The following is a 230,686-nucleotide window of genomic DNA, read 5'->3' on the forward strand; positions in this document are numbered from 1 at the left end:
CAAGTATTGCCCCTAACGGCTGGGCGAGTGTGCTGACAGCTGTTGCGACATCAGGGATTGTGTTTGCCTTCAATGGCTTCCAAAGCCCGATTAATATGGCAGGTGAAGCGAAAAATCCAGGCCGATCGATTCCGATCGCCATTGTTGGATCCATTTTGATTGCGACTTTAATTTATGTGCTTTTACAAATCGCCTTTATCGGTGCTGTCAATCCGTCCATGATTGTGAATGGATGGGGCCATTTGAATTTTAACTCGCCATTTGCTGACCTTGCCATTGCGCTTGGGATTAACTGGCTGGTTCTGATTTTATATGCAGATGCTTTTGTATCACCTTCTGGTACAGGGATTACGTATACGGCGACGACGTCCCGTATGATTTATGGAATGGAAAAAAACAAATACATGCCAAGCGTGCTTGGCCGTCTGCACCCTATTTACGGTGTGCCTCGTCCAGCGATGTTTTTTAACTTAGCCGTATCGTTTATCTTTCTGTTTTTATTTAGAGGCTGGGGTGTACTTGCAGAAATCATTTCAGTTGCGACGCTCATTTCTTATTTGACAGGTCCAGTGACCGTTATGACACTGAGAAAGACAGGGACAGATTTATATCGTCCGCTTCGAATAAAAGGACTCAGCATCATTGCTCCTCTCGGCTTTGTCTTTGCCTCATTAACGCTGTATTGGGCGAGGTGGCCGTTAACAGGTCAGGTGCTGTTCATTATCCTCATCGGTCTTCCGATCTATTTTTACTATCAAGCAAAAGCGAAGTGGAAAGGCTTCGGCCGCAACTTTAAGGCGGGTGCTTGGATGGTCGTGTACTTGCTTGTGATGATGACGATTTCCTGCCTTGGCAGTGACAAATTCGGCGGCTATAACGTCATTCATTATGGCTGGGACATGGCACTTATTACAGTGGTTGCCTTGCTATTTTATATGTGGGCACTCAAAAGTGGATTTGAAACAGAATTTCTAAAGGATGCGAAAAAAATTAATGATGAGCTGCGTACTTCTCAGCAAGAAGCCGCATCATCCAAAGAATAAAGGAACGGCTGCCTGAATATCGCGGGCAGCCGTTTTATTTTGATAAATGATGCATCACGTGCTGCCTTAGCCAAGTGGTGACACCGCGCAAAACGGCTGCTGTGACAAATGAGATGAGCACATACTTCCAAAGCTGATCCATGCCTTGTCCACTAAGCCAAAACACGATTCCTAGAAAAACGAGTGTGAATAGAAGCATGAATAAAAATGATGCAGACCAGAAAAAAGCCTTCACTGAAGGTCACCTCCTCGGAGTATTGTATGCAGGCAATTGAAGGATCAGACCAGCTATGACGGGGGAGAATTATGGTGAAATCTATTGCAAAAGTCAGATAAAAACACCAAGTGATTTGACAGTTATGTTAAGATGAGAGCATATTTTGAGAGAAGATTGTGGTTCATAGACGGAGGTGTTTGGGGTTGCAGATACAAAAAGTTCTAAACAATAATGTCATTAGTGTGATAGATGAACAAGGGAAAGAAATCGTCGTCATGGGGAGAGGTATCGCGTTCAAGCGGCGACCTGGGGACCCGGTAGACGAGTCGTTAATCGATAAAGTCTTTCGACTAGAGGATCATTCCGTTCATGAGCGGATGAAAATGCTGCTTCTGGAGGTTCCGTATGATGTGGTCAAGGTAACCGAAGAAATGATTCAATATGCACATACAAAGCTGAACCGAAGATTAAACGAAAGTCTGCATGTATCACTCGCAGACCATATTCATTACGCCATCGAACGATTGAAGAAAAATCACCTCATTGAGAATTCGCTCATTTGGGAAATTAAACGCTTATACAAAGATGAATTTCTTGTGGCAAAGGACTGCCTTGAGATGATTGAAGAGCGTCTACATATTGAATTGCCTGAGGATGAAGCAGGCTTTATTGCTATGCATATCATTAATGCAGAGCTCAATGAGGACATGAATACAACGGTCAATATCACAAAAGAAGTAAACGCCATTCTCACCATTGTGAAATATCATCTCAATATGGAATTTGATGAAGATTCGCTCAACTTTTATCGTTTTCTCACGCATTTACGCTTTTTCGTCCAGCGTCTGATGAACGAAACAATGCTTGTCAGCGAAGATCATGACTTGTATCAGCTAATCAAGGTAAAATATCCGAAGGCATACGAATGTGCAAAGAAAATCGCAGAATATGTCTATCAAACCTATCACCGAGATCTCACATCAGAGGAGATGCTGTATCTATCTATTCATTTGAATCGATTGATCAAACGAGAAAAATAAAGGTAGTTTTAAAAGAAAGCGTTGACATGAGAAAAGCTGAGTGGTACTATTTGCTCATAAACATAAAAGAATACGGTTTCACAATGATCGTCTTAGAGGATTGTGACTGTTCGGCAGGCAAAACCTAAACGTTCACTGAAAAAGCGCAATGGCAAGTTGCGACTATTTTTGGTGCCCGTTTAGGTTTTTATTTTGCCCAAAAACGTATTTTTTTGAAAAAAAGGGGGTTTTTGTATGAGTTATCGTCAATTAGCAGAAGACATTATCAAACACATTGGCACAGAGAAAAACGTTCATTCACTGGTCCATTGCGCTACAAGACTTCGCTTCACATTACATGACCGATCAAAAGCAGACAAAGCAGCCATTGAAAAATTAAATGGTGTTGTAACCGTCATGGAAAGCGGCGGCCAATTTCAAGTAGTCATTGGCAATACAGTACCAGAGGTTTATCGAGAAATTGGGGAGTTTACGAATCTATTAGAGGATTCCACTTCTTCATCTGCAAAATCAGGTGGAGAGAGTACAAGCCTTTTCGGAAAATTCGTCGACATTGTCTCTGGTATTTTCACACCACTTCTCGGTGTCATGGCGGGTGCTGGTATTTTAAAAGGTCTATTAGGTATCTGTATCAATGCGAAATGGTTATCACCTGAAGATACGTCGTACCAAATTTTATTTGCTGCGTCTGACAGCTTGTTCTACTTCCTGCCATTACTGCTCGCATTCACTTCGGCGAGGAAGTTTAGAGCGAATCCATTTGTCGCTGTGACGATTGCTGGTGCACTCATTTACCCAACCATTCAAGAGTTGTCAAAAGGCGGCGGAGATGTGACTTTCTTCGGTATTCCGGTCGTCTTAATGTCTTATACATCGACGGTTATTCCAATCATTTTGGCAGTGTTTGTCATGGGGTATATCGAACGTTTCTTTAATAAAGTCATTCATGAAAGTGTCAAAAACTTTATTACACCACTGATTTTACTTGTCACGGTTGTTCCGCTGACACTCATTGTATTCGGCCCATTTGGTGTGTATGCAGGGAACGGCATTGCAGCTGTCTTGCTGAAAATATTCTCCTTTAGTCCTACACTTGCAGGTGCTTTAATTGCGATGGCATGGCAGGTTCTCGTGATCTTCGGTATCCACTGGGGTCTAGTGCCAGTGATTTTAAATAATATCGCCGTCCATGGAAAAGATCATATCAAGCCGGCTACTGCGCCAGCTGTATTCTCACAAGCCGGTGCCTCAATCGGTGTTATGCTGAAAACAAAGAATAAAAAACTGAAATCATTGGCTGGATCGACAGCGGTTTCTGCCGTGTTTGGGATTACAGAGCCAGCTGTATACGGGGTCACGCTTCGTTTGAAAAAACCATTTATTGCAGCCGTTCTCTCTGCCGGTGTCGGCGGTGCGATCATCGGTTATTCACAAAGTATTGCGATTGCGTCAGGGCTTCCAAGTTTACTGACACTTCCGATTTTCTACGGACAAGGCTTTACAGGGTTCATCATCGGAATCTCGGTCTCGTTTGTTCTATCCATCGTCTTGACTTATTTGATTGGATTTAAGGATCCAGTAGATGAAGATGACACGCCAGCACCGATTTCCGCACCAACAATGGAAAACGAACATGGGGTCAAAGCAGCTCATGTGAAGAGTCCTTTAAAAGGCGAGGTGATCAAGCTGGAGGAAGTGCAGGATAAGGCATTCTCATCTGGTGCACTAGGAAAGGGTGCAGCCATCATTCCATCAGAAGGCAAGCTGTTTGCACCAGTATCAGGAGTCGTGACAACGGTGTTCCCAACAGGCCATGCGTACGGCCTTACCTCTGAAAGCGGAGCAGAAGTGCTCATTCACATTGGACTGGATACCGTCCAATTAGGCGGTCAGCATTTTGCCCCGAAGGTCGTACAGGGGCAAATCATCACAGAAGGTGAACTGCTTGCAGAATTTGATATTGAAGCCATCCAAGCTTCCGGCCTTTCCGTCACAACACCAGTGATTATTACCAATTCCGGTGAGTTTAGCGATATCATAGAAACAGAAGTAAAACAAATCACACCAGGACAATCATTTTTACATCTCGTTTAATCAAGAGGAGGAAGAAATTATGAGATATTCAACACTAGCACCATTTCCAAAGGACTTTTTCTGGGGCGGATCTACTTCCGCCTATCAAGTAGAAGGTGCGTGGAACGAGGATGGCAAGGGGCCTTCTGTCATTGATATGAGAGCAAGTTACCCTGAAGGGACAACGGATTTTAAAGTCGCAAGCGATCACTATCACCGCTATAAAGAGGATGTGAAGATGTTTGCAGAAATGGGTTTAAAGGCTTATCGCTTCTCTATTGCATGGACACGGATCATTCCAGATGGAGATGGGGAGATCAATCAAAAGGGGATTGAATTCTATCATTCTCTCATCGATGAATTGCGCCGCTATGACATTGAACCAATCGTGACAATGTATCATTTTGATCTGCCTCATGCGCTTCAAGTAAAAGGCGGTTGGTCAAATCGTGCGACAGTAGATGCGTTTGAACGTTATGCAGAGGTTCTCTTTAAGGAATATGGCCAGAAGGTAAACTATTGGCTGACCATTAATGAACAAAACATGATGATCTTACATGGATCGGCGCTCGGTACACTTGATCCAAATTTAGAAAATCCAAAAAAAGAACTGTATCAGCAGAACCACCATATGCTCGTAGCTCAGGCGAAAACCATGACGCTTTGTCATCGTTTGCTGCCTGAAGCGAAAATTGGACCAGCACCAAATATTGCGCTCATTTATCCGGCATCTCCAAAGCCTGAGGATGTGCTTGCTGCGGCGAATTACAATGCGATCCGCAACTGGCTGTATCTTGATATGGCAGTCTTCGGCCGTTATAACAACCTTGCTTGGGCATACATGAAAGAAAAAGACATTCTTCCTGTTATTGAAGAGGGAGATATGGATATTTTGAAAAGTGCGAAGCCAGACTTCATTGCCTTTAACTACTACACATCTCAAACGGTTGAAGCGAGTAAAGGAGATGGCAACGATGAATTTGCACGCGGCGGAGATCAGCATTTAAAATCTGGTGAAGATGGCGTATACAAAGGCGGCAACAACCCGTTCTTAAGTAAAAATGCGTTTGGCTGGGAGATTGACCCTGTCGGCTTCCGTTCAACGATGCGCGAGATTTATGACCGCTATCAGCTGCCGCTTATTATTACAGAAAACGGATTGGGTGCTTTCGACAAGTTAGAAGAAGATGGTTCGATTCAGGATGATTATCGAATTGACTATTTAGAAAAGCATATCGAACAAATCAAATGGGCGATCACAGACGGAGTCGATGTCTTCGGATACTGCCCGTGGTCTGCAATCGATCTAATCAGCACACACCAAGGATGCTCCAAGCGCTACGGATTCATCTACGTCAACCGCGACGAATTTGACCTAAAAGACCTCAAACGAATTCGTAAAAAGAGCTCTTATTGGTACGAAACCTTGATTCAGCAAAATGGAGAGAACATCGGGGAGTAACAGATAAAAAAGCCAATCACCTTATGCGGGTGGCTGGCTTTTTTTCTTCATTCACTCTATTAGCAAAATCATATTGTTCGAGTTGTTCTAAAATGATAGTCTAATTATATATTGTAAAATTTGGTTTAATATCCATTATAAGAGAGGGTCTGTTTATATGATGACGATTCTTTTTCTGTTTTTCTTATTGTTTTTCATTGTTTATGCTTTGAATTATATAGGTCAGAAATTAATTGCAAAGGAATACCCAATGAACCATGGTGTGATTGTGACTCTATCAGCTGTGGAAGGTATTCTTGTTTTTGTACTTGTTGGTGTTAATGAGAAGTTTCCATTTTTTTAGATCCAAACACATCTTGCTCTCTACTATTATTATACCGCGAATACAATCTCATTTACAGACTGTTTTCCGCCCAGATCAGGCCGTATACTGTTATACGCAAGTCAAAAACGATAAGGGGTGCGGCTGTATGAATGACAATGAGCAGGTTTTAGATCCTGGCCCATTTTTTCATGGGACGAAAGCAGAATTGAAGATTGGAGATCTGCTTGAACCGCTGTATTTATCCAATTTTCAGGATAAAAAATCAAACCATATCTATTTCACTGGAACATTAAATGCGGCCAAATGGGGTGCTGAGTTAGCAAGGTCAGATGCGAAAGAGAGAATATATCTTGTAGAACCGTTAGGCGAGTTTGAAAATGATCCGAATTTGACTGACAAAAAATTTCCCGGCAATCCAACACGTTCTTATCGATCGAAGTCCCCTTTGAAAATAGTCGCAGAATTAGGTTCATGGGAAAGACATTCTGATGAAGAAATTGAACATATGCTGAGCTCTTTGAAGAAATTAAGTGAAGAAGGAAAAAATGTCATATACGATTGATGATCCATATTCTAAATAACACGAAGGCCGCCTCATTAACTGGGCGGCCTTTGTTCTATCTTATTGAAACAACGCATCCATCAACTCAACAAATGTGTTTGCTTGCTTCAAGGAGTGAATGCGGTTTGGATTGTCCAGTAAATCGACGGCTTGTTCAAAGAATTGATTCATGCAGGCTGCGTCATCCTTATGAATGGCTAATAAAAAGACAAGTGATACTTCATCTCCCTGCCAGTCAATTGGCTGTTTTAAGTGTGCGATGGCTACGCAGGAGGTGCCTTCATTTGTGATGAGCGGGTGCGGCATAGCCATTCCTCTGCCAAGATAGGTAGACGACATTTGCTCCCGCTCAAGCACCGAGGACCGAAAAGAAGGCGATACTAGCTGATGCTTCTCTAAACGGCTGCATAGTGTGTCTAATACCTCGTCCTTGCTGGATAGGTCAGCATTCATTAAGGTCAATCGTTCTTGAAAAAATGCCATCAGCTCTTTAGAGGGAGTCCCATGTCCATTTAATAAATGAATGACCTCATTTACCCGCTGTACATCATGATGTTCAAAAAAAGCGCTGACCTGAATCACGGGTTTTCCCTTTGATGCGAGTGGGACGGTTGTAATGATGACATCACAGGGCAGGGTGGTGCTCATGAGATAATCCTGATAGGAATACAGCTCGACGATTTCCAGTTCGTGCTGAAAGGCTGCCTTCAATTTAATTTCAAGCAGTCTTGCCGTCCCTAGTCCAGACCCGCACACGATAATGGCTTTCTTTTTTTGCGAGGTATCGAGCTGACTTCTTTCAAATGAAGCAGCGATATGCAGGGCAACATATGCCGCCTCGTCTTCATTTGGCGTCCGTACCAGCTGTAAGGCATTCAGTCCGCTGACAGCCAAATCAAACGGGTAAGGATAGGACGCTTTGATCTCATGCAAAAGCGGATTTTGTAAGGATACGCCATATTGGATTCGATTTAATAATGGCTTCATATGAAGCATCAAGTCTTGCTGCAGGATGTTGTCATCTGCAAAGCGGTGGCCGCTTGTTTTCTCAATGTGCTGTAGAAAGACCGCAACCGCCTGCTGAACTTCCACTGTCGTCTGATGCTGGGCGGCTTCTTTCCACGTTTGATTCGCCAAAAGATGCATCACTAAGTAATCTGTTTCATCCTCTGATAAGATGACGTGAAAGGTGTCACTTACCTGCTGTATGATCTTTTGGGCAATTCTCATTAAGACTTGCGATCTTTGTGTACGAGTGGTGCTGGCGGATATCCGCTGGTTTTTTCGTGTCTGCTGAATCGCAATCGCTAAGTGAATGACTAAGTTTTTTAAGGCAATGTCTTTAATGAGCAATGACTCTTGATGCAGGTTCGTCAAGACAATAGATCGAATGGTTTCAAGAGAAATATCAGGAAAATGGAGCTGCTCCCGCTCGGTGATATGAGAAAGTGCAGGCTCTTCCTCAAGGAGTAAGTCTGCATAGCATGTTCTTTTTTGCAGCTCGTCTCCCTCAATCTTTAAGCCAAAACCAGGCTTTGACACAAGGGTCATGCCGTAACGGGCTAACAGCTCTCGTCCTTTTTTTAAATCACTGCTGACCGTCATGCGGCTGATAAACAGTTCTTCAGCCAGCTGGTCAATTTTTAAGTAATCCGGTTGAAGCAATAGCTTTCTCATCATAAATCGTACACGCTCTTCTGGCATGACGGGGACGAGAGAGCGGGCAGGAAGCTTCTGTTGATGAAGCCAAAGCAGGAAGGCGTCTTGGTCACTTGTTAATAGGGTGTATCCCTTTCCGCGGATCGTTTTAATCTTGGCTCCAGCTTCCTTTAGTTGTTCATTTGCTTCTTTGATTAAATTGCGGATGGAGCGGTCAGATAAGCGAAAAGAGGCAGTGAGCTCCTCCAGCTTCACGAACCCCTTCGTTTCAAATAGCCGTTGAATCAGCTGATAGGTTCGAGGATCTGCCGTCATCATCATTGCGCGGCTCCTTGCGCCTGTAAGGCATCAGTACCAAGAGCGATTGCGCCCATTAAACCAGATAATCCATCAAAGGATGGCTTGGTGATAATTTCATTTAAAGGCTTTGGCAGTTTCAAATAGCCGCCAAGCCGCTTTTCTGTTTCATCAAGAATGAGCGGCAGCATAGCGGGCTGTTTCATCACACCTCCGCCGAGAATGATGCGTTCAGGTGAAAGAGTGAGTAATAAATTGGCGGTCATCTGCCCGAGATAGTAGGCATGAAGTGACCAGGCAGGATGCTCCTCTGGCAGCATTTGCGCCAGTGTATGATAGCGTCCTTCTATGGCAGGTCCAGATGCCAGTCCCTCTAAACAGTCGTGATGTATTGGGCAGCAGCCTCCGTAGGAATCATAAGGATGCCGCTGAACGGTGATATGACCCATTTCTGGATGCAACAATCCGTGAATGAGGCGGTGTTCAATATAGGCACCGCCGCCTATTCCTGTTCCAACTGTGATGTAAACCAAAGAAGCAGGCTTTTGTGCTTCGACCGAAAAGCGGGCTTCTCCGAGTGCTGCACAGTTCACATCGGTATCAAGCTTCATCGGGAGCCCAAGGGCTTGTTTTAAGGTTGAGAGGAAAGGGAATTGGCGCCAGGCTGTTTTTGGTGTATCTAAAATCGTCCCATAGCTTGGGCTTTGTTCTTTTACATCGACAGGCCCGAATGCCCCAATGCCAATGGCATCGACAGGATGCTTTGTAAAGTAATCGATCACTTGCCGGCATGTTTCAATTGGGTTTCCTGTTGCAAAGGAAGTCATGTGTTCAATCGTTCCGTCTGTTGTTCCGTAGCCGCAGACAAATTTTGTTCCGCCTGCTTCAATGCCTCCAATTCGCATGATCAATGCCCTCCATTAAAGAGGGGCGGAATCCAAATGGACCCCGCCCCTACATGTTCATTTTTTCTTTACAATGTAGGTTTGTACCTGACAAGGTGTGAGCGGTTCAATGTGTAATGATCCATGTTGTGCTTTGAGTATATGTCCTTCAGGTGTTTCGCCTAAATTCGCTGTTTCTCCGTGTTGTAGAGATGAACTATTGATTGAAGCGGCTGTTTGACGCGTTAAATATGGATTGAAGAGACGGATGACAATGCCTGTTCCATGCTCTTCTTTTTTTAGAGCGCTTAGAATGGCTCCGTCTGTCTCAATGTCAAGCAGGCTATAAGTAGATTGTAAGTCTTCTTTTTCATCTCGGAAAGAGAAAATTAAACGACCGTTTAAAAAGTCTGCCCGTTCGTAGCATTGAACTGGGGTGGTATACCGCTTAGCAAGCTGCGCTAAGTGCCCCTCGCTGACAGCGTCCTTGCTATAGTGCATGCCAAATGAGAACGACAGTGCACCTTGCAGCTGAGCGTCAGGTGTCTCAACAATTTTTTCCCCAGATGCGCGGCCTGGACGGTAAAGAAGATTTTCTTTCCCCATTTTTCCGAAACAGCGGAAGAGCGTATACGCAATCGTTGTGTAGCCTTCTCCTGTGATCTGGTATTCTCTCACACAGTCGGTCAATAGAGCGACACCATATGCTTCATCACGAAGTGCAGTAAAGGATTGCATCGGTTCAATGGTGATCGGTTTTTCTTCCCAATGCTCATTGCTCCACCATTCAAGCTCTTGCGTGAGCTCTGTTGGGCGTTCGATGGTTCCAAACTGCTGATCGCTCAGTGATACCTTTGATGCGATGCCTGTATCAAAGAGGACACGCAGACGATGGTCTAACGCATGATTGTCGACATCGACATGAAAACGGATGACAGGCTCATCTTTGTTTAATGCCACCTTCGCTGTGATCGGGAGTGAAGTCGTGACCGATTGCTGAGAGCGCTCTTCTAAGTCATATGGGACAGTGAGAGTAAGCTGGATGGTGAGCTCTTCCTGCAGTCCGCTTTTAGACACTGTGAGGTCTGCTGAAGAAAGATCCTTGGATGACACATACAGATCTTCGCGCGGCGGGGAATAGTTGTATGAATCTCCATCGTCTCCATTGTCTTCAAAGGTCATTTGCTCAGAGAATGTCCGGCCTGTTTGTTTATCTGTGATATCCAGCGATCCGTTGTCATTTGCCGCTATGCGGTAATACGTATTTTCAATCGCGCGTCCTTCTGTTTGTTCCCATGCAGATTCGCTTGATTCATCGAAAACCATGCTGACTTGTGTATAACCAACGGACGGTAAGCTGGCGGCTTCAATCAGCAGAATGGCTTTCCATACTTGTTTTGGCATGTACACATCTTTACTTGGGTTAAGAGAAATTTGCTGTGCCAGCACATAATCTGTGACATCGGTTTTGCTTTTCACTGTGTAGTGAAGCGTTCTTCCGTTTGCATCCTTTAGTGTAAATGGACGTTCCGTGATAAAGGTTTCGACCTCAATGACTTCAGAACGCTTTGAAGGCAGTGTATTAAATAACGTGAATGTGATTTCTTGCTCAGTTTGCAGTCGAATAGCAATGAGACGCATGTGTAAGTCCACAAGATTCTCGGCGATTTCCTTTGCCTGCTTGTAGCGGAAGAAGACATCTTGATTCGTCGTGTCGCTATTGCAGCCGCCAATGCTGTCATGCGCTGCATTTTCAAACATGAGGTACCAAATATCACGAACCGTATCATGCGGATAGTCGTGTCCGAGTGAATAGCTGATCGTTAGGATAGGCTCCATCACATTGACGAGATAGTTTTCAATTTGATTGTTTAAGATTTTTAAATCAGCTCGTGTTGAAAAAATAGATTTGTGAATCCGCATATGCTTCGCATGAATGAGCTCTCCTTCTAATGTTTCAAAAGACGTCCGCTCTTTTTTCACTGCTGCAATGTAATCTTCTAAACTGCTGATTTGATAGTGGTGCTCGTCAAGTTCATTGGCTTTTTCCAATAAGTCAGGCAGGTTTTTGCGGATCGGTGCCTGGTCAAAGCCATTTGGGAAATAGACATTCTTTGTGGTTGCCTTTGCTTGCAGCGCACCAATTTTTTCAGATAAAAAGGCTTGTAAGTCCTCATCCTTTTCAGGAATATTTCCACCGTAGTAGTAGCCAAATGGCAGGTTCACAGCAAAGACTTCACTGCCGTCATCACCTTGCCAATTGAATTCAGTGTGATTCGTCATATGGTCTGAAACACCGCGCCAAAAAGCTGTATCCACAATGCCGAATCCACGGTAAATTTGAGGCATTTGCGCGGATTGACCGAAGGAATCAGGGACATAGCCGACTTTCATCACATGACCGAACTGCTGACAGCGTTCGATCCCATATTGCAGGTTCCGTACAATCGATTCACCTGAAATGACGAGCTGGTCGGTTTGGGTATACCATGGGCCGATGATGAGACGTTTGGCTGTGACGAGCTTTTTGATTCTATTCTCATCCTCAGGGCGCCATTTCAAGTAATCATCCAATAAGGATGCCTGTGCATCGAGCATGAAGTAATGGAACCTTTCATCTGTTTCAAGGGTGTCTAAAATGTCCATTACGCTTTTCATTAAGTAGATACGGGATCGGGAGGTGGTGAAATACCATTCCCGGTCCCAGTGAGTATGTGGAATCACATGTACATTGACAGTCATTGATCAACGACACCTTTCTATGTTCAAATTATCCTTCTAGCACAAGGTCAAAATCGTCTTCTTCTTTCTGCTTCTGGTCATGTTCTGGCGTTTTTGGCTCTTTTTTCTCAGAGAAATTCACAAGCAGGTTGGCGCCAATACCGATGACGAGTGCGCCAGTGAGGGCTCCGATTAAATAAGCCCACCAGTTTCCGACTGAGAAGAAGCCGTATAGCCCGCCAATTGGCGGCATGATGTCATGAACACCTAATAATGCAGCGACCCCGCTTCCAGCAGCACACGCGACAACATTGAGCGGAATCAATTTCAAAGGATTGACAAGGGTAAAAGGAATCGCCCCTTCCGTAATACCGATAATGCCCATCACAAGCCCGCCTCGTCCGGCTTCTCTAAAGGTTGGAGAGAAGTTGCGTTTTCGAATCAATGTCGCAAGCCCGTATCCAAGCGGCGGAATGACAATCGCAATATTGACGAGGATGGCAGGGAGGTAGACGCCTGACAGGAAGAGTGCGTTACCAGCCATCCAAGCAGATTTATTCACTGGTCCGCCAAGGTCGAAGCCAATCATCGCACCTAGAATCAGAGCGAGTGCAAGTGTGCTTGTGCCGTCAGCGACCATACCTTTGATCCATTCAATTAATGCCGTGTTCAAAGCGCCTAATGGTCCGCCCAGCAGAACAGACATGAGAAGCCCGGTTAAGCCAACGGTTATAAGCGGTAAGATGAGCAGAGGAACGAGTCCGGCTGCGGAGCCTTGAATTTGAATTTTTCGTTTCACAAAGAGAGCAACATATCCTGCGAAGAAGCCTGCAATGACGGCACCGATAAATCCAGCATTCGTTGAGCTGGCAAGGGCACCACCGATGAAGCCGGCCGCAAGACCTGATTTATCCGCAATCGAATAGGCGATAAATCCAGCGAGCAGGACGTTCATTAAGCCAATGCCTGTCCAGCCAACCTGCTCCATTAAATAGGCGCCGTGTAAAATGCCGCCAGCATCCTTATAGGTGTTTAAATCTGAAACACCAAATCCTAATCCGACTAGTTTTGCTAAACCAACGATAAGTGAGGCGCCGATGATCACAGGAAGAATATAAGAAATACCGGTCATGAGATGGCCTTCAATGACTTTTAATTTTGCTTTCATTTTGCTTTGCTCCTTTCTATATGGCATTGCTCACGTTTATTAAGATTCTGATTTTTTCTTTTCAACAAGTGATACAGCTTTTGTGATGATTTGCTCGGCATTTTTTAAGGCGCGTCCAATCTCGACACGTACTGTGGGAATGCCTGAGAAACGTTCCGCATCGTTGATATGCTGATTTGATGCAATGATACAGAGGTCTGCCTGCTTTGCTTCCTCTGCTGTAATGCCATTTACCTGTCCCATAATCCCTTGCTGCTCGATTTTGATCTCGTGACCGAGCTGTTTACCCGCATTCTCTAATGCCTTTGCTGCCATTGGTGTATGAGCTAACCCTGCTGGACATGAAGTGACACCGACAATTTTCATTGTGTAATCCCCTCTTTCAATTGTTGTTCAATGACTTCGTAATAATAGTCAGCGGTTTGACCTGGTTGTATCTTTTCGATGAAAGCCGGTTCCATGAGGCTTGTCGCAATCCCTGACAGTAATTTCAAGTGTGTGACATTTGCTTCTTCTAATGGAACGAGCAGTGTAAATAAATAGCTTGTGGGCAAATCGTCGAAGCTTCCCCATTCAATAGGTTGTTCTAACTCTAAAAATAGAAGTGAAGCCGTTTGTACAGCGGAGCTTTTTGTATGAGGAATGGCGAAGCCTTGCTGAAGTCCTGTTGAGACTTCGTCTTCGCGTGTCAACAAATCGGATAATAACCCCGCCTGATCGTTTGTAATCTGAAGGTCTTCAGCTTTCTCGGCAATGTATTGTAAAATCTCATTCTTTGATCGTCCGTTTACTTGTGTGAAAACATGATCTTTTTGGAACAAGCTGATCCCTTCTCTCTGGTTTGTTAAGCGCTTACAAGTTGATTGTAATGTACTTTTCGGCATGGTTAAATAGCATCATTTTCCGTTTGAAATGGCAAAAAGTTTATGAAGCTATTCGTTTTGCTGTCTGTATATCTCAAATCCTAGCTTAAAACGAGTTTAATTATGTAAAAAACAGATTCTACTAAATACATTTCTGTGATATTCTTCCAAGGTATTACAAAAGATAAGGGGGTCTTTTCATGTTCAAAAAGCAGGTCAAATCCTGTGTGATCGTACTCATGGCCATCATTCTCTGTATGGCGGCATTACCTGGATACGAGGCAGCAGCTGCCAGTAAAGGAACAACTGTCAATGAAGCCATTGGGTTAAAAAATGGTGAAGTGATTTCAGGTACATTACAGAATGAAAAAGAAGAGTCATGGTACCAAATCACGCCATCTGCACAAGAGGTGGCAAAACATACGCATATGAAAATTTCTGTAAAAAGTAAACAGGTGTTGTCCGTATCGGTCTATCCAAGCAAGGACAGAGCGATGAAGGATGACACTTATTCCAGATATCGTGTGGACACTGCAAGTGGAGAGACAGAGATCGACTTCCCGCATGCATGGTCAGGTCCTTATTTTGTCAAAGTGCTCTATTTAGGGTCGGAGGAAGACAGACGTGATGAGGAAGAGGATGCGGCCTATACAATTGGGTATAAAGGAGCTAACCTTCCGCCTTCCGAACCCGTTTTCCCTGAAGACGATGAGCCTGACATCATTATTATTGAGAAAAAGTACGGGCGCGAAATTCTCCAATCGATGCGTACAATTGAAGATAAACGTTTTAATGAAACACCAAATGGTCAGAAGCTGAGTCGCCTGCTCCAAAAGACAAAGCCATTTCTCAAATCGAAGCTCATCAAACAAAAAAATGAGCAGCAAAAGGTATACAATCATCTGCTTACATTAAAGACACTGCTAAATGACGTAGAGAAAAATGGTGCATTTAGCGGTCATATCGTGACAGAGAAAGAACAACAGGCGATCCGTTCTCTTTTTGATATGCTCAAAGGAGCAAGTCCTGCCTATTTAAAAAAGGAATTAGAAGTAGTGAGTCAACAGATTGGAATCGAACAGCTTGAAGGAAAATCGATCGGTTATGTATTAGAAAAGCAAAAGCTTGTAAAAGAAGAGAAAGTGAAGACGAATAAGATCATTTTTAAATTAAAGGATGGCCAAACGCTTCAATCTGCGAAAAAGAAGATGAAAAGCTATGGAATCCAAGAAAACCGCGTGACATCGCAGTCAGTAAGTCCTTTGTTTAAAGGAATGTATGTCTATGATGTGCCAGCAGGGCAAGAATCAGCTGGAAAGACTTTAAAAGCAGGCAAAGCTGTGATCAAAAGCACTGCGAGAAAGCTGTCCAGCATGCCGAATGTTGAATTTGCAGAGCCTGTTCAAACGTATCGTGCACTGAGCAATGATGTGCAGTATGGATACCAGTGGCCACTGAAAAACAGTGCGCAAAACAGCGGGAAAAAAGGCGCTGATGTGAAGTTTGAACAAATGAACACACTGATTGGCACAAGCAAGATGAAGCAAACATTGATTGCAGTTGTGGATACAGGTGTAGACAGTCGTTTGACTGATCTAAGCGGGACTGTTCGTACGGACTTAGGTGCGAATCTCATTGGACGAAACAAAGATGCGATTGATGACAATGGACACGGTACGCATGTGGCCGGCATCATTGCCGCAAAAGCCGATAATCATTACTCGATGGCAGGTCTCAACCAACATACGGGCATCATTCCAGTGAAGGTGCTGGATGCCTATGGTTTTGGAGATACAGAGCATATTGCACTTGGAATCAAGCATGCAGTGGATAAAGGCGCAAAGGTCATCAATATGAGTCTTGGCGGCTACTACAGCCGGGTGATTGAATATGCAATGAACTACGCGGCTCAAAGAAATGTACTAGTGGTCGTCGCGAGTGGAAATGATGGCATTCCAGAAATGGGCTATCCTGCGACATCAAAGTACGCAATGGCCATTGGTGCAAGCAACCGTATGGATATTGCCGCTGAATTCTCAAGCTATGGTAAAGGACTGAGCATGTCTGCACCAGGATCTGATATTCCAAGCTTAATGCCAGATGGGAATGTCTCATATCTGAGCGGGACATCAATGGCGACACCATATGTGGCAGCAGCAGCAGGATTACTGCTTTCTAAAAATCCATCCTTGAAGCCAAATCAAGTAAGGAATATCTTGCAAAGCACAGCAGATAAGATCTCCTTTACATCTGTTGATGGAAAAGATGACGTTTTCTATGATGAAAACGATGAGCCAATTGTCGATCCGAAAATTCCAGGTATTGATTGGATGACAGGTCATGGCAGACTGAATGCATTTGCTGCTTTAAGTGCTGTCGAACTGAATGCATCTGTGAGCAAAGTGGAGGATCAACATCAAAAGGTGACAGGTAAAGCAAAGGCAGGCGCTGCTATTTCTGTGTATAGAGGCAAAACCCTGCTTGGAAAAGGCACAGCAGGCAAAAATGGAACTTTTAGTGTGAAGATCAAGCATCAGAACAAAAACAAAGTCCTTCACATTAAGATTTCAAAAGGAAAGGCCGCTACAACGCTCAAAACAGTCGTCAAAAAAGGCAAAGCACCAGCTAAGCCGAAAGTGGGCAAAGTAACGGTCAAAAGTAAAACGGTCAAAGGTACTGCGGGTGCAGGATTGACCATTAAAGTGAAAAACAAATCAAAGAAAGTCATCAAAACGGTGAAAACGAATAACAAGGGCGCATTTACTGCCCAAATAAAACCGCAAAAAGCCAAAACAGTCTTGTATGTGACCGCTTCTGATGTGAGAAAAAGAGAAAGCAAAGCGGTGAAGGTTGTTGTTGTGAAAAAGTAAGAGAAGAACTTCCCTTTCTAAAAAAGGGAAGTTTCAACGTGTAGACAAACCCTCGCATTCGTTGTCAGGGCTGTGCTCCGGTGCTCACGAATGTCAAATTCGCTCCGCTCCGGTGCTCGCCCTTCCTAGACTGCAAAGGTTTTCTATCACGCTGAAAAGAAGACAAAGGGCTAAAATAAAGATCATTTTAGCCCTTTGTCAACAATCTGGAACTTCCCTTTCTAAAAAAGGGAAGTTCTTTTGTTTGTTACTGGAAAAATACCAATTAATGTCGAAAGTAATATAGTAGGAAAAAAAGGAGGATTTATCGATGAAAAAAATGATGTTTGCTTTCTTTCTATCATTGCTTCTCGTATTCCCAACCTTTGCACATGCAGAGGAAACAGGAGCAGTACCAGCATCTGTACAAGTAACTAGTGTCACAGCAGCAGATAGTGGAATGGTGAATTACGGCTCTGGCAGTAAATATCGAGTGGGCTCTTATTATCCAGCTACGTTTAAAGGAACACTAAAAGATGCAAGCGGAAACCTGATGGCTAATCAGCCAATCCAGCTTTATTTTGAAGCAGCGATCAAATCATTGGCTCAAACAGCGACAGGCACAACAGACGAGAATGGACAATTTTCACTAACGATTCAAGTTCCTTCAGGTGCAGGCTACCGTACATACAATAATGCAGGCTGGTCGACACATTACTACGATATTGTTCCGGTGACGTTCACTTCAAACGACATCAAGCTATCTTCAAATGTCACAAGTGTCTACCATTTGGCATATACATTACGTAACTAATTTGCTGAGGGAGACGACTTGGCTGGAGCTTGTCGTTTTTTCATAGAAAAAAGGATGTCTCATTTGACATCCTTTTCTTTTTGTTAGCAAACCTGCTGGGCGGCAACCGAAAGAGTCGATAAACAAACACTCATCAGCCGTTACTCCCAGATTCGATCGAGCTTTTAACTTTTAATCCTGAGCTTTGATGGATAAGAACTTTCACACTTGAACGTTGATCCTTGAACATTCAGCTTTGAGCTTTTATCAAGGATCATCCAGAGATGATCAGATGAGGAGGGAATGACCTTTCCCTCGGAGGTGTTTAGTTCTATCGATTTTCGGCTCACTAACAAAATCAATTAATCGATCTGTATTTTCGTCAGTGTATTGCTTTCAGACAAGGAAAAATCAACTTCCATTTGAAAATCCTCAATTTCGTTCGAAAGCTTTTCAATCTTCACTCGAAGACGAAGCGGATCGATGATCGTTGCCTCATTTTCAGCTAGGAACGACTTGACGATCTCTTGGTTGGCAGCCGCTTGTGTTTTTCCGTCTTTTCCAAACAAGGTTTCTAAATGCTGGTCGAGTCTCTTTTTCACATCTTCATTGGTTTGTTCTGCTTTGTCTACTAGTTCTGTGTACACCTTTTTTAATTTCCGTAAATAACGAATATCGTATTCAATGGACGTCTTCCGTTCAATCGCTTCTGCCACCGTCATGCTGACACCCGCTACATCAATTGTTGTGGTCGCATTCGACACAACAATGGCTGATTTGATGGCATTCCGGCGTTTGATTAATGCTTGAATCGATTGGTCATCAGCCTTCGCCTTTTTTTCGATTTCTTCTTGATTTTGAAACCCGTGCTGTATATGTTTCCCGATCATCAATCCACCAAGTACGGCTTCATCAACGGTTCGGTTGATTCTCTTATCTAACATTTTCAGTTCACTTAATGCTCTTGTAATGGTCATTTCCATATTAGTGACAACTCCCTTGGTTCATCCTGAAAATCATAGATTCCTATCATATACCAAAGTGTGCTTCATTTTCTAGCGATATCCTTTTTTGTCAGACTGTTTTTATAGGAAAAAACCTGGCGTTATACACCAGGTTCTTCTCGTTTTTTCTGAATCCAAGCTGTCACATAATAGGCAGCATAGCAGAGCGCGATGAAAGGAATGCCGCAGATGAGGGCAATCCGCTGATTTGGATCAAAGGCAATACCGATGACAGATGCAAAACACAGGAGGAAGGCAGCAATTGGAACCACTGGATAGAGCGGGGTTCGAAAGGAAAGATCATGGAGCTGTCCGCCTTCCTGTAAAAAACTTTTCCGAAACATCAACTGTGAGGCAGCAATCCCCATCCACACGATTACAACGGCCAGTCCAGAGATCGAAACAAGGACAAGGTATACCGTTTCGGGTGCGATGACACTTGATAACAAAGAAAGAATACCGCCGATCATACTTAAAATCAGTGCATTCAAAGGAATTCCTTTTGATGTCAGCTTCGCTAGTTTCTTAGGCAGTGTCCGTTCCTCAGAAAGAGACCAGAGCATACGGGATGACGCGTATAGTCCAGAGTTTGCAGCAGATAAGATCGCTGTCAAAATGACAAAATTCATGAAATCTGCGGCATACGGAATCCCGATTCGATCAAACACCACAACAAATGGACTTTTGATCACCCCGGCTTCTTCCACTGGGATCAAGCCGGCTAAGACCACGATCGTTCCAACGAAAAACAGGACAAGACGCAGTACGGTTGTGCGAATCGCTCTTGGAATGGTCTCGTCAGGATTGACGCTTTCACCCGCAGCAATTCCAATTAACTCCGTACCTGAAAAAGCGAAATTGACGGCTAGCATCGTCATTAAAATTGGTAAAAAGCCGTTTGGGAAAAGTCCGCCTTCTCCAGTGAAGTTAGAAAAGAACGGAGCGGCCTCACCGCCCTTTAATGGAATCAAGCCAAACATCGCAGCTCCGCCAAGGATAATAAAGAGAATAATAGCCATTACTTTAATGCTGGAAAACCAAAATTCCGATTCTGCAAAGAACTTAACTGTAAAAGCATTGAGTAAAAAGATGAGAAGAGCAAAAACGCCGCTCCACATCCAAACCGATGTGTCTGGGAACCAGCGCTGCATTAAAAGGCCTGCCGCTGTAAATTCCGAACCGAGTGCCACTGTCCATGTCAGCCAGTAGAGCCAAGCGACTGTATAGCCTGTGCCGGGTCCAATGTATTTTGTTGCATACGTATGAAAGGCCCCTGTAACCGGCATTGCGACAGATAGCTCGCCTAAACAGAGCATCACGAGGTACACAATTAATGCCCCGACAAGATAGGCAAGAATCGTTCCTGCGGGTCCTGCCTGATTGATGGTATACCCAGAGCTTAAAAAGAGCCCTGTTCCAATAACGCCGCCTAGAGAAAGCATGAACAGGTGGCGGCTCGTCATTTTTCGTTGATATTGTTGTGACTGATCTTTTGCTTGTTCCATGTCTTCCCGCCCTTTTGCTTAGAAGTATGTGTGATGATTCGTGGTGCTATGATGTGGTTTGTTTTAAGATGTCCGTGATATCTTCTGGGGTCGTCCGGCAGCAGCCGCCGATGATATGCGCGCCGTCTTTGTACCATTGATGCGCACATTCACCAAATGTATGCTGAGATGTATCCCCGCTCCATACCTTTTCTTCAGGATCATATAATTCTCCTGAGTTTGGATACACGACAATCGGCTTGCTCGTCCCCTTTTTCATCTCTTGAATGAGAGAAGAGATAAATTGCGGCGGCGTACAGTTTACACCAACAGCAGCGATCTGTTCATAAGGTTCCAATGCTTGTACACATTCTCTGAGCAAATCACCTTCACTAATATGAAGGTCATCCTTCGCGCTGAAAGTAATCCAAGCACATACACCACTGAATTCATCTTGCAGCAGCTTTGCGATAGCCGTTGCTTCAATCAGACAAGGGATCGTTTCACATGCAAGAATGTCTGCACCAGCTTCTACTAATGCCTGAATTCTTGGTCTGTGAAAATCAATAAGTGCCTGCTCCGTGAGTCCGTAATTTCCCTTATATTCTGAACCATCAGACAAATAAGCGCCGAATGGCCCCACAGATCCTGCGACAAATGGTTTTGTCCGCCCTTTACGACGCGCTTCATCCTGCCAAAAAAGATCGCGTGCCTCTTTTGCTAAAGTGACAGATCGTTTCATTAGTTCAATGGCTTCTTCTTTTGTATAGCCTTTTTCAGCGAAGCCATCAATCGTTGTTTGGTAGCTCGCTGTTGTGGCACAGTCAGCTCCGGCTTGGAAGTAATCCAAGTGTACTTGCTGAATCAATTCTGGCTGTTCAATGAGTATTTTGGCTGACCATAAACGATCGTTTAAATCGCAGCCCTTTCGTTCAAGCTCCGTTGCAAGTGCACCGTCTAAAACCAAAGGTGCGTGAGGCTGTAAACGGCTTTGAATAGGATTCATCGGAATCGAACACCCTCCTTTTTAGTTGGAAATGATGGATATGATATGAGGCAGTAGTTTAAATGACTAAAGTGTTTTTGTCAAGGAGAGGAAAAAGCATGATATCGCGGAAAAACCTTGAAAACATGCGGGTTTCGGTGCATAAACATGCAGTCAAAATAATAGAAAACCAAGTCATTGACAGCTTCTAAAAAGAGATATATATTATGGAAAGGTTCATTTCAGAAAGCTTCATCAAAAGGCGCTGTCTTTTGATTTTTATTTTGTCCAACGACTGTCTTCTTTCGTGCAGAAAGAGGGTTTTTTATATGCTTAGAAAAGGAGGAAAGAAGAAATTGAAAAAATGTGTAAAAGATTTGGCTATGATTCTGATTGGTTCTTTTTTATTTGCTGCAGCAGTGAACATGTTTGTCATTCCACTTGAATTTGGTGAAGGCGGTGTAACGGGGCTGTCCATCATTTTCTATTATTTGTTTGAAATTGCACCATGGCTGACGAACCTGGTGTTTAATGCCATCCTGCTGCTTGTGGGGTATAAATATTTGGACAAGAAGACGACGATTTATACTGTGGTTGCCGTCGCAAGTAACTCCCTATTTTTACACCTGACCACAACATGGGTCGTGAATGTACATGAATTGATCATTGGAGCGATTTTCGCAGGAATTATCATCGGTATTGGAATTGGTCTTGTGCTAAGAGCAGGCGGTACAACGGCGGGTTCTGCCATACTCGGAAGAATTGCCAACAAGTATTTAGACTGGAACGTGAGCTATGCCATCTTGTTCTTTGATCTGATCGTCGTATTTGCTTCCTACTTTATTATTGGTGCGGAAAAATTAATGTTCACCATTGTGATGCTGTACGTGGCAACAAAGGTGATGGACTTTGTGATAGAAGGGCTTAACACGAAAAAGGCAGTAACGATTATTTCTTCATGCAAAGATGATATTGCTGAAGAAATCAATCACACTTTGGATCGAGGCGTGACGATTTTAAACGGACGCGGTCATTATTCAAAGGAATCGAAGGAGATTCTCTACGCAGTCATTCAAAAGCAAGAGCTCATGCGCCTAAAGAAAATCATCAAGAAAATTGATCGAGACGCATTCGTTGTTGTCCATGACGTGCGTGATGTGTTCGGAGAAGGATTTGTGAATATATAAACCTGAAAAGACCTTAACCGGGTCTTTTTTTATGCTCTATACCTCTTGTCACATTATACTATGTATTGTATAGTATAAATGGTTAGGAGTTGTAATCATGAATGCACAATTAAAAAAAGGTTTGCTGGAATTCTGTGTACTGGCGGTATTAAAGAAAGGCGATTCCTATGGTTATCAAATTATTAAAGATATGTCCCATTGTATTGAGATTTCAGAATCGACATTATATCCGATATTAAAGCGGTTAGAGCAAAACAACTATGTGGAGACCTATTCCCAGGAACATAACAGTCGATTAAGAAAGTACTACCGAATGACAAATAGCGGCCGTGAGCATATGGCGCAGTTTTTAGCGGAATGGGATCAAGTGATGGCGATTTACGACTTTATTTCTGGAGGACAGGGCAATGAATAAAAAAGAATTTTTAGCCAGCTTAGAGAAGCACCTGCATCGTCTAGGCGAAAAAGAAAGTGATCGGTTCATCGAATATTACGATGAAATGATCGAGGATTATCAGGAAGATGGCTACAGCGAACAGGAAGCTGTTCATCAAGTGGGTCAGCCTTCAATCATCGCTGAGGGGATTATGAAGGAACAAGGAATCAAAACTGCTCAGGTGCCGACGTTCGGAGAAAAAGCTACAAGGCTTTCCATTCTCATTTTGGGCTTTCCGTTATGGGGAAGTATTTTAGCAACGGTCATTCTGCTGATTCTTTCTGTCTATATGGTGGTTTGGTGCGTTCCGCTCGTCACAGGTGCATTGACGCTCACTGGTCTGCTCGGAGGTTTTTGGAGCATCATTGGTTCTCCATTTATTTTTCAGGACGGTTTGCATGTGGTGGTGACGCAGGTTGGAGTGGGTATTCTTCTATTAGGTGTCGGATTATTATGCGGAATTGCCACGGTGTATTTGACAAAGTTATTTGTGCAAATGACTGTTCAAACCACTAAGGCATTCATGGGAATGTTTAGAAAGAAGGTCGTGAGAATATGAACGTGAATGAATTCAAAAAGCAATGCTTTAAATGGGGCATGATCTTCACAGTTGTAGGAGGCATTGTAACGGCGATTGGGTTTGGGCTATCAGGTTTTGATCCAGACGCATATCACACAAAAAACGAGAACAACGTGTTCCGCACCATCAATTGGTAGCAACGCGCTATAATGAACTAAAAAAACCCGCTTATGCGGGTCTTTTTGTTGCTCGGGCCACAAAGAAGAAATAACAGCAAAGTGCACCTAGGTCACAAAGCATAATGATCAGGCCCATTGGAAAGGCTGTTTGGCTTCCCGCTAGTCCGACAAGAGGTGTCATGCATGCGCCTAGCAGCATTTGTGCCACCCCGATGAGGGCAGCTGCACTTCCTGCATGCGCTCCGTGATGCTGCATCGCAAGAGACGGCGCGGACGTACCGACAATTCCGACGCTTGAGACAACAAAAAACAATGGAATGAGAATGCCATACAACCCTGCATCAATGGAGATCATCAAAAATAAGGAGACGCCGCCTAAGGCAGCTGTCAGCAATCCAATGCGAAGAACTTTCTCTTCGCCGATTTTTACAGCGACACGGGCAAATACTTGTCCAGCCGTGATGATGCCAAGACTATTCACCGCAAAGGCAGCACTAAATCCTTGTGGAGAAAGGTGGAAAAGATCCTGGAGCACAAACGGTGAGCCAGAAATATAGGCAAACATCGCTGCGAATACAAGACCCTGCGAGAGGGCATACCCAACAAAGAGACGATCACTCGCTAAAATTTTCATGGCACCAACAATCTGTTGAAAGCCCCCAGTCTGTCTGCGCTCCACAGGTAAACTTTCTTGTAGTGAAAAAATGGATCTCAGCAGCATCAAGGCCCCGAGAATTCCTAGTAGAACAAATACACTCTGCCATGTTGTAAAGCGTAAAATCTGTCCGCCCACAATAGGTGCCGCTGCCGGAGCAACCCCGTTGACCAACATCAGCAGTGCAAAGAATTTCGTCATTTCTGATCCTTCATAATGATCTCGCACAATGGCTCGTGCAATGACAATGCCAGCTGAACCAGCGAGCCCTTGAATCAATCTTAAGAGGATGAACATCCAAATCGATGTGACTACCGTACATAAAAGTGATGAGGCTATAAAAATGATTAAGCCGATCATCAGCGGTTTTCTTCTGCCGATCGTATCACTAATAGGACCTGCAATCAGCTGTCCAAGCGCCAGTCCAATAAGACAAGCCATAAGACTTAATTGGGACAAAGCCGTGCTTGCTTCAAAATCACGCGCAATATTAGGCAAAGCAGGTAAATACATATCCATTGCAAGCGGTGCAAGGGCTGTTAAAGACCCAAGCAATGCAGCAAGGAGAAATCGATTTTTTTTCGATTCTTGGGGATAAGATAAAGAACTCATATGATCACTACACTCCTCGTATACTTCCTCAAAACAGCATAATGAATCAAGCGTTCCTTTTCAATAGAAATTTTCAAAGATGGATTCCGTGCAAAATGATTGATCTTTCGAATGAGACTCTTTACATTGAATGAGTAGAGAAAAGAACAAGGTCATCGACATGCAGTATTTGCATGATACGTATATCTAGCAATAAACAACAGGAGGTGCTGACATGAAGCAGCAAGAGCTGATCATTCGTCAAGCAGTCAAAGAAGATCATGAAGCGGTCAGGCATGTACTAATCAAATCCTATTCACAGTATGAGCCTCAATTTACAGAGGAAGGCTGGCAAAATTATTCTGCTGCGCTTGCAGCAGCTGTAGATAATCCGAACATGGAGCTGATGCTTGTGGCGGAGCTTGAAGGCAAGGTCGTGGGGACGCTTCAAATGTTCCGGTCATCAGAGCAAGCGTATGACAAACCCGAAATGGGCATTACATCAGCCATCGTCCGGTTTTTAGGAGTAGATCCCGATGTTAGGGGAAAAGGAATTGCAGAGTCATTGTTACGTAAAAGTATTGAACTTACGCAATCATGGGGCGAAAATGTCCTGTATCTTCATACATCTGATAAAATGCAGGCTGCCATTCGTCTATATGAAAGAATGGGCTTTGAGCGTGCACTAGATAAAGAATTTGTGAATCAAAATGGGACGCATGTCAAGAGCTATCAATATGTCATCCAGAAAGAACAGCCGGCAGGTTCATCACATCACTCGTAATAAAAGGAAGAGCAAGTCCTTCAGGGACAGCTCTTCCTTTTTTCAATTTACGCCCACAGTACAAGCGCCCAATATGATACCCCCCCCACGAAATTAAACCGAACATGACTTTTAACACGCGTTTGTAAAGGGACAGCTTTCGTTCTCTCTTCGTTTTCACCAGCCGCCAATAAAAGGCATAGCTGCATAAAAAGAGGATGATTTGTCCAAGCTCTGTAAGGTTTTCAAAAATCGTGATTCCGTTCATTTATTTCACTTCATCATAGGTCTTCCATAAGTAAATGCAGCAACCCTTTATTTCTTCAAAAAAAATCGGTGTATACTGGAAAGAGAGAAACTAGATGCAGAGGGAGTTGTGACATGTTGTTTTCGCTACATGCGGATCGTTGGGATGAAGTAATCGAGAGGAAAATCAAATACGATCAGAAGGTCGTGGAATATACTTGTCAGCTGTTAGACGCACAGGAGCAGCAGGCTGTGCTGTTTCACAAGATCGAAGACACGTTTACGATGAGGGCAGGTGATGGTGCTCTGACCATTCCAAAAGGGAGCTATACGACCGCTTATTATTGGAAGGATCGACCTTACAATATTTACTTCTGGAGGGATGATCAAGGGAAGGAACTTGGGTCTTATTTTAATATTGTGGGGAATACATGGTTCAACGGCCAGCTGGTCATATTTGAAGACCTCATTATTGATCTTCTCGTTCTGCCGAATGGTCATTTCTTTGTGTTGGATGAAGATGAATTGCCGGAGAGTTTAGCGGCTTTTGAACAAGGTTCAGTGCGCCGGGCATTAGAGGGTGTGATGGCTTCGTTAGAAAGCATACTTGATCAAGTGAGGGCAGATGCCGAAGGAAAATATCATCACAGCTTGTTTGAGCCGATGTTGAAATAGAAAAAACGATTCCTTTCAGGCGAGGAATCGTTTTTTTCTGTCAAACCTTGATACGGTTTAATCGTTTCTGTAAGTTGGTTTTCGTTTTGGAAGCTTTTAGCTGTTTGACAGCGGTTTGAGCCGCTGCTTTTGTTTTCTTTGTTCGTTTGGCTTCCGCTTTTTTGACCTTTTGTTTGGCGTCTGTCACTTTCTTTTGATAGGCGACCTGTTTTTTGACTTTGTCGAGCCGGTTTTGCAGACTTGTTTTTTCTTTGCCTTTGTTTAGCTTTTTGATAGCCGTTTGGGCGCTTTTAATGGCCCCTTGTGTTTTGCTTTTTTCGGCTGTTTGAACCTTTGCACGTGCGGAACGGATATCAATGGTTCCTTGTACCTTTTTCACCCGTTCGGTGAGTGCTGTTTTTTGTTTACTTGCAGTGAGTCTGCCAATTCTCGTTTTGGCTTGATTGACATCTGCCTGCTTTTTAGATGTTTCGGCTGTTTTGACAGCGCTGGTCGCAGCCTTCAAAAAGCTTGATTGTGGTATATATTGCATGCGGCCATAGCCGAATTGTGGATCCCTTCCTTTTGCGCCAAGATCCACTGTATAGCTGCGCAATAAGGTGCGAAGCTGTACATTTGTTTTCTTCGGATGAAGCTGTTTCAACAGTGCCAGCATGCCTGTGACATGCGGTGCAGCTTGTGATGTACCTGTTGCATACCAATATTCATTCTTTAAATAAGTGCTAATGACGTTCTGGCCAGGGGCAGAAAATTCAATGCCTTTCCCTGTATTTGAGAGAGACGCGAGTTTGTCTTTGTCCGTCGTTGCAGAAACGGCAATGACGCTATTGTAAGCGGCAGGGTAGCTAATATAATTCTTCTTCCCATCATTCCCGCTTGCAGCGACCACAAGCAGTCCTTTTTTGTATGCCGCATCCACTGCTGAATGCAAGATGGGGATATTGTCTTCAAAACTTAGGCTTAAATTCATAATATCCATCTTGTTGTTAATGGCCCAATCGATTCCTCGAAGCAGGCTGTACAAGTCGCCTTCTCCCTTTTTATCTAACACTTTTACAGCATACAGCTTCGCACCAGAAGCGACGCCGACTGTGCCATAATCGTTATTGAGCGCACCAATCGTGCCTGCGACATGTGTGCCATGCCCTTGATCATCTTTATAGGAAGTTGTGTACTTCACAAATGATTTCCCGCCGGATATCTTTAAATCCTCATGTGGAGAAATACCAGTATCTAAAACAGCTACCTTCACATTTTTCCCCGTGACGCCTTCTTTTATCGCTTGCTTTACATTCAGCTTTTGCAAGTTGTAAGATTGTTGAACCAAAAAATTCTGACCCGTAGCGGCAGCGGTTTTTTTCATAGTAGAAGAAGCGAGTTTAACCTTTATGTTTTTTGAGACATAAGCGATGTTTGGATCTTTTTTGAGTGAGGTGACCGCTTGTTCATCTGCTGTCACAGCGACAACGGGAAGATGTATGTACTGAGCGTTCACTTTTTCACTTTCTTCAATAGCCGTTTGCTTTCCTTTTTGGTTTTTATAGACGATGATGATATCTGTTTCTTTTGGCGGTGCAGCTGCCTGCGAATGGTAAGGCAAGGCAGTTGTCAACGCAAGAAGAAACGCGATGACTACGACGATTTTCTTTTTCAAGGCGATAGCCCCTTGCATACGATGACCTCCGTCTTTTTTTCTCTATTATATCGGAGAAATGAGAAGGATGGTTAGAAGAATCATATTGTTTGTCAGAAAGTTTTTTTACAAGTAACCTGAAATTGAAATTCATACAAATCTAGTAGACAATAGAGAGATCATAATAAGAGAAAGTAGGATATGCTGATGAACGTAAAAGAGTATATGACGTATGATGCGACTGGCTTGGCAGCACTTGTACGGAAGAAGCAGGTAACGCCAGACGAGCTTGTACAGGCTGCATTTGCTAGATTGAATGAGGTCAATCCTGAACTAAATGCGGTGATTCAGACAAGGCAAGATCAAGTATTAAAAGAAATCAAGACATTACATACGAATCAGCCGTTTGCGGGCGTTCCATTTGTACTGAAAAATATATCGCAAGGGATGGAAAATGAACCGCTGACAGCAGGTGCTGCATTGTTAAAGGATGTAAAGGCAAAAACGGATTCCCACTTTGTCCATCGATTGAAGCAGGCTGGATTTCTCATGATGGGGCATACAAACACACCAGAATTCGGTTTAAGGAATGTAACAGAACCTTCTTTACATGGTCCAACGAGGAACCCTTGGCATCCTGACTATTCCCCTGGCGGTTCAAGCGGCGGGACGGCAGCAGCTGTTGCAAGCGGCATCGTACCGGCTGGTGGAGCAAGTGATGGCGGTGGGTCCATTCGGATTCCAGCATCCTTTACAGGTTTGTTCGGTCTCAAACCAACGAGAGGAAGAACGCCGGTAGGACCAGGCGCAGGAAGGCAGTGGCAAGGGGCTTCCATTGATTTTACACTCACAAAAACAGTGCGGGACAGTGCAGCCCTTCTTGATCTGCTTCAAGTCATTCAGCCTGAAGCGGCTTTCCAAACGCCGTTATACGACGGCAGCTATCAAGAAGATCTAGTGAAATGTACATCTTCTATGCGAATTGCTTACAGTATAGAATCTCCAGTAGGTACGAAGGTTAGTGAGGAAGCGAAGCAGGCGGTTCAGCAAACAGTGAAATGGCTGAGTGACCAAGGGCACCAAGTAGAAGAAGCGAAGCCGGCAATTGACGGGATCCATCTGATGCAGCAATACTACGTCATGAACAGCGGAGAAATGTCTGCATTATTCACGTCCTTGGCTCGTTCATTAGGACGTCCAGTCAATCCGGAGGAAACGGACATCGTCGCATGGGTGCTGGCGGAGGCTGGCAAGAATGTGACCGCTGCTGCTTATACAGAAAGTCTTGATGCGTGGGATATGGCGGCTGCACAAATGGCATCATTTCATCAAACGTACGATCTTTTTGTGACACCAGCTACTGCCTATTCAGCTCCAAAGATTGGTGAGCTGATGCATTCGAAAGAGGAAACCACGGAACTTTTACGTGTGTCATCCCTCTCAATGCAAGCGCAGCAGGATCTTATTTATGACATGTTCTTAAAGAGTCTGACCTACACACCATTTACACAGCTTGCCAACTTAACGGGTCAGCCTTCTATGAGTGTTCCTGTTCATCTCACTGAAGCGGGCATGCCTTTAGGGGTACAGGTGACAGCACCAAAGGGAAAAGAGGACTGGCTGCTTCGGCTTGCAGCAGAAATGGAGACATCCTCGATTTGGAAAGGAACAAATCAAATCATACGTTGAAACGACATTTGTCTATGGAGGGAAAGGAGTGTCACACGTGAGTACGAAGGACAGAATCATTCAAACGGCTGCACTTCTTTTACGAAAACAGGGGTATCATGCGACAGGATTGAATCAAATTATTAGAGAGAGCGGCACGCCTAAAGGATCTCTTTATTATTACTTTCCAAACGGAAAAGAAGAGCTAGCCATAGCAGCCGTTGAATATATTAGTCAAAAGGTCATCGATCGAATTGAAGAAAGTTTTGCCTATTCGGATGACCCTTATATCGCCATCGACCGTTTTATGACAAACATCATTCGGGGATTTATGGAGCAAGAAAGTGAAAGAGGGATTCCGATTGTCTTGCTGGCGGCAGAATCCAAGCCAGAACATAAGCAGCTTCATGCTGCATGCAAACAAGAAATGATCCGCTGGCAAGAGCTTGTGAAAGAAAAGCTAATGAACAGCGGATATGAAGAAAACAAAGCGGATGAGCTGGCTTCTCTCCTTCATTCAATGGTGATTGGGGGTCTATCGATGACCACAGCACTCAAACAAACGACCCCGTTAGAACACGTAAAGTGTTACCTTAGACACTTATTTATGCGAGAAGAGTAAAATCTCTCGCATATTGTCTATCTATTATATCAATTGGTCTATATAATAAAGATAGTCAATTAGTCATGAGGAGTGATGGGATGTCGGAGCAACCGCAATCAATCAAGCAATCCGAAGATACCTATTTTTATACCGTGTCTGGTTCAGGGAAGCTGTATGGGCTTGAAAATCAGCTTGTTCATGTGCTGGCAGAAGCAAATCAAACGAATCAGCTGTTTGAGCTTGTCTTAATCACAGGTGGGAAAGGGGCTTATTTTCCACTTCATTGTCATGAGCACTTATTTGAAACCATTTTCGTGCTGGAAGGAAAGCTTGAAGTGATACTGGACGGTAAAAAATATATGGTCACAGCCTTCGATTATATTCATATCCCGCCTAAAACGATTCATGGCTACAGAATGCATAGTCACAAAACAAGGTTTATTTCATATACGTTGGGCGGACAAATGACAGATGTCTATCAGCAAATTGGGAAGAGGCTTCAGCAGAACGAATGGCTGATGACTGATCATGCTTTCGATGCAGCCAGCTTTGAACAAGCTGAAAAAGAAAGCGATCTCATATTGATGCATGGTATCCGGCAGCTGTCAAATACAACCAAGCCCTCCGTTTTATTTCATAGTCAGCTCCCTCAGGCGGTGCAGCCCTATGTATTAGAGGCTGGTGAAGGGAAGCAATATATCGTGGATGGTCAGCTTCATGAGCTGATCGCAACAACAGAAACAACTGGAGGCGGGTTCAGCCATTTTGTGATTGAAGGCGCGAAGGGAAAGTATTTTCCTCCGCATTATCATCAAGTACATACAGAAGCACTCTATTGCGTTGAAGGAAAAATGAACCTTCAATTGAACGGAGAGGATATTTGCCTGATGCCGGGTGATTTTGCCTATATACCGCCGGATACGATTCATTCTTATGAATTCGTTTCCCATTCTAATAAATTTTTGCTTTTACTGCTCCCTGGAAAGATTGAGCAGTTGTATGAGCAGTTTGAAGAATCACAAAGCCCGAGTATATGTCCTTATTTTATTCAAGAAGGGAACTTGATGATCGATCGAGAGACTTCCTCTCAATATGATTTGGTTTTTGTCGAAAAAGGATAAATATGTAACGCGTTACACATGATTGAATAAGCACCTGTCGAACCCATCGACGGGCTTTTTTGTTTTTCAAATATTCCTGATCTGATGCATGAACCATCCATTCCAGGTGAAGCTATGTACAGATGATTTTCGCTAAAGGAGGAAATGCATGTGAGAGCTGTTACTTACCAAGGGAAAAATAGAATTGCAGTGAAGAAAGTAGATGCGCCATCTATTCAAGATCGGGAAGATGTGATCATACGAATTACATCAACAGCAATTTGTGGATCTGATTTACATTTGTATCAGGGGAACTTCCCGCTTCCAATCGGCTATGTGATTGGGCATGAGCCAATGGGGATTGTGGAGGAAGTTGGACCGGATGTCACGGCAGTAAAAAAGGGAGATCGTGTCGTTATTCCATTTACCGTTGCATGTGGTCAATGCCAATATTGTCATCATCACTTAGAAAGCCAATGCGACAACTCAAACCCGCACTACGATTCGGGTGGACTTTTTGGATATAGTGAGAAATATGGGAACTATCCTGGAGGACAGGCAGAGTATTTACGCGTGCCTTTTGGAAATTACACCCCGTTTAAGATCCCAGATGATTGTGAGCTGGAGGATGAACAATTGCTGTTCTTATCGGATGTTCTTCCAACTGCGTATTGGAGCGTGGAGCACGCAGGTGTGAAAAAAGGTGATACGGTCATTGTGTTAGGCTGTGGACCTGTTGGGTTAATGGCGCAGCAATTTGCATGGCAAAAAGGGGCAGAACGTGTGATTGCGGTCGATTACATTGATTACCGTCTGCGACATGCAAAACGGATGAGCGGCGTAGAAGTATTTGATTTTACAGAAGATCCCGACATGGGAGAAACGTTAAAGGAGCTCACCAAGGGTGGAGCCGATGTTGTGATCGATTGTGTGGGAATGGACGGGAAGAAATCACCGCTTGAAAAAATTGAGCAGAAACTCAAGCTGCAAGGCGGAACGATTGGACCCATTCAAATTGCCACAAAAGCCGTCCGCAAATGTGGGACAGTGCAGATGACTGGTGTGTACGGCGGCCTATACAATATGTTCCCATTAGGTGCCTTTTTCGCAAGAAACGTCACCCTGAAAATGGGACAGGCTCCGGCGAGAGGCTACATGTCAAAGCTCTATCAAAAAGTGACAACTGGTGAAATTGATCCTAGAGCGATCATCACACATCAATTGCCATTAGATGATGCCGCTCATGCGTATCACATATTTAATGAAAAGAAGGATGATTGTATAAAGGTCATCTTAAAGCCATAAAAAGAAGGCTTAGGAATATTCCTAAGCCTCAGCAAGTAGACAAACCCTCGCATTCGGTGTCAGGTCTGCGTTCCGGTGCTTACGAATGTAAATTCGCTCCGCTCCGGTACTCGTCCTTCCTAGACTGCAAAGGTTTTCTATCACGCTGAAAAGAAGACAAAGGCTTAGGAGGTTTCCTAAGCCTTTAATGTGTGCTCGTCCATCATTTTTTCGATTAATTCAAAAAATGTTTTTTTATCTTCTTCTGAAAGATGGTTGAACAGCTGATTGACAAGCAGCTGGCGGTTGTCGATCATTTGTTTTGCGATTTGTTCACCTGATTCAGAGAGTGTAATCCATACAGTACGGCGGTCATTATTATTTCGAGAGCGGATAATCAGCCCTTCATCTTCTAAGTGATTGAGAGCGGTTGTTGTTGCAGAGGGAGATAATGAAACTTCCTGCAGAATATTTTTCACAGTACATGTTTGATGGCGATAAATGATGCGTAAAATAAACCCTTTCACATTCGTGACGTTTTTCGGGATGTTCTCTTCATCTATTTGCTTCGTCGCCTTTAAATACTTTGTCAGCGCATGGTCTAATAAACTTGCCTCTAGCTCGAAATGTTGCATTCTCCATACCTCTTTTCCTATTGCGTTCGCATTTTCCGATCAATTACTAGGTCTATCTTATCATAATAGTTATCATCATTTAAACCAAAATGGAAGACGGCTATAAAATTACCTATATTATCAATTAATATAAAGAACAATTCCAAAATGAAATGGTTTTACTTTCAGCTGGTTTTATTTTAGAATGTGAATGAGATAAAATCTGCCAACCCCATTCACTGGAAATTGGCTATTGTAAATCAAACGTTTGGAGATGAAGATATTGAATACTTTACAGGCATTACTTAACGACAGAATGGAACGCTCTTCACAAATTGAAGCGGTAACTGGCGGGGGTGTGTCTTATACATTTGAAGAATATGCAAAACGCATTGACCAGCTCGCTCATTACTTATATCAAAAGGGGATTCGAAAAGGAGACCGCGTTTGCTTTATTTGTCAAAACCATCATCACTTTTCAACGATTATGCTGGCAGCCATCAAAGCAGGTGCAGTCGCAGTTCCGCTTAGCTGGCAGCTTACTTCTTTTGAGCTGGAAGGTATTTTGAAAAAAGCAGAGCCAAAGGCTTTATTTTTTGACCGTGAATTCCGTGACATCATTGCGGCAGTGAATGTGTCTTTAGAAGATTGTCTGATGGTGGAATCCGGTGCCAATGCGAAAACAACCCAGCTGTTTGAAGACATTTTGGCTTCAAATGATGGAAGTCATCTTGCTGATGAGGTATCAGAAGAGGATTTAGCGATGATTTTATTCACTTCTGGAACAACGGGCAATCCAAAGGGCTGTATGGTCGGGCATGGACGAATTTATCAATTTTTAACAAGACATGGGAATCGAGGATTTGATCTGAAAGGAAAACGGTACTTGGCGAGTCATCCGCTGTATCATATGAGTTCAATTAATCATCTGATCGCAGCTGCGATTGAAGGGTATACGCTTGTCTTCTTACATGATGCAACACCGAAACGCATTTTAGAAACGATTGAGAAAGAAAGAATTACGTTCATGATGGCTTTCCCATCAGCTTACACGTACATGCTAGAAGAAATGAAACGCGGTTCGTACGATCTCTCATCTTTTGAAATTGCGATTTCTGGCGGTACGAAGGTGCCGGTACGCTTAATTAAAGATTACAAAGAAGCAGGCATTCAGATGATGCATGGCTATGGAAGTACGGAAGCATGGGTTGTGAGTGCGTGGCATCCAGCGATGGGCGAGGATAAAATGGGCTCTGCAGGTAAAGTGGATCCGGATGTAGAAGTGAAAATCGTGCACCCTGAGACAGAGGAGACATTGCCAGCTGGAGAAATTGGCGAAGTCGTTATGAGAAGTCCATTTTATTTCCTAGGCTACTATCATCAGCCTGACGCTACAGAGAAAGTGCTGAAAGATGGCTGGTTCCATATGGGGGATGCAGGCTATCTAGATAAAGACGGTTTTCTTTTCATCACAGGCAGATACAAAGATGTGATTCTGTACGGCGGGGATAATATCTATCCTGACCAAGTAGAAGAGATTATTGAACAAATTCCAGGTGTGATTGAGTCAGCTGTCATCGGGGTACCGGACGAATTATATGGGGAAGTGCCAAGTGCGTATATCGTAAAAGACGAATCCTTCGATTTCTGCGAAGAAGATGTGGTGAACTATTGCCAGGAACGTTTGGCAGATTACAAAGTGCCCTCCATTCATTTCACACAGGAGCTGCCAAAAAACAAGCTTGGTAAAATCATGAAGAAAGATTTACGTGAATTGGTTGTGAATGCGTAGTACCTATTCTGCTATAATGAAATTTGAATGATTTTTTGTTTTTCTAACGTTTTGGAGGGAAAGGGTTTGCGACATATTCTTCGTAAGAAACACATTCACGATTTGTTAGAACAGAGCAGGCAGCAAAAGGTAAAGAGAACGCTGGGCGGGCTCGATCTCACGCTCCTGGGTATAGGGGCAGTGATCGGCACGGGGGTCATGGTGTTAACCGGAATTACAGCGGCTAAGGATGCAGGACCGGCTGTCATTTTCTCCTTTGCCATTGCAGCGATTGTGTGCAGTTTGGCAGCACTTTGCTATGCAGAAATGGCTTCAGCGCTGCCTGTATTCGGCAGTGCGTACATTTATTCATATACAACGATGGGTGAGCTTGTCGGGCATCTGATGGGATGGACTTTATTGTCCGTTTATATGCTGACTGCTTCAGCTGTCGCCAGTGGCTGGTCGAGTTATTTCAACAGCTTGCTTGAGGGGTTTGGCATTTCGATTCCCCATCAATTTTTAGCGGGGCCAGAACAAGGCGGATACATGAATCTGCCAGCCATTATCATTGCCTTACTGATTGCGTGGATCTTATCTAGAGGAACGAAGGAAAGTAAAAAATTCAATAATATCATGGTGTTTGTGAAACTCGGTATTATTGTTCTTTTCATTGTAGTGGGCGGGTTTTATGTACAGCCATCCAATTGGCAGCCGTTTATGCCATTTGGTGCAGAAGGCGTCATTGCCGGTGCTGCTGCTGTGTTTTTTGCCTTTTTAGGATTTGATGCGATTTCTGCTTCTGCGGAAGAGGTAAAAAATCCGCAGCGGAATCTGCCGATTGGTATTATCGGCTCATTACTCATTTGCACGATCATTTACATTGTCGTTTGTTTGATCATGACAGGTATGGTGCACTATACAAAACTGAATGTCACAGAGGCTATGTCCTATGTGCTGCAAAGTGTACATCAAAATAGCGTAGCCGGTATTATTTCTGTCGGTGCGGTCATTGGATTGATGGCTGTGATTTTCGCCAATAATTATGCAGCAACTCGAATTGCCTATGCGATGGGCCGAGACGGTCTTTTGCCTAAAGTGTTTTCGAAAACAAACAAAAGCGATACGCCTGTTGCAAGCATATGGATGATTGGCGGCATGACAGCTGTTATTTCAGGGTTTATTGATTTAAAGGACTTGTCGAATTTAGCGAATATCGGTGCTTTATTGACGTTTGCAATGGTGAGTTTATCTGTGCTCATTTTGAGAAAGACACATCAGCAGCTTGAGAGGGGATTCCGGGTTCCATTTGTGCCGGTCTTGCCGATTATTTCAATGGGCTGCTGCTTGTTCCTTATGCTCAACTTACCAGGCCGGACGTGGCTTTACTTTGGAGTTTGGCTGTTAATCGGTGTCGTCATGTACGCAGCGTATTCAAACAAACATAGTGAATTAGCGAAATCTTCATGAGAAAAAGGTGCAAATCCGTTGACGATTTGTGCCTTTTTTCATACGATTTGGGATAAGCTATAAAAGAGAAGATGGACGGAAACAAGAGGAGGATGAAGGGTATGATTAGCGTTAGTCCTTATATTGTGGTAGACGATGTGAAGGAATCTCTTCAATATTATCAAGGAATTTTTGGCGGAGATATTCATATTTTAAATGAACATCAAGACCGTGTGCTGCATGCGGAACTTCACCTTGGAGAATCATTGCTTCACTTTTCAGATACGTTTGGCCGCACACCAAAGCCCGAACATCTCAGATTGATTATGCAGTTTGACAATGAAGAAGAACTAAAGGCTGTATATGAAGCGCTAGAAGCTGATGGAGATGTACTGGTCGAATTACAGGATACGTTCTTTGGCGCACTTCACGGACAAGTACAGGACCGCAAAAATGGGTTGATCTGGGTGCTGAATTATATGAAATAGATGAAGACAAAGAGCTAAATAAAGATCATGCAATGATATAAAAATAAAAAATGATTGTGGACACAGCAACCTCAAAAAACAATTCCCTTATATTTACCTTAAAATCTATTGAATATCCAATTAATGTAATATAATATATAATTTGTTATTCAATTGAATTTCTAATAAACTATAAGGAGTATTGGACTTGATCAAAAAAATAATACCCACACTACTAGCACTATCTGTATTTACTTTTGTTTTACAAGCACCAGCAAAGGCAACAGAAAACGAAAATATTATGATTAACCCAAATGATTTAGTATCCTCTGAAAATAATTAAAAGGTGATAAATCTATGTATGATCTCTTTTCAGCAAAATTATTGTTTGAATCCATACCGTCTCCCAAAGTTAGACCTGATAAGATATTTGAAGAAAGAATCGTATTAATTAAAGCAAAAGATCAAGATGAAGTTAAAAAAATTATAGAAAAAAGTTTTCCAGAAGAAACATTTGGAAATGGGGATTACGGACAAACAACAAAAAAATTAGTAGCAATCCTAGATATATTTGAACTTGTAGACAATTTAGAAGAAGAACCACTTCACTTAAGTGAAGTGTATTGTCGTTATCTTTCATTTGATGAAGAAATATCTCCAAAAGAAGCAATAGAAAAATATTCTCTAGATAAATAAAAATCGTAAAAAAAGCAGACTGATTAGAGTCTGCTTTTTTAGTTATTTAGTCATTTAGCACAAATACATATCTTCTCTGTTTCTTTCGCAATAAGGCACCAATTCGCTGTTCAAGGATCCTTGGTCAAAATTCTAAGACCTTCACTATTGTGAAGGTTTTTTTGGGAGTGTTTTTATTTTCTGAAAAATGGAAAATATGCTATGTTGGAAGAATAAAAGAACAAGGAGAAGGGTGGCAAAGGGATGGAGCAAATTGAATTTCAATCGATCCAAACAAATGGTGTAACACTTCACACAGCAATGGCTGGACCTGAGGATGGCCCGCTGCTTGTACTGCTGCACGGGTTTCCTGAGTTCTGGTACGGCTGGAAGAACCAAATCATGCCCCTCGCTGAGGCAGGCTATCGTGTCGTCGTTCCTGATCAAAGGGGCTACCATCTAAGTGATAAGCCAGAAGGAATCGAATCCTACGTATTAGATCAACTGAGAGATGATATCGTAGGGCTGATTAAGACGCTTAGTCCGAATCAAAAGGCGATTGTGGGTGGTCATGATTGGGGCGGAGCAGTTGCTTGGCATTTGGCATCCACACGTTCTCAATATGTAGAGAAATTAATCATTGTCAACATGCCGCATCCGCGGGTCATGATGAAGGTTCTTCCGTTTTATCCCCCGCAGTGGAAGAAAAGCTCCTATATCGCTTTCTTTCAGCTTCCGAATGTGCCAGAGGTAGCACTTCAAGAAAATCACTACCAACGGCTGGATGAAGCCATTGGGCTGTCTGCACGACCACACCTATTTACAAAAGAAGATGTATCAAGATATAAGCTGGCTTGGACGCAGCCGGGTGCCATGACCTCAATGCTGAATTGGTATCGTGCCATCAAAAAAGGCGGCTTTGAAAAGCCGATATCTAAACGCATTTTAGTACCTGTTCGCATGATCTGGGGGATGGAGGACAAGTTTTTAAGCAGAAAGCTGGCGAAGGAATCGATGAAGATTTGCCCAAATGGTCAGCTGATTTTTGTCGATGATGCATCTCATTGGATCAATCATGAAAAGCCAGAAGTGGTGAACAAACTCATACTCGAATTTTTGAACTAAAGAAAAAAGCTCTGGTCAGACGACCAGAGCTTTTGTGATTTATCCGATATGATTCTTTTTCAACGAAGCAGGTTCGTCGTCCCAGCATTCAATGTTCTCATTGTTTGGAACGGCATTTTTATAAAAGACTGGATCTTTCCCCTCTTTTTTCTGCCGTGAATAATCCTTTAATGCTGCAAAGGCGACTTTAGACAGCATGGTAATGGCAATGAGGTTGACGATGACCATTAACCCCATAAACAGGTCGGCAAGATTCCAAACAAAAGGAACACTTGCTACAGCACCGAATAAAACCATGACAATTACCGCAATACGGTATCCAATCAACCATGCTTTGCTTGATTTAAGGAACTCAATGTTCGTTTCACCATAGTAATAATTCCCGATCAGCGTACTAAACGCAAATAAGAAAACCATAATGGCAAGAACACCAGAAGCCCAAGGACCGATGTGTTCACTCAAAGATGCTTGAGTGAGCTCAATACCTGTTAATTTTGTCGTTTTATATGCACTTGAGAAAAGGACGATAAAGGCAGTACTTGTACAAATAATCAGGGTATCAATTAAGACACCAAATGCTTGAATCAGTCCTTGCTTTACAGGGTGGCTCGTCACGGCAGCTGCAGCAGCGTTTGGTGCGCTACCCATCCCAGCTTCGTTTGAGAATAGACCCCGTTTGATTCCTTCCATAATGACGGCACCCATCGTACCACCTGCAAACTGCTCAATACCGAATGCATGTGAAATAATAGTATGGACAACACCAGGCAGTTCAGTAATGTTTGTAATCATGACAAAAAGAGCAATACCAATATAAGCGACAGCTAAGAAGACCACAATGTATTCTGCCATCTTGGCAATCGTTTTGACCCCGCCGAAAATGATGATACTAAATCCAATAGCCATAATGACGCCTACGACCAAACGATTTGTGCCAAATGAATTTTCAAAAGCAATGGTAATGGTGTTCGACTGTACAGCATTAAAGACAATACCGAAAGAAATGGTGATTAATACAGCAAACAAAATCCCCATCCAGCGTTTCTTTAAGCCTCTTTCAATATAGTAAGCGGGACCACCGCGAAAGCCTGATGCATCTTTTACTTTATACACTTGGGCAAGCGTACTTTCAACAAAGCTTGACGCGGAACCGATAATGGCTAGGATCCACATCCAAAAAATAGCGCCAGGACCACCCATGGCAATTGCGATCGCAATCCCAGTAATGTTCCCAGTTCCAACCCGAGCCGCCATACTAATAGCAAAGGCTTGGAATGGTGATACGCCAGATTTTTGTTTATTTGTTCCTTCTTTCAGAACGATCACCATTTCCTTAAGCATACGCACTTGAAGGAAACGAGACCTGAATGTGAAATAAAGGCCGACAAGAATTAATAGTGCAACAATAATATATGACCATAGAAAACCATTTGTTGTTGTTAATAAACCATTCATAACATCACCTCTTCTAATTCATCCTATTTCTTTAAAAAATACTGAGATCCCACTCTTTGGCGAGCTTTTTCAGCATCATGACACCGGTAATACTATTTCCACAATCGTCAATGGCGGGACCATAAATACCGATTCCACAGCCTGTCTGAAACGGGAATTCTCTTCTTGCGCTTGGCGGAACGCAAGCCATAATTCCTCCAGACACACCACTTTTGGCTGGTACGCCTACGAAAGCAGCAAAATTACCTGATGCATTATACATGCCGCATGTCAGCATCAATGCCTTTGTTAGTCTTGCGATATCTTTTGGGATGACTTGGACTTGTTTAAAGGGATGGTAGCCATCACTTGAAATAATTAGTCCAATCAAGGCGATGTCCTCAGTTGTGACCTCGATGGAACATTGCTTTAAATACACTTCTAATGTGTCCTCGACATCTGATTCTAAGTAATTGGTTTCTTTTAAGTAATAAGCAAGAGCACGGTTGCGGTGCGCAGTTGCCCATTCTGATTGATAAACCTCTTCATTAACAGATGGACGCTTTCCTATTAAGTTTTCGATTAAACCGAAAATATATGCTAGCTTTTCTGTAGAAGTCTTTCCGGGAAGGATGGAGGATACGGTAATAGCTCCAGCATTAATCATTGGATTAAAGGGCTTCCCTGGTTTATGCATCTCAAGACGGTAGATGGAATTAAATGCATCACCAGTTGGCTCTACATCTACCCGATCCAAGACGTAAGGAACGCCTCTTCCTAAACAGGCAGCTATAAAGCTGATGACTTTTGAGATACTTTGCAGGGTAAAGGGAACGTCCCAATCACCATATCGTACAGATGATCCATCTGGGCCTATCACGCTGATACCAAGTTGAGAGGAATTCACTTTTCCGAGTGCTGGAATGTAGCCAGCATTCTGTCCATTTTTGTAATACGGACGTATTTCTTCTGCCCATTGATCAACAGAAGACTGGCATGCGTGTTGTGTATTATTAGAAATTGCTGTTTTCATACGATTCCTCCAATCAAAAATCAAAAAGTACCCTATTGAATTGGCGGATGACAAAAAATGCGATCAACTAGGCACGAAAACATGTTACACATCTTCAAAGAACTTGTCATGCGCTGCTTGTACCACTCCTTTACACCTAAATATATGTTCAATTGAAGGCTTTGGCGGCGAAAAAACAAAAAGGGTTTTTAGTGAAAACTCAGAAAACGCTTACATATAGTTTCACTAAAATTGTTCATTCAATTTATCTTGGAAACTACACAATCTGACGAAAATCTACAGAAAAACTTACAAATAAAAATCGGTTTGTCGATGATTGTCTAAACAATTCCCATTATTGTAGACAATCACCAAAACGCTGAATAGCTGAAAGGTCACCATGCCGTCTCGGAGAATAGTCATAAAAAAGGATTTTGGGGAAAGAAGGAGCCGTGAAAATTATTTTTTTGCACATTGTGAAGAAAAGAGTCTCCTTGTATACTGTGGCTATGCAAAAAGGGGAAGGGATGTCAGTCATTTGAGTTTAAACCAGCTTGTCAAAAAAGACGCATTCATTTTAATTTTTATGGTGGTTATTGTGCCGCTTGCAGGAGAACTGAAGTTTTATCCTGTGAATGAGATGTTCCGGATCAGCTTTGGCGCACCTGCGTTTTTCTTTTGTTTATTACTCTTAAGGAAATCTAGACCGTTTTTGCCTGGGTTTTTAACAGGCGCAGCCATTGTGCTTTTTCGAGTAGGCTTAGATCTGATTCAGCATAATGCTGGACTGGCTGCATCATTTTATCAGCAATTCCCAAGTTTCTTCTTCTATTTTACATATGCTTTCCTGTTTTTTGCCGTCCGTACGGGACGTTTTAAACAGCGCTCTATTTTTATTGGGATCATTGGTCTCATGATCGAATTAGTAGCTGATTTTGTTGAGCTGTTTGTACAATTTTTAGTGTTTGATACGACGATGACATTATCAAAGCTGAGTGATATGTTTCTCATTGCGTTTGCTCACAGCTTTGTGGTGATCAGCTTTTTTAATATGATGAAGCTGTATGAGGCACAATCAAGAGAGAAGCAGATCATGAAACAAAATGAGCATATGATGATGGTCATTTCAAATTTATATGAAGAAACGGTTCATTTAAAGAAAACGTTAAAACATACAGAGCATATTACGCAAGAATCATACAGACTTTATCGTCTGCTGCATGAACACGAAGCAGGCAAGAAAGTGAGTCAGGAGCTGTTGAAGCTCGCAGGAGAAATCCATGAAGTGAAAAAGGACAATCAGCGTATTTATGCTGGTCTTTCGAAGCTAATTTCTAAGGAAAATATGCAAGACTATATGAAGGCTGAAGAGCTAGTTCAGATTGTCATCCGCATTCAAGAGAAATATGCGTTATCTCTAGGAAAAAACATCTCTTTTACATCTGATATAAGGGGCATTCATTTGCATGATTACCATGTGTTCATTTTCTTATCGCTGATTAATAATTTAATGGCAAATGCGGTTGAAGCCATAAAGGATACTGGAATGATCTCACTCGTATTAAAAGGAAGTCATGATAAAATAGAGATTCGGATTGAAGATGATGGCCCGGGGATTCCTGAAAAAATGAGAGAAATTGTATTTGATCCAGGCTATACTTCTAAATTTGATGCATATGGAACACCATCAACTGGGATTGGATTATCCTATGTGAAAGAGCTGGTTAAAGAGCTTGGCGGTCAAATTAAAATCGAACAAAGAGAAACAAAGGGAACAGCTTTTCAGCTAATCCTTCCTATACAAAATTTAATACAGAGAGGGTGAGTGTATGCGGTTTTTCATTGCAGATGATGATCGTGCAATACGCTCGATTTTAGGACAAATCATTGAGGATGAAGATTTGGGAGAGGTCGTGGATGAAGCCGATGACGGAGTTGGATTAGAAGCACATTCATTGAACCTAAAAAAAATAGACATCCTTCTGATTGACCTTTTAATGCCTGCTAGAGATGGCATTCAAACCATACGTCATATTCACCCTGAATTCAAAGGTAAAATCATGATGATTTCCCAAGTAGAGGCGAAAGAGATGATGGCAGAAGCCTATGAATTAGGGATCGAGTATTATATTCATAAACCTGTCAATCGAATTGAGATTGTCAGTGTGATTCGAAAAGTCATGGAGCGGATCAAGCTTGAGAAATCGATTTACGATATTCAAGCTTCCCTTCGCCATGTGCTGCCGTTAGAGCCTGTGATTTCTCATGATACAACGGGTACTGGATTGAAGAAAAGGACGATGAAAGAGGCGGGGGAATTCCTCTTATCCGAACTGGGAATTGTTGGAGAGAGCGGATCTAAGGATTTACTAGAGATCCTGATCTACTTACATGAAACACAGTCAGCCAATTCTCATGAGGTCAATTTCCCGCCGCTAAAGCAACTCTTTATCAAAACAGCGGAGAGGAAGCTGGATGATGGGGCAACCGATGTCGAAGTGATGAGAGAAGTGAAAGCGGCAGAGCAGCGGATTAGACGCGCTATTCATCATTCCTTGAATCATTTTGCTTCACTAGGATTAACAGATTTTTCGAATCCTAAATTTGAGCACTATGCGTCGAAGTTTTTTGACTTTACCGATGTCAGCCAAAGAATGAAAGAGATGCAGAAGACCTCTTCATCCGCAGGATCGACGGGCAGAGTCAATACGAAGAAGTTTGTTCAAATCTTTTATTTTGAAGCAAAGCAGTTATTTGAGGGAATGAGCTGAAGAAAATCTGTTGGAATGATTGGAGAAAATAAACAGAAAAAGACCGCTATTCCTATGATCTGTCGTGATCTTTATGTATCTTTGTTATTTAACTGATCATTCTGATTTTTCTTTTTTCTTGAAAATAAAACTCTCCTGTGCAATCGTTTGTTAAAATAGTGAGGTTAGACTAGAATGTCGGAGGTTTTATTTTGGGAAAAATTAAACGAAATGCGCTCTGCCCATGCGGAAGCGGAAAAAAATATAAACATTGCTGTGGTCAAAAGTCAGGCGGAGAACAAACGTCTGAGCTTGTGTTTAAGGAAGCTGTACAAGTTCAAAAGGATTTAATGAATTATGCTTTCTCTAAGCATCAGAGAGCCATCAATCAATTCATTAATGAGTTTTCTTTCCTTGCAGATATGGATAAAGAAACGCAACAAATTTCAGTTTTCCATTTGAGTGTATGGGGCATTTTCTTCCGTCCATTAACGGATCAGAAAGAAACCATCTTCCAAGAATTTCTGACAAAGAAAGCAGAGGATATTACCCGTCCGAAAACAAAACAAGTGGTTCAATCATGGACAAACATGGAACCATCTTTGCTTTTATTAAATGAAAAAACGGACGAGTCTCTTTACTTTGAGAATATGGTGACAGCTGAGAAGGTTGAAGTAGATGTAAAACCGGATCAAACAGTCTTGCCTGAAAAAGGAAGTCTCGTGCTTGGATTCCCTGTTCAATTTGAAGAAAAAGCAGAGTTTTTCATTCAATATACGATGTTTGCAAAAGAGTTTACAGATACGCTTCTTCTTCAGGTTCGTCAGCTTGTTGAAGCATATGAGGCAAATGGAGGAACGCGCAGCACATTTATGAGAGAATCATTCCCTGACGTGCTGAAGTGCATGTTTGCGAAGCAAGAAGTAGAAGAATCAGAAACATCTGCTCAAACAGAAGGCGATACTGGTCTATCAGCAGATCGTATGGACTGGGCAAGTGACGTTCAGCTGGAAACAGCTAAGCTGATTGAAGACGGAATGAAGGAACACGGTGATCAAAGCCTGACAGATGGCGCTTTAACTGTGTGGAAAGCCTATTGTGATCAGAAATCACCTGTGATCCGTAAAGCAGCATCATTTGCTGCGGGAATCGAATATTACATTCATTCACTTGCAAGCGATGCCCCGCTTTCTCAATCGCAAATAGCGAAAAAGTATGGCATTAGTGCGTCTACAGTATCGAGCCGTTTTAAAGATATTGAAAAAGCGGTGAAAGAAGAGCAAGAGGCGACTGTATAGCATAATAGAAAAGACGCGGCACCTTCATGGGCCAGCGTCTTTTTTGTTGATGCTTATCTTGTTTTAATAAACCCGCTCATGTACTGCGATGTATTATAATCGTTGAGGTCAATTTTCCACTGACCATCCCCATTACGTTTCATTTTCACTTCGTATTCAGCTGGGCTGGAGACTGGGGGAAGCTTCTCGAATTCAGACGCGTACATGTCTAAGCTTTTCTTGTACAATTCTTCTTTAGAGCGGATCTTGCCGTTGTAAAACTCGTCTCTTTGCTTGTCTAGCTTGTCTTTTAAGTTAGAAGCATCAATGCCTGTTACTTGAGCGACAACCTTCGCCTCGTCATCAGAGATGGTTTTCACACTTGTTTCTACTTTGGCTTTATCCTTCATGGTGTTTTGAATGCGTTTATACATAGACAGAATATCACGGTCACTTACTTCATTTCCGTACATGCCGGCACTTCTTTTGAAGTCTTTGACAAACATTTCGTGGTATTTATTGACGACATCCGATTGGTTGTCACCTGTTAAATTGGCAAATTGATCGTTCTTTTTGTCAAAGACAATCATATCGGTATAAGCGGATAGCGCCTTTGCAGGGTTATCCAGCTTTTTCGCTGTATCCAGTATTTTGTTTCCATCTAGGTTGATTTCGATCGAATCACTGTTTTTCTTGATGCTGTCTTGGTACACGAACTGATATTTTTTCCCTTTATCTACTAGGAAATAAAGAGCACCTGATTGTGATTTGCCTTTGTTCAATGAACCGAGGTCAAGGCGGTCTTTACTGCCGTAAAATTTTAAATCAGATACTTTGGCATCGTCCTGATAAAGGGAGAAGTCAGAGCTATATAATGAAAGAGCTTTGTCACCTTTGTTTGTAATCGTCAGGTTGACTTTTAGCACTAATTCATTGTCTCTTAGCGTAGTTGTTGAGTCTTCTGGTAACGTATATTCGTAGCTATTGACTTTTACCTCTGCTGTTTTTGTTGATTTTTGATCAGCGTTGCTTGATTTGGCTGAGCTCTGGCAGGCTGCAGAGATGATCATCACGAATGAAATCATGAGGAGTGCACTTATTTTTTTTAGATTCACAGTTGATGCTCCTTTGCTTTTCTTTCGTCATTTCATTCCCGCTATCTGACTATGAAAAAAGAAACAGATAGAATGGTATATTCGGGTGTTAAAGGGGAAAATCTCCTTATGACGATTTGCACTATTCATTCTATCGAAATTCAATCATGATGAGGAATAGGTTTCAATCCCTATCTTTGAAAGAAATTTACACAATAATCTTTAATAAAAGGAATTTTGTAAGTCTAATATACTAGTTAATAAGAATTAATTTATAGATTTATCATGGGTTTTAAATGTTTTTTAGGTAAAAATCTTGAAGTGAAGGTGTTAATGCTTTCAGAGAGATGACTATACGTCCCTTCATTTTTTCAGCATCTACCTGCTATGTTAATTTTCAGAGAGCAGGATACTTGAATGTTGAAAAGGATTCATGGGAAAATAAGGATGATTAAGCAGATAAGGGAGATGAGCTTTTGAAAAAGGTAACGCTTGGACGAACTGATTTACAGGTGAATCCGATAGGGCTTGGTACGAATGCGGTAGGTGGACATAATTTGTTCCCGAACCTGAGTGAAGATGCCGGACGAGAGCTTGTGGAGACGGCTCTTGATCAAGGTGTCAATTTCTTAGATTCTGCTTTTATTTATGGGCTGGGCCGTTCAGAGGAATTGATCGGTGAGATCATTGCCAAAAGAGGCGGCAGAGAAAACCTTGTCCTTGCGACAAAGGGGGCTCATAAAGAAGTAAACGGACAAATTGAACTGGATAACAGCCGGGACTTTTTAAGAGAGCAGGTCGAAAATAGCCTGAAACGACTGCAAACAGATTATATTGATTTATACTATATGCATTTCCCGGACGGCCGGACGCCGCTGGAAGAAGTAGCAGGCACATTAAAGGAATTGAAGGATGAAGGAAAAATCAGGGCAATTGGTGCATCAAACCTTGATTTTGAACAGCTTCAAGCCTTTAATCGAGATGGCTACTTAGACGTGCTTCAGTCGGAGTATTCTCTGCTGAAACGTGAGGCAGAGCAGGATCTTCTCCCATACTGTGTCGAGCATCGTATTTCCTTTATTCCTTATTTCCCGTTGGCGTCAGGCCTGTTGACTGGGAAATTTACGAAGGATGCGACATTTGATGATATTCGAGCAAAAGACCCGCTTTTCCAAGGCGAGGCGTTCCTTCAAAACCTCGAAAAAGTAGACAAGCTGAAGGCAATTGCACAATCAAAGAACGCCGAAACGGCACACGTCGCACTGGCTTGGCTTTTAGCGCAGGACGGCATTGACGCCATTATTCCAGGTGCAAAACGAGCTGAGCAAGTTCTGCAAAACTTAAAAACAAACGATGTTCAATTAACAAAAGAGGAAATCAATCAAATTGATCACATTTTCTCTTAACATAAAAAAGGTGCCTAGCTGCACCTTTTTTTTATGACATCGTGAGGGGGATTTTGATGACGAGCCGCAAATTTGGAGAACGGTAAGTGAAATCAAGTTTACCGTCTGCCTTTTCAACAAGCTGATGAATGATATACGTCCCCATTCCTTGATGATCGCCGCCTTTTGTCGAGCGCCCATAGGTTTTGAACAAATGATCTAACACGTGTTTTTCCATTCCTTTTGTGCTGTTCTCACAATGGATTAAAAAGAGTCCGCTCCGAATAGAGGTCGTGATTGAGATGCTTCCCTCGTTCCCGGCTTGCTTCGCTTCAATCGCCGCATCTAGGGCATTATCAAGCAGGTTGCCAGTAAAACTAACCTGATCCGCCTTAGAAAACGGAAGCGATGAAAAAGGTGCTTGAAGGTCTAGTGAAAGGGCAATGTCCTCTTTTTCAGCCCGCTCAAAAAAGGGGTGCAGGGTTGAGGCCAAATAAGCATTTTCTCCTTTAATCCATGGGAAATGTTTCACGTATTGCTGAATCAAATCCTTGATCTCATGTTCGTCGTTCGACGCGGAAAAGGCATTTAAATGTCTAGCTGTTTCATGATGTTTACTGCGCAGCTCAAGCAGTAATTCATTGGTTCTTGATTCTGCGTTGATCAGCTCTTGAAGCCGTCCATTTAACCGTCTCTCCGTCTGCATCATCTTCAATGAAAGGATATCTGCTGTCATGATGATCATAAAAGCCAAAAGAGAGCTCAGCCCATTTCCTTGCGTCAGAAAAAGGGAAAGACCTGCACAGGTGAAGAGCACAAAAGCGCCCAGCATCACATAATCACTCACATGAGGCAAAAACCTTTTGTATATGAAGAATGTATAAAGACAAATCACACAAAAGGTGAGGAGCCACAGCACTCCTGATGATAGCGGCAGAAAAGCTTCAACAGCTGCATGAAATGCAAGACCTAGCCATATGAGAGCATACATGCGGAATCCAAGATAGAAAGCGTTCACGTTCGTTCTCCTTAAAAATAGTATTTCTTAAAGTATTCTAATTGCTGCTTGGTCATCATGGCTTTTTTATCCGTACCTTCAAAAGACACGATAAACGAATTTTTGGCATACGCCGAGAAGTTCTTAATGTAATGAATATTGATGATAAACGATCGGTGGGAGCGGATAAAATCTCTTTCAGCCAGATCGCCTTTTAACTCGTTTAATGTCTGATATGTCTGGATATCTCCTGTTGTTGTGACAATGGTGGTTGACCGTCCTGTTCGCTCAACAAAAATGACATCCTTCTTTTGCAGCACATGAATATCTGACTGCTGCTTAATGAGAAGCCGTCCATGAATGCTTTTCTCCTGCTTGGTGGACAGATAGCGATCTAAGGATTTGGCAATTCGATCGGCTTGATAGGGCTTCATAATATAATCATGAACATTTAAATCAAACGCATGGACCGCATATCCGCTGTTTCCTGTCACAAATACAACATCGACATTCAGTGCGTGAGAGTGAATGAGATCCGCTAATTCATAACCGGACATTCCGGGCATTTCAATGTCTGCGAACAACAGGTCAATGTCTCCCTGTTTGACCTTCTTATATGCATCCTCTGCTGACTGCGTGACAAAGACAATGTCTACAGCCTCCATTCTGCCCACAATGGCATGCAGCTTTTCTAAATCTATTCGGTAATCATCAACGAGACCTACTTTTATCATAAAAATCACCTGTGACTCTTCTTATTATTTGTCTATTTTACCATTTGTTTTTTTAAAATAGATCATTTCAAGACAGAAAAAGGACGTTTCGCGACATTTTTATGTCAGGGAAGCGTTATTTTTTCTATCATAGACTTAGAAAGTTGAAAGGGGCGAACCAAATGATTACTCTCAGCGATTGCAGCTGCTGGTTTAAAGATAAGAAAAAAGTCGTGAAAGCAATGAAACACATGACGTTCTCCGTGAAGGAAGGGGAAGTCGTTGGCATCTTAGGAGAAAATGGTGCAGGAAAAACCACATTATTGCGCGCCGTAGCCACATTATTAGAGCCTACGCACGGAACAGTCACTGTCGCAGGCTTTGATACGGTGAAAGAAGCAACTGAAGTGAAAAAGCGAATTGGTGTTTTGTTTGGCGGTGAGACAGGGCTTTACGATCGTTTGACGGCACGAGAAAACCTTGAATACTTTGGCAAATTATATGGCTTAGACCAGCATGAAATCAAAGCAAGAATAGAGGATCTGGCAAAACGTTTTGGGATGAGACAATATATGGATCGCAAGGTGAAAGGATTCTCAAGAGGAATGAAACAAAAGGTGGCAATTGCCAGAACCTTGATTCATGATCCTGACATTATCTTATTTGATGAGCCGACAACAGGCTTGGATATCACATCAAGTAATATTTTCAGAGACTTTATTCATCAGCTCAAGCAGCAAAATAAAACCATCCTTTTTTCAAGCCACATCATGGAAGAAGTCAGCCAGCTTTGTGACAGTGTCATGATGATTCATCAAGGAGAGCTTGTGTACAAAGGGACACTTCCAGAATTATATACACAGGAACAAAGTGATGACTTGAACTATATCTTTATGTCGAAGCTCGCTAGGGGGATTTCATAATGTGGAAAACCGTATTTTTAAAAGAAATGACAGATGCACTCAGGGACCGAAAAACCTTACTCTTAACAGTGCTGATTCCTCTTTTGACGATGCTTGGACTGGTGTTCTTTTATGAAAGCATGATTGCAGATCCAGGGGATGAAACCTATACGGTCGCAATCAATGAAAAGCTTCCAACTGAAATGAATCAAATGATCAAAGAGGTCAAAAACCTCACGCTTGAAACATTTGATGACCCGCAGCAAGCTGTCAAAGAAGGGAAGGCGAATGCTTACCTGGAAATGCCGAAAGAGGCTGACGACATGCTTCAGCATCAAAAATCATTTGAGATTAAAATTCATGGGTACACAACAGATGATGATTCTGTCATAACGGTTCAAATGCTGCAATCCTTACTGGAGCAGTATCAAAACCAAGTCGTAGAAAAGCGTTTAGCAGCTGATCAAATTAATACGTCTGTTATTCATCCATTTCAGGTGCAGGCCGTTGATGTAGAAGAAGGCGATGAAGGGGAAAATGGAATGACCGCTATGCTTTTGTCGATTCTCCTTCCGATGATTTTGGTGACCTCCGTTATCTCAGGAGCTTTGCCAGCTGCGCTTGATATTGTAGCGGGTGAAAAAGACCGGAAATCCATTGAAGCGTTGTTCCTGACACCTGCCAGCAGACTTCATATTCTCATAGGAAAATGGCTTGCTGTCTCTATGTTTGGTATTTTAAGTGGAATTGTAGCAATCGGTATGCTGCTTCTATCCACGCTGCTCTTTACAGAAAAGCTAAAACAAGCACTGAACTTTGGTGATCAAATGTGGAGCATTATCGCCGTCATGTTTGCGGCACTTATCATCTTCTCATTCATGGTATCGATGATTGAACTGCTACTCAGTGTCATTTCAGGCTCAGTCAAAGAAGCGCAGTCGTACATGTCCATGATCATTACATTAGGTGTGATCCCAATGTTCTTTACCATGAGAGCAGGTGCTACGCAGCTAGATACGTACTACTTTGCTGTCCCATTCCTTAATATTCATGCATTGTGTAAGCAATTGATGTTTGGCATCATCGATCCGATGTCCATCACTCTGACACTCGGCTCCTCAGCCCTCGCAGTCGTCATCTTGTTTGTCATCGTGAGAAGCTTGTTTATGAAAGAGAAATGGATGCTTGCGAAATAAAGAAAGTAAAACTTGTAGATTTATTCTACAAGTTTTTTTATATCCAGAGATTCATATAAAAGAGGTTCACGATCGGGTTAAAGAAATGGCATAACAGAAGAGAACTTACATTATTATCCTAATTTGATTAAAGAGGTGATTGGTGTATGTCTTATCAAACAGATGACGATGATGTGCTAGAGTTATGTAATATATATGCTCAACAAACACACCATTTTGAAGCGTTTATTTTGGGGAACAGGAAAGGGTTATTGGAATTAAGAAAAGCAATAGATGAAGCGTTAGAAACGGGCAGTTCCGTTGCACATTTATATCCATCTGATTTTGAAGGATACGAAACTTATATTGCTTTAGTAGACGATGAGCAAAGGTTTGAGAAATTAACCACTCCTTATGTAGAGGAATACGCACAAGAGGAGGGTGCGGTTGATCCGGTTGAGGTGATAAAAGAATATGAAGCTGCAAAAGAAAATCCCTCGTAATAGAACGTATCTTTTATAAACTTGAATCCTGTTTTAGCATTATCTCATGCTATTTCTAAGAAAATAAGGTGATGTGAAAATTGAATATAACGATGATCAACTTTATAGCCTTTCTCCTAATCATTTTCATTCTCACTCATAAAAAACTTGAAAAAAAGCTTGATCTCATCATTTTGATAGTAGCAGCCTCTACCATATTTATAGTGAACAGCAAGTGGAAGTGGATCGCAATTTTCTTACTTTCTTGGCTGTATTTCGGAATCAAATATAGGAATCAACCGAAAAAACGATAAATGAAAAACCCCCGTTTTCCGGGGGTTTTTCATTAGTTCTTGATGAATTTTTCAACTAATGAGCTTGTTTTGTAATCGTTCAAATCAAGTTTCCATTGGTCGATGTCATTTTTCTTCATGTTGACTTCTACTGTTTCTTCAGAAGATGAAGGTCCTAATTTTTTGAACTCTTCTGGGTAGATCGAGAGTAAATATTTTTGTGCTTCATCATAAGACGCTGTACGGTTTTTGCTGTAGAACTCAGTCGCCTTTTCTTTTAAACGATCGACAAGCGGGCTTGCATCAATTGGTGTAAGGGTCACAGTCACAACGGCTTTATCACCACTGATGGCTTTTGTTTTTGTTGATACTTTTGATTTTTCAGCTAATGTTTCTTTTACAGCTTTTAGAAGCTTATCAAGGTTTTCGTCCTTCGCTGAGCTAGAAGAAATACCTGATGACGTGATGTAGCCTTGTTTGAATGATTTATCAAATTCGTTGATAACGGTTGATTTGTTATCACCTGTTAGTTTTTCGAACTCGTCGTTATTCTTACCAAAAATCATGACATCAATATAAGAAGAAAGGGCTTTTGCAGATGCTTGAAGTGTATCTGCTTTTTTCATTAAGTCTTTACCTTTAATATCGAATTCTAGTGTTTTGTCATCTTTTTTAGAACCACTGCCTGGCTCATTGTACACAAGCTGATAGTCTTTGTCTTTATCAACAACAAAGAAAAGACCGCCTTTTGATACTTTGTCTGCATTTAGAGAGCTTGAAGATAATACTTCGTTGTAATCATCTGGAGAGATCGTAGACACTTGTGAGTCATCTTGGTAAAGCGTGAAGTTGCTTTTATCAACATTTAGAGGCTCTTTGCTGATATTTTTTACAGATACGTTCACTTTTAGTACATACTGATCATCCTGTACAGATGTATCGTATTGAGGTGGTAATGTGTACTCAGCACTTTCTACCTTTACCTCTGCTGCATCAAGGGATTTTGTATCTTTTTCTTTCGCAGCTGATTTTTCTTTTCCACCACTACAAGCAGCAGCGACAACAGTTACACACAAGATCAGAAGAAACAGGGATAATTTCTTTTTAAACATGACATGTTTTCCTCCTCGGGTTTATGATGAATTTCATTGGAAAGCTTTAGTTCATATCGTTCTTTTTGCACAAAAAGAAAAATACTGTATGTTTTTTACTGTAGAATGAAGCGAAAGTACTGTCAATACTTCAGTGCGTTTCAACGGCTGCACAGCTTCAAGTAGTAAAAATGACACTAAGTTGAGAGGAGAAACTTGTAAATTATGATTTGATATCTCCTGTAAAAACTCAACATTTTATATTTTAAGGTTTTGAGTCGGATTATTGAATAGGTTCAAATGACTGTTTTTGACGAAGGTGTAGCAATTAGAAGGATTTTTATGACTTGTAAATGAGTCTATAGTAATGAATATTTTTTCCTGTTATGTGTATGATCACTTGGTTTGTGTGTTGTTGGCAGAGAGACACATGTCCAGCAAAATGTTGAGGTGTTTAGACAGGCTCTCGACACTGAATGTGTCTTTTCCCGTCAAAATGGCAGTCATCTACACAGAAAGACCACATAAAATAAAAGAGAAACGAAATGGAGGTGGATGTATGGCAGTGGTAAGAGCGACAAGCTCTGATATTGATCTAATGGCCAGACTGCTGAGAGCGGAGGCAGAAGGTGAAGGGAAGCAAGGGATGCTGCTCGTAGGAAATGTGGGCATCAACCGGTTGCGTGCCAACTGCTCTGACTTTAAAGGGCTGCGTACGATTCCACAAATGATTTATCAGGAGCATGCATTTGAAGCGGTCACGCATGGTTATTTTTATCAACGAGCACGAGAAACGGAAAAAGCACTAGCGCGGAGGAATATTAACGGAGAACGATTTTGGCCGGCAAAATTCAGCCTTTGGTATTTTAAACCGCCTGGAAATTGTCCACCGACTTGGTACAATCAGCCGTTTGTGGCAAGGTATAAGTCGCATTGCTTTTATCAGCCAACCGGTGAAACATGTGAAAATGTCTATAACACCTTTTAGCTTGATGAACAGCACAATCCTCTTAGTCAACGATTGCAGAGGGTTGTGTTTTTCTTTTTTTCAAAATGGGTAACAATTGTGTATCAACAAGATGAAGCACGTGATTGGGGGAAATGAAGATGTATCAAGATTTAAAAGGAAAAACAGCCATTGTCACAGGTTCTTCAAAAGGAATCGGACAAGCCATCGCATTACGATTTGGACAAGAGCAAATGAATGTGGTTGTAAACTATAAAGGCGATGAAGATGGTGCTGAAGAAACGGTACAAGCTATTCAGCAGCGCGGAGGTCAAGCGGTGAAAGTACACGCAGATGTCTCCAAAGAGGAAGGAATTCAAGCCATCATGGATACAGCACTGGAGCATTTCGGTACAGTAGATGTGTTCGTTAATAATTCAGGCTTTAATGGCGAAGAAGCGATGCCGCATGAGATGACGCTTGAACAATGGCAAAAAGTCATTGATGTCAATATCACAGGCGCCTTTTTAGGAGCAAAGGCTGCGATCGCCTATATGATGGAGCATGACATCAAAGGGTCCATTTTAAATATATCCAGTGTCCATCAGGAAATACCGCGCCCGTTCAATGTTCACTATTCCACTTCCAAAGGTGGAATGAATATGATGACGAAGACGCTGGCTCTTGATTATGCGGAAGCAGGTATTCGGATCAATGCGATTGCTCCAGGTACAATGGCGACCGAATCGAATGATGATTTGCAGGATGAACAGAAAAAACAAAAGCAGCTTGAAAAGATTCCGATGAGAGCCTTTGGCGAACCGAAGGAGATTGGGTCCGCCGCTGCATTCCTCGTATCTAAGGAAGCTTCGTATATCACAGGCACCACCTTATTTGTGGATGGAGGAATGACGCTTTATCCTTCTCAAATCAATGATTAATACAAAAAGCATCCGCCCGATCAGCCGGCGGATGTTTTTTGTTCGTAGCGGTGTGCGGCTTTGGCTGGTTTGCCGAGCAGCATCGGATACTTGCTCAGGAAGGAGATACACGGCACCATAAGCAGCAAAGTCCCGATCGTATAAAAGAGTGTCCAAGAGAGCTGCGCTGTATCCGCAATATTGATGCTAAGTCCATAATAAACAAATGCTTTCATAATATCGATGCCGGCAAACTGCAAGACAAGAATAACAATAGAATTTCGTCCGAGATACGTCAAAATAGGGGACGTTTTGAATTTAAAGCTTAAATAAATCACGGCAGCTGAACCGAGCAGTGCACATGCATAGAAAAGAAAGAGATCGCCATAGTCGTTAACGCGCATATCGACCCGTGAATTCAAGCTTTGCATATAAGCCGTCAGTACAAGCAGACCTGTACATAGAAGAAGGGTTGGATCTGTTTTTAATTCCACAAACCATTGCTTTGCCAAAAATCCAATTGAATAAAACACAACAGCCGTCAAGGCGACATTGGCATTCCAAGGCAGACTTTGGTCTAAAAGCAATGTAGAGGCATATCCAGCACCTCCGCAAAGAACGGTCAGTAAGATCAAGACAGCAGGTTTCCCTTTTGTCAGACGGTGCATAAAGAAAAATATAATTTCCACTAAAAAGAGCGTCGTTAAAAACCAGATGGCTGGGTTATGCGTGAGTCTAGCTTCATCTGCATTGGATATAAAAATACCTGTAAACGGAACGAAAGGATCAATATCCGTTTGTCCCTTAAAGGCAAAAAACCGAGTAACGGAGAACCAGAAAACATACGTAATGATGGAGAAATAGAGATAGGGCAAGAGTAAGCTCTTGGCTTTCTTCTGAATAAATGACAGAGCAGGGTGTGAGGATGATCGAAACATCATGCCTGATAGTAAAAAGAAAAGCGGCATATGAAAAGAGTAAATGAATTGCTTTAACGAATCTGGAATGGGCACATGCGCCATGACCACGAGCAGAATGCCGATTCCTTTAGCCGCATCGACCCAATCGAGTCTCTTTTTCATGGCCTGTCATCTCCTTCCTTCTAGCGTCGTAAACGATTCTTTAATATGTACCTCTACTATATAAAAGGTACACCCCTTATGCGTTTACAGTTCGCTAACGATTAGAAGACACATTTGCGATCAGATGACAGACGGAAGGATTTTGACATCTTGATGTTACATTTCCCATTTTTTATGACAATGTAAAAAAAGAAGCCAAGGGGATTGGCTTCAAAATAATTCTGCGATTCGTTTGAAGGAGCGCTGTTTTTCGATCGGATCAAAAGAATTGTTTAGAATCATGATGTCATCCGTTTGATAGCGATCCATCAAGCTAAGTAATTGCTCTTTCACCGTTGCTTTTGAGCCGACAATCATCCGCTGGCGGTTTTGTAACACTTTTTTCTTTTCCTGCGTGGTGTAGTGATAGGCACTGGCTTCTTCTATAGAAGGTACGCGGCTGTCCAGTCCTTTTTCAACACGCAGCAGCCATAAATCTGTACTGCTGGCGATCCGGTCAGCCTCTTCATCTGTTTCACCACAGATGACAAAAACGGCAAACATAGCGTGCGGCTGCGTAGAAAAGACAGATGGAGAAAAGTGAGACCGGTACGTCTCAAATGCTTGTTTGCCGCGTGCAGGGTGGATAAAGTGACCAAAAATATAGTTGATCCCAAGCTCCGCCGCCTGCATGGCACTATTTTCTCCTAGACCAAGCAGCCAAACCGGCGGATGAGCATCGACAAGCGGAGAAGCTTTGACTCCTGCATGCGGGTGCCCAGAAGGCAGGCTGTCTGATAAGTAATATAGAAGATCCTTCAGCTGGCGGTCAAACTGAGACAGGTCTTTATGCACGCCGTCCGTCAAAGCCAGTCTCGTCCTTTCAATTCCGCCCGGAGATTTGCCGACACCGATTTCAATTCGTCCAGGATAAAGAGCCTCAAGCTGCCGCGTGACCTCTGCTACTTTAAAGGGGCTGTACTGCGGAAGTAAAATGCCGCCAGACCCGGTACGTAAGGTTGATGTATGAGCAGCAATATGTGCCATTAATATTTCAGGTGCTGTACTAGCGAGCCCTCTTGTGCTGTGGTGTTCAGCAAACCAATAACGCTCATATCCAAGAGTTTCCGCAAGCTGAGCCAGCTGCGTTGTGTGAATCAATGTCTCTTGGGCTGTCTGACCTTTAGGAATAGCGACTTGATCTAATATGTGAAGTGATGGCATCATCAACATCCTTTCATCGACACGGTCAATGTTCTTCATCTCAAGTATAAAGAAATCCATGAATAGAAGGAAACGAAAGGGTTTATCTCTCGATCGCAAGCTTTTATATTTTCTATATCAACATATAAAACCAAGTGAAATGATGCCTACACTTCGTTCATTCAGCTAGAGCTGCTTACCGGGAACATTCGACAATGTTTCACATGAAACACTTCATTTACGACATGAACCATTTTCAACATGGATCTTTCGTTAAAAAATATCATCTGTTTGAAACCTATCTTGAACATAGATCGTATATACTAGTAAATAGAAAAAAGAGTAAGAGGCTCCAATGTCATATCATGAATTTTGTCGAATTTTCATGTATGATAATTTTAATAGGGTCCATCGCTTAATAAATAGATTTTTATTATGCTGGAGGAGTGATTGATTTGGCGATTACATTAGAAAAAGGTCAACGTATTGATTTAACAAAAGGCAAAGCAGGGCTAACGAATATTCTTGTTGGACTTGGCTGGGACCCTGTATCACAAGGCGGCGGATTTTTAGGAAAGCTGTTTGGCGGCGGAGGCGGCGCTGATGTTGATTGTGATGCTTCAGTCCTCATGTTGAAAAATGATAAGTTTACGGAAAATAAAGATTTGATTTATTTTGGCAACTTGAAAAGCAAATGCGGCAGTGTCGAGCATACAGGTGACAACCTGACTGGTGAAGGAGACGGAGATGATGAACAAGTCCTCGTCAACTTGAGCAAGGTGCCAGGCAATGTGAATAAATTGGTGTTTGTTGTGAACATCTATGATGCACTAAGAAGAAATCAACATTTTGGTATGATTCAAAATGCGTACATTCGCATCGTGGATCGTTCAAACAATCAAGAATTAGTGAAATATAATTTAAAAGATGAGTATGCAGGGAAAACATCGTTAATCGTTGGAGAGCTTTATCGTCATGAGAATGATTGGAAGTTTGCGGCTGTTGGAAACGGTACAAATGATGCGAAGCTTGCCGATATTACGAGAAACTATATTTAATCAGAAGGGAGAGATTCCTAGTGGGAATTTCTTTAGCGAAAGGTCAAAAAATTGATTTAACAAAAACGAATCCAGGTTTAACGAAAGTGGTCGTCGGTCTTGGCTGGGACGTCAATAAGTATGACGGCGGACATGACTTTGATCTAGACGCAAGTGTATTTCTTTTAGATGCAGCAGGTAAGGCAAGCTCTCCATCGGATTTTGTCTTTTACAATCAAACAACTGGCGGTGGCGGCAGTGTCGTACATACAGGCGATAATCGCACTGGTGAAGGAGACGGAGATGACGAGCAAGTCAATATCGACTTATCAGCTGTACCAGCGAGTATTGAGAAGATTTCATTTGTCATTACGATTCATGATGCGGAAGCGCGCAGTCAAAATTTCGGACAAGTAACGAACGCATATGTGCGTATTTTAAATGCGGCATCAAATGAAGAACTCATTCGCTACGATTTGGCAGAGGACTTCTCCATCGAGACAGCGATTATTGTAGGTGAATTATACCGTCATGGCGGGGAATGGAAATTCTCAGCTGTCGGATCGGGCTATCAAGGCGGACTTGCCCGCATTGCAACGGACTTCGGTTTAGATATCGGGTAACGGCTAGTTTCATATTTTCAAAGACAGGAGAGGTACGAATATGGCGATTCAGCTTTCAAAAGGACAACGTGTCGATTTAACAAAAACCAACCCAGGGCTGACGAAAGTGATGATCGGTCTTGGCTGGGATACGAATAAATATTCTGGTGGAGCCGAATTTGATTTGGACGCTTCGGCTTTCTTAGTCGATGCAAACAATCGTTGTCAGCAAGACACAGATTTTGTCTTCTATAATAACCTTCAGCACCCAAGCGGCAGTGTCACTCATACAGGTGATAACCGGACGGGCGAAGGAGATGGAGATGATGAGCAAATTCTCGTTGATTTCTCAAAAATTCCTGCTAACATTGATCGTATCGGAATTACAGTTACGATTCATGATGCAGAGACGCGCAGCCAGAATTTTGGACAAGTCTCTAATGCGTTTGTTCGTGTTGTAAATGAAGAGGGCGGGGAAGAATTGATTCGCTTTGATTTAGGGGAAGACTTCTCAATTGAAACAGCTGTTGTGGTATGTGAGTTGTACCGCCACGGAAGCGATTGGAAGTTTAACGCCATCGGAAGCGGATTCTCTGGCGGACTTGCAGCTCTTTGTCAAAATTATGGGTTAGAAGTGTAAACGATAGAAACAAATCGATTCAAGTGGCGCTGCCAATGACTCATATGAGGGCCTTTTCCAAAGTGAGAAAGAAACAGCGGTCAAGAATAACAGCAGGCGAAAGCCTGCTGATGCTTCTACACTTATAGGAGGAAAACCAGTTGGATATTTTGAAACATATGTTGGACACGTATGCCTCGTTTTTTGATTGGCATATGTGGGCAGAGGTATTAACAAACCCTGTCTCTTGGGGGCTCATTGGGACCCTTGTTGTGCTTGAAGGATTGTTATCAGCAGATAACGCGCTTGTATTAGCTGTCATGGTGAAACATTTACCAGAAAAGCAGCGTAAAAAGGCATTAACCTACGGATTAATTGGTGCTTATTTCTTCCGTTTTCTATTCATTGGCGTAGGGATGCTGCTTATTAAGTTCTGGTGGATTAAGGTCCTCGGAGCTGCATATTTAGCATGGCTTGTCATTAAGCACTTCTGGTTAGGTGACGGCGATGACGAAGCGAAGGAATTGAAAAAAGAAGGCTGGATGGTTCGTGTATTTGGCGTGTTCTGGGCAACCGTTATTTCTGTGGAAATTATGGACCTTGCCTTCTCGGTGGACAGTATTCTTGCGGCATTCGCTGTATCTGAGGAAGTATGGATTCTGCTATTAGGCGGAATGCTTGGAATTCTCATGATGCGTACAGTGGCACAGTTATTCCTTGTCCTCATTGACCGTATTCCAGAGCTTGAGAATACAGCGTTTATTCTCATTGGAATTATTGCCATCAAAATGGGCTTAAGTGCTGCTCATATTGAAATTCCGCATGTCGCATTCTTTGCAATTATTATCCTAGCATTTATCGGGACGTTTATTGTTCATAAAATCAATAAGAAGAAACATCAAGATGTGACAAACGAAGCTGCGGCTTCAAAAGAAGAATAGGACGATCAAAAAGGAATGGAGTTGACTAGCGGCTCCATCCTTTTTTGAATCATCAGGCCATTTATTTTCTCTAAACAACAGGAGGTGGCACAGCATGCGGTATTTTCGATTTTTATCAGAGGCGAGGCAGCACGATCTTTTTTTCAAGCGGCCAGGAGCGATGCATTCACTGACACCGAGGTATGTACTTGCGCATGCATTAGGTGCTACTTTGTATATGCCTGCGACAAGACAAGATATAGCAGATATGCTGCTGTCACAGAAATATGAAGCGCTTTGCTCTGTTGTATTTTGCTTGGAGGATGCCATCGGTGATCAAGAAGTGGACATGGCCGAACAGAATCTAGTGACACAATTGGCCAGTCTCAAAGAGAAAGTAACGCATGCTCCTGAAACGGCTGAACATTTGCCTCTTTTATTTATTCGAGTTCGTTCGCCGAAACAGCTGCTTAAAATGGCAGACTTGCTCGGTTCCTCTCTTCAATTACTTACCGGTTTTGTGTTCCCGAAGTGTTCAGTTCATAATGCGAAGGATTATTTGGACAGTCTGAAACAGGCATCGTCCCAAACGCGGACAACACTTTATGGGATGCCCATTTTGGAAACACCCGATTTATTAGAAAAAGAAACAAGAGATACGGTGTTGTCTGAGTTAAAGCAGATCTTGCTGAATGACGAGGAATATATTTTGAATATTCGCATTGGGGCGACGGATCTTTGTGGTTTGTACGGTATTCGCCGTGATCGTGACACGACCATCTATGAGATCAAATTGATTGCAGATTTAATCACAGATATCATCAATTATTTTGGGCGTTCCTTTGTAATATCTGGGGCTGTGTGGGAGCATTTTGGCCCTGCTCGAAAGGAACAAAAGCCATTCATCCGTGCGCTTTCTCATAGGAGCGGTGAACCGTCTTTATCTGAATTTGATGACGTACAAGGTTTACTCAAGGAGACAAAACTCGATGTGGCTAACGGCATTCATGGCAAGACGGTCATTCATCCAACACATCTTAAGCCGGTGCAAAGCATGTATGTTGTGACGAAGGAAGAGTATATGGATGCATTAAGCATTCTTGAACATGCAGACGGCACAGTTGGCGTAATGAAGAGTACCTTCTCTAATAAAATGAATGAAACGAAGCCGCATTACCGGTGGGCAGAGCACATTTTAATTAAGTCAGATATTTACGGGGTGTTTCATGAAAATAGAAGCTATATCGACATACTCACAGAAGCAGAAGCCGCATACGCTGAGCATCTTGGAACATATGGAAGTTGAGCTTGATCTCAAAGAAGGTGCGCTTCAGCTGGAAAAAGAGCATCTTTTTGACATGGCAGCAAGAGTGAACAAAAAAAGAGCCTTTTTATTCGTTAGTAAGGTGCTCGGTAAGCATATTCCTGTTCATCCAGTAAAACCGCTTCTTGTCTCGGGTCTTTTAGCCATGGCGTATGCACAAGAGCAAACAGGCAAGACGTCTCCGCATCAAGACCTTTTAGTAGAAGCACTCAAGACGGATGACCACACGGCATTAACTAAAGCCTACGAAGCACTCAAAAAAGAGAAGCTTTCATCAGGAAAACAGCCGATCGTGATCGGCTTTGCAGAAACAGCAACAGCACTGGGGCATGGTGTTTATGACGTAATAGAAGGAGCATCTTACATCCATACGACACGTGAACAGCTGCTGGATCTTGATCCTTCATTGGTATTTGAAGAAGAGCATTCGCATGCAACGGATCAGCTTTGTTATGCAGACGAAGCATTACTTCGCACAGACCGTCCCATCGTGCTAGTAGATGATGAAGTCACGACAGGCCGTACGAATATCAATATCATTCGGGACCTTCATGCAAAGCACCCGCGGCATTCTTACACGATTCTTTCCATTTTGGACTGGCGGACTGAGGAGCACGAGAAAGCCATGTGTGAGCTTGAAGAGGAGCTTGGTATTCACATCACATCATTGTCTTTATTAAAAGGGCAAATGGTCTTTCGGGGCAAAACGCTGGATGAGCCAGCTTATTCGTATGAGATTGCAGAGCAAGAGAATCGGCCAAGTCTCTCTGTTCACTCCCTTCAATCTTTCTTTAAGCACGAGCCGTATGCACTTTCTCATGCAGCAAATTCGGCGGGTCATTCGCCATATATACATGAAACGGGCCGTTTTGGTTTAAACGCAGCAGATACGGCAGCCATCGACCAAGCAGCTGCAGAGGCTGGGCTGAAACTGAAGAAGGAACGCAAAGGAAAGCAGACACTTTGTTTAGGAACAGGTGAGCTGATGTATGTGCCGATGAGACTGGCTGCACATATGGGTGAAGGCGTTCTCTTTCATTCAACGACGAGAAGCCCAATTCACCCTGTTGAAAAGGATGGATACGCTGTTCAAAATGGGTTTACCTTTGTGAGTCCAGAGGATGCCCGAATTCAGCACTACGTGTACAACATACCAAAAGATCAATACGATGATGTATTTCTCTTTTTTGAGAAAAAGGTCTCTCAGGAGGCATTGCGTCCGCTTGTTCACTTATTTGCAGAGCGGCATGTGAAGCATGTGCATATTGTGACTTTATCAGACGAGGTGAAGGTGAATGGCTAATGTGTATACAAAGATGGGAAGCTATCCAGAGCAGGATGTAACCTTCTTACTCAAAGATTTATCATCCATTGAGATGGAGAAAAGTACAGAAGAGCGGGAGCGTTCGATTCAGAGCGGTACGCATTATTCAGAAATGCTGCCGATTGAGTATAAACCAACGGAATCTTATATGGATTTATTCTATCAATCTCTGAAAGAAAGTAAGGAAAAGGTAGCAGAAGCAGTAGCTGTGGTAGCAGAACAGATTGTGAAAAAGCGAGGCTTCCAAACGGTTCTTTGCAGTTTGGCTAGGGCGGGAACGCCGATCGGGGTGCTCATCAAACGATATATTCGAAAGACATATGGTCTTGAACTGCCTCATTACAGCATCTCTATTATTCGTGACCGAGGAATAGATGAGAATGCGCTGCATTATATGCTCAAAGAACATCCGGGCTTTGAGGTTGCCTTTATTGATGGATGGACCGGAAAAGGTGCGATTTCGAGAGAGCTCCAAAAAGCTGTGATTGATTTTGAAAGAAAGTATGATATTCGTCTTTCTAGTGAACTGACTGTACTAGCTGACCCTGGCTATTGTACAAATGTCTACGGAACGAGAGAGGACTTTCTCATTCCAAGTGCCTGCCTGAATTCGACGGTATCTGGACTTGTCAGTCGAACGGTACTAAACAACCGCTGGATCAGTGCCGATGATTTCCATGGGGCGAAGTATTATGAAGAGCTGCTTGATGAGGATGTGTCCAATCTGTATGTGGATACAATTGAAGAAGCATTTTCTAGCCTCGAACCAAATGTACGTGAGAAAGCAGAGACCATCCTCACACAGGGAATGCCTGCGGACTGGCGGGGGATGGCGTCCATTGAAGCGATCGGTCAGGAGTTTCAAATTAAAAATACCCATTTGATTAAGCCGGGTGTTGGTGAGACGACCCGTGTGCTGCTTAGAAGAATCCCTTGGAAAATCCTGATTCAGCCGGGGTCTCAGGAGAAGCTGAAGCATATTTTGCTTCTGGCAGAGGACAGAGGCGTTCCTGTCATTGAATATGCCAATATGTCCTACACGTGCTGTGGGCTCATTCGTCCGCTGGAGCAGACGTCATGAAGACATGTGCGTTTGCTAGTGATTTAGACCGGACACTGATTTACTCACATCGAGTGCTGGATCAGTATGAGTATGAAGGAGATTATGATTTAGTTGAGGTGCTGGATGAACGGCCGCTTTCCTATATGTCGGTTGAAACGAAAAAATCCTTGCAGACAATCCATCAACTGGGCTGGTTCATTCCAGTGACGACAAGAACGACTGCTCAGTATGAACGGATCACCTTCTTTCAGCAAAAGCTCAAACCGGAGTATGCCGTTACGACAAATGGGGGCTGTATCCTTCATCACGGAAAGCCGCTTGAGGATTGGCAGGTTATCGTTGATGAGAGGCTCAAAGCGTGTATGTCAGTCAGAGAGATGCTGAGAGCCATCTCCGACCTTCCAGTTGCGGCATGGGTGAAGCGTACCCGGACAGCAGAGGGAAGATTTCTTTATTTGATAATGAAAGATGAGTATTTATCTCGCATTCCACTTGCTGAATTGAAGCTGTGGGGCGAGGAAAGAGGCTGGCAGGTTTCTCTTCAAGGACGGAAGCTTTATTTTATTCCGGAGCCGCTGAATAAGTGGGATGCTGTTGCTTTTTTAAAGGAACGGCTGGAGCTTGAATATGTATATGGTGCAGGCGATTCCCTTTTAGATGCAGGTCTTATTCGTCAGGCGGATATGGGCTTTGCCCCGAGGCATGGAGAAGTGCTCGACTTTGACCCACTACTTGAGCCGACAGCAGCATCGGGCATGGCAGCAGCAGATGAAATCACCGCTTGTGTCATGAAGCAGATGACGACCGTAAAAAAGCCTTCGATTCGATAGCAGAAGTAGAAGGGTGAATGATATGATAGTAGTAGCTTTCGAGAAAATATAGGAGAAAGGAAGGAGCGGCGTGAGTTATAAAGAAATCAATGTCAACCATACACGGGCGGAGCAGGAAGCCTGGAAAAACGTGCTGAAAAAGCCGCTCCCTGAAAGAGACGGTTATGTAAAGGACGAGCATACATTGTCCTTGCCGCGTCTCGCCGCCCGGGTCCTTGGAACTCCGCATGATGCAACCGATTATTTTATTTATTTACATGAATTATATGAAACAGATGGCGTTCATATTTTAAGTGAAACGCTCAATCGTCATATTGAGCCGGAGCATTTTCAAGCGCTTCAACGCATTCATTTGATTAACCAAGAAGAAAAGGGATTATCCGTGAATCGCTTTGTGGCTTTTTTAGATGGTGAACAGCTGATTGTACGCCATCCAAACCCTGTGATGAACCGGCATATCCGCCTTTCATTGATCAAGGTGTTTGAGCATTTCAAACAGATGCATGAGGGTGGATTTCAGCATCCCGATTTCCGCCGGGTTCTGCTGGATGTAGTGAAGTTTTCAAATAATCATCTAGGTCCATGGCTGAAGGAAGTCAATATAGAAGAAAAAATGCCGGCTGTCATTTGGTATGGAGAGGCGAATAAAAGTCAGCTTTATTTTCTTTACTATGTCATGCTGATTGGCTGTGATGTTGTGCTATTTCATCCAGAGGGCGAGGATTCGTTCCGCGAATTAGATCCAGAAGAAAAGCTGACTTTTATTGATCAGTATCCGGGAAATTCAAAGCTTGAACCGTTCCCTACTGAAAAGTCTGAGAGGAAATCAACGGTGGCGTACCGCTCGACAAGAGAGCTTGATGAGGTGCTCCACACGGAAGATTCAATGCTGTATAAGCCGTGGCAATTCAGAGATCATACCCCTCATTCCATTACGCTGAAGACAACGTATGATGAGCTGTTTTTAATTGCAAAGGAACGTTCCTTTATCCGCCCTAATTTTCAAGCAGATCGGGACACGATACAGATTCCGAATCTCTTTGCGAAAATGATGGGGATCACACGAGACAAGCGTGAATACTGGGATCGTATCCATACGTTAATGGAAGGGAAAGAGACGAAGACCATTCGCCATTTTCCTTTTACGAAAGAAGTGTCTTCGAATTATCAATTTCATTATCAGCATGCCCTTTCTTCTGCTGGAGAGATTGATCCTGAATTATTAATGAAAAGCAATGTATGGCAGTTTTCTCATCTATATGAGGGCGCGCAGCGTGCGATAGCAGAGGCGATATCTCGAATCTGTCAGCATCCAAAGCTATTAAAAGAAGGCAATGAGACCGAATTAGATGTCCGTATTTATTTATTCAAACAGATACTGCATATCGGTCAGGAGCTCATTGAACTCATTCAAACCTTTGATTATGCACAAACCGTACCGAAAGTGATTTTATACCATACGGAATATAATGGTGAGCTGACTCGTTCTGATGCGGCTGCCCTCATTTTCCTAAACGAAATGGGGGTGGATCTCTTCGTGTATCATCCGGCGGGATACCAGTGTATCGAGCGGTATATAGATGACCAATTATTTGATACCCATTGGCTTGATGAGATGGTCATGAATCAGGAGTTTAAAGAGCCATCCATCGTCAGAAAGTTATTTCAATCCATTAAAAATCGATAAGGAGATCAAAGCTTATGACAAATACAAACGGAAATGACATCATTTCAATTGATAAAGAGGAAATCTCCATTGAGAAGGCAGACGATATCCGCGTTCAGCTTCGAAATGAACCAGAAGTGCAAAATATTGCGAGACAGATCGATGCGAAAAATCAGCTGGAGCTGCTTGAATACGGAAAGCAGCCGGCCGTTGAAATCTCTAAGTTCTCTGATCGTATTCTTTCGATGATGCGTTCAACAAGTGTCACTGACTCAGGAACGATGCTGACGCAGCTTGGAAAAATTATGGATCGTTTTGATAAAAATGATTTTGACGAGCCAAAGGGTGGTTTGTTGTCAAAAATCTTTAAGCGCGGCGGCAGCATGATTGAAAAGATTTTCAGTAAATATCAAACGCTCGGTGCAGAGATTGAAAAAATTAATGTAGAAATCAGTAAATATAAAGACGAAATGACCAAATCGACTGTGACGCTTGAAGAAATGTATGAGCATAACATTCAATACTATATGGAGCTTGAAAAGTATGTTGTTGCAGGTCAAATGAAAATCGAAGAATTAAAGCAATTGGTTCCTTCTTATGAAGAAAAAGCGGCTAGTGGAAACCAGCTGGCACAAATGGAGCTTGATACACTTCGTAACGGCATTCAAGCATTGGAAGAGCGTGTATATGACCTTGATATGGCACGGATGGTGGCTCTTCAAACGGCACCGCAAATTCGTTTGCTGCAGCGTGGGAATACGAAATTAATCGGTAAAATCAACTCAGCGTTCATCATCACCATTCCAATTTTTAAAAATGGGATCATTCAAGCTGTTACAGCGAAGAGACAAAAGCTTGTGGCTGATTCAATGAGTGAGCTGGATAGAAGAACAAATGAAATGCTGAAACGAAATGCTGAAAACATCTCAAGTCAAAGTGTGGAGATTGCCAAATTGTCTGGACGTCCAAGTATCGACATCGAAACGATCGAATCTTCCTTTAATACAATTGTACAAGGGATGAAAGAGACGAAACAGATCGAAGAAGAAAACAAACGATTACGCGAAGATGGAACAAAACGTATGCTTGAATTGCAAGATAATATTAAGCGGGCTGCCCTAGAGTCCTAAAAAATAAGCTGTCTGTAACTAAAGTTGCAGGCAGTTTTTCATGAATTTTATTAAAAATTGAAGAAAAAAGGTTTTTATGTGACCATTTTCGGGTAAATCCTGTTCAGGGGAATGGTTCACCCATGTTTGAAAAAGTTCGCTATGGTGAGGATTCGAGTTAATTTTTTAGCACAATTAGGAATTTCCAGTAAAATATTGTCTGATGAGAGGAAATACCCCGTAAAATATGTAGTTTATGAAGCATTCTATAGGATTTACGAGTAATACGGCGTATAAACTCTAATCACCAGACCTCTATATGGAATTCATACATATTGTGCGGAAATAAGCGAATTCTAAAGATTGTTCGCATCATAACGCTTATGTTACGGTTATAAAGATGCTAATTTGGAGGGAAAATATGAATTCTGAAGAGAGAACTATCAAAATCAAGATAAATAATGTATCTAAAATTTTCGGTAAAAATGCTAAAAAAGCATCTCAAATGCTTGGAAAAGGGAAAACAAAAAGAGAGATCCTAAAAGAGACCGGCGCAACAGTTGGTGTCAATCGAGCAAATTTTGATGTGTATGACGGCGAGATATTTGTCATCATGGGGCTATCAGGGAGCGGAAAGTCCACACTTGTGCGGCTGCTAAATAGGTTAATCGAACCAACCTCCGGAGAAATATTTATTGATGGGGATATGATAACAAATATGTCAAAGGATCAATTGCGTGAAGTCAGACGGAAAAAGATCAGCATGGTCTTCCAAAACTTCGCATTGTTCCCCCACCGTACGATTCTTGAGAACACAGAGTACGGTCTTGAATTACAAGGTGTAGACAAAGAAGAGCGCCGCTCAAAAGCGCTTGAATCCTTAAAGCTTGTTGGACTTGAAGGCTTTGAAGAACAGTACCCAAACCAATTAAGTGGCGGGATGCAGCAGCGTGTTGGATTGGCACGTGCATTAGCAAATGACCCTGACATTTTATTAATGGATGAAGCATTCAGCGCACTCGATCCATTAATTCGTAAAGATATGCAGGATGAATTGCTTGAGCTTCATACATCTGTAGGAAAAACGATCATTTTCATTACCCATGATTTAGATGAGGCGCTTCGGATTGGCGACCGCATTGTGCTCATGAAGGACGGAAATATCGTTCAAATCGGAACACCAGAAGAAATTCTGATGAACCCATCGAATGAATATGTTGAACGTTTCGTTGAAGATGTCGACCTTTCTAAAGTATTAACCGCTGGTCATATTATGAAACGTGCAGAAACAATTCAGATCGACAAAGGGGCACGTGTTGCGCTCACGCTCATGAAAAACCTTGGGATTTCGTCTATCTATGCAGTAGATAAGAAAAAGCATTTATTAGGTGTTATTTCTGCACAAGCAGCGAAAAAGGCGGCAGAAATGGGAGCGTCGCTTGAAACAGTTCTCGATAAAGAATTCACGACAGTATTGGAATCTACGTATTTGACAGAAATCTTTGACGCAGTATCTGATGCAGCAAACATTCCGATTGCCGTTGTCGATGAGAAAAACAGAATGAAGGGTATTGTGGTCAGAGGTGCATTAATTGGTGCGTTATCAGGTAATGATGAGTATATCAACATGTCTTCTAACAAACTTGAGGAAATTAAAACACAAGAGCCTTCTGCACAGGAGGTAGAATAAGATGTTTAGTATGAGTGATTTACCTAGAATTCAGTTCGCGGATTACATTGATCGATTTGTTGACTGGTTAACATTAACGTTTGGTGGTTTCTTTGATGGCATCACAAATGGATTAGCAGGCACAGTAAATGGAATTGTGGCAGCACTTGGTGTGATTCCATCTATTATTTTAACCCTTATTTTTGCCGGCATTGCCTGGTGGATCAGTACAAGAGGAGTTGCTCTTTTCACACTTATTGGATTTTTGCTGATTGACTATTTAGGCTACTGGCATCCAATGCTACAAACACTTGCGCTCGTTTTGACAGCTGTGGTCATTTCCATCGTGATCGGGGTTCCGATCGGTATTTGGGCATCACAGAAGGAAACTGTGCGTAAGATTGTAACACCTATTTTAGATTTAATGCAGACAATGCCTGCATTCGTTTATCTATTACCAGCAATCTTCTTCTTTAACATTGGCGTTGTGCCTGGGGTTGTGGCATCAGTTATTTTCTCCATGCCGCCAACGATTCGTATGACGATTCTCGGTATTAAACAAGTACCAGCTGATTTAATTGAAGCAACAGAAGCATTTGGTTCAACGACATTCCAGCGTTTATTCAAAGTTCAGCTTCCACTTGCAACAAAAACCATCCTAGCTGGTATTAACCAAAGTATCATGCTTGCTCTATCAATGGTCGTCATTGCGGCAATGGTAGGTGCTCCAGGACTTGGTTCGGAAGTATATAGTGCGGTAACGCAGCTGAAAACAGGAATTGGTTTTGAAGCAGGTATTGCCATTGTGATTGTGGCGATTACACTCGACCGTATTACACAAAACATTAAAACGAAAAAAACCAGGGGGAATGCTTAATGTGGAAAAAGTCTCTCTACATTGGGATGACCGCCCTGCTTGTCTTTTTACTAGCCGCTTGTGGCGTGAAGTCAGATTCAAATGCGAGTGCAGCACAGCAGGTGAATAAAACCATTATCGGCATTGATCCGGGTTCAGGGATTATGGCGCTAACGGATCAAGCGAAAAAGGATTACGGCTTAGAGGATTGGACGGTTGTGTCTGCATCAAGTGCAGCTATGACCGCAACGCTCAAGAAATCTTACGACCGTAAAAAGCCAATTATTATCACTGGCTGGAATCCACACTGGATGTTTACTCGCTATGATTTAAAATATTTAGAGGATCCAAAGAAATCTTACGGTGAAGCGGAAGAGATTCATACGATTTCACGTAAAGGTTTTGCAAAAGATCAGCCGGAAGCAGCCAAAATGCTTAGTCAATTTAAATGGTCTCAAGATGACATGGGCGAAGTCATGATGGATATCCAAGATGGTATCAATCCAAAGGATGCCGCCGTTAAATATGTGAAGAAACATAAAGACCAAGTAGCGAAATGGACAAAAGGCGTGAAAAAGTCGAATGGTGACAAAGTCAATCTTGCCTACGTTGCGTGGGATAGTGAGATTGCAAGTACTAATGTCGCTGCAGAAGTACTGCGTGAGCTCGGATTTGAAGTGACCTTGACTCAGGTGGAAGCAGGTCCAATGTGGACAGCAATTGCAACTGGAAGTGCGGATGCCTCATTATCTGCTTGGCTGCCAAATACGCATAAAACGTATGCAGCGAAGTTTAAAGGGAAATATGATGATCTAGGCACAAGTATGAAAGGTCTTCGCATGGGGCTAGTTGTTCCGACATATATGAAGAACGTCAACTCGATTGAGGATTTGAAAAAATAGCCTATAGTGATGAGGTTCCCTTATAATAGAAGGGAGCATATGAAAAAGCAGTCTGCTCAAAAAGCGGCTGCTTTTTTCTTATATAAGGATGGTGGACGAGTTGTCGATGATGGATAAGCCAATCATGATTTTCCTGCATGGCGGAGGAGTCAGCAGCTGGATGTGGCAGGAGCAGATGGAAACATTCAAGGAAGCGTATGAATGCTATACGCCTGATCTGCTTGGTCATGGGACAAGAGCAAATGAACAGTCATTTTCCATGCGAGAAAGCGCTCTTGAAGTCATCTCGTGGTTCAAGCAGCATGCGCACGGCCGTAAAGTGATACTCATTGGATTCTCTCTAGGTGCACAGGTTGCCGTTGAAGTGTTATCGAATGAGCCTGATATCGTAGACATAGCCGTCATCAACAGCGCTCTTGTGATGCCGCTGCCATGGCTTTACTTGATGGTGAGACCTCTTTTACCTCTTACGTATCCATTATTAAAGAAAGATTGGTTTATCCAGCTCCAAGCTGAAAAGATGGGGCTTCCAAACGATGTACTGAATGACTATGCGGCGGATTCGAAGAGTTTGCAGAAGAAAACCCTTCTGACGATGTTTCAAGAAAATCTCCATTACAAGCTCCCAGACACGTTTCAACAAGCGAAGGCACGGATTCTTGTCACAGTGGGAGAAAAGGAAAAAGGTATCATGAAACGGTCAGCAAAGAAAATAACGACATCACATCCGAAGGCAGCAGGTGTCGTCGTTCCTGATATTGGACATACCTTTACGTTTGAAAAGAAAGAACTGTTTATTGATATGATTCAATCCTTTATAGAAGAGCGTGCGTTACCAGTGGAATTAAAGGAAATCAAGTAGCCGAAAGTGAAGACAGGCATAAAAGAGGCAGTTAGATCTTAGAACCTATATGATATAGGCATAAAACGCTTACAGATGAGCTGCAGTCTGACTGAAAGCTCATGAGCCGTAGAAGGAGGAGCTATGAGTAAAAACTATATCATATTCGGTGCGAGTCAAGGCTTAGGGGATGCTTTTGTAAAAGGTCTTCCTTCAAGTGGAGATACAGTTTGGATTGTGTCTCGAAGTGAACCGAGCAGTTTGAACATAGATGACGGTGTACATAGAATTTGGCTGAAAATTGATTTATCAAGCCAAACCCACATCCCTTTTATGCTCGAAGCATTGGAGAATAAAACCATTGATGTTCTCATCTATAACATTGGTTTATGGGAAAAACGAGGCTTTGAAGATGATTATTCATTCGATCACGATCAGCCAGAGGATATCGCTCATTTAATCAATGTGAATGTCACCTCTACGATTACTTACATCCAAGCACTGCTTCCGCACGTAAGGAAATCGGAGAATGGAAAAATCATCGTGATTGGCTCAACGGCGGGACTAGATCATACAAACCTGCCGCAGGTTTCTTTTGTCGCTTCTAAATTTGGCCTGCGCGGAATTGTGAATGCACTGTGAGAACATGTGAGAAAAGATAAAATATCCGTCACCTGTATCAATCCAGGAGAGCTGGCGGCAGAGGTTCCATATGAAGATGGAGCCGAAAAAGCCATCACTCTATATGGTGAAACGAGAATCCCTGTACAGGATATTGTAGAGCTTGCGAGATGTGTGATTCATTTATCAAGGGTATCCTGTGTAAAAGAAATCAACGTCCCAGCCATGACAGATTTGAATGCATAATATAAAGCATACCACCCGTTTAAAGAAAAAACGGGTGGTTTTTTGATTTTATGATGAATGCTGCTGAAGGGTTTGATAGACAGCTTCCGTCAAGATCTCAATGCCGGTAAAGATAGCAGAGCGGTCGAATGTCATATATGGATGATGTAGACCGGGCTCTAGATCACAGCCTAAACCAAGCATCGTGGATTTGATATGCGGAACCTTTGCTGCATAAAAGTGAAAATCCTCTCCGCCTGTCGTGACGATCGGGGGATCGAGCTGTTCTTTGCCTAAAACCTGTTCAATGGCATGAGACATGATCTGGACAGCTTCCTCATTTAAGGTTGCGGCAGGCAGACGGTGATCGGTTGAAAGTGTAATGGAAGCGCCAAAGGCATCCGCTACAGCATGTACGGCTCTTTCAATTTCTTTTTCTAGTTCATCCATCACAACATTTGTTTGTGCCCTGACATCCAATGTAAAAGAAGCTTTGCCAGGGATGATGTTTGAACTGCCTCCGCCAGCATTCAGGTTGGTCATTTTCACAGAATGTGCAACTCTTGGGTCGACATGGATATGCGCGAGTCTCTGTACGAGGGTAGAAGCCACTTCAATGACGTTGACCCCAAGATGCGGGCGTGCACCGTGGGCTTCCTCTCCAATAATTGTGCCGATGTAATGATTACTCGATCCATGCAAAATGGCAGGTGCACAGCGTCCGTTTAATGTTTCTTGAATTGGGCGCACATGCACTCCGTATAAGTAATCAACGTCTGCTAACACACCTTTTTCAATCATTTTCAGCGCGCCGCCGCCTTTTTCCTCAGCAGGCTGAAAAATGAAGCGGATGGTGCCGTTCGGGAGCTCCTTTTCCTTTAATGCCATGAAGGTGCCGAGAGCCATTGTCATGTGTGCATCGTGACCACATGAATGATTGGGTTGAAACTCACCATCTACTTCCTGCCAAAGTGCATCAATATCGGCTCTCACAGCGACCACTGGTGCGCCTTCTCCCATTTCACCGATCACTCCTGTACAGTCGTCAAAAGTTCGAGTCTTGCAGCCCATTTTTTTTAAAATGCCTTCAAGATAAGCCGTCGTATTCGTTTCTTCCCAGCTGATTTCTGGGTGGGCGTGCAGATGTTCAAAGATGTCTGTCACGGTCTGTTGCATTTCGTTTGTCAAAGTTGTCATGAGTAGCCTCCTTGCTGACAGAAAATCTGCCAAAACATTCTTTTAGTGAAATAATATTGATCTTAAATATCATCAGTGTTTATAATATAACACATCATTTGATTATTCAGAAAATTAAGTAAAATTCCGATCGGGACAAAGGGGTTTTGATACATGAAAACAGCGACAGTATCAGCACCAGAGAAACAAAAACGAAAACTTCAAATGCCGGATGCGTATGTTCTCTTATTTATCATTGCGCTCATTTGTACCATTGCAACGTATTTTGTACCAGCGGGTGAGTTTGACCGAAAGACATCAGGGGAAATCACAACAGCTGTTCCTGGCAGCTATCACCGCATTGATCAATCACCCGTAAGTCCCGTTGGCTTTTTTACAGCCATTCAGGAAGGGATGGTAGGGTCCTCTTCTATTATTTTTCTCATTCTATTTACTGGCGGAACCATTGCCATTTTGGAGAAAACAGGTGCCATTAACGGAATGATTCACCATGTCATCAGCAGGTTTCAAACGAAGCAATTATTGTTTATTTGTATTGTTGGAGGATTATTTTCGGTGCTTGGAACGACCGGCATTGTCGTGAACTCTGTTATAGGATTTATTCCAATCGGGATCATTGTGGCAAGGTCCTTGAAATGGGACGCTGTGGCAGGAGCAGCGGTCATTTACATCGGCTGTTATGCTGGATTTAACGCAACCATTTTGTCTCCATCTCCACTAGGTTTATCTCAAACGATTGCAGAGCTGCCGATCTTTTCTGGCATTGGCCTGCGTGTCATTATTTATCTTTGCTTTCTTATATCTAGTATTGTGTACATCTATTTATATACAAGACGCCTGAAGAATAAAGAAAAGGGAAGCCTTCTTGGTGATCAATGGTTTCCTGCGAAGGGGCTTGGCGGAGCTGATGCGGAATCTGTGGACAAGCCTGCATTTACCGGCAGACATAAGCTGATTTTAGCGGTGTGCGGATTGTCTCTTGGGGGCTTCTTATATGGCGCGCTTCAGCTTGGCTGGACCGATAAGGAAATGGCAGGTGTGTTCATTTATATGGCCATTGCTGCTGGATTGCTTGGCGGATTAGCAGCCAATGATATTGCGAAAACATTTATTGTCGGCTGTCAAAGCCTTGTTTACGGTGCACTCATTGTCGGAATGGCACGCTGCATTTCTGTCATTTTGGAAAACGGTAAGCTGCTTGATACCGTGGTCAATGGCTTGGCGAGTATGCTGACAGGATTTAGTCCAATTGCTGGTGCGATTGGGATGTATATTGCGAGTGCACTTCTTCACTTTTTGATTTCATCAGGATCAGGAGAAGCGGTTGTCTTTATTCCAATTCTTGCGCCACTGGCTGATTTAATGGGCATCACAAGACAGGTAGCTGTTGAAGCGGTTATGCTTGGCGAAGGGGTCGTCAACTGTATCAATCCGACGTCAGGTGTGTTGATGGCTGTGCTTGCTGCAAGTGGTATTCCTTATGTGAAGTGGCTGCGTTTTATGGTGCCGCTTGCGCTCATTTGGTTTGTCATTGGCCTTGTCTTTATTTGTATCGGCGTTATGATCAACTGGGGACCTTATTAAACATGTATAAAGCTGCTGACAATTGTTTGGCAGCTTTTTTCTTGTGGAAATATGCATGGAGACAGCGCTTTGAAAGCACAATAAGTGTGTTCACAAATTCGCTACATATTTTTTTTGAGCAGCCCCCTTGCAAAAGTTTGTGAAGTGTTGCACAATAAGAATGTGAAATACTTCACATACAAAAAACAACCTAGTTTTACTCAGGAGGATGAGATAAATGACAAACGAAAAAGTAAACAAAGTAGCACTTATTGGAGCAGGTTTTGTAGGCAGCAGTTATGCCTTTACATTAATAAATCAAGCGATCACAGATGAATTGGTTGTCATCGATTTAAATCAAGATAAAGCAATGGGTGACGTCATGGATTTAAACCACGGGAAAGCATTTGCTCCGCATCCTGTGAATACATGGTATGGAGATTATGAGGATTGTAAGGATGCAGACATTGTATGTATCTGTGCTGGTGCGAACCAAAAGCCAGGTGAAACGAGACTTGACCTTGTTGAGAAAAATTTAAATATATTTAAAGGCATTGTAGACAATGTGATGAAAAGTGGATTCGATGGTATTTTCTTAGTCGCCACGAACCCTGTTGATATTTTGACATATGCCACTTGGAAATTCAGTGGTCTGCCAAAAGAGCGAGTGATTGGCAGTGGAACCACACTTGATACTGCAAGATTTAGATACATGCTCAGTGAGTACTTTGAAGCAGCGGCACACAATGTGCATGCGTACATCATTGGAGAGCATGGGGATACAGAGCTTGCTGTGTGGAGTCATGCGAATATCGGAAGTGTACCCATTACAGAATTAATGAAGAGAAATGATCAATACAAACAAGAAGATTTAGATGAGATGATGGAAAATGTCCGCCATGCCGCTTACCAAATCATTGAGAAAAAAGGCGCCACTTACTACGGCGTAGCGATGAGTTTGGCCCGCATTACAAGAGCGATCCTGCACAATGAAAACAGTATTTTGACCGTCAGCACTTACTTAGATGGAGAGTATGGAGCAGAAGATGTCTACATTGGTGTACCTGCCCTTGTGAATCGAAATGGCGCAACAGAAGTGATGGAGCTTGCACTTAATGATACAGAAAAAGAACAATTCGCACACAGTGTGAATGTGTTAAAAGAGATTTTGGCTCCTCATTTTTAATCAAAAGCAACCTATCTGAGCAGAAAAGGATGAATCACTATGTGGCAGCAAATATATAATCCGTTTGGTCATGAGTTCGTGAGTGCATTGGTAGCAATGCTCCCAATTTTGTTTTTCCTGCTTGCATTAACTGTATTTAAGTTAAAAGGTGTTTTAGCCGCTTGTTTTACCTTAATCGTCAGCTTTGTAACAGCTGTTTTCTTCTTTCATATGCCAATTGAAAAGGCATTATCTGCTGTGCTGCTCGGTATATCTAATGGGCTGTGGCCGATTGGATATATCGTCATCATGGCGGTATGGCTCTATAAAATTGCTGTGAAATCTGGTAAATTCGATGTCATTCGTTCTAGTATTGCAGGAATCTCTCAAGATCAACGTCTTCAGCTATTATTAATTGGTTTTAGTTTTAATGCATTTTTAGAGGGAGCCGCTGGGTTTGGTGTACCGATTGCGATCAGTGCTGCTCTCTTAACAGAGCTTGGGTTTAAACCGCTGAAAGCTGCGATGCTCTGCTTAATTGCCAATGCTGCGTCTGGCGCATTTGGTGCTGTGGGTATCCCAGTCATTACAGGGGCGCAAATGGGCAATATGACGCCGCTTGCGTTATCTCAAACCCTTGTGTATACGATTCCGTTTATTTCATTCTGTATTCCGTTCCTGCTCATTCTCATTGTGGACGGATTCAAAGGGATTAAAGAAACGCTCCCTGCCTTGCTTGTTGTAAGTGGAAGCTATGCCATTTTACAAGCTGTCACAATGGTGACAATGGGTCCTGAGCTTGCCAATATTATTTCAGCTTTAGCAAGTATGGGCATTTTGGCTTTATTTCTTCGAAAATGGCAGCCGAAACACATTTATCGTGAAGAAGGAGCACCAGCCATTGAACAGAAACAAACGTATCGCGGCATTGAAGTGCTGAAAGCATGGTCTCCGTTCTATATTTTAACCGCCATTATTACGGTATGGAGTCTTCCAGCATTTAAAGCATTGTTTGCTGTAGGAGGCCCGCTCAACTGGACAACCATTTTAGTGAAAATGCCTTTTTTGCATCAGCAAATTGTGAAATTACCACCAATTGCACAAACAGAAACACCTATTGATGCGATCTTTAAAATTGATGTCATCAGTGCAACGGGTACTGCCATTCTGATTGCGGTGATGCTGACAGGTTTGTTTAGCAGACATATTACATTAACAGAAGGAGCTGCCTGCTTAAAAGCATCAGTGAAAGAGCTTTGGGTACCTGTTCTCACCATTTGTTTTGTCATGGGCTTTGCCAACTTGGCGAACTTCGCTGGACTAAGTTCAGCCATTGGGCTTGCACTTGCCAAAACAGGCGATTTGTTCCCGCTTGTCAGCCCGGTGCTTGGCTGGATCGGGGTGTTTATTACAGGATCTGTCGTGAGTAACAACGCCTTATTCGGCAACCTTCAAGCGGTCACTGCTTCTCAAATCGGCTCACAGGCAGGTTTGTTAATCGGGGCAAATACAACTGGCGGGGTCATGGCAAAATTAATTTCTCCACAATCCATCGCCATAGCTACAGCAGCTGTTGGAGAAACAGGTAAAGAATCTGAGCTCTTCCAAAAGACCGTGAAGTACAGCTTCATCCTGCTCGGCATTGTGTGTATATGGACATTCATTCTTGCTCTATTTGTATAGGTTTAAAAAAAGACTGAGACAGCTCTCAGTCTTTTTTGTTTATGTCGATTCCCTTGTCACAAGCCGGGTAGGCAGCTGGATATGTTCACGCTGTAATGGTTTTTGGTCTTGCAGGATCTCGATTATTTGCTGCACAGACCGCTGGCCAAGCTCTACGATCGGGATGTCAATTGTGGTGATTGTTGGAGCTGTCACCTCGCAAATGTCTTGATTGTCATAGCCGATCACCGCTAGATCCTTAGGGATTTGATAACCGTATGAAATGGCCTGTTTAATGAGCCCTGCTGCGACTTGATCATTACCCGTGAAAATGGCATCAGGTGCATTCTTCATGTCATGGATGACATCCATTAAGCGAAAACCGTCTTCAATGGTGAAGGCCTCCCCGAAAAGCCAATCGTCATGCAGCGGCAAGCCGTGTGCAGAAAGTGCATCAAGATAGCCCTGTTTCCTTTGTTTTTGTGCTTCACTGCTTTCAGTATCAAAGCAAAACCCAATCGATCTTCGCCCTGACTGAATCAAGTAGTCAACCGCTTTATAGGCGGCTTCCCGCTCATCGTATCCAATAATCGGGATGTCTGCTGTTTGATGATATTCGTTCGCCATGACAATAGGGCCGTTCGTTAAAAATGGCTCGATCTTTTCCCACGGATTTTCTAATGCCCCTAATATGACCCCATCTACTTCTCTTTTTTTTAATAATTGAAGCCCTTCAAGCTCTAACGATTCCTGATAAAACGTCTGAAGCACGATGGCTTTATAACCTTGATCCAGTACTTCCTTTGATATGCCTTTAATCAATTGTGCAAAAAAAGGATGGTCCACAGCCGGGACAGACACAGCAATGGTTTTTGTCTGATGTGAACGAAGAGTGCGAGCCGCTGAACTCGGTGTATATTCCATTTCTTTCATCACCTGTAAAATGAGCTGACGCTTTTCCTCTGACACATATGGATGATGATTCAGCACTCTGGAAACGGTGGTGGTTGAAACCCCGCAGCGTTTGGCAATTTCATAAATTGTACACATATTAACAAATCCTTTACACAAAGTTATTGTTCTGAAATCGATAACATCATTTACAATGTGAAACAAGTTAAATATTAACAAATGGAATTGATTAATTGGAGGGAATGGAATGCAAATATTGACGAAGATATCAGGTAAAAGCAAGGATTATCTTCCTTTGCTGGATATGATCAATCAAGGTGTTCAAGTAAAGTCTGATTCAGTTGAGAAGCACCTAGCAAATGAAAAGCTGGTGACGTTCCTTGAGCAAGATATAGGGCGCACAGGCTTGGAAAAAATTCTCTTCCATTATAAACAAAATAAGGAAAAAAAGATACCATTTCTGCCAGTTGATAAACTGATTTCAGAGGATGAGATCGATGATATCATGCAGGTGTTGAAAGAAGTATTGAGTTCTGGCCGTTTTACTTCAGGGCCATATATTCCGGCGTTTGAAAAGCAGCTCGCTGAGTACTTAGGGAAGAAATATGTCATTGCCACGTCAAGTGGAACAGATGCCCTAATGATCAGCCTCATATCAGCAGGCGTCCATCCGGGAGACGAGGTCATTTTGCCAGCGAATAGCTTTGCTGCAACAGAAAATGCAGTGCTTGCGATTGGGGCTGTTCCGGTCTATGCCGATATTGATCCAGATACTTACTGCTTGGCACCGAGTGAAATTGAGAAGCATATCACAGATCAAACGGTATGCATTCTTCCGGTTCATTTATATGGAAAGCAAGCGGATATGAAGGCCATTTCGGCGATTGCGAAACAGCATGGGTTGAAAATCATTGAAGATGGCTGTCAGGCGATCGGCAGCAGCAGCCTTGGTGCATATGGAGATGGACTTGTTCTCAGCTTTAATCCATACAAAAACCTTGGCGTCTGCGGTAAGGCAGGGGCTATCGCCACAAATGATGAAGCCTTAGCGGAAAAATGCATGGAGATCAGTTATCACGGCTTTGAAGTAGGAAAGAAAAATGTCAAACGCAGTGACTATGGATTTAATTCTAAAATTGATAATTTGCAGGCAGCGATCGGACTCGAACGCATGAAGTATTTAGGGTTACAAAACTTTAAACGCTTTTACTTAGCAAAGCGATACATTGACCAGCTGCAAACGCTTGAGGAAGAAGGATACTTGAAGCTTCCGAAGCTGACGGATGATCACGTCTGGCATCTGTTCCCGATTAGAGTGTTGAAGGGAGAACGAGATGAGCTTGCAGCGAAATTGCTGGAAATGGGCATAGAAACAGATGTTTATTACCCGATTCTATCGCATCAGCATCAAACAAATCTTGTTTCTCAAAAGTATAAACAAACGACACTTCCACACACGGAAAAAGCAGCACAGCAATTACTTCACTTGCCGCTGTATCCAGGCATGCCGCTGCAAGATCAGGAGAAGGTCATCGAGGGGGTTCATCATGTTATCAAGTCTTCTATTCAATAAAAAGCTGCTGAATCAGCCGGAAAATCCGAAGTGGATCGTCTTCTGTGACTTTGATGAAACCTATTATTCTCACGGAATGACCGATGAGCAGAGAGAGGATGTAAAGCGGCTGGAAGCCTTTGTGGCAGAAAAGAGCGAAGCAGGACAGCTCATGCTTGGCTGGGTCACGGGAAGCAGCCTCGATTCTGTCACAAGTAAAATGGAAAAAGGCGGTTTTCATCAATTCCCGCATTTCATTGCGTCGAACTTAGGAACTGAAATTGTGTATACATCGGAAGCTCGTTTTGGACAGCCAGATGCGGAGTGGATGAAGCGGCTGGATGTGCAGGGCTTTTCAGATGAAAAAATTGAAGACATCCTGGAAACCGTACGTGAAAAGGGAATTCATCTCAGACCGCAAACGCAGCTGGGCAGCTCAGGGTATAAGAAGAATTTCTATTATCAGGAGCAGGATGAACGGACAGATCTTCATCATCTATCATTCATCCAAACACTTGCCAAAGAGCGCGGGGTGGCGGTCAACATTAACAAATGCAATCCGCTCGCAGGAGACCCTGCGGATTGCTATGATGTCGATTTTTTACCAGTCGGCACAGGGAAGGATGAAATTGTCCGCTTTATGCTGAACCAATATGATTTATCGAAAGATCAAGGCTTTGCCTTTGGAGATAGTGGGAACGATTTGCGGATGCTTCAATCCGTCACGCATGGTTTCCTCGTCCAAAATGCGACGGCCGAAGCCAAGCGGCACCATCATCAGATTTGTCATCATGGGTATGCAAAAGGAATCTATGAAACACTGAAAACAGTGATGTATAAACATGAGGAGGCACATTCATGAAGAAAATTGGAATTGTTGGAGCAGGGAATATTGCAAAAGCTCATGCAAGAGCATTATCAACAATCAAAGGTGCAGAGTTATCCGGTGTCTATGATTTGCACGAGTCAGTTGCACAGGGATTCATTAAACAGTACGGCGGACGTGTGTATTCAAGTATCGAAACACTAGCAGATGCATCTGATGGGTTGATCATTGCCTCCCCTAATTTTTGTCACAAAGACCATGCCCTTCAGGCACTAAGAGCAGGACAGCCCATTTTATGTGAAAAGCCGATGGCTGTGTCGCTGAAGGAAGCGAAGGAAATGGTGGAGACAGCCAAACAGTTCCAGGTTCAAGCCAGTATGGGCTTTAACTATCGTTACTTATCCTTTGTGAATATTTTGAAGAACTTGATTGCCAATGGTGAATTAGGCCGCATTTTGACCGTCAGGACTCATTTTAAGAAAAACAGTGCCCTCAGAAGAAAGACATTTTCATGGAGAGACAGCGGTGAGAGTCTGCGCACGAGCGGTGCATTAGGGGATCTTGGTATTCATTTAATTGATATGCTGTGGTACTTATTTGGCAGTGACATGAAGAAAGAATCACTTAATACCAAGATGCTGACACATGTAAAGGAAAAAGAAGAGAAAAAGGTGCAGGTGGATGATCATACCGAAATTTTCGGTCAGATGGAGAATCAAGTATTCTTTCACTTGGTCACATCCAAAAGCACGCAGCCTGAGGAATGCGGATTTAGTGTAGAAGTCGTTGGTCATGACAAGGTATTCAAATACCATACGAACATGAAAAACGAATATGAGATCAGTGATGGATTGTGTGTGGAGCGTCATCAAATGCCGCAAACCCTGCTGACAGATCCGCCAAATGAATTTTACGGATGGTCTGATACGTTCCGTGATCAGCTGATGCACTGGGTGAATACAGATTCATATCCATCTCATATGAAAGTGGCTGATTTTGTAGATGGGTATCGCGCACAGGCTGCGCTCAATACATGCTTCGAGAGGGAAGAGGCTGTCAAGTCTGCCCGGGCATATTAAAGAGGTGGAGCGGAGGATGTCATGACTCCGCTCCTTTTTAGAGGAAGTGAAAAGATGAAAAAAGTATTTTATTTTGGCTGTGTCTTTTATTTTTTTATTGGGACCATTCATGTGTTTTTTGGCAGCTTAACTCCTTATTTACTGTCAAGTTACGATAAGGGTCCCGGGGAATTATCTTCTTTAATCTTTTTTCAGTTTATTGGTTTTTTGACAGGTGTTCTGTTATCCCCCATTCTTGTGAGGAAAAAAGGCTATGGCGCTGTTCTGACCATGGGTCTTTTGCTGATGATCGGGTCACTTCTCCTTGGGCTTTTGGTGCCGGGCTGGACAACACTTGTGCTGGCAGGTTTTTTTCTTGGGAGCGGTGCAGGCAGTCTTGAGACCACAGCCGGAGCGTATGTGATTTCGATGGCAAACAGTGCGAAGCGAATCAGCATCATGGAGGTCTTTTTTGGGTTAGGAGCGCTGTTATTTCCACTTGTGATTCTGCTCACTGTCACTGAACAGACGTGGCACTATGTGTTTTTATTTCAAGTCGGTGCACTGACTTTCTTTCTTATGCTCTGGCTTGCCTTTATGAACAAATTGCCTCGTGGACAGATGGCTTCTTCTTCCAATTCCAATGGGATGAGAAAACCGTCCTTACTTGTTGATCGAAACAATCGAATGATTGTGGTGCTCATGATCTGTTTTGCTTTTTTCTACGCAGGGATTGAAACGAACTTTGCGAACTTTTTGCCGTCGATCATGCTGGAAAAAGGAGGAGACAACTGGAGTCTTTTTGCGGTTTCTACCTTTTGGACAGCGATCGTCATTGGCAGAACTGTCATTGCGAGAAAAGCGGATCAGCTGCATCCGCTGCGTTTTTTAAAGCTAAGCGCAGCACTCATGATTCTGCTGCTCGTTGTATTTGCCCTGACAACCCACATCGCCGCGCAGCTGCTTCTCATCTTTTTCATCGGCCTGTGCGCAGCTGGCATGTTCCCAATCGCACTGACTGCATCTGCATTAATGATTGAAAATGCCATCGACGAGGCAACGAGTTACTTTATTGCAGCCGCAAGTTTAGGCGGAGCCTGCTTGTCCTTCTTGATTGGCTTTAGTCTTGAATGGGCAGGAGCAGCAAGTGCCGTCTTTGTTTTCGCCTTCTTAGCTGTTCTTCTGTTTGCAGCTGCGATTCAAATGAATCGTGCTAAGAAAAAGGATACGGTCCTGTCGCAGCAATCGGCGCTGAAAGCCGATCGGTAAGCAATATCCAATGTCTCCTTGAGTCCAACTGAAAAGATGACAAAGGACTTGTACTAAAACACAGAACGTTTGAATAATATGTACAAGTCAGCATCAAAAGGAGGACGTCTATGTGGCGGTGTTTTTTGGTTATATCTTTTTAGGGTTGTCACTTTCAGCGCCTGTTGGGCCAGTCAATGCAGCCCAAATCGACAGAGGGATTAAAAGTGGATTTTGGCACGCGTGGATTTTTGGTGTGGGGGCGATGGCCGCGGATATTGTCTATATGCTCCTCATTTATTTTGGTGTCGCCCAGCTTTTGACTGCACCTCTAGTGAAAACCTTTTTGTGGCTGTTCGGCTTTTTCGTTCTGACCTATACGGGCATTGAAAGTCTGCGTAAAATCAATTTGCAGGAGAGCCCGAAAAAGGATGGTGGAAACACTTCGGTTGGTCAGTCGTTCATGACGGGGTTTTTCATTTCTCTTTCCAATCCGCTCAGTATTTTATTTTGGCTTGGCATCTACGGCAGTATTTTGGCTAATACGATTGAAAAGTATGGGGCATCTCAAATGCTGATGTACAGCATGGCTATTTTTATCGGCATGCTGATCTGGGATTTCAGTATGGCGCTGCTTGCTAGTTCGTTTAGGCGCTATTTAAGTGAACGTGTCTTACATGGCTTATCCGTTCTTGCAGGCTTATCTTTACTTGGTTTCGGCGCCTATTTTGGGTATCAAGGGATCATGGCGTTGATTGGGTAGAAAAGCAAACTGATACATTCAGTCTGTTTCAGCGTGTAGACAAACCCTCGCATTCGGTGTCAGTCCTGCGTGCCGGTGCTCACGAATGTCAAATTCGCTCCGCTCCGGTACTCGTCCTTCCTAGGGCTGCAAAGGTTTTCTATCACGCTGAAAAGAAGACAAAAGGCTAAAATGAAGATCATTTTAGCCCTTTGTCAACAATTTGAAGCAGACTGATACATTCAGTCTGTTTTTTTGTAAGGATTGACAGACATAACACATTCTTGAATAATGGTGGGATATTGCCATCTGTATTTTTCTTCCAGTATTCAACTATGTGTGCATGCTGATCTTATCAGTTATCACAGCAACATTGTCTATCTATTTAGCTTTTGCTCAGCCCTCATTTATTGGGTGCTTGATTCTGTCTTTTTGATGAAGAACAGATCATAGGAATGATACAAAAGCGCTCTATTAAAAGAAGCAGTTTGACGGCCGCATACACTTGTCTGTTCATGCATCATGGAGTGAAAGACACACATACATGCTCAATTTGAACGAGAACGTCCACCTCTTGAATGCGCAAGGAAAGTCGTTGAAGGACAGTCACCACAGCCTTTTTTTCTCATAGGCTATGGAGAAGACGCTAAAACGAGGTGGGAGAAATGGCCCAGTTGTATGCAAAAAGTTGCCTTGATCAAAATCTACGATCACTAGAAGAATGGAAGCAGGATGCTTTTACTCAATTTGGAGAGATGGTAGGAGATGAGGCAGATACATTCCCTTGTGTACCGGGAAGACAGGGGTTTTTTCTCGATCATTTACGCTATGGGTTTGTTGGTGATCCGAGGAAAGAGGAAGCGGTTGATGAATTAGCCCAGCTGCTGAGAGAATATCAAAGCTGTGCGAAAGAAACGGGTCAATATGCTTCATTTATTTGTTTTTTTGAAACACCGCAGGATTTAAAAGAAAGTTCACTTGAACAGTTTGAGCAGCAGTTTTGGTCACTGCTTCAACGACTGCACCAGAAAGATGAAGTGCCATGGCCTGAGGATATTCCACTAGATACTCATCATCATGAGTGGGAGTATTGCTTTCACGGGGAAGCGTATTTTATTTTGTGCTCCACACCGGCTCATAAGCTCAGAAAAAGCCGCCACTTCCCTTATGTCTTGATGGCATTTCAGCCTAGATGGGTGTTTGAGAAATTGAATGGATCGACCAAGTTTGGTCAAAAAATGAGCCAGCTCGTTCGCAAGCGGCTCAAAGCGTATGATGAGGTCAGCGTTCACCCATCATTAAAATGGTACGGTGATCCGACCAATCATGAATGGAAGCAATACTTTCTCCCAGATGAAGAGGCGGAGAAACCAGCCTCCGCCAAATGTCCTTTTACTGCATTAAAAAACATGATGAAATTATGATGCGGTCTGATCCTGCTGCTTCCACTTTTTTCTCATAAATAGCACCATGATGGCAATCACTGCAATGATCCCAAGGCTGATAAAAAAGCCAGGTCGTCCGCTTGCCTCTGTTAAAGTGCCTGAAATGGCGGCTCCAATCAAGAGAAGCGCAAGAATCATTTCGCACGTTTGGCGAGTGGATGGCTTTGATAGCTTTTTACTTGAGAACAGAATGAATACCCATGTGTACAGAAGGGTAAGGCCGGCTGCTGTTGTGAGATGCTCGTAGATGTGTTTGGACAAAAAGAGCGCAAGCAAAATCGAGACAATTAAGCCAGCAGCAGTTAAGATAATCGAAGGCCATCCGACATGAGTTGGGTCTTTTTGTTTAAAACAAGCAGGTGCATCTTGATGCTCCGACATCGTACCAAGCAGCGTCGTGACTGCATAGAGTGAGGCAACCAATGTCGAAAAGCCGGCAATAATGAAAATGCCATTAAAGATATGAAGAAAGATTGATAAATGAAATGGATCTAATGATGTAATAAATGGACTGCTGTTCTCGTTAAAGGCTGTTACTGGGACAAGCAAGAGAGCAAGTCCGATCGAGACGATATAGATGACCGCTAGAATGATCAGCATGACGCGTCCAGCCTTTGCCGCATCTTTCGGATCTTTTAAATGAACCGCCATCAGACCCATGACTTCAATTCCCCCAAATGCATAAAATGCGTAAATCAATCCATTCCAAAGACCAAGTGCACCGAGCGGCATCCATTCGTGATCTTTGTTTGGCAGATGCAGGGTCGGTTTATGATCTGTCAGAATGCCGAATAACACAAGCACCGCAAGGATCATAAACAGAAAAATCGCCGCTGTCTTCAGTACCGCAAGGACATTTTCTGTCTTTTGAAAAGAAGAAAGCCCTATGATAATCACGAGCAGGGCAAGAGCGGAATAAATCGCAGAAAACACCCAGAGCGGAACAGATGGAAACCAGTGGCGGGTAAAAAGAGAAATCGCTGTTAACTGACTTCCCGTAATCAACATTTCTGCAAACCAATACACCCAGCCATTGCTAAACCCTGCCCAGCGTCCATATGCTTTACGAGCATAGGAACAAAATGACCCTTTATCAGGGTTATCGGCTGTCATCGCAGCCAAATGCTTAAAGACGAGATAGGTTCCGACCGCAGCAAGCAAAAAAGAAATGCAGACGGAAAAACCGGACTTTGTAATGGCAATGCTGGAACCAAGGAAGAAACCAGTGCCAATTGTACAGCCGACTCCGATGAGAGAAAGCTGCCACCAAGATAAAGTTTGTTCTTCTTTCAATGCATGTGCAACACCTTTCGATTTCAATGACATTAGCTTGTGACCGCCGTCTTTTTTTATACATGATCAAGGGGACGTTTTGGGCATACTGACATGGAAAGGAGTGCATGTGATGAACGGAGAATATGTCATTTTACCAAAGGATGGACACGGCTTTCGCTTAGGAAAAGGCCAATGTATGCGGGTCGTTGATATTGAAGGTCAGCAAGTAGCAGATGTCATGGCCTATCATGAAAAGGATTTTTATGAAAAATTTGACCAAGGCGCGACAATGGACAGCCTATTTTCGTCAAAAGTGAAAAAAGGGGATAAGCTCTATTCTAATTTATATAAACCGATGTTTACGGTCATTGAAGACACAGTCGAATGCCATGATTTATACATGCCCGCCTGCCGGCAAGAAATGTATCAGCTTTTATACGGTCGGACGCATTTAGAGGTCATGCATACATGCTACGATAATTTGCGGACTGCCTTTGAGCCATTTGGGATTCCTAAGGAGGATATGTACTATCCTTTTAATGCCTTTATGAATACAGTCATTGATGAAAAAGGAAAACTGTCTGTGGAGCTCCCAAAATCTCTTCCCGGTGATTACATTCGTCTGCGAGCCGAAATGGATCTCATTGTGGCCGTATCCGCATGTCCTTCTGATATTGGGAAGTGTAATGGCGCAAGCTGTACATCTATACGGGTAGAAATTGATTGAAAAAAGAAAAGGGCCAGTCCATATAGACATGGTCTTTTTCTTTTGTGAATGTTTGATCATTAATGAAATAGGGGAACGTCTAACAAAATGTTCTTCCTGAAAACATGGTATAATGAAGACTCAAAAAACGTTGTCAAACCAATGAATTCAGAGTAAAACCTGTTCTCTTCATGTAGAGGATGCTTAGGAGGAAAAGTGTATGAGTTTGCAGAAAAAGATCAGCCAAGAGTTGCATGTGCAGCCCTCAATTGACCCAAAGCAGGAGATCGAAAAGCGGGTTGGATTTCTAAAGGAATACTTGAAAAAAACTGGAGCAAAAGGATTCGTCCTCGGCATTAGCGGCGGACAGGATTCAACGCTCGCTGGCCGTCTTGCACAGCTGGCTGCATCTGAGCTGCGTCAAGAAGGAAAAGAAGAGGCAGTCTTTATTGCGGTGCGCCTCCCGCACGGTGTGCAGCAGGATGAAGATGATGCACAGCTCGCTTTATCATTTATTCAGCCGGACAAGTCGTGGAAATATGATATTGCGCCTGCCGTGACGGCATTCAGTGAACAATATCAAAAGGACACAGGCGGCCCGTTGTCTGACTTTAATAAAGGAAATGTCAAAGCACGCATGAGAATGATCGCGCAGTATGCTGTCGGAGGAGAAGAAGGATTACTTGTCATCGGTACAGATCATGCAGCTGAAGCAGTAACCGGCTTCTTCACGAAGTATGGTGATGGCGGTGCAGATGTTCTTCCGCTCACAGGTCTGACGAAACGCCAAGGCCGGATGCTGCTAGAAGCGCTGCAAGCACCTGAGCGTCTATACTTAAAGAAACCGACAGCGGATCTGCTTGATGACAAACCTCAGCAAACGGATGAAACAGAACTTGGCATTACGTACAATGAAATTGATGATTACTTAGAAGGTAAGCCAGTGTCAGATCAAGCAGCAGAAGCGATTGAAAAGCGCTATGTTCAATCAGAGCATAAACGCCAAGTACCCGCTTCCATGTTTGATGACTGGTGGAAATAAGAAAATGCAAGAGACCTCTCCTTTGATGGAGAGGTTTTTGTCTTTATATTTTTCAAATTGCCTATCTTTTCGCGCGCCATTTATCATATAATAGATACATTATGTAGCATTCCTTGTCATAAGGAGGACGTGTCACGAATATGAAAAACAATAGAGAAATCCCTGTGAGACAGCGAAATATTGTCCTCATTGGCTTTATGGGTGTTGGGAAAACAACCATTGGGCAGCTGGTTGCCAAAAAGCTATATAGAGATTTTATTGATGTGGATCAGGAGATTGAGAAAAAGTATAACATGACGATTCCAGATATCTTTCAGCAAAAAGGAGAAGCATTCTTCAGGCAGGCTGAAAAAGATTATATCGTCGATTTATGTGAACATACGCAGCTAAAGATCGTTTCTCTTGGAGGCGGTGCATTCAAACAGGAAGAAATCAAACGCGCCTGCTTGAAGCATTGTACGGTTCTTTTCCTTGATTTATCCTGGGAGAATTGGAAACAGCGGCTGGATATTTTAATTGAAAACCGTCCTGTTCTTCACAACCGGACGATTGACGAGATGAAAGAGCTGTTTGAAGAGCGCCGGGAAATATATGCCCTTCATAACTCAAGAGTCGAAACAGATCATCTAGAAGCTGAGGAAGTCGCCAATTATATTGTGGACACACTCAAGCTTGGCTGGGATTTATACTCGAAATAAAAAAGTCTACCAACGAGGGTAGACTTTTTCTATAAGTTCAATTCTTCATTCCTTGAATGAGTGCAGCTTTTAAACAGAAGGAAATAGGCTGCTGCTGTGCATCGAATTGAAGTTGAAACAGCTGCTTTGTATCAGGGTCTGCGAATTGAAGATGGGAAACGATCTCTTTTTGAACATTCTCTGGTGTGCGTCCACGCATCATCCAGTCCTGATAATCAATTTGCAGATCCCAGTAACGCTTCTCTTTTTGAGTCAGTTGGTTGGCAGCGAAGAGCTCTTTCCATTCTGATAACGAGCTTTCTCGCACATGAGAAGGATCTCTGAGTCTATTTAAGTGATTAATGAATGAATCCTGTGCAGTGTTTTCGGGTGCGTAATGATCGACGAGCAGGAATGTGCCGCCTTTTTTTAAGACACGGCTGATTTCAGACATAGCTGCCGGCAGGTTTGGAAAGTGGTGAGCGGCAAAGCGGCACGTCACGATGTCAAATGATTCATCAGCGAAGGGCAGTGCTTCTGAGGCTGCCCGCTCAAAAGTAATATGTTTCAGTTGGCGTTCTTCCGCAAGTGCTGCTGCAACCTCGATCATTTTTTGCGTGACATCAATGCCGATTCCTTTAGAAATGATATCTGAAAAGGAAAAAACGGTATGTCCTGCCCCACAGCCGATATCAAGTAAATGCTCGTGACCCTTCGTATTGGCTATTGCTTTCATCCATTCCAGCTCTTCTCCGGCTGCAAATATAGGTGAATCTCGATAGTTCTCGGCATTTTGTGAGAATTGGTTTTCGGCTTTAGCATATGGATTCATTTCTTCTCCCCCTTTGTTGTCTCTTTATCGTAAAATTCATTTTGTTATTTGTCTAAGACATAAAAGATATGACATGAATAGTTAAAACCTATGAGGTGATGAAAGTGGATATACGAATGATGGAATATGTCATGGAAGTGTACCGGCAGAAAAGTTTTACAAAAGCAGCGGATCAACTTCACATTGCACAGCCTTCTTTAAGCCAACAAATGAAGAAGCTGGAAGAGGAATTAGACACACCCCTCTTTATTCGAAAGTATGGATAAGTCACGCCCACACCTCAAGGGAGTCGATTCATTAAAAGGGCTGAGAACATTTTGAAGGAAAGAGATGATTTGCTGCGTGAAATGGGAGAAGCAGCTTATGAGGTGGGGAAAGAGCTGAACATTGGAGCGCCAGCAGTCACAGGGGGCTATGTCTTGCCCGGTTTATTAAAAACCTTTTGTCGAACGTATCCTCATGTTCACGTTCAACTAATAGAAGAATCACCTCGTGAGCTAGAAAAACTTCTATTGGCTGGAAAGCTGGATTTGGCTATTTTATCTATGCCTGTCGAGCATGAATCATTGAAAACGAAACACATGCTGACAGAGCCGCTTCTTCTCGCAGTTCCGCAAACTGCCCAGCCCTGGTCAACAGATGAATTGAACGAAATCATCAATCAAGCAGATCAGAAAGGGTCTGTTCCATTTCGCCTTCTGGAAGACGCCGCATTTATTATGCTGAAAGAGGGATATGGCTTTCGGCAAGTGGTCATGGAACTATGTCTTCATCATGGTTTTCAGCCGAAGATTACCTTTGAAACAAGTCATATTCAAACAGCGCAGGCATTGGTCAAAAATGGACTAGGTGTGACAGTTGTGCCGAAAATGGTGGCACAAGAGGAAAGGAACGAAGTCACTTATTTGAAAATTGATTCATGCCCAACCCGCACTCTTGTGTTTGCATATGTGGAAGAAAGGTATTTAACGAAAGCCGCTCAAGCCCTAATGGACCTTTACCAGAATCAAGCTTAAACAAACGTTTAATTAAATGCAAAAAGCAGGGAAGCACCCTGCTTTCTAATAGATATCCAGACGCTGATCCGTCATCACAGGAATTTGCTGTCTCACTTCATCCACTAGCTGAAGATCAATTTCCGCATAATAAATGTCTTCCTCATGGCTTGTTTCAAGCAGAATACGGCCAAGTGGATCAATCACCATGGAGTGGCCAGGGAATTCAGTGTCTCTGCTTGTGCCTGTTCTGTTAACAGCAATCATAAATGACTGGTTCTCAATCGCTCTTGCGATGAGCAGGCTGCGCCAATGGTCCACTCTTGCTGACGGCCATTGCGCCGTATTGATGAGCACTTTGGCCCCTTTGTTTACAAGTGTTCTGGAAAGCTGCGGGAAGCGGAGGTCATAGCAGATCATCGCGCCGATCTTCACATCCTCATCATAGTCAAATAAACCAAGCTGATCACCAGCAGTTAAATAGTTGTGCTCATCCATTAAGCGAAATAAATGAATTTTATCGTAATCCATTAAAAGCTCACCTTGGCGGTTAAAGACATACATCGTGTTGGTGATGTTTTCATCTTCTGTGCGCTTGTTCAATACACTTCCTGCGATGAGAACCACTTGGTGCTTACGGGCAAAGGAAGAGAAGAGCTGTTTTGTGCGTTCACCGTTTACATCCGCAAGCTGCTCAGCTTGTTCAAGTGCATAGCCGGTATTCCACATTTCGGGTAAAATGATCAGATCAGGCTGCTGATGGATGGCTTCTTGTAAAAACGCTTCTGCTTTTTGAAAGTTCACATCAGGTTCTCCAATTTGTACGTCCATTTGGACAAGGGCGATTTTCATACAGGTTCCTCCTTTATGCGATGGTGTAAATGTGAAAATCCATGAATGTCTATCAATTTGTTTTGCCTGAGAATATCTATTCTTCAAGCCAGTTTCTTTATCATAAAGGTTTCAATCCTCTTTGCCAATAGAAATGTCAGAAGGTTTTGTCTTTTGTAGTGAAAATGACTTTCTAAGTCAAGAAAACAGTGATATGATACTCATAACTAATAAAACAAAGGGGAATAGTATGGTATGCAATTGTTCGATTTACCACTAGAAGAGCTAAAAGTATATAAACCGAAGAAAACAGCACGACCTGATTTCTCAGACTTTTGGAAGGCGTCGCTCGAAGAACTGCGCCAAGTGGAGGCAGAGCCAGCACTTGAACCTTATGACTATCCAGTGAAAGGCGTCAAGGTGTACCGCCTCACGTATCAAAGCTTTGGTCATTCTCGAATTGAAGGCTGGTATGCGGTACCAGATCAAACAGGTCCGCATCCAGCGCTCGTTCGTTTTCATGGCTATAATGCCAGCTATGACGGCGGCATTCACGACATCGTCAACTGGGCACTGCATGGCTATGCGACATTTGGTATGCTCGTCCGCGGTCAAGGCGGCAGTGAAGATAAGACAGTGACACCAGGCGGGCAGGCTTTGGGATGGATGACAAAAGGCATTTTATCGAAAGAGACCTACTATTATCGAGGTGTTTATTTAGATGCGGTTCGTGCACTCGATGTTATTCAGTCCTTTCCGGAAGTGGATGAACACCGTATCGGCGTGGTGGGTGGAAGCCAGGGAGGTGCACTGGCGGTTGGAGCTGCGGCACTTTCAGACATTCCAAAGGTCGTCGTGGCAGATTATCCTTACTTATCAAATTTCGAGCGTGCAGTGGATGTGGCATTGGAGCAGCCTTATTTAGAAATCAATTCATACTTTCGAAGAAACAGTGATCCAGAAGCGGAAGAAAAGGTATTTGAGACATTGAGCTACTTTGATTTGATCAATTTAGCCGAATGGGTGAAACAGCCCACATTGATGGCCATCGGTCTGATCGACCAAATCACCCCGCCATCTACTGTGTTTGCGGTATACAACCATTTAGAAACAGATAAAGATTTAAAGGTGTATCGCTACTTTGGACACGAGTACATCCCGGCTTTTCAAACAGAGAAGCTTGCCTTCTTACAAAAGCATTTAAGGATCTAAAAGAACAGAGGCCGCTCTAGGAGGGCCTCTTTTTTAATAGCTCGTATTCTGTCTCGTTTTTTCATCAGGCACTAACGCAGTGATAATCAGGGCAAGGGCAGTGATGATATGAAGAATGAATCCGAGAATCGGAATCCAAGCAAGGCAGGATGTGACAATTCCGATGATGCTTCCAATCATTGGTCCCTGGTCTCGCTTCGATAAGACGAGTGTGATAATATGCAGAATAAGCATGACCATGAGCGGTGAATAGCCATTGCTGATAACGAATAGACCTCCGATCACAGGGATGGCAAGGCAGGCTTCAAAAATCCCGGTGATCCATTTCATAATGCGAGATATAGACATCAGATCCAACTCCTTTTTTATATGTCTTATTCGTATTTTCCCAAAACGTGAAGAAGTCATGCAGAATTCTATAGAAAGAGTTGATGGATGTTGAGAGAGAGAATCAAGGAAGAGCTGAAAATCATCGAAGAAACGTATGACGTAAAGATTTGCCTCGCCGTTGAATCAGGCAGCAGGGCATGGGGATTTCCCTCGACTGATAGTGATTATGATGTTCGTTTTTTATATGTTCCCCGGAAAGAATGGTATTGGGCGATGGAAGAGCATCGTGATGTCATTGAACGGCCGATTGATGACGTGCTTGATATCAGCGGCTGGGAGCTTAGAAAAGCACTTCGCTTATTCAATAAATCAAATCCATCCATCATGGAATGGCTATCTTCTGACATCATCTATGCTGAATCTTTCTCTTTAGCAAAGCAGCTAAGAGAATTAAAGGATCGAGCGTTTTATCCTGCAGCATTGATGTATCATTACCTCAATATGGCGAAGCGGAATGAAAGCCGGCATTTACGAGGGGAGCAGGTGCGAATCAAGAAGTATTTCTATGTGCTTCGTCCGCTATTTGCCTGTCAGTGGATTGAACGCTACCGGACGGTTCCGCCGATGGACTTTCATGAACTGCTCGAGGAGCTAGTGGAGGAAGGCCCGCTTTTAACAGAAATTCACGAGCTGCTCAAACGTAAAATGGACGGAGAGGAAATGGATGTAGAGAACCGTCTCGCCTATGTCCATCCATTCATCGACAAAGAGCTGGCGCGTTTTGATGAATTGGTGAAAAGCTACAATCAGCCGAAAGACAATCTCACGCAAGAATTAAATGAGCTTTTGCAGTCTACCCTTGATGAGGTGTGGGCGTAGGAGGGAAGAGCCAGCCGGATAGCGGCAGGCTCTTTTTTATCTCTTATTGTGATAAAACCACAAAAAAAGTCAGAATTTTTGTCATCTTCAAATATTGTAGCGGACAGCTTATGAGCCTTACAATAAAGACATAGCTTACAAAGAGTGGGAGGTGCCCTTTATGGAGTCGGTCACAAGAAATTTCTTCTTGTTTTTGTCAAAGAGCAGTCTCTTGAACCATATTGCTCGTAATTGGGGAAGTGCTGTTGCATCTAAGAAAATCATCGGTGGGAAAGATTTTGAGAGCGCTATCTCTGTCATTAAACGATTAAATGATCAAGGAATGGCTGTAACAGTCGATCACCTTGGTGAGTTTGTCACAAAGGCAGAGATTGCAAATGAGCGGACGAATGAGTGTATTCAAACCATTCAGCGGATTGCTGAGGCGGGACTCAATTCCCACGTGTCACTCAAAATGACATCACTCGGCCTGGATATTGACGATGACCTTGTGTATCGCAATATGAAAAGCATTTTAGATACGGCAGAGAAACACCGTATCATGGTGACAATCGATATGGAGGATGAACAGCGCTGTCAAAAAACGCTGGACATTTTTAAAGAGATGAAATCTCAATATGAGTATGTCAGTACGGTCCTGCAGGCGTATTTGTACAGAACAGAAAAGGATCTTGATGACCTAAATGAGCTTCAGCCATTTTTAAGACTTGTAAAGGGTGCCTATAAGGAATCCGCCGAAGTGGCGTATCCAAACAAAAAAGACGTCGATCAGAATTATCAAAAGCTGATCGAAAAGCAATTACTCACAGGGAACTATACAGCCATTGCGACACATGACGATCAAATGATCGAGTTTACGAAGAATATTGTGAAAAAACACAATATACCGACAAGTCAGTTCGAATTTCAAATGCTGTATGGCATGAGATCAGAAACGCAGCAGGCACTTGTGAAGGAAGGCTATCAAATGAGGGTCTATACCCCGTATGGACGAGAGTGGTATGGCTACTACATGAGACGTCTTGCAGAACGGCCGGCAAACATTGCCTTTGCTTTAAAAGGGATGACGAGAAAATAATTTGAAACGGGAGCGTGACAAAGATGACAACACCTTACAAACATGAACCATTCACGGATTTTAGCCAGGAAGAAAACCGCAAAGCGTTTGAACAAGCATTAGCAAAGGTAACAGAATCACTTGGTCAAACCTATCCGCTCGTGATTAATGGAGAAAGAATCGAAACGAAAGACCAGATTATCTCGATCAATCCAGCGAAAAAGGATGAAGTCGTTGGAACCGTATCAAAGGCCGGAAAAGAAGAGGCAGAACAAGCGGTTCAGGCTGCGGCGAAAGCATTTGAAACTTGGCGCTATACGTCTCCAGAAGAAAGAGCCAGCGTCATCTTCCGTGCTGCGGCAAGCATTCGCCGTAAAAAGCATGAGTATTCAGCCCTTCTTGTCAAAGAAGCAGGTAAGCCTTGGAATGAAGCGGACGCAGATACAGCAGAAGCGATCGACTTCCTTGAATATTATGCTCGTCAAATGCTGGAGCTGGCGAAAGGCAAACCAGTGAACAGCCGCGAAGGAGAACACAATCAATACGTATACACACCAACTGGCGTGACACTCGTCATTCCGCCGTGGAACTTCTTGTTTGCCATTATGGCAGGAACTACAGTAGCACCAATCGTCACTGGGAATACAGTTGTCTTAAAACCAGCGAGTGCAACTCCTGTGATTGCGGCACGTTTTGTGGAAGAGCTTGAGCAAGCAGGTCTTCCAAAGGGTGTGGTGAACTTTGTACCAGGAAGCGGAGCAGAGGTCGGAGATTACTTAGTAGATCATCCGAAAACAAGCCTGATTACATTCACTGGCTCAAGAGAAGTAGGGACACGTATCTTTGAACGCGCGGCAAAAGTACAGCCAGGTCAGCAGCATTTAAAACGTGTCATTGCTGAAATGGGCGGTAAGGATACAGTGGTTGTAGATGAGGATGCAGACGTCGAATTAGCGGCTAATGCCATTTTCACATCAGCCTTCGGTTTTTCAGGTCAGAAATGTTCAGCTGGATCTCGGGCTGTCGTCCACGAGAAGCTGTATGACCAAGTGATCGAGCGAGTGAAGGAAATCACAGAAACAAAAACAACAGCGAACCCTCTTTCTGCGGATGTCTACATGGGACCTGTCATTGATCAAGCGTCCTTTGACAAGATCACGGATTATATCGAGGTGGGCAAACAGGAAGGCCGCTTAGTGACTGGCGGAACGAGTGATGATTCGGAAGGATACTTCATTCACCCAACCATTTTTGCAGATCTTGAGCCAACATCTCGTTTGATGCAAGAAGAAATCTTCGGACCTGTCTTGGCCTTCTCGAAAGTATCTAGCTTTGATGAGGCACTTGAAGTAGCCAACAACACGGAATATGGTTTGACAGGTGCTGTCATTACCAATAATCGTGATCACATCAACCGTGCGAAGCAGGAGTTCCATGTAGGGAATCTCTACTTTAACCGTAACTGCACAGGAGCCATCGTGGGATACCACCCATTTGGCGGATTCAAAATGTCAGGAACCGATTCAAAAGCAGGCGGTCCAGATTACCTAGCTCTACACATGCAGGCAAAAACGATTAGTGAAATGTTTTAAGTTGGAAAAGCATGAACCTGTGCACACGGGTTCATGCTTTTTTTGCTTGTCTACGACTTGTTTCTATGCAAATCTGTCCGGAAAGAAGTATGATAAATGTATCACTTAATCAGGGAGCAATCGGGATGGAAGAGATATTAGAAAAGCTTCATACATTTTTTGATGTCGATAAGTTAATTGCATTTATTAGCGGGTATTTAAAAAAACCAGTGATTTTAGAAAGCACAGAGTGCCAGCTCCTTGCTTATAATTCTTACAGCATTCAGCAGTTTGACCCAGTCAATCAGCAAACGATTTTCTCAAAGGAATGTCCGGGGTCTGTAGTCGATTGGTTAAAGAAAACAGGGGTCATCGAGCGGCTTCACAAGGAGTCAAAGCCTTTTTATGTGAGCGGTCATGACGAGCTCGGGTTTAATCGGCGGGTGGCTGTGAGCGCCAAGCACAAACAAGAAGTTGTGGGCTTTATTTGGGTGCAGGACATTGAGGATTCCCTCTCTCAGGAGGAGCTGCAATTTTTGCACGAAGCTTCCTTTCAAGTGGGAAAAGTGATTTATAAGAATAAGAAACAGCTGGAGAAAAAGGAAGGCAAGATTGAAGAATTTTTCAAAAAGGTCATGGATGATCATTTTTATACAGAAGAAGAACTGAAGTGGGAGGCTGAGAATTTAAGCATCCCACTGCCGGCAGTATTTACTGTCATGGTCGTACATGCTGCCGATAACAAAAGTGAGACGGCAGAAGACGTGAAGGATGTCATTCGAACGTATTTGCAGCTAGAAGATAAGGTGAATCACGTATACTCCGTTCAAGCCGACATTGTCGTGATATTGGGCAGCTTGTCAGACCGGCACTCACCGAAAGCAACTGCTGCCGACGTCATCGCTCATCTGCAATCGAAAACGCATGCCCATCCTTCGCTGCTGTATATCGGGATGGGAAGAGAGTATCGAGATGTCATGAAAATGAGTACAAGTCGATTTGAAGCGATAGAGGTCGTGAAGGCTGTGAAAATTGTTGGGGGACAAGAGCTGATTCCATATGATTACGAGAATCTGGGGGTTTTCCGGTTCTTAGACTCGATTTACAGCCATCAAAAAAAGAAAAATGATTTCAATCCAGATTTGTTACGTTTGAAGGAAAAAGACCGTGACAGCCAAACTTCTTTTTTAAAAACGCTTGAAGTCTACTTATTGAATAACTGCAAGCTAAAGCCTGCTGCAGAGCAGTTGTTTATTCATCAAAATACATTAAACTATCGAATGAAACAAATCTTTGATATGACCTCAATTGATTTAAGTCACTTCAGTCAGCGATGTGAGTTATTTATTGAATTGATGCTGATGAAAAAAGATCAATAGTCATCGAATCCGCAGGTGCCCGGGATCACCTGCGGGTTTTCATGTGAAAATGGCATACAACTGCTGCGTTACGTTGTATGATAGATAAGGATTTTATGAAAGGGGGGCCACCTTTGGGAGCAGTCACCTTGGCCATTTTGATTTTTATCCTGACCCTCGTCCTTGTCATTTGGCAGCCAGGACGTTTAACCATTGGATGGTCAGCATGTGGAGGCGCCATTCTTGCACTTGTCTTTGGTGTCGTTCATCTGGGCGATGTGTGGGAAGTGACGCATATAGTATGGAACGCGACATTTGCGTTTATTGGCATCATTATTATTTCGTTAATTTTAGATGAAATTGGGTTTTTCGAATGGGCTGCACTGCATATGGCAAAAGCCGCAAAAGGGAACGGTGTCCGCATGTTTATTTATTTAACATTGCTCGGCGCTGTCGTGGCTGCTTTTTTTGCGAACGATGGAGCGGCACTGATTCTGACCCCGATCGTCTTGTCTGTGGTGAGAGCGTTAAAGCTGGATGAACGGATGATCCTGCCTTTTGTGATGGCGAGCGGCTTTATTGCAGATACAACCTCCTTGCCATTTGTGATTAGTAACTTGGTTAATATCGTATCAGCCGACTATTTTCATATTGGATTTCTAGAATATACAGCAAACATGTTCGTGCCAAACCTTGTGTCGCTTGGAGCGAGCATGCTAGTGCTTTATGTGTTTTACCGGAAGCTCATCCCAAAAACATACGATCTGTCACAAGCGAAAGAGCCGGCATCAGCTATCCGAGATATCCGCATGTTCCGCTTGTCTTGGTATGTGCTTGGCTGTCTGCTTGTCGGTTATTTTGCAGGGGAACTCATTGGGGTTCCGGTCTCCATCATTGTGGGCGGTATTGCTCTTGTCTTCTTGTGGCTGGCGAGAAGAAGTCCGCAAGTGGCGACAAAACGCGTCATAAAAGAAGCACCGTGGTCCATAGTCTTTTTCTCAATTGGCATGTATGTCGTCGTATATGGACTAAAGAATGTCGGTCTCACAGAAATATTGGCGGCATGGATCGAACAAGGCGCATCGCATGGCTTGCTTGCGGGAACGATGTTTATGGGCGTGCTTGCCGCAGTGCTGTCTTCTGTCATGAACAATCTGCCCACTGTGTTAATCGATGCGATTGCGATCGGTCATACAGATACAGCAGGCGTCATGAGAGACGGACTGATTTATGCCAATGTCATCGGCTCCAACCTTGGTCCGAAAATGACCCCTATCGGCTCATTGGCGACATTGCTGTGGCTTCATGTTCTCAAGAAAAAGGGCGTCCATATTTCTTGGGGTGCATACATGAAAGCCGGAATCATCCTGACCATCCCAACCTTGATCCTTACTTTACTAGGGTTATATGTGTGGTTATGGCTGATACATTAAAGCTAAATACAAAAGAGAGCAGATCCATGAGATCTGCTCTCCTTTATTACAGATATTTCGCATAGCGCTTTTCTAAAAAGTCTTGAAGCAATGAGACTACGCTGCAAATGCCCCAGTATATGAGTGCGACCAAAATATACATGGTCATATAATCGAATTCGCGTCCACCTACAATTTTTGCTTGCTGGAAGAGCTCGGGTACAGTAATCATCGCAGCCAGTGAGGAGGCTTTGATTAAATCGAGCATGACATTGGTTAAAGGCGGCAGTGCGATGCGGACAGATTGAGGTAAAATGACACCGCGCATCGTTTGCCAATAGCTGAGACCTAGTGACTTGGCAGCTTCCACCTGTCCACTCGGAACAGAGGAGAGGGCCGCCCGGTTGATTTCTGCAATATAGGCAGCGCTATTGAAGCTGAACCCAATAATGGCAGCGGTGACCGCTGTAAACTCAATCCCGATATAAGGGAATCCAAAATAAAGAATAAACAAAATCACCAGAATGGGCACGCCTCGCATGAATGAGATATACAACCGTGCAGGCAGGCGAAGCATCCACGTGTTCGCCATTCTGGCAAGCGCAATAAAAAAGCCAAGAATTGTACCAAAAAACATGCTCACAAAGGAAATGAGCAGCGTCAGCCAGATGCCTTTCATGACAAATGGAAATGACGCCTTTGCCAGTGCAGGATTAAATATATATTCTAAATGAATATCTCCCACGATTGCGGCTCCTTATTTAGAAATGTCGACATCTTCGACATCAGCATCTATTTTCTTTGAGACGTCTGCATGATGAAAGAATTTTTCGGAAATCTTTTTCATGGTTCCGTCTTTTTTCATGTCTTTTAAGACACGATTTAATTCTTTTTGAAGCTCTGTGTTGTCTTTCTTCATCACAAAACCTTGTTCGTTTGGCATGTATTTTAAGTCAGGGTGAATCGTAATATTTAGTTTCGGGAATGCAGCAAGAGCTAGTGTCTGCAAGTAATAATCATTTAGAATGACATCTGTACGACCATTAGCGACATCCTTTAAGTATTGCTCGTTTGTCGCATTATCATAAATGACTTCCTTCGCACCGTACTTGCGAGCGACATCCATGTAAATCGTTGTGGCAGCTCCAGCTGCTTTCTTTCCTTTTAAATCTTTTAACGTCTTAATGCCAGACAAATCATCTTTTCGTACGATCGCCGTGCCATAGGAATATTTATAAGGAGTTGAAAAGGCAAACTTATCTTTTCTGTCATCTGTGATGTCAATGTCGTTTGCAGCGGCATCCACTTGACCAGAATTAATGGCGCTCAGCATGCCATCATAGCCCATTTCTTTAAATTCTACTTTCACATCAAGGCGTTTAAACGCTTCTTTGACCACTTCCACTTCATAACCAGTCAATTGATCCTTGCCATTAGATGTATCATGATATGACGTTGGATAAAGGGTGCCTGAAGTAGCAACCACGATTTTCCCTTTCTTTTGAATCTCATCCCACTTTGAATCTCCAGACTGAGAAGAGCTTGATTGACTGCAAGCAGACATGACAAGTATGAAAGCAGACACAACAAGCATCAACCATATCGATTTTCTATGATAAAAACGACTCATTTAAGAATCCTCCTCTATTTTTTATACAAAACAAAACATAGCACGCTTTTTCTGTTAGGACAACGTTTTCAGAAGAAAAGCGAAAAAGTAAGAATATTATGTGCAATTTGCGTGGTGAAATAATGTATAAAAAAGGAAAGTGCGTACAAAATAATTGCGAATAAAGGAGGGAATAACAATGATGAAAAAAGTAAGTGGCTTAATCATATTATCGATGATGCTGTTGTCTGGTTTTTATATGGAAACAGCTTATGGTGAAACACCCCAAATGGAAAAGCGTCCAGTAACGCATCAAGTAAAATTAACGACAGAACAACAAAAACAAATTGAAATGCTTGAGCAGCAAATTCTTTCTAAACGAAAAGAAGTGATTGAGAAATACGTTCAATATGGTGTGTTAACAAAGGAACAAGGTACACATATTACCAAACGAATGGATGAGCATTACAATCATTTGGAAAATAACGGATTTGTTCCATTGCTGAAAAAACCACAGCACCATCGACCATAATGATGAAACCGGCAGCGAGGTGCCGGTTTTTTATTATTTATGAATCTTTTCAGAAGGTGAGACTTTCACCATCTTTAGGGACAAAAATGGCTTGATCTGCATGATGCTCCTGAATGTAAGCTTGTAAAGAAGCTCTTGTTAGCAAGCAATGGTTCACTGCCTCAAGGTGACAAGCGACAATTTGTGCTTTTGGCTGAGAACGGTGAACGTCTAAAATATCTTCCTTCGTCATGGTAATCGGATCGCCTTCTAAAAATTGAGCAGCTCCGCTATTAACCACAATGACATCTGGCTTGCATGTATTGACAACCTCCTTCGGCTCATCACACCAAATGGTATCACCTGCAATGTAAAGGGTAGGTTCATCAGGGTGAGAGAAAACAAAACCGCTGACCTGTCCCATCCGCTTCGCAGTTTCTCCTGTCCCATGCTGTCCACCTGTCCGCTTAATATGAACACCGCAAATGTCTATTTCATCTTCAATGCATGTGACATGCTGGAAACCGGCTTCTTCAACTTCTTTTTTGTCATTCTCCGATTGCGTATAAATGGGCTGGTCTTGAGCTAATTTTTGTTTTGCCTCGTCATCAAAGTGATCCACGTGCAAATGAGTGAGTAAGACAGCATCTGGGTGTAACATGTTGTCTAAGTCAATGTTTACAGGCAGATCAACAATAGGATTGTTCAAATGTTGATTGGCTGTATGAGGAAACGGTGGATATGTTCCTTTTGCTGCTAAAAAGGGATCAATGAAGAAAGTTGCCTGACCATATTGAAGGTATAAAGTAGCATTCCGAATGAGCGTGATTTTCATGAAAAGGCCTCCTTTTTTTCTGATTAAGTTTACAGTATATTAAAAGAGTTCCATATGACAGAGGGTAATGAAAGTCTTTCAGCAGAAGGACTTGATTTTTGAAAGAGGTGAGTCAATGTTAGACCAAACCGATATGGATATATTAAAAGAGCTCTCTAAAAACAGTCGATTGACCATGAAAGCGCTAGGTGAAAAAGTTCATTTAACCGGTCAAGCTGTTGCAAATCGTGTGTTAAAGCTTGAAGAAGAGGGTGTGATTGAAGCATATACCATTTCGATTGACTGGCGGACTCAAAAGACCATCCAAACATTTATGCAGCTCTATACCCGCAGTCATCATCACGAACCACTTCTGTCGTTTCTCGACCAACAGGAAGAGATCAAGAACTTGTTTAAAATAAGTGGTGAGGGCTGTTATATGGCTGAAGGCCATTTTTCCAGTCATGATGAACTGGATCTGTTTTTAACGGAGCTGACAAATTACGCAAATTATAAACTGTCTATTGCGGTTAAACGTCTCATTCATCAGTAATAGAAGAGACGCAGGAGGAAAAGGAACGATGAAAAAATTAATCAAAAATCAAGCTGAACCGATGACAAAGGAAAGAATCAAAGCAGACTTGGTTCAACTTGGTGTGAAAAAAGGCATGATTTTATGTGTTCACTCATCTTTATCATCTATCGGCTGGATAAACGGAGGCGCTGTTGCCCTCATACAAGCATTGATGGAAACCTTATCAGAAGAGGGGACACTGATCATGCCGGCACAAACGTTAGAGCTTTCTGATCCCGCTGATTGGATCAATCCGCCTGTTCCTTTTTCGTGGTGGAAATCGATCAAAGAGACGATGCCTGCATTTGATCCAGCATACACGACGCCAACAGCAATGGGAAAGGTAGCGGAAACGTTTTGGAAATACCCAGGCGTGGCGAGAAGCAATCATCCTCATTTTTCATTCACAGCCTGGGGCAAAAGGAAACATGAGCTTCTGAAACACCACGCACTTTCTTTTGGATTAGGAGAACATTCGCCTCTAGCCCGCATGTATGATCTTCAGGCTCAGGTGCTGCTGATTGGTACGTCATTTGAGAGCCTGACAGCTTTCCATCTTGCTGAATATCGCATCCCTCAGCAAGACCTCATGACAAGAGGAGCTCCCATCTTAGAAAATGGTTGGAGGGTATGGAAAGAGTACCAAGATATTATCACAAGAGAAGAACTATTTGAGCAGATCGGTCGTGATTTTCTGCAATCAGGAGGCACTCATGATCACGGTCAAATCGGACTTGCCAGTTCATATTTATTGCCGGTGAGAGAATCAGTAGACTTTGCGGAAAAGTGGCTTGATTTGTACGATCAGTCGTGATCTACACAGTTTGGAAATTTATATGATAAAGGTCTTGATCAGGCTGCTGTGAGGTATAGCAGGTGAGCTGATAGTCTCCCTTTGGAATAGGGAAAGACAGCACCTGAGCCATGACGCTTGTGATATAAACTTGATCGCTTGCATGCGTAAAAGGCACTGTAACTGTTCTGTCAGCCGAGGCTGGGGGCATATCGCTATTTAAAGTTACAGTAATAGATGCTTTTCCGTTGTTGACCCCTTCAAAGGACACACCCTGATCTCCCATGGCGAATCCTTGAAGAATGTCATCATCTGACCAATCAATCACAGGTGGTGTTTTGCTTCCGGTGTATACGGTGATTTGGTGATAAGAGATAGATAGGGAATAGGCTTGGTTTAACTTATTCATTTAAAAAACTCCTTTATACATAGATTTTCGTTGGAATGTGAATGATTGAAAGAATGATTCTTGAAGAGAATGTTAGGCAGCAAGACGATTGTCGCCGTCTTGCGCTTCTATTTGAGGAATCTAGATGTGAAATTGCGAAACCATTGCTTTTAAATCTCCTGCTAAATGGGCAAGAGCTTCTGATGATGCTGTTACTTCTTCCATTGCGGCAAATTGTTCTTCTGTTAAACCGGCTACTTGCTGTGAATGTTCACTCGTTAGTTTAACGCCTTCTGTGATAGTGGCAAAGGATTGTTTCGCATCGTTTGTATAAGCTGCGATTTTTTGTGATGCACTAGATAAATGCTTGATGCCATCTGCCATTTCTCTCATTGACTGTTGAATATCAATAAATGATTCTTCTGTATGAGAAATAAGTACAGTCCCTTGAGCCGCTTCCTCTTTTACTCGTTTGATGGCATTCGTCGAATGAGTCATCTCTTTTTGGATTTCAGAAATGAGATGGGAAATCATATTTGATGATGCTTGAGATTCTTCAGCGAGCTTTCTCACTTCGTCTGCGACAACCGCAAAACCTTTTCCATGCTCGCCTGCTCGTGCTGCTTCAATTGCTGCGTTAAGAGCAAGCAGGTTTGTCTGATTAGCGATGTCTGTAATAACATGGGAAATATGATCAATTTCAGCTGAACGTGTTTCTAATGCTTGAACGGCTGTCCCATTTTCCTCTATTGATTTTGCAATAGATGTCATTTGTGAGTTTACTTCCCCAATATTCTGTACACCTTTTAGGGCCATTTCTTGTGCAAATTGACTTCTTGAAGCCATTTGTTCCGCATTTTCCGTGATGTTTGCCAGCTCGTTAGATACTTGAATCATCGTGTGCTCACTTGTTGTCATTTGAGCTGATTGTTCTTCTGATGATTGAGCTACTTCTTGAATACTGTGGGTGATTTTTTCTGATGCTGCACTTGTTTCTTCTGCGCTAGCTGAAAGCTGCTCAGATGAGGTGGCCACTAATTCAGATGTGTTCATGACATTAAGAATGGTTTGATTTAATTTTTCCCGCATCTTATTGAAATGACCAGCCAGGTCAGACAGTTCATCGCCTGCCGTATCCGACACATTGATGGTTAAATTTCCTTCGCCGGCACTTTTAATGGCAGAAGCTATGCACTTGAGGCGTGACTGAAACCGCTTTGTGAAAATAGAAATAATGATAACTGCAACAATTAAACTTAACAACAGAACAATGACAAATTGAATATAGAATGACTGAAGCATTTGTGAAATCATGCTTTGATTGGCGCCCGTATAAAAAATACCAATCGTTTTGCCTGCTTCATTTTTGATCGGCATATAAGCCGTTTGATAGTCTTTCCCGGCAACATTTGCTGTGCCGTAATAGTTTTCTCCTTTATCTAATACAGTGGCCTTCACTTCAGGTGAGACTTCTGTACCGACAGCTCGTTTTCCGTTTAACATGACATTCGTCGCGACACGGGTATTCCCTTGGAAAATTGTGATGGTATCATCGGTATATTCAGCTAATTGGTCAACCAATGTATCATGATCATTGATTTGGGTATCCCCTTTATAAAGCTTGCCATCTTTTATCAGCCACGAGCCTGCCACTTTTTCATCTAGGTAGGCATAGCCTAGCTTTAAATCACTTTTTGCTTTTTCAGTGGCCATGTGCTTGATGTTTTCTGTCATTTCACGATTCACCACATAACCAACAACTGCTGAAAAGATGATGAGGACACTTAAAAAGATCAGCAAAATTTTGGCACCAAGCCTCAGTTTCCCTTTTTTTTTCATGCTTTTCGACTCCTTTAGGTATAAGGTAGGATAATCCTCCTTAAGGATTATCGGCATGAAAAAAATGTTTGAAATACCTGTATGCAGTTACGAGAGAAAATTTTTTTAGATAGAAAAGGGAAATGGCGTTAATCGATGATAAATTGTATTCTTGTGCCGTCAGGATCATCCGATAATTGATGACCGACCCATGAGCCTGCTCCCCTATTATCTGAAGGACTGATATATTTGACAGAAGCTCCTGTTCCTCCTTCCTTACACATCGCCATCGGCCATTCGTCCCGATCATACCCGCGCTTTGTTGGGATGCCATGAAGTGATTGGTCTCTCTGTTCATCGCTATGTTTACGGTCAATCGTACATACGGATGAATGGCCTTCATCAATTGCCTCTTCTATGTGCTTCGCGGTTTCTGGGTAACGATCTGATGGGAAGAGAATGGTTTTGTCATAAGATGAATTCGTCGTCTCTTGTTTACTTTGCTCCAGCTGAATATAGCCTGTTGCTACACCAACGACGATTAGTAAAAGCAAGAGAATGATTTTAAGAAGTTTCATAGATGCTAGCTCTCTTTCTTGTTTGCGTATTTTGTAAACAGAAGTATAGCAGAATTACTTACCAATTTCTCCTGGTTTTGAAAAAACGCCTTTTAAAGTTCGAAAAACGGTTTTTATCCGTTTTCTTGCTTTTCATATTTGTAAAAATTCATAAAAATTTTAATTTTGCTGGTCAAAAAAAGATTATGCTTTATCAAAATGGCTTTATCACTGCTTTTTGGGCTAATTTCAAGAATTTAACACACAGAAATTTTAAAAAAATAAAATTGACTAGACCGATATGCTTTAATAATATGGAGTCAAATATCAAAAAATGTCGTAATTTATCAAAATATGATTCTATTTACATTGCAGGAGGGGAGTACAAATGGCGGATGTCTCTTATCGGCTTGGTATAGACATAGGAGGAACATTTACTGATTTATCGCTGATGAATGAAGCAACAGGGGCGCTGACTGAACTCAAAACACCCACAGTGACTGACGACCCAGCCCAGGGAATTATCAATGGGCTAAAACTTCTAAAAGACAGAGGTGTTGATTTATCTAAAATCCAATATCTCGTACATGGAATGACAATCGGTCTTAATACATTATTGCAGCGGAAAGGAGCAGATTTAGCCCTTTTTGTGACGGAAGGCTTTCAAGACATATTGTCACTACAACGTTTACGATTACCCATTCCTTATGACTTCAATTCTCGTTTGCCGGAACCATTGATACCACGAAAGCATGTATACCCAATCTCTGAAAGGTTGATACACGATGGTACGATCAAAAAACCTCTCCATCTGCAGCAATTAGATCATGCTGTCCAGCAGGTCATGTCTAAAAGGCTAGCAGGTATTGTCATTTCTTTTTTACATAGTTATCAAAATCCAGTTCATGAATTACAGGCAAAAGCCTATATCAAACACCATTATCCGCAATTAGAAGTTCTTACTTCATCTGAATTATGGCCTCAAATGAGAGAATACGAACGTACTGTGATGTCTGTTGTCAATTTGTACATTCAACCAAAGGTAAAACAGTATTTACAAACATTGAAAAGCCGTTTGAAAGAAGAAGGTGTACCAATTTCTCCATACATTACACAATCAAATGGTGGTTTAATGGATGCAGAAAGTGCAGCAACTTCACCTGTTAAAACACTTTTTTCTGGTCCGGCAGCTGGTGTCATTGGTGCGGCAAGAATCGCAGCCTCTGCAAACGAATCCAACCTGATCACTTTTGATGTAGGGGGGACGAGTGCAGATATCTCCATTATTCAAAAGGGGCAGCCTACAATGGCTCAGTCTAATCAGCTTTCAGGTTTTCCTATCATTCTTCCATCTGTTGCGATGTATTCAATAGGGGCAGGCGGAGGTTCTGTCGCGTGGATTGATCAGGGCGGGCTTCTCAAAGCAGGACCAGAATCAGTTGGCTCACAGCCGGGACCAGCTTCGTATGGTAAGGGAAAGAAAGCCGCCTTAACTGATGCGTTCCTCATATGCGGTTATCTCAATCAAGAGCGTTTTGCCGGAGGACATTTACAACTACAGCTGTCCGCGGCGGAAAAGGCCTTTCAGCCAATTGCTGACCAGCTCAACAAAACGGTAGAAGAAGCGGCTGACCAGCTAATCCAAGTAGCTGTCGCCAATATGTACACAGAATTAAGCAATGTCATGGAGCAGCAAGGGTTTGACCCAAGAGATTTTAGTTTACTAGCGTTTGGCGGAGCAGGACCGGTTGTGGCGAATTTCCTTGCTCGAGAAATCCATGCGAAAAACGTGGTCGTTCCTCCAAGTCCAGGAACATTATGTGCATTAGGTGCTCTGACCGCTGATTTTATTCATGATGCGGTGCTGTCGAAGAAAATATGCTTACAAGACTACTCGATAGATCAACTAAAACAAGATTATGAGATGCTTTCGCGAAAAGCGGCTGATTGGTTCAGTCGGCAGAACATTCAGCATATTAAACAGACATCCATTCTATTATTGGCAGATGCACGTTATCAAGGACAAGCCTTTGAGATTGAATTACCATTATCAGCTGAATGGCTGAAGCAAGAACAAGATATCCATCTACTCATTGAAGCCTTTCACAAACTGCATCAGCGTCAATATGGTCATAGAGATGATCAGGCGGACATCGAGTTTACTCATTTACGAGTTCGAGTCATAGGCGAGACGCCGCCGCTGCCTTTCACACCTGTTCATGAAAGCAGCGGACAATCTTTGAAGCCATATGAATACAGGCGAATCTTTATAGAAGAAAAAGAATATGAAGCAGCTATTTATTACAGAGATACTTTGTCAGTAGGTTCTGTCATCAATGGACCTGCCATTATTGAGCAGGATGATACGACAACATTGATTCTGCCAAATTGGACAGGCAGCATTGATCAATCAGGGAACTTGGTGATTTCAAGGGAGGCGGCTTTACATGAGAACTGATCCAGCAAAGCTTGAGATGATGCGCAGTTATTTTAATGCAATTGCGTCTGGTATGGGACATGTCATTGAGCGGACGTCTTTTACGACTTTCGTCAAAGAATCAGCTGACTTTGCGACAGCGTTAGCCACGCCTTCTGGAGATTTCTTTGTTTATCCGAAGACAGTGGGTGTAACGATCTTTTTAGGGCTGAGTCTTAAAAAAGCGATTGAAGAGAGCGGGGCGATGCAGCCGGGAGATATTATCATCACAAATGACCCTTATACGACAGATGGTTTAGCGACTCACCTGCCGGATGTCCATATCATTAAGCCAATTTTCGTAGATGGTGAAATTGTCAGCTATGCTTGGTCTTTTGTTCATGTGAGTGATGTGGGCGGACTTGTGCCTTCGAGTATTTCACCGACAGCAACAGATGTCCATCAAGAAGGATTAAGAATCCCGCCAGTGAAAATTTCTGAAGGCGGGAAAGAGAATCAGGTCGTTCGGACCTTATTAAGAGCCAACAGCCGAGCCAGTCATTTAAATGATGGGGATATCAATGCGATGATTGCTGCAGTAAATACAGCAGAAATTCGGTTAAAAGAAATGATCGGCAAATTTGGAAAAAATGAAGTGAAACAAGGAATGATGGACCTGCTGAAGCAAGCTGAGATTCGTGCAGGAAAGGTCATTGAAGCCATTCCGAATGGAACGAGTGAATTCGCTGATTATTTAGATGATGATATGATCTCGGATGTGCCGATCCGTTTGAAAATCAAGTTAACGGTGAAAGGAAAGCGGCTGATTCTTGATTTTTCTGAGTGTGACCCTCAAGTGAAAACAGCTTTTAACCTTGTCACCAATGGTCAGAAGCATTCCTTCCTATATCAAGGGTTGATTAATTACATTATTAGTAAAGATCCCTTTATACCGATTAATGGCGGAATAACATATCCGATTGAAGTGATTTCACCTAAAGGGACGCTGGTGCATCCAGAATACCCGGCCTCTGTTGGTATTCGGCATTCGATTACGATGAGGCTGTATAATGTCGTGCTAGGCGCCATTGGTAAGCTGTTACCTGAAGCAGTGCCGGCAGCAGGTGCAGGTCAATCTGCTATTGTTGTTCTCTCTGTTCCTGATGATCAAACAGGTGGCAGAAAAATGTCTGTTGTCGAACCATTAGGCGGAGGCGGCGGTGCTCAAAATGGAACGGATGGAGTAGATGGCATTGATCATTCATCTGGCTTTTTGAAAAATACACCCATTGAGAGTTTAGAACAGCATATTGATATTCATGTTCACCGATATGAACTTTTGCCGAACACAGGCGGGGCAGGAGAAAACAGAGGTGGACATGCGATTGGTTTGGAATTTGAAATGATCAAGCCTGAATCTATGGTGACCGCACGAGGAATGGAACGAATGAAGTTTCAGCCTTGGGGGTTAATGGGCGGCCGAGCAGGAGCTGTTGGTGAGGTCAAGCTGATCACAGCAAAAGGTGAAAAACAAGACCAGCCAAAAATAGATGTTCTGCGTCTTGAAAAAGGCGATATTGTGCAATTAATATCACCAAGTGGAGGCGGCTGGGGAAATCCATTTGCTAGAAATAAAGAAAAAGTCCTTCAGGAAGTGGAAGCAGGTCTATTAAGTGAAGAAAGAGCGCTGCAGCAATATGGCGTTAAAGTGTATCTAGACCAAAATGAATGGAAGATTGATGAAAAGCAAACGAATAAGTTTCGTGAAAAGGTTGATCATCCTGCTGATATCATGTGGGATTTCGGAGAACACAGAGAAGCTTATGAGAAAGTATGGACGGATGAAGCCAGCAGCGAGCTTGCCGTGCAGCTGCGTTCTTACCCAGCTAATGAACGTACGCATTATAAACATGCAGTTCATCAACATTTCAGTCATAGAAATGAGCCGTTAACAAAGAAAGATATTATTCAAGCACTTCGTCATATGGATGGACAAAAAGGGGGAAATCAATCATGAAAAGAAGATTAATCACTATTTTTGCAGGTGTACTATCAATGATTCTACTGCTGACAGCTTGCGGTGGAAATGGACAGGATCAAGGTAAACAGCAGCAGACTGTGATCGTTGGCGTATACGGAGGCGATTGGGAAAAGAATATCAAACCAATCCTCGAAAAGTTTGAAAAAGATACGGGAATTAAAGTCCAAACCGTCTCTGGAGCGGATTCTGAATGGTTTACGAAATTAAAAGCGTCCAATGGTAAAAATCCACCGTATGACCTGCTTATTTTACAGCCTGATACGATTCAAAGAGGTATTGCAGCAAACGTTCTTGCGCCCATTGACGAAGAGCAAGCACCGAATGTCAAAAAACTTTACCGTTCTGTCCAAAAGAAGCTCACTATTGATGGGAAACAATATGCAGCAGGCTTTAGCATGGGGCAGCTAGGAATTGCTTATCGAAAAGATCTTGTGAAGCAGGAACCAAACAGCTGGACAGACCTATGGAGCAGTCAGCTAAAAGGGAAGGTGGCGATATCATCTCCGACTTATTCAGCCGGTTTGCAATTTTTCTCTGCGCTTGTCCATGCTCAAGGGGGGACAGAATCAAATCCTAAGGATATTGATAAAGCCTTTAAAAGCCTTTCACAATTAAAAGGACATGTAGCTGCTTTTCCAGATAATCCAGGGTCTATTCAAACCTTGTTAGAACGTGGTGACGTGGCAGCAGTTCCATATTGGGATGGACGAGTATTTGCACTTGAAGAAGAAGGAATGGATATTGGTTTCTCATATCCGAAAGAAGGCGCTGTTGCAGCTGTTGCGAGCTGGGCTTTAACGAAGGGAAGTCAGCATGAAGAAGCGGCTTACAAACTATTAAACTATTTAAGTGGAAAAGAAGCTCAGGAGGCTTTCTCGGAAAAATCTTATTATGGCATGTCGAATTCTGATGTGAAATACGGTGACAAGATTAAGGGGAAGGTCAAGGTTGGAGAGAATTATTATAGCAAGCTGACTTGGGTAGATTACGAAACAGCAACTTCAGAGCTTGGCAATTGGACAAATCGATGGAACGAAGTATTAGGCGGAGGAAAATAGGTGATCGCATGAGTGGAATCCATTTAGAACATATCAGCCAGCATTTCGGCGAGCAGATTGCTCTTAACGATGTCAGTCTTACGGTGAATGAGGGAGAGTTTTTCTCCCTTCTTGGCCCTAGCGGCTGCGGAAAATCAACGTTATTAAACATCATTGGCGGTTTTTTAGAGCCAACAAAAGGTGTCGTCTATATTGGTGATCAGGATGTGACGACTTTACCGCCTTATCAAAGAAAAACGGGTATGGTCTTTCAAAGCTATGCACTCTTTCCGCATCTGACCGTATTTGATAATGTGGCGTACGGGTTAAAGGTTCAAAAGAAAAAGAAGGCAGAAATCAAAGAGAAAGTAATGGAATGTTTGTCTCTTGTGCAATTAGAGGCGTTTGCGAAACGTATGCCGCATCAATTAAGTGGTGGACAGCAGCAGCGGGTAGCGATTGCAAGGGCGCTTGCGATTCAGCCGTCTGTTCTTCTTCTTGATGAACCGCTCAGTAACCTAGATGCAAAACTTAGAAAAAATATGCAGACAGAGCTTCGAAATATTCAAAGGAATGTCGGAATTACAACCATCCTCGTGACCCATGACCAAGAGGAAGCATTAAGCCTTTCTGATCGGATTGGGATTTTAGGTGAGGGAAGAATCCAGCAGATTGGGACGCCTTTAGAGGTGTATCGCCAGCCAAACAATCGATTTGTTGCTGAATTTATCGGACAGGTGAACCTATTTGAAGCAGTATATGATGAAGCTAAAGCTGCATTTATCGTTCCTCATTTAACCCAGTCAAACGGGCAGCATGTTGAGTTAAAGGCTGCGGCACACCAAGAGAAGAAGGGGAATCATTTACTCATGCTCCGTCCAGAAAGAATCAGCATATCTTCTGAGTGGGAAGACGTTCAGCCCAACCATGTATCAGGCGTGCTGGCAGATGTCAGTTATATTGGTCACTCATTACGTTTGGTGGTGGGGCTCGATAGCGGTGAAATGATTGTCCATGCTTCTGATGCAGCATTTCCTGAACTGCCGAAAGCTGGAGAAGCAATTCATATCAATTGGCAGCCTGAAGATATCGTTTTCCTAGATTCGAAGGTGCATACGTGATGCGTATCAAGAAAAAGAATCAGCGATTTCATTGGTTCATGTTGCTGCCTGCGTGTTTGTTTCTTGTTGTATTTCTTCTAGCGCCGCTTGTGATGATGTTCGTCCTCAGTTTTCGCGATGTGGATTCAATGATGAATACATTACAAACATATAGCTTTTCTCAATATATTCATGTGTTCACGACAGATGCGTATGTGAAGGCGATTGGAAGTACAGTGTGGGTAGCCTTGCAGACAACGGTAATTTGTTTATTGATGGCATACCCCGCAGCATACGTGCTTGTCAAGGCACCTCATCCGCGTTTGCGGGCATTTTTCTATATCTTACTTGTCTCGCCGCTTTTGACAAGTGTTGTGATTCGGACGTTTGCATGGATTGTCCTTCTTTCGCAAAATGGTCTGGTCAATGGCATGTTATTAGATTTACATGTGATTGAAAAGCCGCTCTCTATGCTGTGGAATATGAATGCGGTGATTATTGCTTATGTTCAGGTCATGCTGCCTTTTGCAGTGCTGCCTATCGCGACGAGCTTAACCGATATGGATCGTCATTTACGACCGGCTTCTATGAGTCTAGGAGCTGGACGTATTCGAACCTTCTTTCATGTGACCTTTCCACTGACCATTCCAGGTATGGTGACTGGAGCTATTATTGTCTTTTCACTGGCGGCTGGGAGCTATATCACCCCGCTGTTAGTCGGCGGAAGGATGCAGCCTCTGCTGCCGCTGTCTATTTATCAGCAGGTCATGCAGGTGTATAACTTGCCTCTTGCTGCAGCGATGTCCTTTACGTTATTGGTTTGTGTGCTTGTGGTGGTCAGTTTATTAAGCTATCTATTGAAGCGTTGGGAGGCGAGGATGCATGCGTAAAAAATCATTAGGTGACCTCTTGCTTTCAATCCTGATTTGGACTGCTGGGTCATTGGTTTATCTCTTTTTAACCATACCTGTTCTTGTCATTGTCCTATCTGCTTTTAGTCCAAATGCCTTTCCTGAATTTCCGCCGACTTCGTTCTCCGTTCGTTGGTTTCAAGAGGTTGTGTCGAATCCAGAATGGATGGAGTCTCTGCGTATTAGTGTGATTTTGCTATTCATCGTAACGCCTCTCACGGTTCTTTTAGGCACGATGGCTTCGTATGCTTTAGCAAGGCTTTCCTTTAAGGGAAAGGAGGCCATCCAAGCCTTCATTTTGTCACCTCTTATGATTCCTCAAGTGGTGTTAGGGATTGCCATGCTTTATTTGTTTACGGCTATGGGGTTTACGGGATCTTTGTGGGCGCTTGTCATAGGTCACGTCATTATTGGCTTTCCCTATGTGGTTCGAACAGTAGGCGTCAATGTCTCGAATTTGGACCCGCGGCTTGAGCTAGCTTCAATGAATCTTGGCGCAGGACCCATTCGCACATTCTTTCGAGTGACGCTGCCTTTGATTAAGCCAGGAATTATTGCAGGCGGGGTGTTTTCAGCTGTGACGTCATTTGGGGAAATATCGATCAGTTTGTTCGTTTCCTCTCCCCAAACCATTACGATTCCCATCAGGACGTTTAATTACATTGAGCAAACCTTTGATCCGAGTGTCAATGCGATATCTGTCATATTTATTATCATTTCTATCATTGCGTTGCTCATCATTGAGAAAACGATTGGCCTGTCTAAGGTGATGTAAATATAATGAAGAAACAAGGGAGCTGTCATTTGAAATGGCAGCTCTTTTTGTGTTGTTTTTACGGTAAATATTTTCAATTTTTCAGGGAATATAGTTCTTAAGATTTAAGAAATTTTGGAGAATGAAAGGAGACCTCTATCCTGCATTTTCGGTCATATTTGCAAATTTTAAGGGGAAACATGAAATTTTTGCGGTATTTAGTCGATTATTTTCGGTTGAACGCAACTATTATTAGTTATTTTCGGTAAATATCGTAAATTATCATGTGATTCATTCGGTATAACGCATGAATCTTTACACCCATTTTTCGGTGAAAAAAACAATAATTTCATATAAAGTGGACGTAAATAGAAAATATTTAAAAAGAAAAGAAGAAAAAGGCAAATCTATGGAAACGTAGAGACGCAAAGCCATGTCCTAAGGTAAATGTTGCTTTTTTACTATGGTCGGCAGGTTACCGAATCAAAATGGGAGTCCCTCCGTTTTATTCGGGGTGGGCTTCTTTCCGTATTGCGTCTATTTAATCAAATAGACTTGGTTCTTTTGATATAGAGGGTTCAGGGTGTCACATTGGTGGAGAAAACATAGAAGAGGCGGAGGATAAGAATGAATACAGTTTATTACCCCTTAACACATGCGCAAAAGCGAGTATTCTACACGGAAAGATTTTATCCAGGTACAAGTATTTCTAATTTGGGTGGATTCGCCAGATTGAGATCGGTATCAGGTTTAGATCCATCTTTAGTCGTTGACGTGCTTCAAGCGTACATTCGCCAAACTGACTCCCTTCGTTTGAGGCTGGTGTATCGACATGAGCAGGAGGAGCCTGTTCAATATATGAAGCCTTATGAAGAACAGCCGATTCGCATGGAGAAGGGCTGGAGTGAAGAAGAAGTGAGGGCTTGGGCGAATGAGCAAATCCGTGAGCCAATGCCGTTAATTGACAGCCCCTTGATTGAATTTACGGTCTTTCAAATCAGTGATCAAGAGTGCTGGCTGTTCTGTAAAGCACATCATATTGTGGCGGATGGTATCTCGATTATCTTGATGGGAAATCGCATTATCGACTTATACCAGGACATGCTGCACGGGGTAGACATCTCACCGGTTGAGGAGATTTCCTTCGTTGATCACATCATGAGTGAGCAAAGCTATGAAACTTCTAAACGATTTCAAAAAGACCAAGCCTTTTGGAATGAGCAATTTGCCAATATTCCAGATTTCGCTTCTTTAAAACCGCATAAGGGATACGAGATGAGTTTACATGCGCAGCGATTTTCGGGGGATATTCCAGATTCTTTGAAGGAGAAACTTCGTGCTTTTTGTGAAGAGCAGAAAGTCAGTATGCTCTCGATGTTTATGTCCACTGTTTATGTATATTTACATCGTTTTAGCGGCTTGGAGGATGTTGTTCTTGGAACCTTTATGGGCAACCGAACGAATGCCAAAGAAAAAAAGATGATTGGTATGTTTGTTTCCACGATTCCAATGCGTGCATCTGTTCATGGGTCGCAAACATTTCTTGATTTCGTAAAACAGGTCATGGCGGATCAAATGAAGATCTTGCGTCACCAAAAGTACCCTTACAATCTCCTCATGAATGATTTGCGAGAAAGAGAAGGGTTTACAGGGCGCCTTTTTGATATTTCTTTAGAATACCAGGTCATGCAGTGGCAGAAAAAAGAGAATCTGTCTTTTATTACTGAACCGATTTTTAGCGGGAGCGGAATGAATGATATTTCAATCCATGTAAAGGACCGCTGGGATACAGATACATTGACCATTGATTTGGACTACCGTACAGATGTATTCACCGAAGAAGAAATCAGTAAAATGTTTGATCGATTTTTGATCATACTAGAGGCGGCGGTCTCTCAGCCTGACCAGTTGATCGGGACACTTCCTTTACTTCCATCAGATGAACAAAAGGAACTGCTGCAACTATCTGAGAGAATCCCGTTTGAAAAACCAGCTGAAAAACAGGTTCACCACATGTTTGATGAGACAGCAAATAAGTATGCAGAGCGGACAGCCGTTGTAGCGGAAAATGGAGCATTTACTTATGGAGAGCTGTATCAAAAGGCAGAAAAGCTGGCGCGGTTTTTACAAATGAAAGGTGTCTCGCGTGATGTGCCTGTTGCTGTCCTAATGGATCGGAAGGCAGATGCTATGGTGGCGATCTTCGGCATATTAAAGGCTGGCGGGGCATATGTACCGATTGATCCGGCATTACCTGAGGAGCGCATTCAATATATTGTGGAGGATTCTGGTGCTTCCATTGTGTTAACAGAGGAATCGTTCGTTTCAACATACCGTGCCCTCTCGGAAAAAATGGTCGTTCAGCAGCAAATCGAATTAGATGATGGTCTGCTGCCTGAGCTTGTAAATCAGTCGGCACCTGAGGATTTGGCTTACATGATTTATACATCAGGTACGACTGGAAAGCCGAAAGGCGTCATGATTGAGCATCTTCAGCTGCATCATTTGGTCCATGCCTTGCATCATGAGATTTATCAAGGGGCGAGTGAGCTTCAAATGGCGCTTCTTGCACCATTCCATTTTGATGCATCGGTGAAACAAATCTTTGCTGCTCTTTTATTTGGGCATACGCTTCATATCATCCCGCGAGAAACGACGAGAAATGGTGTTCAATTAGCGGCTTATTATAAAAAACATCAAATTGAAGCAGCAGACGGAACACCGGCGCATGTGCAGCTTTTACTTGCAGCGGATTTGGACGGGCTGTCATTGACACACATGTTGATTGGGGGAGAAGCATTGCCTGCGAAAGCAGCACACTCTCTTATCGAAGCGGTTCGTATGAGTGAGCCTGATTTTACTTTGTGGAATGTGTATGGTCCGACTGAGACGTGTGTCGATGCGGCGGTTCATCGTCTGGAACTAAGTGAGCTGCGCGAATCATCTGAACAGCAGCGTTATGTGTCGATCGGAAAACCACTCGGTCATCACCGTCTTTATATTTTAAATGACCATGATCAATTACAGGTGCAGGGGGCTGTTGGAGAGCTATGCATTGCAGGGATAGGTGTTGGACGAGGCTATGTGAATCAGCCTGAATTAACGGAGAAGGTATTCACGGCAGATCCGTTTTCTCCACACGAGCGTATGTATCGAACGGGGGATCTAGTCAGATGGCTTCCGGATGGCACGATTGATTATCTTGGCAGAATGGATGATCAAGTAAAAATAAGGGGTTACCGCATAGAAACAGGCGAAATTGAAGCAGTGATGGAGCAGGTAGATGGAGTCGATCAAGCTGTCGTACTTGTGGTTGATGAAGCGGACGGGGAAAAGGCGTTAAGTGCTTACTATCAAGCTCGTCAAGAAGGTGTGTCAGTTGACATGCTGCAAGCCGCTATCAAACATCAGCTTCCAGCTTACATGATGCCGCTCTATTTCAAAGAGCTCGATGCATTTCCACTCACAGTCAGCGGCAAAGTCGATCGTCGTGCACTTGCTGCTTTAAAAGGCGACAAAGCAGTTCATGCTGTATATGCTGCACCTAGAAACGATCTCGAAACGAAGCTTGTGCGTTTGTGGGAAGAAATCCTTGGTCAAGAGAAGATTGGTGTATATGATTCTTTCTTCGAGCGAGGTGGTCATTCACTTAAAGCGATGACAGTACTCACACATGTTCAGCGAGACTTTCAGGTGGAAGTGCCGCTCTCCATTTTATTTGAACAGCAGACCATTGCCGCTTTGGCTGCCTACATTGAGCAAGCGGAAACATCTTCTGAAACGGTGATACCAAAAGCGCCGGCAGCAGACCACTATCCATTGTCACCTCCACAGCAGCGCGTTTATATGGTGAGTCAATTGGAGCAAAGCACCGCATACCATATGCCAGCTGTTGTGAGGTTAAAAGGAACATTGCAGCGAGAGAAGCTGACTGAAGCCTTTGAAAGACTCATCACACGTCATGATATGCTGCGTACTTCTTTTCATACGTTGAAAGGTGTTCCATGTCAGCAGGTAGCTCCATCAGTGCCATTTCAAATAGAGCAGCTGACAGGCGGCACGATGGAAGAAAATATGCAGCAATTTGTCAGACCTTTTGACCTTGAGTGTGCACCACTTCTTCGTATTGGCTTGAAGTCATTACATGATCAGGAGCACCTGCTCTTTTTCGATATGCATCATCTCATCTCAGATGGTCTTTCGATTGATTTAATGCTGCGTGAGCTGTCAGATGCTTACGAGGGATCGGTCAAAGCACCATTGAAGCTTCAATATCAAGATTATGCTGTTTGGCAAGAACAACAAGATTTTCAAAAAGAAGAGGCATTCTGGCTGCAGGAATTTTCGGGTGATCTTCCTGCTTTACAGCTGATGACCGATTATCAACGCCCAGCGGTCCAGTCTTTCACAGGGGATCGTGTGATCAAAGAAATAGATGAAACGTTAAAGGAACAATTGCAGGAGCTTGCGGCAAAACACCACACGACACTGTATACGGTTCTGCTTTCTGCTTACTATACATTGCTTGCGAAGTACACGGGTCAAAAGGAATTCGTGGTTGGAACACCGGCGGCAGGGCGTGTGCATGCAGACCTGGATGACATGATCGGCATGTTTGTCCAGACACTTGCTTTGCGGTCAGAGGTTGATCCGAATGGAACCGTGTCGCAGTTGATCGAGCAAGTTAAGGAAAAGACGATGCATGCATTTGAGCATCAGCAATATCCATTTGAACGGCTGCTTGAAAAGCTGAATGTACCAAGAGATTTTAGCCGTCATCCTTTATTCGATACCGTTTTTACACTCATGCCAGATCATGGAGCAGCCCAGCATATTGGAGAGATGCAAGTTGAAATTGAAGAAACCAATTTCCATATTGCAAAGTTTGATTTAACACTGCAAGCGATGGAGTCAGATCAAGGTTTATCCTTTGTCCTCGATTACAGTACGGCGCTATTTAAACGAAGTACAGCCGAGCAAATGCTGCATCATTATATGTATTTGCTGGAGCAGATGGTCCAATCGCCGGAGGAAGCGATTCGATCCTATCGATTACTGTCTGAACAGGAAGCGGAAGCTCAACTGAATCTGTGGAATCCGTTACCGACGCCTTATCCGGCAGAAGAAACCATTGTGACGCAGTTTGAAGCACAGGTACAGGAGCATGGTCATAAGTCTGCACTCCAATGTGAAGGTGTGATTCTTTCTTACCAAGAACTGAATGACCGAGTGAACCAGCTGGCTCATTATTTGCGTGAACATGGGTTTGAAAGAGGGATGAAAGCGGCCTTATTCTTTGAGCGATCCAATGAAATGGTACTCTCTATTCTAGCTGTACTTAAGGCGGGCGGCGTCTATGTACCAATTGATCCTGATTTCCCTGATGAGCGCGTGAAGCACTTTTTGACAGATAGCGGTGCACAATTTTTACTGACACACCAGGTGCTGCGCCAACGTTCGGTACTCGCTTCTTTTGAGGGAACCGTCGTCGAAACAGAAGATCAACTGATTGTTCAGCAGTCAGGCAGCAATATAGACATACCTATTTTACCTGAGGACTTGGCGAATTTGACCTATACATCTGGTACAACTGGCAAGCCGAAAGGAAATATGGTGACACACCGGAATATTTTGAGAACGGTGAAGCAATCAAATTATCTTACCATTCATCATGAAGACACGGTGATGAGTCTATCAAACTATGTATTTGATGCTTTTATGTTTGATGTGTTTGGTGCTTTATTAAACGGAGCGAAACTGATTGTTCTCCCAAAGGACCATATCTTAAATATGAATGAGCTTTCTGGAGCGATTGAGAAGGAAAAAGTCAGTATTTTAATGATCACGACAGCTCTTTTTCACTTACTGATCGATATGAAAAAAGACAGCCTGAAGAACGTCAGAAAAGTTCTGTTTGGCGGAGAGCGAGCTTCCGTGCCTCATGTCATGACTGCACTTGAAACGGTGGGGGAAGGCAAGCTTGTTCATATGTACGGTCCTTCTGAAAGCACGATCTTTACTACGTATTATACTGTGAATCGCATTGAGAAGCATGCGTTGTCTATTCCAATTGGAAAGCCAGTGAGTCAAACGGCTGTTTACATTGTAGATGAATTTGGACATGTGCAGCCGCCGGGTGTTGCGGGAGAGCTATGTGTCGCTGGTGATGGACTGGTGAAAGGATATTATGGGCAGCCAGAACTCACAAGCGAAAAATTTGTGGAAAATCCTTTCCGCCCTGGTGAGGTCATGTATAAAACGAGTGATCTTGCACGATGGCTGTCAAATGGAGAGATTGAATTCATTGGACGGATTGATCATCAAGTGAAGATTCGAGGTCAGCGTATTGAACTTGGAGAAATTGAGCATCAGCTGCTGCGACATCCGCAATTGAAGGAAGCCGTCGTCATTGCAGCTCCAAATGATACATTATGTGCGTATTTCACAGCAGAAGGGTCTGTCTCATTAACTGATTTGCGCGAGCAAGCAGGGCGTGAACTGCCTGTGTATATGATGCCGTCGTTCTTCATGCAATTAGACGAGCTTCCGCTGACGAATAACGGCAAGGTAGATAGGCGCGCCTTACCGGTGCCTGACCTAAGTGAGCAGGGGGTAAATGAGTACATCCCTCCTCAAACCGAAACAGAGCATCACGTAGCGCGCATTTGGGAGGAAGTTCTTGAAGTGCCGAGAATCGGCAGGGACGATCATTTCTTTGAATGCGGTGGCCATTCGCTGCGCGGCATGAAAATGCTGAACAGGCTGTATGAAGAGATGCACGTGGAGCTCACTTTGAAGTCTTTATTTGAATCCCCAACTTTAGAGGCGTTTGCCTTGGCGGTTGATCAAGCGGATCAAACGGAAATTAAGCGAGTGGAGATCGCCGAAGAGGCAGCCTATTATCCAGTGACATCTGCTCAGAAAAGACTGTTTGTATTGGAGAAAATGACCGATGCGGAGCAAAGCTATCATATGCCGGCTGCTTTAAAGCTGGAAGGGACCTTTGATGAAAAACGATTTGAAAAGGCGATTGAACAGCTTGTCCATCGTCATGAAGCATTCCGAACGAGCTTTGATTTCGTTCAGAATGAACCTGTTCAGCGGATTGAAACAAATATCTCTGCAGACATTGAAAAAATCGAAGGGAACGGACGAGACATACAGGAATTGATGAATGACTTTATCCGTCCATTTGATGTAGGAAAGGCGCCTTTACTCAGAGTAGGTCTAGTTTTTGTTTCCGTAAATGTCCATTATTTACTGATTGATATGCATCATATCATTTCAGATGGCGCATCTGTTGGCATTTTAATTGAGGAGCTTTCAGCCTTGTATCGAGGAGACAAACTAGAGGAATTACCTGTTCAATATAAGGATTATGCGGTTTGGTCAAAAAGTGAGACGTTTGCTGCACAAAAAAGAGCTGAAGAGGCGTTTTGGCTGGAGCAATTACAAGGAGAGCTACCTGTACTGGCACTGCCGGAAGACCTGCCAAGACCAAAAGTGCAAACATTCGCAGGAGAGCGTGTCTCCTTTACAATCGATGGGTCGCTTAAAGCGAAATTGGATGAGCTGGTCAGAGCGCTCAACAGCACGACGTATACAGTCCTGCTCACTTGCTACAGTACCCTTTTAAGCAAGCTTTCGAGACAAGAAGATATCATCATCGGTTCTCCGATTGTAGGCAGAACTCATCCTGATATTCAATCTGTCATCGGTATGTTTGTGAATACGCTGGCACTTAGAACCAAGCCAGCAGGACATCAGACAGCTGCAGAATTTGCTTCAAATGTTCACCAGCTTGTGTTAGAGGCAAATGAGCATCAGCTGTACCCATTTGAAGAATTGGTAGACCAAGTGCAAACGGTTCGAGACACTAGCCGTCATCCCATCTTTGATGTGGTGTTCTCAATGGAAAATGCGGATATCCGTGACTTAACGATGGATGGACTTCACATTGTTCCACAGCCATTCGAAGAGAACATCGCCAAATTTGATTTGACCTTAACTGGAAACGAATCGGCTGATCATATTGAGCTTGTGTTTGATTTTAATTCTTCTATCTATCAACAGGCATCGATTGAAAAGTGGAAGGAATATTTCCTTCATTTATTGGAACAAATGGTATCAGCGCCAGATCAATCGCTAGATCAAATGCAGCTATTATCATCGAAGCAGCAGCAAAAACTGCTCAGTGAATGGTCAGGTCCTGTCCTAGACGTTCCGTCAGATCAAACCATTCATAAACTGATCGAGGCTAAAGCATTTGAAGCACCGCACCAAAAAGCGGCAACCTTCTGCGGAATAAGCTGGACGTATGAAGAACTGAACAGTCGGGCGAATACAGTCGCTTCAAGGCTCATCTCAAACGGCATAAAACGAGGAGATCGCATCGGCATTCTCACCCGTCCGTCCCTTGATATGACGGCAGCTGTCCTTGGCGTCTTGAAGGCAGGTGCGGCATTCGTTCCAATCGATGCGGATTATCCGGCTCAGCGTATTGCGTACATGCTAGATGACTGCGGGGCAGAGGTACTTCTGATGCAAAAAGGATTGACTGCACCAACTTCTTTCACAGGTCATGTCCTGCTGATAGAAGATGCGGTAGAAGGCGAAGCAAAAGAGATTCAGGTTCATATGAAACCAACAGATCTCGCCTATATGATTTACACATCTGGAACGACTGGACAGCCGAAGGGTGTCATGGTCGAGCACCAGTCCCTTGTCAATCTTGCTTTCTGGCATAATGATGCCTTCCAAGTGACAAATGCGGATCGAACCGCCAAATATGCCGGCTTTGGCTTTGACGCCTCCATTTGGGAAATGTTCCCGTCATGGATCGCCGGCGCAGAGCTGCACATCATCGATGAAGCGATTCGTCTCGATATGATCAAGCTCAATGCGTATTTCAATCAAGAAGGTATCACCATTGCGTTCCTGCCGACCCAGTTATGCGAGCAGTTTATGTCAATGGACAATCATTCACTGCGCTACCTACTGACTGGCGGAGACAAGTTGAAACAGGTAAAGCCTGTTCCATATAAACTCGTTAATAACTACGGTCCGACGGAAAATACAGTCGTGGCGACAAGCGGGATTATCAATCCAGATCAAGGAACGCTTCCAATCGGAACAGCGATTGCCAATACCCGTTTTTACATTATGGGTTCGTTATATGACCTCTCGCCGCCAGACGTACCGGGTGAGCTAGTGATTGCGGGGAAAGGACTGGCAAGAGGGTACTGGAATCTTCCAGAGGAAACCAACAAACGATTTGTCCCAGATCCATTTTATCCAGGTGAGCGCATGTACCGTACAGGCGACTTAGTGAAATGGACAGAGGATGGCGAGCTGATCTATCTCGGCAGAAAAGACCATCAGGTCAATATCCGAGGCTTCCGTATTGAGCTATCAGAAATTGAAGCTCAGCTTCTTGAGCTGGATTCAGTCAAAGAAGCAGTCGTGACAACGGTGAAAGATGCAAGCGATCAAGACGCCCTTGCCGCATATGTCATCACGGAGAATGAAACAGAAGACTTAAAAGAAAGCTTAAAACGCACGTTGCCAGACTATATGGTGCCTTCATGGATCATCAAGCTAGACCAACTGCCGATGACGGCAAATGGCAAAGTCGATCTAAAAGCATTGCCAGCGCCTGATATGGAAGCAAACCAAACGGCATACGAAGCGCCAAGAGACGAAATTGAAACACTGCTTTGCGGTATTTGGGCAGATGTCCTTGGCGTGAGCCAAGTCGGCATTCACGATCACTTCTTCTTCCTTGGCGGAGATTCGATTAAAGGCATTCAAATGGCAAGCAGACTCACGCAAGCGGGCTGGAAGCTTGATATGAAGCTATTGTTCCAATATCCAACGATTGCGAAGCTCCGCCCATATATTGAAGAAGCTGATCAAATAACAGCCGACCAATCACCAGTTGAAGGGGAAGTCATTTTCACACCGATTCAGCGCTGGTTCTTTGAGCGAAACTTTACGAGTCAGCACCATTGGAACCAATCGGTTATGCTCCATGCGCTAAATGGCTTGGATGAAGCCATCGTTCAGCAAGTGTTGGAGCAGCTGATGTTCCATCATGATGCCTTGCGAATGGTGTATCAGCTTGAAGAAGGGCGCATGATCCAGCGTCATCGAAGAATTGAGGAAAACATGGTGGCTGTTGATGTGATGGAAGTACAAGGGGAACTGTCGCAGCAAATTCAGCAGGTAGAAAAGCTGGCAAATGAAGTGCAGGCGAGTATATCGCTGGCGGAGGGACCTTTAGTGAAGCCAGCCATTTTCCGAACGGATCAAGGGGATCATTTATTGCTCGCTGTACACCATCTTGTCATCGATGGTGTGTCATGGCGTATTTTCCTTGAAGATTTTATGGCTCTTTATGAACAGTCGAAGCGGGGGGAAGACCTGACACTTCCTGAAAAAACACACTCCTTCCAAGAATATGCCCAGAAGCTGACGGAATACGCGATGTCAGATGAACTGCTATCGGAAAGAGCTTATTGGAAAAAGGTACTTGCACATTCCGTTACACCGCTTCAAAAGGATCATGTGACGGAGGATCAACGGATGCTTCATACTCAGACCATTCGCTTTACATTGTCTGAGAAGGAAACACGCAGTCTGCTGACAGATGTACATGAAGCATACCAAACAGACATCAATGATATTTTGCTGACAGCATTAGGATTGTCCATGAAAGAGTGGACAGGTGAAGAGAGACACTTTATTCATCTTGAAGGACACGGAAGAGAGGAAATCCTCCCTGGGGTCGATGTATCACGAACCATCGGCTGGTTTACAAGCATGTATCCTGTGTTACTGGATATGTCGCATGCAGACGATCTTTCTTATCAGATCAAGCATTTAAAAGAGGAACTCAGGCACATTCCGAACAAGGGAATCGGCTATGGCATATTAAAATATTTAACCCCTGACAAGATGAAGGACGATATCTCATTTGATGTCACACCAGATATCAGCTTTAACTATCTTGGTCAGTTTGATGAACAGATCGGCGTTGAGTTAAGCCGCTCAACGTGGCATCCAGGACAATCGCTGAGCCCTGAATCAGAGAAGCCTCATGCACTTGATATTGTTGGTTTCGTAGAACAAGCAATGCTCCATGTGACGATTTCTTATCATCATCTTGAATTTGAAGAAGGTACGATGGAACAATTCAAGAATCTCCTTGAAAAGAGTGTGAAGGCGCTGATCTCACATTGCGTATCACAGGAGGAAACCCAGATGACACCTAGTGATGTAGGGGATGAAGATCTCACCATGGATGAACTTGAAAAGCTAATGGATATATTTTAAGCAAACGAAGAGGTGGACTTATGAGCAAGCAGAAGATTCAAAAGGTATATCCTTTAACACCCATGCAGGAGGGCATGCTGTATCATGCCATGCTAGATCCTAATTCCTCCTCTTATTTCACACAGCTTGAGCTTGGAATAAGCGGAGAGTTTGATCTCGCTCTTTTTGAAAAAAGTCTCAATGAGCTCATACGGACATATGACATTCTCCGTACAGCCTTTGTCTATCAACAATTGCAAAAGCCTCGTCAGGTTGTACTGGCTGAACGTCATCTAGATGTGTATCGAGAGAATCTATCTCATCTGAATCATCAAGAGCAGCAAAAGGTATTGGGTCAATATAAAAAGCAAGTGAGAAAGCAAGGATTTCACTTAACGAATGATCTATTATTGAAGGTCGCTGTTTTTCAACTAAATGAAACAAATTGGCATCTGATTTGGAGCAACCATCACATCATCATGGACGGTTGGTCCATGGGTGTTTTAATGAAAAAACTGTTTCATTACTATGAATCTTATCGGAACGGTCGAACGCCGGATCGCTCACAGGGTAAGCCTTATGCAGATTATATCCATTGGCTTGGAAAGCAAAATAAACAAGAAGCGGAAAGCTATTGGAAGAAGCGTCTAGATGGCGCTGTTCAACATCAAGGACTGCTGCAGCAAAAAGAATCGAACGGACAATACGACCATCAGGAATGGACGTTTACATGGGATGCTCATACGGTACAAGCCATTCAAGATGTGGCAAGACAAAGCCAAGTGACGGCACCGAACTTGTTCCAAGCGGTCTGGTCCGTTCTTTTAGGCACCTATCATGCAGCAGATGATGTGACATTCGGAACCGTTGTATCGGGCAGACCTCCTAGTGTATCTGGGATTGAGCGCATGGCAGGGCTGTTTATCAATACGATACCCGTTCGGGTGACATTGGATCAGGGGCAGACGTTCAAACAGTTGTTTCAAAAGGTTCAGCAGCATGCACTGGAAGCGGAAAACTATGATTTTATGCCGCTTTATGACATTCAGCAAAAGACAGCTGCTGGAGGGCAGCTCTTTGATCATTTGGTTGGGTTTGAGAACTATCCTTTAGATCAGGAGCTGTCTGGTGATACCATGTCTGCACGGCTTGGTTTTTCCATTGATGTAAAGGACGGATTTGAACAAACGAATTTCGACCTAAATGTCCTTGTGTATCCAGGTGAAACGTGGACATTGAAAATCAAATACAACGCCATAGCTTTTGAAGAAAAGATCATTGAAAACATATCAAAACATCTGACCAATCTCATGAAGCAAATCATCCAGAACCCTGATGTACGCCTTCATGATGTGACATGTATCACAGAAGAGGAGAAGCAGCAGATTGAAGCGTGGAATCAGACAGAGCGAGATTATCCGAAGCATCTGTCTATTCCTGAGCTGCTTAATGAACGTATGAAGGCGCAGCCTGACTATCTGGCATTAGTTGAAGGCGATCGAACATTCACGTACGGGGAGCTTGGACAAGAAATCCGTCGTTTAGCCGGCAGTCTTGTTGAAAACGGCGTACAGCCGGGGGATGCTGTCGCGGTGTATATGAACCGATCAACAGATGCGGTGATCGCCATTTTAGCAGTTCTGCACGCAGGGGCTGCTTATGTGCCGATTGATCCTTCCCAGCCTGAGGAGAGAATCCGATGGATGCTTGAAGACAGCGGCGCATCCATTTTGCTTCATGCTGACAATCAGCCGCCAGTTGATGAACATATCAAGGCTGTACATGTGACGAGTAAGCCTCATCACTCACACGTGGATTTATCAGCCCGGACGTCTCCATCTCAATTGGCGTATATCATGTATACATCAGGATCAACTGGACAGCCAAAAGGGGTTCAAATTGAGCATCAGCATATTGTGAGATTGGCTTGCTCTCAGGAGAAATTAGGCTTGACCCAGTCGGATCGTATGGCGCATACAGGGGCCGTTAGCTTTGATGCTATTACCTTTGAGATATTTACCACGCTGCTAAATGGGGCGACGCTTTATCCTGTTGACCGTGATACTTTATTGGATATCCATCGATTCGAACAATTTATCCAAACACATCAGTTGACGGCGCTCTTTTTAACAACTGGATTATTTAATCAGCTCGCTCAGCAGCGGCCGCAAATGTTCAAAGGATTAACCACATTAATTACAGGCGGTGACGTCATCAATGTGAAGAGTGCGGAGCTTGTGAAACAGCATCATCCAGCACTTGTCTTACTGAATGCCTATGGCCCAACAGAAAATACAACCATCTCGACCATTTACGAAGTAAGAGGAGATGAAACGGGGCCGATCCCAATTGGCCAGCCGATCAACCATTCGTCAGCTTATATTTTAGATGATGATCAAAGATTGCAGCCAATTGGAGCGCCAGGAGAGCTGTATGTTGGTGGAGATGGTGTCGCAAGAGGGTATCTCCATCGTCCAGATTTGACCAATCAAGTGTTCATGGCAGATCCTTTTAAGCCGTCAGGCCGTTTGTATCGAACAGGAGATTTGGCTAGATATGGCGCGGATGGCCAGATCGAATTCCTCGGCCGGACAGATGATCAGGTGAAAATTCGAGGCTTCCGTATTGAGCTTGGTGAAATTGAAACAGTGCTTCAGCAAGAAGCGGGCATAGATGATGCGGTTGTGCTTGTCCATTCGTTTTCCTCAGATGAAAAGGAAATCACTGCTTACTTCACAGGGACGATGACAGAAGAAGAGGTGCGGGATTTATTCAATCAAGAGCTGCCAGCTTATATGGTGCCGCACCATGTGATGAAGCTGGATGCTTTTACGCTCACGTCGAACGGGAAGGTAGATCGAAAAGCTTTACCAAAGCCGGACGCGCATCGGGATGAAAAGGAAATCATTCCGCCTGAGACGGAGACGGAAAAGGCACTTGCTCAAATTTGGGAGGAGCTCCTTGGGAAAACGGTAGGAGTAGATGAACATTTCTTCATGGCTGGCGGGCACTCTCTCAAAGCAATGATGATGTCCGCGAAAATTCAAGAGGTGCTTCAAAAGGAAGTACCGATTCAAGTGATTTTTGAGAAGCCGACAATTCGTTCATTAGCGGCGCACGTCGATCAGGATGGTCAAGAAGAAACGGGGCATCCCATCTTACCAGCAGAGCAGGCGGACGAATATCCGGTATCACCAGCCCAGCGCCGTTTATACATTTTGCAGACACTTGAACCTGACAGCACGAATTATCATATTCCGATCGTCTTAACGCTTGAAGGGACACTCGAATATCAGCGGTTCAGATCAGCGTTTGATCAGTTGATCCAAACGCATGAAATCTTAAGAACGAGTTTTCATATAAATGGAGAAGACATCGTCCAAAGGGTGAATGAATGGACTGCATTTGACCTTCCCGTTCATGACATCAAGGAAGAAGAGGCGGAGGCATTCCTTTCTGAACGTCAAACACCATTTGATTTAACAGCTGCGCCTCTATTGCGAGCTCAGTTGTTGAAGGTCAGTGAGAACCGTCATCTTCTCGTCTTGGAAGCACATCATCTCATTACAGATGGCAGCTCCATGAAGACGTTCATTCAAGATTTGGCGAAGGCCTATGATGGAGAAGCTCTTGCAGAAAGAGCCATTCATTATAAAGATTACGCTGTCTGGCAGTTAAGTGAAGAAGAGACGGAGAAACAGAAGGAGCATGAAGCATATTGGTTGAAGCAATTCGAAGGGGACTTGCCGGTATTAGAGCTGCCAACTGATTATCCGCGTCCAGCGGAACGTGATTTTTCCGGGGAACGATTCATGTTTGGCTGTGATCAAGCGACGACTCAGCGGATTCATGAATTGCTTCAGAAAACAGATACGACCATGTACATGTTCTTGTTATCTGCTTTTCAAGTGCTGCTTGCCACTTATAGCGGCCAGGAAGATATCATTGTTGGTTCCCCTGTTGCAGGACGGACACATCCTGATATACAGGACATGCCGGGGATGTTTATCAACACCGTTGCGATGCGCGGAAAACCAGAACAAACGAAAACATTTTTACAGCTGCTTGAAGAAATAAAAGAAACGAGTGTTGACGCTTTTGCTCATCAAAGCTATCCACTGGAAGAGTTAATTGCACGCCTTCCGCTAGATCGTGATACAACCCGAAGCCCGCTCTTTAGCGTGTCATTTAACATGCAGAACATGGAGGTTCCGGCGCTAAAGCTCGGCGATCTGCACATTTCGCCTTATGCCATTCAGCATCACTCTGTCAAATTTGACTTGTCTCTAGAAGCATTTGAACGAGAGGGAGCATTAAAGCTGAGCTTTGACTATGCTGCGGCATTATTTAAAGAAGAGACGGTCCGCAGGTTCGGAACTCATCTTCTAGCGATTATTCGTGAAGCGGTCCAACACCCGGATGAACAGATCGGCTTGCTCCGTATCCTTGATCAGCATGAGCAAATAGAGCGATTGGAGAAAAAAGACGAAGTGCAATCGAATCGTCATGAGCCCTTCCATGTCCAATTTTCGCGTCAGGTAAAGGAAACACCAGATGCCATTGCGGTGATGGATGATCAACGGAAGCTCACTTACCGCGAGCTGGAAGACATGGCAAATGCGCTTGGCAGTGAACTGAAGGTGCGAGGCGTCGAGAAAGAAAAGACTGTAGCACTGATTCTTGACCGCTCTGTCTATGTCATCGTCTCAATGCTTGGTGTGATGAAAGCAGGTGGTGCATTTGTACCAATTGATCCGGCCTTCCCTGCGGAACGTATCCGTTACACATTAGAAGATTCAGGTGCACAAGTGATCGTGACAAATGAGTCTCTTGCAGGTTCCTATCAAGATCACAAGTCGATTCAGGTCGTGCAGGTTGAAAAAGCAGTGCAGCAAAGCCGCTCGCTAGATCTGCCGGAAGGCTCAGCCGATCAGCTCGCTTATGTGATTTACACATCTGGGACAACAGGGAAGCCGAAGGGTGTACAGATCACGCATCGTAATCTATCACACTACGTCAACTGGCTGACAAATGAGGTGACATTGCAAGAATATGATCGAACGGCACTGCTTTCTTCTTATGCATACGATCTCGGTTACACAAGCATTTTCCCTGTTTTAAAAGCAGGGGGGACACTCTATGTGCCTCGTGAAGATGTGTATACAGACCCGGTGCGTCTCATGCGTTTGATTGATGAACAAGAGCTGACGTATATCAAAATGACACCATCCTTATTTCATATGATGGCAGATTCGAAGGATCATGCATTTAATGCTTTACGCCTTGTGATACTTGGAGGGGAACCGATTGTCTCTGAGGATGTTGAAACGTTTATGGAGCAGCACCCATGTGTGGCAGTGATGAACCACTATGGCCCGACAGAGACAACTATTGGGACTGTGACCAAGCTGATCACACCGCAAGAGCTAGGCGCTTTGATGGATCGCTCTGTGATCGGGCAGCCAATTGCTCACACAAGAGCGCTCGCACTCAATCGTCAGCAGCGCCTCGTCCCTTACGGCGCACCTGGAGAGCTTTATATATCAGGGGAAGGCGTAACGAGAGGGTATTTGAATCAGCCTGAATTAACAGCAGAGCGTTTCCTTGAAAATCCGTATTTTCCTGAAGAGCGGATGTATCGCACAGGGGATTTGGTCAGACAGCATGCAAATGGAGACATTGAGTTTCTCGGAAGAATAGATGATCAAGTGAAAATCCGCGGTTATCGTATTGAGAAACAGGAAATTGAGCATGCCGCGCGTGCACGATTATCCATTCAAGAGGTGTATGTCAAAGTAATTCACATGTCCCGTTTACCGGAGCTTGCACTCTATTACGCAGCGCCTGAACCAATTGGAACACTGACGTTTAGAGAAAAGCTTGCGGAGACACTGCCGGATTATATGATTCCAACGTACTTTGTCAAAGTCGACCACATTCCGCTCACACAAAACGGAAAGGTAGATGCGAAGTCTCTGCCGCTTCCGCACGAGGTGCATATGAACCGCGCGGTGCATGTAGCACCAGAAACGGCACTTGAGCAGTCGCTGTATGACATTTGGTCAGAAGTACTTGGGGTTGAACAAATAGGTGTTCATGATCACTTCTTTGAATTGGGAGGTCATTCTCTCAAGGGCATGGTGCTCATTTCGAAGGTACAAGCCAAGCTGAACAAGCATGTGCCGCTTAAAGTCCTTTTTGAAAAGCCAACGATACGGTCGATGGCAGCCTATTTGGAAGAAGTGGATTCTTCGGACATCACATCCATTCATCCGGCGGAGAAGCAAGATTTCTATCCTGTATCTTCCGCTCAAAAGCGGATGTATGTGTTACAGCAGCTGCATCCAGAAGCAGTTACTTACCATATGCCAGCTGTTTTGATGATGGAAGGCAGCCTTGATGTGAAGCTGCTAGAAGAAGCGCTGCAAGCCTTGATCGAACGACATGAATCATTGCGGACAGCCTTTGTAGAAATTGACGGCGTACCAGTTCAAAAAGTCTATCGCCGAGTGCCGTTTACGTTAGAGGTTGTTGAAGTAGAGAGAGGTCATGAGCAGCCTGTCATAGACGCATTCATCACCCCATTCTCATTACATCAAGCACCATTAATGAGGGCAAAGGTGACGAAGCTTTCTAATGAAGAATATGTGTTCATGATGGATATGCACCATATCATCGCAGATGGTGTCACACGCAGTCTGCTCATTCAAGAATTGGCAGAGTTGTATGAGAAAAAGACATTACCGCCAGTTCAGCTGCACTACAAGGATTATGCGGTATGGCAGCAGGAAGAAAAGCAGCAAGCGCTGCTCGAGAAACAGCGTCAATATTGGCTAGAGCAATACGCTCAGCCGCCTGAAGATTTGGCGCTGCCACTTGATTTTCCACGCCCTCATGTTCAGTCATTTGAAGGAGACCGAGTCGATAGATGGTTATCTGCTGAAAAGGTGCAGTCCATTAAAACGCTCATGGCTGAAAAAGGTGTGAGCTTGAACATGGTCATGCAAACGGCATTTGCCATTTTCCTTTCCAAATTAACTGGGCAGACAGATATCGTTATAGGCGCTGTGACAGCAGGACGTACGCATGCTTCAATGGAACGGGTTCCGGGCATGTTTGTGAATACACTGGCTCTTCGACATGAAGTGCAGCTGGAGGAAACGACAGCACAATTGCTTGAAAAAATGAAAGATCGCAGCCTATCAGCCTATGAACATCAAGATTTCCCGTTTGAGGAATTGGTGGCACAGTTAGATCTTCCGAAAGACACGAGCCGCAATCCATTGTTTAGTGTCATGCTGACAACGGATGACCGAGACCTGACGTTACCGGATCTGGATGGACTCAAGCTTTCGCAAAAACAGCAAGAAACAGTTCAAGCAAAATTTGATGTAACGCTCGGTGTATTTGAAGAAAAAGACCAAGTGGGCCTGCGTTTTGAGTATGTAGCGGCACTGTTTAAAAAGAAGACCATTCAGCGTTGGAGTCAATATTTTGAACAAATCATAGACGAAATGCTGGCTAAGCTCAATCAGCCAATTTCAGCGCTATCGATCTTAACTGAAGAGGAAAAACGAGAACTGATCAATGAATGGTCAGGTCCTGTCCTAGACGTCCCGTCAGATCAAACGATCCATGAACTGATTGGAGCTAATGCGCACAAAGCGCCTCACCAAAAGGCGGCGACATTCTGCGGAACGAGCTGGACATATGAGGAACTGAACAATCGGGCGAATGTAGTTGCTCAGAAATTGATCTCTCTTGGCACAAAACCCGGAGATCGCGTCGGCATTCTCACCCGTCCATCGCTTGACATGACGGTAGCCGTCCTTGGCGTCCTGAAGGCAGGTGCGGCATTCGTTCCAATTGATGCGGATTATCCGGCTCAGCGTATTGCGTACATGCTAGAGGACTGCGGGGCAGAGGTGCTTCTGATGCAAAAAGGACTGACTGCACCAACTTCTTTCACAGGTCATGTTCTGCAAATAGAAGATGCCGTAGAAGGAGAAGCACAAGAAATTCAGGTACATGTGAAACCAACAGATCTCGCCTATATGATTTACACATCGGGAACGACTGGACAGCCGAAGGGTGTCATGGTCGAGCACCAGTCCCTTGTCAATCTTGCTTTCTGGCACAATGATGCCTTCCAAGTGACAAATGCGGATCGAACCGCCAAATATGCCGGCTTTGGCTTTGACGCCTCCATTTGGGAAATGTTCCCGTCATGGATCGCCGGCGCAGAGCTGCACATCATCGATGAAGCGATTCGTCTCGATATGATCAAGCTCAATACGTATTTCAATGAAAAAGGGATCACCATTGCGTTCCTGCCGACCCAGTTATGCGAGCAGTTTATGTCAATGGACAATCATTCACTGCGCTACCTACTGACTGGCGGAGACAAGCTGAAACAGGTAAAGCCTGTTCCATATAAACTCGTCAATAACTATGGCCCAACAGAAAACACAGTCGTAGCGACCAGCGGGATCATCAACCCAGATCAAGGCACACTTCCGATCGGAACAGCGATTGCCAATACTCGTTTCTACATCATGGGTTCGTTATACGACCTCTCGCCGCCAGGCGTACCGGGTGAGCTCGTGATCGCAGGAAAAGGACTGGCAAGAGGGTACTGGAATCTTCCAGAGGAAACAGAGAAACGATTTGTCCCAGATCCATTTTATCCAGGCGAGCGCATGTACCGTACAGGCGACTTGGTGAAATGGACAGAGGATGGTGAGCTGATTTACCTCGGCAGAAAAGACCATCAGGTCAACATCCGAGGCTTCCGTATTGAACTGTCAGAAGTTGAGGCGCAGCTCCTTGCGCTGGCGGAAGTCAAAGAAGCAGTCGTGACAACGGTCAAAGATGCCAGCGAACAAGATTCGCTTGTGGCATATGTCATCACCGATGAAGAAACGACCGACCTGAAAGAAAGTCTAAAACGAACGTTGCCAGACTATATGGTGCCATCATCCATCATCAAGCTTAACCAACTGCCGATGACGGCAAATGGCAAAGTCGATCTAAAAGCATTGCCAGCGCCTGATATGGAAGCAAACCAAACGGCATACGAAGCGCCAAGAGACGAAGTTGAAACACTGCTTTGCGATATTTGGGCAGATGTCCTTGGCGTGAGCCAAGTCGGCATTCACGACCACTTCTTCTTCCTTGGTGGAGACTCAATTAAAGGCATCCAAATGGCAAGCAGACTCACGCAAGCGGGCTGGAAGCTCGATATGAAGCTATTATTCCAGTACCCAACGATTGCGGAGCTGCGCCCATATATCGAAGAAGCCGATCAATTGACAGCTGACCAATCATCGGTTGAAGGAGAAGTCATGTTGACTCCAATTCAACGCTGGTTCTTTGAGCGAGCATTCAGTGACCAGCACCATTGGAATCTCTCGATGATGCTTCATGCGCCAAACGGATTTGACCTTTCGATTACAGAACAAGTGATGCAGAAATTACTTTCACATCATGATGCACTGCGTATGGTATACAGGCAGGAGCATGATGACATTCTGCAATACAATCAGCGGGAGCTCAGGGAATCGATTGCGATTATTTCTCATGATGTCTCTAAAGAGCACGACGTGAAAAAGGCCATTTCCACATATGCCAACGAGTATCAGCGTCAGCTGAACCTCGAAACAGGTCCGCTCATGAAAGTGATTTGTTTCCGTGCAAAAGATGGCGATCACTTACTCATCGTGACACACCATCTTGTCATTGACGGTGTTTCATGCCGAATTTTACTAGAGGATTTTATGTCTCTTTATCAGCAGGCAGCTCAAGGACAAACGCTTGTTCTTCCGCCAAAAACCCATTCCTTTAAAGAATGGGCAGAGGCAATCGAACGATACGCACAGTCCAAGCCGTTAAAAAGCCAAAGTGAGTACTGGACAGAGATTGACACTCTGCCATTGACCACTTTACCTGTTGATCATGAAGTAACGAAAAGAAAAGTTGCTCAAACAAAAGCAGTACAGTTGCAGCTTTCAGAAACCGAAACCGAGCATCTTTTAACCGATATTCATCTACCGTATACAACGGAAATGAACGATATTCTTCTATGTGCTCTCGGTCTTGCCGTTCAGGAATGGACAGGGAAGTCCCATGTACATGTGCAGCTTGAAGGTCATGGAAGAGAGGATATTTTATCAGGGCTGGATGTCTCCCGCACGGTTGGCTGGTTTACGAGTATGTATCCAGTTGTTCTTGAAGCAAAGCCGGATCAGACCATAGCTGATGCTATTAAAGGAACGAAAGAGATGCTGCGGCGTGTGCCAAATAAAGGAATTGGCTACGGGATTTTGAAATACATGACAGCCACTGAGCCGTCAGGACAGCACGTACATCCTGAAATCAGCTTGAACTATCTTGGGCAGATCGATCAGGAAGTGACGACAGAACTCTTTGGACCGTCCACCTATGATATGGGACGACAAGCAAGCCCTGATTCAGAAGCTGTCTATAAGCTGAACCTCAGTGGTCTTGTTCAACACAATCGATTCATGTTGTCGTGTTCCTATTGTACAGATGAATATGAAGAACAAACGATACAGCAGTTCATGGCATTGTTGAAAGAAAAAATCCAATCCATCATTACCCATTGTTTAGCGCAGCACGAAAGAGAATTTACGCCAAGTGACTTCTCTGCGGCTGATCTTGAAATGGATGAAATGGACGACATTTTTGACATGCTTGAGGAAAAATTGACCTAACAACACGAGATCAGTCATACAAACGGGAAGGGAGGATGAAATAGATGAGTTCATTTAAAAGGGATCAAGTTCAAGACATGTATTATCTGTCACCGATGCAAGAAGGAATGCTGTTTCATACCCTCCATCATCAAGAAAAGGGATTTTATGTAGAGCAAATGGATATGAACGTAAAGGGCACACTGCGTCATGACTTACTTGAGAAAAGCATGAATGTCATCGTGGAGCGGTACGATATTTTTCGTACCGTATTTCTCCACGAAAAAGTGAAGCGCCCTGTCCAAGTTGTGCTGAAGAAACGCCCTTTTACGCTTGATGTGGTGGACATGCAGGATCTTTCTGAAGACGACCAGCTTGTACGTATTGAGACATTTAAACAACAGGATCAGCTGAGAGGATTTGATCTCTCGAAGGATTCTCTCATGCGGGCATCCGTTTTCCAAACGGGCCCTGCCAGCTATCGCTGGATATGGAGCTATCACCATATCCTCCTTGATGGCTGGTGCTTTGGGCTTGTGGTGCAGGAGTTATTTGCGATTTATCATGCACTTTTGCATGACATCCCTTACAAGCTGGAACCGGTTAAACCATACAAAGAATATATTCAATGGCTGGAAAAACAAGATAAACAAGCATCACTTCAATACTGGCAGCAATCATTAGCCGGGTTTGATGGACAATCAACCTTTAAAGAACAGAGAAAACAAACGAATGAACATGAATTAGGCGAAATGGAATGGTCGATGAGCAAAGAAGAAACGGCTGCTTTATCAGAGTTAGCGTTGCAGCAAAATGCCACGTTAAGCAGCGTGCTTCAATCGGTGTGGTCAATTCTGCTGAGCAGATATCAGCGTTCAAATGATGTGTTGTTTGGCACGGTTGTGTCGGGACGTCCGGCAGATTTGGCTGGTGTTGACAGAATGGTTGGCTTGTTCATCAATGTCATCCCAAGAAGAATTCAGCTGACAGATGACATGACATTCCGTTCTCTTCTATCAGAGACTCAGCAGCAGTCTCTTGCAGCCGAGCCGCACCAATATATTCCGATTTATGATATTCAGGCAAAGACAGGTCAGCAGCCACTCATTGATCATATTGTCGTGTTTGAAAACGTCCCAGCCGCAAAGAAGGACGAGCAAGAGGCGCGATTAGGGTTTACTGTGGAAAACATGAATGTATATGAAAAATCGAACTATGATCTCAATTTGCTGGCATCACCAGGAGAACAATTGCAATTGAAGCTGGCCTTTAACCAAAAAGCATTTGATCCTCAATTTGTCCACCGGTTAAAGGAGCAGCTGAGTCTATTGATGAGCGAGGCGATCAAGCATCCTGATCAATCGGTTCATACACTTACACTCGTCACGAAACAGGAAAAGCAGCTGATTCTTGAGGAATGGAATGCGCCTGAGCTTGAGCATGACCAGCTGTATTTGTCGAAATGGTTTGAGCATAATGTCCGCAAACAGCCGAATGCAGTGGCATTATCAGCAGGTGAGCACACGATGACATATGCGGAGCTGAATGAACAAGCCAATCGATTGGCAAGGCATTTGCAAAAAAATGGGGTCACGCATCAAACGGTCATCGCCATTTTAGCCGACCGCACGCCTGAACTTATTGTCAGCCTGCTGGCTGTCTTAAAAGCAGGCGCAATCTATGTGCCAATTGATCCCGATTATCCAGAAAGCCGCATTCAATACATGCTTAAAGACAGCGGGGCAACGCATCTTCTGACTCACTCATCCTTTATCGGTCAGGCGAAGGCACTTGCGTTTGATGGAACGTATCTGTTTGCGGATGATCAGGAAATTTCACTGATGAGCTCAGAGAATCTTCTGCTAGAAGCAGGCTTACACGATACGGCTTACATCATGTATACATCTGGTACAACAGGTCAGCCAAAAGGCATCATGACGACCCATTCCAATATTGCCCGGGTGGTCAAAAATACGAACTACTTAACCATTTCAGAAACAGATACACTGCTGTCACTATCCAACAGCGTATTTGATGGCTTTACATTTGATGTGTATGGCGCACTTTTAAACGGAGCGAAGCTTGTCTTGCCGAAAAAAGAGACCATTTTAAACATGGGCGAGCTGACGGGGTTGATTAAAAAGGAAAACATTTCTGTCATGTTTGTTCCGACGGCATTATTTAATCTCCTCGTTGATGAAGAAACCGACTGGATGCGCAGTGTGCGCAAGGTGCTGTTCGGAGGAGAGCGGGCATCGGTACAGCATGTGAGGAAAGCCTTTGATGTCATGGGGAAAGACAGACTGATCAATGTCTACGGTCCAACCGAATCAACGGTCTTCGCCACCTATTATCCAGTAGATGAGGCTCTGCCGGTAGAGACGCGTTCGATTCCAATCGGAAAGCCGCTCAACCAGACGGGTGCTTATATATTGAGCCCGCACGGACAGCTTCAGCCGATTGGAATGGTCGGAGAACTATGCCTGAGCGGAAAAGGGCTTGCGAAGGGGTATTTGAATCGTCCTGATCTGACAAAACAAGCCTTTATCGCCCATCCATTTGCTGCGGGAGAAAGGCTGTATCGTACGGGAGACTTGGCTTATTTTCGAGCAGACGGTTTGATTGAGTATGCAGGCAGAGTGGATGATCAGGTGAAAATTCGCGGTCATCGAATTGAGCTGACAGAAATTGAAGCCCACCTTCTCATGCATCCAGGCGTAAAGCAAGCTGCCCTTATAGCTGATCAGCATAACACGCAGCATACAAGGCTGCTCGCCTATATGACGTGTGAGGAGGAGTGGAAGGACAAACTCGATGTGATCAAGTCAGGGCTGAAGGAAAAACTTCCGGCTTACATGCAGCCTCATGAGCTGATCAGACTTGAGAAAATGCCGCTTACGCCAAATGGAAAGGTTGATAAACGTCAGCTGCCAAAGCCAGAGGCGCCTCAAGGAAACCGCCATGTGAAGCTTCCAGTAAATGAGGTAGAACAAAAGCTGCTTGTGATGTGGAGGGAAGTGCTTGAAAGAGATGATATCAGCACAGATGACCATTTTTTTGAGCTTGGCGGGCATTCATTAAAAGCGATGTCGCTTTTATCCAAGGTGTCGAAGGAATTCGATGTTCAGGTGCCCATTCACTTGCTGTTTGAGACGCCTACTATTGAAGCAATCAGCCGTTATATTCAACAGCAGGATCAGGAAGCCGCAGGCTATCTTGTATTCAATGAATCTCAAACGCCAACAGTCTTTGCTCTCCCGCCATTACCAGGCTATGGCTTTATTTATCAGGAAGCCGCAAAAACGCTTGATGGTGTTCGTTTGATCGCCTTTGACTTTATTGAAGCCGATCATCGAATTTCGCAATATGTTCAGCATATCCAGCACCTTCAGCCTGAAGGACCGCTGACTTTGATGGGATACTCTGGCGGGTGCTACCTAGCCTTTGAGCTTGTTCAATCGCTCGAACAAGCAGGGCGGACCGTCGAAAAGGTCATCATGATCGATTCCTATAAGAAAATAGGAGAAAGTGATTTAGAAGGACGATCCATTGATGACGATATAGCAGCGATCGTCCATCAGTCGCAGCAAAGTGAACTAGCCCAAGCGGAGCTCATCCAAGACGCGCTTGCTCAAAAAACGAGGGCCTACTATGAAACTTTTGTTAAGGGGGTGAACCAAGGAGAGATACAAGCAGACATTGACTTCATCCAATCCGAAGAGCAAATTGCGATACCAGACTGGATGGAAAATTGGGAAGCTGCGACGACCGGCGCTTATCGACAATACCAAGGCTATGGTCAGCACGCTGACATGTTCAAAAACAAAGAATGTGCCGCTCAAAATGCACAGCTGATCCAAAAGATAGTCCATCATAAAAATAGAGAAGCAGTCTTGTAAACTTTAGATTAGGCAGGGGGTGCACTCTGGCAGCCCTGCCTGACAAAAAAGGAAAGGAACTCATATGAAACCATCAACCATTAATCAATCGAATGTACATGAATCAATGGATGCGATTTTACAAGATGTACAGAAAACCATTTTACAAACCAACGAAATCGAACGCTTCGCTGTTTTTTCTCGTGAAAAAACCATTCGACCTCGGCCATATCACCTCTCTCATTTATTTCTCGACCATCACATGGAGCAGGAGGCCGCAGTTGAATGGATACAGACGCAAATGGCTTCGCCTATTTTAGCGGACATGCCCCCAGCCATCTCCTATGGGGGGGATATAGATGTTAGTGCAGGAGCTCAAACCTTGCAGGACGCTCTAACTGAGGCAGCCAAAACGACAAACGGGCTGACTTATATCATCAATAGTGAAAATGAACTCACGCAATCCTACGCACAGTTAAAGGAGGATGCCGAACGGGTTCTGACGGGTTTAAGGGCACTAGGGCTTGAGCCAGGTGATCCTGTCTTCTTTCAATTTTCATTGAATCATGCGATGGTCACGGCCTTTTGGGCATGTGTGTTAGGCGGATTTGTCCCAACACTTGTATCGGCAGCCCCGACCTATCGGGAAATGAATGCCTCAGTGAAGAAGCTTCATCACGCTTGGAACCTGCTGGAACACCCGCTCATTCTCACGGATGACTCGCTGATTGATGAGGTGCAAGGCTTAGCTTTACTGTGGCATACAGATCAATTACGTGTGGCAGCCGTTGAACCGATGCTCACTTTAGAAAGAGATCTAGAAGCACATCCAGTCACGCCTGATGATTCAGTCTTTTTTATCTTAACGTCTGGAAGTACGGGGATGCCTAAATGCGTAGAGCATTCTCATAGAAGTGTGCTGGCGAATGTCAAAGGGACAGTGGCAGCCAATCAGTTTACACAAGAGGATGTCTCGTTAGACTGGATGCCATTAGATCATATTGGCGGCATTGTGATGTTCCACCTTGTCAATGTGTACACAGGCTGTGAACAGATTCGGGCAAGGACAGATGACTTCATCGCTCAGCCGCTGCGCTGGCTTGACTGGATGGAACGCTATCGTGCAACGAAGACGTGGGCACCTAACTTCGCATTTGCGATGATCAATGATTATGAGAAAGACATTTCTTCAGGATCTTGGGATCTTTCTGCCATGACGTGTATGATCAATGGGGCAGAAGCGGTCGTACCGAAGACGATTCACCGGTTTTTACACCTGCTCGCTCCGCACGGCTTAAAGGGAGACGTCATCAGACCGGCTTTCGGCATGTCTGAAATCTCATCAGCCGTTGTCTTCTCTTTTGCGATTGAGCGGGGAGATGAAAACAGCGGGGTTCTGACCTTTGAGGAAACGTCGCTGACAGAGCAGCTAAGACCAGCGGAGGCACGTGAGACAGGAACCGTCAGCTTTACAGAGCTGGGGAAACCGATTCCGGGTATCACGATTCGTATCGTCAACCATCAGCATGAGCTTCTTCCCGAAGATCATATTGGCAGCGTGCAAATCAAAGGGCCGACGACAATGAAGGGCTATTACAAGAATGACGAAGCGAATCAAGAGGTTTTTCAAACAGAGGGCTGGTTTCACACGGGTGATTTAGGTTTTCTGCACGAAGGAAGGCTGACATTAACCGGTAGAGAAAAAGACATGATCATCATCAACGGGAAAAATTATCACAACTATGAGATTGAAGCCATGGCAGAGGAAGTACCAGGCGTAGAAACGAGCTTTGTGGCTGCTTGCTCCGTTCGGATGGAGGCATCTGCATCCGATGAACTGATTCTCTTTTTTACACCGAAGCTGTATGAGCCTGCTTATATCATGAGGGCTAGCCAGCACATTAAAACCCATATTGCGACAAAAATGGGTCTGTCTGCATCAAAGGTTATCCCTGTCCAGAAGCATGCCTTTCCGAAAACAAGCTCTGGAAAAATAGAAAGGGCACAGCTCAAGACAAGGTGGCAGGAAGGTGAATTCGACGAAATCATTAAGGAACTGGACATCAGACTTGAAAATGAACACACCTTGCCTGATTGGAGTTATCAAAAGAAGTGGACACCTGCTCCGCTTCATGAAACTGAAAAGCAAACAGCAGGGGACATGGTGATCTTTGCAGATGCATTAGGGCTGGCAGATCAATTGAGATCCCTCTCAAACATTGAACAAACCTATATTACGGTTGAACCGGGTCAAGCATTCACACAACTCACACATACTCACTTCATCATCCACCCGAATCGGCCGTCAGACTACGAACAACTCTTTGAGACGCTCCGTTCGTATGGCGTTTCGGTGAAACAAATCATTCACCTTTGGAACTACACAAACAAGGAAGACACACTTCAAGCGGCAATGGCGAAGGAAGCGCAGAAAACTGGCAGCATGAGTGCATTATATGTAACAAAAGCGATTGCCGCCTATGAGGAACCTGTAGAGATCACCTTTGTCTCAGCTCATGCGATGAATTTGCCAGAAGATCAAACGCATCATGTGGAAAAAGCAACGACAACAGGATTGATGACAGCTGTACAGCATGAATGGCCGTTTATCAAGGTGCGATGTCTTGATTTTTCTCTAACAGAACCGGCTGACCGTGCTCATGCATCAGCGATCATGACAGAGCTTACACATGACACAAGCCATCATATCGCTGCTTACCGCGAAGGTGTTCGTTATATTCCTCTTTTATCACCGCTGCCTCTGGAAAAAGATCAAAAGAGGAAGAAACCGCCATTTGAATCATCTGGGCTTTACGTGATGACAGGAGGGCTTGGCGGCATTGGGCGGATGCTGAGTGAACACCTTCTGACGTCCTATCAAACGCATCTTGTGCTGCTTGGAAGAAAAGCACGAAAGGCTTTATCTGCGGAGCAGCAAGACGTTTTAACCTCACTTGAGAAACAAGCGAAAGACCATGGCGGCACAGTTTTTTATGAAGAAGTGGACATGACGGACGCAAAAGACATTGAAGCGCTCATCTCAAGACAAGAGGCGGCTCAAGGAAAAAAGCTGCATGGCGTGATTCATTTCGCTGGCATCATTCAAGAGGAGCTGCTTGCTGACATGACGTCTGCGTCCTTACATGCGATGTACGAAGCGAAGGTATATGGCACGATTGCGCTTCATGAAGCGGCTTCTAAACGGCAGAACGTCTTATTTCTATCTAGCTCGTCAGCACGAACGTTAAAGGGCGGGATGACCGTCGGCGCTTATTGCGCTGCCAATGAGTTCGTTGAACAATTTGCTCATTATCAAAGGCTGACATCTACAGTGAAGCCGTATTGCTTTAGCTTTAGCATGTGGGATGAGGTCGGCATGAGCGAGGGTTCGATGATCAAAGGCATGTTAAAAGAAAGAGGCTATCTCCCGATTCCGAAGCGGGCGGGCTTCCAGACAATGCTGGCATGTTTGATGACAGATGCGCCACTCATTTATATGGGATTAGATCGGTCGAAGCAGGACATTCAAGAAATGAGCCAAGCGGAGAGGCAAACAGAGCAAGCCGTGTATGTCTTTTTTAAAACCGACAAAACAAAGGCCATTGAAGAACGGCTGTATCAGTCCATTTATACGTGTTTGCAGTCTCATCTATCTGGTGAATATTCCGTGCATCTATTTCCTGAGGAATATTGGAAAGAATCAGAGGGTGGCATGCCGGATGAAGCGTATTTCAAAGCATTCATTGAGGAAAGTGGACAGGATGCAGAGGACAGAGCGCCTCAAACGGAGACGGAGAAACTTTTGGCAAACATTTGGTCCGAGCTGCTTGATGTCTCAAATGTCAGCTGCGGTGATCATTTCTTTCTACTCGGGGGTCATTCGCTCAAGGCAACGCAAATGCTGTCTGCGGTGAGACAAAGAATGGGATTTGACGTGCCGCTCGCTGTTCTTTTTGAGCATACGAGACTTGGGGAATTAGCGGAATGGATCGATTCGCATGCAAAAGTGGATGAAGCGGTACAGGTGCGGAAAATGGAAAAGGGTCAGGAGATTCCGATGTCTTATGCCCAGCAAAGACAGTGGTTTCTCTATCAATTACAGCCCGATCTGCCATTTTACAATAATACAATTTCCTTTCGGATGAATGGACCTTTAGATGTGAAGGTGCTTCAGAGGAGTCTGCAGCAAATGGTGCAAAGGCATGAATCGCTCAGAACTTCCTTTACCATGAGCGGCGATGAACCAGTGCAGATCATACATGAGCATATGACTCTTCCAGAGCTTGAAGTGGTGGATCTATCAGATCTGACAGCACAGAAAGAAAAAGAACAAAAAGCGGCTGAATGGGCAAAAAGAGAGGCGGGCACACCTTTCCGCTTAGAACATGATCCGCTCTTTCGGGTGAAACTGATTCGGCTGTCGGAAACAGATCATTTGCTGTTGATGTCCATTCACCACATTGTGTCAGATGGCTGGTCGGTTGGGATTGCCGCAAGAGAGCTGTCTGAGTGGTATACAGCGAAGATTGACAAGAGAGAGCCTGATCTTTCGCCGCTGCCAATTCAATATGCGGATTACGCACTATGGCAGAAGGAGTATTTGACTGGAGAGACGCTGCAGAAGCAGATTTCCTATTGGAAGGAGCAATTTGCGGTCCCTGTAGAAGATTTGGTTTTGCCGTATGACTACCCGCGGCCAGCCGTTCAATCCTACAAGGGAAAAACGAAAAAATACCACTTGTCGAAGTCGCTATCTGAGCAGCTGGCTGCCCTTTCTAAAAAGACAGACAGCACCCTTTACATGACGTTACTGACTGCCTTTTCTACCTTGCTGCATCGATTGTCTTCACAGGATGAGTTTGTGATTGGATCAGTCATTGCTGGGAGAAATCGGACGGAGATGGAGCATCTCATCGGATTTTTCGTAAATACGCTGGCACTTCGGATCGATCATAGCGGGAATCCTGCTTTCACTGAACTATTAGAGCGGGTGAAAGAAACAACAATGGGCGCCTATGCGCATCAGGATGTGCCGTTTGAGATGGTCGTAGATGAGCTGAATATTGTACGTGAGGCTGGCAAGCAGCCGCTGTTTCAGGTCATGTTCGTTCTGCAAAACCTACCGCTTGAAGCTTCTCCGATGGGGGAGGCGACATCCGTTTTAGCCATTGAAGATAACGATACCGCCAAATTTGATCTATCCCTGTTTGTTTTTGAAGGGGCGGAGGGTCTTCAATTAAAACTGGAGTATGATGTGGACTTATTTTCTGACGACACGATGGATCGGTTCCTTCGGTACTACGAGCATCTGCTTGCGTGTATTTGTGAAAATCCAGCACAGCCGATCAGACAAATGAATTACCTGCCAGAGAAAGAAAAGCATCAGCTGCTCTATGAATGGAGCGGTAAAACCAATCAGCCTGCAGGCCCGCTTCTCATCACGGAACGGTTTGAAGCGCAGGTGAGAAAGTCACCCGATGCGATTGCTCTCGAATTCGGGGAAGAGCAGTGGACGTATCGTGTGTTACAAGAGAAAGTCGACCGGCTTGCTGCTTCTCTGCAGCAGCGAGGTGTGACGCCGCATGAACCAGTAGGGCTGCTCATCGACAGGTCGCCTCAAATGATTCTTGGGGTGCTGGCGATTGTGAAAGCAGGAGGCGCCTACGTGCCAATTGATCCTGAATATCCAGATACACGGATTGATTATATGTTGAGGGATACAGGTATTAAGCTGTTACTGACAAAAAATGAATGGCTGAAAAAGGTGTCAATCAGTCAAACCGAACTCATTTGTCTTGATGAGGGATATGAAGAGTTTTTATCAGAAGCAGAACTCATACCTGCTGCCCTAAAACCTGATGGACTCGCTTATATCAATTACACGTCAGGATCAACTGGACAGCCGAAAGGGGTTTTGATCCCGCATCAAGCAGTCATCCGGCTTGTCTGTGAAACAGATTATGTCACCCTTGATGAACATACGCGCATTTTACAAATCGCCAGCTTCTCCTTTGATGCCTTTACGTATGAAATATGGGGAGCCCTGCTAAATGGGGGAAGGCTGATCCTGACCGATCGAAATACGATTTTATCAATGGATACGCTGGCTGAAACGCTGACATCATACAAGATCACGACAGGATTTCTGACGGTGCCGCTGTTCAACCGGTTAACAGAGGAACATCCTGAAGCCTTATCTGGATTCGATGCATTATTGGTTGGTGGTGATGCGCTCTCAGCTGCTCATATCCGCAAGGCACTGCCGTATTTACCTGAAGGGCTTTTAAACGGCTATGGACCAACTGAGAATACGACGTTCTCCTGTGTGCATCACATTCGCTCATTAGACGAAGGGCAGGCGACAGTTCCTATCGGTCAGCCAATTGCTTATTCACAAGCCTATGTATTAGACGACCAGCTGCAGCCGGTTCCGCAGGGTGTTATTGGAGAGATCTACGTTGGCGGAACAGGGCTGGCACTCGGTTACCTTGGAGATGAAGAAAAAACATCGCAATCATTTATCCCGCATCCTTTCCAAAAAGGAGCGCGTTTATATAAAACAGGCGATATGGGCCGCTGGCTCCCAAATGGTATTATCGACTGCCTTGGAAGAATCGATCATCAAGTGAAAATACGCGGACACCGCGTCGAATGCGGAGAAATTGAAGCCGCTATGCTGAGTGTTGAAGACATCATAGAATGTGCTGTCATTCCGCATCAGCACGAAAGTGGTCATAAGCGGCTCATCTGTTATTTTGTCCAAAAAGGTGCATGGACCCAGCAAGACATTCGCGGCGCCTTGAAAGACAAGCTGCCAGATTATATGGTACCAAGTCTATTCATAGAGCTAGAGGAACTGCCGCTCACGCCAAACGGCAAGGTAGACCAAAAGCGTCTCCCGCCGCCAGAGTGGAGACAGGAAGAAGCAGACAAACCAGCAGATAAGGCACTCAGTGAGGAAGAACGAGTGCTGGAAAAAGTGTGGACTCAGCTTCTTGGCACTCCTTCAATTGGCGTACATGATAACTACTTTGAGCTAGGCGGAGATTCCATTATTGTCATACAAATGGTGGCACGTCTAGCACAGGAAGGCTACATCATTCAGCCAAGAGATGTATTTGAAAAACAGACCATTTCGCAGCTGGCACGCGTAATGAAAAGAGCGGATGTGTCTGTGTCCTATGATCAATCGCCTGTTACAGGAGAAGTTCGTCTGCTTCCAATCCAATCTTGGTTCCTTGAGCAATCAATGACAAACCAAGATTATTGGAATCTATCAGCGCATATTGAATTCAAGCAATCTATACAACCCGAACAATTATCAAAAGTTCTTTCAAAGCTTGTCGATCATCACGATATGCTGAGAGCCATTTATACAAAAGCAGCAGACGGCACATGGATTCAAACCATTCGTGCGCCTGGCATCATCCCTTGTGTCACATTTTTTGATTTGACGGATGTTTCTCACGAGGAAGCGCTGGAGCAAATTCACTTGGAGACAAGCGCTTGTCAAGGAACATTGTCATTAGAGCGGGGAGAAGTGATCAAAGCCATTCTTTTTCAGACAAGTGGTCGTACGTCTGAACTCTTTATCGCAGCCCACCATCTTGTGATGGATGGAATATCGTGGCGCATCATACAGGAAGATCTATTAAATGGATTGAAGCAGCTTGCAGCAGGGCAGGAGATCACACTTGCAAAGAAAACCGCTTCCTATCAGCAGTGGGCAGATGCACTCTATGAATATGCACAAACCGATCAATTACAAGAGCAGGTTCCTTTTTGGCAAAAGATCATGGATCAAGAGGAAGAAGGTTCTCCTTTTCAAACACCTGCGCTTTTCAATATAGAAGAACATGCAGAGATCCTGACTGTTCAATTGACGAAGGATCAAACAGACATTTTACTAAGGCACGCATCACAAGCGTACCGAACTGAGGTCAACGATTTACTTTTATCAGGACTTGCGCAAGCCGTTGGAAAGCCAATATTGATCACGTTAGAAGGACACGGACGCGAGGATTTATTTGAACAGATGGATTTGTCACGGACAGTCGGCTGGTTTACAAGCTCTTATCCTATTTTTATTCCTTTTATTCAAACCGATGTGGAGAGACAAATCAAAGATGTCAAAGAAACCTTAAGAGCTGTGCCGCAAAAGGGAATCGGCTATGGTTTACTTCAATACATGACAGCATCTCGCTTACTCAAAACGGCAGCGCCGCAGATGAGCTTTAATTACCTTGGACAGCTAGATCAAATAGATGGTGAAGCAAATCTGTATTTAGCAGATGAACGAAATGGACATGTACATGATCCAAAAGCAGAAAGACAGCATTTAATCGATGTGTACGGATACGTTGTCAGTGGCCAGCTTCAGATGAATTTTATGATCAATCGTGAACTGCTTCAGCATGAAGAGGTGCGCCATTTACCTGAACGGTTCAAAGAAAAAATGGAGGACATTCTGACGCATTGTATAGAGACAAAAGGCGGCTTTACGCCATCTGATTTTCCAATGGTCCAGCTGACGCAAAAGCAAATAGATGAGCTTCCAGATCATGTAGTGGATGTGTATCCACTATCTCCGATGCAGCAAGGGATGCTGTTTCATGCACTGTTAGATCAAGCGTCACAGGCTTATTTTGGTCAGGTGCATATGACGCTCGAAGGCTTAACGGACGGCGAAGCCTATGAAAAAGCATGGAATCTGCTTGTAGAACGTCATTCGATTTTGCGGACAAGATTTGCTTGGGAGGGGCTAAAGGAGCCTGTTCAGTTGATTCAATCAGAAGGAAGCATTCACCTCACTCAGCACGATGTGCGCCACCTGAGTGAAACGGATCAGAAGAAAACCATTGAGCGTTATTTACAATCCGATCGTTCAAAGGATTTCGAATTAGAGGATGCGGCTGAACCGCTCATTCGTATCGCTTTATTCCATCGTGACGAGAAAACATGCACGTTTGTTTTTAGCTTTCATCATATTTTAATCGATGGCTGGAGCCTGTTCGGCTTGATTGAGGAATCCTTTTCAATGTATCGCTCTCTTGTGGATGAACGAGAGATAAACCTTCCTGCTGTACGTCCGTATAAAGATTTTATCGAATGGCTGCAAAAGCAGGATCAAGAGAGGGCGCAAGAGTTCTGGAAACATTATATGTCAGGAGTGGAGGAAGCCACACCACTTCCTGGGGACGGAGAGCAGACTTCGAATGAAGGAGCAGGTATTGATCAATTTAGTATCAAACTGACGCCTGAAATGCAGCAGAAGCTGGAGAAGATGACAGGCACACAGAAGGTCACGATGAGCACACTGATTCAGGCGGCATGGGGGCTGCTCTTGCACCTTCATTCAGGCTCAGAGGATGTCGTGTTCGGTGTTACAGTATCTGGACGGCCGGCGGACTTACCAGAGGTTGAAAGCATGACAGGGCTCTTTATTAACACCTTGCCGCTCCGTTTGCCGATCACACCAGACAGGACCATTGCCGAGCTGCTGGCACAGACGCAGGAAACGGTTTTTCACATGCGAGAATTCGAGTATACCGTACTGCCAGATATTCAACAGATGACCCAAATCCCGAATGGAGAATCATTGTTTAACAGCATTGTCGTGTTTGAAAACTATCCGATTGAATCTGTAGAGCCGTATGGTGTACGGATATTAGACATTGCAAGTCATGAAGAAACAAACTATGACCTGACCCTTGTGGCTGTCCCAGGAGATACGCTGGAGCTTCGAGTCACATACCGCTTCAATCAATATACAGAAAAACAAATACAATCGCTGATGCAGCAGCTGGGCCACACACTTGAAGCCATGACAGAACAAGTGGAGACACCACTCTCTGATTTCACGATGGTAACAAATGAAGAAAAAGAGCGGATGATCACCGAGTGGGCGAAAAACGCACAAGTCAGCGTGCTGTACCCAGATCAAGAAGAGGTCTACTCAGGTGTGCACGATCCTTCGTGTGAGACGGAAATATTTGTGCTGAGCGAAGAGCATCAGCTCATGCCGGTAGGATTTTCTGGAGATATTTTTATCGGCGCGAAGAATATCAAAGCACTTTGCGGGGAGCTTGCCGATTGGATGGAGACGCATAAAATTCCGCATCCATTCAAACATCAAACAGGCGAATACCTCTATCCGACAGGGGATGTCGGCGTTTGGACTGAAAAAAACAAGATTCAGATTTTGGATTGGATGTAGGAGGAGAAGAACGATGTTAGTTAGTAGACGAAAAGGACATGCAGCAAATCATATCGTCAGAATCAACGGAAAACGAATCGATCTCAAAGCATTAGAGCAAGTCATGATGCTTCATTTTCCGCTAAAGGAATGTGTGTTAATCCCTAAGAAAAATCAAGAAGGCAGCCTCTCGCTTGTGCTATTTGCACAGGCGAAGGACCCTTCGCTGACAAGAGAGGACTTGATGAAAGGCCCGCTTCATCCCCATGAAGTACCAGCCGCTCTCGTCTTATTGCCTTCCTTGCCAAGGGCAGAAAGTGGAGCCATCGATACAGAAGCATTGCTTTCGATTGACATCATAGATGAAGAGGGTTTAAGAAAGATAGAAGAGCGTACGAAAGCCATAGATGGAGTGGAGGACGCGGCCGCTCTCATTGAAAGTCAGACAGAAAAACAAATGCCTTATCACCTAGATGACCTGTTTCCTAATCGGCAGCGTGCGCAAGGGAACGTATCGATCTCGAAGGATGAAGCGGGCGAAACAAAGCAAGCATCCGCTCATGAAAAGCCGCCAGCACTTGTGTATGGCGGGGATGTCATCAAAAAACCAGGCACACCTGTCACACTGACAGAGGTGTTGATTCGATCAGCCTTTATGTCACCTGACCGCGGGGTGACCTATATCAAAGAAGGCGGGCGCACATTGACCCAAACCTATCCTGAGTTACTCACAAACGCAGAACGGGTTCTGTCTGGTTTAAGGAAAGCAGGGCTGACAAATGGCGATCAAGTGTTACTTCAATTAAAAGATCATCACGATTTCATCACCGTGTTTTGGGGCTGTATTCTCGGTGGCATCATTCCGACTCCAGTTTCTGTTCCGCCTGTTTATGATGAGATGAATCAAGGAGTGAACAAGCTCAAGGGCGTGTTTCAGCTGCAAAATGAACCGTTTATTATTACAAACGAAGCAAGTGCTGAAGACATTGCTGGGCTGCGTGAGACATTTGAGGCAAAAGAAATACCTATTTTAACAGTAGAAACATTGCTTACGTGTGAACCGGATGAACAGCATTATGAGCCAGAGCCGGATGAGCCTGTGCTTCAGCTGCTGTCTTCAGGAAGTACGGGTGTGCCTAAGTGTATCCGTCACAACCATCAAAGTATTTTATCTCGGATCATCTCCTTTGAGCAGACAAATGGCTTTACGCATGAGGATGTGTCGCTTAACTGGATGCCGCTTGATCATGTAGGAGGCATTGTCATGTTTCATGTGCATGACGTCTACCTTGGCTGCCAGCAGATTAGTCCATCCATCGATCAATTTATCGAGCGGCCGATGGTGTGGCTGGATTGGGTAGAAACATACGGCGTCACAAGGACATGGGCACCGAATTTTGCTTTTGCCATGATGAATGAATATGAGGACGACATTCGCAAGGGGAGCTGGGATCTCTCCACACTGACTTATATTATGAATGCAGCCGAAGCGGTTGTTCCAAAAGTGACGCAGCGCTTCATGCATATCATGGGTCAGCACGGATTAAGCCGCCATGCGATGGTGCCGGCGTACGGCATGTCTGAAACATCCTCAGCCATTGTTCAATCAAAGAAATTCATGCGGCATGATGATCAGGATGGTCAGCTGACGATTGATCAGACCTCGTTAACAGGTGAAATTCAATACGTGACGCAAGATCATCCGCACAAGATGACGTTTACAGAAGTCGGCGTACCTATTCCGTCTGTATGGATTCGGATTGTAGATGAACATCATCATGTGCTGCCAGAAGATCAGGTCGGACGCTTACAGGTGAAGAGTCCAACGATTATGATGGGCTATGATCAAAATGAGGAAGCCAATCAAGAGGTATTTGCGGAAAATGGCTGGTTTCACACAGGGGATTTAGGGTTTATTCATGAAGGGCGTCTTGTTCTGACAGGCCGGGAAAAGGACATCATCGTCATCAACGGAGCCAACTATTTGAATTACGAAATTGAAGCGGTTGTGGAAGAGGTGGACGGGGTTGAAGTCACCTTTGCCGCTGCGTACGGCATTTACAATCCCGAATCAAGCAACGACACGCTTGCCGTCTTTTTTGTCTCGCAAAAAGATTCAATAGAGGAACAAATCACGATGATTCAGCAGATTAGAGAGGCCATCATCCGAAAAATCGGGATAGAGCCTGATCACATCATTCCGGTGAAAAAAGACCAATTTCCGAAAACAGAGAGTGGGAAAATCCAACGTGCCCAGTTAGGTGCAGCGCTAAAAGAGGGAGTATTCCGTGACATTGAAAGGGCACTGGATCTTGCTTCTGAAAATGAACAAACACTCCCAGATTGGTTTTTCAAACGCACTTGGGCAAAGGAGCATATTGGTCCGTCTCAGCCTTCTGCTGATCATGTACTCGTTTTCGAGGATGAAAAAGGGCTTTACCAATCACTTTACGCACAATTTGAACAAAGAAATCAGTCCTATGTTTCTGTGAAAAAAGGGCGTGAATTTTTGCGTTTGTCCAAAGGGATGTACCAGATGAATCCGAGAATCAAGGGGGATTACGTCAGGCTCGTTGCAGCACTTGAAGCAGATGAATTAAAGACCGGGCAGGTGCTCCACCTGTGGAATGTGACAGACAAAGAAGACATCGTTGAGCCTGCGCAGTTCAAAGAAATGCATGCGAGTACCAATCAATCTATTTTGTACTTGTATCAAGCTTGGAGGCAAGAAAACAAAGAGCCAGTCCGGCTTGTCGTAGTGACAAAGGGTGGTCAATTTGTAAGCCCTGAAGACGATCTTCATGTGGAGAAAACGTCGCTCGCTGGTTTATTAAAAACCATCCCGCAAGAATGGGAAGGAGCAGAGGTGTCCCATATTGATATTGAAGCGGAGCGTGTGGAACAGGATGCAAAGCACATTGCTGAAGAGCTGTCAGCGATTCATATAAAAGCAGAGGTGTCATACCGAAACGGGCACAGGTTCGTACCAAAGCTGGAAAAAGTCAATATGATGAAAGCACCTCAAACAGAAGGGTTTTTAGAATATGAAGGTCTTTATTTGCTGACTGGAGGTCTTGGCGGTATTGGATTTGAGCTGTCTAAACAGATGCTCCAATTTGGCCTAAAGCTCGTATTGATTGGAAGGACTTCTCTGGAAGACAGCCTGGAAAAGAAAGAGGCGTTCTCACAGCTAAAAGGCCTCGGTGATGTCATCTATGTACAAGCGGATGTGACCAATTTAGCTGACGTCGAGCGGGCGATTTACAAAGCAGAAAAACACTTTGGTCAATCGATCCGAGGCGTGCTGCATTTAGCTGGGGCTGGCAATGTGTCAGAGCATTTTCAGCATGCGGATAAGTATGCATTGGCTCATACGTCAGAAGAGGATTTCACAAAGGAGCTGTCAGGGAAAGCAGACGGAGCGTTTGTCCTGCAGGAAGCCTTCAAGCATGACCCGGCAGTACCACTCGTCTTTTTTGGATCGGTGAATGGCTTTTTTGGCGGCACAACATTCGGGGCATACTCTGCAGCCAACAGCTTTTTAGATGGACTTGCGCACGCTCTCACCTTTCAAGAAGGAAGACGGGCGATCTCTTTGAACTTCAGCATGTGGGATAATCTTGGTTTGTCTAAGGGACATACCGGCGCAGCGCTAACCGTCCGCAAGGGATTTCAATTGATTGGAAAGAAGCAAGGTCTCCATTCATTATGTCTAGGTGCCCGGCTGAATGAAGCGCATCTATTTATCGGACTAGACGGAGCCAATCCAGAAATCGCTGAGTATCTTCAGCCAGCACCAATTCCGACTTTTGAGAAAAAGCTTTTTTACACGGTTCAGTCTGGCAAAGAAGTGCATGTTGAAGATATCGCAGGCGTAACAAAAGGTGACTGGGATATTCAGCAAGTACAGGAAATACCGAAAAAACAAGATGGCTCTATTGATCATGAAGCCCTCAAGCTGAATCATCACAAAAATGGACAACCCCTTGAAAAACAATTGCCAGAAACGAAAACAGAGCAAATTCTTGCTGCCATATGGGAGGACATTTTAGACGTAGATCGTGTGTACAAAGAGGATCAATTCTTTGACCTTGGCGGGCATTCATTAAAGGCGACTCAAACTATTTCTCGGATCAATCATGAATGTTCAATCAAGGCGCCTTTAAAAATATTATTTGAAAGTAAGCATTTGGCCCATCTGGCGCAAATGGTTGATGACATCAAAGGGGCTCCGGCTGTTCAGGAAGCCAAGATTCCAAAGCTTGAAAAGCGAACAAGCTATGAGCTGTCACATGCTCAGAAGCGCATTTGGTTCTTATCCACATTAGAAAAGAGCCATCATTACAATATATTAGGTGCTTGGAAGCTGACAGGACAACTGCACATTCAAGCGTTAACAAAAGCGATTGGTCTCTTAACGAAACGTCATGAAGCACTGCGTGCAACATTTAAATCGCTTGGCGGCAAGCCAGTTCAACTGATACGTGAAGACCTTCCGCCATCCGTCACAGTTGCAAACTTCTCATTATTTAATGAAAAAACGAGAACGAGACGACTCAAGCAGCTTATTCAGCAAGAGGCAAACCGCGTCTATGATTTAGAAAGAGGACCTCTTTCACAGTGGACGATTGTGGATATGGGCAATGAGGAATTTTATCTTCTTTGCGCGCAGCACCACATCATTTCAGATGCATGGTCGCTCAGCCTGCTCATTCAGGAGTTAGAAGTGGCATATGACGGGCTTCTTTCAGATGAATCGCCGCAGCTCCCGGCGCTGGAAATCGAATGGACAGATTATGTTCATTGGGAAAATGAGCAACTAACGCATCATCAAGCAGACCAAAACTATTGGCTCGATACCTTACAAGGTGAACTTCCAGTGCTAGAGCTGCCGTTTGACCGCCCTCGTCCGCCGGTTCAAACATTTAACGGCGCTACAGAGCAAATCGTCTTGGAAGAACCGCTTATCCGCTGTTTGCAGGCTTTGTCCAAGCAGCAGGGCACAACGCTGTTCATGACGATGCTGTCAGCGTACTACGTCCTGCTTCACAAGCTGTCCGGACAGACAGATATCATCATTGGCTCGCCGATCGCAGGGCGAGATGCCAAGCAATCAGAGAAGCTCGTTGGGATGTTTGTGAATACACTTGCGCTGAGGCAGGATATCTCCACAGCAGATACGTTTGCTGATGTCATGGAAAACGTGAAAGAGATGACGTTAAAAGCATTTGAGCATCAGCGTTATCCATTTGACAAGCTTGTCGATGATCTTTCGTTGGATAGAGATTTAAGTCGATCGCCTATTTTCCAAGTGGCCATGGGGTATGTAACAGATTCGCTCAATGTAAATCTCAAAGGGCTGACAAGTGAACATGTGATGGTCCATCATACAGTGTCTAAATTTGATCTCACCCTGCATGTATTTGATCAGGGAGATCAGCTGTCGATCCATGTGGAATACAATACAGATTTATTTAATCAAGAGACCATCCATCGTTATATGAATTATTATCTTCATCTGCTAGATGGCATGACGGCTCAGCCTGAACGTACATTTTCTGACTATTGCTTAATGGACAAAGCGGAACAGGCCGCCATGATCATAGGAAAAAACCAAACGGCTACATCATATCCAAAACGGACCCTTCAAGAGCTGTTTGAAGAACAGGTGCAGCGTGATCCGCACCGTATTGCCTTGTCCTATTTGGAAGAGCACATGACGTATCAAGAGTTGGATGAGAAGGCGACACAGCTTGCTGCTTACTTGCAGTCTAAAGGAGTTGGACCAGGTTCACTGGTACCGATGCTTTTTGATCGTTCCTTTGACATGATTGTCTCGGTGCTAGGTATCGTCAAGTCTGGTGCTGCGTATGTTCCGATGTCACCTGAATATCCAGATGCACGCATCCGCCTCATCGTTCGCGATACGCAAAGTGATGTGATCATCACTCAGTCTCATTTTGCGAGTCGTCTAGTAGACTTTACAGGTACAAAGATTAACATGGACAAGCCGTTATCAGAAACAGATGCAGTGTATCAAAGAGAACAATCGATCATAGGGGAAGCCCAGCTGGCCTATGTCAACTACACATCAGGCTCAACAGGTACACCAAAAGGCGTGATGCTCCCTCATGCAGGAGTTGTCCGCCTGGTTAGAGAAACAAACTATATTGAACTAGGTCCAGATGACAAGATGCTTCAGCTCTCAAACTATGCTTTTGATGCCTTTACATTTGAATTATGGGGGATGCTGCTGAATGGCGGTCAGCTGATTCTGATCCCAAAATATGCCGCACTGAATATGGATGAATTATCACGGTTGATCAAAACGCATCAAGTGACAGCCAACTGTCTGCCAACCGCCTTATTCAATCGGCTGGTGGAGCACGATCCAAAAAGTGTAGCAGGCTACCGCACATTACTTGTTGGCGGAGAAGCGATGTCAAGTGAGCATGCACGAAAGGTACTCCCACATATGGAGGGTGTGCTCATCAATGCTTACGGTCCAACAGAAAACACGACCTTAGCAGCAACACATCAAGTCACGCACATGCCAGAGGGTGCAAGATCAGTTCCAATTGGTGTCCCGGTATCGAACTCAACTGTCGTCATACTAGATGAAGCGCTCAACCCAGTGCCAGCAGGCGTCAAAGGAGAAATCTATATCGGCGGCACAGGGCTGGCAAAAGGCTACCTTCATGATCCAGAGCGGACGCAGGAGCGTTTTATTGACAATCCATTTCCTGAACTAGAGGGAGACAAGCTGTATCGTTCAGGTGATCTTGGTACATGGCGCTCAGATGGCACCATTGAATATCTCGGCCGAAAAGACAACCTCGTGAAAATTAGAGGCTACCGGATTGAATGTGGGGAAATTGAAACAGCTCTCCTCAAGCATCCGCAAGTAAAGGAATGTACAGTCATCGCCAAAACGTATGGCAGCTCTAAACGGCTGGCAGCCTACCTTGTCACAGACGGGGGGAATCCTGTTCCGGGCTGGAAAGCATTTTTGCAGGAAAGCCTGCCAGGCTACATGATTCCAAGTTACTTTATTGTAATGGACGAAATGCCAGTCACAACGAACGGAAAGGTTGATCAAAAAGCACTGCCAGAGCCGACAGAAACGATCTCTCTTTCCCAGGGGGATGACAAACCAGTCACCGAAACGCAGGAACAAATTGTCACAGCTTTCAAGGAAGTGCTTGGTGTCAAACAAGTAGGCATGCATGACTCCTTCTTTGATTTAGGCGGCGATTCGATTATGAGTATCCAGGCTGTTGCCAAATTAAAAGAAAAGGGGATTCGTGTTGATCCAAAATGGATTTTCATGCATCCAGCACCTGCGCAGCTAGCCGCACATGTGGACGCAATTCCAGAGGCCGGGGAGCATGTCGAAAGGTCTCCGAAGGACTATGTGATTGAGCTGAAAAAAGGCGATCCAGCTGAACCGAGAATATTCTTTGCACCGCCTGCCGGTGGAACGGTCATGGGCTATATCGATGTTGCTAAGCTGATGACACTTCAAGGCGCTGTTTATGCCATGCAGTCTCCTGGCTTATATGAGGATGAAGAACCGCAATTCCTTCATTACACAGAGCTTGTCACCATTTTTATTGAAGCCATTGAGACCTTCTATCGACCAGGCATTGACTATCTAGCAGGGCATTCAATGGGCGGGCATCTTGCCTACGGTATGAATCAGCGGCTCTGCCATGCAGGAAAAGCGCCGAAAGGATTGATCATTTTAGATACGGTGCCAGTGTTAAGGGATGAGGCCGATCAGGCACTTCATGCCGATATGAACGAAGAAGAAGTGAAAATGCTTGCACTTGTCCTTGGAATGGGAAATCTCGTCGGCATCCAGCCAGAAGCATTACAAGGGCTGAGCTTCCAAGAAGTGAAACAGACAATACTCAAAGAGGCAGAAAAGGATGAAGTGGTTCATCAATTTATGAATGATCAATATTTAGATAAATATTTGCAAATGCAAACGCATAATACGATCATGTCACAAGCCATTGAATTAGAAAAAGAACCATTCCCTGTGCCGTTTTATATTGTACAAAGCAGTGATCACGCCATCGATTTCCAGAAGAAGTTCTCAGACTGGGAGGCTTATACGAAAGGGTCGTGCTCGTATTATCACATCAAAGGAGACCATGTCACCATGATGAAAAGGCCGCAGGCAGATGAACTGGCACGGATTCTTCAAACGATTATAAAGGGGTAAGGACGTATGAATCAGTTATTTAAAACCTTTGAAAAAAAATCAGACCTTATTCAGCTTATTTGTTTTCCTTTTGCAGGCGGTTATTCCGCCTCGTACCGCCCGCTCTTTGAAAAGCTAAAAGGCTCTGCCGAAGTAACAGCAGCAGAGCCCCCAGGGCATGGAACCAATCTCATGCCGCTCGAAACGAGCATTGACCAATTGGCTGAGCTGTACAAAGAAGGGCTTACAGGCAACCTGAACCGCCCATTTATCCTGTTCGGACATTCCATGGGAGGACTTGTCGTGTATAGACTGACGCAGCTGCTAGAAAAGGAAGGGGTCTATCCGGCAGCAGTTGTGATCTCGGCCATTCAGCCGCCGCAAACAAAACGGCAGATCCTGACCCATTTATCCAATGAAGCATTTGTTCAGCATATTGCCGAAATGGGCGGGATTCCAAAGGAATTATTAGAGAACAAACCAATGATGGATTACTTTACGCCGTCCTTACGTGCAGACTATCAGGCGCTGGAAACCTTCCAGCACAAAGATCAATCCGTCATCGAAACACCCGTTTATTTATTCAATGGAACACAAGATGAAAAATGCATGCAAGATGCAAACGGCTGGCTGCCATGGGCAAAGACCATCAAACGCACCAATTTCGATGGAGGCCACATGTACATTAACACACACCTCGAGCACTTCGCAGAACAGATGAGACATGTGATTGACCTTGCTGCCAAACAACACTTCATCAGACATTAAAAAAAAGCGGTCCTCGTTTGAGAGACCGCTTTTTCTTATGAATTCCGCTTCTTCACTACATTCCCGCCAATCACTCCGCCAATAACCAGCACACCTCCGATGAGATGATACCAATCGATTGTTTCATGTAAAATGAGAACCCCAGCGGCGACCGTAATAAACGCAGATAAATTGTTAAAGATGCTGACCTTTGCCGCTTCAAGCTGAGAGAGGGCATAGTTGGATAAATATGCCGTGAGAAGTGAAGAAAGAATGCCTAAAAAGAGCATTGACCATACAAAGGATGCTTGTGTAAATGGGCTGAAAAATTGCGGCATTGTCCCGTTGACCGAATGCCGAATGAGCGCAGCGGCATTGAAGAAGACAAACCCAAAGAATGTCATCACGAAGGTGAGTTCAATCACATGGAAGCGCCGTGTAATCACCCGGGCAAATACACTATATGCACTGGAGGATAAGGCTGAAAGCAATATCAGCACATAGCCGATCATGTGTGAATGCTTTACATCAATTCCTTTCATAACAAAGAGAAGCATCACTCCGCACACAGAAAGAATGGTAAACAGCACTTGTATCCATGTCGCGCGTTCCTTTAAAAACCACGCGGCCAGCACCATCGTCAGAATGGGAATCGTTGCCTGAATAATACCAGCCTCTGACGAAGAGGTATACATCAGCCCCCATACTTGAAAAGCAAAAAACAACACAGGGTAAAGCAAGGAAAACGGTACGATGTAGAGAAGATCACGCCATCGAATGGAGAGACGATTCTTCTTTCGTAAAAATGGATACAGCAATAGTGCGGCTGCAAAAGAAATCGTAAAGCGGTGTGCCAATAAATCGATCGGGTTTGCTGATTCTAATGCAATTTTGACAAACAAAAATGAAAAACCAATAATCGTGGCGTAGCCTATCGCGGCAGCATACGCTTTCTGTTTTGAAATGTTCACAAGTTGACTCCTTACACGAGCATGCATGCTTCAGATGAATTGACCGGTTCTGTTCTTCTATCGTAATCGGATCATCTAAGGTGTACAATAAGAGAACATGATATCTGTACCGGTACAAGGAGGAAGCGGTGTGAGGAAATATGATCAGCTTATTCTCAGCTTAAAAGAGAAAATGGCGTCTGGTGAATACAGTGCTGGCATGAAGATCCCTTCCATTCGCCATTTAGCAACTCAATATGCAGTGAGTAAAAGCACTGTCATCAAAGCGCTGGACACATTAGAACGTGAACATCTGCTGTATTCTGTAGAAAGAAGCGGCTATTATGTCGTGAAAACGAAGCAGTCGGCGGGCAAACAGGACAGCACAGGGATTGATTTTGCTTCATCTGCACCTGATCCCGTCGTGTTTCCATATGTCGATTTCCAGCACTGCATCAACCAAGCGATTGATTTGTATCAAAATGACTTGTTTATTTACGGCACAGCCAACGGCTTACCATCGCTGCTTCCAGTCATTTCTAAGCGATTAATGGATTATCAAGTATTTGCAAATCCAGAACAGATCGTCATGACCTCTGGTATTCAGCTGGCGTTATCCATTTTAAGCACCATTCCTTTTCCGAATGGAAAACAGACCATACTAGTCGAACAGCCTGGCTATCACCTATACCTCCAATATTTAGAGAAAAATCAACTGCCCGTGCGGGGGATTCAGCGGACGGAAAAGGGAATTGATCTTCAGGAATTGGAGCGTATCTTTCGAGAAGAGGAGATTCGTTTTTTCTATACGATGCCAAGGTTTCAAAACCCGCTTGGAACGAGCTTGTCAAAACAGGAGAAAAGAGCGATTGCAGCTCTTGCTGAGAAATATGATGTCTATATCGTTGAAGATGATTATATAGCCGATTTAGAATTCGACGCAAAAAGAGACCCGATCTATTCATACGATCAGGCGGGTAAGGTCATTTATTTAAAGAGCTTCTCCAAAATTATCTTTCCGGGACTTCGAACAGGAGCAGTCGTTTTACCTGAGGAACTGATTGGACCTTTTAGTGAACACAAACGGCTCATTGACATCGACAGCTCCATGCTGTCACAGGCAGCCTTAGAAATATATTTAAAAAGTGGGATGTTTGAACGGCATCGAGAAAGAATGCAGACAACCTATCGCAACCGATCCAAACAGCTGGTGACTTGTCTGAAAAATGATCAAATCGCTTATCAACTGGGAGAAGAGGGGCCAGCTACTCATACACATGTACGTGTCGATCGGTCGATTCCGATGAATCAGCTCATTCAGCACCTAAAAAAGGCATCTGTTTCCATTCAGTCAATCGACCGCCATTACCTGTCAACCCATCAAAAAGACCCCATTCTTCAGCTGAACATCTGGCATGTGAAAGAAGAGCAAATCACACGTGGAGTCGATTTGCTAAAGACAGCATTTCAGCAAATTGGGCGATATTAAAGACGGGACAGCACATCTCTGCAAGAGAGTATCTCAACACTTTCAGCCGCAGCAGGCTTTCGTGTGCACACCGCCATTTGGTAGGCAGGATCGAGTGAGTATGTTTGAACAAAGCAGTGCGCTTCATGATCAGGTAATATCAACGTCGCCAGTCCATCCTCTGACAGACGGGCTGTAAAGGACGAAAGACCATAAGATAATCCCTTTCCAGTCAGCTTGATAAAGGCCTCCTTCATTGACCATAAATGAAAGAAGTAGGCTTCCTGCCGTTCTGCCGGTTGTGAAAGTAAATCCTCATACTCATCTGCTGAAAAAAATCGTTTAGCAATCGCTAGATCAATCGGTTTGATCTCCTCAATATCAATACCTACAGGTGCATCATCTATTGCGCATACGACCCAATCACCAGAGTGAGAAAGATTAAAGTGAAAAGAAGGAATGTGCCGGACGAAAGGCTTGCCGTTGCCCTCTGTTGCAAAAACGATTTGATCAATAGGCAGATCGTACATATCATGGATCATTTGACGAACCAGCACCTCACCTAACAGGGTCCTTCTTGCATCGACCAAAAAACGAAAGCGCTCAGCCGCAGCACGCTTTGCAGGTGATACAAAGGGTTTCAGGCAATCGATTTGTTGTCGTGCACCTATTTCATCTAAGTGTAGTAATTGGATAGCAAATATCTTCATAACGAACCTCAATTTTTTACATTGATTGTAACATTGGAGAGCGCTGGGAAAAAGGGAAACAGGCCTCCTTTTCACTGAAAGCCTAAAATGACAGATGTAGGCTTATTTCATCTTATGAATATAAGAAAAATCTGTTTATTTATTTCAGCACAAGAAAAGCCATTCTTTTTGTAGAATGGCTTGTTCTTATCTAATAAGCGTTTGAACAGGTTTCTCTGCTGTTTTAGTAATAAGCAGCTGCAGGAGCCGTGTAGACTGCGGCAAGGAGAAACGAAGGACGATACCTGTAAAAATAGCAGTCAGAATCGTGCCAATGCCAATCGGTCCGCCGAGCATCCATGCAAATAAAAGCACTGTTAACTCAATGCCATTTCGAACCCACTGCACGTTCAATCCTGTTTTCGCTGAGATGAGCAGCATTAATGAATCTCTTGGCCCGGCGCCAAGATTGGCTGAGACATAAATGCCAACACCATACCCTGATACCACAACGCCTGTAATAAACACATATAAAGCGGGTAAATACCCATGTGGTGCAGGCAATACCGCATTAAAGAAATCTATAAACACGCCAATCAGCACCATGTTCAGTAATGCGCCGATCTTTGGAAATGATTTCGTAAAAACAGAAGTCAGTGTCACAATCAGTGCACCAATAATGATGGACCACTGTCCAATCGTGAGTCCAAAGTGCTGAAACAGTCCGTAGTGGAAAGCGTCCCAAGGACCAATCCCAAGAATCTTTCCTTTCACTGTCAGCGATAATCCAAAAGCTAGTACGATCAATCCAACAAAATAAAAAAACCAACGTAAAAGATGTTCCCGCTTCAAAAGCATTCCCTTCTTTCTTAAACACTCGAATTCAATCGTAACATACTCCCACGCCCCTTTAAATGGCTTTGCTCAATTGTAATCGCTTACTTTTAAAAATATGAAAAAAGGCTGCTCTCATCACGTGAGAACAGCCTTTTTTCATCATACTGGATTCAAAATCCGGTTTAAGAATTGTTTTGTTCGTTCTTCCTTCGGTCGTTTGAAGATTTCTTCCGGAGGGCCTTGTTCGACGATGACGCCGCCATCAATAAAAATCACTTCGTCTGCCACTTCTTGGGCAAACTTGATTTCATGTGTGACCACTGCCATGGTCCAGCCTTCTTTCGCTAGATCCTTCATGACCTTTAAGACTTCCCCGACAAGCTCAGGGTCAAGTGCAGAGGTTGGTTCATCAAAAAGCATGAGCTCTGGCTGAATGGCAAGTGCACGGGCAATCCCGACACGCTGCTTTTGACCGCCTGACAGCTGGAATGGATACAGATCTTTTTTATCTTCAAGACCGACCTTTTGCAAGAGCTGGATGGCTTCTTTTCGAACCGTTTCCTTCGGACGGCGCTGTACTTGAACAGGACCTTCCATCACATTTTCAAGCACTGTGCGGTGTGGGAACAGGTGATAATCCTGAAATACCATTCCTGATTTCCGGCGAAGCTTCAGCAGGTCAGCTGATTTATTTTTTTTCGAAAAATCTATCGAGAAATCATCGAAGGTAAAGGAGCCGCCATTTGGTGTTTCAAGTGCATTTAAACAGCGAAGCATCGTTGTTTTTCCTGAACCTGATGGACCGAGAATGGCCACAACCTGCCCTTTGTTGATTGTAAAATCTATTGACTTTAAAATCTCATTTTCACCAAAGGATTTCTTTAGACCTTTGACTGTTAGCATGTCGTTCCCTCCTTACCTTGCGACATATCGATCAAGTCGTTTTTCAATTTGATGCTGAACGAGCGATAGAATGAAGCAGAATACCCAATAGATCAGGGCTGCTTCCATATAAATGAACAATATCTGATCCAAGTTCGCTGCAGCAATTTCCTGAGACTTACGGAAAAGCTCTGCCACGAGGATTTGGGAGGCAAGAGATGTATCCTTCACCAAACTAATGAATGAATTAGATAGCGGCGGAATCGATACACGCACAGCCTGCGGTAAAATGACGCGGATGAGTGTTTTACGATGCGTCATCCCGATCGAATAACCAGCTTCCCATTGTCCTTTTGGAACAGATAGGACGGATGCACGGATAATTTCCGACGCATACGCACCTACGTTTAATGAAAAAGCAATAATGGCACTTGGATATGGATCCAGTGTGATATTAAATGTCGGAAAGAAATAGAAAATAATAAACAATTGCACAAAAAGCGGCGTTCCGCGAACGGCCGACACATAGATGGAAAAAATCCATCTGAGGGCTTTGATTTTAGACATTCTAGCAAGAGCTGTCACAAGCGCGATAAAAATACCAATGATAAAGGCAATGATGGCGAGGGGAATTGTATAATAAATCCCCTGCATCACCATTGGCCAAAAAGATTGCTGAAGAAGATCCCAAGGAATGACGACTCCCAGGGTATTACTTTGTAACATCTTCACCAAACCATTTCTTAGAAATCTTAGCAAGTGTACCGTCTTTTTTCATTTCTTTTAATGCGCCATTCACTTTGTCAACGACTTCGCCGCTGCCTTTTCTGAATGCAAAGTAAGTTTCTTGAGGATCTCCTGTTTCAAATGCAACTTTTAGGTTTTTGTTACCGCTTGTTTTCAAGTAATTCAATACAGCCAGCTTGTCATTGAACGTCAGATCAGCACGTCCTTGCTGAATCAATTGAATCGATTGTGCAAGACCTTCAACGCCTTCAATTTTAGCACCAGCATCTGTTGCTAGCTTATTGTAGTTACTCGTTAATGATTGTGCTGCTTTTTTGCCTTTTACATCAGATAGTTTCTTGATGTCGTTGTTATCTGATTTTGTCACAACAATGGCTTGAGACGTTGTGTATTTGTCAGAGAACTCATATTGATTTTCACGTCCAGTTTTACCAACTTGGTTCGCTACCACGTCAAAACGTTTTGAATTCAGTCCAGCAAACATGCTGTCCCATTGTGTTTCTTTGAATTCAGGTTTTAAATCAAGACGTTTTGCTACTTCTGTGATGACTTCTACATCGTAGCCAGTTAATTTATCTGTCTTTTTGTCATGGAATGTGAAAGGAGCATAAGTACCCTCTGTTCCGATCGTCAGAACACCTTTATCCTGAATGGATTTCCAAAGGTCGCCTGATTCCTTAGACCCAGATTGTTTATTCGCGTTGTCGCTTGCACCAGATCCACATGCCGTGATCAATGCAACACAAGCGCCTAAAATAATGGCAAAGAACATTTTTTTCATTTTATTCCCCACTTTTCTTGTTGGTATTTACAACATATGATCTTACAGAGAAGCAACCTAAAAGTAAAGCATTTGAAACTAGCTTGAGCGAATCTCACCAACTTTATGCCCGCAACCCATTTCTTTCAAACCTCTATCGTCTACAAAGCCCTTCATCTTTTATTTGTGCGAACATTACTAAAATAAAGACTTTGTGACAGTGACCATAGAAGGAAGAATATTTATTATAAAAGATGTATAATTAGTAGGTTGTTTTGAAAATGGAATGAATCACATGGAGACATGTTTTGATAACTGAGCATCTTAGAAGAAGGAGGGCATCATTGTGGATGTTGGACAAAATCAGCCCGAACAACTGAAAAGGGCGATGACCTCCCGCCATTTATTTATGATTTCACTTGGCGGTGTCATTGGGACAGGCTTTTTCTTAGGAACGGGCTATACGATTGGACAAGCAGGGCCAGTTGGAGCCGTTCTTTCTTATATTGTGGGCGGATTGATTATGTATTTAACCATGCTGTGTCTTGGAGAGTTGTCGGTCGCACTTCCTGTGTCGGGGTCGTTTCATACGTATGCGACGAAATTTGTCAGCCCTGCAGCGGGGTTTGCTGTCGGCTGGATTTATTGGCTTGGCTGGGCGGCAACGGTCGCCCTAGAATTCTTATCAGCAGGACAGCTGATGAGGCGCTGGCTCCCGCAAGTGGATGTGTGGATTTGGTGTCTCATATTTGGACTGTGTCTTTTCTTATTAAATGCCCGGTCGGCGAAAGCGTTCGGGGAGTCGGAGTTTTTCTTTTCAACCATTAAGATTATTGCGATTTTACTCTTTATAGGTGTAGGCGGAGCGGCGATGTTTGGTTTTATTGAAACAACGAGCGGAGAACCTGCCCCTTACTTCAGTCATTTTGTGAGTGATGGTTTGTTTCCAAATGGATTGCTCGCCGTTGTGGTCACGATGATCACCGTGAACTTTTCATTCCAAGGAACAGAGCTGATCGGGATTGCAGCAGGAGAAAGTGAAAACCCTGAGAAAACCGTTCCTCGTTCGATTCATCAGACTGTTTGGCGTACACTCGTCTTTTTCGTCTTATCAATCTTCGTCTTAGCGGGTATGGTGCCTTGGAAGGAAGCGAGTGTGCTGCAAAGTCCATTTGTTACTGTATTTGAGAGAACGGGAATTCCTTTTGCGGCAGACATCATGAACTTTGTCATTATCATTGCTTTATTATCTGTTGCCAACTCTGGCTTGTATGCATCGACGAGAATGCTGTATTCCTTATCGAAGGAAGGAATGGCAGGAAAAGCATTTAGACGCGTGAATCAGCGCGGTATTCCGATGAATGCCTTACTGCTCACGTTCCTGTTTACAGGGATTTCGCTATTATCCGGGTTCTTTGCAGAGAAAACGGTATTTGCCTGGATCGTGTCCATTGCCGGCATGAGTGCCCAGACTGGCTGGATCACCATTACATTATCACAGATGCTTTTCCGCAGAAGATATCTTAAAGCAGGCGGAAAGCTGGAAAACTTAAAATTTAAAACCCCTCTCTATCCGGTTCTGCCAATTATTGCGATTACACTCAACACCATCGTTTTGATCAGCCTTGCCTTTGATAAGGAGCAGCGTATTGGGTTATATGTCGGCGTCCCTCTCATGATCATTGGGTATGTCGTCTATCACCGCTATGTGAAAAAGCATCAGGCGAAAAGTGAACCGCTTAAGCTGCAAATCCATGGAGATGATGAGATCCGGTTTTAAACCAGAAAAAGAAGCCAACCCAATCGGGAGGCTTCTTTTTTCATTTAATGAATGCCTTTCATCGCTTTCTTAATCACTGGTGTTAAGAGCAGCATCACACCGCATAAAACGATGGCAAGCATTCCGATGATACCGAAATAGACGGTTTCTGGCACTTTATCAAACAGTTTGACCACTTGCGCATTGATCGCCTGTGCCATCGCATTTGAAAGGAACCAAAGGCTCATCGTTTGCGCTGAGAAGGCAGCAGGTGCAAGCTTTGTTGTTGCTGACAGCCCAACTGGTGATAAGCAGAGCTCTCCGATCACGACAAGGAAGAAGCTCAGAACAAGCCATAATGGGCTCACAAGTGTATTCGGACCAGACATGTAGGCAGGAATGATCATGATGATGAAGGATAATCCTGCAAATAGAAGGCCAAGTGAGAACTTAATCGGGGTAGACGGCTGTTTCTTTCCAAGTCTAATCCACAACCAAGCAAACACAGGAGACAGCAGCACAATAAAGATTGGGTTCAATGATTGGAACCACGAAGAGGCAAGTGTCATCCCTAGGAAATTCAAGTTTGTTCGTTGATCTGCATATGTGGCTAAAATGTTTGAGCCTTGTTCTTGAATTGCCCAGAACATCACCGCAGCAAGGAACAATGGAATATAAGCGAGAACCCTGGATTGCTCCACTGGGCTCGTCTTTTTACTGAAATACATGACGATGAAATACACAATCGGAATGAGCACACCAAGGACACTGACAAACCAAGTGAATAGATTAATCGTGAGTGCGCCTGTTTGAATGCCAATGACAACAAAAACAGCGAGCACAATGATGATCAATGTTCCGAAAATTTTGAAGTTCTTTCGTTCAGCAGCTGATAACGGATTTGTCACATAAGTGCCGGCAAGACCAAGGTTCGGTTTTTTCGTGATCACAAATGTAATCAGTCCAACAAGCATCCCAACGGCAGCAAGTGAGAATCCGAGGTGGAAGTTCACTTTTTGACCGAGTGTTCCGACAATTAATGGGGAAATAAAACCACCCATGTTGATGCCCATATAGAAAATACTAAAGCCAGAATCCCTGCGAGGGTCCGTTTTGGTATACAGGTCGCCAACAATGTTTGAAACGTTCGGCTTCAAAAGACCCGTCCCAATAATAATCAGTCCCATACTAATAAAGAGCGCTGTTGCTCCGCTTGGCAAAGCTAAAATGACATGTCCAAGCATAATGAAAACCCCGCCATAAAAGACCGTACTGGACGAACCGAATACTCGATCGGCAAGCCATCCTCCAATAATGCCTGACATATAGACAAGCGCACCGTAGACAGACATGATCGAATTGGCTGTCGTCTGATCAAAACCAAGACCGCCCTTTGTCACCTCTGTGTACATATAGTAAATAAGCAGTGCACGCATGCCGTAATAAGAGAAACGCTCCCAAAATTCAGTGAAAAACAGTGTGTAAAGTCCTTTAGGATGTCCAAAAAACCCTTTTTGAGGAACACTTTTAACAATTTTATCGTGGTCAATTGTAGACATGGCATAGATCCTTTCTTAAAAAAAGAGATATGAGAAAAATGATATTCTTGTATAGTTCTTGTGTCAATATAAAACTATTCTAAAACAGGAAAATGTTAGTTCAATAGGCGTAAAGACTCAAAAAAATGAAACATTCTTTCAAGTGAGAATGGTCAGAAAGTTATATCTGAAAATTTACTTAAAATTTGAAGAATTGTACAAGCAAACCTTTTACACATGCATAGGATGACAAGAGGACTTGTGTGAAAAGGAGGGATTTAGGTTGGGGGAATTGAATGAATCTGATCTAAAAAAACCTGTTGTCAATGTACAAGATTTTGGTGTGATTGCGGATGGGGAAACGGACTGTACAGCGAGGCTCAATGAATGCTTAGAATGGACGAAAGCACAGGGGTATTCCCACGTCTGGCTGCCGAGCGGCACGTATGTAATCGATGCAGTGTACAGAGGTGATCGATTTTTCCCTTTCCGAGGTGCAGGCATACGGGTGCCAAGTCATATGTACATTGAGATGGCGCCGGATGCCGTGATTAAGGTAAAACCAAATGATTCGTGGGGGTATGCGGCCTTTTATATAGGAAAGGTTCAGCATGTGACCATCAGAGGCGGGCGAATCGAAGGGGATCGTCATGAGCATGTGTACAAGTCGCTTCCCCCTGAACGAAAAACCCATGAGTGGGGCTTTGGGATATGTATTGAAGGGGCCTCCCATGTGGAAGTGAATCGTGTGCAAATCAAGAATTGTACGGGAGACGGCATCATTGTAAGTCCCCACGGTTTATTATCACAAGCTGAATCGTACTCGCCTGCTTCATCTATTCATATTTCTGGCTGCCACATCACAGATTCAAGACGAAACAATATCTCGATTACAGGCTGTGATGGGGTCATTGTGGAGGACTGTCTGCTGGAGAGAGCAGGAGTAAACGGAGTCGAGCCGAGAATGGGTATTGATATTGAAGGCTACGGAGAAAAAGCAGTTAATATGGAGGAACCGCTGAATATTCAAATTCGAAACAACATTGTAAGAGGTGGTGCTGCAAGTTCCATTTATAATTTCAACGGCTATGGTGTCATCATTGAAGGCAATCATACAGACAGCAGTATCTCCTACGGCTTTGCCACCGAAACAATCATTGCCAACAATTTGATCCGTGCAGTGGGAGGAGGCGTTACAAAAGCAGGAATTACGAGCTTAGGTGTCTCTCTTGGTCAAACGGAAAACAATGTGATTATTATTGGCAATATGATTGAGGGATTTGAAAAAGGGATTGATGTGAGGGGCGACAGCGTTCACATTACAGGAAATAAGATCAGTCTATTTGAAGATGCGGCTGTGTCCGTTTATATGGCGAATCGTATTCTAATAGAAGGAAATCATATTGAATCGGGGACGAATACAGGGCAAAGAAGCGCAGCGCTGCGTATCTATCAATCGGATAGCGTCGTCTTTTCAAACAATACAATCTACTCGGTGATCGATGGGGCGATGGTGAGAGGAACGAATATCCTGATCCAGCACAATCAATTCAAAGATTTCAGCAGAGGGATATGGGTGCAGGAAGGGGAAGCTGGAATCAATGGCAACCACTTTATTCAAGAAGGACACCCAGAGCTTGCGTCTTCGTATACGATCAGTATCACTGGGAATGCAAAGGCTTTCATCTGGCAGAATCGCTTTAAGCACTACCAAAATTACGCCTTATACAGCAGCACGACGGGTCCATTAGAAATTAAAGATAATTCCTTTGAAGAAACATCTTTATATGTGGTGATGTATATTAAAAATGGTTCACCGCAAATTGGAGATAACCGCTTTTATTTAAATCGTTCGTTCGGACAGCCGACGGCGATCTTTATCGATCAAGCCGCCTCAGCCCGTGTGCTGCGGAATAACATCATTAATTTATCTCCTCAAAAAGCGATTGCCGTCCGCACTATATCTTCCACTCATTCCGTGATCGCCCATAACATGCTGGAACGCAGCCAATTGGTGACACATACCACAGACCGGCTCATCGGAAATATTGAAATCGACACACCATGATGAACGGGTGAAATCCCTAATTTTGGAGGTTCAGAAGGCGGTTGACAATCCTGTAAAAAGGGCATATAGTAATAATTATTTTTCATTTTTCGCAACATTTGCCCTTTTTTTATTGATAAAACCGATTAATTCAATCAGAAAAATGTATCTTCTGAGGACTTCAGTTTGATACAGCAGGATATAGAAAGGATGAAGAACAAGTGTCACAGCCGAAAAGGAAGCTCAAGCTAGGCGTATTCATCGCAGGAACTGGACATCATGTTGCCTCTTGGAGACATCCGAACGCCGTATCAGATGCAGCCATGAACCTGGATTATTTTAAACAATTAGCGAAAAAAGCAGAGGAAGGAAAGCTAGATTTACTCTTTTTAGCCGACAGCTTATCCATTAACCAAACCTCTCATCCGAATGTACTCACGAGATTTGAACCGCTCACCCTGCTTTCGTCCATTGCTGAGTCTACTTCATCAATTGGTTTAGCAGCAACAGCATCTACTACATACAGTGAGCCTTTCCATATTGCAAGACAGTTTGCCTCCCTTGACCATTTATCAGGCGGAAGAGCGGCATGGAATGTGGTCACATCTTCTATTGAAGAAACAGCGAAAAACTTTAGCGGAGAAGAGCATTTAGCACACCATAAACGGTATGAGCGAGCAGAAGAATTTGTCGAGGTCGTGAAAGGTCTTTGGGATTCTTGGGAGGAAGACGCCCTTGTCAGAAACAAGGCAACGGGAGAATTCTTTGAATCTAGTAAGCTTCATGAGCTCCAGCATAAAGGTGAGTTCTTCTCAGTACGGGGTCCTCTCAACGTATCACGCACGCCTCAAGGGCAGCCAGTGATCATTCAAGCAGGATCATCCGAAGATGGTCAAAAGCTTGCAGCGAAAACAGCTGAGCTCATTTTCACTGCACAAAACGATCTCGAAAAAGCGAAGGAATTTTATCAAAGCTTGAAGGAGAAAGTAGTGGCTGCTGGTCGTGCTAGAGAGGACGTCAGCATCATGCCGGGTATCTTCCCAATCATTGCTGATACAGAGGAAGAAGCCAAAGCAAAATATGAAGAATTACAGGAGCTGATTGTTCCTGAGATTGGGCTGAGCATTCTGCAAAACTACTTAGGTGGGATTGATCTGTCTCAGTATCCTTTAGACGGACCGCTTCCAGAGATTGATCCAAGCACGTCAAATGCGGTGAAAAGCCGTTTTGATCTTGTGATGAATATGGCGAGAAAGGATAACCTGACCATTCGCCAGCTCTATCAATCGGTTGCCGGCTCTCGTGGTCATAATATTTTCATTGGCACACCAGAGCAGCTAGCAGATGTGATGGAAACATGGATCAATGAAGAAGCAGCAGACGGCTTTAACGTCATGCCGCCGCTCTTGCCAGAAGGGCTGGATGTGTTCGTAGACCGCGTCGTCCCAATCCTTCAGGAAAGAGGTCTATTCAAAACAGAATATACAGGACAAACCTTACGAGAAAATCTAGGATTAACACAGCCAAAAAATCGCTACACGACATAAGGGTGAGGTGACTAACGTTGGGATACACATTTCGTCTGGCAACAGAGGCAGATATAGAGGCGCTGCTTGAACTGACAACAAGAGCCTATGAGCCAATTCGTGAGCTCGGCATCCAGTTCCAAGCAGCACATGCTGATTTCGCTCTCGTGCAGAAAAATGTACAAAAGAATCTTTGCTATGTGATGGAAGAAAACGGAGAACTTCTCTCCACCTTGTCGCTCCGTATGCCTTGGGGAGAGCAGCCAGGACCGTTCGGCGTCCCTCACATTTGGTGGTTTGCTTCAGAGCCTTCCGCCAAAAAAGGGACAGGCTCTGTCTTGCTGGAATGGGTGGAAACTGAAGTGCTAAGGGATACCCTGAAGGTGCCATACGTATCACTAGGTACAGCTGATAAGCATCCGTGGCTCATGGACATGTATGAGCGCAAAGGCTACGTCAGAGCAGGAGAAAAGGATTTAGGCAAGGGTCACATCACGGTTTATTTTAAAAAACAACTAAGGTCAGATATGACACAATTATAAGAAGAAAGAAGGGTTTACGAACATGAAAAACAAAAAGTGGCTAGTCGTTCTATTTGCAGCAATGCTGGCAGTTTTAGCAGCTTGCGGCGGCAACAATCAGAGTGAAGGCAAAGAAAAAGTGTTAAAAGTAGGCGCCACAGGACAAAGCTATCCGTTTGCTTATAAAGACAATGGCAAGCTTGTTGGCTTCGATGTCGAAGTAACTGAAGCCATCGCAAAAAAACTCGGCTACAAACTAGACTGGCAGTTGAGTGAATTCAGCGGACTGATGGGACAGCTGACATCTGGTAAGCTGGATACAGTGTCAAACCAAGTCGCAGTCACAAATGAGCGTAAACAAACGTTTAACTTTACAGATACGTACGCTTACGCAGGAACACAAATCATCGTGAAAAAGGACAACAACGACATCAAAGGTCTTGATGATTTAAAAGGAAAAACAGTGGCGGCGGTTCTTGGCTCTAACCACGCCAAAAACCTAGAGAGCAAAGACCCGGACAAAAAAATCAATATTAAAACATATGAAACGCAAGACGGTGTATTAAATGAAGTGGCAAATGGCCGCGTAGATGCTTATGTCAACGGACGCAGTGTATTACTTGCTCAAATTGAAAAAACAGGTCTGCCGCTCAAAATCGTTGGCAACCCAATTGTGTATGAAGAAGTAGGCTACCCATTTGCCAAAGATAAAAAGCATGACAAGCTAAGAGAAGAATTTAACAAAGCGATCAAAGAATTAAGAGAAGACGGGACACTGAAGAAATTGTCTGAGAAGTATTTCAAAGACGATGTCACAGTGCCAATTAAAAAATAACGACAGCGGCGGTGAAGAGCAGACATGAACAAAATTGATTGGCAGTATATGGTGACGGTTTTTCCGACATTGATTCAATACTTGCCGATAACGATCTTCATGGCGATTGTCTCCATGGTATTTGCCATTATCATTGGTGTGGTATTCGCTCTCATTACGAAAAATCGGATACCTGTTTTATACCAATTTGCCAAGCTGTATATTTCTTTTTTCAGAGCGGTTCCAACCTTGGTTCAGCTCTTTCTCATTTATTTTGGTCTTCCGCAGCTATTCCCTGCGATGACCTCAATGGATGCCCTAACAGCGGTCATTATCGGATTAAGTATTAAAAATTCAGCATACTTAGCAGAAATTTTCAGAGCGGCCCTCAATTCTGTAGATGAAGGGCAGCTAGAGGCATGTCTATCTGTCGGCATGACAAGATGGCAGTCTTACGTCAGAATTATTTTCCCGCAGGCAGTCAGAAATGCGATTCCAGCGACGGGGAATACCTTTATCGGTCTTTTAAAAGAAACATCTCTTGCCTTTACCATTGGGGTGGCAGAAATGTTTGCACAAGGAAAGATGATTGCGTCTGCGAACTATAAATACTTTGAAACCTATTTAGCCGTAGGGATTGTGTATTGGGTGATGACCATCATTTATAGCTTCCTTCAAGACCTATTTGAACGAAAAATCAGCAAACCTTACCGGAATTAAGGAGGTGTGGACATGATCAAGCTCACCAATTTGAAGAAATCATTCGGCGATCTTGTCGTCTTAGACGGAATCAATCTCGACGTGCAAAAAGGGCAGGTTGTGGCCATTATCGGACCTTCTGGCTCCGGTAAATCCACCTTGCTGCGCTGCTTAAATTTATTAGAAATACCAGATGAAGGCATGATTGAAATTGGCGATGCGAAGCTCGATGCGTCCAAGTATACACGTAAAGAAGCCCATCATCTGCGTCAACAAACGGCCATGGTGTTTCAAAACTATAATCTATTTAAAAACAAGACAGCACTGCAAAACATCACAGAATCACTGCTTGTGACGAAAAAAATGACGAAGCAGCAGGCAAATGAGATTGGGATGAAGCTGCTGAAGCAGGTAGGATTAGAGCAAAAGGCTGACAGCTATCCAGTCACGTTATCTGGCGGACAGCAGCAGCGAATTGGAATTGCCCGTGCGTTAGCGGTTGATCCACATGCCATTTTACTCGATGAACCAACGTCAGCGCTTGATCCAGAGCTTGTCTCAGGGGTACTTCAAGTGATTAAATCCATTGCGATTCAAGAAACAACGATGATCATCGTCACACATGAAATGGCGTTTGCAAGAGAAGTGGCAGACCATGTGATTTTCATGGCGGATGGTCATATTATTGAACAGGGCACACCAACTGAGTTATTTGATGAAACGAAGAATGAACGGACAAAACGATTTATCCAAAAAGAAGCAGCGGCTGAAGAAGCATAAGCTGCTTTTTACTCTTTAGAGGGGTGAGTATCAGTGAAATCAATAGGAAATGAAGCTTTAAACAAACGTTTAATTAACATTCGCCGAGCGCTTCATGAACATCCAGAGCTGGCATTTGAAGAATATGAAACGACAAAAAAACTGCGCAGCTGGTTAGAAGAGGAAGGGATCACCGTACTCGATTTTCCAGCTCTTCAAACAGGAATCGTCTGTGAAATCAAAGGAGAACAAGAGGGACCAACGATTGCCCTGAGAGCTGATATTGATGCACTTCCGATTGAAGAAGCATCAGGCGAACCATTTTCCTCAAAGGTACCTGGGAAAATGCATGCATGCGGTCATGATTTCCATACAGCTTCTATCTTTGGAGCGGCTCTTTTATTGAAAGAGCGGAAACACGAGATCAAAGGAACGGTCCGCATTTTGTTCCAGCCGGCTGAGGAAGTCGCGCAAGGAGCGAAACACGTCATAGAGGCAGGCGTATTAGATGGAGTGGATGCGATTTTTGGTATGCACAACAAACCTGATCTGCCAGTAGGCACCATTGGTATTAGAGGAAAAGCATTAATGGCAAGTGTTGACCGGTTTGAAATCGATATTAAAGGAACGGGTGGCCATGCAGGTATTCCGAATCACACGGTGGACCCGATTGCCATCAGCGGGCAGATCACAAGTGCTCTTCAGCAAATCGTCAGCCGCCGTATCAGCTCATTGCATCATGCAGTAGTCAGTATCACACGCATTCAAGGCGGTACTTCATGGAATGTGATTCCTGATCGTGTTGAGATGGAAGGAACCGTTCGGACGTTTGAGCCTGAAGTGAGAGCGATGATTCCAGATCTCATGAAACAAATCGTGAGTGGGATTGCCGAAGGATTTGGGGCAAAAGGCGAAGTGAAATGGCATCCGTATTTGCCTTCTGTGTTGAATGATGAGCGTTTGACAAAGGTGGTCGAAGAAACGGCAGATGCGCTGGATCTCACAGTAGTTCAGGCAGAGCAGTCACCGGGCGGAGAAGATTTTGCCCTTTATCAAGAACACATTCCAGGCTTTTTCGTATGGATGGGGACAAGCGGTACCGAGGAATGGCATCACCCTGCCTTTACATTAAATGAAGAAGCACTCCCTGTTGCCGCTGCCTTCTTTGCCGAGCTTGCTGTTCAGGCATTGGAGTCACGATCATGGAACTAACAAAACAATTGGCAGAGGCTGTACTGTCTGCTAATCCACTTCAAGATCAGCGGGCGGTAGAAATGGCTCGAAATGGTCTGTTAGATGCTGCTGCGGCGGCGCTTGCTGCGAGAGAGGATGAAGGTATACAGAAGCTCATGGCGCTTGTGGAACAAGAAGGCGGAGCCGCTCAAATTCCTGTCATTGGACAAGGGAAGAAGGTCAGCCGTCAAGCCGCAGCCATGCTGAACGGCTACTTGATCCACGCCCTTGATTATGATGATGTGCACTCAGATGTGAGAGGACATCCCAGTGCGGTGATCATCCCAGCATTGCTTTCACAGCTGACAGACGGAAAAGGGTTTGGCGATCGATTTTTAGCTGCCTACATTACAGGCGTTGAAGTGATGGCAAGGCTTGGCGAATCCATCGGCAAGGCGCATTATGAGCGGGGCTGGCACAATACCGGGACACTCGGAGCCATTGCGGCAGTATGTGCCATTGGGTATTTGAAACAAGTCTCGCAGGAAGAGCTGGCGAAGGCAATCGGCTTTGCCGGAGCACAATCGGCAGGAATGCGAAAGCAGTTTGGCTCTGATATGAAACCATTACAAGCCGGCTTAGCGGCTAAAGCAGCCGTCTGGTCTATGGACTTAGCTTGTTCAGGTTTTGGCGGGAATGAATCGGTTCTTGATGGTACGCTTGGTTTCTTTTCTCTCTATGGAGATCAGGAGCGCGCGGAAAGTCGTTTACTAGAGGGATATGGTACAACGTGGCGTATTGTCTCGCCGGGGCTGTGGTTCAAAGTATACCCGTTCTGTTCAGCAGCGCATCATGCAGCAGATGCGATTCTATCCTTAATGGAAGAGCATACTTTCTTATCGGATCAGGTGAAACAAGCAGAGGTCATATTCCCGCCTGGCGGAGATGCAGCGCTTATTGAGCGGACACCTTTGACGGGCGAAGAAGGACGATTCAGTGTCGAATACGTCATCGCACTTGCCGTATTTGGACAGACGCTTACGCTGGATGCCTTTACGAAAAAAACCATTCCATCAGACATGCGCACATGGATGAAGCGGGTGAGCAGAGAACATGATCAAACGAAAGAACCCCATCCAGACGCTGTCCCAAAAGGTCGCTTTACGATTGTGAAGCTTACCTTATCTGATGGCACCACCTTTAGCAAACGAGTCGATCTTCCGCGGGGAGCACCAGGCCATGCACTATCGAAAGAAGACATCATGCAAAAATTAAACAGTGTCACAGACGCATCACATGCACAGCAGATTTTACAAGTTATTGAAGACGGAAACGATTCTTCTTATTTGCAGCTGCTGGCATGATTTAAAAAGAAGAAAAGGGCTAAAATTTATTTAGCCCTTTTTGTGTATCATTTCTTATTCCATTTTAGTAAACGTCAAGCCAATATGAGCAAGTGCCTGCGGCAAGTCTTTCCGGATGGTGATGTCTTTAAATGAAATATTCGACTGAATCGCACTTAGAGCAAGATCTTGTTTAATCCCTGTTAAAACAGCCGAAATTCCTAAAAGTTTCAGCGTTTGTGCATAGCTGACCAAATATTGAATGCTCTGTTCATTCAGGCGTTTTGTTCCCGATACATCAATGACCAAATGAGAGAGCGACAGTCTGTAGCTTTCCTGTAAAATGGTTTCTAAAATATGCTGAGCACGTGTCTCTTCGATATCACCTAGGAGAGGAAGCACGGCGACACCATCAACAACTGGGACGATCGGTACAGATAATTGCTGAATCTGCCGGTTGGCACGGTCTAGTTCCAGGACGTAGCTTAATAGAGAAGCCATCGTTTCAAACATATGCACATGCTCTTCTGTGAATTGCTGCGGTCTTAGATCAAGCCCGCAAATCGTTCCGTAGTTTGTGCCATCTGTAAAATCAATCGGCACTCCGATGAATGATCCGCCTTGAAGACGTTTCGTGACTTCTAAGTATTTAGAACGATCATCCAATGATATATCAGGAATCACAAGCGTATCCTGATGATCGACCGCCAGCTTGCAAAATGTCTTCTCGTAAGGAATTCCTTCTCCTTCTTCAAGAAGCTGCTCGTCATGATTCAGCACCTTGACAATCTGATTGGTGGTTTGATCGTTTTTAGCAATAAACAGTGTATTCACATCAGTGAATTGACTCATCATGTTTAAAATACTCGTAGAAGCATCATGAAAATTGCGAAACTGTTTTAATAGTTGTTGACGAGGCATTGTTTTAGGACTCCTTGTAGCTCCGATCATAGACCGGAACAATAGTTGATTTGTCTCTATCATACAAAATGAAACGGAAATAGATATATTTTAAAGCGCAAATCCATGTGAATCGGGCGAGAACAAAAAGGACTGCCGATCCTGAGATCTGGCAGTCTGCTTATTAAAGGGAGACAGGGACGGTAGACATAGAGAAAAATTCTTCATACAACGCTTGAACGGCTTCTTTTTCTTGAGCCGCTTTGACGCCAAACATCATGCTGACCTCTGAAGAGCCTTGATTGATCATTTCAATATTGACCTTCGCTTTTGACAGCGCCTCTGCTGCTCTTGCTGTGGTGCCAACATTGTGACGCATCGCTTCTCCTACAACCATAATGAGTGAGAGATTCGGCTCTAACACGACCTCATCTGCATCAAGCACAAGCTTCAAGCGGTCGAGCAGCTCTTGTTCAATATGCTGCTCCTCCAGCTGATCCTGTCTTAAAATAATGTTCATATCGTCAATGCCAGAAGGGACGTGCTCATACGTAAGCCCATATTCCTCTAACGTTTGCAGCACCTTGCGTCCAAAACCGACTTCTCGGTTCATCAAATACTTGCTAATATAAATGCTGCAAAATCCGCTGTCTGAGGCAATTCCGACAACGGGTCCATTTGTATGATCTCGCTGGTTCACAATTTTTGTGCCTTTTGCCGAGGGATTATTGGTGTTTTTAATTTGCACAGGAATGCCTGCACGGAAGGCTGGAATGAGTGCTTCATCGTGGAACACAGAAAAACCAGCATAGGACAGCTCGCGCATTTCCCGGTACGTCAGCTCTGTAATCTCCTTCGGCTCATGAACGATCGTTGGATTAACAGCGTAAACAGCATCCACATCTGTAAAGTTTTCATACACTTCTGCCTTCAAACCGTTTGCTAAAATGGAACCGGTAATATCGGAGCCGCTGCGAGAAAAGGTAACAATATCTCCCGATAGGCTAAAGCCAAAAAAGCCAGGGAATATGATGATGCCAGAGCGCTCTCTTAATTTGTACAAATGATCATATGACTCCGGAAGGACTTGCGCTTGGCCAGGCTCATCGCTCACAAATAAACCAGCTTCCTTTGGATTCACATAGTGAGCTTCGACACCTTGATGGCGGAAATAGGCGGCAATGAGCTTTGCGTTATTGTCTTCACCGCTTGCTTTGATGGCATCAAGATATCGCTCAGGATGAGACGAATCAGCCTGTAAGAGGGCGTCTAGATCTTGCCTGATGGTGTCAATCACGTCATGACTTAACCCGAGTTCATCCGCAATGGAGGCATACCGTTCGATGACGGCTTCCTGTAAATCGTGTGCTTCGCCTAAACGTAAATATTGCTCACCGCAGCTAATTAATAGATCAGTGACCTTCGTATCCGTTGAATGCCGTTTTCCTGGTGCGGAAACAACGACTGCTTTTCGAGCTGGATCTGCTGTTACAATGTCAAATACCTTTTGCAGCTGCTTGCCAGATGCAAGTGAACTGCCACCAAATTTAACGACCTTCAATGCATACATCTCCTATAGTGAAAATTTTCTCACAAATTGAATAGTTCCTATTATCAACTCTTTTCTTTAAATTATCAAGGTTTTTCTTCGCTGTAAATACAAATGTCCTTTTGGAGAGGACGATATAGCGTGAGTATATGAAAAAAGAGCCGGCAATATGCCGAGCTCTTTTCTTATGAAGAAGATGAGGAGGAAGATAGCTCCTGCTTCATCACTTTATTCTCGCGTTTTTCCTTTAAGAAAAAAGAGAGGACGAGTCCAAGGACCGCAATCAAACCAGACACGATAAATGATGTGTTCATGCCGTGAACGGCTGATTTTAATGGGCTGGCTAATTCTGCATTTGCAGCAGAACTGCTCATGATGGAGACAAGCACAGCCGTCCCAATGGAGCCGCCCATTTGTCTCATCGTGTTATTCATCGCTGTCCCATGCGGGATCAAATGAGGCGGTAAAGAGTTAATACCTGCTGTTGTCAGCGGCATCATGATCATCCCAACCCCGATTAAGCGAAGCGTGTAGGCGACCGTAATGAGGGCGATGGATGAATCAAGGGTGAGCAGCATAAATGGCAAGGTCGTAATGGTGAGTATTGTAAACCCGCCTAATGCCAGCCCTTTTCCGCCGACTTTATCAAAAATCCGTCCAATAATCGGTGAAAGGAGTCCCATAAAGAGAGCACCTGGTAATAAGATAAGCCCTGTATCAAGAGCAGACAATCCTCTGACATTTTGCGTATAGAGCGGCAGAATCGTCTCTGTCCCAATCAATAAAGCAAAGACAAGCATCCCAAGGAAGGTCGTTAAGCTAAAAATCGCAAACTTAAAGACACCAAACTCAAGCATCGGTCTTGTCAAATTCGACTGGCGCAGAATAAAGAAGAACAAGCTCACAGCGCCGACAATCAGCGATATGAGGACAGTGGCACTCGTCCAGCCATATGTTCCGACACTAGAAAATCCGTAAAGCAGCCCGCCGAAACCGAAGGACGACAAGATGACAGATAAAACATCAATACGTGTCTCTCTTTGCTGCGTTACATTTTTCATTAAGAAGAAAGCAAGAATGAGATCAATGATACCGATTGGCAGAACAATATAGAACAAGAACTTCCAGCTGAAGGAATCAACAATCCAGCCGCCAAGTGTCGGCCCAAGCGCTGGTGCGAACGAAATGACAAGACCGACCATGCCCATCGCCTGCCCGCGTTTTTCTTTCGGGAAAATGGTTAAAAAGATCGTTTGCATCAGCGGCATTAAAATCCCTGCGCCGGCTGCCTGCACAATACGCGCTGCTAGTAATACAGGGAAATTCGTTGCAAATGAAGCAAGAATTGTACCGGCTGTAAAGATGCTAAGCGCCGTTAAAACTAAAGAACGGCTTGAAAATTTCTCGATTAAGAAAGCCGTGATCGGGATGAGAATCCCGTTTGTCAGCATAAAGGCTGTGGTGAGCCACTGTCCCTTGCTGACATCAATATTGAATTCCTCCATGATATGTGGGATCGCTGGAATGAGCAGCGTTTGGTTTAAAATCGCGACGAATGCCCCAACGAGGAAAATCCCCACAATCACAGATCGATTATACGATGTTGTTGATTGGTTCATGTTATCCCTTCTTTATCTATAGAATGATGCTTTTCAGCTGTGACACGTTTTGTGATAAAACGCTGTTTTTACCTAAATAATCGAGCAATGAGCTGATTAAAAAGGTTCTCGGTTGGTCCTTTGATAATTCTTCACTTAGCAGCTCAAACGCAGAGAGGAGATCGTCCTTTTCTTCCCCGTTTGACAGTGTGTGAAGCTCTTGTTTGATCTTCGTTAAGGACGAGATGACAAGCTTTTCTTGATCGTATTCGTCCTGTGTGGAAAGCAAATAAGAGTCCATCAGCTGATCTGTTAGCACAGGCTCAATAGAGCAAGGCTTTTTCGACACACGGTCCATCACGCCGATAATCATTTCGGCGGCATTTTCTAATTGGATGTTCTTGCGCTCAATCGCCAGCATTAAGATGAATTCTCTCATTAATCCGTTGAGGACGATCACAAGATCCCAGACGTAAGGCGCAACAGATTCACCATATGTGCTTAAAATAATGTCTCTGTGCCGCTGCATGATAATGGAGCGTGTCTCACGTAAATGCTTAATGACAATGGGCGAATGCTGCGAAAAAGCTTCAAAGGACAGCATATTCAAAAATTTATGATTCTCTTTAAACTCTTCAAGCTCAAGTTTGATCTTCTTTGTGAATTTTTCCTTTTTGGACAGCGTCGTTTCTGAATGAATGATCTGAGAAATCTCTCTCATTTTGCACTGATTGTATTTAATCAGTTCTAATAGAAGAGCTTCCTTTGAATCAAACAGTTTATAAATGGACGCTTTTGATATTTTACAGGCATCGGCAATTGACTGCATGGAGACACTCATATAGCCTTTTTGAGAAAATAATTTCTTTGAAACCCGCAAAATCTCTTCTTGCTTTTCGTTCATCTTCATAAGTCCTTTCCGAATCGGTAAAACCATATGGTCACAATGGAAACCGAGTGGTCACTTTTGCAATGATAACAAAACCAATGACCCATGACAAGAAAAGAAACTTAAAAAATACCTATCTATATGACAGGTATTTTATCCTTCCGCATGTGCGGCATATATGATGATCTGTCCGTTAAGTTCGACGATCAAAAGGTCTTTTCGCTGCTTTACACAGTATATAGCTTTCCCTTTTTTTAACCTGGAAGCTGTGCCGTGATCAAAATTCTTGGCAGCTGTTTTCTGAATGACACCTACTTGCTGATCTTTAGTGACGGTTAGTTGATGGGTCCAATCTACATTTGTTTGATAGACAGTTCCTTCCCTTCAAGACAGCTTTTATATCATCATAGTCGTTTCCAAAGGATGTATCGTTACTTTGTATGAGGCGAGTCATGAGATTGTATGTTGGCACAAAATACGATACATTTATCGTATGAATAATCCAATCCATCCAACTCAAGAAGACATAAGACTGATTTCTGTGCTGCACGCATTGGCTGATCCAATCCGGTTAGAAATTGTCCGCTGCTTAGCAGAAGCGGGCGAGAGGACATGCGGTACGTATGAGATGAATATTGCCAAATCTACGCTTTCTCATCACTTCAAAGTGCTGAGGGAGGCAGGCGTCGTGAAAGTGAGAATTGACGGTAAACACCGCTACTATTCTTTAAGAAAAGAAGACATCGAGACCGCTTTTCCTGGACTCGTGTCATCCATTTTAGCCGTAGATAAAGAGCGGTGGTAAGCCAGCTGTCTAGTAAAGCAGCTGGCTGTTTTATTTCCCATAAATCGACTCATACAGTCTTTTCACCGCCGGCTCAATATCCTCTGGCCGCATATGAGAGAAGCCGAGGACGAGTGGAACAAAGCCTTCCTGATGCCCCGGCAATTGCTCATCAAGGGTAAAACGGTCCATCCCGTACATTTTAAGCTTTCTTTCTTTGGCTCGCTGTAAAATCTCATGCTGCGTGCGGTTTGAGCGGAACTCTGCGATAAAATGAAGTCCAGCATTTTCCCCAATAATCCGTACATTGTCAGTAAAAACCGTGTCGAGCTCTTCAATGAGCTGCTTCCGCTTTTCCTCATATAAACCATTCATTCTTTTAATATGCCGCTGATACGCCCCATCTTTTATAAAATGAAGAAGGGTGTATTGTGTAAAAAGGTTGGCTGTTTGAATGAAGAAGTGCTGTTCTTCCTTATAGCGTCTCAATAAATGCTGTGGGAGCACCATGTAGCTTAGCCTTAAGCCTGGCAGCAATGATTTTGAAAAGGTCCCCATATAAATGACTTTGTCATATCGATCCAAACTTTGCAGCGCTGGAATGCTGTCTGTACCATACTTGAATTCACTGTCATAATCATCCTCAATGATATAACGGCCGGGGTGATCGGCTGCCCAGTTTAAGAGCTGAATCCGCCGTGAAATCGGCATGATGACGCCAGTCGGAAACTGATGTGAAGGGGTAATGATCAACACATTCGGCTCTTTCTTCTGAATGTCACTCATCCGCACCCCTTTTTGATCAATGCCAATCGTTTCAATTCGGTGATGATTGTTTTTCAGCATTTGATAGAGCCGGCGATAGCCAGGGTTTTCTAATCCGTATACTTGATCGGCTGGAAGAATGCTTGATAAAGAATGGATAAGTGATTGCGTGCCTGCACTTAAAATGAGCTGTTCTGGATAGCATTTGACCCCTCGCGCAAGCCCGATCAACCGGGCAATCGTTTCACGAAGCTCGTACACACCTTGTGGATGCGGAAGCTGACCAAAGGCTTCTTGGTGGAGACTGATCGCCTTTTGTTCACTTTTCAGCCAGCTTTTAAATGGAAAATTGGCTGTATCAACAGAGATATGTGAAAAGGAATACCAGTCGTCCCGTGCAATCGGCTCCTCCTTTAAATCTGCTGGAAGGGACGAGGGTTTCAGCTGACCTGACTCATGAAACGTTTCTAATGATTCCACAAAAAAACCTTTGCGTTCGACCGAATATAAATATCCCTCAGCAAGCAGCTGCTGATACGCGCCATTCACTGAATTCACGCTGACGTTTAATGTATCGGCTAACTCTCGTTTAGAGGGTAATTGATCGTGCGGCTGAAGGTTTCGATTTAAAATTTCACCTTTAATTTTCGTATAAATTTGATGATAAATAAATCCGTTTGCCCCTGTTTGATCTAGTTGAATTGTCAGCATCTCGTCATTCCATCCTCTCTGGTACCATGAAAAAAATGATATTGGTACTTTCTATCATACCAAAAAATATTCAGAATAATAAAAAAGACATAAAGGGGATGGATGACAATGAGTCAAACGACAACAAACCGTTTTTCAACAGAAGAATGGCAGGGGAAAAGAGACCAATACGTTGCAAGAGGCGTGAGTAATGGCAACCGTCATCTTGCTGCAAAGGGGAAGGGAGCCGAGCTGTTCGATATCGATGGGAAACGTTTTATCGATTTTGCTGGCGCTATCGGTACTTTAAATGTAGGTCATTCACATCCAAAGGTTGTGGAAGCCGTCAAAGCACAGGCAGACAGTTTGATTCACCCAGGATTCAACGTCATGATGTACGAATCGTATATCGAATTGGCAGAAAAGCTATGCCGCCTCACACCAGGCGACCATGACAAGAAAGCCATTTTCCTAAATTCAGGTGCAGAAGCTGTTGAAAATGCGGTGAAAATTGCACGTAAACATACGAAAAGACAGGCCGTTGTGTCGTTTACAAGAGGCTTCCACGGCAGAACGAATATGACGATGAGCATGACGAGCAAGGTCAAGCCATATAAATTTGGGTTCGGACCATTTGCGTCAGAGGTGTATCAAGCACCATACCCTTATTACTATCAAAAGCCAGAAGGATTAAGCGATGCAGCCTACGATGAGTACATCATTGATCAATTCAATCAATTCTTCGTCGCAGCCGTTGCACCAGAAACCGTTGCTTGTGTGGTCATGGAGCCAGTCCAAGGGGAGGGCGGATTTATTGTACCATCGAAGCGTTTTGTACAGCACGTTGCTTCATTCTGTCAGCAGCACGGGATTGTCTTTGTGGCAGATGAGATCCAAACAGGCTTTGCGAGAACAGGGAAATACTTTGCGATTGAGCACTTTGATGTGGTGCCTGACTTAATCACGGTGTCAAAATCTCTTGCGGCTGGATTACCGCTGAGCGGTGTTATTGGCAGAAAAGAACTGCTTGATGCGGCAGATCCAGGTGAGCTCGGGGGGACATATGCAGGAAGTCCATTAGGCTGTGTGGCAGCACTAGCGGTTCTTGATATTATTGAAACGGAACAATTGAATCAACGATCTGAGCACATCGGACAAGTCATTGAGGACAAAGCAAATGATTGGAGAACAACGTATCCATTCATTGGAGAAGTCCGCCGATTAGGGGCAATGGCGGCGATTGAAATTGTGGAAGATCAAAAAACGCGTACACCAGATAAGAAAACAGCCGCAGCGATTGCAGCATATGCAAATGAGCACGGGCTGCTCTTATTAACGGCAGGGATTAATGGGAATATTATTCGCTTCTTAACACCACTTGTCATCACAGATGAGCTGCTGAATGAAGGACTGGGGATCATCGAGGACGCCTTCAAAGCACGCTAAACAACAAAGGGGGATGGTTGTATGCAAAAACAACAAATGGCAAAAACCATGTCGCAGTCTGACGTACTGTTTTTATCCATTGGTGCAATGCTTGGATGGGGCTGGGTTGTACTTTCGGGAGATTGGATTTTAACAGCAGGATTTTTAGGCAGTGTCATCGCCTTTGTCATCGGCGGTATTCTCGTCATCTTTATTGGACTCACGTATGCTGAGCTTTCTTCTGCAATTCCAGAGACGGGAGGAGGGCTCGTCTTTGTCCAGCGGGCATTTGGGATGAAATCAGCGTTCGTCTCAGCATGGGGCGTATTGTTTGGTTATGTGTCCGTCATTACGTTTGAAGCTGTTGCCTTGCCGACAGTTATTGATTATGTCATTCCAACACAGCATGTTGGCTTCCTATGGAATATAGGGGGATGGGACGTTTATTTCACATGGGTGTTGATTGGATCTGGTGGTGCTTTATTTTTAACAGCGCTGAACTACATTGGCGCCAAGCCAGCTGCTATTTTTCAATCTGTTTTTACAGTGGCCATTATCCTGACAGGTTTTCTTCTTTTAGGCGGCGCAACATTTAACGGAGATCTAGCAAACCTTGAGCCGATGTTTCAAGGCGGAGTTGGCGGTCTCATGGCGGTTTTAGTGATGATTCCCTTTTTATTCGTTGGTTTTGATGTCATCCCGCAAGTGGCGGCGGAGATCAATGCACCGAAGAGAATTATCGGGAGAATTTTGATTATCTCCATCGTGAGTGCCGTTGTGTTTTATCTGCTCATTGTCTTTGGGGTAGCTGCTGGGCTGTCAAAAGGACAGCTTGAAGCCTCTTCATTGGCGACAGCAGATGCGATGGTGCAGCTGCTCGGTCATCAGGCGTTTGGAACAGTGCTTGTCATTGGCGGTGTAGCAGGGATTGTGACGAGCTGGAATGCTTTTATCATCGGTGCAAGCCGTATTCTATATGCGATGGCGGAAAGAGGCATGATTTCCAAATGGTTTGCGTATATTCATCCAAAGTATAAAACGCCGACAAATGCCATTTTATTTCTTGGTGCTTTGGCTTTTTTTGCTCCATTACTAGGGCGTCCTGCCCTCGTGTGGATTGTCAATGCGGGCGGTGTCGGAATTATCGTTGGGTACTTAATAGTGTCCATTGCCTTTATGAGACTTCGAAAAGCAGAACCAGAGCTTGAGCGTCCATACCGCATTAAGTATTGGCGGACGACAGGCGTTTTAGCTATCGGGCTGAGTCTCCTTTTTCTTTCATTTTATTTTCCAGGAATGCCGGCCTCCTTATCATGGCCAGCTGAATGGATATTGCTTTTAGGTTGGGCACTCATTGGGTATATACTATATGTAATGAATCCAAGAACGAAGGAGACGGTAGAGCATGACAAACGAACTCAAAGTGTATAATCCTGCAACAGGAGAAGAAATTGCTTCAGTTGCTCAGCATACAAAAGAACAGATCGAAGACGCCATTACCCGCTCACACAAAGCATTCAAAGCATGGGCAAAAACGTCTGCGCATGAACGTGCCAATATCATTCGCAAGTGGTTTGACCTCATGATTGAACATAAAGAAAGGCTCGCGAAAATCATCACGGAAGAAAACGGGAAGCCGTATCAAGAAGCATTAGGCGAAATCGTCTATGCGGCTGGATACATTGAATGGTACGCAGAGGAAGCCAAACGGATATACGGCAGAACCATTCCGTCACATACGACGAACAAACGCCTTTTTGTCACAAAGCAGCCAGTTGGTCCTGTTGCGGCCATTACACCGTGGAATTTCCCAGCAGCCATGATCACGAGAAAGGCTGCACCAGCACTTGCAGCGGGCTGTACGTTTATTGTGAAACCTGCTGAAGACACGCCGCTGACGGCTATTGAACTTGTGAAATTAGGCCACGAAGCTGGAATTCCAGAGGATGCACTGCAATGGGTGGTTGGAGATGGAAAAGAAGTCGGTGAAATATTCACAGATAGTCCATTGATTCGCAAAATCACGTTCACAGGCTCAACGCCAGTCGGAAAGCATCTGATCAAAAACAGTGCGAGTACAGTCAAGCACGTATCAATGGAGCTTGGCGGTCATGCTCCGCTCATCGTAGACAAAGATGCCAATCTTGAACTAGCTGTCAAACAAGCAGTGGCGTCTAAGTTCCGTAATGCAGGACAAACCTGTGTCTGTGCCAACCGCTTAATTGTGCATGAAGACATTCATGAAGCATTTGCTCAAGTCTTTAGCAAAGAGGTAGAAAAGCTGAAAGTGGGAAATGGCTTTGAAGAAGGCACATCCATCGGCCCAATTATCAATAAGCGCGGCTTTGATAAAATTGTCAGCCAAATTCAAGATGCAGTCGATAAAGGAGCGAAAATTCTTGTCGGCGGAGATACGCATTTCGATGATGAAAAGTCGTATTATTTTGTCCAGCCAACGGTTCTCACACATGTAGACCCTTCCATGAACATCATGCATGAAGAAACCTTTGGGCCAGTGGCACCAATTACGACGTTCAAAACGCTAGATGAAGCGATTGAATTAGCGAACGATACACCTTTTGGTCTTGCAGCTTATTTCTTTACAGAAAATTATCGAAACGGCCTCTACATCTCAGAGAATCTTGATTACGGGATCATTGGCTGGAATGATGGCGGCCCATCGGCTGTTCAAGCACCATTCGGAGGAATGAAAGAAAGCGGAATTGGCCGTGAAGGCGGCATCGAAGGGATCGAACCTTATTTAGAAACCAAATATGTATCCATTGGTTTAGACGAATAAACGTGAAAAAGACTGTCCGAAGAAGGAATCTCGGCAGTCTTTTTTATGTTAAACAGCCGGCGGAAAAAGCTGCTCCACCGTTTCTTTTGTTTCTTTCAGAATTTCGTGGATGTAATCTGCTGGTGCCTGCTCCATGCTGCTGAACAAAAGTCGTTCAACAGGCTCAACACCAATAAAATTGAAGACTTCTGTATCTGTTGTCATGCGATGGGAGGCGGAAACGATCCGCTTAGAGTCAAGAAAGGTTCTTGGAGCATCATGCGTGTTGATAATGACACCTTTTTTGTGCCGAAGCAGGTTTTCAATAGCCCCATGCTCATTGATTTGATAAGCGAAGCCCTCAGAAAAAACGCGTTCTACATAGCCCTTTAGCATAGCGGGTAAGCCTGTCCACCAAATGGGAAAAATAAACGTTAGGACATCTGCTTGCTGAATTAGCTTCTGCTCTGTTTGAATGGCAATTGGGACATCACCCCGTTTGATCGCAGCCTTTTCCAACATGCTTAGCTCTGGCGAAAAACCAAGAGCATAGACATCACGAACAGTCACTTCATGACCATTGTTCAAAAGAGTGCTGACAACAAGATCTAATAAGGTTTGATTTAAGCTTTGCTGGGGATGAGCAAATATAATTAAATGGTTCATCTCATAGCCTCCTAGGTGGTCATGTGTCTCATTATGGCACGCGTCACCATCCTATTCAATCCTATATTGGTAATAATAGGTTGGAAAAATAATTGATCGTCCTAGTTTACAGGCAAAGCCTTGCATCTCGTGTTCAAACAAGGTGGAAAGAAATGAAAGCGATCGTTTTCGTGAAAACGATCGCTTACGAATCAATTATTTCTTTCTAAAAGCAAGCCCAAGCGCAATCAGTGCTACGACTAGAGCAGCAATGGACAACCCTAGCACAAGTGGTGAGGAAGAGTTGGAGGCTGTTTCAGATGCCTTTTCTTCTTTTGGTTTTTCTTGTCCATGTGAATCCGTTACCGTATTAGATGCCACAATGTTTGTGATCGAATGCGGCTTATCAGCATCTTTATCGCCTGTCCATTCAACGACCGTTCCATCCTTATAATATTGATATGCATCCCATGCAGCTTCACCTGCTTTTTCAGGGTTTTTCGCTACAAAAACGAATTGCTGGAACTGTCCAGCAAGCACGCCTTTACCCGTTGCTTCCCAAGTCACTCTTGTCACCTTGCCATCTTTTTCTTCAGTTGACGTTTTCCATCCAGGGACTGGCTCATATTGCTGGAATTCTACGCCTTTAGGTATTGTCACGACAACCTTAGTCGTTGGACTGTCACTCTCAGAAGGAACTTTTAACGTATAGGTTTCCCACGCATTTGTCGCAGACGTATCAGGCTTGACTGTGACATGAGCACTCACAGGAATCGCCAATAAAAATGAAGCGAGAAGCATTGGTAATAAAGCTTTAACGTATTTTTTCATATGGTATGAACTCCTTTTAGTTTCTTCTAATAAATGTGGTATCGATATTTTCAAAAGAACCAGTTAACGCATGGATTTCAATTTTCCAAGTGCCTTTTTCATTTAACAAGAGATTTTCAGCAGAGAAATGACCATTTTTTAATCGTTTCAGCTGAAATTCACTCGGTTTCTCTTCCCCGAATAAGGCGACTTTATGGATCTTGGCTGATACAGATTGAATATCTGTAATCGTTTGTCCATCCTTCTTCGTAAATGCGACCTCGAATGTGTTTTTCCCCGGAGCATTCGGGGTAATGCTCATGGACACAATGTCACGATGCTCGACCTGGTTTGCGCCAAAGAACGGCTCAGGTGCAGGCGGAGGAGGACTCGGAATATTGGTAAACACAGCCGTTAATAACAAAATGGCGATTCCGATGATCCACTCAGCTCGTAACGAAACGTTTTGTTTCTGTTTCTTTTCCCATCTCAGCATCAAGTAATGGACAAGTCCTAGAAGGCCCATCAAGATAAATAAACCAAGCTTGATTAAAAAGGTTCGTCCATACGCTGATTCGAAAAGAGCATCAAACGATTGCAAAATGAAGATGGCATTCACAAATCCTGAAAACACAATGAGTCCAACAGAGAGCAGCGCCCAAGGGTGAAACGCTGTTAACGTACTCCGTATGAGCGGCTGATCTTCATTTGGCAGTTTCTTCAACAATAAAAGCACAATGGCTGTTAAACCACCGACCCAGATCGATGCAGAAACGAGATGGATGAAATCAAGGGACGTTGTCAGTATTTTATTATCTGTTGCTGCTGGATGTCCGATTTGTGCTTTCAGCCAGAGAAGCACTGCGAATAGGAGCAGTGGAAACAACCATACCCGAAAAGAAGTAAAAACCCCTTTTTTCATCGCGACTATGCTCCAAATGGTCAGAAGAACAAATGACACCATGAGCATCATCCACAAACTGCCGCCAGAAGTCGACGCAATGGTTTCTTGTAAGAGCGATGGTTGAAATGCCCCCAAAAATGACACGTCTGCCGCTGATTTTGTTTGAATCGGCAGCTGGAACACGAGTGCTCCGCCCATCATGATCAGTGACAAAGTCAAAAGCCTCTTCATTCGTTTCGCTAATACAAGTGAAATGGATGTTTTAAACCAAAACAGTCCAAATAAAATGGTCCCGAGAAATAAGCTAAACGATGTATAAAGTAAGGCTTTATCAATGGTCGAGGCTACATCGATGGATTCATTCGTTTGACCTTGATCTAATTGGTCAAAACCGCCATCCGCTTTGCCAATACTAAACGGGATCATGCCAGAGACAGAGTGTCCGTCTGCTGAAACCGCATTCCACTGAATGGTATAAATTCCTTTTGGTAAATCCTTTTTTAAAGCAGCTTCCATGATTTTTTGATCTTTAATGACCGTATCTCCTTTATCCACACGATCACCTTTTGCATTGAGCACCTTAATGGCATGAAATCCGCTTTCGATTCCTTCACTAAATGTGATAGAGACCGAAGGAGGCTGCTTCTCCAGCTCTTCATTTGCCTCTGGATTCGAGCTGACGACGTATGCATGAGCAAATGCTTCCTTTGGAATGAAAAAAGCCAACGTGACGATAAGGAGCAGAAGCCACTTACTATGTTTCAACAAGTGAATAACCGCCTTTCTACCTATGAAAATGTCTCATGTATCAGAAAGAAAGCGGCAGGAAACTGTGAGTCACAGAAAAAACCGCTCCTCCTATTGTGCCGCTCACTCTAAAAGGTAAACGAAACAAACAGCAAGATGGTTCACTTTTTCTGTGTCATGTCTGCGCAGACATTTCTTGATTGAATAGGTTTGATCATGTATAAGCCTAGTCGATTTATGAAGAGGAAACAAGAAGTGACTATTTGAAAGTTGTGAAATTCCAATGAATTTTGCATCAAAACCACGGCACGTCAACCTTTTTACCCCATTTGTCCTATGCTCTGACAGAGAATTCACATCATATTTCAATTTTGTCACACACTAAGTGACAAAGTGACATTTAGTTTCAATTGAAGGAAAAGTGAAAGCGTTTTACGATAAGGTTAAGGGCTTCACTGACACTTGTTCTTATATCTTTTGACCTATAAAGCCCTGAATAAAGGGAGAGAAGAAAGGAGTTTTCATAGATGCAGGAAAAAAGCGGATTCCGCGTAAAAGTACAGCGCTTTGGAAGCTATTTAAGCGGCATGATTATGCCGAATATTGGAGCATTTATCGCTTGGGGACTCATTACGGCATTGTTCATTCCGAGTGGCTATTTGCCAAATGAACAATTAGCTTCACTTGTTGGTCCAATGATCAACTACTTACTGCCGCTCTTAATCGGTTACACAGGCGGTAAGCTCGTATACGACCATCGAGGCGGGGTACTCGGTGCAACCGCGACGATTGGGGTCATTGTCGGTTCGGACATTCCAATGTTTTTAGGTGCCATGATCATGGGACCACTTGGCGGTTACTTGATTAAGAAAATTGATCAGCTGTTCAAAGATCGAATCAAATCGGGCTTTGAGATGCTTGTGAATAACTTTACGGCAGGGATTCTAGGTGCCATTCTTGTCGCGATTGCCTTCTACGCCATCGGCCCAGTGGTACTTGGTCTAAATAAAGCCCTTGCAGCTGGTGTAGATATCATTGTGAATGCACATTTGCTTCCGCTGGCAAGTATTTTCATTGAACCAGCGAAAGTCTTGTTCTTAAACAATGCGATTAATCAAGGAATTTTAGGTCCTTTAGGGGTGGAGCAAGCGGCAAAGACAGGGCAGTCCGTTCTGTTCTTGCTTGAAACAAACCCAGGACCAGGGTTAGGTGTTCTACTTGCGTACATGTTCTTTGGTAGAGGAAATGCGAAACAGTCTGCACCGGGTGCGATTGTCATTCAATTCTTAGGAGGAATTCATGAGATTTACTTCCCGTACATCTTAATGAAACCAAAGCTCATTTTGGCGGTTATTGCAGGGGGAGCAAGCGGCGTTCTGACCTTTACCCTGTTAAATGCAGGCTTAAAGGCTGTGCCGTCACCAGGAAGTATTATCGCCCTCATGCTGATGTCACCAAAAGGCGGACACCTTGCCGTTCTTGCAGGTGTTGTCGTGGCAGCCGTCGTATCATTCCTTGTCGCTTCTGTGATTTTGAAGGCTTCAAAAGCTGTTGATGAGGATCTAACAGCAGCAACAGAAAAGATGCAGGACATGAAAGGGAAGAAAAGCGCTGCAGCCGCCGCTCTTACAGCTCAAAAAGAAGATGCTGAAGCAAATGAGCAAGCGGCATCTCCAAGTGATGTCAATCCAGATGACGTGAACAAAATCATCTTTGCCTGCGATGCAGGAATGGGCTCAAGTGCGATGGGCGCATCCATCTTAAAGAATAAAGTCAAAAAGGCAGAGCTTGATATTGATGTGACAAACACATCCATCAGCAACATCCCAGATGACGCCGATGTGGTCTTTACTCATAAAGATTTAACAGACAGAGCCAAGGCGAAACTGCCGGGCGCTGTGCATATCTCAGTTGATAATTTCTTAAACAGCCCGAAATACGATGAGCTGATTGAGAAATTGAAAAAATAACATGACGAAACGGGTTGAGTTCAATTTTCCTTTATTGAACTCCCCGTTTTGGTTGTTTTTCTGATTTTCCATTCTAAAAAAAGGTGTGTGATCATTCATGAAACAAGTACTTTCAAAAGACAATATTTTTCTAAACGAACAAGCAGGCTCAAAAGAAGAAGCCATTAAAAAAGCGGGCGAGGTCCTAGTGGCAAACGGCTATGTCACAAGTGATTATGTTGACAAAATGTTTGAAAGAGAAAATATCTCATCTACATTTATGGGCAACGGGATTGCGATTCCTCATGGAACAGAGGATGCGAAAGCGGCTGTCCTTCATTCTGGGATTTCCATCATTCAAATTCCAGAAGGTGTTGAATACGGAGAAGGAAATATCGCCAAAGTTGTCTTTGGCATCGCTGGTAAAAACAACGAACACCTCGATATTCTTTCTCAAATTGCGATTGTCTGTTCAGAAGAAGAAAATGTAGAACGCATCATCCATGCAAAGGATCAGGATGAACTGATCGCCATCTTTAACGAGGTGAACTAACATGAAGGCACTTCATTTTGGAGCAGGAAATATCGGCAGAGGGTTTATCGGATCTTTGTTAAAAACATCAGGCTTTGAGCTTGTCTTTACCGATGTAAATGAAGCGGTCATCAACGAGCTGAATGAAAGAGGAGAATACACGGTTGAACTCGCAGCGCCAGGTCAAAAACAAGAAGTGGTCGGCCCTGTGACAGCGATCAATTCTGCACAAGACACAGCGGCATTAACAGAGGCCGTCGCATCAGCCGATTTAATTACAACAGCTGTTGGACCAGCCGTTTTGAAGATCATAGCTTCATCGATTGCTGAAGGATTAAAAGAGAAAAAGCCTGACCATATCATCAACATCGTGGCATGTGAAAATATGATTGGAGGCAGCTCTCATTTAAAAGAAGCCGTTTTCTCTCATTTAACAGAAGAGGAACAAGAAGCGTTGTCACAAACAGTTGGTTTTCCAAACGCTGCGGTAGACCGCATTGTTCCGATTCAGCACCATGAGGACATTCTGAAAGTATCAGTCGAGCCTTTTTTCGAGTGGGTCATTGATGAGACTGGCTTTATTGGTGACGTTCCTCAGATTGAAGGAGCAACCTTTGTAAAAGATTTGACGCCGTATATTGAGCGCAAACTCTTTACTGTCAACACAGGGCATGCACTAGCTGCTTATGTCGGGTATCAGCAAGGCGTTCAAACGATTAAAGAAGCCGTCGATACACCAGAGATTCGCCGAGTTATTGAAGGAGCACTTCATGAAACAGGCAGTTATTTAATCGACACATATGGCTTTCAGAAAGAAGAACATGATGCCTATATTCAAAAAATCATCAAACGATTCGAAAATGCTTTTATCTCCGACGAAGTCACTCGTGTCGCACGCTCTCCTCTTAGAAAGCTGGGAGCAGATGACCGTTTAATCGGTCCAGCGAAAAAGATCAAACAGCCAGTGTACTTAATCAAAGGCATCGCTGCAGCTCTCGCTTATGACTTTGCCGAAGACGAAGAAGCGGTTCGTTTGCAGGCATTAAGAAAAGAAAAAGGCATTGAAGGTGTGCTGGAAGAAGTATGTGGCCTCAAGCCAACAGACGATCTCTATCAAGCCATTCTGAAAGAAACAGCTCGATAATCAGAAAATCCCTTTCTAACGAGTGAAAGGGATTTTTTTATGACTTTTTTAATAGTTTTCCCCGCTTGACGATATATGATGTAAGGGGGAATTTGTATATGAAAAAGAAAACGTTTGCGTCAAGAAGTGTCTTTTTTCAATTAATGTCTGCCATTATCGTGATCACGATCTTAACCGGCGGACTTGTTGGGACAACGGGGTATTTGTTAGCGAAACATGTCTTAATTGATGCGGGGAAAGCAGATTTAAAGCACATCGTCAGCGGAGCAATGGCCACACTTGAACAGTTGAATGATCGTGTAGAGAAAAAAGAACTGACGCTTGAACAGGCGCAGGAACAAGCCCGTATTTACTTGAGCGGGCCTAAAAATGACAACGGGAAAGGGTACCAATTTCAAAAATCAGATTTTATCTATAAAAATAAAGGCTATCTCGTCGCATATGGAGCAGATTATTCCTCTCAAGTCCATCCTGTCAACGACATCGGCGTCATTCCAGATAACACGACCAATCGTGAAAAAATGGTCGCTGGAGCCAATGCAAAAGGCGAGGATACACACTATGTGACCTATCTAGATAAGGACGATGCCACCGGCGAAGAAAAGCAAAAGCTTGCCTATATGAGCCAGTTCACGCCATGGAATTGGAGTATCGGTATCGCCGTCTTCCAGGATGAATTTTATAAAGAATTAGAGCAGATGAAGCTCTATATGATGCTCATTACAGCAGGTGTCGCTCTTCTCGGTCTTGGCGTCTTTTATTTAGCTGCTCGAGGAAAAGTCAGACTGCTCAAACAAGTCACTGCTGCTTCAAAGGAAATTGCGGCGGGGAATATTGAACGCACGAGCTTAAAGGAAACAACGGATGAAATCGGACAGCTGGCAAAAGGCTTTAACCATATGTCAGGAGAGCTCAGAACACTGGTGAGCGGTTTACAGGAAACGAGCAGTCAGCTTGTTGAATCAGCAACAGATTTATCGGCAATATCTGAAGAAACCTCAGCCAGCAGTGAAGAAATTGGCCGAGCCATTGGCGACATATCGACCGGAACGCTTCATCAGGCATCTGACCTTGATGCAGCCAATCAACAAATGACCCAGTTCAATCAATCCATCGAAAATGTCAAAGAACAAAGCGATCAAATTAAACGAATCTCTGACCAATCGAGTCAATCATCGCAGCAGGGCCAGCAAATTGTTCAGAAATTAAAACAATCAAATGAACAATCAATTCAGGCGTCTAAAGGTATTAGAACAGGAATCGAGCAGTTAAGTATAAAAGTACAGGATATCTCTCAAATCACAGATACGATTGAAAGCATTTCAAATGAGACGAATTTACTGGCACTGAATGCAAGTATTGAGGCAGCACGGGCGGGAGAGCATGGCAAAGGCTTCTCAGTTGTGGCGAGTGAAGTGCGGAATTTAGCTGAACAGACAAAACAATCAGCCTTTCAAATTCAGCAAATGATTCAAGGCATTAAAGAAGAAACGACGGCAACAGCGGGCATCATGTCGAGCACAATGGATCGTTTTGCTGAGCTGGATGAAGCGGTTCATGCAACAGAACATGAATTCAATGCCATCTCTACGTTGATTTCACAAACCATCGTTGAAACAAACGCGATGGCAAAAGAGCTGAATGCATTGCTGGAGCAAAACGATCTCATCACAAAAGCGATGCAAGGCGCCGCCCATATTTCTCAAGAAAATGCCGCTGCGATCGAAGAGATCACCGCATCCACAGATGAACAAGTGACAGCCATCTCCAATGTGGCAAAAGCAGCAGAAAGACTCAATGAGCTTAGCATGCGATTGAATCAGGACATTGCGCGTTATCGTCTATAAATCATTTTGACTGTGTGTCTCGTATCAGGTACTATATAGTTAATCAAAACCTTGCTCACGCAATAAAAAGGAGTGTTTCGGTCATGAAAAAGAAAATATTGATGTTCTTACCATGTGGCTATGGATACTCCACTGCTGTTTTCTTTTAGAATAGATAGAAATTGGTGAAGTCTGTCTACATGAGGAAGAATCTAGCAGAAAAATCAAAGTGAGTGAGGGATATAACATGGAAAAAATCACGAGAAAAAACCCAGAAAGTATGCCGAAGCCCGTTGGTAACTATAGTCATATCACAAGAGTACCAAAGGGCGCGGGATTATTTGTTACATCGGGTCAAGTCGGAACAGATATGGATGGACAGGTACCATCAAGTTTAAACGACCAGGTAACCAATACGTTTGAAAATATCAAAAAAATCCTTGAATCAGAAGGATTGAACGAAGAGCATGTCATCAAGGTCAATATATGGGCAACGGAAGAAATCGACTGGGACCATCTATATCCTCAGTGGGATACGATCTTTAAAACAGCTTACCCATCAATGACGGTTGCTTATGTATCAGCTTTAGGATGGCCCGAGCTGAAAATTGAAATTGAGCTATGGTGCGCCGATATATGATCAAAAAAAAGAACAGTGCAAACTGTTCTTTTTTACTTGAATCGAAACCGCTTTGTCATCCATGCAGCGATCAACGTAAAGACGGTGTAGATGACGACCCAAATGAGAAAGGATTCATCCCCGCCAATGTATGTGTACATAAGAATGACGCTGGCTAACAGGACAATCAAAGTTGGCATCCAAACATTCTTCAAAAGCATTGTGCCAAAAATGCCAATCAGCACGGAAATAATGGGGAAGCCAAATACAACGAATAAGACAAAAACAGCCATATCACGAACTCCTTTTAACAAGTGATTACATCAAAACATATAAGACCGATGCAGCCATGTGCGGAACTGCAAAGATCATCAAAAGAAAAGCCGTATCAAGACGCCACATGCGGTGTTCTTTTGATTCAGAATGATAGGCTGCCCGCGTTTCTTCCCCGCTTGTCCAAGCCCCCATTAGAAGTCCAGACATCATGACGCCAATAATAGAGATTCCACCACTGATCCACCCTATCCACTCATGGTGCTGCAAAATAATAGCGGCACTGCAAATCACAATCATTGAGCAAACTCCGGCGATAAAGGCATGTTTTTTTCTCATACTGATTCACTTCCTTTAAAGAAGATTAGGAGGTGGCATCACATATTTCAATGAAATGCCCATCAGGATCAGCGACATAAGCGACGGTTTGACCCCATGGTTTCTTTGCGGGTTCTTTGATGATCGGAATCCCTTTTTCCTTCATTGATGCAATGGTTTGATCCACGTCATCCACAACAAACCCTATCTCAAACGTTTGAGAGGATTGATTTGCTTCAGGGACAGGTAATCCAAGTGCATCTTTGACATCCTGGCGTGAGTTAATTGACAATGTCACATCTCCAGTATCAAACTCAACATAGGATTCAACCCTGAGTTTCATAGGAAAGCCAAGTACATGTTGATAGAAATGAATACTTGCCTCAACATCGTTTACATATAGAATGGTATATTTCATTTTCATGTGAAAAACTCCTCTCTTCATATACGTGTCAAAAACGGAAAGGTTTCCCACTCATTGTACCACATAGGAGATAAAGCACTTTTTATTCCAAAAAAATCAATTTTTTTAGCGCAATAGTCTTGAAAAACAAAAAGTGGTGACATATGATAAAAATGTAAAAATGGAAAAATAGGGGGATCATACATGTTGAAAAAAATCATGGTGGCTGTCTTGTCATTAGGTCTTTTACTAAGCTTTACACAAGTCGACACCCACACTGCAGATGCAAAAACGGTCAAGTCCTACAAAAACTGCAAAGCACTGAACAAAGTCTATAAAGGCGGCGTGGCAAAAAGCAAAAACACGAAAAACAAAGGCGGCAAAACAAAGTACAAGCCGTATGTGTCAAAAGCACTTTACCAAAAAAATATGCGACTTGACCGTGATAAAGACGGCATTGCGTGTGAACGCTAAGCCAATGCAAAGAGACCTGTAACAAGGTCTTTTTTCTATGGGATCAAACTCGTCCCTTTGTGCCAGCTGCCTCTTTATATTAAAATAAAGATAGTTACAAAAAATGATACAAAGTGGGGTACTCAATTTGTCCATACAAGCTGATAAGAAAGACATCCGATTGATTGCCATTGATATGGATGGCACGCTGTTAAACAGTGAACACGTCATTCCAGAGGAAAATAAACAAGCCATTAAAGATGCTGAAGCAAAAGGGGTCCATGTGGTCATTAGCACAGGGCGGACGCTGATGACATGCCGAGAGCTGGTTGAGCCGCTTAAGCTGTCTTCTTACCTTGTGACAGCAAATGGAAGTGAAATCTGGGATTCAAACTTCCAGCTGATCGAACGAGATCTGCTGCATCCTGATCACGTCCAAATGATGTGGGATCTAAAAAATAGGTTCGAAACCGATTACTGGGCTTCCACTGTGGAGAAAGTGTGGAGAGGTGAATTCCCAGAACGAATTCATGACCATGAATGGTTGAAATTTGGCTTTGATATTCATGATGATGACGTTCGTGAGGAAGTACTTAATACATTGAAAGCAAATGAGCATCTAGAGATCACAAATTCAAGTCCGACCAATATCGAAGTCAATGCGGCAGGGATTAACAAAGCTGCGGCTCTTGCAAAGGTAGCAGAACGCATTGGCTGTACGATGGACAATGTCATGTCACTTGGCGACAGCCTAAATGATATGGCCATGATTCAAGAAGCCGGATTAGGAATTGCGATGGGAAATGCGCAAGAAGTGGTGAAAGAAGCCGCTGATTGGATTACAGCTCCTAACACAGAACACGGTGTAGCAAAAGCCATCCAACATTGGGTGCTATCTAAATAAAGAACATGATGAAAAAGCGAGAGGCGATATCCTCTCGCTTTTTTAATTTCTCCTAGTTCTATTGTTATGTTTTCTGACAATGTCATGTGCAATCTATCCAAAATTGATATAATCAATATAAATTCGAATATTCGGACTTTATATTCCGTTATTCGGAACAACAAGGAGGGATCCTATGTATCAAGTGGATATCAACTGTGATTTGGGAGAAAGCTTTGGTCAATACACAATCGGTGCGGACGAACAAATTCTTGAATATGTCACGTCAGCCAACATTGCTTGCGGTTTTCATGCAGGAGATCCAACGGTCATGAGAAAAACGGTCAGAATGGCGCTGGATAAAGGGGTCCAAATTGGTGCGCATCCAGGTTTGCAAGATTTGGTCGGCTTTGGCAGACGTCCAATGGCGATCTCGGCAGAGGAAGCCTATGATCTCGTCGTCTATCAAATTGGCGCTCTATCAGCCTTTCTCAAGGCAGAAGGCGGCACGATGCAGCATGTCAAGCCGCACGGCGCCCTTTACAACATGGTGGCTAAAAATACTGAATTATCTGAATCGATTGCAAAGGCTGTGTATCATGTCGATCCAAGTCTTGTGTTATTCGGTCTCTCAGGCAGTGAACTTGCGTTAGCAGGTGAGAGAATTGGCCTTCAAGTGGCTCATGAAGTATTTTCTGATCGGACCTATCAAGCAGACGGGACGCTGACATCTCGCCGCGAACCACATGCACTCATTGAAGATGATGAACGGGCAGTTCAGCAGGTCGTTCGTATGGTGCGAGAAGGGAAGGTTCGTACCGTTCAAGGGGAAGATATTTTGCTTAAAGCAGATACGGTCTGTATTCACGGAGACGGCAGTCATGCGCTTCAATTTGCCAAAACCATTACATCAAAACTAAAAGAAGCGAGTATTCATCTCAAAGCCTTTCAATAAAAATCGTCATCAAAGGGGGAAACAGCATGAAAAAAGAGGAAGTCAAGCACACGAAGGCACCAAAGGGGAATCGTTCTATGCTGATGGGCGCAGCCTTTTTAATGGCGACGTCCGCAATAGGACCGGGATTTTTAACACAAACGACTGTCTTTACACAGCAGCTTGCGGCTAGCTTTGGGTTTGTCATTCTCATCTCTATTTTGTTGGATATTTTTGCACAAACGAATGTATGGCGCATCATCGCCGTGTCAGAAAAGCGAGGTCAGGATATTGCGAATATGGTTCTGCCGGGGCTCGGTTATGTGCTGGCCTTTTTGATTGTCATTGGGGGACTTGCCTTTAACATCGGAAATATCGCTGGTGCTGGTCTCGGTTTTCAGGTCATCTTCGGAGTCGATCCGCGAATCGGAGCAGGGGTCAGTGCTGTCATTGCCATTCTGATCTTTGTGATCAAAGAGGCTGGAAAAGCGATGGACCGTTTCACACAGGTAGCAGGCTTTGTCATGATCGGCCTGATGCTGTATGTGGCGATTTCAACAGCACCGCCCGTTGGGGAAGCAGCACTCAGAACATTTGTCCCAGAAGAAATTGATATTCTATCGATTGTGACACTTGTCGGGGGGACAGTTGGCGGCTATATCGTTTTTGCTGGCGGACATCGTCTATTGGATGCTGGAATTAAAGGGAAGGATGCACTTCCTCAAGTGACAAAAAGCTCTGTTTTCGGCATCCTGATTACATCTGTGATGCGTGTCGCTTTATTTTTAGCCGTGCTAGGAGTGGTCTCAAAGGGTTTACAGATTGATCCAGCGAATCCGCCTGCTTCTGTATTCCAGTTAGCGTCTGGAAATGTTGGATATAAAATGTTCGGGATCATTATGTGGGCTGCGGCGATTACATCGGTTATTGGAGCGGCTTACACATCTGTTTCTTTCTTTAAAACCTTCTCGCCAAAAATTGAGCAAAATCAACGTGGCATTATCATCGGCTTTATTGCCCTCTCTACTATTTGTTTTATTACGATCGGACGACCTGTGAACATATTAGTTTTAGTTGGGGCGATCAATGCATTGATTTTACCTCTCGCACTTGGCACCTTGCTGGTTGCGGCCTATAAGAAAGAAATTGTCGGCGATTACCGTCATCCATTCTTTTTGACAGCGTCAGGTGCATTGGTTGTCATCATCATGGCTTTGATGGGCGGATATACCATTATGACTGAAATCCCGAAACTATGGAGTTGATTTGAATGAGTATTGATCAAACATATGAGCCTTCACAGATCAGAGAGTTGATTCGTAAAAAAGAAATCACAGGACCAACGGCGGGTTTAGCAGAGGGATATGCTCAAGCCAATTTAATGATCGTTAAAAAGGAACTTGCCTTTGACTTTCTTTTGTTTTGTCAGCGCAATCCGGCTGCATGCCCCTTGCTTGATGTACTGGAGCCGGGTGATCCAGTGCCGAGACGGTCGGCACCCCAAGCAGATATTCGTACGGACTTTCCTAAATACCGTATTTACCGAAAAGGGATTCTTCAAGAAGAGGTTTCAGATATCTCTGCTTATTGGGAGGATGATATGGTTGCCTTTCTCATCGGTTGCAGTTTTACGTTTGAGCATGCGCTCATGCTGAATGATATCCCTGTTCGCCATATTGAAAACGGTCATAACGTTCCGATGTATCAAACGAATATCTCTTGTGAAAGAGCAGGGGTATTTCATGGTCCGATGGTTGTCAGCATGAGGCCCATTCCGGCGCATCAGATTACAAGAAGTGTACAAGTGACGTCTAGATTCCCGTCAGTTCATGGCGGCCCCATCCATATAGGCGACCCAGCGATGATTGGAATTGCCAATGTGGATCAGCCGGACTTTGGAGAACCATCTGTGATCAAAGAAGGAGAAGTCCCGGTGTTTTGGGCATGTGGTGTGACGCCGCAGGCCATTGTCATGCATACAAAACCAGACATTGCGATTACCCATGCACCTGGGCATATGTTCATCACAGATCAAAGAGATCAACAGCTCGGTGTGCTTTAGAAAGAGAGGGATCCTCAAGTGGCATTTTCAACGATAAAAGATTTTATCACCTTCCACCCGCTAGGAGATGCAGCGATCGTTATCCAAGCAGGAGCAGACATATGTGAAGAGATTCATGAGCGTGTTGTGCAGCTGTTTTCGTGTATTGAGCAGCATCCTTTTGCCGGATATGTGGAAGCTGTTCAAGCCTTTACAAACGTGACTGTTTTTTACGAGCCTTATACTGTTCATCAATCTGCCCACCTTCAAAAAAAGGACTTGTCTCCGTATGAATGGGTGAAAAACTATATTGAAACACTTCTTGAAGAGAAATGGCAGGAGGGGGTTCAGTCGAAGCGCCGCATCGTCGATATTCCAGTCTGCTACGGGGGAGAGCTGGGACCTGATTTAGAAGAAGTCGCCCGGATCAATCGTTTAACACCTGAGGAAGTCGTGCGTATTCACACCGCAGGGACGTATCTTGTGTATATGATTGGATTTGCCCCGGGGTTTCCATTTTTAGGCGGGCTGTCTGAAAAGATCGCAGCCCCGCGCAGGGAAACACCGAGAATGTCCATTCCAAAAGGATCTGTCGGCATTGCGGGAAAGCAGACCGGCGTTTACCCCATTTCCACACCTGGCGGCTGGCAGCTCATTGGACAAACCCCGCTGCCACTCTTTTACCCAGACGAGAAAGTCCCAAGTCTATTGAGAGCAGGAGACGAGGTCAGATTTGTCCAAATGTCTGAAAAGGAATTTTTCAGCATGAAGGAGGCAGAACGTTGAGTATTCATGTCATCAAGTCAGGAATGTTCACAACCATTCAAGATAAAGGGCGGAAAGGCTATCAAAAGTATGGCGTCTTAACGAGCGGCGGCATGGACCCGCTCTCACTTAGAATTGCCAACATTCTCACAGGCAACGAGGAAAACGAAGCCGTACTGGAAATAACATTAATGGGGCCGGGTCCTGTGTTGACGTGTCAAAAGGATGAGCTTATTGCAGTGACTGGCGCTGATGTGGAAATCGACATCGATGGAGAGCCAGCCCCTTTATGGAAGCCGCTCTTTGTTCGATCAGGAAGCACGATCACCTTTGGTCCTTGTAAGAGAGGCTGCCGCGCTTACCTTGCTGTGGCAGGTGGATTCGATGTGGAGCCGGTCATGCAGAGCAAAAGCACCTATGTGAGAGCAGGAATCGGTGGACTGAATGGACGTCCGCTTGAAAAAGGGGACGTCCTGTCCATTGGAAAGCCTTCAATCGTAGCGGATCGATTGTCTGATAGGCTCAAAAGCGAAGTGAAACAGGCGGCGTACAGCGCACCCGATTGGACTGTAAGTCATACGCATTTTTTGCCGCTGCGGAAATCGCCCGTGATTCGGGTGCTGCCAGGGAGACATCTTTCTTTTTTTCAAGAAATATCTCAACACACCTTTTTCGAACAGCCTTACCAAGTCACGCCTCAATCAGATCGCATGGGCTGCCGCTTGAAGGGGGAGCCGGTTCATTTAAAAGAAAAGCTTGAATTGATTTCAGAAGCGGTTGCCTTTGGTTCTATTCAAATTCCTCCTGACGGCCAGCCGATTATTCTGCTGGCAGATAGGCAAACAACAGGCGGATACCCGCGTATTGGAGAAGTAGCGACGGTAGATCTGCCGCTCATTGCACAAGCGATGCCTGGGGCGAATCTGTATTTTAAGCGAATCGATCATCAGGACGCAGAGCAGGCGCTATTTAAGCAAGAAGCAGAATTGAAGGAGCTGGCTGCCAGAATCAAGCTGGAAGCATTCGTTTAGAAAAGGGGATGGACATGCAAAATACAAATAAAACCGTGGTGAAATCAATGGAGATTTTGCGGCTGTTTATCGCTCGTGACCAATTAACGTTAAATGAAATGATCGAGCTCTCCGGCATGCCCAAAACGTCTGTGCACCGAATGGCAAGCTCGTTAGCCGATATGGGATTATTAGAAAAACATGATTCAGGTGTTTATCGTTTAGGCCTGATGTTTCTTGAATACGGTCAGCTTGTGGCGGACCGCCTTGATATTCGGAGAATTGCAAGACCATTTATGGAAGGCTTGCGGGATGAAGTGAGAGAAGCTGTACAGCTCATTGTTCGTGAAGGAGACGAAGCCATTTACGTGGATAAAATCGAAGGGACGCAGCCTGTTCGTCTCTACACCGCCGTCGGCAGGCGCTCTCCCCTATATGCGGGTGCTTGTGCAAGAAGTATTCTCTCCTTTTTACCAGAGCGCGAGAGACTCGCTTATATTGATTCGATTGAGCTAGGGAAAATCGGAATCGGGACCATTACAGATAAAGAGGTTCTTCGAAACATACTGGATGAATCAAATGAAAGGGGCTATACGTTAAGCTATTCGGAGCTTGAAAACTATACCGCTGCGGTTGGAGCCCCTATTTTCAATCACCTTGGAGAAGTCGCAGCAGGTATTAGCATTGCAGGGTTTGAAGCAGGCTATCAAAAGGAACGCCTTCCATATTTAATTGAGCAGGTCAAAAAAGCCGCGAGTGGTATCTCTAGAGAGTTAGGCTTTCATCTAAACAAATAAAAAGCCAATGACCGTTAAGATCATTGGCTTTTCGCGTTCAGTTTATTAGAAAGTTTTTCCTAAAGCTTTTGCACGTTCGATCGCATCTGCTTTAATTTGCTCTGCTTTCGCAGGTTCAGCATTGTGACCTTCAACGATAAGACCTTCGAAGGAAGGAATTCCGAAGAAGCTCGCAATTGTACCAAGGTAACGGTGGCCTGCTTCAAGTTCAGCAGCAGGACCTTCAGAGTAGTATCCGCCACGTGCTTGGATGTGTAGAGCTTTTTTGTCTGTTAATAATCCAACAGGACCTTGCTCAGTGTATTTGAATGTTTTACCAGCTACAGCAACAGAGTCGATGTATGCTTTAAGAACTGGTGGGAATGAGAAGTTCCAAAGTGGTGAAACAAATACATATTTATCAGCAGAAACGAATTGATCGCTTAATTCGTTTAGGCGAGCAACTTTCGCTTGCTCTTCAGCTGAAAGTGTATCGAAGCCAGCACCTGATTGCAGCTTGCCCCAGCCAGCGAATACATCTGCATCAATGTGAGGGATGTTTTCTTTGTACAAATCGATATGTACAACCTCGTCACTTGGGTTTGCTTCCTTATAAGATTCGATAAATGCTTTAGCAGTAGCCATACTGTAAGAAACTGTTTCATCATGCGGATGTGCAGTGATGTATAAAACTTTTGCCATGTTCATTCAATCCTTTCTGTTTCAGTGTTTTTTTTAGTGTATCCCAAAGATACACTGAATATGTGGCATCTTTAATCATATTGGAATGCTATGAAAAAGATGTAACAAGCACAGTTACATAAAAACTGATATTTTCATTGTAATCACAATGTAGTTTGAAGTCAAGGTATAAAGTCTCGAAATCAAGATAAAAAGTTTGTAAATTTTTCTGAAACGCTTGGAGATACGGATTTCATCATAAAAACCTACTCCTATTGAACAAAAAAACAGTCGATCTCACAAGTAAAGAGTTTGTAAAGACGTCTCATGAAAAAAAGATGAATGCCCCTAAGCCATCTGCTACAAGCATCTGTTCTCCGATTTCGTATATATAAGAGAAGGCAGGAGAGAGTGAGGGATAAGAGTGGGACGATCCTATGTTGCGATTGGAGATTCCTTAACAGTGGGAGTGGGGGCACGTTTATTTGGCGGAGGCTTCGCTGAGCGGTATCAATGGATGCTTGAAAAAAAGACACAGGCGTCAGTCGAGCTCTCCGTATTTGCAAAGTCAGGGTTAACGACGGATCAGATTTTACAGCTGTTCAAACGATCTGATGTGAGGCGTGCTATTGCACCAGCTGACATCATCACCATCACAGGCTGCGGGAATGACCTTGTTCAAGCTGTTCAGCAGTATGAAGAGGGTGAAGATGAAAAGAAATTGCTGCAAGCGACCTTGCATTGCCAAGCGAATTTTAGCAAGATGATTCAAGAAATCGCTCATACCAAAAGAGGGCAGCAGCCCTATTGCGTGTATCTCATGAATTTATATAATCCTTTTCCGCAAATACCAATAGCGGGGCGGTGGCTTCAGCAATACAATCATCAGCTTCGCTTGCTTGCTGCAAATCCGCATGTAGAGGTTGTGGATGTGTACCGGGCGTTTGAGGGACATGAAAGAGAGTACTTATCGATTGATCAATTTCATCCAAACCATAAAGGATATGAAGTGATGGCAAAAGCATTGTTTCAACAATCCTGTAAACAACTGTAATCCGTTGGGGTTGCAGTTTTTTTCATCCTTTTCAATAAATGACGGTTTCGATATGATAAAAGAAACGAAGGCGAAAGAGGTGTGCAGGCATGGAGGAGATCAGTGCATATTTTCATGAAATGACAGGAACCGCTTATGAAGTAGGAAAGCAGCAGGCTGTCTGGCTTAAGGAGAACCCGTTGCTACAGACACAATATATTCGAACAGAACCGCTAGAAAAAGAGGCTGTGAAGGAAACGAAGCAGCTGATGCGCCCTTATCTTCCTCAGTTAGAAGAAGAGATTGCTGGATTTTGTGATGAACTGCAATTAGATGAGCGTTATTTGACCTTTTTCTATTCATCTCATCTTCAGCCAGGCTGTTCCCACTGCGTGAGGCAGGGGAATATGGCGGCCGGTCAACAAACGGTCATGCTGCGTAACTATGATTTCTCCCCGATATTTGATGATATGCGTCTTGTGACGACACATGTGAAGGGCTTGGCATGTCATACAGGCTCGTCGCTGCTCTTGTTTGGCAGATCTGATGGGATGAATGAGCATGGTCTTTCTGTCACATTCTCTGCTTGTGGTCCGCCGGTTGGAAATGAAGCCGGTTTAAAGGCTCCAGCAGTTGCCGGTTTGCAAGTGTATCATGTGATTCGATCTGTTCTGGAAAACTGTAGAACGGTTGAGGAAGCTATTCACTCTATTCAGGAAATGCCCGTTGCCTCAAATGTTCACCTCATGCTTGCCGATCGAAAAGGAGAAGCGGCTGTGATTGAAATCATTGATGGTCGCAAAATGGTCAGAAGACCGGAGGCAGGTTATATTGCAGCCACAAATCATCCGATTGCTGATCAAACAGCAAAAGGGATGACAAAACATCATTCTATTGTCAGATACGACATGTTAATGAAGGCTTTAGAACAACGACGACCAAGTGATTCTCTTGCTAAGCTGTTCCAGACAGAATATCCTGATGGTCTGGCTGTGCACAATTATGAGGAGCTGTTCGGAACAATGCGAACCGTCATCTTCCGCCCGGAAGAAGGAACGATGGATTATTGCTTTGGCTCTCCAGTATACAACCCGACGTATTCTTTAAAAGCTGGGGGTTCACTGCCTTTTCATGAACAAAAGGTTCAATTTCATCAAAAGGATCATGGACCGTCATTTTGGAGAAACGTATGATCGGACGTTGTATTTAATTTTGTCAAAGCCCATTTGCCAAAGTCAGATCAACTTAAGATTGCATCGTTTGTTGAAAGCGTTTTATATTAAGGTGTGACAATAGACCTATTTTTGCAGAAGGAGGCATTTCATGTACATAACGGCACGAGAACAGAAGATCATCAAATACATCATTCAGCAAAATCGTTATGTCACCATTCGTGAGATAGCCGATTCTGTTCAGGTGAGTACAAGAACGATTCATAGAGAACTAAAATCGATCAAACCCATATTAAAGAATTATGATCTTTCACTAGATAAACAGCCGGGGAAAGGCTTGAAGGCAGTCGGTGAACAGGAGGATAAACAGCGGCTTCTTGCTCATATGTCAAATGAGGATCAAATTGAATATAGCTCTGACGAACGGAAGCTCTTAATCCTTTGTGCATTGCTTGAAGCAAAGGAACCGGTGAAATTATATACACTCGCAGCCGATTTGCAGGTAACAAATGCGACCATCAGCTATGATTTAGATGAACTGACGGAGTGGATCGCTCCTTACGGTTTGCAGTTGATCCGAAAACGCGGGTATGGCATTGAATTAAAAGGACCGGAGGAAGCTAAACGAAAGATTGTCGGCAATCTGATTGTCGACCGGCTCGATATTCAATTATTTTTAGAAACAATTGAAATGAATATCAAGCATCGAACGAAAGCGACGGAAAAGGTGTTTGGCGTTGTCAGCAGAGGGCAGCTGCTTAAGGTAGAAAGACTGCTCTTTCATTTGAAAAATAGACTGTCACTCTCTTTATCTGATAGTGCCTATATTGCGCTTGTCGTTCACTTAACCTATGCCATTGAACGGATTCAGCTTGGCGAAACCATTCGAATGGAAGAGGAAGAGCTGCTTGAACTAAAGCGGACGAAAGAATTTGAATCATCCCTGCGAATCGCAAGAGCACTTGAACGCATGTTTAATGTGGAGATCCCTGAAGCAGAGGTCGGTTATATGACCATCCACCTGCGCAGTGCCAATCGCAGCTTTGGGGCAGAATACCGTATTGATGAGATCGAGCTGGATATAGCGATCAGAACGAAGAAGCTCATTGATTTTATTTCAAATAAAACCGGCTACCATTTAAATGAAAATGATTCATTGTATGAGGGACTCGTGTCTCATCTTGAACCTGCCATGAACCGTTTAAAGGAAAAGATGAGAATCTATAATCCGCTCACACAACAAATTAAAAAGGACTACTTTTTGCTTTTTATGGCGATTGAAGAAGGAGTCGAGCGTTTCTTTCCAGAGATTGAATTTCCAGAGGATGAAATTGCCTTTATAGTGCTTCACTTTGGCTCAGTGCTTGAAATCAAAAAAGAAGAAACGAACATTCATGCATTGGTCGTTTGCTCAAGCGGCATCGGTTCGTCCAAAATGCTCGCTTCTCGTTTAAAAAAGGAATTGCCAGAAATCGCCGAATTCGATCTATCGTCTTTGATGGAGCTAAAAGAAATCGATGCATCAAGCTATGACATGATTGTATCGACTGTTCCGATCCCATATGACCATATCGATTACATCATGGTCAGTCCGCTCCTAAACGAGGATGACGCTATGCGTGTGAAGGCTCATATTAAACGAAAGATTCCTTATATGATTGAGAAAAAAAGGTTGAAAGAAGCTGCCAAAAAAACGGTACAAGAATCCGTTAATATGATGGCGGTTGCAGAAAAAGTGACGAATTACATGTCTGTGATTCGCAGCATCTTGTCCCATTTTACCATCGAAAATAGAGAGACGCTGCCGCAGCATGAGGCAACAATCAGGCAGCTGCTTCGTCAGCTTGAAGAAGAAGGATCTATCACACATGCGGATGATGTAGCGAGCGGCTTACTGGAACGTGAACAGCAAGGCGGTTTAGGCATACCTGGTACCGAGTTTGCTCTTTTTCATTTAAAGCATGAATTCATCAAGGAACCAATCTTTCATATTTATGATCTTGATCAGGCATATGAGGTCAAAAGCATGGATGGCGGGCAGCAAATGATGTCACGAATGCTTATGATGCTGGCGCCGCAAAAGCTTGGCAAGGAAGGGTCTGAAATGTTTAGTCTGATCAGTTCATCCATCATTGAAAGTGAGGAAAGCATGGTGCTTTATGGACAAGGATCAAAGGAAGAGATTGAACAGAAATTGCATCAGCTGTTCTATCAATTTGTAAAAGAAGCAAAATGGTAAGAAAAAAAGCCGAGAGCTTATTCGCTTCTCGGCTTTTTGGCTGTGACACAGACAGCAAGTGTTGGACGAATTTCCTCATACTCAACAGAAAAATGGTCAAACCCCGCAAACTGTAAGTCATTCAATATGTTTTCACCCATCTCTTTTGTCCGGCTGGCGTCAGCACTTTTTTCTCTTGGCTGCATCACAATGACGAGTTTCCCGCCTGGTTTCAACGTGTGATAAAGGTTGAGTAGGCCAGTCTTTGGATCATCCCAAATCGTAAAGTTGTTGACAGACAGTACTTTGTCATACTGCTCTCCGGGCAAGCGTGTTTTCTCGATTTTCCCTACATATAGCCGGACCTGTTTGTCTTTTGACCGTTTGCTGACGCGGGACTGTGCTTGCTCCTGCATGGTGGCGGAGGCATCTAGACCATCAATGTGAAGATCTTCATAATGCTTAAGCATATGTTTGATGCTGTAGCCGGGCCCATAGCCGATTTCCAAAATGTTTTCACTATCTGTCAGATCTAAGTGCTGGATGGCCCACTGATTCAATGCTTTATTTTCATTTGCCATAATGAAGCCTGCGATGCTTCCGAGCCAGCCTTTTGGTCTGCTAAAGGTTTTCGAAATGGTTGACAGCATTTGAGAACGCTCCTTTTTTAATGATCATGTAACCGATTTTCCCCATCTTGAAACATGCCGATTTACAAAACGCATCTGTGCAGTTTAGGGATGTTTGAGTAAAAAAAAGAGGTGGTAATGAAAGGATACATCAACAAATCAAGGAGGAGCTTACACATGGATTTACGTGAATACTTAACAAATGGCATTCCGCGCCAAACACAGGATCAGCAGCCAGGCAGTGAAAGAGAAATGAATCCTGCGCCGATCTTTGAGGATGAATCATATCAAGGGTCTGGCAAGCTCAAAGGGAAAGTCGCACTGATTACAGGCGGAGATAGTGGAATTGGACGTGCTGTATCTGTTGCCTATGCAAAAGAAGGTGCACACGTCGCCATTGTGTACTTAAATGAACATGAGGATGCAAAGGATACGCAAAAGCGCGTAGAACAGGAAGGCGTTAAATGTTTAACGATTGCAGGAGATGTCGGTGACGAAGCCTTTTGCGAGAAAGCGGTAGAAAAAACAGTTGAAGCCTTTGGGCAATTAGATATTTTAGTGAATAATGCGGCTGAACAGCATCCGAAAGAACGGATTCAAGATATTTCTAGTGAACAGCTTCACCAAACCTTTAGAACCAACTTCTATTCTTATTTTTATTTTACGAAGAAAGCACTGGATTACTTAAAACCGGGAAGTACAATTATTAATACAACATCCATTAACCCATATCGAGGCAACAAAGTGCTGATTGATTATACGGCGACAAAAGGGGCCATCAACGGCTTTACACGTTCTATGGCACAGTCGCTTGTGAAAGATGGGATTCGGGTGAACGGTGTAGCGCCAGGTCCAATTTGGACGCCGCTCATTCCATCTACATTTGATGAGGATAGTGTGGAAAGCTTCGGGGCAGAAACCCCAATGGGAAGACCAGGACAGCCTGTAGAGCATGTCGGCTGCTATGTGCTGCTTGCTTCTGACGAATCGTCTTATATGACAGGACAAACACTTCACGTCAACGGCGGTTCCTTTATGAATACATGATCAATAGCGCCACCGCCCAGCATTGATTGGGCGGTGTGTTTAGTATTTCTTGCGATTCTTCTGCACAGATGAGACAGACCATACGATAATGCCCACAACAACTGCCGCAATGACAAGTGAACTTAAATGGAACATCGTTTCATGATGCATGTTCAACTTCTCCCTTCATTGAGCCTGTTTTCTATAGCATCAGCCAGAAGATCTCTTTTTATGAATAACACATTTCTTTGTTTAACGAATGGGTTGTCGTGGAAACCTAAGAGTACGGATGAAATTTGAAGGAGTGAAACGATATGTCACAAGAAGAATTAAAACAAAAGGTACTCAATCTATTAGATGAACAAAAGGTCGGAACACTGGCGACCGTTGAACAGGATAAGCCGCATACTCGCTACATGACTTTTTTCCATGAGGAACTGACATTATATACACCAACAAGTAAAGAAACACATAAAGCAGACGAAATTGAAAAAAATCCGAATGTCCATATTCTCATTGGATATTCAGGCGAAGGATTCGGTGATACTTATGCAGAGATTGCAGGCACCGCAACATTAACCGATGATCGGGAACTGATCGACCGCCTTTGGTCTGATGAGATGGAGAAATGGTTTAAAGGAAAAGATGATCCAAACCTAGTGATTCTGAAGATTGATCCAACTTCCATTCGTTATATGAATGAAGGAAGCCGTACACCAGCAGAATTACCACTTTAACACTTGCATAATCTGGGGGAATGTGTTATAGTTTTATATTAAGTGTTGAAATAAGCAAATAAATAAAGAAAGTAAACTTTCTTTTTTCTATGACATAATGAGAAGCAATAGAGCTTCTACTAGATAAGAACGAGACGCTGTCAAAGCGAACAAACTTATTCTTTTCCTTCTGCACCCGCCCCCTATAAAAGCGGAAGAGTGGAAAAAAGACGTTTTGATTTACAATTCACACTGGCACGGCTTCGGAGCCGTAAGGACGAATGAGAGGTAGGGCTTTCGTTGTCTTGTTATCCAGAACTTCCATGGCGTTTACTTTCAAACGTAGGTTCACTCGGAACACATATGACACACTGATATGATCGAATCTTAATTCATACACTCCGTAACGGAGATCACACATTGATTATTTATTTGCATGAAAAGAGCAAGGAAAAGGCTGCCATCTATTTGGCAGCCTTTTTCATTGGGTTCATTTCATGATCACTCACTTCTTCCTTTCTTCTGATAACGCCAAATCCGCCCGATAAAAAAGAACATCACCGCAAACAAAATAGAAAAGACGAACATGTCCAAGAGTGTCACGCCTCTATTTAGGTGCACAATGCCAAACCAAACCCATTGCAGAACAAAAGAGATAGCAAAATAACTGATGGATTCTTTCATGATTTTCCCCATTTCACTTATTTTTTTGACCTTTTAGCCACAACATCCAAATGAAGAAGGAAGCAATGACACACGTAAGCAAAGTGATGGGCGGCAAGGTATGCCAGCTAGTCAGCCCCTTTACAAAACACATATAAAAAAAGAAAATGGAAATGGATACGAGCACCCATTGCTTGAACCAACGAGGAACACGCAGCCAAGCCGCTAGAAAGATAGAAGATAGCTTATCCAATGAGAAAAACTCCTTTTTTGAATCTGATTGGATTTTATCGCAAACAACAAAGTTTGTAAAATATGGAACTGAAAGGATGGAATGGTATTCTTCTAGCATGAAACATTCGCTGCACTGACGTATAAGATAAAGGAACCTCATGAAAGAAGCGATCAAGTGAAAAGAATACCAGTGATATTTTCCTCAGGTATATTGTCTTCTTTATTCCAGCTATCATTATTAGTGTCTTGGTGTGGAACCATTACCGATATTTGTCAACCGGGAAAGTAACAGAGTATGACGTCAAACGAATTTTTACATTTGATGAAAGAAAAGCGAGTGGTGAGTGCTGTATCAAAAGACCAGCAGCTCCATTTTGCAATGTATGATCCTCATTCAGGAAAAAGAATCAGTGAATGGACCACAGCAAGCGATCCGTTTAATGAAATGTGGTCATCCATTCAAGGAAACAATCTCTTACTTGCTTTAAAGAATAAAGACGGGCAACTGGTGATCGAGAAACTAACTCCAAGCGGAGAAAAGAAAGAGCTCGTTCAACAAAAAATAGAGATCCCCTCATTTTTAAAAACGAATACATATCAATGGAATGGACAGCTCGTGTTTACAGGAGAAATGGAAGGATTCAGCGTGTAGAAAAAGGGCTAAAACGAATTTCGTTTTAGCCCTTTTTGATTAAGCTTTAGTATCATACTGGCGGAGCACCTTATCATAGGCGAAGTTACCGAAAGGAATGAACGCCGCAAAAAAACCAGCGATGGACCATTTCAAATGCCAGCGAACTTTAAAAGTCACATATGCCAAAACAAGCATATAGATGACAAACAATGCGCCATGAAGAGAGCCTACAATGGTGACTGCCATCGGAATATCCGCAAAATATTTCAGAGGCATGGCAATTAAAAGAAGGGTTAAAAGAGACATACCCTCAATAAAACCCGCCTGTCGAAGACGGCTAATACTTGTATGCATATACAAATCCTCCTGTATAAAAGCTAGTTTCTCATCTTCTAATATAAACGAAAGATCGTCTGGACATGCTGAAATCTACGAAAAATTCAAAATATGTTCATGTAATGCTTAAAAAATGGAAAAAAGGAAAAATCACTTAATCCTTATTTGTTTCAGAGAGTACTTGCTTTAAGTGCATCACATCATGTAACAAATGATTCGTCATCGCTTGAACGGCTTCTGTGGAGCGGCGCTCTTTCATTTCAGAATAAATGGCCGCATGCTCTTTTTGAATCGTCTCAGCACGCGCTCCGCCGCTAAAATGAAAGATACGGCAAAAATGAATGAGTGCATTCACATGATTCAATTGTTTACATAAGCGGTGATTGTGACTCGCTAGAATAATTTTTTGATGAAAGGCTTCATGTAACTGGACGATCTCTTTAGATGGCAGCTGCTGCTTGATTGCTTCGTCTGCCTGCGTGAGGACCTGCTCAATATCATCAAGCTCTCTTTGCGCGGCTTCCTTGCATGCAAGCTCAACAGCTAGCGTTTCTAGGGCGGTTCGAACTTGATAAAGCTCCTCGACATCTTTTTCCGTTAACGTATAGACAGAGTAGCCTGACCGATGATCAGCGATCAAGAGCTCATCTTTTTCTAAAAGCCTCATCGCCTCTCTAACCGGTGATCGGCTTACACCAAATTGTTTGGCAAGCTGTGTCTCATTGATGCGTTCCCCTGGCTGAAACTGCCCATCAAATATCATTTGCTTCAGCTGTTCATAAAATTGCATATGGTATGGTGCTGGTCTTTCCATCTCGAATGAATTCATCCCGTCATTCCCTCATTTACACATCATCTTTTGTCTCATGTTATCCAAGTTTTTCCCTCTAGGCAAGCCTGCATCGGAAAAGTCAATATCGTACAATTCAAGAGAAAAAGGGTGTGCTACACTAATGATCAGTTCAGTGAAAGAGGGGATCGACATGAAAACACAAGAAGAACGAACGGTACATTTTGATCAGGACTTGCAAATAGAGGCGTATCGCTTTCATGGCATCATGCAAAAGTTCCCGAATCATTTTCATACATACTATGTGATTGGATTTATTGAGGACGGTCAAAGACGTTTGATCTGCCAAAATGAAGAATACATCATTGAAAAGGGAGACATCCTTCTTTTCAATCCATATGACAATCACGCATGCGAGCAGATTGATCACAGGACACTAGATTATCGTTGTTTAAATATAGAAGCAGATGTCATAGAGAAAATGTTTCAGCACAAGCCGCATTTTAAAGCCCCTGTGTTTTCACAAAGTGAACTGACAAAGCCATTATATGATCTTCATCAAATGATCACAGAAGAAGCTCCAGCTTTGAATAAACAGGAAACGTTTTATTTCTTTATGAAGCAGCTGATTGAAGCCTATGCTGATACATCAGAGGAAAAAGCGTCAGCAGCGCATGCCGCCGAACAGAAAGTCCAAGATGTACAGCAATATATTGAAACATACCGCACGGAAAATATATCGTTGGACGACTTAGGAGAGCTTGTGTCCATGAACAAATACTCTCTTCTGCGTGCTTTTACAAAGTACAGAGGGATCACGCCATATCGTTATTTACAGACAGTGAGAGTGAATTATGCGAAAGAACTTCTCTCACGAGGAGTAAAGCCTGTAGATGCGGCAGTCTCCGCTGGTTTTTCTGATCAAAGTCACTTGAGTCATTTCTTTTCAGAATTTATTGGGCTCACCCCAGGGCAATATCAGCAAATTTTTGCAAAGCAGGTAACAGCAGATGAAAAATAAACAGCTGCTTGGTCATCTAGCGGCCATGTTCACTATTTTTCTATGGGGCTCGACCTTTATCTCAACCAAAATATTGTTAACGGCTTTTTCTCCAACAGAAATATTATTTTTTCGCTTTTTTATTGGATATCTGGCTCTGATGATGATCTACCCGGTCACCATGAAGGTGCAGCGTAAAAAGCATGAAGCGATGTTTGCGCTCGCAGGATTATGCGGTGTGGTCTTATACTATTTTTTAGAAAATGTCGCACTCACCTATACGTTCGCTTCGAATGCAGGTGTCATCAGCTCAGTTGTACCATTCTTCTCATTTTTATTGGCTTATTTTTTATTGAAAGATGAGCCTTTGCACCGCCGGTTTTTCATAGGCTTTTTCATCGCGATGACAGGAATTGTACTGATTAGCTTTAATGGAATGACGACGTTCCAATTGAATCCAATCGGTGATGTGCTAGCATTAACGGCGACCATTGTCTGGGCCTTCTATTCTATTTTATCGAAAATGATCAACCAATATGGATACCATATCATTCAAGTGACGAGGCGTGTCTTTTTTTACGGCTTGCTTTGGATGCTTCCCCTGATCTGGCATTTTAAGATTCGTTTAGACTGGGAGCGATTGACGAACCCGTCGTTTGCCTTTCACTTGCTGTTTTTAGGCCTGTTCGCATCTGCCATTTGTTTTCTAACATGGAGCTTTTCGGTGAAAACGCTCGGTGTGGTGAAATCGAGTGTGTATATTTATGGCGTTCCTATTATTACAATGGTCATTTCAATGATCGTTCTTCATGAGAGATTGACCCTCATGTCTGTACTTGGAACGGCACTGACCTTAGGAGGACTGCTGCTTTCAGATAAAAAAGATGCGGGGAGGAAGAAACAGAAACCCTCGATGCTTTTCCAGGATAAACAGGCGCTTTGATCAAAAAAGCGTCTTTTGTCCATTGAAAGAACATGAACGCTCTAGTAAACTCAAATTTAAACGGTCGACGGTCGACCGATGATAAAGGGGGAGAAATGAATGAAGCATGTTTCAATTGCGGCGATACCAGGTGACGGGGTTGGGAAGGAAGTTGTACCTGAAGCCATACGAGTATTGAAAGCGGTGTCAGAAGTACATGGCGGTCTGTCTTTTACCTTTCAGGATTTTCCGTGGAGCTGTGAATATTATTTAGAGCATGGCGAGATGATGCCAAAGGATGGATTACATCAACTGAAAGCCTTTGACAGCATTTTCTTAGGGGCTGTCGGAGATGCCAATTTAATGCCGGATCACGTATCGCTTTGGGGATTGCTCATTAAGATTAGACGTGAATTTGAGCAGGTGATTAACGTTAGACCTGCAAAACAGCTGAATGGTATACGTTCACCGCTTGCTCAGCCAAAGGATTTCGACCTTCTAGTTGTCAGAGAAAACGGTGAAGGTGAATATAGTGAAATTGGAGGCCGTATTTATCAAGGGGAAGATCAGCTTGCTGTTCAAAATGCGGTGTTCTCAAGAAAAGGGACAGAGCGTGCGATGCGTTTTGCCTTTCAATTAGCAGAAAAAAGGAGAAAGCATGTGACGAGTGCAACCAAATCGAATGGGATCGTCCATACCATGCCTTTTTGGGATGAAGTGTTTCAAGACGTAGCAAAGGATTATCCAGAGGTGGCAGCAGACTCTCAGCACATTGATGCGCTCTCAGCCTTTTTTGTAACAAGACCAGAAAAATTCGATGTGATTGTTGCCAGTAATTTGTTTGGTGATATTTTGACAGATCTTGGGGCAGCCATTATGGGAAGTATTGGCGTAGCGCCTGCCGCCAACATCAATGTAAATGGCAAGTACCCATCCATGTTTGAGCCTGTACACGGATCAGCTCCAGACATTGCGGGAAAAGGAATCGCCAACCCAATCGGTCAAATTTGGACTGCTAAGCTGATGCTTGATCATTTCGGAGAGGAAGAGCTGGGTACGCACCTTCTCAGCACCATCGAATCAGTCACAGCAGACGGCTTTTTAACAGCGGACATCGGCGGATCCTATCAAACACAAGAAGTCACAAACGAAATCATCAAACGATTGAAGAAATAATCCGTCATTAGAACCGCATCTCCACGTCTGCTATAATAAAAGGATGGATAGAAGAAAGAGATGTGAAATCTAGTGTCAAAAACAGTTGTATTAGCAGAGAAACCTTCAGTAGGACGTGACCTTGCGCGTGTGCTGAAGTGTCATAAAAAAGGAAATGGTTTTTTAGAAGGAGATCAATACATTGTGACATGGGCGCTTGGCCATTTGGTCACACTGGCTGATCCAGAAGGCTACGGAAAAGAATTTCAATCCTGGCGTTTAGAGGATTTACCAATCATTCCAGAGCCGCTTAAGCTTGTGGTGATGAAAAAGACAGGAAAACAATTCCAAGCAGTGAAAGCGCAGCTTGCGAGAAAAGATGTCAAAGACATTGTCATTGCAACAGATGCTGGACGTGAAGGGGAGCTTGTCGCAAGATGGATTCTTGAAAAAGCACATGTGAAAAAGCCCTTGAAACGACTATGGATCTCATCTGTCACGGACAAAGCCATTCAAGAAGGCTTCAAACGATTAAAAGACGGCAGAGAATACGATAACCTGTATCGCTCAGCAGTTGCACGTGCAGAAGCAGACTGGATTGTCGGCATCAATGCAACAAGAGCGCTGACAACCAAGTTCAATGCACAGCTTTCCTGCGGACGGGTGCAAACACCAACGATTGCCATGATCGCCAAACGAGAAGAAGACATTCAGCAATTTCAGCCGAAGCCGTTCTATGGATTGATTGCACAAGTAGATGGACTGACTTTGACCTGGCAGGATGCCAAAACAAAGCAAAACCGGACATTCCAAGAGAATGTGATCAAAGAGCGCTTGGCAGCATGCGAAGGAAAACCAGCAGTGGTTGATGCGTTGAAAAAAACAGGGAAAAAAGCTTTTGCACCGGGCCTGTACGATCTGACTGAATTACAGCGTGATGCGCATAAACGCTATGGCTTCTCAGCAAAAGAAACATTATCTACGCTTCAGCGATTGTATGAGCAGCATAAGCTCGTGACATATCCACGTACAGATTCACGGTTTATTTCAGCGGATATCGTTCCTACATTAAAAGATCGTTTAAAAGGAATGAACGTTAGACCGTATGCGCAGCATGTGAACCGGATTTTACAATCAGGTGTTAAAGCGCACAAAGGCTTCGTCAATGATGCAAAAGTGTCAGATCACCATGCGATCATTCCAACCGAGGAAGAGCTGTATCCAGGTGCATTAAGTGATAAAGAGCGTAAATTATATGACCTTATTGCCAAACGATTCCTTGCGGTACTCATGAATCCTTTTGAGTACGAAGAAACAACGGTTATCGCCAAAATAGGCAGTGAAACGTTCACAGCAAAAGGGAAAATCGTGCAATCAGCTGGCTGGAAAGCCGTGTACGATGATTCCTATGAAGAAGAGGAATCAGCCGAGGTGGATCAACATTTGCCGCTGCTTTCAGAAGGACAGTCACTAGACGTACGACAGCTGAAAGAAACAAGAGGAGAAACGAAACCTCCTGCACGTTTTAATGAAGCGACCCTATTATCTGCCATGGAAAACCCAGCGGCATTTATGCAGAAAGAGGAAAAAGACTTAGTGAAAACCCTTGGTGAAACAGGTGGTCTAGGGACAGTAGCAACAAGAGCAGATATTATTGAAAAGCTGTTCAATAGCTTCCTAATCGAGAAAAAGGGCAAAGACATCTTCATCACATCGAAAGGAAAGCAGCTGCTCTCTTTAGTGCCCGAAGACTTAAAGTCTCCTGCGTTAACAGCGGAATGGGAACAAAAGCTTTCTAAAATCGCAAAAGGGCAATTGAAAGCTTCTCAATTCATGAGTGAAATGAAATTATATGCGAAACAAGCCGTATCTGAAATCAAACAGACGAACCAGACCTTTAAGCATGACAATGTCACTGGCACCCATTGTCCAGACTGCGGAAAACTGATGCTGAAAGTGAATGGAAAACATGGAACGATGCTTGTTTGCCAGGACCGGGAATGCGGCCATCGTAAAAATGTGGCGAAGAAAACAAACGCACGCTGCCCGAACTGTCATAAAAAGCTCGAGCTGCGCGGAGAAGGCGATGGCAAAATCTTTGCTTGTGTGTGCGGCCATAGAGAAAAACTGTCTGTATTCGAAAAACGCAAATCTCAATCCAATCAAAAGAAAGCCAGTAAGCACGATGTGTCTAAATATTTGAAGAAACAAAAGAAAGTGGAAGAACCAATTAATAATGCACTAGCTGAACAATTAAAGAAACTAAAATTAGATCAATAGTTATGTAAAAAACCCGTGCGGAAACGCATGGGTTTTTCAGTGTTCTTAAGCATATAGACATATTGTTTTTCTGAAAATGGGAATAAATGTGCGAAAAGACTCGTAATTTGGTATAAAATATTTATTTAAATTTAAACAAAAACGCTCTATAATAAATCGTTAGATGCTTAGAGAACGGGGAGTTGAAAGGGGACACGAATGCATACACGCATATATCGTACAGCAATTGTTTTACTCATTGTCATTCTACTAGGCGGATGTACCTGGAAGCAGCAGAAAGAATCAGCTGATCCAGTATCGCCAAAGCCCGTATTGCCAGGAGAATATTTTATCACTCACCACTTAATGACAGATCAAGGCTTGATTCGCACCTCTTTTGCAGAGCAGCACATCTACTTATCTGAATCACTTGGACTTTGGATGGATTATCTTGTTCGAAAAAAAGATCAAAATTTATTTGACCAACAGTTGGGTGTTCTGCAAGATCAATTTTTACTAGACCATCATCTTCTCAGCTGGCAAATTGAATCTGAGCAAAAAAGTAAGACCAATGCTTTAGTTGATGATTTACGTGTAGTGGCGGCACTTCAAAAGGCAAATCGTTTGTGGAAGAAGTCAGCGTATCAAACGACAGCAAAAGAAATCGCTCAAGCGTTAAAAGAAAAAAACATGTTCAAAGCCATATTGTCCGATTATTATGATGCATCAACAAATCGAACTTCACACACAATCACACTCTCTTATATAGACCCAAAAGCAATCAAAGAATTGGAATCCCTCCAAATATTCACGAAACAAATGACCAGTAACCAATTAGCCCTTCTAAAACAAGCACCGAGAAAAAAAGGATTCTTTCCTAAATCCTATGACATAAAGAAAAAAACCTATTCGTTTGATCGAGAAATCAATATGATCGATCAACTCTATACGGCTCTACATGCCCATCATGCAAAGGTTAATACGTCTGCGATCATGAAATGGCTTAAAACGACTTTTAAACAAGAAGGAAAACTGTACGGGAGATATAAGCTGAGCACATTGCAGCCATCTGTGACGTATGAATCGCCTTCGGTATATGCACTCGTCCTATTGTATGCCCTTAAACAAAACGAGCTTGAATTCGCAAAGGCTGTTTATCACCGCATGAAAGAATTACAAACCCAAGATCCTCTCAAGCCTTATTACGGAGGATATATGAACGAAAAAGACACACACTCATTTGATAACTTATTGCCTCTGATTGCAGAAAGGGAGCTTCTAAATGAATCGGTTGTTCAGTAACACGTATCGCTTGTACTATTCTCTGCTCCTCACGTTTGCAGGCCTTATTTTGTTTATGGGCTATCTCAACGTACAAGATGCGGAGAGCTTTATGATCATCGCACTGACATTTGTTGTGTTAGGCTGCGGTATTTTATTTGGTATCCTACCAGCATTAATTTTCACCTTACTTATTTTGTTCTTTATAGGAAGCGCCATGTTCTTTACAGAGCTTGGTCATGAAAATTCCCTTTTTTCAAATCAAACATTGCAAGATGTAGTGATTTGGGGAGTAGCACTTCTTTTTTTCGCTATTTCAGCGGGAAGCTTGCATGAACGGATCAAGATGCTGCGTCACACCATTGAACAACAAAAGCAGGCCATTAAACAATTTGTGGCGATTGATTCGACAACAGGATTTGACAATGCTGAGCGGATGAAGCTCGAATTGTCCGAGGAAATGAAACGGGCAGAACGGTACAAACAGCCATTTGTCTTTATCCTTCTTCATATGAATTACGCAGTGGAATTCAAATCGTTATATGGAGAAAAAGAAATGCAGCACCTATTTCAGCAATTAAGTCTCAAGATCCGCGAAAGCGTAAGAGAAACCGATAAGAAATTTCGATTATCCGAAGAGCGAATGGGTTTGCTGCTAACTCACACACCAGAAGAGAACGTGTCAGTTGTCCTTGATAAGCTAAAGAATAAACTGCAACCGCATGTCCTGTTAAACGGTCGTGAAGTGACCTTGACATTTCATGTCTGTCATTTAACAAGCAGCTCGGATTATCGAACGCCAGAGCAATTTTTAGAAGAACTAGAAAACGAGATGATGATGAATGAACTTTAATTCTTTGATGAAATGTTGTTTGATGATCGCGCTTTTTTCGATTCTTTCGTTTAAACACATGGCTTCAGCCGATGCTCTTGTCACGCAGCCAAATACCCTGATCGTTTATTCCACACAATCGGATGAAGTGACTCCAGCCGTTCATATGCTGGATCTACTCGCCGGTCATTTTTCTAAACAGACGACGATTGTATCCGATGAACATTTGGCTGAAAAGAGGATCAATGAATTTCAGCAAGTCATTTATCTCGGTGAAATAAAGAGAACCTTGCCAAAACAAACCATTCGTGCGATGAACGAATCACAGCAGGTCATCGCCATTGGATACAATGCGGAACAGCTTCGCCCATTCTCCAAGCTTACTTTTCACAAACAAGATCATACCAGTCAAATGAAACATACACATGATCAGACATACCGTCAGCTAGAGAGAAGTATCAGTGCGTTAACGGTTCAAGGGGCAGACTTGCAAAATGAATTTCTAGTGAAGAAACGTCAATCTGATCTGCCATTTGTGATTCAAACAAAAGAAGGTGCGGCTTATATCGGAATCTTAGATGTCGTGCAGCACAACAAGCTTCTTGCAGAAGTGCTAGAAAAATACATGCCAACTTCTGTGCAAATGACGACAAAATACTTAATGCTCGGGAACATCAGTCCAGCAAGTGACGAGAAGAAGCTGCTTGAACTTGGACAATACGTATCCGCACGGCATATTCCTTTTCAGATCGCAGTGACTCCTGTTTGGATGGATCGAGAAACAGGTGATGAAGTCACACTGAGTGACCGCCCGAAGCTCGTGAATGTGTTAAAACAATTGCAAGGCAATGGAGCGAGTATCATTCTTCATGGCTTTAGCCGTACGTATCGAACGGAGGAATCTGGTCAGAGCTTTGAGTTCTGGGATGCAAAGTATGATCAGTCCATCACGTCAAATGATCCCAAAAAAACTGAGAAGAAACGGAGTAAAAGTCAGTTCCCAAATGAAAAAGACTTTAATGCTTATACCAGATCGAATCAGCAGCCAGAAACCGCCTATACAGAAGAAAAACTGACAAAGGGCATTGAGCTTCTTGCGCAGCAAGGTCTATATCCTCTTGCGTTCGAGGTGCCGCATGATGCCATATCTCAACAAGGTTATGAAGTGATTTCAAGGCATGTGTCAAGTCTATTTGGACAGGTGCAGCTGTCAGACCGCACTTGGAAAACAGTCGGTGCACCGCCGCTGGTGACGTCTCCTGCCATGTTACATGGAATGACCCTATATCCTCAGCGACCAGTAGAGACAGCGTCTGACCAAGAAGATTCAAATGTTTTAACTGAACAGACGATTCAATCCATGCAGCATCTTCAATCAGCCGCAATCGGACTGTCCTATGATGTAGAATCAGGAATAGCCGGATTACAGGAGCTGATAACACAGATGGAGGCAATCCCTTCTAGTGAATGGCTGGATTTAAAGAAAACAAAACAGACGGTCCAAACTGCACATGTAAAAATCCAAACATCAGGGAATGGACATATTCAAGTAGAGCAATCTGACATAGCCGAAACAAAAACAGTCAAACGAAGCGGCATAGAAAATATGCTGCGAATTCTTACAGTCGTGGTGATGCTATTTATTGCGGCATTTGCTTTATACACATTGTATTTAAGACTGACAATGAAAAAACGAATTTTTAAGGAGAGAAAATTAGGTGGCTGATGTCTTATTTTATCTTTCATTACTACTGATTTGGACTATGCTCCTATACCACATGTTTCTCATGCAGGGCGGCTTTCAGCATTACCTCACCTATGAAAAAGTGCTGCCTAAATGGACAAAACAAGGGAAAGAGCTGCCAACCGTCAGTATCCTGATTCCTGCTCATAATGAAGAAATTGTCATTCGGCAGACGTTAAAAGCGATGGTCCAGCTATCTTATCCTAAACACCTCCTTGAAATCATTGTGATTAATGACAATTCCTCTGATCGCACAGGAGATATTGTGCAATCATTCAGTGAGCAATATGATCATGTCCATATGATTGAAACGAAGCCGCCATTTGCAGGGAAGGGAAAATCTACTGCACTGAATGAAGGATTGAAGGCTTCGACAGGAGAAGTGATTTGCGTATACGATGCAGATAACATGCCGGAACAAAAGGCTGTCTATCATTTGGTTCTTGGGTTATTGAATGATCCAAAAGCAGGCGCCGTTGTCGGGAAATTCAGAGTGATCAATGCAGCCCAAAATTTGCTGACCAAATTTATTAATATTGAGACCATCTGCTTCCAATGGATGGCGCAGGGCGGGAGATGGAAGTGGTTTGGGATTGCGACAATACCAGGCACCAACTTCGCCATCCGCCGGCACATTTTAGAAGAACTCGGCGGCTGGGATGTCCAAGCTTTGGCCGAGGACACCGAATTAACGATCCGTGTGTATAACCTTGGGTATGTGATTCGATTTTTCCCAGCTGCGATCACATGGGAACAAGAGCCTGAGACATGGAAGGTCTGGTGGCGGCAAAGAACGCGCTGGGCTAGAGGTAATCAATATGTTGTACTCAAATATTTAAGACAGTTTATGAAGCTGAAACGAAAACGAATGATTTTCGATTTGTTTTATTTCTTCTTTACGTATTTCTTATTTTTCTTCGGTGTTCTGCTCTCAAATGGCATCTTTATCGTGAACCTATTTGTTGACCTTCACTTATCTGTAGGGGCTGTCGCACTGATCCTGTGGGGATTAGCCTTCTTCCTCTTTCTAACAGAAGTGATGATTACATTAAGTATTGAGAAAACAGAGCTCACCAAACAAAACATTCTCATTGTAGTCCTCATGTACTTCACCTATTCTCAAGTATGGATTGCGCTTGTCGTGTACTCCTTATGTGTAGAGGTGAAGAGCCGATTATTGAAACAAGAAGTGAAATGGTACAAAACGGAGCGTTACGATCAACAACAAAAGAAAAGCGGGTGACAAATTGAAATCGGTCAAATGGATGATTTTTATATTAGCGCTATCCCTTGCCATTCAGCCTTTTTTCATGGCAAGTCAAGCAATGGCGCAATCCAATCGAGTACAAGTGAAAGACGATTGGGTTCGCTCATCGAAAGGAAGTCAAACAGAAACGCAGCATCTATCAGAAGATGTGGTGACTTTGTATGGACAAGAAGACCGCACTGAATTTTCCTATCAAATGGAGAAAGAAAAAGTAGAGTCTAGCACTCTTACATTAAATATAGAGGCTTCACCATTACTCATTTCGCCATCGTCTTTCACAGTGATGATTGATGGAGAGATTGAAAAGACAATCCCTGTATCAGGGAAAAACCAAAAAAAATCGATTCAAATCAAATTGAACAAAGCGCAATTGAAAAAAGGATCTCATCAAATTCAGCTCGCATTTTATGGTGTGTTAAAAGAAGGTGTGTGTATCAACCAAGAGACACCTGCCAATTGGCTGAAAGTATATCCTGAAAGTGAGCTGGCGTTCAAAGGAGCTCAAACGAAAGACGTGACGTTAGACAGCTTCCCTTCACCTTTTATTCCATCAGGTGAGCAGAAAGAACAAACAGATATTGTGATTCCAAATACACCGGAAGCGGCTGAATTAGAAGCGGCTATGAAAATCTATCGTACGTTGAAAAACAAAGACCGTCTAGCAGACCTCAAACTCGTTCAAGAAAAGGACCTCAAGCAAATTGCGCATCCAACCATTGCTGTGGGAGCAAAAGGAAGCTGGAAAGGACGTATGAAATCGATCGAGCAAGCTGCGGGGATTAAAACAGAAAGCAATCAACTTACGTTAGCGGTGAGAACCCTGACAGCAAAGAAAAAAGAACAGCCCATTTTATTTGTCTCTGCTGAACAGCCAAGGACAATTGCTGAAAAAATCAGTGTCCTGACTCAACCTGAACTGACGGGTCAGCTCACTGGTACCGACCTGCTGCTGCAAAAGGTGACAGCTAATGCTTCTAAGCCATCGCATCATATTCGTTTAATAGATTTTGGCGGAGATGATGTCACAGTTGGAACCAAAAAGACGGCATCTGATCACTACTATTATCCGAAAGCATTAATCGCTCAACAAAAATCAGGTGCAAAACTAAATCTATCATTTAAAAAATCGGATCCAGCGAACAAAGCGGAACGTCTAACAGTGATGATCAATAACGAACCGCACGACATACCGTTAACAAAACTAGGAAACAAAGATGAGAATGGATTCTATCATGTGTCCATTCCAGTAGACTCGCAAGTGCTTCAAAAGAACGAGTATGTGGACTTGCAATTTGTCACAACGGGTTTTAAAAGCATAGAATCGTGCAGACATACGGATGAAGAAGGCTGGATTTACATTGACAAGAACAGCTCTCTTCAAATACCAGAAGGAACAAATAGTGATACACCGGATTTAGCCGCATGGCCGCTTCCTTACACTTCAAAAACACAGCAAGGAAACACATTGATCATCATGACAGATCAAATCAAGCAAGCAACGATCAATCAAATGGCGATGCTGACAGAATCATTTAGTCAGCCGGAAGCTGCACAATATCATTTGATCAAAGCATCGAATGTGACAAATGAACAATTGAAAAAGAACTCTCTCATTTTCATCGGGGGCATCCAGACATTCTCTCTTTTAAAAGAAAAAGCAGACGATCTCATCGTTCCAGCGAAAAAGGGTCAATATGATGTATCCTCATTTGGCATGATCAACGAAACCACAGCTCGTATTGTATGGACGCAGCCATCTGTATGGAATAAAGAACAAACAATGACTGTTTTTTCAGGAATGACGGCAGCTGACGCTGATATATCAAATGAAGT

The 230,686-nt window shown here is 43.7% G+C and carries 179 protein-coding genes, 2 pseudogenes and 1 riboswitch (2 of these 182 only partly in view); of the genes and pseudogenes, 123 read left to right on the top strand and 58 right to left on the bottom strand.

What is annotated here, in order from left to right; translation table 11 throughout:
- A protein-coding gene (aimA, locus tag C6348_RS12265) for a glutamate/serine transporter AimA (protein WP_106037042.1) crosses the window boundary here: on the top strand, positions 1-1,043 show its 3' portion. 577 nt of this gene lie to the left of the window's left edge; the window shows 1,043 of its 1,620 coding nt (coding positions 578-1,620); its start codon lies beyond the left edge, outside the window; its stop codon occupies positions 1,041-1,043.
- Positions 1,044-1,077: 34 nt separating this feature from the next.
- On the opposite strand, the gene C6348_RS12270 is transcribed toward aimA, so the two are convergent.
- Complete coding sequence (locus C6348_RS12270) at positions 1,078-1,278, bottom strand: hypothetical protein (protein WP_106043292.1); 201 nt, start codon at positions 1,276-1,278, stop codon at positions 1,078-1,080.
- Positions 1,279-1,463: 185 nt separating this feature from the next.
- Here C6348_RS12270 and licT point away from each other — a divergent pair, with 185 nt between their 5' ends.
- The 4 genes from licT (at position 1,464) to arr (ending at position 6,722) form a co-directional block, all read left to right on the top strand.
- Positions 1,464-2,300: a BglG family transcription antiterminator LicT gene (licT, locus tag C6348_RS12275; protein WP_034664343.1), complete on the top strand. Its 837-nt coding sequence runs from the start codon at positions 1,464-1,466 to the stop codon at positions 2,298-2,300.
- Between the two features lie 234 nt (positions 2,301-2,534).
- A complete protein-coding gene (locus C6348_RS12280; RefSeq protein ID WP_106043293.1) occupies positions 2,535-4,394 on the top strand; it encodes a beta-glucoside-specific PTS transporter subunit IIABC in 1,860 nt (619 codons plus the stop codon).
- Between the two features lie 19 nt (positions 4,395-4,413).
- Positions 4,414-5,835: a glycoside hydrolase family 1 protein gene (locus C6348_RS12285; protein ID WP_106043295.1), complete on the top strand. Its 1,422-nt coding sequence runs from the start codon at positions 4,414-4,416 to the stop codon at positions 5,833-5,835.
- 470 nt (positions 5,836-6,305) lie between these two features.
- Complete coding sequence (gene arr, locus C6348_RS12295; protein WP_034664337.1) at positions 6,306-6,722, top strand: NAD(+)--rifampin ADP-ribosyltransferase; 417 nt, start codon at positions 6,306-6,308, stop codon at positions 6,720-6,722.
- 60 nt (positions 6,723-6,782) lie between these two features.
- Here the strand turns inward: arr and C6348_RS12300 are convergent, their stop codons facing one another.
- Genes C6348_RS12300 through C6348_RS12325 form a run of 6 tightly spaced genes read right to left on the bottom strand, consistent with a single transcriptional unit; the run spans position 6,783 to position 14,335 of the window.
- Entirely contained in the window at positions 6,783-8,702 is a 1,920-nt protein-coding gene (locus C6348_RS12300) for a BglG family transcription antiterminator (protein WP_106043299.1), read from the bottom strand.
- Positions 8,699-9,583, bottom strand: a complete 885-nt coding sequence (locus tag C6348_RS12305; protein ID WP_106043301.1) for an ROK family protein — start codon at positions 9,581-9,583, stop codon at positions 8,699-8,701. The genes C6348_RS12300 and C6348_RS12305 overlap by 4 nt, the downstream gene beginning before the upstream one ends.
- Positions 9,584-9,640: 57 nt before the next feature.
- Complete coding sequence (mngB, locus tag C6348_RS12310; RefSeq protein WP_106043303.1) at positions 9,641-12,304, bottom strand: mannosylglycerate hydrolase; 2,664 nt, start codon at positions 12,302-12,304, stop codon at positions 9,641-9,643.
- 28 nt (positions 12,305-12,332) lie between these two features.
- Entirely contained in the window at positions 12,333-13,451 is a 1,119-nt protein-coding gene (locus tag C6348_RS12315) for a PTS fructose transporter subunit IIC (protein ID WP_106043305.1), read from the bottom strand.
- Between the two features lie 39 nt (positions 13,452-13,490).
- The gene (locus C6348_RS12320; RefSeq protein WP_106043307.1) at positions 13,491-13,817 is read right to left on the bottom strand and encodes a PTS fructose transporter subunit IIB; all 327 of its coding nucleotides are present in this window, start codon (positions 13,815-13,817) and stop codon (positions 13,491-13,493) included.
- Positions 13,814-14,335 carry a PTS sugar transporter subunit IIA gene (locus tag C6348_RS12325; RefSeq protein ID WP_223251564.1) on the bottom strand — a complete coding sequence of 174 codons (522 nt, stop codon included), beginning with the start codon at positions 14,333-14,335 and terminating at the stop codon, positions 13,814-13,816. Before C6348_RS12325 ends, C6348_RS12320 begins: the two co-directional genes overlap by 4 nt.
- Before the next feature lie 179 nt (positions 14,336-14,514).
- On the opposite strand from C6348_RS12325, the gene C6348_RS12330 reads away from it, so the two are divergent.
- Both C6348_RS12330 and C6348_RS12335 read left to right on the top strand, forming a co-directional pair.
- A complete protein-coding gene (locus C6348_RS12330; RefSeq protein WP_106043309.1) occupies positions 14,515-17,184 on the top strand; it encodes a S8 family peptidase in 2,670 nt (889 codons plus the stop codon).
- Positions 17,185-17,494: 310 nt separating this feature from the next.
- Positions 17,495-17,977: a hypothetical protein gene (locus C6348_RS12335; protein WP_106043311.1), complete on the top strand. Its 483-nt coding sequence runs from the start codon at positions 17,495-17,497 to the stop codon at positions 17,975-17,977.
- Positions 17,978-18,318: 341 nt separating this feature from the next.
- Here the strand turns inward: C6348_RS12335 and C6348_RS12340 are convergent, their stop codons facing one another.
- The 3 genes from C6348_RS12340 to mmuM form a co-directional block, all read right to left on the bottom strand.
- Entirely contained in the window at positions 18,319-18,939 is a 621-nt protein-coding gene (locus tag C6348_RS12340; protein WP_034664315.1) for a hypothetical protein, read from the bottom strand.
- 122 nt (positions 18,940-19,061) lie between these two features.
- The gene (gene mmuP, locus C6348_RS12345; RefSeq protein WP_106043313.1) at positions 19,062-20,465 is read right to left on the bottom strand and encodes an S-methylmethionine permease; all 1,404 of its coding nucleotides are present in this window, start codon (positions 20,463-20,465) and stop codon (positions 19,062-19,064) included.
- 46 nt (positions 20,466-20,511) lie between these two features.
- Positions 20,512-21,450, bottom strand: coding sequence for a homocysteine S-methyltransferase (gene mmuM, locus C6348_RS12350; RefSeq protein ID WP_060595451.1), 939 nt, complete (start codon positions 21,448-21,450; stop codon positions 20,512-20,514).
- A gap of 335 nt (positions 21,451-21,785) precedes the next feature.
- On the opposite strand from mmuM, the gene C6348_RS12355 reads away from it, so the two are divergent.
- The 4 genes from C6348_RS12355 (at position 21,786) to C6348_RS18910 (ending at position 23,769) form a co-directional block, all read left to right on the top strand.
- A complete protein-coding gene (locus C6348_RS12355) occupies positions 21,786-22,616 on the top strand; it encodes a YitT family protein (protein WP_034664484.1) in 831 nt (276 codons plus the stop codon).
- Between the two features lie 97 nt (positions 22,617-22,713).
- On the top strand, positions 22,714-23,031 hold the full coding sequence (locus C6348_RS12360) for a PadR family transcriptional regulator (protein ID WP_034664309.1): 318 nt from the start codon (positions 22,714-22,716) through the stop codon (positions 23,029-23,031).
- Entirely contained in the window at positions 23,024-23,611 is a 588-nt protein-coding gene (locus C6348_RS12365) for a DUF1700 domain-containing protein (protein WP_034664308.1), read from the top strand. The genes C6348_RS12360 and C6348_RS12365 overlap by 8 nt, the downstream gene beginning before the upstream one ends.
- Positions 23,608-23,769 (top strand): hypothetical protein, encoded by a 162-nt coding sequence (locus tag C6348_RS18910; RefSeq protein ID WP_162839381.1) that lies wholly within the window; start codon positions 23,608-23,610, stop codon positions 23,767-23,769. Before C6348_RS12365 ends, C6348_RS18910 begins: the two co-directional genes overlap by 4 nt.
- 31 nt (positions 23,770-23,800) lie before the next feature.
- Here the strand turns inward: C6348_RS18910 and C6348_RS12370 are convergent, their stop codons facing one another.
- On the bottom strand, positions 23,801-25,018 hold the full coding sequence (locus tag C6348_RS12370; protein WP_106043315.1) for a multidrug effflux MFS transporter: 1,218 nt from the start codon (positions 25,016-25,018) through the stop codon (positions 23,801-23,803).
- A gap of 214 nt (positions 25,019-25,232) precedes the next feature.
- On the opposite strand from C6348_RS12370, the gene C6348_RS12375 reads away from it, so the two are divergent.
- Positions 25,233-25,781, top strand: a complete 549-nt coding sequence (locus C6348_RS12375; protein ID WP_106043317.1) for a GNAT family N-acetyltransferase — start codon at positions 25,233-25,235, stop codon at positions 25,779-25,781.
- On the opposite strand, the gene C6348_RS12380 is transcribed toward C6348_RS12375, so the two are convergent.
- A complete protein-coding gene (locus C6348_RS12380) occupies positions 25,738-26,028 on the bottom strand; it encodes a hypothetical protein (protein WP_223251565.1) in 291 nt (96 codons plus the stop codon). The genes C6348_RS12375 and C6348_RS12380 overlap by 44 nt on opposite strands.
- 113 nt (positions 26,029-26,141) lie before the next feature.
- Between C6348_RS12380 and C6348_RS12385 the strand changes: the two genes are divergently transcribed.
- Positions 26,142-26,681: a ribonuclease FAU-1 family protein gene (locus C6348_RS12385; RefSeq protein ID WP_080869579.1), complete on the top strand. Its 540-nt coding sequence runs from the start codon at positions 26,142-26,144 to the stop codon at positions 26,679-26,681.
- A gap of 40 nt (positions 26,682-26,721) precedes the next feature.
- Here C6348_RS12385 and C6348_RS12390 read toward each other — a convergent pair whose 3' ends face one another.
- On the bottom strand, positions 26,722-28,353 hold the full coding sequence (locus tag C6348_RS12390; protein WP_106043319.1) for a S8 family peptidase: 1,632 nt from the start codon (positions 28,351-28,353) through the stop codon (positions 26,722-26,724).
- Positions 28,354-28,521: 168 nt separating this feature from the next.
- On the opposite strand from C6348_RS12390, the gene C6348_RS12395 reads away from it, so the two are divergent.
- The 4 genes from C6348_RS12395 to C6348_RS12410 all read left to right on the top strand — a co-directional run bounded on the left by C6348_RS12395 (position 28,522) and on the right by C6348_RS12410 (position 32,991).
- Complete coding sequence (locus C6348_RS12395) at positions 28,522-30,003, top strand: amidase (RefSeq protein WP_189293940.1); 1,482 nt, start codon at positions 28,522-28,524, stop codon at positions 30,001-30,003.
- A 37-nt stretch (positions 30,004-30,040) separates the two neighbouring features.
- A complete protein-coding gene (locus C6348_RS12400; RefSeq protein ID WP_106043323.1) occupies positions 30,041-30,604 on the top strand; it encodes a TetR/AcrR family transcriptional regulator in 564 nt (187 codons plus the stop codon).
- 80 nt (positions 30,605-30,684) lie between these two features.
- A complete protein-coding gene (locus C6348_RS12405; RefSeq protein ID WP_034664300.1) occupies positions 30,685-31,707 on the top strand; it encodes a quercetin 2,3-dioxygenase in 1,023 nt (340 codons plus the stop codon).
- A gap of 150 nt (positions 31,708-31,857) precedes the next feature.
- Positions 31,858-32,991: a zinc-dependent alcohol dehydrogenase gene (locus C6348_RS12410; RefSeq protein ID WP_106043325.1), complete on the top strand. Its 1,134-nt coding sequence runs from the start codon at positions 31,858-31,860 to the stop codon at positions 32,989-32,991.
- Positions 32,992-33,167: 176 nt separating this feature from the next.
- Here the strand turns inward: C6348_RS12410 and C6348_RS12420 are convergent, their stop codons facing one another.
- Entirely contained in the window at positions 33,168-33,605 is a 438-nt protein-coding gene (locus tag C6348_RS12420) for a MarR family winged helix-turn-helix transcriptional regulator (RefSeq protein ID WP_034664294.1), read from the bottom strand.
- Positions 33,606-33,867: 262 nt separating this feature from the next.
- On the opposite strand from C6348_RS12420, the gene C6348_RS12425 reads away from it, so the two are divergent.
- The 6 genes from C6348_RS12425 to C6348_RS12445 all read left to right on the top strand — a co-directional run bounded on the left by C6348_RS12425 (position 33,868) and on the right by C6348_RS12445 (position 39,071).
- On the top strand, positions 33,868-35,376 hold the full coding sequence (locus C6348_RS12425) for a class I adenylate-forming enzyme family protein (protein ID WP_106043327.1): 1,509 nt from the start codon (positions 33,868-33,870) through the stop codon (positions 35,374-35,376).
- Between the two features lie 66 nt (positions 35,377-35,442).
- Positions 35,443-36,825 (top strand): amino acid permease, encoded by a 1,383-nt coding sequence (locus C6348_RS12430; protein WP_106031967.1) that lies wholly within the window; start codon positions 35,443-35,445, stop codon positions 36,823-36,825.
- Between the two features lie 101 nt (positions 36,826-36,926).
- A complete protein-coding gene (locus tag C6348_RS12435) occupies positions 36,927-37,292 on the top strand; it encodes a VOC family protein (protein ID WP_058015219.1) in 366 nt (121 codons plus the stop codon).
- 187 nt (positions 37,293-37,479) lie between these two features.
- Positions 37,480-37,614 (top strand): hypothetical protein, encoded by a 135-nt coding sequence (locus C6348_RS19175; RefSeq protein ID WP_262982733.1) that lies wholly within the window; start codon positions 37,480-37,482, stop codon positions 37,612-37,614.
- A 14-nt stretch (positions 37,615-37,628) separates the two neighbouring features.
- Complete coding sequence (locus C6348_RS12440) at positions 37,629-37,967, top strand: DUF4288 domain-containing protein (protein WP_034664284.1); 339 nt, start codon at positions 37,629-37,631, stop codon at positions 37,965-37,967.
- A 243-nt stretch (positions 37,968-38,210) separates the two neighbouring features.
- Positions 38,211-39,071, top strand: a complete 861-nt coding sequence (locus C6348_RS12445; protein WP_106043329.1) for an alpha/beta fold hydrolase — start codon at positions 38,211-38,213, stop codon at positions 39,069-39,071.
- A gap of 39 nt (positions 39,072-39,110) precedes the next feature.
- Here the strand turns inward: C6348_RS12445 and C6348_RS12450 are convergent, their stop codons facing one another.
- Both C6348_RS12450 and C6348_RS12455 read right to left on the bottom strand, forming a co-directional pair.
- Entirely contained in the window at positions 39,111-40,526 is a 1,416-nt protein-coding gene (locus C6348_RS12450; protein ID WP_060595463.1) for an alanine/glycine:cation symporter family protein, read from the bottom strand.
- Positions 40,527-40,557: 31 nt separating this feature from the next.
- Positions 40,558-41,538 carry a glutaminase gene (locus C6348_RS12455; RefSeq protein ID WP_106043331.1) on the bottom strand — a complete coding sequence of 327 codons (981 nt, stop codon included), beginning with the start codon at positions 41,536-41,538 and terminating at the stop codon, positions 40,558-40,560.
- A gap of 517 nt (positions 41,539-42,055) precedes the next feature.
- On the opposite strand from C6348_RS12455, the gene C6348_RS12460 reads away from it, so the two are divergent.
- From C6348_RS12460 to C6348_RS12470, 3 genes are all read left to right on the top strand, one after another.
- Positions 42,056-43,342, top strand: a complete 1,287-nt coding sequence (locus C6348_RS12460) for an ATP-binding protein (protein ID WP_106043333.1) — start codon at positions 42,056-42,058, stop codon at positions 43,340-43,342.
- Between the two features lie 4 nt (positions 43,343-43,346).
- Positions 43,347-44,288 carry a response regulator gene (locus C6348_RS12465; protein WP_106043335.1) on the top strand — a complete coding sequence of 314 codons (942 nt, stop codon included), beginning with the start codon at positions 43,347-43,349 and terminating at the stop codon, positions 44,286-44,288.
- 191 nt (positions 44,289-44,479) lie between these two features.
- Positions 44,480-45,565: an SEC-C metal-binding domain-containing protein gene (locus C6348_RS12470; protein WP_106043337.1), complete on the top strand. Its 1,086-nt coding sequence runs from the start codon at positions 44,480-44,482 to the stop codon at positions 45,563-45,565.
- Positions 45,566-45,618: 53 nt separating this feature from the next.
- Here C6348_RS12470 and C6348_RS12475 read toward each other — a convergent pair whose 3' ends face one another.
- Positions 45,619-46,659: a DUF4352 domain-containing protein gene (locus tag C6348_RS12475; protein WP_106043339.1), complete on the bottom strand. Its 1,041-nt coding sequence runs from the start codon at positions 46,657-46,659 to the stop codon at positions 45,619-45,621.
- A 455-nt stretch (positions 46,660-47,114) separates the two neighbouring features.
- On the opposite strand from C6348_RS12475, the gene C6348_RS12480 reads away from it, so the two are divergent.
- Complete coding sequence (locus C6348_RS12480) at positions 47,115-48,044, top strand: aldo/keto reductase (RefSeq protein ID WP_060595468.1); 930 nt, start codon at positions 47,115-47,117, stop codon at positions 48,042-48,044.
- 31 nt (positions 48,045-48,075) lie between these two features.
- On the opposite strand, the gene C6348_RS12485 is transcribed toward C6348_RS12480, so the two are convergent.
- The gene (locus C6348_RS12485) at positions 48,076-49,041 is read right to left on the bottom strand and encodes an ATP-binding protein (RefSeq protein WP_106043341.1); all 966 of its coding nucleotides are present in this window, start codon (positions 49,039-49,041) and stop codon (positions 48,076-48,078) included.
- A gap of 11 nt (positions 49,042-49,052) precedes the next feature.
- Complete coding sequence (locus tag C6348_RS12490) at positions 49,053-49,754, bottom strand: LytR/AlgR family response regulator transcription factor (RefSeq protein WP_106043343.1); 702 nt, start codon at positions 49,752-49,754, stop codon at positions 49,053-49,055.
- Between the two features lie 161 nt (positions 49,755-49,915).
- On the opposite strand from C6348_RS12490, the gene C6348_RS12495 reads away from it, so the two are divergent.
- The 3 genes from C6348_RS12495 (at position 49,916) to C6348_RS12505 (ending at position 52,313) form a co-directional block, all read left to right on the top strand.
- Entirely contained in the window at positions 49,916-50,656 is a 741-nt protein-coding gene (locus C6348_RS12495) for an ATP-binding cassette domain-containing protein (RefSeq protein WP_024427223.1), read from the top strand.
- Entirely contained in the window at positions 50,656-51,831 is a 1,176-nt protein-coding gene (locus C6348_RS12500; protein WP_106043345.1) for an ABC transporter permease, read from the top strand. The genes C6348_RS12495 and C6348_RS12500 overlap by 1 nt, the downstream gene beginning before the upstream one ends.
- Positions 51,832-51,977: 146 nt before the next feature.
- The gene (locus C6348_RS12505; protein WP_106043347.1) at positions 51,978-52,313 is read left to right on the top strand and encodes a hypothetical protein; all 336 of its coding nucleotides are present in this window, start codon (positions 51,978-51,980) and stop codon (positions 52,311-52,313) included.
- 325 nt (positions 52,314-52,638) lie between these two features.
- On the opposite strand, the gene C6348_RS12515 is transcribed toward C6348_RS12505, so the two are convergent.
- Positions 52,639-53,697, bottom strand: a complete 1,059-nt coding sequence (locus C6348_RS12515) for a DUF4352 domain-containing protein (protein WP_106043349.1) — start codon at positions 53,695-53,697, stop codon at positions 52,639-52,641.
- Positions 53,698-54,235: 538 nt separating this feature from the next.
- Between C6348_RS12515 and C6348_RS12520 the strand changes: the two genes are divergently transcribed.
- Both C6348_RS12520 and C6348_RS12525 read left to right on the top strand, forming a co-directional pair.
- A complete protein-coding gene (locus C6348_RS12520; protein ID WP_034664257.1) occupies positions 54,236-54,664 on the top strand; it encodes a cell wall hydrolase in 429 nt (142 codons plus the stop codon).
- Between the two features lie 119 nt (positions 54,665-54,783).
- Positions 54,784-55,563, top strand: a complete 780-nt coding sequence (locus C6348_RS12525; RefSeq protein WP_034664255.1) for a glucose 1-dehydrogenase — start codon at positions 54,784-54,786, stop codon at positions 55,561-55,563.
- 20 nt (positions 55,564-55,583) lie between these two features.
- Here the strand turns inward: C6348_RS12525 and C6348_RS12530 are convergent, their stop codons facing one another.
- Positions 55,584-56,624, bottom strand: coding sequence for an acyltransferase family protein (locus tag C6348_RS12530; protein ID WP_106043351.1), 1,041 nt, complete (start codon positions 56,622-56,624; stop codon positions 55,584-55,586).
- Positions 56,625-56,834: 210 nt separating this feature from the next.
- Positions 56,835-57,827, bottom strand: coding sequence for an LLM class flavin-dependent oxidoreductase (locus C6348_RS12535; protein WP_034664251.1), 993 nt, complete (start codon positions 57,825-57,827; stop codon positions 56,835-56,837).
- 434 nt (positions 57,828-58,261) lie between these two features.
- Here C6348_RS12535 and C6348_RS12540 point away from each other — a divergent pair, with 434 nt between their 5' ends.
- The 15 genes and pseudogenes from C6348_RS12540 to C6348_RS12610 all read left to right on the top strand — a co-directional run bounded on the left by C6348_RS12540 (position 58,262) and on the right by C6348_RS12610 (position 73,435).
- Entirely contained in the window at positions 58,262-58,864 is a 603-nt protein-coding gene (locus C6348_RS12540; RefSeq protein WP_034664249.1) for a TerD family protein, read from the top strand.
- Between the two features lie 20 nt (positions 58,865-58,884).
- Positions 58,885-59,466, top strand: coding sequence for a TerD family protein (locus tag C6348_RS12545; RefSeq protein ID WP_034664247.1), 582 nt, complete (start codon positions 58,885-58,887; stop codon positions 59,464-59,466).
- Positions 59,467-59,506: 40 nt separating this feature from the next.
- On the top strand, positions 59,507-60,085 hold the full coding sequence (locus tag C6348_RS12550) for a TerD family protein (protein ID WP_034664245.1): 579 nt from the start codon (positions 59,507-59,509) through the stop codon (positions 60,083-60,085).
- A gap of 140 nt (positions 60,086-60,225) precedes the next feature.
- Positions 60,226-61,005, top strand: coding sequence for a TerC family protein (locus tag C6348_RS12555; RefSeq protein ID WP_034664243.1), 780 nt, complete (start codon positions 60,226-60,228; stop codon positions 61,003-61,005).
- Positions 61,006-61,099: 94 nt separating this feature from the next.
- Positions 61,100-62,290, top strand: coding sequence for an HpcH/HpaI aldolase/citrate lyase family protein (locus C6348_RS12560; RefSeq protein WP_106043353.1), 1,191 nt, complete (start codon positions 61,100-61,102; stop codon positions 62,288-62,290).
- Positions 62,280-63,611, top strand: a complete 1,332-nt coding sequence (locus C6348_RS12565) for a phosphoribosyltransferase family protein (protein WP_106043355.1) — start codon at positions 62,280-62,282, stop codon at positions 63,609-63,611. The genes C6348_RS12560 and C6348_RS12565 overlap by 11 nt, the downstream gene beginning before the upstream one ends.
- Positions 63,604-64,713, top strand: coding sequence for a cysteine protease StiP family protein (locus C6348_RS12570; RefSeq protein WP_106043357.1), 1,110 nt, complete (start codon positions 63,604-63,606; stop codon positions 64,711-64,713). Before C6348_RS12565 ends, C6348_RS12570 begins: the two co-directional genes overlap by 8 nt.
- Positions 64,710-65,525 carry an HAD family hydrolase gene (locus C6348_RS12575; RefSeq protein WP_106043358.1) on the top strand — a complete coding sequence of 272 codons (816 nt, stop codon included), beginning with the start codon at positions 64,710-64,712 and terminating at the stop codon, positions 65,523-65,525. Before C6348_RS12570 ends, C6348_RS12575 begins: the two co-directional genes overlap by 4 nt.
- A gap of 70 nt (positions 65,526-65,595) precedes the next feature.
- On the top strand, positions 65,596-67,212 hold the full coding sequence (locus tag C6348_RS12580; protein WP_106043360.1) for a YceG family protein: 1,617 nt from the start codon (positions 65,596-65,598) through the stop codon (positions 67,210-67,212).
- 14 nt (positions 67,213-67,226) lie between these two features.
- Entirely contained in the window at positions 67,227-68,321 is a 1,095-nt protein-coding gene (locus tag C6348_RS12585; protein ID WP_003217200.1) for a toxic anion resistance protein, read from the top strand.
- A gap of 400 nt (positions 68,322-68,721) precedes the next feature.
- Positions 68,722-69,990, top strand: a complete 1,269-nt coding sequence (opuAA, locus tag C6348_RS12590; RefSeq protein ID WP_034664221.1) for a glycine/proline betaine ABC transporter ATP-binding protein OpuAA — start codon at positions 68,722-68,724, stop codon at positions 69,988-69,990.
- Positions 69,991-70,000: 10 nt separating this feature from the next.
- Positions 70,001-70,846 (top strand): glycine/proline betaine ABC transporter permease subunit OpuAB, encoded by an 846-nt coding sequence (gene opuAB, locus C6348_RS12595; protein ID WP_034664471.1) that lies wholly within the window; start codon positions 70,001-70,003, stop codon positions 70,844-70,846.
- Complete coding sequence (locus C6348_RS12600) at positions 70,846-71,727, top strand: glycine betaine ABC transporter substrate-binding protein (RefSeq protein ID WP_034664219.1); 882 nt, start codon at positions 70,846-70,848, stop codon at positions 71,725-71,727. The genes opuAB and C6348_RS12600 overlap by 1 nt, the downstream gene beginning before the upstream one ends.
- 106 nt (positions 71,728-71,833) lie before the next feature.
- Positions 71,834-72,589 carry an alpha/beta fold hydrolase gene (locus C6348_RS12605; RefSeq protein WP_223251574.1) on the top strand — a complete coding sequence of 252 codons (756 nt, stop codon included), beginning with the start codon at positions 71,834-71,836 and terminating at the stop codon, positions 72,587-72,589.
- Between the two features lie 123 nt (positions 72,590-72,712).
- Positions 72,713-73,435 (top strand): annotated as a pseudogene (locus C6348_RS12610) (SDR family oxidoreductase).
- A gap of 48 nt (positions 73,436-73,483) precedes the next feature.
- Here C6348_RS12610 and C6348_RS12615 read toward each other — a convergent pair.
- Entirely contained in the window at positions 73,484-74,611 is a 1,128-nt protein-coding gene (locus C6348_RS12615; protein ID WP_106043362.1) for a M20 peptidase aminoacylase family protein, read from the bottom strand.
- Between the two features lie 153 nt (positions 74,612-74,764).
- On the opposite strand from C6348_RS12615, the gene C6348_RS12620 reads away from it, so the two are divergent.
- From C6348_RS12620 to C6348_RS12630, 3 genes are all read left to right on the top strand, one after another.
- The gene (locus C6348_RS12620) at positions 74,765-76,195 is read left to right on the top strand and encodes a YfcC family protein (RefSeq protein WP_106043363.1); all 1,431 of its coding nucleotides are present in this window, start codon (positions 74,765-74,767) and stop codon (positions 76,193-76,195) included.
- Positions 76,196-76,412: 217 nt separating this feature from the next.
- On the top strand, positions 76,413-77,360 hold the full coding sequence (locus C6348_RS12625; protein WP_060595484.1) for an L-lactate dehydrogenase: 948 nt from the start codon (positions 76,413-76,415) through the stop codon (positions 77,358-77,360).
- A gap of 39 nt (positions 77,361-77,399) precedes the next feature.
- Positions 77,400-79,022 carry an L-lactate permease gene (locus C6348_RS12630; protein ID WP_106043365.1) on the top strand — a complete coding sequence of 541 codons (1,623 nt, stop codon included), beginning with the start codon at positions 77,400-77,402 and terminating at the stop codon, positions 79,020-79,022.
- A gap of 39 nt (positions 79,023-79,061) precedes the next feature.
- Here C6348_RS12630 and C6348_RS12635 read toward each other — a convergent pair whose 3' ends face one another.
- Positions 79,062-80,051 carry a LacI family DNA-binding transcriptional regulator gene (locus tag C6348_RS12635; RefSeq protein ID WP_034664207.1) on the bottom strand — a complete coding sequence of 330 codons (990 nt, stop codon included), beginning with the start codon at positions 80,049-80,051 and terminating at the stop codon, positions 79,062-79,064.
- A gap of 109 nt (positions 80,052-80,160) precedes the next feature.
- Between C6348_RS12635 and C6348_RS12640 the strand changes: the two genes are divergently transcribed.
- The 6 genes from C6348_RS12640 to C6348_RS12675 all read left to right on the top strand — a co-directional run bounded on the left by C6348_RS12640 (position 80,161) and on the right by C6348_RS12675 (position 86,763).
- The gene (locus C6348_RS12640; protein WP_106043367.1) at positions 80,161-81,486 is read left to right on the top strand and encodes a DegT/DnrJ/EryC1/StrS family aminotransferase; all 1,326 of its coding nucleotides are present in this window, start codon (positions 80,161-80,163) and stop codon (positions 81,484-81,486) included.
- Complete coding sequence (locus tag C6348_RS12645; RefSeq protein WP_106043369.1) at positions 81,461-82,327, top strand: HAD-IIB family hydrolase; 867 nt, start codon at positions 81,461-81,463, stop codon at positions 82,325-82,327. The genes C6348_RS12640 and C6348_RS12645 overlap by 26 nt, the downstream gene beginning before the upstream one ends.
- Positions 82,324-83,370, top strand: a complete 1,047-nt coding sequence (locus C6348_RS12650) for a Gfo/Idh/MocA family protein (RefSeq protein ID WP_106043371.1) — start codon at positions 82,324-82,326, stop codon at positions 83,368-83,370. Before C6348_RS12645 ends, C6348_RS12650 begins: the two co-directional genes overlap by 4 nt.
- Positions 83,371-83,424: 54 nt before the next feature.
- Positions 83,425-84,618: an MFS transporter gene (locus C6348_RS12655; protein WP_106043373.1), complete on the top strand. Its 1,194-nt coding sequence runs from the start codon at positions 83,425-83,427 to the stop codon at positions 84,616-84,618.
- A gap of 112 nt (positions 84,619-84,730) precedes the next feature.
- Positions 84,731-85,360 (top strand): LysE family translocator, encoded by a 630-nt coding sequence (locus C6348_RS12660; protein ID WP_034664197.1) that lies wholly within the window; start codon positions 84,731-84,733, stop codon positions 85,358-85,360.
- Between the two features lie 644 nt (positions 85,361-86,004).
- On the top strand, positions 86,005-86,763 hold the full coding sequence (locus tag C6348_RS12675; protein WP_106037070.1) for a YqcI/YcgG family protein: 759 nt from the start codon (positions 86,005-86,007) through the stop codon (positions 86,761-86,763).
- On the opposite strand, the gene C6348_RS12680 is transcribed toward C6348_RS12675, so the two are convergent.
- Positions 86,758-88,110, bottom strand: a complete 1,353-nt coding sequence (locus tag C6348_RS12680) for an amino acid permease (protein WP_106043377.1) — start codon at positions 88,108-88,110, stop codon at positions 86,758-86,760. The genes C6348_RS12675 and C6348_RS12680 overlap by 6 nt on opposite strands.
- A gap of 79 nt (positions 88,111-88,189) precedes the next feature.
- On the opposite strand from C6348_RS12680, the gene C6348_RS12685 reads away from it, so the two are divergent.
- From C6348_RS12685 to C6348_RS12695, 3 genes are all read left to right on the top strand, one after another.
- Complete coding sequence (locus tag C6348_RS12685) at positions 88,190-88,786, top strand: DUF1989 domain-containing protein (RefSeq protein ID WP_034664192.1); 597 nt, start codon at positions 88,190-88,192, stop codon at positions 88,784-88,786.
- A 199-nt stretch (positions 88,787-88,985) separates the two neighbouring features.
- Complete coding sequence (nadE, locus tag C6348_RS12690) at positions 88,986-89,807, top strand: ammonia-dependent NAD(+) synthetase (RefSeq protein WP_034664190.1); 822 nt, start codon at positions 88,986-88,988, stop codon at positions 89,805-89,807.
- A gap of 140 nt (positions 89,808-89,947) precedes the next feature.
- The gene (locus C6348_RS12695; RefSeq protein ID WP_106043379.1) at positions 89,948-90,505 is read left to right on the top strand and encodes a shikimate kinase; all 558 of its coding nucleotides are present in this window, start codon (positions 89,948-89,950) and stop codon (positions 90,503-90,505) included.
- Positions 90,506-90,542: 37 nt separating this feature from the next.
- Here the strand turns inward: C6348_RS12695 and C6348_RS12700 are convergent, their stop codons facing one another.
- Positions 90,543-91,316 (bottom strand): class I SAM-dependent methyltransferase, encoded by a 774-nt coding sequence (locus C6348_RS12700; protein ID WP_106043381.1) that lies wholly within the window; start codon positions 91,314-91,316, stop codon positions 90,543-90,545.
- 116 nt (positions 91,317-91,432) lie between these two features.
- Between C6348_RS12700 and C6348_RS12705 the strand changes: the two are divergent.
- Positions 91,433-92,332, top strand: a pseudogene (locus tag C6348_RS12705) (LysR family transcriptional regulator).
- A 45-nt stretch (positions 92,333-92,377) separates the two neighbouring features.
- On the opposite strand, the gene C6348_RS12710 reads toward C6348_RS12705, so the two are convergent.
- Complete coding sequence (locus tag C6348_RS12710) at positions 92,378-93,163, bottom strand: carbon-nitrogen family hydrolase (protein ID WP_106043383.1); 786 nt, start codon at positions 93,161-93,163, stop codon at positions 92,378-92,380.
- A 234-nt stretch (positions 93,164-93,397) separates the two neighbouring features.
- Here C6348_RS12710 and C6348_RS12715 point away from each other — a divergent pair, with 234 nt between their 5' ends.
- On the top strand, positions 93,398-94,354 hold the full coding sequence (locus tag C6348_RS12715; protein ID WP_106043385.1) for an acetylxylan esterase: 957 nt from the start codon (positions 93,398-93,400) through the stop codon (positions 94,352-94,354).
- Positions 94,355-94,387: 33 nt separating this feature from the next.
- On the opposite strand, the gene C6348_RS12720 is transcribed toward C6348_RS12715, so the two are convergent.
- The gene (locus C6348_RS12720; protein WP_012008865.1) at positions 94,388-94,702 is read right to left on the bottom strand and encodes a hypothetical protein; all 315 of its coding nucleotides are present in this window, start codon (positions 94,700-94,702) and stop codon (positions 94,388-94,390) included.
- Between the two features lie 90 nt (positions 94,703-94,792).
- Here C6348_RS12720 and C6348_RS12725 point away from each other — a divergent pair, with 90 nt between their 5' ends.
- The 5 genes from C6348_RS12725 to C6348_RS12745 all read left to right on the top strand — a co-directional run bounded on the left by C6348_RS12725 (position 94,793) and on the right by C6348_RS12745 (position 100,982).
- Complete coding sequence (locus C6348_RS12725) at positions 94,793-95,563, top strand: nucleotidyltransferase domain-containing protein (protein ID WP_095285952.1); 771 nt, start codon at positions 94,793-94,795, stop codon at positions 95,561-95,563.
- A gap of 160 nt (positions 95,564-95,723) precedes the next feature.
- Positions 95,724-96,641 carry a proline dehydrogenase family protein gene (locus C6348_RS12730; protein ID WP_034664177.1) on the top strand — a complete coding sequence of 306 codons (918 nt, stop codon included), beginning with the start codon at positions 95,724-95,726 and terminating at the stop codon, positions 96,639-96,641.
- Positions 96,642-96,664: 23 nt separating this feature from the next.
- Positions 96,665-98,212: an L-glutamate gamma-semialdehyde dehydrogenase gene (gene pruA, locus C6348_RS12735; RefSeq protein ID WP_095285945.1), complete on the top strand. Its 1,548-nt coding sequence runs from the start codon at positions 96,665-96,667 to the stop codon at positions 98,210-98,212.
- 125 nt (positions 98,213-98,337) lie between these two features.
- Entirely contained in the window at positions 98,338-99,570 is a 1,233-nt protein-coding gene (locus tag C6348_RS12740) for a PucR family transcriptional regulator (protein ID WP_106043387.1), read from the top strand.
- A 113-nt stretch (positions 99,571-99,683) separates the two neighbouring features.
- A complete protein-coding gene (locus C6348_RS12745) occupies positions 99,684-100,982 on the top strand; it encodes an arsenic transporter (RefSeq protein ID WP_060595504.1) in 1,299 nt (432 codons plus the stop codon).
- A 46-nt stretch (positions 100,983-101,028) separates the two neighbouring features.
- Here the strand turns inward: C6348_RS12745 and C6348_RS12750 are convergent, their stop codons facing one another.
- Together C6348_RS12750 and C6348_RS12755 are read right to left on the bottom strand one after the other, a co-directional pair.
- Complete coding sequence (locus C6348_RS12750; RefSeq protein WP_034664171.1) at positions 101,029-101,706, bottom strand: amino acid ABC transporter permease; 678 nt, start codon at positions 101,704-101,706, stop codon at positions 101,029-101,031.
- A gap of 12 nt (positions 101,707-101,718) precedes the next feature.
- Positions 101,719-102,591: a transporter substrate-binding domain-containing protein gene (locus C6348_RS12755; protein WP_060595505.1), complete on the bottom strand. Its 873-nt coding sequence runs from the start codon at positions 102,589-102,591 to the stop codon at positions 101,719-101,721.
- A gap of 181 nt (positions 102,592-102,772) precedes the next feature.
- Here C6348_RS12755 and C6348_RS12760 point away from each other — a divergent pair, with 181 nt between their 5' ends.
- Positions 102,773-103,102, top strand: coding sequence for a YckD family protein (locus C6348_RS12760; protein ID WP_106031600.1), 330 nt, complete (start codon positions 102,773-102,775; stop codon positions 103,100-103,102).
- Between the two features lie 49 nt (positions 103,103-103,151).
- On the opposite strand, the gene C6348_RS12765 is transcribed toward C6348_RS12760, so the two are convergent.
- Positions 103,152-103,916, bottom strand: coding sequence for an MBL fold metallo-hydrolase (locus C6348_RS12765; RefSeq protein WP_060595506.1), 765 nt, complete (start codon positions 103,914-103,916; stop codon positions 103,152-103,154).
- Positions 103,917-104,031: 115 nt separating this feature from the next.
- On the opposite strand from C6348_RS12765, the gene C6348_RS12770 reads away from it, so the two are divergent.
- Together C6348_RS12770 and C6348_RS12775 are read left to right on the top strand one after the other, a co-directional pair.
- Positions 104,032-104,448 (top strand): Lrp/AsnC family transcriptional regulator, encoded by a 417-nt coding sequence (locus C6348_RS12770; protein ID WP_034664465.1) that lies wholly within the window; start codon positions 104,032-104,034, stop codon positions 104,446-104,448.
- Positions 104,449-104,476: 28 nt separating this feature from the next.
- The gene (locus tag C6348_RS12775) at positions 104,477-105,283 is read left to right on the top strand and encodes an AAC(3) family N-acetyltransferase (RefSeq protein WP_066031346.1); all 807 of its coding nucleotides are present in this window, start codon (positions 104,477-104,479) and stop codon (positions 105,281-105,283) included.
- Between the two features lies 1 nt (position 105,284).
- Here the strand turns inward: C6348_RS12775 and C6348_RS12780 are convergent, their stop codons facing one another.
- The 3 genes from C6348_RS12780 to C6348_RS12790 form a co-directional block, all read right to left on the bottom strand.
- Positions 105,285-105,671 (bottom strand): competence protein ComJ, encoded by a 387-nt coding sequence (locus tag C6348_RS12780; protein ID WP_106038505.1) that lies wholly within the window; start codon positions 105,669-105,671, stop codon positions 105,285-105,287.
- Between the two features lie 120 nt (positions 105,672-105,791).
- Positions 105,792-107,489, bottom strand: coding sequence for a methyl-accepting chemotaxis protein (locus tag C6348_RS12785; protein WP_106043389.1), 1,698 nt, complete (start codon positions 107,487-107,489; stop codon positions 105,792-105,794).
- Positions 107,490-107,617: 128 nt separating this feature from the next.
- Positions 107,618-108,046: a NucA/NucB deoxyribonuclease domain-containing protein gene (locus C6348_RS12790; RefSeq protein WP_106043391.1), complete on the bottom strand. Its 429-nt coding sequence runs from the start codon at positions 108,044-108,046 to the stop codon at positions 107,618-107,620.
- Positions 108,047-108,413: 367 nt separating this feature from the next.
- Between C6348_RS12790 and C6348_RS12800 the strand changes: the two genes are divergently transcribed.
- From C6348_RS12800 to C6348_RS12855, 12 genes are all read left to right on the top strand, one after another.
- Entirely contained in the window at positions 108,414-110,483 is a 2,070-nt protein-coding gene (locus tag C6348_RS12800; protein WP_106043393.1) for a hydantoinase/oxoprolinase family protein, read from the top strand.
- Entirely contained in the window at positions 110,473-112,458 is a 1,986-nt protein-coding gene (locus C6348_RS12805) for a hydantoinase B/oxoprolinase family protein (RefSeq protein ID WP_106043395.1), read from the top strand. Before C6348_RS12800 ends, C6348_RS12805 begins: the two co-directional genes overlap by 11 nt.
- Entirely contained in the window at positions 112,455-113,540 is a 1,086-nt protein-coding gene (locus C6348_RS12810) for an ABC transporter substrate-binding protein (protein WP_034664150.1), read from the top strand. The genes C6348_RS12805 and C6348_RS12810 overlap by 4 nt, the downstream gene beginning before the upstream one ends.
- A gap of 8 nt (positions 113,541-113,548) precedes the next feature.
- The gene (locus C6348_RS12815; protein ID WP_034664147.1) at positions 113,549-114,640 is read left to right on the top strand and encodes an ABC transporter ATP-binding protein; all 1,092 of its coding nucleotides are present in this window, start codon (positions 113,549-113,551) and stop codon (positions 114,638-114,640) included.
- A complete protein-coding gene (locus C6348_RS12820; RefSeq protein ID WP_034664145.1) occupies positions 114,640-115,509 on the top strand; it encodes an ABC transporter permease in 870 nt (289 codons plus the stop codon). The genes C6348_RS12815 and C6348_RS12820 overlap by 1 nt, the downstream gene beginning before the upstream one ends.
- Positions 115,502-116,305 carry an ABC transporter permease gene (locus tag C6348_RS12825; protein WP_106043397.1) on the top strand — a complete coding sequence of 268 codons (804 nt, stop codon included), beginning with the start codon at positions 115,502-115,504 and terminating at the stop codon, positions 116,303-116,305. Before C6348_RS12820 ends, C6348_RS12825 begins: the two co-directional genes overlap by 8 nt.
- 369 nt (positions 116,306-116,674) lie before the next feature.
- Positions 116,675-116,767: riboswitch (cyclic di-GMP riboswitch) on the top strand.
- Positions 116,768-116,911: 144 nt separating this feature from the next.
- Positions 116,912-127,618, top strand: a complete 10,707-nt coding sequence (locus C6348_RS12830) for a non-ribosomal peptide synthetase (RefSeq protein ID WP_189293941.1) — start codon at positions 116,912-116,914, stop codon at positions 127,616-127,618.
- Between the two features lie 20 nt (positions 127,619-127,638).
- The gene (locus C6348_RS12835; protein WP_106043401.1) at positions 127,639-138,330 is read left to right on the top strand and encodes a non-ribosomal peptide synthetase; all 10,692 of its coding nucleotides are present in this window, start codon (positions 127,639-127,641) and stop codon (positions 138,328-138,330) included.
- Between the two features lie 44 nt (positions 138,331-138,374).
- A complete protein-coding gene (locus tag C6348_RS12840) occupies positions 138,375-142,208 on the top strand; it encodes a non-ribosomal peptide synthetase (RefSeq protein ID WP_106043403.1) in 3,834 nt (1,277 codons plus the stop codon).
- Positions 142,209-142,272: 64 nt separating this feature from the next.
- Complete coding sequence (locus tag C6348_RS12845) at positions 142,273-152,403, top strand: non-ribosomal peptide synthetase (RefSeq protein WP_106043405.1); 10,131 nt, start codon at positions 142,273-142,275, stop codon at positions 152,401-152,403.
- 13 nt (positions 152,404-152,416) lie between these two features.
- Positions 152,417-160,612, top strand: coding sequence for a non-ribosomal peptide synthetase (locus C6348_RS12850; RefSeq protein WP_106043407.1), 8,196 nt, complete (start codon positions 152,417-152,419; stop codon positions 160,610-160,612).
- Between the two features lie 6 nt (positions 160,613-160,618).
- On the top strand, positions 160,619-161,359 hold the full coding sequence (locus tag C6348_RS12855) for a thioesterase II family protein (protein WP_106043409.1): 741 nt from the start codon (positions 160,619-160,621) through the stop codon (positions 161,357-161,359).
- Between the two features lie 35 nt (positions 161,360-161,394).
- On the opposite strand, the gene C6348_RS12860 is transcribed toward C6348_RS12855, so the two are convergent.
- The gene (locus C6348_RS12860) at positions 161,395-162,336 is read right to left on the bottom strand and encodes a DMT family transporter (RefSeq protein WP_223251567.1); all 942 of its coding nucleotides are present in this window, start codon (positions 162,334-162,336) and stop codon (positions 161,395-161,397) included.
- Between the two features lie 103 nt (positions 162,337-162,439).
- Here C6348_RS12860 and C6348_RS12865 point away from each other — a divergent pair, with 103 nt between their 5' ends.
- The gene (locus C6348_RS12865; protein WP_106043413.1) at positions 162,440-163,777 is read left to right on the top strand and encodes an aminotransferase-like domain-containing protein; all 1,338 of its coding nucleotides are present in this window, start codon (positions 162,440-162,442) and stop codon (positions 163,775-163,777) included.
- Here the strand turns inward: C6348_RS12865 and C6348_RS12870 are convergent.
- The 5 genes from C6348_RS12870 to tcyA all read right to left on the bottom strand — a co-directional run bounded on the left by C6348_RS12870 (position 163,774) and on the right by tcyA (position 167,692).
- Positions 163,774-164,466, bottom strand: a complete 693-nt coding sequence (locus tag C6348_RS12870; RefSeq protein WP_106043415.1) for a 4'-phosphopantetheinyl transferase family protein — start codon at positions 164,464-164,466, stop codon at positions 163,774-163,776. The two genes, C6348_RS12865 and C6348_RS12870, sit on opposite strands and share 4 nt — an antisense overlap.
- Before the next feature lie 186 nt (positions 164,467-164,652).
- Entirely contained in the window at positions 164,653-165,297 is a 645-nt protein-coding gene (locus C6348_RS12875; RefSeq protein WP_034664112.1) for a YczE/YyaS/YitT family protein, read from the bottom strand.
- Positions 165,298-165,441: 144 nt separating this feature from the next.
- Positions 165,442-166,185 carry an amino acid ABC transporter ATP-binding protein gene (locus tag C6348_RS12880; RefSeq protein WP_003214030.1) on the bottom strand — a complete coding sequence of 248 codons (744 nt, stop codon included), beginning with the start codon at positions 166,183-166,185 and terminating at the stop codon, positions 165,442-165,444.
- Between the two features lie 12 nt (positions 166,186-166,197).
- Positions 166,198-166,890, bottom strand: coding sequence for an amino acid ABC transporter permease (locus tag C6348_RS12885; protein ID WP_106043417.1), 693 nt, complete (start codon positions 166,888-166,890; stop codon positions 166,198-166,200).
- Positions 166,877-167,692, bottom strand: a complete 816-nt coding sequence (tcyA, locus tag C6348_RS12890) for a cystine ABC transporter substrate-binding lipoprotein TcyA (RefSeq protein ID WP_106043419.1) — start codon at positions 167,690-167,692, stop codon at positions 166,877-166,879. The genes C6348_RS12885 and tcyA overlap by 14 nt, the downstream gene beginning before the upstream one ends.
- A gap of 325 nt (positions 167,693-168,017) precedes the next feature.
- Between tcyA and C6348_RS12895 the strand changes: the two genes are divergently transcribed.
- A complete protein-coding gene (locus C6348_RS12895; RefSeq protein ID WP_034664109.1) occupies positions 168,018-169,451 on the top strand; it encodes an amino acid permease in 1,434 nt (477 codons plus the stop codon).
- Between the two features lie 44 nt (positions 169,452-169,495).
- Here the strand turns inward: C6348_RS12895 and C6348_RS12900 are convergent, their stop codons facing one another.
- On the bottom strand, positions 169,496-170,989 hold the full coding sequence (locus C6348_RS12900) for a peptide MFS transporter (protein ID WP_106043421.1): 1,494 nt from the start codon (positions 170,987-170,989) through the stop codon (positions 169,496-169,498).
- Between the two features lie 262 nt (positions 170,990-171,251).
- Here C6348_RS12900 and C6348_RS12905 point away from each other — a divergent pair, with 262 nt between their 5' ends.
- The 8 genes from C6348_RS12905 (at position 171,252) to C6348_RS12940 (ending at position 179,871) form a co-directional block, all read left to right on the top strand.
- Positions 171,252-173,036 (top strand): right-handed parallel beta-helix repeat-containing protein, encoded by a 1,785-nt coding sequence (locus tag C6348_RS12905; protein ID WP_106043423.1) that lies wholly within the window; start codon positions 171,252-171,254, stop codon positions 173,034-173,036.
- 200 nt (positions 173,037-173,236) lie between these two features.
- Complete coding sequence (locus C6348_RS12910; RefSeq protein ID WP_106043425.1) at positions 173,237-174,562, top strand: LLM class flavin-dependent oxidoreductase; 1,326 nt, start codon at positions 173,237-173,239, stop codon at positions 174,560-174,562.
- Positions 174,563-174,579: 17 nt separating this feature from the next.
- Positions 174,580-175,083, top strand: coding sequence for a GNAT family N-acetyltransferase (locus C6348_RS12915; RefSeq protein ID WP_095285964.1), 504 nt, complete (start codon positions 174,580-174,582; stop codon positions 175,081-175,083).
- A 22-nt stretch (positions 175,084-175,105) separates the two neighbouring features.
- On the top strand, positions 175,106-175,897 hold the full coding sequence (locus C6348_RS12920) for an amino acid ABC transporter substrate-binding protein (RefSeq protein WP_106043427.1): 792 nt from the start codon (positions 175,106-175,108) through the stop codon (positions 175,895-175,897).
- 24 nt (positions 175,898-175,921) lie between these two features.
- A complete protein-coding gene (locus tag C6348_RS12925) occupies positions 175,922-176,596 on the top strand; it encodes an amino acid ABC transporter permease (protein WP_060595532.1) in 675 nt (224 codons plus the stop codon).
- Positions 176,597-176,608: 12 nt separating this feature from the next.
- Positions 176,609-177,355 (top strand): amino acid ABC transporter ATP-binding protein, encoded by a 747-nt coding sequence (locus C6348_RS12930; protein WP_060595533.1) that lies wholly within the window; start codon positions 176,609-176,611, stop codon positions 177,353-177,355.
- Positions 177,356-177,397: 42 nt separating this feature from the next.
- On the top strand, positions 177,398-178,546 hold the full coding sequence (locus C6348_RS12935) for an amidohydrolase (RefSeq protein ID WP_189293946.1): 1,149 nt from the start codon (positions 177,398-177,400) through the stop codon (positions 178,544-178,546).
- Positions 178,537-179,871: an MmgE/PrpD family protein gene (locus tag C6348_RS12940; RefSeq protein WP_106043430.1), complete on the top strand. Its 1,335-nt coding sequence runs from the start codon at positions 178,537-178,539 to the stop codon at positions 179,869-179,871. The genes C6348_RS12935 and C6348_RS12940 overlap by 10 nt, the downstream gene beginning before the upstream one ends.
- A 54-nt stretch (positions 179,872-179,925) precedes the next feature.
- Here C6348_RS12940 and C6348_RS12945 read toward each other — a convergent pair whose 3' ends face one another.
- The 4 genes from C6348_RS12945 to C6348_RS12960 form a co-directional block, all read right to left on the bottom strand.
- Positions 179,926-180,771, bottom strand: coding sequence for a GAF domain-containing protein (locus tag C6348_RS12945; protein ID WP_106043432.1), 846 nt, complete (start codon positions 180,769-180,771; stop codon positions 179,926-179,928).
- Between the two features lie 163 nt (positions 180,772-180,934).
- The gene (locus C6348_RS12950) at positions 180,935-182,311 is read right to left on the bottom strand and encodes an aspartate kinase (protein ID WP_106043434.1); all 1,377 of its coding nucleotides are present in this window, start codon (positions 182,309-182,311) and stop codon (positions 180,935-180,937) included.
- Between the two features lie 173 nt (positions 182,312-182,484).
- Positions 182,485-183,918 carry an MDR family MFS transporter gene (locus tag C6348_RS12955; RefSeq protein ID WP_106043436.1) on the bottom strand — a complete coding sequence of 478 codons (1,434 nt, stop codon included), beginning with the start codon at positions 183,916-183,918 and terminating at the stop codon, positions 182,485-182,487.
- Positions 183,919-183,934: 16 nt separating this feature from the next.
- Positions 183,935-184,801 (bottom strand): TetR/AcrR family transcriptional regulator, encoded by an 867-nt coding sequence (locus tag C6348_RS12960; RefSeq protein WP_223251568.1) that lies wholly within the window; start codon positions 184,799-184,801, stop codon positions 183,935-183,937.
- Positions 184,802-185,279: 478 nt separating this feature from the next.
- Here C6348_RS12960 and C6348_RS12970 point away from each other — a divergent pair, with 478 nt between their 5' ends.
- A complete protein-coding gene (locus tag C6348_RS12970; RefSeq protein WP_034664461.1) occupies positions 185,280-185,591 on the top strand; it encodes an ArsR/SmtB family transcription factor in 312 nt (103 codons plus the stop codon).
- 30 nt (positions 185,592-185,621) lie between these two features.
- On the opposite strand, the gene gabR is transcribed toward C6348_RS12970, so the two are convergent.
- Positions 185,622-187,046, bottom strand: a complete 1,425-nt coding sequence (gene gabR / locus C6348_RS12975) for a MocR-like transcriptional regulator GabR (protein ID WP_106043440.1) — start codon at positions 187,044-187,046, stop codon at positions 185,622-185,624.
- Between the two features lie 108 nt (positions 187,047-187,154).
- Between gabR and gabT the strand changes: the two genes are divergently transcribed.
- The 3 genes from gabT to C6348_RS12990 are packed head-to-tail and all read left to right on the top strand — an operon-like array spanning position 187,155 to position 191,250.
- Complete coding sequence (gabT, locus tag C6348_RS12980) at positions 187,155-188,471, top strand: 4-aminobutyrate--2-oxoglutarate transaminase (protein WP_106043442.1); 1,317 nt, start codon at positions 187,155-187,157, stop codon at positions 188,469-188,471.
- Between the two features lie 21 nt (positions 188,472-188,492).
- Entirely contained in the window at positions 188,493-189,881 is a 1,389-nt protein-coding gene (locus C6348_RS12985; protein ID WP_106043444.1) for an APC family permease, read from the top strand.
- Positions 189,856-191,250: an NAD-dependent succinate-semialdehyde dehydrogenase gene (locus C6348_RS12990; protein ID WP_106043446.1), complete on the top strand. Its 1,395-nt coding sequence runs from the start codon at positions 189,856-189,858 to the stop codon at positions 191,248-191,250. Before C6348_RS12985 ends, C6348_RS12990 begins: the two co-directional genes overlap by 26 nt.
- Positions 191,251-191,298: 48 nt before the next feature.
- On the opposite strand, the gene C6348_RS12995 is transcribed toward C6348_RS12990, so the two are convergent.
- The 3 genes from C6348_RS12995 to C6348_RS13005 all read right to left on the bottom strand — a co-directional run bounded on the left by C6348_RS12995 (position 191,299) and on the right by C6348_RS13005 (position 194,356).
- The gene (locus tag C6348_RS12995) at positions 191,299-191,895 is read right to left on the bottom strand and encodes an NAD(P)H-dependent oxidoreductase (RefSeq protein ID WP_034664068.1); all 597 of its coding nucleotides are present in this window, start codon (positions 191,893-191,895) and stop codon (positions 191,299-191,301) included.
- Positions 191,896-192,090: 195 nt separating this feature from the next.
- Complete coding sequence (locus C6348_RS13000) at positions 192,091-192,705, bottom strand: YcnI family copper-binding membrane protein (RefSeq protein WP_034664065.1); 615 nt, start codon at positions 192,703-192,705, stop codon at positions 192,091-192,093.
- 16 nt (positions 192,706-192,721) lie between these two features.
- On the bottom strand, positions 192,722-194,356 hold the full coding sequence (locus C6348_RS13005) for a copper resistance CopC/CopD family protein (RefSeq protein ID WP_066031320.1): 1,635 nt from the start codon (positions 194,354-194,356) through the stop codon (positions 192,722-192,724).
- 506 nt (positions 194,357-194,862) lie between these two features.
- Between C6348_RS13005 and C6348_RS13010 the strand changes: the two genes are divergently transcribed.
- From C6348_RS13010 to C6348_RS13030, 5 genes are all read left to right on the top strand, one after another.
- Positions 194,863-196,305, top strand: a complete 1,443-nt coding sequence (locus tag C6348_RS13010) for a PTS mannitol transporter subunit IIBC (protein ID WP_034664061.1) — start codon at positions 194,863-194,865, stop codon at positions 196,303-196,305.
- Between the two features lie 97 nt (positions 196,306-196,402).
- A complete protein-coding gene (locus C6348_RS13015; protein ID WP_034664060.1) occupies positions 196,403-196,837 on the top strand; it encodes a PTS mannitol transporter subunit IIA in 435 nt (144 codons plus the stop codon).
- 1 nt (position 196,838) lies between these two features.
- Positions 196,839-197,960 (top strand): mannitol-1-phosphate 5-dehydrogenase, encoded by a 1,122-nt coding sequence (locus C6348_RS13020; RefSeq protein ID WP_106043448.1) that lies wholly within the window; start codon positions 196,839-196,841, stop codon positions 197,958-197,960.
- A 98-nt stretch (positions 197,961-198,058) separates the two neighbouring features.
- Positions 198,059-199,807, top strand: coding sequence for a methyl-accepting chemotaxis protein (locus C6348_RS13025; RefSeq protein WP_106043450.1), 1,749 nt, complete (start codon positions 198,059-198,061; stop codon positions 199,805-199,807).
- A 226-nt stretch (positions 199,808-200,033) separates the two neighbouring features.
- Complete coding sequence (locus C6348_RS13030; RefSeq protein ID WP_066031317.1) at positions 200,034-200,426, top strand: RidA family protein; 393 nt, start codon at positions 200,034-200,036, stop codon at positions 200,424-200,426.
- Positions 200,427-200,458: 32 nt separating this feature from the next.
- Here C6348_RS13030 and C6348_RS13035 read toward each other — a convergent pair whose 3' ends face one another.
- From C6348_RS13035 to C6348_RS13045, 3 genes are read right to left on the bottom strand one after another with little or no spacing between them, the layout of a single operon-like run.
- On the bottom strand, positions 200,459-200,698 hold the full coding sequence (locus C6348_RS13035; RefSeq protein WP_066031316.1) for a DUF2651 family protein: 240 nt from the start codon (positions 200,696-200,698) through the stop codon (positions 200,459-200,461).
- Positions 200,699-200,723: 25 nt separating this feature from the next.
- Positions 200,724-201,017, bottom strand: coding sequence for a DUF5316 domain-containing protein (locus C6348_RS13040; protein WP_060595557.1), 294 nt, complete (start codon positions 201,015-201,017; stop codon positions 200,724-200,726).
- Positions 201,018-201,042: 25 nt separating this feature from the next.
- Entirely contained in the window at positions 201,043-201,420 is a 378-nt protein-coding gene (locus C6348_RS13045; protein ID WP_106043452.1) for a VOC family protein, read from the bottom strand.
- 183 nt (positions 201,421-201,603) lie between these two features.
- Between C6348_RS13045 and C6348_RS13050 the strand changes: the two genes are divergently transcribed.
- From C6348_RS13050 to C6348_RS13085, 8 genes are all read left to right on the top strand, one after another.
- Positions 201,604-201,873 (top strand): excalibur calcium-binding domain-containing protein, encoded by a 270-nt coding sequence (locus C6348_RS13050; protein WP_080769491.1) that lies wholly within the window; start codon positions 201,604-201,606, stop codon positions 201,871-201,873.
- Between the two features lie 103 nt (positions 201,874-201,976).
- On the top strand, positions 201,977-202,756 hold the full coding sequence (locus tag C6348_RS13055; protein ID WP_370876201.1) for a Cof-type HAD-IIB family hydrolase: 780 nt from the start codon (positions 201,977-201,979) through the stop codon (positions 202,754-202,756).
- A gap of 175 nt (positions 202,757-202,931) precedes the next feature.
- A complete protein-coding gene (locus C6348_RS13060) occupies positions 202,932-203,690 on the top strand; it encodes a LamB/YcsF family protein (protein WP_106043454.1) in 759 nt (252 codons plus the stop codon).
- Between the two features lie 26 nt (positions 203,691-203,716).
- Positions 203,717-204,934: an NRAMP family divalent metal transporter gene (locus tag C6348_RS13065; RefSeq protein ID WP_066031313.1), complete on the top strand. Its 1,218-nt coding sequence runs from the start codon at positions 203,717-203,719 to the stop codon at positions 204,932-204,934.
- Between the two features lie 5 nt (positions 204,935-204,939).
- Positions 204,940-205,731, top strand: coding sequence for a putative hydro-lyase (locus C6348_RS13070; RefSeq protein ID WP_106043456.1), 792 nt, complete (start codon positions 204,940-204,942; stop codon positions 205,729-205,731).
- An 18-nt stretch (positions 205,732-205,749) separates the two neighbouring features.
- Entirely contained in the window at positions 205,750-206,496 is a 747-nt protein-coding gene (gene pxpB / locus C6348_RS13075; protein ID WP_060595562.1) for a 5-oxoprolinase subunit PxpB, read from the top strand.
- Positions 206,493-207,506, top strand: coding sequence for a 5-oxoprolinase subunit C family protein (locus C6348_RS13080; protein ID WP_034664037.1), 1,014 nt, complete (start codon positions 206,493-206,495; stop codon positions 207,504-207,506). Before pxpB ends, C6348_RS13080 begins: the two co-directional genes overlap by 4 nt.
- Before the next feature lie 14 nt (positions 207,507-207,520).
- On the top strand, positions 207,521-208,282 hold the full coding sequence (locus C6348_RS13085; RefSeq protein WP_106043457.1) for an IclR family transcriptional regulator: 762 nt from the start codon (positions 207,521-207,523) through the stop codon (positions 208,280-208,282).
- A gap of 45 nt (positions 208,283-208,327) precedes the next feature.
- Here C6348_RS13085 and C6348_RS13090 read toward each other — a convergent pair whose 3' ends face one another.
- Complete coding sequence (locus tag C6348_RS13090) at positions 208,328-208,963, bottom strand: FMN-dependent NADH-azoreductase (RefSeq protein ID WP_034283819.1); 636 nt, start codon at positions 208,961-208,963, stop codon at positions 208,328-208,330.
- Between the two features lie 403 nt (positions 208,964-209,366).
- On the opposite strand from C6348_RS13090, the gene C6348_RS13095 reads away from it, so the two are divergent.
- The 3 genes from C6348_RS13095 to C6348_RS13105 all read left to right on the top strand — a co-directional run bounded on the left by C6348_RS13095 (position 209,367) and on the right by C6348_RS13105 (position 213,386).
- Positions 209,367-209,996 (top strand): GDSL-type esterase/lipase family protein, encoded by a 630-nt coding sequence (locus tag C6348_RS13095; protein WP_106043459.1) that lies wholly within the window; start codon positions 209,367-209,369, stop codon positions 209,994-209,996.
- An 89-nt stretch (positions 209,997-210,085) separates the two neighbouring features.
- Positions 210,086-211,168 carry a C45 family autoproteolytic acyltransferase/hydrolase gene (locus C6348_RS13100; protein WP_106043461.1) on the top strand — a complete coding sequence of 361 codons (1,083 nt, stop codon included), beginning with the start codon at positions 210,086-210,088 and terminating at the stop codon, positions 211,166-211,168.
- A gap of 130 nt (positions 211,169-211,298) precedes the next feature.
- A complete protein-coding gene (locus C6348_RS13105) occupies positions 211,299-213,386 on the top strand; it encodes a BglG family transcription antiterminator (RefSeq protein WP_106043463.1) in 2,088 nt (695 codons plus the stop codon).
- A 17-nt stretch (positions 213,387-213,403) separates the two neighbouring features.
- Here the strand turns inward: C6348_RS13105 and C6348_RS13110 are convergent, their stop codons facing one another.
- A complete protein-coding gene (locus C6348_RS13110; protein WP_034664457.1) occupies positions 213,404-214,015 on the bottom strand; it encodes a class I SAM-dependent methyltransferase in 612 nt (203 codons plus the stop codon).
- Positions 214,016-214,171: 156 nt separating this feature from the next.
- Here C6348_RS13110 and C6348_RS13115 point away from each other — a divergent pair, with 156 nt between their 5' ends.
- Both C6348_RS13115 and C6348_RS13120 read left to right on the top strand, forming a co-directional pair.
- Entirely contained in the window at positions 214,172-215,041 is an 870-nt protein-coding gene (locus C6348_RS13115; protein WP_034664026.1) for an SDR family oxidoreductase, read from the top strand.
- Positions 215,042-215,334: 293 nt separating this feature from the next.
- Positions 215,335-215,757 (top strand): pyridoxamine 5'-phosphate oxidase family protein, encoded by a 423-nt coding sequence (locus C6348_RS13120; protein WP_106043465.1) that lies wholly within the window; start codon positions 215,335-215,337, stop codon positions 215,755-215,757.
- Between the two features lie 480 nt (positions 215,758-216,237).
- Here C6348_RS13120 and C6348_RS13125 read toward each other — a convergent pair whose 3' ends face one another.
- Both C6348_RS13125 and C6348_RS13130 read right to left on the bottom strand, forming a co-directional pair.
- Entirely contained in the window at positions 216,238-216,420 is a 183-nt protein-coding gene (locus C6348_RS13125) for a hypothetical protein (RefSeq protein WP_106043529.1), read from the bottom strand.
- Between the two features lie 13 nt (positions 216,421-216,433).
- On the bottom strand, positions 216,434-216,652 hold the full coding sequence (locus C6348_RS13130) for a hypothetical protein (RefSeq protein WP_060595569.1): 219 nt from the start codon (positions 216,650-216,652) through the stop codon (positions 216,434-216,436).
- A gap of 276 nt (positions 216,653-216,928) precedes the next feature.
- Between C6348_RS13130 and C6348_RS13135 the strand changes: the two genes are divergently transcribed.
- Positions 216,929-217,285: a hypothetical protein gene (locus tag C6348_RS13135; protein ID WP_223251569.1), complete on the top strand. Its 357-nt coding sequence runs from the start codon at positions 216,929-216,931 to the stop codon at positions 217,283-217,285.
- Positions 217,286-217,324: 39 nt separating this feature from the next.
- Here the strand turns inward: C6348_RS13135 and C6348_RS13140 are convergent, their stop codons facing one another.
- The gene (locus C6348_RS13140) at positions 217,325-217,621 is read right to left on the bottom strand and encodes a DUF3817 domain-containing protein (protein ID WP_034664017.1); all 297 of its coding nucleotides are present in this window, start codon (positions 217,619-217,621) and stop codon (positions 217,325-217,327) included.
- Positions 217,622-217,757: 136 nt separating this feature from the next.
- On the bottom strand, positions 217,758-218,432 hold the full coding sequence (locus tag C6348_RS13145) for a GntR family transcriptional regulator (RefSeq protein WP_034664015.1): 675 nt from the start codon (positions 218,430-218,432) through the stop codon (positions 217,758-217,760).
- Between the two features lie 154 nt (positions 218,433-218,586).
- On the opposite strand from C6348_RS13145, the gene C6348_RS13150 reads away from it, so the two are divergent.
- From C6348_RS13150 to C6348_RS13190, 9 genes are all read left to right on the top strand, one after another.
- A complete protein-coding gene (locus C6348_RS13150) occupies positions 218,587-219,414 on the top strand; it encodes an AraC family ligand binding domain-containing protein (protein ID WP_034664455.1) in 828 nt (275 codons plus the stop codon).
- On the top strand, positions 219,404-220,336 hold the full coding sequence (locus C6348_RS13155) for a DMT family transporter (protein WP_106043467.1): 933 nt from the start codon (positions 219,404-219,406) through the stop codon (positions 220,334-220,336). Before C6348_RS13150 ends, C6348_RS13155 begins: the two co-directional genes overlap by 11 nt.
- Before the next feature lie 99 nt (positions 220,337-220,435).
- Positions 220,436-221,491 (top strand): tartrate dehydrogenase, encoded by a 1,056-nt coding sequence (locus C6348_RS13160; protein ID WP_106043469.1) that lies wholly within the window; start codon positions 220,436-220,438, stop codon positions 221,489-221,491.
- 72 nt (positions 221,492-221,563) lie between these two features.
- Complete coding sequence (locus tag C6348_RS13165; protein ID WP_106043471.1) at positions 221,564-223,750, top strand: DNA topoisomerase III; 2,187 nt, start codon at positions 221,564-221,566, stop codon at positions 223,748-223,750.
- 198 nt (positions 223,751-223,948) lie between these two features.
- A complete protein-coding gene (locus C6348_RS13170; RefSeq protein WP_106043473.1) occupies positions 223,949-225,031 on the top strand; it encodes a glycosyl hydrolase family 8 in 1,083 nt (360 codons plus the stop codon).
- A complete protein-coding gene (locus C6348_RS13175; protein ID WP_106043474.1) occupies positions 225,012-225,863 on the top strand; it encodes a GGDEF domain-containing protein in 852 nt (283 codons plus the stop codon). Before C6348_RS13170 ends, C6348_RS13175 begins: the two co-directional genes overlap by 20 nt.
- Positions 225,853-227,568 (top strand): DUF2334 domain-containing protein, encoded by a 1,716-nt coding sequence (locus C6348_RS13180; RefSeq protein WP_106043476.1) that lies wholly within the window; start codon positions 225,853-225,855, stop codon positions 227,566-227,568. The genes C6348_RS13175 and C6348_RS13180 overlap by 11 nt, the downstream gene beginning before the upstream one ends.
- A gap of 37 nt (positions 227,569-227,605) precedes the next feature.
- Positions 227,606-228,829, top strand: a complete 1,224-nt coding sequence (locus C6348_RS13185) for a glycosyltransferase family 2 protein (protein WP_411266109.1) — start codon at positions 227,606-227,608, stop codon at positions 228,827-228,829.
- Positions 228,830-228,833: 4 nt separating this feature from the next.
- A protein-coding gene (locus C6348_RS13190) for a cellulose biosynthesis cyclic di-GMP-binding regulatory protein BcsB (protein ID WP_106043480.1) crosses the window boundary here: on the top strand, positions 228,834-230,686 show its 5' portion. It continues 235 nt past the right edge of the window; only the first 1,853 of its 2,088 coding nucleotides appear in the window; it begins with the start codon at positions 228,834-228,836; the stop codon falls past the right edge of the window.

The sequence above is a fragment of the Bacillus sp. YBWC18 genome (assembly GCF_002998775.1).
Taxonomy (GTDB): domain Bacteria; phylum Bacillota; class Bacilli; order Bacillales; family Bacillaceae; genus Bacillus.

What these genes read in the sequence shown, in the direction of transcription:
- C6348_RS12280 (WP_106043293.1), top strand. Translation starts at nt 2,535, where the DNA reads ATGAGTTATCGTCAATTAGCAGAAGACATTATCAAACACATTGGCACA.
- C6348_RS12285 (WP_106043295.1), top strand. Translation starts at nt 4,414, where the DNA reads ATGAGATATTCAACACTAGCACCATTTCCAAAGGACTTTTTCTGGGGC.
- arr (WP_034664337.1), top strand. Translation starts at nt 6,306, where the DNA reads ATGAATGACAATGAGCAGGTTTTAGATCCTGGCCCATTTTTTCATGGG.
- C6348_RS12300 (WP_106043299.1), bottom strand. Translation starts at nt 8,702, where the DNA reads ATGATGATGACGGCAGATCCTCGAACCTATCAGCTGATTCAACGGCTA.
- C6348_RS12305 (WP_106043301.1), bottom strand. Translation starts at nt 9,583, where the DNA reads ATGCGAATTGGAGGCATTGAAGCAGGCGGAACAAAATTTGTCTGCGGC.
- mngB (WP_106043303.1), bottom strand. Translation starts at nt 12,304, where the DNA reads ATGACTGTCAATGTACATGTGATTCCACATACTCACTGGGACCGGGAA.
- C6348_RS12315 (WP_106043305.1), bottom strand. Translation starts at nt 13,451, where the DNA reads ATGAAAGCAAAATTAAAAGTCATTGAAGGCCATCTCATGACCGGTATT.
- C6348_RS12320 (WP_106043307.1), bottom strand. Translation starts at nt 13,817, where the DNA reads ATGAAAATTGTCGGTGTCACTTCATGTCCAGCAGGGTTAGCTCATACA.
- C6348_RS12325 (WP_223251564.1), bottom strand. Translation starts at nt 14,335, where the DNA reads ATGCCGAAAAGTACATTACAATCAACTTGTAAGCGCTTAACAAACCAG.
- C6348_RS12330 (WP_106043309.1), top strand. Translation starts at nt 14,515, where the DNA reads ATGTTCAAAAAGCAGGTCAAATCCTGTGTGATCGTACTCATGGCCATC.
- C6348_RS12335 (WP_106043311.1), top strand. Translation starts at nt 17,495, where the DNA reads ATGAAAAAAATGATGTTTGCTTTCTTTCTATCATTGCTTCTCGTATTC.
- C6348_RS12340 (WP_034664315.1), bottom strand. Translation starts at nt 18,939, where the DNA reads ATGGAAATGACCATTACAAGAGCATTAAGTGAACTGAAAATGTTAGAT.
- mmuP (WP_106043313.1), bottom strand. Translation starts at nt 20,465, where the DNA reads ATGGAACAAGCAAAAGATCAGTCACAACAATATCAACGAAAAATGACG.
- mmuM (WP_060595451.1), bottom strand. Translation starts at nt 21,450, where the DNA reads ATGAATCCTATTCAAAGCCGTTTACAGCCTCACGCACCTTTGGTTTTA.
- C6348_RS12360 (WP_034664309.1), top strand. Translation starts at nt 22,714, where the DNA reads ATGAATGCACAATTAAAAAAAGGTTTGCTGGAATTCTGTGTACTGGCG.
- C6348_RS12365 (WP_034664308.1), top strand. Translation starts at nt 23,024, where the DNA reads ATGAATAAAAAAGAATTTTTAGCCAGCTTAGAGAAGCACCTGCATCGT.
- C6348_RS18910 (WP_162839381.1), top strand. Translation starts at nt 23,608, where the DNA reads ATGAACGTGAATGAATTCAAAAAGCAATGCTTTAAATGGGGCATGATC.
- C6348_RS12370 (WP_106043315.1), bottom strand. Translation starts at nt 25,018, where the DNA reads ATGAGTTCTTTATCTTATCCCCAAGAATCGAAAAAAAATCGATTTCTC.
- C6348_RS12375 (WP_106043317.1), top strand. Translation starts at nt 25,233, where the DNA reads ATGAAGCAGCAAGAGCTGATCATTCGTCAAGCAGTCAAAGAAGATCAT.
- C6348_RS12380 (WP_223251565.1), bottom strand. Translation starts at nt 26,028, where the DNA reads ATGAACGGAATCACGATTTTTGAAAACCTTACAGAGCTTGGACAAATC.
- C6348_RS12385 (WP_080869579.1), top strand. Translation starts at nt 26,142, where the DNA reads ATGTTGTTTTCGCTACATGCGGATCGTTGGGATGAAGTAATCGAGAGG.
- C6348_RS12390 (WP_106043319.1), bottom strand. Translation starts at nt 28,353, where the DNA reads ATGCAAGGGGCTATCGCCTTGAAAAAGAAAATCGTCGTAGTCATCGCG.
- C6348_RS12395 (WP_189293940.1), top strand. Translation starts at nt 28,522, where the DNA reads ATGAACGTAAAAGAGTATATGACGTATGATGCGACTGGCTTGGCAGCA.
- C6348_RS12405 (WP_034664300.1), top strand. Translation starts at nt 30,685, where the DNA reads ATGTCGGAGCAACCGCAATCAATCAAGCAATCCGAAGATACCTATTTT.
- C6348_RS12420 (WP_034664294.1), bottom strand. Translation starts at nt 33,605, where the DNA reads ATGCAACATTTCGAGCTAGAGGCAAGTTTATTAGACCATGCGCTGACA.
- C6348_RS12435 (WP_058015219.1), top strand. Translation starts at nt 36,927, where the DNA reads ATGATTAGCGTTAGTCCTTATATTGTGGTAGACGATGTGAAGGAATCT.
- C6348_RS12440 (WP_034664284.1), top strand. Translation starts at nt 37,629, where the DNA reads ATGTATGATCTCTTTTCAGCAAAATTATTGTTTGAATCCATACCGTCT.
- C6348_RS12445 (WP_106043329.1), top strand. Translation starts at nt 38,211, where the DNA reads ATGGAGCAAATTGAATTTCAATCGATCCAAACAAATGGTGTAACACTT.
- C6348_RS12450 (WP_060595463.1), bottom strand. Translation starts at nt 40,526, where the DNA reads ATGAATGGTTTATTAACAACAACAAATGGTTTTCTATGGTCATATATT.
- C6348_RS12455 (WP_106043331.1), bottom strand. Translation starts at nt 41,538, where the DNA reads ATGAAAACAGCAATTTCTAATAATACACAACACGCATGCCAGTCTTCT.
- C6348_RS12465 (WP_106043335.1), top strand. Translation starts at nt 43,347, where the DNA reads ATGCGGTTTTTCATTGCAGATGATGATCGTGCAATACGCTCGATTTTA.
- C6348_RS12490 (WP_106043343.1), bottom strand. Translation starts at nt 49,754, where the DNA reads ATGATAAAAGTAGGTCTCGTTGATGATTACCGAATAGATTTAGAAAAG.
- C6348_RS12495 (WP_024427223.1), top strand. Translation starts at nt 49,916, where the DNA reads ATGATTACTCTCAGCGATTGCAGCTGCTGGTTTAAAGATAAGAAAAAA.
- C6348_RS12500 (WP_106043345.1), top strand. Translation starts at nt 50,656, where the DNA reads ATGTGGAAAACCGTATTTTTAAAAGAAATGACAGATGCACTCAGGGAC.
- C6348_RS12505 (WP_106043347.1), top strand. Translation starts at nt 51,978, where the DNA reads ATGTCTTATCAAACAGATGACGATGATGTGCTAGAGTTATGTAATATA.
- C6348_RS12515 (WP_106043349.1), bottom strand. Translation starts at nt 53,697, where the DNA reads ATGTTTAAAAAGAAATTATCCCTGTTTCTTCTGATCTTGTGTGTAACT.
- C6348_RS12520 (WP_034664257.1), top strand. Translation starts at nt 54,236, where the DNA reads ATGGCAGTGGTAAGAGCGACAAGCTCTGATATTGATCTAATGGCCAGA.
- C6348_RS12525 (WP_034664255.1), top strand. Translation starts at nt 54,784, where the DNA reads ATGTATCAAGATTTAAAAGGAAAAACAGCCATTGTCACAGGTTCTTCA.
- C6348_RS12530 (WP_106043351.1), bottom strand. Translation starts at nt 56,624, where the DNA reads ATGAAAAAGAGACTCGATTGGGTCGATGCGGCTAAAGGAATCGGCATT.
- C6348_RS12535 (WP_034664251.1), bottom strand. Translation starts at nt 57,827, where the DNA reads ATGCCATCACTTCACATATTAGATCAAGTCGCTATTCCTAAAGGTCAG.
- C6348_RS12550 (WP_034664245.1), top strand. Translation starts at nt 59,507, where the DNA reads ATGGCGATTCAGCTTTCAAAAGGACAACGTGTCGATTTAACAAAAACC.
- C6348_RS12560 (WP_106043353.1), top strand. Translation starts at nt 61,100, where the DNA reads ATGCGGTATTTTCGATTTTTATCAGAGGCGAGGCAGCACGATCTTTTT.
- C6348_RS12565 (WP_106043355.1), top strand. Translation starts at nt 62,280, where the DNA reads ATGGAAGTTGAGCTTGATCTCAAAGAAGGTGCGCTTCAGCTGGAAAAA.
- C6348_RS12570 (WP_106043357.1), top strand. Translation starts at nt 63,604, where the DNA reads ATGGCTAATGTGTATACAAAGATGGGAAGCTATCCAGAGCAGGATGTA.
- C6348_RS12575 (WP_106043358.1), top strand. Translation starts at nt 64,710, where the DNA reads ATGAAGACATGTGCGTTTGCTAGTGATTTAGACCGGACACTGATTTAC.
- C6348_RS12585 (WP_003217200.1), top strand. Translation starts at nt 67,227, where the DNA reads ATGACAAATACAAACGGAAATGACATCATTTCAATTGATAAAGAGGAA.
- opuAA (WP_034664221.1), top strand. Translation starts at nt 68,722, where the DNA reads ATGAATTCTGAAGAGAGAACTATCAAAATCAAGATAAATAATGTATCT.
- opuAB (WP_034664471.1), top strand. Translation starts at nt 70,001, where the DNA reads ATGAGTGATTTACCTAGAATTCAGTTCGCGGATTACATTGATCGATTT.
- C6348_RS12600 (WP_034664219.1), top strand. Translation starts at nt 70,846, where the DNA reads ATGTGGAAAAAGTCTCTCTACATTGGGATGACCGCCCTGCTTGTCTTT.
- C6348_RS12605 (WP_223251574.1), top strand. Translation starts at nt 71,834, where the DNA reads ATGATGGATAAGCCAATCATGATTTTCCTGCATGGCGGAGGAGTCAGC.
- C6348_RS12615 (WP_106043362.1), bottom strand. Translation starts at nt 74,611, where the DNA reads ATGACAACTTTGACAAACGAAATGCAACAGACCGTGACAGACATCTTT.
- C6348_RS12620 (WP_106043363.1), top strand. Translation starts at nt 74,765, where the DNA reads ATGAAAACAGCGACAGTATCAGCACCAGAGAAACAAAAACGAAAACTT.
- C6348_RS12625 (WP_060595484.1), top strand. Translation starts at nt 76,413, where the DNA reads ATGACAAACGAAAAAGTAAACAAAGTAGCACTTATTGGAGCAGGTTTT.
- C6348_RS12630 (WP_106043365.1), top strand. Translation starts at nt 77,400, where the DNA reads ATGTGGCAGCAAATATATAATCCGTTTGGTCATGAGTTCGTGAGTGCA.
- C6348_RS12635 (WP_034664207.1), bottom strand. Translation starts at nt 80,051, where the DNA reads ATGTGTACAATTTATGAAATTGCCAAACGCTGCGGGGTTTCAACCACC.
- C6348_RS12640 (WP_106043367.1), top strand. Translation starts at nt 80,161, where the DNA reads ATGCAAATATTGACGAAGATATCAGGTAAAAGCAAGGATTATCTTCCT.
- C6348_RS12645 (WP_106043369.1), top strand. Translation starts at nt 81,461, where the DNA reads ATGTTATCAAGTCTTCTATTCAATAAAAAGCTGCTGAATCAGCCGGAA.
- C6348_RS12650 (WP_106043371.1), top strand. Translation starts at nt 82,324, where the DNA reads ATGAAGAAAATTGGAATTGTTGGAGCAGGGAATATTGCAAAAGCTCAT.
- C6348_RS12655 (WP_106043373.1), top strand. Translation starts at nt 83,425, where the DNA reads ATGAAAAAAGTATTTTATTTTGGCTGTGTCTTTTATTTTTTTATTGGG.
- C6348_RS12675 (WP_106037070.1), top strand. Translation starts at nt 86,005, where the DNA reads ATGGCCCAGTTGTATGCAAAAAGTTGCCTTGATCAAAATCTACGATCA.
- C6348_RS12680 (WP_106043377.1), bottom strand. Translation starts at nt 88,110, where the DNA reads ATGTCATTGAAATCGAAAGGTGTTGCACATGCATTGAAAGAAGAACAA.
- C6348_RS12685 (WP_034664192.1), top strand. Translation starts at nt 88,190, where the DNA reads ATGAACGGAGAATATGTCATTTTACCAAAGGATGGACACGGCTTTCGC.
- nadE (WP_034664190.1), top strand. Translation starts at nt 88,986, where the DNA reads ATGAGTTTGCAGAAAAAGATCAGCCAAGAGTTGCATGTGCAGCCCTCA.
- C6348_RS12695 (WP_106043379.1), top strand. Translation starts at nt 89,948, where the DNA reads ATGAAAAACAATAGAGAAATCCCTGTGAGACAGCGAAATATTGTCCTC.
- C6348_RS12700 (WP_106043381.1), bottom strand. Translation starts at nt 91,316, where the DNA reads ATGAATCCATATGCTAAAGCCGAAAACCAATTCTCACAAAATGCCGAG.
- C6348_RS12710 (WP_106043383.1), bottom strand. Translation starts at nt 93,163, where the DNA reads ATGAAAATCGCCCTTGTCCAAATGGACGTACAAATTGGAGAACCTGAT.
- C6348_RS12715 (WP_106043385.1), top strand. Translation starts at nt 93,398, where the DNA reads ATGCAATTGTTCGATTTACCACTAGAAGAGCTAAAAGTATATAAACCG.
- C6348_RS12720 (WP_012008865.1), bottom strand. Translation starts at nt 94,702, where the DNA reads ATGTCTATATCTCGCATTATGAAATGGATCACCGGGATTTTTGAAGCC.
- C6348_RS12730 (WP_034664177.1), top strand. Translation starts at nt 95,724, where the DNA reads ATGGAGTCGGTCACAAGAAATTTCTTCTTGTTTTTGTCAAAGAGCAGT.
- pruA (WP_095285945.1), top strand. Translation starts at nt 96,665, where the DNA reads ATGACAACACCTTACAAACATGAACCATTCACGGATTTTAGCCAGGAA.
- C6348_RS12740 (WP_106043387.1), top strand. Translation starts at nt 98,338, where the DNA reads ATGGAAGAGATATTAGAAAAGCTTCATACATTTTTTGATGTCGATAAG.
- C6348_RS12755 (WP_060595505.1), bottom strand. Translation starts at nt 102,591, where the DNA reads ATGAGTCGTTTTTATCATAGAAAATCGATATGGTTGATGCTTGTTGTG.
- C6348_RS12760 (WP_106031600.1), top strand. Translation starts at nt 102,773, where the DNA reads ATGAAAAAAGTAAGTGGCTTAATCATATTATCGATGATGCTGTTGTCT.
- C6348_RS12765 (WP_060595506.1), bottom strand. Translation starts at nt 103,916, where the DNA reads ATGAAAATCACGCTCATTCGGAATGCTACTTTATACCTTCAATATGGT.
- C6348_RS12770 (WP_034664465.1), top strand. Translation starts at nt 104,032, where the DNA reads ATGTTAGACCAAACCGATATGGATATATTAAAAGAGCTCTCTAAAAAC.
- C6348_RS12775 (WP_066031346.1), top strand. Translation starts at nt 104,477, where the DNA reads ATGAAAAAATTAATCAAAAATCAAGCTGAACCGATGACAAAGGAAAGA.
- C6348_RS12780 (WP_106038505.1), bottom strand. Translation starts at nt 105,671, where the DNA reads ATGAATAAGTTAAACCAAGCCTATTCCCTATCTATCTCTTATCACCAA.
- C6348_RS12785 (WP_106043389.1), bottom strand. Translation starts at nt 107,489, where the DNA reads ATGAAAAAAAAAGGGAAACTGAGGCTTGGTGCCAAAATTTTGCTGATC.
- C6348_RS12790 (WP_106043391.1), bottom strand. Translation starts at nt 108,046, where the DNA reads ATGAAACTTCTTAAAATCATTCTCTTGCTTTTACTAATCGTCGTTGGT.
- C6348_RS12800 (WP_106043393.1), top strand. Translation starts at nt 108,414, where the DNA reads ATGGCGGATGTCTCTTATCGGCTTGGTATAGACATAGGAGGAACATTT.
- C6348_RS12805 (WP_106043395.1), top strand. Translation starts at nt 110,473, where the DNA reads ATGAGAACTGATCCAGCAAAGCTTGAGATGATGCGCAGTTATTTTAAT.
- C6348_RS12810 (WP_034664150.1), top strand. Translation starts at nt 112,455, where the DNA reads ATGAAAAGAAGATTAATCACTATTTTTGCAGGTGTACTATCAATGATT.
- C6348_RS12815 (WP_034664147.1), top strand. Translation starts at nt 113,549, where the DNA reads ATGAGTGGAATCCATTTAGAACATATCAGCCAGCATTTCGGCGAGCAG.
- C6348_RS12820 (WP_034664145.1), top strand. Translation starts at nt 114,640, where the DNA reads ATGCGTATCAAGAAAAAGAATCAGCGATTTCATTGGTTCATGTTGCTG.
- C6348_RS12825 (WP_106043397.1), top strand. Translation starts at nt 115,502, where the DNA reads ATGCGTAAAAAATCATTAGGTGACCTCTTGCTTTCAATCCTGATTTGG.
- C6348_RS12830 (WP_189293941.1), top strand. Translation starts at nt 116,912, where the DNA reads ATGAATACAGTTTATTACCCCTTAACACATGCGCAAAAGCGAGTATTC.
- C6348_RS12835 (WP_106043401.1), top strand. Translation starts at nt 127,639, where the DNA reads ATGAGCAAGCAGAAGATTCAAAAGGTATATCCTTTAACACCCATGCAG.
- C6348_RS12840 (WP_106043403.1), top strand. Translation starts at nt 138,375, where the DNA reads ATGAGTTCATTTAAAAGGGATCAAGTTCAAGACATGTATTATCTGTCA.
- C6348_RS12845 (WP_106043405.1), top strand. Translation starts at nt 142,273, where the DNA reads ATGAAACCATCAACCATTAATCAATCGAATGTACATGAATCAATGGAT.
- C6348_RS12850 (WP_106043407.1), top strand. Translation starts at nt 152,417, where the DNA reads ATGTTAGTTAGTAGACGAAAAGGACATGCAGCAAATCATATCGTCAGA.
- C6348_RS12855 (WP_106043409.1), top strand. Translation starts at nt 160,619, where the DNA reads ATGAATCAGTTATTTAAAACCTTTGAAAAAAAATCAGACCTTATTCAG.
- C6348_RS12860 (WP_223251567.1), bottom strand. Translation starts at nt 162,336, where the DNA reads ATGCATGCTCGTGTAAGGAGTCAACTTGTGAACATTTCAAAACAGAAA.
- C6348_RS12870 (WP_106043415.1), bottom strand. Translation starts at nt 164,466, where the DNA reads ATGAAGATATTTGCTATCCAATTACTACACTTAGATGAAATAGGTGCA.
- C6348_RS12880 (WP_003214030.1), bottom strand. Translation starts at nt 166,185, where the DNA reads ATGCTAACAGTCAAAGGTCTAAAGAAATCCTTTGGTGAAAATGAGATT.
- C6348_RS12885 (WP_106043417.1), bottom strand. Translation starts at nt 166,890, where the DNA reads ATGTTACAAAGTAATACCCTGGGAGTCGTCATTCCTTGGGATCTTCTT.
- tcyA (WP_106043419.1), bottom strand. Translation starts at nt 167,692, where the DNA reads ATGAAAAAAATGTTCTTTGCCATTATTTTAGGCGCTTGTGTTGCATTG.
- C6348_RS12900 (WP_106043421.1), bottom strand. Translation starts at nt 170,989, where the DNA reads ATGTCTACAATTGACCACGATAAAATTGTTAAAAGTGTTCCTCAAAAA.
- C6348_RS12920 (WP_106043427.1), top strand. Translation starts at nt 175,106, where the DNA reads ATGAAAAACAAAAAGTGGCTAGTCGTTCTATTTGCAGCAATGCTGGCA.
- C6348_RS12925 (WP_060595532.1), top strand. Translation starts at nt 175,922, where the DNA reads ATGAACAAAATTGATTGGCAGTATATGGTGACGGTTTTTCCGACATTG.
- C6348_RS12930 (WP_060595533.1), top strand. Translation starts at nt 176,609, where the DNA reads ATGATCAAGCTCACCAATTTGAAGAAATCATTCGGCGATCTTGTCGTC.
- C6348_RS12940 (WP_106043430.1), top strand. Translation starts at nt 178,537, where the DNA reads ATGGAACTAACAAAACAATTGGCAGAGGCTGTACTGTCTGCTAATCCA.
- C6348_RS12945 (WP_106043432.1), bottom strand. Translation starts at nt 180,771, where the DNA reads ATGCCTCGTCAACAACTATTAAAACAGTTTCGCAATTTTCATGATGCT.
- C6348_RS12955 (WP_106043436.1), bottom strand. Translation starts at nt 183,918, where the DNA reads ATGAACCAATCAACAACATCGTATAATCGATCTGTGATTGTGGGGATT.
- C6348_RS12960 (WP_223251568.1), bottom strand. Translation starts at nt 184,801, where the DNA reads ATGAACGAAAAGCAAGAAGAGATTTTGCGGGTTTCAAAGAAATTATTT.
- C6348_RS12970 (WP_034664461.1), top strand. Translation starts at nt 185,280, where the DNA reads ATGAATAATCCAATCCATCCAACTCAAGAAGACATAAGACTGATTTCT.
- gabR (WP_106043440.1), bottom strand. Translation starts at nt 187,046, where the DNA reads ATGCTGACAATTCAACTAGATCAAACAGGGGCAAACGGATTTATTTAT.
- gabT (WP_106043442.1), top strand. Translation starts at nt 187,155, where the DNA reads ATGAGTCAAACGACAACAAACCGTTTTTCAACAGAAGAATGGCAGGGG.
- C6348_RS12985 (WP_106043444.1), top strand. Translation starts at nt 188,493, where the DNA reads ATGCAAAAACAACAAATGGCAAAAACCATGTCGCAGTCTGACGTACTG.
- C6348_RS12990 (WP_106043446.1), top strand. Translation starts at nt 189,856, where the DNA reads ATGACAAACGAACTCAAAGTGTATAATCCTGCAACAGGAGAAGAAATT.
- C6348_RS12995 (WP_034664068.1), bottom strand. Translation starts at nt 191,895, where the DNA reads ATGAACCATTTAATTATATTTGCTCATCCCCAGCAAAGCTTAAATCAA.
- C6348_RS13000 (WP_034664065.1), bottom strand. Translation starts at nt 192,705, where the DNA reads ATGAAAAAATACGTTAAAGCTTTATTACCAATGCTTCTCGCTTCATTT.
- C6348_RS13010 (WP_034664061.1), top strand. Translation starts at nt 194,863, where the DNA reads ATGCAGGAAAAAAGCGGATTCCGCGTAAAAGTACAGCGCTTTGGAAGC.
- C6348_RS13015 (WP_034664060.1), top strand. Translation starts at nt 196,403, where the DNA reads ATGAAACAAGTACTTTCAAAAGACAATATTTTTCTAAACGAACAAGCA.
- C6348_RS13020 (WP_106043448.1), top strand. Translation starts at nt 196,839, where the DNA reads ATGAAGGCACTTCATTTTGGAGCAGGAAATATCGGCAGAGGGTTTATC.
- C6348_RS13025 (WP_106043450.1), top strand. Translation starts at nt 198,059, where the DNA reads ATGAAAAAGAAAACGTTTGCGTCAAGAAGTGTCTTTTTTCAATTAATG.
- C6348_RS13030 (WP_066031317.1), top strand. Translation starts at nt 200,034, where the DNA reads ATGGAAAAAATCACGAGAAAAAACCCAGAAAGTATGCCGAAGCCCGTT.
- C6348_RS13035 (WP_066031316.1), bottom strand. Translation starts at nt 200,698, where the DNA reads ATGGCTGTTTTTGTCTTATTCGTTGTATTTGGCTTCCCCATTATTTCC.
- C6348_RS13040 (WP_060595557.1), bottom strand. Translation starts at nt 201,017, where the DNA reads ATGAGAAAAAAACATGCCTTTATCGCCGGAGTTTGCTCAATGATTGTG.
- C6348_RS13045 (WP_106043452.1), bottom strand. Translation starts at nt 201,420, where the DNA reads ATGAAAATGAAATATACCATTCTATATGTAAACGATGTTGAGGCAAGT.
- C6348_RS13050 (WP_080769491.1), top strand. Translation starts at nt 201,604, where the DNA reads ATGTTGAAAAAAATCATGGTGGCTGTCTTGTCATTAGGTCTTTTACTA.
- C6348_RS13055 (WP_370876201.1), top strand. Translation starts at nt 201,977, where the DNA reads ATGATACAAAGTGGGGTACTCAATTTGTCCATACAAGCTGATAAGAAA.
- C6348_RS13060 (WP_106043454.1), top strand. Translation starts at nt 202,932, where the DNA reads ATGTATCAAGTGGATATCAACTGTGATTTGGGAGAAAGCTTTGGTCAA.
- C6348_RS13065 (WP_066031313.1), top strand. Translation starts at nt 203,717, where the DNA reads ATGAAAAAAGAGGAAGTCAAGCACACGAAGGCACCAAAGGGGAATCGT.
- C6348_RS13070 (WP_106043456.1), top strand. Translation starts at nt 204,940, where the DNA reads ATGAGTATTGATCAAACATATGAGCCTTCACAGATCAGAGAGTTGATT.
- C6348_RS13085 (WP_106043457.1), top strand. Translation starts at nt 207,521, where the DNA reads ATGCAAAATACAAATAAAACCGTGGTGAAATCAATGGAGATTTTGCGG.
- C6348_RS13090 (WP_034283819.1), bottom strand. Translation starts at nt 208,963, where the DNA reads ATGGCAAAAGTTTTATACATCACTGCACATCCGCATGATGAAACAGTT.
- C6348_RS13100 (WP_106043461.1), top strand. Translation starts at nt 210,086, where the DNA reads ATGGAGGAGATCAGTGCATATTTTCATGAAATGACAGGAACCGCTTAT.
- C6348_RS13105 (WP_106043463.1), top strand. Translation starts at nt 211,299, where the DNA reads ATGTACATAACGGCACGAGAACAGAAGATCATCAAATACATCATTCAG.
- C6348_RS13110 (WP_034664457.1), bottom strand. Translation starts at nt 214,015, where the DNA reads ATGCTGTCAACCATTTCGAAAACCTTTAGCAGACCAAAAGGCTGGCTC.
- C6348_RS13115 (WP_034664026.1), top strand. Translation starts at nt 214,172, where the DNA reads ATGGATTTACGTGAATACTTAACAAATGGCATTCCGCGCCAAACACAG.
- C6348_RS13120 (WP_106043465.1), top strand. Translation starts at nt 215,335, where the DNA reads ATGTCACAAGAAGAATTAAAACAAAAGGTACTCAATCTATTAGATGAA.
- C6348_RS13125 (WP_106043529.1), bottom strand. Translation starts at nt 216,420, where the DNA reads ATGAAAGAATCCATCAGTTATTTTGCTATCTCTTTTGTTCTGCAATGG.
- C6348_RS13135 (WP_223251569.1), top strand. Translation starts at nt 216,929, where the DNA reads ATGACGTCAAACGAATTTTTACATTTGATGAAAGAAAAGCGAGTGGTG.
- C6348_RS13140 (WP_034664017.1), bottom strand. Translation starts at nt 217,621, where the DNA reads ATGCATACAAGTATTAGCCGTCTTCGACAGGCGGGTTTTATTGAGGGT.
- C6348_RS13145 (WP_034664015.1), bottom strand. Translation starts at nt 218,432, where the DNA reads ATGAATTCATTCGAGATGGAAAGACCAGCACCATACCATATGCAATTT.
- C6348_RS13150 (WP_034664455.1), top strand. Translation starts at nt 218,587, where the DNA reads ATGAAAACACAAGAAGAACGAACGGTACATTTTGATCAGGACTTGCAA.
- C6348_RS13155 (WP_106043467.1), top strand. Translation starts at nt 219,404, where the DNA reads ATGAAAAATAAACAGCTGCTTGGTCATCTAGCGGCCATGTTCACTATT.
- C6348_RS13160 (WP_106043469.1), top strand. Translation starts at nt 220,436, where the DNA reads ATGAAGCATGTTTCAATTGCGGCGATACCAGGTGACGGGGTTGGGAAG.
- C6348_RS13170 (WP_106043473.1), top strand. Translation starts at nt 223,949, where the DNA reads ATGCATACACGCATATATCGTACAGCAATTGTTTTACTCATTGTCATT.
- C6348_RS13175 (WP_106043474.1), top strand. Translation starts at nt 225,012, where the DNA reads ATGAATCGGTTGTTCAGTAACACGTATCGCTTGTACTATTCTCTGCTC.
- C6348_RS13180 (WP_106043476.1), top strand. Translation starts at nt 225,853, where the DNA reads ATGAACTTTAATTCTTTGATGAAATGTTGTTTGATGATCGCGCTTTTT.
- C6348_RS13185 (WP_411266109.1), top strand. Translation starts at nt 227,606, where the DNA reads ATGCTCCTATACCACATGTTTCTCATGCAGGGCGGCTTTCAGCATTAC.